The following is a 224,855-nucleotide window of genomic DNA, read 5'->3' as shown; positions in this document are numbered from 1 at the left end:
CTCGCGCACGCCGTCCGGCTCGGCGCGCGGCGGATCGTCCTCGGGCTCGGCGGCGGCGCGTGCACCGACGGCGGCGCGGGCCTCGTCCAGGGGCTCGGCGGGCGGCTGCTGGACGCGCTCGGCAAGGACCTGCCGCCGGGCGGCGCGGCGCTGCGCTCGCTGCACGCCCTCGACCTGCGCGGCCTGCCCGACATGTCGGGCATCGAGGTGGTGGTGGCGGGCGACCCCGCCGGGCCGCTGCTCGGCCGCACCGGCGCCGCCGCGGTGGACGGCCCGCGCCGCGGCGCGAACCGCGACGAGGTGCGGCTGCTGGACGCGGGCCTGCGCCGCTGGGCCGACCTGGCGGAGGCGGCGGCCCGCAAGGCCGCCCGCGACCTGCCCGGCGCGGGGACGGCGGGCGGCGTCGGGTTCGCCGCGCTCACCTTCCTCGGCGCGACGATCGAGCCCGGCCCGGCCCTGATGCTCGACCTGCTCGGCTTCGCCGCGAAGGCGCGCGGCGCGCGGCTGGTCGTCACCGGGGAGGGCGTCCTCGACACCCGCTCGCTGCGCGGCACCGCGCCGGTGCACGTCGCCCGCGCCGCCGCCCGCGCGGGCGCGCCGGTCGTCGCGGTGGCCGGCCGCCGGAGCCTCACCGGCGAGCAGCTGCGCAAGGCGCGGATCCAGGCGGCGTACGCGCTGGCCGACATCGAGCCGGACGACGAGCGCCGCGTCCGCCGCGCGGGCCCGCTGCTGGAGCAGCTGACGGTCGCGATCGCCGACGAGTGGCTCCCCCGGGGCGCCCCGTAGCCCGGACCGCTCCAACGGCCACGCTCCCCCGGCGTCCTTGGGCCGCTCTTTACACAGTGTCGTCGAAAGGGCCGATGCCTTGACACACTGCGTATGGCCGGGCCTCGTCCCCGGCCCGCACGCTGGAGGCGTACATCCTGGTCAGCGTTGACGGAGGAGCTCCCGGTGAAGATCGGTGTCCCACGAGAGGTCAAGAACCACGAGTACCGGGTGGCGATCACCCCGGCGGGGGCGCACGAGCTCACCCGGCACGGCCACGAGGTGTTCGTGGAGCGGGGCGCCGGGACCGGCTCGGCGATCCCCGACGACGACTTCGCCGCCGCGGGCGCCAAGATCCTCGACGGACCGGACGAGGTCTGGGCCGAGGGCGAGCTGATCCTCAAGGTGAAGGAGCCGATCGCGCCCGAGTACCACCGGATGCGCGCGGGCCAGATCCTGTTCACCTACCTGCACCTGGCCGCGTCCCGCGAGTGCACCGACGCGCTCCTGGCGGCCGGCGTCACCGCGATCGCCTACGAGACCGTCCAGCTCCCGGACCGCTCCCTGCCGCTGCTCGCCCCCATGTCCGAGGTCGCCGGACGGCTCGCCCCGCAGGTCGGCGCCTACAACCTGATGTCGTTCACCGGGGGCCGCGGCGTCCTGCCGGGCGGCGTGCCCGGCGTCGCGCCCGCCAAGGTGGTCGTCATCGGCGGCGGCGTGTCCGGCCTCAACGCCGCGCAGATCGCCGTCGGCATGGGCGCGGACGTCACCGTCCTGGACGTCGACGTGGACCGGCTGCGCGAGATCGACGCCGTCTACCAGGGCCGCCTGCGGACCCTGGTGTCCAGCGCCTACACGATCGAACAGCAGGCTCGCGCCGCCGACCTCGTCATCGGCGCCGTGCTCATCCCCGGCGCGCGGGCGCCCAAGCTGATCTCCAACGAGCTGGTGGCGCGGATGAAGACCGGCTCGGTGCTGGTGGACATCGCGATCGACCAGGGCGGCTGCTTCGAGGACTCCCGCCCCACCACGCACGCCGACCCCACCTACCGGGTGCACGGCTCGACGTTCTACTGCGTCGCGAACATGCCCGGCTCGGTCCCCAACACCTCCACCTACGCACTGACGGGCGTGACGCTCCCCTACGCCGTCCAGATCGCCGACAGGGGGTGGCGGCAGGCCCTGCACGCCAACGCCGCCCTGGCCCGCGGCCTCAACGTCCACGACGGCATGCTCGTCTACGACCATGTCGCCGAGGCCCACGGCCTGCCCCACACGCCCCTCACCTCGATCCTCGACTGAGGCGGCCTCCCCCGCCGTCTCACCCGTTCCGGGGGTTCTTCGGGGCCGGCCGGCCGGGTAGACAGGCGGGCATGGGTGAACTGATCTTGGTGCGGCACGGGGAGACCGAGTGGAGCCGGGCGCGGCGGCACACCGGGCGGACGGACCTGCCGCTGACCGCGCGCGGCGAGGAGCAGGCCCGCGCGCTGCGCGGCGCGCTGGCCGGGCGGACCATCGCGACGACGCTGGTCAGCCCGGCGGAGCGGGCGCGGCGGACGGCCGAGCTGGCCGGGCTGCGGACCGACGGGATCGACCCCGACCTGTGGGAGTGGGACTACGGCGGCTACGAGGGCGTCAGCACCCGGACCATCCGCGAGACGCGGCCGGGCTGGTTCCTGTGGGACGACGGGGTGGTCCCGGGCGACGCCGCCCATCCGGGCGAGACGGTCGAGCGGGTCGGCGAGCGGGCCGACGCGGTGCTCGCGCGGGCGCGTCCGCTGCTCGCCGGCGGCGACGTCGCGCTGGTCGCGCACGGGCACGTCCTGCGGGTGCTGACGGCGCGCTGGCTGGGCCTGGAGCCCGCGCTGGGGCGGCTGTTCGCACTCGACACCGGGACCGTGTCGGCGCTCGGCTCCGAGCACGACCGTCCGGTCGTCAGCGCGTGGAACGTGCCCGCGCCGTGAGGCTCCCCAACGCATAAGGTACCTGTTGGGGGATGTCCCCCAGGGGTACCCGGGCGTGCGCCCCCGACGGATTGCGAGGACGGAGATGGCGACCAGCGAGACCCCCACCCGCGGTTACACCGCCACGAAGGACCAGCTGCAGACGCGGCTCGCCCGGATCGAGGGCCAGGTGCGCGGCATCGACCGGATGGTCGACGAGGACCGCTACTGCATCGACATCCTCACGCAGATCAGCGCGGTCCAGGCCGCGCTGGACAAGGTGGCGCTCGGCCTGCTGGACGGGCACGTCCGGCACTGCGTGGCCGAGGGCGCCGAGGAGGGCAAGGGCGAGGCGATGTCGACCGAGCTGATGGCGGCCGTCGGGCGGCTCATGCGCCGCGGCTGAGCCGCCGCCCGGGGGCGGCCGCCCTAGGGGCCGCCTCCGGGGCCGCACTCCCGTGAGGCCTCCGGATCCGCACGCTCCATGGCCTCGACGAGGACGCGCCAGCCGTGCAGGAAGAGCGACCGCTCGTCCGGGGCGAGCGTCTCCAGCGTGACCCGCAGCGGCCGCAGCCGCCGCCAGGCGAACCGCTCGATCATCTCGCGGTGCCGCCCGCTCAGGCTGATGATCATCCGCCGCCGGTCCCGCTCGTCCGGGCGCCGCTCGACGAAGCCGCCCCGTTCCAGCTCGCCGACCAGCTGGCTGACCGTGGCCGGGCTCAGCGCCATGTGCCCGGCGAGCACGCCGACCGGGACCGGGCCGTGCAGGACGAGCTGCATCAGCGCCGGGACGTGCCGGGGGCCGAGCCCCGCGGCCCGCACCTCGCCGATGAGCTCCTCGGCGTCCTCGCGGCCGCCCTTCAGACCGCGGACCAGCCGGCCCAGGAGCTGGATCATCGTCTCCAGGTCGGCGTCGACCGACGCGCCGGCACCGATCCCTTCCTCGGACATACCTTGAAGTTCAACATATTCCGTGATGCACTGCAAAATATTGAACTTCAAGGCGTTTCACGCCTTGACCGACGGGGGCACGGGGCAACCGGGACTCGACGCGAGGGGGCCGACCATGACCGAAAGCCCGGCCGCGAAGGTGGCGCCGCCCGGCGGCGCCGGGAACGGCGAACGGCTCGACCGGCAGACGATCGTCCTCGGCCTCGTCATCGTGTCGGGCACCCTCATGGCGATCCTCGACACCACGATCGTCAACGTCGCGCTGGAGACGCTCGGACGCGACTTCGACACCGGCCTGTCGACGATCCAGTGGGTCATCACCGGCTACATGCTGGCGATGGGCACCGTCATCCCGGTCACCGGCTGGGCCGTCGACCGCTTCGGCGGCCGCCGCGTGTGGATGACCTCCATCGTGCTGTTCGTCCTCGGGTCGATCCTGTCGGGCGCGGCCTGGAACATCGAGTCGCTGATCGTCTTCCGGGTCGTGCAGGGGCTCGGCGGCGGCATGCTGATGCCGACCGGCATGGCCATCCTGACGCTCGCGGCCGGGCCGCGCCGGATGGGCCGCATCATGAGCATCGTCGGCGTCCCGATGCTGCTCGGGCCGGTGCTCGGCCCCGTCATCGGCGGGTGGCTGGTCCAGGACGTCGACTGGCGCTGGATCTTCTTCGTCAACCTGCCCGTCGGCGCGCTCGCCTTCACGCTCGCGTGGTGGAAGGTGCCGCACGGCCGCGGGGAGCACGCGACGCCCGGGATCGACCTGCGCGGGCTGTTCCTGCTGCCGCCCGGGTTCGTCCTGCTCATCTACGGCCTGTCGACGGCGAGCGGCAACGGCGGCTTCGGCAGCCCGGCCACGATCGCCTGGCTGGCCGGCGGCGTGGTCCTGGTCGCGCTGTTCGCGCTGCACAGCCTGCGGCGCCGCGCACGCGCGCTGATCGACGTGCGGCTGTTCGCCGACCGGACGTTCGCGACCGCGGCCGTCGCGGTGTTCTTCGTCGGCATCGCGCTGATGGGCTCGATGCTGCTGATCCCGCTGTACTACCAGATCGCCCGCGGCGAGGGGGCGCTCGCGGCGGGCCTGCTGCTCGCCCCGCAAGGCCTCGGCGCCGCGACCGCGATGCCGCTCGCCGGGGTGGTCACCGACAAGCTCGGCGCCGGGCGGATCGTCCCGGTCGGCATCGTCGTCCTGGTGCTCGGCACCCTCCCGTTCGCGATGGTGGGCTCGGACACCTCCTACTGGCTGCTCGGCGGCGCCCTCTACGTGCGGGGCCTCGGGCTCGGCTGCACGATGATGCCCACCATGTCGGCGGCGCTGACGACGCTGGGCCGGGCGGTGGTGCCGCGCGCCAGCAGCACGCTGAACATCATCGTCCAGCTCGGCGGATCGGTCGGCACGGCGCTGCTCGCCGTCATCCTGTCCCGCCAGATCAGCGACCGCATCCCGCAGGCCCCCGGCGGCGGCGGGGGCCCCGCCGGGACGGGGCAGATCCCCGAGCGGGCCCGCGAGCAGGTCGCGCCCCAGCTGGCCGACGCCTTCGGACACACGTTCTGGGTCGCGCTCGTCCTCACCGCCGTGCTGATCGTGCCCGCGCTGCTGCTTCCGCGGCGCGGCGCCCACGAGCACGACTCCGTGCCGGACGCTCCCCCGATGGGGTGAGCCTCAGGAGGCGATCGACCAGGGGGCCGGGCCCGTCTCGTGCTCGCGCGTGAGGCGCCTGGCCCGCCGGGCGTCCGGCGAGTACCGGAACCGCTCCGGGACAACCTGCGTGGTGCGGTAGAGGCCCTTCAGCGTCACCGTCGCGGCCAGGTCCGAGGTCGGCAGGCCCGGCAGCCCGTACATGCGGCGGGCCCAGCGCGGCAGCGTCGACACGACCAGCACCCCGAGGCCGGGCGCGGCGAGCTTGAGCGGCAGCAGCGGCCGCGGCACGGCCGGGCTGAACATGCGGCGCAGCCCCTCGCGCGCCTCCCGGCACGCGAAGATCTGCCGCCGCATCCCGGCGTAGTAGTCCCGCATGTCGGCGACGGTGGCGGGCACGTCCGCCGGGTCGAGGCCGACGACCTCGGCGGCGCGGCGCTGCTCGTCCACGAACGCGTCGGCGTCGCGGGCGGTCAGCGGCACCCCGGCGCGGCGCGCCACGTCCAGGTAGGAGTCGACCTCGCCCATGTGGACCCACAGCAGGTTCTCGGGGTCGTCCACCGGGAACGTCTCGCCGGTGCGCATGTCGAGGCCGGTCAGCTTGGAGTGCAGCCGGCGGACGCGGCGGCCGACCCGCTCGACCTCCTCGTGCGTGCCGTAGGTGCGGACGCGGACGAACTCGACCGTCCGGACGAGCCGCGCCCACGCCGCGGAGGGGTCCATGAGCTCGGAGTTCTGCGCGGTGCCCCACATCGTGCGCGGGTGCAGCGCCTGGAGCAGCAGCGCCCGGATCCCGCCGACGATCAGCACCGGCTCGCCCATGACGTGCCAGGTCACCGAGCCCGGCCCGAACAGCCCCAGGTCCGTCCTCTCCTCGCTCGCCTCGTGCACCTCGACCGCCTTCCGCCGCCGCGGCCGGGCGCGCCGCCCGGACCACGTAATCGAAGGCTTACCCTGCCATGACGTCCGTCACACGATCAATCCCCGTCGTCCTCCGCGATCGCCTCGTCCTGCTCCCCCGGCTCGGTCTGCTCGGTGATCCAGGCGAGGTAGTCCATGCTGCCCGCCACCACCGGCGTCGCGATGATCTCCGGGGTGTCGTAGGAGTGCCCCTCGGTGATCAGGGAGGCCAGCTCGTCGAACCGGTCGGCGGAGGTCTTGAACAGCACCATCCACTCCTCCGCCGACTCGATCTCGCCCTCCCACCAGTAGGTGCTGGCGATCGGGCCCACCAGCTGCGCGCAGGCCGCGAGCCGCTCGGCGACCGCCGAGCGGGCCAGCTCGGCGGCCTCGGCGCGGGAGTCGGTCGTGGTCGTCACCTGCACGTATGAGTGCGCCATGGCACGACTCCTTCCCGCTCGGCCGTCCGGGCACGCCCCCGGGTAGGCAAGTGTCAACGGGCCGGACGGACGACGAGCGCGCTGCCGCCGCCGCGCCGGGTCGGCTCGGCGACCGCCTGGACGAGCCCGGGCCGCAGGAACTCCAGCCCGGTCGCGGCGCCGATCACGCCCTGCGGCGGGCCGGGGAAGAGCTCCAGCCGGTGCCCGCGGGCGGCGAGGTCGCGGCCGTACCGGTCGATGAACGCCTGCTCGGCGAAGACCTGCGGGGTGTTGCGCTGGGTGGCGCGCGGCGCGGCGAGCGCGGTGGGCAGGTCCATGCCGAGGTCGAGGCGGTTCACCAGGATCTGCAGCACCGTCGTGATGATCGTCGAGCCGCCGGGCGTGCCGACCGCGAGCCGCGGGCGCCCGTCCTTGAGCACCAGCGTCGGGGCCATGCTGCTGCGCGGCCGCTTGTGCGGGCCGGGCAGGTTCGGGTCGGGCGCCTGGCCGGGCGCGGGCGGCTGGAAGGAGAAGTCGGTCAGCTCGTTGTTCAGCAGGAACCCGCGCCCCGGCACGGTGATGCCGCTGCCGCCGAACTGCTCGATCGACAGCGTGTAGGACACGACGTCCCCCCACTTGTCGGCAACGACGAGGTGGGTGGTCTGCGGGCCCTCGAACGCCAGCGCCCTGGTCTGGGTGCCCGGCGGGACGCACGGCTCGTAGCGGCCGTCGGGCGAGCCGGGGGCGACCGGCGCGGGGGCCGCCTGGTCCGGCTTGATCTGGCAGGCGCGCTCGCGGGCGAACCCGGAGGACAGCAGTTCCTCCAGCGGCACGTCCACCTTGTCGGCGTCGCCGACGTAGCGGCCGCGGTCGGCGTAGGCGAGCTTGGACGCCTCCAGGTAGTAGTGCAGGGCCGTGACGGGGTCGCGCGGGTCGAGCCGGAAGTTGCCGAGGATGTTGAGCGCCTCCCCGACGGTGGAGCCGCCGGACGACGAGGGCGGCATGCCGTACACGTCCGTCCCCCGGTAGGAGACGTGGGTGGGCTTGCGCGGCACCGCCCGGTAGGCGCCGAGGTCGCCGCGCTCCATCAGGCCGGGGCGGACGGCGCGGGTCGCCTTCGGGTCGACCGGCGGCCGGGCGACCGTCCTGACGATCTCCTTGCCGAGCCCGCCCTCGTAGAACCAGTCGGTGCCGCGCCTCGCCAGCTCCCGGTACGTGCCGGCGAGGTCGGGGTTGCGGAACACCGAGCCGACCTCGGGCACCTTGCCGCCGGGCAGGAACAGCTCGCGGGTCGGGACGATGTCGCGGAAGCGCGCCTCGTTCACCGCGGTCTGGTCGTGGAACTCCTGGTCGACGACGAAACCCCGGTCCGCGACCCCGATCGCCGGGCGCAGCAGGGCGCCGAGGTCGCGGGTGCCGAAGCGGCGCAGCGCGAGGTCCCACTGGGCGAGCGTGCCGGGCACGCCGACGCTCAGCCCGCTGGTGACGGCCTGGTCGAACGGCAGCGGCTTGCCCGTCGCCGGGTCGACGAAGGAGTCCTGGCGCATGCGCTTCGGCGCGAACTCGCGGCCGTCGAGCGCGTACACGCGGCGCGTCCGGGCGTTGTAGTACGTGATGAAGCCGCCGCCGCCGATGGCCGACACGTAGGGCTCGGTGACCCCGAGCGTCGCGGCGGACGCGACCGCCGCGTCCATCGCGTTGCCGCCGCGCTTGAGGACCTCCAGGGCCGTCCGGCTGGCGTCCGGGTCGACGGTGGAGACCGCGCCGCCGAATCCGGTGGCGACGGCCTGCTTGGCCGGCGGGGCCGGGTGCCCCGGCGCGGCGGGCCTCGGGACGGGGGCGGCGCCCGCGGAGGCGGGGACGGTGAGGGACGCGGCGACCGCCAGCGCGGCGACGGCGGCCGTCCGGCGCCGGTTCCGCGATCGTCCCGGCGGCGCGGGCGGACGGGGCGGGGACGCATGCGAGGGCGACGGGAAGCGCAACACCGGACCTCCAGACGAACGCGGCGCCCCTACGGTGCCATTGATCTTCGGTCCGCGCCAGCGTCCGCACCGGCCGGCCCCGGCCGACCCTCGCCCGGCGGGCCGGACGACACAAAGATCATTAAGCGCTTTCCTCATTGGAAATGAGGCGTATTCGCTCGGAACGCTCCATCAGAAAGGGAGTCGGCCTCCCTGTGCCGAGCGTGAGGGATCCGCTGCGACACGTCGCCGACCTGCGGTGGTTGTCAGGATCCGACAACGGCCTGACCACACTAATCACCCACAAAACGTTGCTATTTTGCCCATACCTGGTGAATTCTTAGGGACTTCAGCCAGCCGTCACCTCGCGAACAGCGGCGCGGGTTCAGGCCTTGGGGGACCACCTATGACCTTGGACATGCGCATGCGCAACAACATGTTCCGCCGGCTGCCGGTCGAGCAGGCGACCGGCAGGCTCTACGGCGGCCGGCACCGGCTCCGCGTGGTCTACCGGACCCGCGATCTCGTCGTGCTCGGCCTCGGCGTCATGATCGGATCCGGCATCTTCAAGATCGCCGGCGAGCAGGCGTCCTCCACGGCGGGGCCCGGGGTGCTCGTGTCGTTCCTCATCGCGGGCGGCGTGTGCGTGCTGGCGGCGCTCGCCTTCGCCGAGCTCTCCTCGATCATCCCGGTCGCGGGCAGCGCCTACTCCTTCAGCTACGTCGCGTTCGGCGAGGTCTGGGCGTGGGTCGTCGGCTGGGCTCTGATCATGGAGCTGCTGCTGGCCGCGTCGGTGCTCGCCCGGGTCTGGTCCCTCTACGCGACGCAGGCGCTGCACGACTTCGGGGTGCCGATCCCGAGCGGGCTCGGCGACCTGATCGGCCAGCAGAAGGGGCCGGACGTGTTCGCGCTCGGCATCCTGCTGCTGGTCGTCCTGATGCTCGCCGGCGGCAGCCGGATGAGCCTGAAGTCGCTGTGGTTCATGGTGCTGGCCAAGGTCATCGTGATCGGGCTCGTCATCGCGACCGCGCTGAAGTTCTTTCACCCCGGCAACCTCACCCCCTTCCTGCCGCCCTCCCAGCCCGCGCCCGCGGGCGACAAGACGGTGCTGGACGCCGTGCTCGGCGCGGTCGGCGGCGGCACCCCGCACGTGTTCGGGACCTGGGGCATGCTCGCGGCCGCGCCCGCCATCGCCTTCGCCTACATCGGGTTCGACCTCATCGCGACGGCCTCGGAGGAGACCGACGACGCGCCCCGCAAGGTCCCGCGCGGGATCCTCACCGCCCTGGTCACCGCGATCGTGCTGTACGTGGCCGTCGCGTTCGCGCTGGTCGGCATGATGGGGATGGACGGCATCGCCAAGCTGAACCCCGACAAGCTGCTGCTCGCCGCGGCCTTCGACTCGGTCGGCGCGGGCGCCATGGGCAAGATCGTCGACGTGGGCGCGATGCTCGCGCTGACCACCGTGATCCTGGTGCTGATGATCAGCCTGACCCGGGTGGTGTTCTCCATCTCGCGCGACGGCCTGCTGCCGCGCCCCCTGGCCGCGATGAGCCGCTACAAGGTGCCGTCCCGCGCCACGCTCGTGGCCGGCGGGGCGGCGGTGGTCATGTCGCAGACGATCGACGTGCTCACGCTGGAGCAGCTCGTCGTGATCGGCTCCCTGTTCGCGTTCCTGTTCGTCGCGGCGGCGGTGCTGGCGCTGCGCCGCTCCCGGCCCGACCTGCACCGGCCCTTCCGGATGCCCGCGGCGCCGCTGGTCGTCCTCGTGACGATCGTCGCGGTGGGCTGGCTGATGCTGAACCTGAACGTCCAGACCTGGGGGTACTTCGCCGTCTGGATGGGCGTCGGGCTCGTCCTCTACATGGTCTACGGGCGCCGCAAGAGCCAGATGAAGCTCCTCCTGGACGCGCCGCCCGAGCGCCCGGCCGCCGCGCGGCTCGCCCCCGCCCCGCCGCCCGGCATGGCCCCTCCGCCCGGCATGGCATCCCAGCACGGCATGGTCCCCCAGTCCGGGATGGTTTCCCAGCCCGGCATGGCACCGCCGCCCGGGGCGGCCACGCCGCCCGGCCCGTGGGACCTCTCCTCCTCCCCCGGGCCGTACGGGACGGGCCCCTGGTCGGCCGAACGGCGCCCCGGCACGCCCGAGAGCCCCTACCCGACCGGCCGGTACTCGACGGGACGGCAGCCGGGCGGCCAGTTCGCCCGCGATCCCCGTCCCGGCGAGCGCCACCCGTCCGGTCAGGGCGACGAGCACCAGGAGCCGCCGCACGGCGGCCGGCACCGCCGCTGAGAGAACTTCGGTTTTGTAAGGATCCGCCGAACACCGGGCCCGCCGCACGACCGGGCCCGGCGCACGACTCAGGGCGCCGCCCCCTTCCCGGGGCGGCGCCCTCGCCGTCTCCGGGAGAACGGACTGGACAGCGGCTCCCGTCCGGGTTATGTTCTTCTCATATCGAGATGAACTCGACTTGAGACTTACTCAGACCGAGATCGACGGGAGGCGGGCGGATGACCTCGGAACCGAGGCGCGACGAGAGCGAGTTCCTCGCGAACTACGACCCGCGCGACTACGACCCGGTCGCCGTGACGGTGGACGTGGTCGCGCTCACCATCCGCGACGGCGCCCTCCACGTCCTTCTGGTGCGGCGGGGGAACGCCCCCCACGAGGGGATGTGGGCGCTGCCGGGCGGCTTCGTCCAAGCGGGCGGCCCGCTCCAGGGCACCGACGCCGAGGACCTGCCCGACGCAGCCGTCCGGGAGCTGGCCGAGGAGACCGGGCTCAGCGCCAAGGGGGGCGCGCTCAGCCGGGTCCACCTGGAGCAGCTCGGCACCTACGGCTCCCCCGGCCGCGACCCGCGGATGCGCGTCATCTCCGTCGCCTACCTGGCGTTCGCGCCCGAGCTGCCGGACCCGGAGGCGGGCGGCGACGCGGCCGACGCCGCCTGGGTGCCGGTGGACGCGCTGGGCCTGGCGGAGTCCGGGGACCAGCGCCCCGGCACCACCCGCCGGCTGGCGTTCGACCACGCGCGAATCCTGTCGGACGGGCTGGAGCGGGCGCGCGGGAAGCTGGAGTACACCCCGCTCGCCACGGCGTTCTGCGGCGGCGAGTTCACCATCCCCGAGCTGCGCTCGGTGTACGAGGCGGTGTGGGGCGAGGAGCTGCACGCCGGCAACTTCCACCGCAAGGTCCTGTCCGTCCCGGGGTTCGTGGAGAGCACCGGCGCGACGTCCGACCGCGGAGGCCGGCGCGGCGGCCCGCGCCCCCGCCTCTACCGCGCGGGCGACGCCCGGCTCCTGCACCCGGCTCTCTTGCGGCCGAGTCGGGAGGAGGAGATCAGATGAGCGGGAGCGAACCGGGGGGTGTGGGGGGTCGCCCCCCACAGGGAGCACAGATGAGCGGCAACGATCTGGACGACGCGCTGGCGCGGCTCGGCCGGGCCCGTGTTCCCGCCGACCTGTTCGGCGACGACGAGGCGGAGGCGGGGCGGCGCTACCGGCGGCTGGCCCGGCTCCTGCACCCGGACGCGGGCGGCCGCCGGACCGAGGAGGCGTTCGCCAGGCTGACCTCGCTCTGGCGCGCCCGCAACCGCGGCGACGAGACGCTGATCACCACGCGCCGCCACGCGTACCGGCTGGAGGGCGACCCGATCGGCGGCGACCTCGCGGTGCTGTACGCGGCGCGCCCGGAGCCGGGACGCGAGGTGCTGGTGAAGATGCCGCGCGACCCGGCCGACGGCGACCTGCTCGAACGCGAGGCCGTGGCGCTCCGCCAGCTCCCCAAGGACGGCGACGCCCGGTTCCTGCCCTACATGCCGCGGCTCGTCGAGTCGTTCCGGCACCGGGACGCCGCCACCGGGACGCAGCGGCAGGTCAACGTGATCGCCGCGCTGGACGGCTTCCACAGCCTCGCCGAGGTCAGGCGCGCCCACCCCGGCGGCGTCGACCCGCGCGACGCGGCCTGGATGTGGCGGCGCCTGCTGGCGGGCCTCGGCTTCGCGCACCGCGCGGGCGTCCTGCACGGCGCGGTGCTGCCCGACCACGTGATGATCCACCCGGAGGAGCACGGCCTGGTCCTGGTCGACTGGTGCTACTCCGTCCCCGGCTGCTACGCGCACACCGACCCCTCGGGGCGCGTCCCGGCGATGGTCGGGCGGTACGCCGGCTGGTACCCGCCCGAGGTGCCGGAACGGCGGCCGGCGAGCCCGGCGACCGACATCTTCATGGCCACCAGGTGCATGACCGACCTGATGGGCGACAAGGCCCCGAAGGCGATGCGCTCGTTTGCGCGCGGCTGCACGTCGCCGGCGCAGAACCGGCGCCCCTCCGACGCCTGGCGGCTGCTGGCCGAGTTCGACGAGCTGCTGGAGCGGCTCTACGGCCCGCGCCGCTTCCGCCCCTTCCACATGCCCGCCACCCGCTGAAGGAGAGAGATCATGGGAAGCGGAAACTGGTCCACCGACGTCTACGCAGCGCGCGCGAGCTACCGCGCGTCCACCGGCGCCAGCGCGTTCGCCTACTCCGACGGCGGCGCGACCGCCGTCCACCCCGACCTGGACCCGCGCGGCGTGACCGTCCGGGAGAGCCGGGACTCCGACGACCACCCCGAGTCGCTCGCGATCGGCGTGCTGTTCGACGTGACCGGTTCGATGGGGACCGTGCCGCGGACGCTGCAGGCCAAGCTCCCCGACCTGCTCGGGCTGCTGCTGCGCAAGGGGTACGTCGAGCACCCGCACATCCTGTTCGGCGCGGTCGGCGACGCGACCTGCGACCGGGCGCCGCTCCAGGTCGGGCAGTTCGAGGCCGACAACCGGATGGACGACGACCTCGGCAAGATCCTCCTTGAGGGCGGGGGCGGCGGCCAGATGCGCGAGTCCTACGAGCTGGCCATGTACTTCATGGCGCGGCACACCGCGATCGACTGCCTCGACAGGCGGGGCAAGCGCGGCTACCTGTTCATGATCGGGGACGAGCTGGCCTACCCGAAGGCGAAGCGGCGCGAGATCGCCGCGGTGATCGGCGGCGAGCCGGACAGGGACGTCCCCATCGAGAAGCTCGTCCGCGAGCTGCAGAGGAAGTACGACGTGTACTTCATCATCCCGGAGGGCGCCTACCACTCCGGCAGGCGCGAGGTGAAGGACTTCTGGCAGAAGCTGCTCGGCCAGAACGTGCTCTACCTGGACGACCTTGACGCGGTCTGCGAGACCATCGCGCTGACGATCGGGCTCGCCGAGGACGCCATCGACCTCGGCGAGGGGCTGGACCACCTGGCGGAGGCCGGCTCGGACGCCGGCGCCTCGGTGTCGCGGGCGCTGGCCCGGCTGGACGCGGCCCGCGCACCGGTCGCGGTCTCCTCCACCCCGCCCGGCCTCGACGCCTCCGGCCCGTCCGCGACGACCCGCCTCTGACCCATGGGCCACGTGATCGTCGTTGACCTCGGCTTCGGGGACGCGGGCAAGGGCACGGTCGTCGACCACCTCTGCCGCACCGGGCTGCCCTCAGGTTCGCTCCGCGCTGCCCTGTCCTCTGTGGGGGGAGGACCCCCTACACCCCCCGGTTCTCCCCGCTCCAGTGAAAGGGTCACGGCGGTCGTGCGGTTCAACGGCGGCGCGCAGGCCGCGCACAACGTCGTCGCGCCGGACGGGCGGCACCACACGTTCGCCCAGTTCGGCTCGGGAACGTTCACGCCGGGGGTCCGGACGCACCTGTCGCGGTTCATGCTCGTCGATCCGCTGGCGCTCGCGGCCGAGGCCGACCACCTGCGCGCGCTGGGCGTCCCCGACGCGCTCGACCGGCTCACCGTCGACGGGGAGGCGCTGCTCACGACGCCCTACCACCGGGCCGCCAACCGCGCGCGGGAGTCGGCGCGCGGCGCGGCCCGGCACGGGTCGTGCGGGATGGGCATCGGCGAGACCGCGTCCTACGCCCTGGCGCACGACGACGCACCGCGGGCGGGCGACTGCCTGTCGCCCGCCCGGCTGCGGCGGCGCCTCGCCGCCGTCCGCGACTGGTACCGCGCCGCGTTCCCCGGCGGCGAGGACGTCCCGTCGGCCGACGCGTGCGCCGAGGCCTTCACCGCGTTCGCCGGGCGGGTGCGGATCGTCGGCCCCGGCCACCTGCCCGCCCTGCTCCGCGCCGGGAACGTGGTGTTCGAGGGCGCCCAGGGCGTCCTGCTGGACGAGTGGCACGGCTTCCACCCGTACACGACGTGGTCGACGACGACGTTCACCAACGCCGAAGCCCTGCTGGCCGAGGCGGGCGCGACCGCGACGCGGCTCGGGGTGCTGCGCGCGTACGCGACGCGCCACGGGCCCGGGCCCTTCGTCACCGAGGACCCGGCGCTGACCGCGGACCTCCCCGACCGGCACAACGGCACGGGGCGCTGGCAGGGCGCGTTCCGCGTCGGCCACCTCGACTCCGTCGCGCTCCGGTACGCGCTGGAGGTGACGGGCGGTGTGGACGGCCTGGCGGTCACGCACCTGGACGTAGCGGGGGCACGTCCAGACCTGCGTGTCTGCCACTCCTACGAGATCGACGGCCAACGTGTCGGGCGCTTGGAGTCCGGGCCGCCCGACCTGGACCGCCAGGCCGCCCTCACCCGCCGCCTCCTGGCGGCGCGCCCCGTGTACGCCCCGCTCGGCGACGCCGTGGAGACGATCGAGGGCGCGCTGGGCGCGCCCGTCGTCCTGCGCTCCCACGGCCCCGCCTCGACCGACAAGCGCTCTGACCACTTCCGGACACCCATTGACCTGAGCCTGCGCTGAGACCAAGATCCCGCTAACGCCGCGGCTCTTCCGGAGGTGGACGTTGCGTCTCCCCCAGCGCACCCTGTCGGCATGCGCGGCGCTCGCCGCGTCCCTCGCGCTGCTGGCCGGCCCGGCCGCCGTGCCGCCGGCCGCGGCTCAGGCCGGCGACGGCTGCGACCCGATCGACCCGGCCGCGTGCCTGCTGCCGTTCCCCAACGACTGGAACACGGTCGCGGACGCGGGCACCCCCACCGGCCGCCGCGTCCACCTGCGCACGACGCTGAAGAACGCGCTCGGCGTGCCCGTGTCGCCCGGCGAGTGGAACCGCGCCGACGGCTTCTCCCCCGGATCGATGCTGCTCAGCCGCGTCCCCGGCCTCGACCTGGCCCGCACCGGCGCCGCGCCCGTCACCGACATCGGCGCCTCGCTGCGCGACGACGCCCCCATCGTCATCGTCGACACCGCGACCGGCGAGCGCTGGCCGTACTGGGCGGAACTGGACGCGAACGCCCCCCGCCGACCGCCGGGCGCTGATCATCCGCCCGGCCCGCAACTTCCGCGAGGGCCACCGCTACGCCGTCGCGCTGCGCGACCTGCGCGACGGGTCCGGGAACCCGATCGGGCCGAACGCCGCGTTCGCCAAGATCCTCGGGCCGGAGCTGCCGTCGGCCGACCCGCTCGCGGCGCGGCAGCGGGACAGCGCACGGGTCCTCGCCGCGCTCCAGGCCCGCGGGGTGGGCCGCGACGGCCTCTACCTCGCCTGGGACTTCACCGTCGCGAGCCGGCAGAGCCTCACCGGGCCGGTGCTCCGCATGCGCGACGACGCCCTGCGCGGGCTCGGGGACCGCTCCCCCTCGTTCCTCGTCACCCAGGTGGCCGACGACGTGGACGACAAGATCGCCCGCGAGGTGAAGGGGGTCGTCTGGGCGCCGAGCTACCTCGACCAGTACGGCGGGCTGCCCGGATCGGCGCTGCACCGCGGCGCGGACGGCATGCCCTCGCAGCTGCCGGGCAACTCCCAGGCCGTCCCGTTCCAGTGCGAGATCCCGCGCTCGGCGCTCACCCGTCCCGCGCGCCCCGCCCTCTACGGGCACGGCCTGCTCGGCAACGAGGGCGAGGTCGACGCGGGCAACGTCAAGGCGATGGCCGCCGAGCACGGCTTCGTGTTCTGCGCGACCAAGTGGATCGGCATGGCGGACGAGGACGTCCCGAACGTCGTCTCCGCGCTCGCCGACCTCACCCGCTTCCGGACGGTCGCCGACCGCCTCCAGCAGAGCCTCGTGAACTTCACCTTCCTCGGACGCGCGATGACCCGCGGGTTCGCGGGCGACAAGGCGTTCCAGAACGCCGCGGGCGCCCCCCTCATCGACGCCGGGGCCGAGCTGACCTACGACGGCAACAGCCAGGGCGGCATCATGGGCGGCGCGCTCACCGCGGTCTCCCCCGACGTCCGCCGCGCCGTCCTCGGCGTCCCGGCGATGAACTACAGCACGCTGCTCAACCGCAGCGCCGACTTCCCGCAGTACGCGAAGGTCCTCGACCTGTTCTACCCGGACAGGCTCGACCAGCAGATCGGCCTCGCGCTGATCCAGATGCTGTGGGACCGGGGCGAGGCCGACGGCTACGCCTGGCACATGACCGACGACCCGCTGCCGAACACGCCGAAGCACCGCGTGCTGATGCACGTGGCGTTCGGCGACCACCAGGTCGCCCCGGTCGCCGCCGAGGTCGAGGCGCGCACCATCGGCGCCCGGATCCACGCGCCGGCGCTCACCCCGGGCCGCAGCCCGGACAAGACGCCCTACTGGGGCATACCGACGTTCGGCTCGTCCCACGACGGCTCCGCCATGGTCGTGTGGGACAGCGGCTCCCCCGTCCCGCCGCTCACCAACACGCCCCCCACCGAGGGACGCGACCCGCACTCCGACCCCCGCGGCAGCGCGGACGCGCGCCGGCAGAAGGCGGCCTTCCTCACCACCGGCGAGGTCGTGGACGTGTGCGGCGGGGGACCCTGCGTCATCACGCCCTGATCGGGACCTGAGATGATCGGGGTCATGCTCCAGGTCTGCCCCAACGGAAGCCGGACCGAGGGCGTTCCGACGTCCCCGGAGGAGATCGCCGCGGCGGTCCGCGCCGCGGCCGACGTGGGCGCGCAGGACGTCCACCTGCACGCCAAGGACGACGCGGGCGCCGACACCCTGGAGGCGCCCCGCGTCGCCGAGACCCTCGCCGCCGTCCGCGCCGCCACCCCGTCGATCGCCGTCGGGGTGACCACCGGCGCCTGGGCCGCGCCCGACCCGGTCGAGCGCGCCGCCCTCGTGCGCTCCTGGACCGTCCTGCCCGACCACGCCTCGGTGAACTTCCACGAGGAGGGCGCCGAGCTGGTCGCCGAAGCGCTGTTCGAACGCGGCGTCGCGATCGAGGCGGGGATCTTCTCCGGCACCGACGCGGCAGCGCGGTTCCTGAGCTGGCCGCACGCCCACCACGTGCTGCGGATCCTCGCGGAGGTCACCGACACCGACCCGGAGACGGCGACCGATACCGCCAAGGCGCTGCTGCACGACCTCGGCACCCGCCTGTCGCGCCCGATCCTGCTGCACGGCGAGGACGGCGGCGCGTGGCCGGTGCTGCGGCTCGCCGTCAGGCTGAACCTCGACGTCCGCATCGGGCTGGAGGACACCCTGGAACTCCCCGACGGCTCCCCCGCCGCCGACAACGCGGTCCTCGTCCAGACGGCCCGCGCCCTCCTCACGCCCTAGACGGGCGTCAGGAGCGGGGGTTGTGGCCGGCGGCGTCCAGGCGCGCCCAGGCCGCCTCCCACAGCTCGTCGCGGTGCCGGTCGCAGCGCCGCCGGACGAGGGCGTAGGCGATCAGGACCGGGAGCGAGCAGCCGAGCACGGTGGCGCCGGCCGCGTACACGGCGTCGGTGACGGTGCGGCTGTGCGGGCGGGGCCGGACGCTCGGTTCGCTCTGCCCGTCCACCCAGATCGTGCGGTGCGCGCCGACCTTGGCGTTCTTCCAGGCCGGCAGCGACCCGGCGTGGGGCCGGCCGTCCGCGCCGGGCCATCTGGCCTGGACGGTCTCGTGGATGTAGCGGTCGCCGGAGGAGCCCAGGCCGCCGGTCGAGGTGACCGTGGCGACGACCTGGCGGCGGTCGGCCCGCTCCGCGTTCTCCGCGCGCGTCCCCGCCGAGTAGGACCAGGACGCGGTCCAGGCGGCGAGCGGCGAGGCGGTGCCGAGCAGCAGCAGGAGGAGGCCGAGGGCGATCCGCCGCTGGACGCGGTCCACCTGGCGGCGCAGCTCGCTGCGCTGCAGGCCGAGGCGCCGGCGCAGCCTGGTGAGCGGCGTGCCTCCTCGGCCGATGCCGGACCTGCGCATCTGCGTTCACCTCCCCGGGGTGTGCCCTCCCGGCAAGAGGCCTTTAGCCATCTTTTCCCAGGATATTCCCGAGCTCGTTGATCGGCACGTCGCCGGTGGCCGAATCATCTCCGGTTTCCGGGCCGATATTCCGGGCCGATGACCGAATCCGGCCGTCGGACGGGCCCTGCGAGCCCCCGCGAGCCCCGGCGGCCAGGGCGAGCAGCGCCCCCAGCAGGCACATCCCGGCGGTGATCCAGAAGATCTCCCGGTATTCGGTCCGCAGCGCGTCTTGAAGGGCCGCGTCGTAGATCTTCATCTGCTCCGCGAACTCGGCCTTCGACATCAGGAAAGGCAGCGGCGGCTTCAGATCTGCCGTGAGGGCGTGGAACCGGTGGAACCCCCACGCGGTGAGCGCGGAGATGCCGAGCAGCATCCCCATCATCCGCGCGACGACCACGGCCGCGGACGCGACGCCGTGCCGCGCGGCCGGGACGAACGCCAGCACCGCCGACGACACCGGCGCGATCACCAGGCCGAGCCCGAGCCCCGTGACGACGAGGTCGACGTCCATCCTCGGCAGCGGCCCGTACGACGCGTTCGCCAGGTCGGCGGGCCAGCCGGCGATCAGCAGGTAGCCGCCGGCGGAGACCGCCATCCCCGCGGCCATCGGCCACCGCTCCCCCACTCGCCGCGCCACCAGGCCGCCGGCCACCGCCGCGACGGGCAGCGCCACGAGGAACCGCGTCAGCAGCAGCGCGCCGTCCGTCGCGTCCTTGTGCAGGACGGTCTGCGCGACCAGCACGACGTCCACGAGCGTCACCATCAGCGCCGCGCCCGACAGCAGGCTCACGCCGAGCGTCGCCAGCAGCGGCCCCCGCCGCACGCCCGACAGGTCGAGCAGCCGCGTCCTGGACCTGACCTCCCACAGCACGAACAGCACGAGGACGACGGCGCCCGCGCCCAGCGCCGGAAGACCCCACGGCGGCAGGGCCGTCTCCTGCGGCTCGGGGTTGTAGACGGCGGCGACCAGCAGGCCGAGCCCGAGGGCCAGCAGCAGACCGCCCACGACGTCCACGCCGGGCCGCGCTTCCCGTGGGGGGACGTCCCCCCGCTTCGCGTCGCTCAGCCCCGTCCTCTGTGGAGGGTCGTCCCCCCGCACCCCCCGGCTCGCTTCGCTCAGCCCCGTCCTCTGTGGGGGGGCGACCCCCCACACCCCCCGGTTCGCTTCGCTCATCTCTGGGCCGGCCCCCCGCCCGCCCGGCACCGCGACCTGCACGGCCGCCATCGCCACCGCCACCAGCGGCAGGTTGATCCAGAAGATCGCCCGCCAGTCGAGCGCCGCCGCGATCCCCGCACCGTACAGCGGACCCAGCACGCTCCCGAGTTCCTGCGCCGCCCCCACCGCGCCGAGCACGACGGGCCGCTGCCGCTCCTCCCAGAGGTCGCCGGCCAGCGCCATCGTCACCGGCAGCAGCGCGCCGCCCGCGACGCCCTGCACGACCCGGCCCGCCGTCAGCACCGGGACGCCGTGCGCCAGCGCCGTGACCACCGACCCGATCGCGAAGAACAGCAGGCACACCTGGAGCACGGGCCGCCGGCCGAACCGGTCCGACAGCTGCCCGAGCAGCGGCATCGCCGCCACGTACCCCAGCAGGAACCCCGTCAGGACCGGGGTCACCCGCTCCAGCCGGTTCACCGGGATCCCGAGGTCCTTGACCACCGGCAGCAGGATCGTCGTGACGACGTAGGCGTCCAGCGCGGCCAGCAGCACCACCGCGCCGCCGGCGCCGATCGCGACCCGGCGACGCCCGCTCACCGCGGCGCGCTGATCTTGTACGGGGCGTCGAACTCGGTGAACTTGATCGTCACCGCGCCCGCGTCCTTCGGGAACGCCCCCCGCACCTTCAGCAGCCGGTGGTCGGCCTTGCTCACCCAGACCTGGCCGTCCATGTCCTCGCCGATGCCGGGGATCAGACCAGCGACCTGGTCCTTGGGCAGCTTCGCGGCCACCCGGTAGGCCTCCTTGCCGTCCACCTTCTCCACCGCCTCCGGCGACGGCTCCCGCGCCGACGTCAGCAGTTTCGCGATCCCCCGCTGCGGGTCCAGCACCGCCGACGGGTCGTACACGCTCGCCGCCAGACCCTTGGGCAGCTTGCGCCAGCCGCCCGTCCCGGCGTCCAGGTAGATGCTGTCCCCGACCGCGACGACCTTCATCTCGACCTTCTGGCCCTGCTGCTCCACCGCCAGCGCCCCCTCGGCGTCCCCGCTGCGGAGCAGCTTCATGTCGCCGCCCTTCACCATGACCGGGATCTTGCCCTCCGACTCCAGGGTGAACGCGACGCTCTTCAGGCCCCCCATGGCCTGCGCGGCCTGCCGGAGCGTCTGGGCGGCGTCGAAGTCGGCCTTCTTCGCGGGCCCACCGGACCCGCCGTCGCAGGCCCCGGCGAACACCAGCGCGAGCAGGACGGGCACGAGAGCGAGGATGCGTCTGGACATACGCGGGACCCTACCGACGGGTACCGCAGCCCGTCACTCGGTACCAGGTATGACATCCCACCCCCTGAGGTAGGACATCGCGGTTCCGGGCATCGCGATCGCGGGACATCGGGGTTCTCGGTGGCCCTGGTGAAACGCCCGCCGCTAGGATTGCTCCCGGCGACGCCCCGGTCGGGCCGGGACTGCGCCTGGGGCGGTAGCTCAGCTGGTCAGAGCAGGAGACTCATAATCTCCCGGTCGCGGGTTCGAGTCCCGCCCGCCCTACGCACGGCGCCGCGCCGTTCTCGGAGCGGCGCGGGCCCTTCGCCGCCTAGGCGGGCCAGTTCGGGCGGCGCTTCTCCAGGAACGCCGCCATTCCCTCCTGTGCCTCCGGCGTCTGGCTGGACGCGGCCATCACCTCGATCGCGTAGGCGTAGGCGTCCTGCTCGGGGCGGTCGAACTGGGCGTACATCGCCTGTTTGCCGAGGGCCTTGCTGCTGGGGCTGCCCTGGGTCGCGCGCTCCAGGAGGTCGCGGACGGCCTTGTCCAGCTCGTCGGCGGGGACCGCGTAGTTGATCAGTCCCCACTCGGCGGCCGTGGGCGCGTCGACGACCTCGCCGGTGAGGGCCATCTCGGCGGCGCGCTTGCGGCCGACGTTGCGGGAGATCGCCACCAGGGGCGTGTGGCAGAACCAGCCGCCCTTGCCGCCGGGCGCGGCGAACCCCGCGCCCTCCGCGGCGACGGCCAGGTCGCAGCTCGCCACGAGCTGGCAGCCGGCGGCGGTCGCGAGGCCGTGGACGCGGGCCACCACCACCTGCGGAACCGACTGGATCGTCCGCATCAGCTCGGTGCAGACCCGCAGCAGCTCGCGGACGTCGGCGTGCGACGCCCCGGACATGTCGGCGAAGTCGTGACCCGCGGAGAAGACCGGGCCGTTCGCGGCGAGGACCACGCCGAGGGCGTCGGTCCGCCCGGCCTCGCGGAACGCCTCGGTGAGCCGGAGGAGGAAGTCGCGGGAGAGCGCGTTGCGGCGGCGCGGCCGGTTCATCGTGATCGTGGTGAAGGGGCCGTCGCGGTGCAGCAGGACGTCGTCGTCTTCGCTCATGTTCCCGACGTTACGTCAGACCCTCGTCGTACGGTGGTCGGGCGTCCACGAGCCGAGGGGGCATGGCCTTGAAACTTCTCACCGCCACCAACTCCAGCCAGGGATTCCGCGGCAACGACTTCGACTGGTGCGTCGAAGGCGAGCTGGTCCACATCGGGACGGTGTGCGCCCGCGACCGCGACGACCCCGACGGCGGCTGCGGATGCGGGCGCTCCTTCGCCGGGCTCAACTCCCATCGCGCCACGACCACGGCGATGGTCCGCGACGTCGCGGGCTTCACCGACGCCGACTACGTCCTGGCCATCCGCTCCAGCCTCGAACAGCAGGGCTGCGACCCCTCCTTCGCCGAGCACGAGGCGGCGCTGCTGCGCTGCCTCGTGCGCGACTGGCCGGTGGGGGTGGTCGTCGAGCGGCGGCTGGATGAGATCGTGGTACGGCAGGTCGTCCAACCCTAGGTTCGGAGGTGCGCGATGCTCGTCGCGTTCTCGGTCACCCCGCTCGGCGCGGGCGAGGAGGTCGGCGAACTCGTCGCCGAGGCGGTGCGGGTGGTGCGGGCGAGCGGCCTGCCCAACCGGACCGACGCCATGTTCACCACGATCGAGGGCGAGTGGGACGAGGTGATGGCGGTGGTGAAGGCCGCCACCGACGCGGTCGCGGCGCGGGCGCCGCGAGTGAGCCTCGTCGTGAAGGCCGACATCCGTCCCGGCGTGACCGGCGCCCTCGACGCCAAGGTGGAGTCGGTGGAGCGCCACCTCAGGTGAAGCAGGCCCGCACGCCCTTCTCGCCGCCGCGCGAGAAGGCGCGCAGCCGCTGGACGGCGGAGCCGTGGTCGCCGGGCCTGGTCCAGGGCGCCCGGTCGCCGATGACCTTGAAGGCGTCCACCAGCTCCTGCTCGTCGCCGTCCTCGAACCGCAGCGTGCCGTCGTCGGACGAGCCGTAGAGGGCGGCGCCCGCCAGGCAGTCGGCCTGCAGTTCGGCGGCGGGCGACACCAGGCCGCGCCGGAGCCGGTTCTGCACCGCGTGGCCCCACTCGTGCGAGATCACCAGGTAGACCCACGCGTCGCCGCGCGCGTACCCCGACCGCATCAGGTGGGCGTCCCAGGCGACGAAGTCCCCGGTCGGGCAGTACGCCGCGTTGTCGGGTTCGAACCGCTCGCCGCCGCACACCGGCGCTGAGGAGGGGTCACGCCCGTCGTAGAGGCCGACGACGCGCGGTGAGCTGTACTCCCCCGTGAACAGGCGGTCCCAGTGGCGCCGCCAGAAGTCGTCGGTGAGCGTCTCGGCGGTCCGGACGTCCTCCCGGAACTCGCGCTCGTCGAACGCGGCCTGCCGGGGAGCGGGCGCGCGGGACGCGACCGGGGTGCCCTGCGCCGCGGGACGGGCGCCGGGGCCCGTGGCGGCCGGGCCGTACTCGCAGGCACCCGTGAGCGCGGCCGCCAGGGCGAGCGCGGCGGCGAGCCGCCGCGAACGGTTCCATGCCGTCTGCCTCATGACGGGTCATACGCACCCGGACCCCCAGAAGGACGAACGCCCGCCCGAATCGGGCCGCACTGTGCTCCCCGCACAACCCGAACGACGTTCGATTGGACCCCCGCCCCGTCTTGCCCGCGGCCCGTGGACGCAGGTCGGGGCCCCGTGCTGGGGTGCCGGTCACACGAACTTCTGGAGGGGCGCATGGCGAACGGGACCCTCGCGGTCCGTGGGCTGTCGGTGAGCTACGGGCGGGCGGTGCGGGCCCTGCGCGAGGTCACGCTGGACGTCCCGGCGGGATCGGTCACGGCCGTCCTCGGCGCGAACGGGGCCGGCAAGACGACCCTGCTCCGCGCGATCTCGGGCACGCTGCCGTTCCACCGCGGCGCGGTCGACGCGGGCACGGTGCGGCTCGGCAAGCGGTCCCTGATCGGCCTGCACCCGGCCACCGTCGTGGCGGCCGGGGTGGTGCAGGTCCCGGAGGGCCGACGGGTGTTCGGCCGGCTCAGCGTCGAGGAGAACCTGCGGGCGGGCGCGCTCGGCGCGCCGAGCAGGTCGGACGCGGCGAAGGCCCGCGCGCGGGTGCTCACGCTGTTCCCGCTGCTGGCGGAGCGGGCGCGCCAGCGCGCCGGGCTGCTGTCGGGCGGCGAGCAGCAGATGCTCGCGATCGGGCGGGCGCTCATGGCGTGCCCGGCCGTCCTGCTGCTGGACGAGCCGACGCTCGGGCTCGCGCCGCTCATGGCCGAGCGCATCGCCGAGACCGTCCGGGAGATCAACCTGCAGGGCACGGCGATCCTGCTGATCGAGCAGAACGCGGCGCTGGCGCTGGAGCTGTCGTCGTCCGCGCACGTGCTGGAGGTCGGCGCGGTGACGCTGCACGGCCCGTCGGCGGAGCTGGCCGCGAGCGACGAGGTCAGGCGCCGCTACCTCGGCGTCGGCGGCGAGGACGCCGAGGCCCCCGGGACCGGGGACGGGCCCTCGCTGGAGCGGTGGTCCGCCGGATGAGCGGGACGGAGGAGGGCGAGCTGCGCGTCACCGGGCTCACGGTGCGGTTCGCGGGGCTGACGGCGCTGGACGGGGTGGACTTCACCGTCGCGCCCGGCAGCGTCCACGCGGTCATCGGGCCGAACGGCGCGGGCAAGTCGACGTGCTTCAACGTGCTGTCCGGCGTCTACCGGGCGAGCGAGGGCAGCGTGCGGTTCGGCGGGGCGGAGCTCACCGCGCTGCCGCCGCACCGGATCGCGGCCCTCGGCGTCGCCCGGACGTTCCAGAACATCGCGCTGTCGCGGCACCTGTCCGTCGAGGACAACCTCATGCTCGGGCGGCACCGCCTCACCCGGGCCGGGTTCGCCTCGGCGGGGCTGCGGATGCCGTGGGCGCGCGGGGAGGACGCGCGGCACCGGGCCCGGGTCCGCGACATCGCCGCGTTCGTCGGCGTCGGCGAGCATCTGGCCGCGCCCGTCGGGCCGCTGCCCTACGGCGTGCGCAAGCGGGTCGAACTGGCACGGGCGCTCGCGATGGAGCCCCGGCTGCTGCTCCTGGACGAGCCGGTGGCCGGGATGAACGGCGCGGAGCGGCGGCGGATGGCCGAGGTCATCGCCCGCGCCCGCGCCGACCTCGGCCTCTCGGTCCTGCTGGTCGAGCACGACATGGGGATGGTGATGCGGCTGGCCGACGAGGTCACCGTCCTGGACTTCGGCAGGCGCATCGCGGGCGGCGCGCCCGCGGCGGTGCAGCGCGACCCGGCCGTGGTCCGCGCCTATCTCGGTGCCGCGCACGCGCCCGCGGACGCCCCCGAATCGGAGGGAAATCCTTGAGCACGTTCATCGAGCTGGTGGTCAACGGGGTCTCGGCGGGGTCGGTGTACGCGCTGATCGCCCTCGGCTTCGTGGTCATCTTCAAGGCCACCGAGGTGGTCAACTTCGCGCACACCTCGCTGCTGCTGGCGGGCGGCTACGTGACGGCCGTGCTGCACGACGACATCGGGTTCCTGCCGGCGCTCGGCGCGGGGGTCGCCGCCGCGGCCGCCGCGGGCGCGCTGGTGGAGCTGCTGGTGCTGCGGCGCGCCCGGGTGGAGGACCACTCCGTGCTGGCGATCGTCACGATCGGGGTCGACATCGTGCTGACCACGGCGCTGACCCGGGAGATCGGCACGCGGGTCCTGCCGCTCGGCGACCCGTGGGGGGACGGGATCGTCGAGGTGGCGGGCGTCGGCGTCGCGCAGACGCGCATCGCCGCGTTCGTGACCGCAGCCGTCCTGATCACCGCGTTCCTGCTGGCGTTCCGCCTCACCCCGTGGGGCGTGGCTATGCGGGCGGCGGCCGAGGACGGCGAGACGGCAGCGCTCATGGGCGTCCGGCTGAGCCGGGTGTCGCTCGCCGCGTGGGCGATCGCTGGGGCGCTCGCGGCGGTGGCGGCGCTGTTCCTGACCGTGTTCCCCACCCCCGGCCTGGACCGCGCCACCTCGTTCGCCGCGATGAAGGCGTTCCCGGCCGCGATCCTCGGCGGCCTGGACTCCACGACGGGCGCGCTCGTCGGCGGCCTCGCCGTCGGGCTCACCGAGTCGCTGGTGACCGGGTACCAGGGCCAGCTGTCGTTCCTCGGGCGCGGCATCGGCGACGTGGCGCCGTTCCTGGTGATGCTCGCGGTGCTGCTCGTCCGTCCCGCCGGGCTGTTCGGGACGAGGGAGCTGTCGCGTGTCTGACCCCCGGATCCGGCTCGCGTCCGCCGCCGCGGGCATCCTCGTCCTGCTGGCCATGCCCTTCTACCTCGACGCGTTCTGGCTCCAGACGGGCCTGTTCGCGATGGCGGCGGCGATCGGCGCCATCGGCCTGAACCTGCTGACCGGCGCCACCGGGCAGCTGTCGATGGGGCACGCCTTCTTCCTCGCGGTCGGCGCGTACGGGTACGTCTACCTGGCGTCCGGCTCCGGGCCGCGGCTCGCGGGGCTCGGGCTGCCGACGCCGCTGGCGTTCCTCGGCGCGATCCTGCTCGCGGGCGTCGCGGGCGGGCTGTTCAGCCCCATCGCCGGGCGGCTGCGCGGCACCTACCTCGGCATCGCGTCCCTCGCGCTGATCTTCATCGGGCAGCACCTGCTGTTCAACGCCGGGAGCGTCACCGGCGGGTTCAACGGGCGGGACGTCCCGCCGCTGGAGATCGCCGGGTTCCGCTTCGACGACGCCCCCGGGCTGGTGGTGTTCGCGGTCCCGCTCGGCGCGCTGGAGCGGCTGTGGTTCCTCGCCGTCGCACTGCTCGTCCCGGCCGTGTGGATCGCGCGCGGCATCCTGCGCGGGCGGCCCGGGCGGGCCCTCAACACCATCCGCGACCACGAGGTCGCGGCGGCGGTGATGGGCGTCCCGGTGGCGCGCTACCGGGCAGGGGTGTTCGTGCTGTCGTCGATGTACGCGGGGGCGGCCGGGGCGCTGCTCGCGCTGGCGTTCCGGCGGACCGTCCCCGACTACTTCGGCATGTTCCTGTCCCTGGACTACCTCGCCATGATCGTCATCGGCGGGCTCGGCACCGCGGCCGGCGCCGTCGCGGGCGCGGTGTTCGTCTCCGTACTGCCCCAGCTCCTCACCCGCTTCGGCGACGATCTGCCGCTCGTCGCCGCGCCCGGCTCGGGCGCTGTCTCCCCCGCCGAGGCCGCCCGGATCCTCTACGGCGCCGCCGTCGTCGCCGTCGTGCTGTTCCTGCCCGGCGGCCTGACCGGGACGTGGACGCGGCTGCGCACCGCCGCGTCCCGGCGCCGGGCCTCCCGTCCCCTCACCCGATTCGAGCAAGAGGAGCAAGCAATATGAAGCGCATCCGCAGGCCGGGCCCGGCACGTCTCGCCGCGGTCGCGGCGCTGGCCGCGGCGCTGCCGCTCGGCATGGCGTCGGGCTGCAGCGGCAAGGCGTCCGGCGGGTCCGGCGGCACCGGGCCGGAAGGCGTCAGGACCGGGCCCGGCGTCAGCGACGGCACGATCCGCGTCGGCGTCGAGACCGACCTGACCGGGGTGTACGCGCCGCTCGGCAAGAGCCTCACCCAGGCGCAGCAGTTGTACTTCGAGCAGCTGAACGCCCAGGGCGGCGTCTGCGGGCGCAAGGTCGAGCTGGTCGTCCGCGACCACGGCTACGACGTGCAGAAGGCCGTCGCCGCGTACAGCGAGATGCAGTCGAGCGTCATCGGCATCGCCCAGTTCGTCGGCTCGCCGATGGTGACGGCGCTCAAGGGGCGCATCACGTCCGACAAGATGTTCGTCATCCCGAACGCCTGGTCGACGACGCTGCTGGGCAGCCGGTACATCCAGGTCACCGGCACCACCTACGACATCGACATGATCAACGCCCTGGACTTCCTCACCCGGGAGAAGGGCCTCGCCAGGGGCGACAAGGTCGGGCACGTGTACTTCGAGGGCGACTACGGCGAGAGCGCGCTCGCCGGTGCGAAGTACGCCGCGGGCGAGCTCGGCCTCACGCTCGTCGAGCAGAAGATCAAGGCGACCGACAACGACATGTCCGCCCAGGCCGCGGCGCTGAAGAGCGCGGGCGTCAAGGCGATCCTGATGAGCGCCGGGCCGCGGCAGTCGGCGTCGCTGGCGGGCCTCGCCCGCGCCAAGGGCATGACGGCGCCGATCGTGGCGAGCAACTCCGGGTTCTCGCCGCAGCTGCTGCAGACCGCGGCGGCGCCCGCGCTGCTCAAGGACTTCTATCTCGCCAGCGCCGGGGCGCCCGTCTCGTCCGGCCTGGCGCCGATCAAGAAGCTGGCGGACGACTACGGGAAGAAGTACCCGGGGCAGCCGCGCGACAGCGCCGTCGTCAACGGCTACACGGGCGCGGTCATCTTCGCGGACGCGCTGAAGAAGGCGTGCGCGGCCAAGGACCTCACCCGCGAGGGCCTGATCAGCGCGCACCGCTCCACCACCGCCCACGACGGCGGCTACGGCACGCCGATGGACTTCTCGAAGGTGGACGAGCCCGGCACGCGCAGGACCTACATCCTGCGGACGGACGCCAAGGCGCTCGGCGGCCTGGTCGTCGAGCGGGAGCCCGCGGAGTCGGAGGCGGCCAGGACCTACAAGGTCCCCGCCGGCGCCTGACCCGGGGCCGCGGTCAGCCTTCGGAGACCAGGCGCGCCGCGACCCGGTCGAGGACCGCCAGATCCTCGGCCGGGAGGTCGTAGAGCGACGGCGGCGGGGTGTCGAGGATCCGCTCGGCCTCCGCCGCCGCGGCCCGCCCCGCCGCCGTCGCCGTCACGATCTTGGAGCGGCGGTCGGCGGGGTTCTCGGTCCGCTCGACCAGGCCCCGCCCGACAAGGTCGTCCACCACGAGGGTGACGTAGGGGCGGTCGGTGAGCAGCCGCTCGGCGAGGTCGCGCAAGGACAGCGGGGCGGTCGCCACGGCGATGTGGCGCAGCGCCTTGACCCGGAAGAAGCTCATGCCGAGCGCGTCGGTGACCTCGCGGCGCCGGTCGCCGCGCTCGTGCAGCAGGACCCGCAGGTTGTGCCACGCGCGCGCGGCGGTGTCGGCGTGCTGGACGGCGGGCTCGGTCATCGCGCACTCGCTCCCGTCACATCGCGTGCGTCCGGCGCCGGCTCGTCGCCGCCGAACAGGCCGGCCGTGCGCGCCGCGCTGCGGGCGGCCCGCCGGCCCGTGGTGGCCGTGCCCAGCACCAGGACGGCGGCGGCGCATCCGGCGAGGATCCAGTATGCCGGTCGGGCGGCCGACACGAAGGCGGACGCGGCGGGGTGCTCCGCGGCCGTCCCGGCGGCCAGCACGGCGCCGATCACCGCGACGCCGAGCGCCTGCCCGATCTGGCGGCTGGTGGAGGCGACCGCCGCGGCGACGCCCGCCTGGGCGCGCGGCATCCCCGCCACGGCGGTGTTGGTGATCGGCGAGTTCACCATGCCGAACCCGATGCCGAACAGCACGTACGCGGCGAACAGCGTGAGGTCGTTCGTCTCGGCGTCGAACGCGGCGAACAGCAGCCCGCTGGCGAGCATCGCCGCCCCCGCGATCTGGAGCGGGAGCCGGGGGCCCCGGCCGCCGACGAGCCGTCCCGACAGCGGGGCGGTCACGGCGGTCATCGCCGCCATCGGCAGCAGGAACAGCCCCGCGTGCAGCGCCGACAGCCCGCGCACGTTCTGCAGGTAGAGGGTGTTGAGGAAGAGGAAGCCGCCGAGCGCGGCGAACGCGCTGACGGCGACGACGGTCGCGCCGGAGAACGGGACGCTGCGGAAGAAGCGCAGGTCGATCAGCGGTTCGGGGGCGCGCAGGGCGTGCACGACGAACCCGGCGAGGGACGCGGCCGCGACGAGCGCGGCGCCGTAGACGGCCGGGTCGGCCAGGCCGCGGCCGGGCGCCTCGATGATCGCGAAGGTCAGCGTCCCGAGCAGCAGGATCATGAACGCCTGGCCGAGCGGGTCGGGGCGGCGCGGGCGCGGGGCGCGCGACTCGGGGACGAACAGCGCGGTCAGCGCGAGCGCGGCCAGCCCGATCGGCACGTTCAGCCAGAAGATCGACCGCCAGCCGACCGAGTCGACCAGCAGCCCGCCGACCAGCGGCCCCATCGCCATGCTGAGCCCGACGACGGCGCCCCAGACGCCGATGGCGCGGGCCCGCTCGCGCGGCTCGGTGAACACGTTCGTGATGATCGACATCGCGACGGGGTTGAGCATGGACCCGCCGACCGCCTGCACGACGCGGGCGGCGACGAGCAGGCCGAGGGACGGCGCGAGGCTGCACAGCACCGACCCGACGGAGAACAGGGCGAGCCCCGTCTGGAACACGCGGCGCCGCCCGATCCGGTCGGCGGTGGAGCCGGACAGGAGCAGCAGGGACGCCAGGACGATCAGGTACGCGTCGATCGTCCACTGCAGGCCCGACAGCGAGCTGTGGAAGTCGCGCTGCAGCGAGGGGAGCGCGACGTTGAGGATCGTGTTGTCCAGGCTGACGATGAGCAGGCTCAGGCAGCAGATGGCCAGCACCGCCACCCGCCGCCGGGGACTGAGTTCGGGCACGCCGCCTCCAATCGTTATAGCCCTACAACCATTAGGAGGCTACAACGATTCCGGGCGTGCTCCGTCCTGCCCCGCCCGCCGCGGGGCGCCTCAGCGCGGCGCGGGGATGCGGGCGCGGGCCGCCGGGACGACCAGCGGGGTGCCGGTCTCCGGGCAGTCGATCACCCGGCACGGCAGCCGGAAGACGCGTTCCACCAGGTCGGCGGTGACGACGGCGGACGGGTCGCCCTCGGCCGCGATCCGGCCGTCCCGCATCGCGATCATGTGCGTGGCGTAGCGGGCGGCGTGATTGAGATCATGCAGGACGGCGACGACCGTCCGGCCCTCCTCGTGCAGCCGCGCGCACAGGTCGAGCACCTCGATCTGGTGCGCGATGTCGAGGTAGGTCGTCGGCTCGTCCAGCAGCAGCAGCGGCGTCTGCTGGGCGAGCACCATCGCGATCCAGACCCGCTGCCGTTGCCCGCCCGACAGCTCGTCCACGTGCCGGTCGGCGAGGTCCCCGACGCCGGTCGCGGCCATCGACTCGGCGACGACCCTTTCGTCCTCCCTGGACCACTGCCGCAGCAGGCTCTGGTGCGGGTACCGGCCGCGCGAGACGAGGTCGGCGACCGTGATGCCCTCCGGCGCGATGGACGACTGCGGCAGCAGCCCGAGCGTCCGCGCCAGTTTCTTGGCGGGCCAGTCGGCGATGGGACGGCCGTCCAGCACGACCGTCCCGGCGGTGGGCTTGAGGATCCGCGCCAGCGCGCGCAGCAGCGTCGACTTGCCGCACGCGTTCGGGCCCACGATCACCGTGAACGATCCCTCGGGGACCGCCACGTCGAGGTCCTCGGCGATGGTGCGCTTGTCGTAGGCCAGGGTGAGCCCCGTGCCGGCGAGCCGCGCGGTCGCGTCCTTCATCACATCCGTCCCGTCTTGCGTTCGGTCACGAGGAGCCAGACCAGGTATCCGCCGCCGAGCAGCCCGGTCACCACGCCGACCGGGAGCTGGTGGCCGGGGAAGCCGCGCTGCGCCGCCCAGTCGGCGGCCACCAGCAGCGCGGCGCCCATGCACGCCGCCGGAAGCAGGTTGGGGCCGGCGGTACGGGTGAGGCGGCGGGCGATCTGCGGCGCGGTCAGCGCGACGAACGAGACCGGCCCGGCCGCCGCCGAGGCGAGCGCGGTGAGCAGCACGGCCGCGGCCAGCAGCAGCACCCGGACCCGCTCGATGGGCACGCCGAGCCCGTGCGCCGCGTCGTCGCCCATCTCCAGCATCCGCAGCGCCCGGCCGCATCCGGCGAGGACGAGCGGGCCGAGCACGGCGAGCGCCGCGATGACGGGCGCGGCGTCCGCCCAGTCGCGGCCGTCCAGGCTGCCGGTCAGCCACAGCACGGCGCGGGCCGCGTCGGTGATCTGCGCCTGGGTGATCAGGTAGCCGTTGACGCCGGTGAGGATCGCGGCGACGCCGATGCCGGTGAGGATGAGCCGCTGCCCGTGCGCGCCGTGCCGTCCGGCCACCAGGTACACGACCAGGCCGGTGAGCAGGCCGCCGCCGGCGGCGCCGGCCGCGACCGCGACGCTGCCCGCGCCGGTCAGCACGATCACCGCGAGGACGCCGGTCGCGGCGCCCTGGCTGAAGCCGAGGATGTCGGGGCTGCCGAGCGGGTTGCGGACCAGCGACTGGAAGATCGCGCCCGCCAGCCCGAGCGCGGCGCCGACCGCGAGCGCGGCCGCCACGCGCGGCAGCCGGATCTCGTTCACGATGAGCGAGTCGGCGGGCGAACCCCGGCCCGCCAGCGTCCGCACGACGTCGGCGGGGCTCATCGGGAAGTCGCCGCTGCCGATGAGGAGCACGCCCGTCCCGAGCGCGGCGGCGAGGCAGAGCGCCGCGACGACGAGGGCGCGCGGCCGGAACCGGAACGACACGGCGGGCGTCCGGACGACGGCGAAATGCGGCCCCCTGCTCATGCGCGTGATCCTCCGTGCCGGCGGACGAAGTAGAGGAACACCGGCCCGCCCGCGACGACCATCACGACGCCGACCTGGAGCTCCGACGGGCGCACGATGACGCGTCCGAAGACGTCCGCCGCGAGCATCAGGGCGGGCGAGAGGACCGCGCAGTACGGGATGAGCCGGCGCAGGTCGGGGCCGGTCAGCGCGCGGACGAGGTGCGGCACCATCAGCCCGACGAAGATGATCGGCCCGCACGCCGCCGTCGCCGCGCCGCACAGCAGCGTGACGGTGACGATCGCGGCGATCCGGACCCGCCCGGGGTGGGCGCCGAGCGAGCGGGCCGCGTCCTCCCCCATCGCCATCGCGTTCAGCGGGCGCGCCAGCAGCAGCGCCGCCACCAGCCCGGCCAGGACGAACGGCGCGACGCGGACGACGGTGTAGCCCTGCGCGGAGGCGAGCGACCCGACCGTCCAGAAGCGCATCCGGTCGAGGGACGCGGTGTCGAGCAACTGCACGGCGTTCACGTAGGAGAAGAGCGCGGCGTTCAGCGCGGACCCGGCGAGGGCGAGGCGGGCCGGGGTGGCGGCGCGCCCGCCGCCGACCGCGTAGAGCAGCACCGCGACGGCGCCCGCGCCGGCGAACGCGAACCACACGAACCCGGTGAACGAGGTGACACCGAGGAAGGAGATGGCCGACACGACCGCGGCGGCGGCGCCCGCGTTGATGCCGAGGAGGCCGGGGTCGGCGAGCGGGTTGCGGGTGAGCGACTGCATGACCGCTCCGCCGAGGCCGAGCGCCGTCCCGGCGAGCAGCCCGAGCAGGGTGCGGGGCAGGCGCATCTCGCGGACGAGCGTGTACGCCGCCGAATCGGAGTGGAGGAGCCCGTCCCAGACCTGCCCGGGCGACAGCGGCTTCGCTCCGATCCCGAGGCTCAGCACGACGGTGGCGAGGAGGAGCAGCAGCGCGCCGGCGAGCCCGACGGCCGACCTGCCGCCCGGCGGACGCCGGTCGGCCGCGGGCGGCGTGACCGGCGGCGACTTCGTCGTCAACACGTGGCGGGCTCCGGGGGGGGGACGGCCGGGGACCACCGTGACGGTCCCCACTCTGGACAAGATCTTAGGTTAGGTTAACCTAAGCTCCCATCCGCCGACCATCCGGTCAGGCAACTTGATTTGGGAGAAAGCAGGACATGTCGAACATCGGGGCACAGCACCTCACCCGCCGCGGCCTGCTCGGCGCGGGCGGCGCCCTCGCCCTCGGGGCGCTCATCAGCGCGTGCGGAAGCGGCGGCGACGCGAGCGGCACGGCCTCGCCGGGCGGCGCCTGGACGTTCACCGACGACCGCGGCACCGAGGTCCGGCTGAAGGCGCGCCCGCAGCGGGTCGTCGGCTACGTCGGCACCGCCGCCGCCCTCTACGACTTCGGCGTGGACCGCCAGATCGTCGGCGTGTTCGGCCCGACCAAGCTCAAGGACGGCAAGCCCGACCCGCAGGCCGGGAACCTGCCGGTCGACCGCCTGGAGATCATCGGCAACGCCTACGGCGAGTTCAACATCGAGAAGTACGCCGCGCTTCGCCCCGACCTGCTCGTCGACAACATGTTCCTGCCGGGCGAGCTGTTCTACGTGCCGGCCGAGAGCAAGGACAAGATCTTCGCGCTGGCGGGCTCGGTCGCCATCTCCGCCGGCGCCGTCGCGCTGCCGAAGCCGATCGAGCGGACCGCCGCCCTCGCCGCCGCCCTCGGCGCCGACCTGAAGTCGGCGAAGGTCACCGCCGCCAAGGCGCGCTTCGACAAGGCCGTCGAGGCGCTGCGCGCGGCGATCAAGGCCAAGCCGGGCCTGAAGGTGCTGGCGGCGTCCGCGAGCCCCGACCTCTTCTACGCCTCCAGCCCGGCCAAGAACACCGACCTCATCTACTTCAAGGAGCTCGGCCTCGACCTGATCGAGCCGGACAAGCTGAGCAAGGAGGGCTACTTCGAGAATCTGAGCTGGGAGAACGCCGACAAGTACAAGGCCGACGTCATCATGCTCGACTCCCGCACGCAGGCGCTCCAGCCGAAGGACCTCGGCTCCAAGCCGTCCTGGAAGGACCTGCCCGCGGTGAAGGCGGGCCAGGTCATCGCGTGGCAGCCCGAGCCCCGCTTCTCCTACGAGGGCTGTGCGCCCATCCTCGAAGCGCTCGCCGCGTCCCTCCAGTCGGCGAAGAAGACGGGCTGAGGCCGCCATGGCGAAGACCCCGGCGCACCCGTACGCCTTCTTCGACCTGCACGTCCTGCGGTCCGAGCGGCTCGGCCCGTCCATGGTCCGCATCACCTTCGGCGGCGAGTCCGTGGACGGCTTCGTCACCGGCGGCCGCGACCAGCGGTTCAAGATCTTCCTGCCGCACCCGCACCAGGACGCCCCCGTCATGCCGCGCGGCAGCGGCGGCGACACGTGGTTCGCCGACTGGCGGGCGCTGGACCCGGCCGTGCGCGGCGTCATGCGGTCCTACACCGTCCGCGCCAAGCGCCCCGGCGAACTGGACGTCGACTTCGCGCTGCACATGGACGGCGCGTCCGGCCCGGCCGCCCGCTGGGCCGCGGCGGCGAGCGCGGGCGACCGCGTCGCCGTCCTCGGCCCGACCGGCCCCGACAACGGCGGCTACGACTTCCGGCCGCCGCCCGGCGCGCCGGTCGTGATCGCGGGCGACCTGACCGCGCTGCCCGCCATCGCCGGCAGTCTCGCCTGGCTGCCCGCCGGGACGTCCGCGCAGGTCTGGATCGACGTACCCGAGCCCGGCGACCGCCAGGACCTGCCGACCGCGGCAGAGGCGCGGATCGACTGGGTCTCCCCCGGCGGCCTGCTGGACGCCGTGCGCGCGGCGGCGATCCCGGACGGCGCGTACGCGTGGATCGCGGGCGAGTCCGCCGTGGTGAAGGCGCTGCGCCGGCACCTGGTGAACGAGCGCGGGCTGGACCGCCGCGCCGTCACCTTCACCGGCTACTGGCGGCGCGGCGCCACCGAGGAGGACCTGCTCGCCGAGGTCGTCGCCGGCGGCAGCCCCGCCACCGAGGAGTGAGCCGGGTCAGGGGCCGCGGCCGGTGTCGGTGTCGGTGTCGTCGAGGGTGAGGGCGGACCGGTCGAGGGCGCCGGCGCGGTAGGCGGCGGCGCCGATGGTCTGCGCGGCGACGGGCGCGGTGAGCAACTGGACGACCGCGACCAAGAGCAGCGGGGCGGCGGCCGCGACGGAGCGCGCCTGGGGCGCGGCGCCCGCGAGGACGAGCAGGAGCCCGATCGTCTGCGGCTTCGTCGCGGCGTGCAGCCGGGTGAGCAGGTCAGGGAACCGCAGCACGCCGAGCGCGCCCACCGCGCAGAACGCGGCGCCCGCGGGGAGCAGGACGGCGGTGACGACGTCGCCGGCGGTCACGAGCCGTCCTCCCGTCGCGCCGCGAGGCGGGCGGCGGTGACCGACCCGACGAACCCCAGCAGCACGACGGCCACCAGGATCGTCGACAGCGCGGGCTCGCCCCGGACGGCCGAGTGCACCGCGATCCCGCTGACCAGCAGGACCGCGAGGACGTCCACGGCCATGATCCGGTCGAAGGACGTCGGGCCGCGGACGAGCCGCGCGGCGGTCATCAGGATCGCCGCGCCGAGCAGGACCATGGTGACGGTGTAGACGGCGGTCATCCCTGTCCTTCCTCCGCTGTGTCCTCGGGTGTCACGAGGGCCCGCATCAGCCTGCGCTCCGTGCGCAGCACGCCGTCCCGCGCGGCGTCGGCCTCCCGGCGGTCGCGGACCGGCATGCCGTGGATGCGCAGGATCGACCGCTCCCAGTCGAGGTCGACGAGCAGGGTGCCGGGGCGCAGGGAGATGCTCGTCGTGACCACGAGCAGGACGAGCTCCGAGCGCGTCCGGGCGCTCACCTCGATGACGGCGCCCCGGACCCGGCGCGGGGCGCGCAGCGCGTGCCAGCCGATGACCACGCTCGACGCCAGCAGGTCCCACGCGAGCTCCGCGGCGGCCTCGGCGAGGCGCAGCGGCCGGATCCTGGTGACGAGCGGGACCGCGGGGAGCCTGCTCACCGCGTAGGCGATGACCACGGCGACGACGCCGCCCGCGACGATGAGGGCGTCGACCCGGCCCCACAGCACCACCCAGACCGCGAGGAGCCACGCCGCCATGCCCAGCCGGGCGCCGATCCTGCGAACCGTGGTCCTCACGGCGTCCTCCCGTCCAGCACGGCCCGCCGGTAGGCCGACGGCTCCACCAGGTCGGCCGCGGCGCGCGCGCTCCAGGACGACAGCGGCCCGGCGAACACGGCGATGAGGAGCCCGCCCGCGACCATCACGGCGGTCACGGCCTGCATGACCCGCACCCCGCCCCGCGTGTAGGGCTCGGAGGAGGGCGGCTCCCCCGCCTCGGCCGGGCGGGGCCGCCAGAACCCGAGCGCCCAGATCCGCGCCATCGCCATGAGCGTGAGGAGGCTCGCGAGCACCGCGACGCCCGTGACGGCGTACGCCAGCGGCCGTCCCGACCCGAGACCCGCCTGGAACAGGGCGAGCTTCGCGACGAACCCGGACGTCGGCGGCACGCCGCTCACGCTCATCGCGGGGATGAAGAACAGCACGGCGATGAGGGCCGACAGGCGCGCGAGGCCGCCGAGCCGGTGCAGCGACGTCTCCCCCGTGCGGGCCTGGATCAGGTCGCTGACCAGGAACAGCGTCGCCTGCACGACGATGTGGTGGACGAGGTAGAGGATCGCCCCGGTGAGCCCGGCGACGCTGAACAGCGCGAGCCCGAAGAGCATGTAGCCGATGTGGCCGACGAGGGTGAAGGAGAACACCCGGTGGATGTCGTCGTTCGCCAGCGCGCCGAGGGTGCCGACGACCATCGTCCCGGCGGCGAGGACGAGCATCACCCACGACCCGTGCTCGCGGGGGAACACCAGCGTCTCGACGCGGATGAGCGCGTAGACCGCGGCCTTGGTCAGCAGCGCGGCGAACACGGCGGTGACCTTGGTGAGGGCGGCGGGGTAGGCGTCGGGCAGCCACAGGTGCATCGGCACGATCGCGCCCTTGATCCCGAACACCACGAGGAACAGCAGCCCGAGCGCCGTCCGGGTGCCCGCCGGCAGGGCCGGGACGCGCTCGGACAGGTCGGCGAGGTTCACCGTCCCGGCCGCCGCGTAGGTCAGGCCGAGCGCGGTGAGGAACATGATCGAGGACGTGAGGCTGACGACCGTGTAGGTCATGCTCGCCCGGAGGCGCTCGGCCGTCGGCTGGAGGGTCATGAGCACGTAGCTCGACGCGAGCATCACCTCGAACGCGACGAACAGGTTGAACAGGTCACCGGCGAGGAACACGAGGCCGACCCCGGCCGTCAGCGCCAGGTACGCGGGATGGAAGACGCCCGGCTCGCTGCGCCGCTCCAGCGCGCCCGCGCCCTCCGCCACCGCGTGCAGCATGATCGCCAGCAGCACGGTGCTGGACACCACGAGCAGCAGCGCCGACAGCCGGTCGGCGACCAGCGTGATCCCGAACGGGGCCGCCCACCCCCCGACCCGCACTGCGACCACCCCCTCCCGTGCCACGGCGACCAGTACCGCCACGCAGGCCGCCACCGCCCCGGCCCCGACCAGCGGCGCGAGGACCCGCAGCCAGAACCGGCGGCGACGGCTGATCATCGCGAGGGCCGCGCCGAGCAGCGGCAGCGCGAACGGCAGCGGAAGCAGGACGTTCACTCGTCCTCCTCCAGCGGGTCGTGCCGCTCCGGCGGGGCGTCCCAGGACCCGCGGCGGCGCTCGGCGCAGATCCGGCGGTCCTCGACGTCGTCCTGCACCTCGTCCTCGCCGAGCAGCCGCCGGCTGCGGTAGGCCAGCGCCAGCAGGAACGCCGTGACCCCGAACGTGATCACGATGGCGGTGAGCGCCATGGCCTGCGGCAGCGGGTCGGCCATCGCCAGCCGCGACTCCCCGCCGAGCAGCGGCGGCGCCCCCGCGGCCCCGCCCGCCAGCAGCAGGACGAGGTTGGCGCCGTGCCCGAGCAGCATGAAGCCCACCACGACGCGGATCAGCGACCGCTGCATCAGCAGGTCGAACCCCGCCGCGAAGAGCACCGCGACGGTCAGCACGAGGACGAGCGCGGGCCCGGTCACACCGCCTCCTCCTCGTCCGGTTCGTCCTCCAGGCTCGCCCCGAGCGTGGTGAGGATCGTCAGGACCAGCCCGAGGACCACCAGATACACCCCGATGTCGAAGAACAGGCTGGTCGGGACGTGGACCTCGCCCAGGACGGGCGGCGACGCGTGCCAGACCTCCCCCTGGAGGAACTCCCCGTGCGGGAACCCGCCGGCCGTCCAGCCGGCCGCGCCCGTGGCGACCGCGAGCCCGAGGCCGCCGCCGATCAGGACACTCGGCCGCACCGGCAGCGCGGTCGCCAGCTCCCGCCGGCCGCCCGGCAGGTAGCGCAGCACGAACGCCATGCCCGCCACGAGCCCGCCCACGAACCCGCCCCCCGGGTGGCCGTGCCCCGCGACGAGCAGGTAGAGGGAGAACACCAGGATCGTCGGGCCGAGGAACCGCGCCGCGGCCTCCAGCACTACCGACGATCCGCCCAGCGGCGGGCGCCCCGGCGCCGCCAGCCAGCGGCTCCCCGCCTCCCCGGGCCCGCGCTCGCCGCCGGACGGGCTCGGCAGCCGCCGCCCGCTGGTCACCAGCCCGACCACGCCCATCGCCGCGACGCCCAGCATCGTGATCTCGCCGAGCGTGTCGAGCGCCCGCATCTCGACGAGGATCGCGTTCACGACGTTCTTGGCCCCCTCCTCGGCGGCGAGCCGCGCGTACCCGGCACCGACCGGACGGGAGTCGCGGCTCAGCGCCGCCACCACCAGGAACAGCGCGACGAACCCGCCCAGGCACACGCTGACCGTCCCGGCGACCGCCCTCGCCGGCCCCGTGCGGCGCCTCTCCGGGTACCGGACCGGCAGCCGCCGCAGCACCAGCACCAGCATGATCAGCGACAGCGTCTCCACGACGAAGAGCGTCAGCGCGAGATCGGGACCGCCCTGCACCACGAACAGCCCGCCGACCCCGTAGCCCGTCCCGGCGAGCAGCAGCGCGGCCGTCAGCCTGCGGCGGGCCCGCAGCGCCGCGAGCGCGCAGCCGATCACGACCACGGCGAGGACGACCTGCGCGGGGTCGTCCCACGCCCGCAGCCGGTCCACCGGGATCTCCGGGCCCGTCCCCCGGACCAGGGCCGCCACCAGCGCCGACCCGGGTACTACCAGCGCCATCGCCCCGATCACACCGAGGTAGACGGGCAGCGAACCGATCTGCACGCGCGTGGTGACCGCGTGCGCCCCGGCGAGGATCCCCTCGACCGTCCCGTCGTAGTCGCGCTGCGCGTCGAGGAGCCGCCACCGCGCCCGCCTGACGGGGAACGTCCGTCCGAACAGGACGAACACCACGGCGCCCACCACGAGCGCGACCACGGAGAGCCACAGCGCCGGCCCGAGGCCGTGCCAGAGGGCGAGCTTGTACTCACCGTCACTCGGCAGCGTGTCCGCATAGGGCCCGGCGAGCTTCTGCATCACCCCGGGAGCAACACCCAAGGCGAATCCGGCCACGGCGAGGACCACGACGGGCCCCACCAGACCCCAGTGCCCCCCGGGCGTGACCTCGGCCCGGCCGCCGAACGCACCGACCAGGAACCGCACGCCATAGGCCACGGTCAGCGCGGACCCCGCCACGACACCGGCGAGGACGGCCACATCCCAACCGCCATGGGCGAACGCCTCCATGGCCGCCTCTTTCGCCACGAACCCCAGGAACGGCGGCAGACCGATCATCGACGCCGTCGCCGCCGTCGCCGTGACCGCCAGGACCGGCAGCCGCCGCCAGGCTCCCGAGAGCCGATCGGCGCGGCGCGTCCCCGTCTCGTGCTCCACCGTCCCGACCGTCAGGAACAGCGGCGCCTTGAACAGCCCGTGGGCCAGCAGCAACGCGGTGCCGGCCAACGCCGCGGTCCGCGTCCCGTCGCCCAGCAGGACCATCAGCAGGCCGAGCTGGCTCACCGTCCCGTACGCGAGCAGCCGTTTCAGGTCATGCTGCCGCAGAGCGAGCACCCCGCCCGTCAACAGGCTCAGCAACCCGACCCCCACCACCAGCGGGCGCCACACGGCGGCGTCGCCGAACGCCGGCGCCAGCCGCGCCACCAGGTAGACACCGGCCTTCACCATGGCCGCGGCGTGCAGATAGGCACTGACCGGCGTGGGCGCCACCATCGCGGCGGGAAGCCACGCGTGCAGCGGCACCTGCGCAGACTTGGCGAACGCTCCGAGCAGCACCAGCACCACCCCGGCCGTCGCCGGCGAACCGCTCGGCGGATCGGCCGCCATCGCCGAGATCCGGTACGTCCCGGCGGTCTGCCCGAGCAGCACGAACCCGGCGAGCATGACCAGCCCGAACGCGGTCGTCGTCAGCAGCGCCTGCGCGGCCGCCCGCCTGTCCGCCGCCCGCTCCGGCCGCGTCGCGCCGATGAGCACGAACGAGCTGACCGTGGTCAGCTCCCAGAACACGTACAGGACGAGCAGGTTGTCGGCCAGCACCAGCCCCGTCATCGCCCCCGCGAACGCGACGAGCGTCCCGATCATCAGCCGTTCGGGACGCTCGAAGTACCAGCCCGCGTAGCACAGGACGACGGCGCCCACCCCGCCGATCAGCAGCAGCATCACGATGGACAGCGCGTCCAGCCGGAAGTCGAACACCAGCCCGAGCTCCGGCGCCCAGTCCAGCCGCGCCGTGAGCGCGGCCCGCCCGACCTGCGAGGCGGCCCACCCGGCCGTCACCGCCGGAAGGACCGCGGCGACGCACGCCATCACGCGCCGACGGCGCCCGAGCACCCAGGGCACCGCCACCGCGACGACGGCATAAGCGAGAACCAGCGCGAGCATGCCGCCCCAGCCCCCCTCCGCAAGGCACGTCGCCCCCCACCTACCCGATCATCACCCCCGAAACGACCACCCGCCCGCATGGAACCACCAAGATCCACCCGGCCCGGCGCGCCCCGGCTTCACCGACCTGCGGGCGAGTTCTGGCGGACGGTGGTGCGGACCTGGTCACGGAACCACTGGTGGCCCCGGTCGGAGGAGTGGCGCGGGTGCCAGGCCATGCCGATCTCGATGGGCGGGGTCGCGACGGGGATCGGGAAGGTGCGCAGTCCGAGGGCGGCGAGGGCCTCGGGGAGCCATCCGTCGAGGGTGAGGCAGACCAGGTCGCCGGTGCGGGCCATCAGCAGGGCGGCGGTATGGCTGGGTACGACGGCCGCGACCCGGCGGCGCAGCCCCTGCCGGGCGAGCGCGGCGTCGATGGGCCCGTGGCGCTTGCCCTGCCGGGAGATGCCGATGTGGTCGGCGGCGGCGAACCGGCGGGCGTCGACGGGGCCGTCGAACAGGGGGTGGTCGGCTCGGGCGACGGCGACCAGGGGGACCGAGGTCAGGGCCTCGGTGCGGGTCTCGGGGTCCAGATGGTCGAGGACGCCGAGTTCGAGGTCGACCGTGCCCTGGCGCAGGGCGGGCGTCCCCTCGATCGACTCCGGGAGGAAGACCAGTACGGCCCGGGGCGCCTGGGCGCGGACGCGTTCGGTCAGCGGCGCGGCCAGATTGGCCAGCAGGAGGTCGCTGACCTGGGCGGTGAACGTCCGGTCCAGGTCGGGAAGGCCGGGCCCGGGCACCGGGGCGAGGACGGCATCGGCGTGTTCGAGGAGCGAGCGGACCTCCTCCCGCAGGAGCACCGCGCGGGGAGTGGGGACCATCTGCTGCCCGGCGCGGACCAGGAGCGGGTCGCCGGTGGTGCGGCGCAGCCGTCCGAGGGCGCGGCTGACGGCGGCCGGAGAGGTGCCGAGGCGCTCGGCCGCACGGGTGACGCTGTTCTCCTGGAGGAGGGCGTCCAGGGTCGTCAGCAGGTTGAGGTCCATGGCACCCCTCATCGAATTGCGTTCGGCGAAACTATCCGTTGCCCATCTTTGCATTGTGCGACATGTCGGTGGTGGCCAAGACTCCAAGCGTCCGCACGATACGAACACTGGAGCGACCATGACGCAGTCCGTCCGCGCAGGCAGGGAAGGCGACCTGCTGGCGGTGGTGAGCCAGAGCAGCGCCACCGTCTCCTTCTTCGACGCCGCCGACGACACTCACATCGGCGACGTCGACGTCCTCGCCGAACCTCACGAGCTGTGCTTCGACGCCCGCCGGCGGCTCCTGTGGTGCGCCAGCACCTACCGCTCGGGCTACTACCACGCGAACTCCGGCAGGCGCAGCGAGCTCACCGCCATCGACCCCGACACGCGGCGGATCGTCGAGGTCGTCGACCTGTCGCCGGAACACGCGCCGCACGGCCTCGCCCTGGACGCCGAGCGCGGGCTCCTCTACGCGAGCGTCGAGGGATCCGACGAGAGGCCCGGCGGCGTGGTGGTCGTCGACACCGCCACACGGCGCCCGATCGGGCGGATCGACACCGAGGCCCCGGGCCCGCACTGGTTCGTCATCAGCCCGGACGGGACGACGGGATACGCCACCAACAAGGAGGCGCCGTTCGTCTCGGTCGTCGACCTGGAGAAGGGGACGCTCACCGCCAAGGTCGAAGTCCCCGGCAGCGAGGGACTGGCCGTGTCACCGGACGGGACGCGGGTGTTCGTCGCCGCGCCCTACGGATCGTTCGCCACGGGCGCCGAGCCGCCCTCCCCCGGCATCCGGGTCATCGACGCCAAGACCGCCGCGGTGACCGAGGTCCTTCCCGTCGAAAACGTCGTGTTCCCCGTCCACGTCACGTCGACCGGCAAGGTGCTGGCGGGGGAGCTGCGGATGGCCGCCGAACCCGGGAGCCCTCTGGGCAGCCACGCCCCCGGCCGGCTGACGGTGTTCTCCGCCGTCTCCGGCGACCGGCTCGGCCAGGCGGAGATCGGCCTGTTCCCGCTCACGATCACCTCCTCACCGGACGGCGCGCTCGGATACGTCGCCTGCGTCACGTCCTCGACGGTCGACATCATCGACCTGGAGTCGATGAAGCGGCTCAACCGGCTCGACATCGCCAAGCGGGGCGAGCCCGGCGCGCACGGCCTGGCCTACATCCCCCGCGCTCGCTGACCTGCGGGCTCAGGCCTTCGCCCTGAGACCGTCCAGCATCACGCGAGTGACGGCGTCGTCCTCCTGGGCGCCGGGACGGCAGACGGCGGTACTGAGGATCTCGACGGCCTCCACCGGGCTGATGTCATCGCGCATCGCGCCCTCCTCCTGCACCTCCCGCATGAGGTCCCGGAGGAGGCCGTCGACCTCGTCCTGCAAGGCGATCCTCTCCTCCGGCATCGAATCGCCATCCGCGACGGCCTTGATGAGAGCGAACGGCTGACCAGCACAGAAAGCGACGACCCGGGTCAGTACCTCCCAGCGCGGAAGCTCCTGCGCGCGAAGCCGCCGTATCTCCACTCCAAGGCACCGGAGCGAACCGGTCGCGATCTCCTCGACGAGAGCCCGCCGGTCCGGGAAATGCCGGTAAAGGGTGCCCACGCCGAGATCCGCCGCCCGCGCGATCTCCTCCATGCTGACGCCGGGCCCCCGCTCGACGAACAGCCCGAGAGCGCAGGAAACGATCCGCTCGCGGTTGCGCTTCGCGTCGGCCCGCATCGTCCACTCCCCACGGTTAACCGGAACAACAGATTCAGGTTATCCTGCACAACCAGAACCGGAAGATCCGATTCATCTTGGGAGCGACTCATGCGCATCGGACTGTTCACCATCGCCGGAACGGCCCCCTTGGACGACCTCGTGACACAGGTCCGCCAAGCCCGCGACGCCGGTCTCGACAGCGTCTTCTTCGGCCACGCGGGCTCCTGGGACGCCCCCATGACCGCCGCGGTCGCCGGCCGCGAGGTCCCCGGCATCGAGGTGGGCACGGCGATCGTCCCGACCTACCCGCGCCACCCCCTCGCCCTGGCGAGCCAGGCACTCACCGCGCAGGCCATGACGGGCGGCCGCTTCACCCTCGGCATCGGCCCGAGCCACCCCCAGGTCATCGAGGGATCGCACGGCATCGCCTACGACCGCCCTGGGCGACACGTCCGCGAGTACCTGTCGGCCCTGCGCCCTCTGCTGCGCGGCGAGGAAGTCGACTACCACGGCGAGACTTTGACCGCAGTGGGCAAGCTGGACGCCCCGGGCGCGACCCCGCCGCCGGTGCTGGTGTCAGCGCTGGGCCCGGCCATGCTGCGGATCGCGGGCGAACTGGCCGACGGCACCGTGACGACCTGGGTGGGCGCCGACGCGATCGCCGACCACATCGGCCCGTCCATCACCAAGGCCGCCGAGGCCGCAGGCCGCCCCGCACCCCGAGTGCTGGCAGGCGTCATAGCAGCTCTCACCAACGACCCGGACGCCGTCCGCCGCGACCTGGCGAACCAACTGGGCGCCGCGGCAGACTTCCCCGCCTACCGCGCGATCCTCGACCGCCAGGGCCTCTCCGGCGTCCACGAGACCGTCATAGCCGGAGACGAGAGAACGATCACCCGCGAACTGCGCCGCTTCGCCGACGCAGGCGCAACCGACCTACTCATCAGCCCCCGCAGCGACCCGGCGGAACTCCTCGCCCTGGCCGCCTCCCTGCGCTGAGAACGCCCCACCGAATCCGAGGTGGAATGGCGACGTGGGCTGGGTATCTCCGAGAAGGAAGGGAAAACTATCGGCACACCTGAACGTGCTTGAAATGCCGCAACCAGCGGCAGCGTGAACAGGATCGAAAGCCGCAACCGGGAGCCGGGGAGCGAAGCTCACCACCGGGGGGTTCCGGGGGGTCGCCCCCCGGCTGGCACGACGGGCCCCGGCGAAGGCGAGCAAAGCTCGACGAGCAGGGAACCCCGCCTCGCTCCCGCGATTGGACTCGAACCGGCCACACCGGCTAGAGACCACACGCCGCATCCCTCACACGCCGAGATGCCTGTCCCCCAGTCTCCAGGGGCGTCCAAGCTCGTCCACCCTGCTTGGCACTCACTTTGATACTCACCTTGGCATCTCCCAGCAGCGCGCGGCCATACGGCTCCGCCAGAACCCTGACCTCGCCAGCGCTTGCTGATCTCCACCCCAACGGGTAGAGCCTCACGGTTTTCCATCAAACTGGTCGCTCAGCCGCCACCAGACTCTATAGAATGCACACTCATACATCCACCTGGAACCAAGGAAACTGATGAAGTATAAATCCTTTAGATTTCGCAATTTTAAGGGGATTGAGAATCTAACTCTCCCCCTAAATGAGGGAGTGACCACTCTTATTGGCTTGAACGAGAGCGGAAAAACCACCATACTCGAGGCGATATTTGCCTTTTCGTATGGCGCAGAAGACTTGGAGGCCGTCAATCCAGGGATGTCCGCCCTGAGCAATCGCGAGGGCTGGATTCCGATCTCTCGTCGCGCCAACTACAATGAGAACATCTCGGTAACGGCTGTAATTGAGCTCGACGAGATAGACAAAAAAGAAACGCGAAAGTATGCGCAAGAGAAACACAACTTGACACTTACTGAACTCTCGACGACGATTGCCATTACAGAGCATTACGTCTACGAAGATTCTCTTTACAAGAAGAAAAAGGTGCTCTGGCGAATCAAGGTCGAAGGCACGCGAGGCAAGCAACGGAAAGCGCGTAGCTATGACGCCCAAAACGAGGAATGGCAGGGCATTGTAAAGTTCATCAAAACCAGGCTGCCAAAAATTCTTTACTTTCCAGATTTCCTGTTCGATCTCCCTGACAGGTTCGAGCTGGCGCCCACAAAAGCACCTAACCTCGGCTTCGGTGATCGATTCGGAAAGGTGAAGCAAGTCCACGAACCTATGGGCCCCTCAGGAGAGAGGACCCGGCGCGCTCGCAACAAATTCTATCGCGCAACTTTCGAAAACATCGTGCACCAGGCAGGGAACGGCGCCAACCTGGACACCCATGTAATTGCTCGACTAAGGTCGGGCAACCTCGCCGACCGGCGCAACCTCGGCGCGCTTCTTCATGACATGAGCCAGATGGTCACTGAGACCGTCTTCGGAGGTTGGAATCGGATATTTGGGCGAGCACCTGCCGCGCAGGAAATCCAGATCGATGCCAATATCGATGACGACGGCGTCCCTTTCCTCGAACTACGTATCAAGGGCCCCGATGGCTATTACGACCTGGCCGAACGCAGCCTCGGGTTCCGCTGGTTCTTTATGTTCCTGCTCATGACGTCTTTTCAAGGAAAATCCACTTCAAAAACCAAGCCGCTAATCTTGTTGGACGAGCCAGCATCCAACCTCCATTCCAGCGCTCAAGCCGAACTACTGAAAAGCTTCGAGAAGTTGATTGAAGGCTGCAGTTTGGTGTACTCGACCCACAGCCACCACCTGATTAACGTCAAATGGCTGGACAGTGCTTACGTGGTTCGGAACTCTATTCTAGACTCGGCTGATCTGGAAAAGTATCTCTCAGCTCGGGGAGGCTCGACCGTAATCACTGCAACTAGATATCGTGCCTTCGTGAGCCAAAACCCGGCCAAGACTTCTTACATTCAACCAGTGCTTGACCTGCTTCAGCATCAGCCATCTGTTTTGGAGCCAGTGCCTAATGTCGCTCTGGTCGAAGGAAAGTCGGACTTCTTTGCACTACGGTATGCAAATGAAGTACTCGGCATCGGGCCGGACGTCAAATTGGTTCCAGGAGGAGGCGCTGGCTCTCTGGAGCCTCTCATCAGACTATACATTGGCTGGGGAAAGAACTTTTTGATCTTGCTGGACGGCGATACGGAGGGAGAAAAGCAACGCCAACGCTACGAGCACGAGTTTGGCCCACTCGTTCGCGGGCGGATTGCAACTCTTCCTGAACTATGCAAAAATGGGCAAGTTAAAGAATTGGAGGACCTTTTTAGCGTCGACGACAAACGGGTGATCGTTGCACGTATTTTTCCCGATCTAGATCCGTCCCGCAGAATCTCGAAAAAAAATATTCAACGTTCTCTTGTCGAACTCTATGCACTCAAAGAGAGAGTGACTCTTTCGCCGGACACGATTGACCAGTTCGAAGAGCTACTTGACGAACTTCAGGGACGACTCACTCCGAACGAACCTTAGGCTTCCCCAAAAAGTGATAGGGGATCGCTACACCTACGCCGCGATTCTTAGTTGGCGAAGGAGATCAAGATACTCGACTACAGCGGGGTGATCCGCTGACTGGCCAACGAGAGTGTCCGCCAACTCCTGAGAAACCATGAGCAGGGACGGCAACGACTTACGGTCGCCCTCTAGCGCCCGACTGCCCATGGCAACTGCCTGCTCTATATCGCCCTCTCTAGCAGCAACGACGCCGAGCGTGACACGAGCCTCAGCATTGCGCATGGGGCTGCGCTCGGCGCCGTTAGCTTCGGTTCCTGCCCTAAGAACCTCAGACGCATATGCCTTCGCCAGACGATCCTCGGTTGCGAGGAGCCGATAGCAGTCCATGGTATAGAAGTCGAACTTGGCAGGGTCGACAACGAAATGGTGATCCAGGTTGTCTGGGTAAGGCAGCTCCTCCAGCAGCGCCCTGCCCTGGTCTAGTGCGATCTCAGTCTGTCGCCGATCGCCGAGTCGGGCCCACGCCTTTGCTCTTTGGCCTGCAAGTTGAACGGCAACACTGTGATTCGGTGCCACTGCCTCACCGGCTTCCGCAGCCGCGATCACTCCCCGATAGTCGCCCTTGGTCAGAGAGAACCATGCGCGCATTTCATGCGCCCACCCACTGATCTCGCTTGCCCCGGACTCCTCCCCCAGGGTCAGCGCGGCCCGTCGAGTTGCTTCGGAGTTCCGATCATTGGCGTCGTATTCGACGCATCCAACGAGAAGCGCGAGCATCCCGGAAAGCGCAAGGATCTCGCGATGCTGCGAGAGCGTTGTTCGACGGTCCAGCAGGCCGGTAATCCGGCGCAACCACTGACGCCCTTCCACAAGGAGGTTTTCGGGGGGCAGGTATGGATACTCCGAACACAAGCGATCGACCGTGACGCGTAGCCCGTCGAGGGTCGCATCGTCAACATTGCTTGTGCGCAGCCGAGTAACGATCTCCAACGTGTCCATGCCTGCGACGCTGAGCAGCTCAGCTTCCGAGTCGCGGCGCCCCGGCTCTGGCCCGAATATCGCTGCGGTGACGGTTCCGTATGTCTTGGCGACTAGAGGCCGATAGAAATCATCGGGTCGCGTCTCGCCTGCCTCCCACCGCCGGATGGTGCGAAGCATGCTCGCATCGGAGGGAAGTTCTTGCTTGGCGTGAGCCCGTAGCGCCGCCACGAACTTCGGTTGGGACCACCCGCGCGCCTCCCGCTCTGCGCGAATGCGGCGGGCCCAGTCCGGTCGATCGTCCATGTGGGATCTACCTCCTTACCGCCCAGTGTGCAGGGGAAACGGCCACTGGCACGAGGGGCTGACAGGGGGTTGTCAGCCCCCAAGCCAGCTATGCGCGCATGCGGGTCGTCGCGATTTTTGAAGCGTGAACAGCACAGCACCCGCCACCCAGCGCCGAACTGGCTCATCGCTCCTCACCCTTGTTGGGGAAGCGAGTCAGCAAGCCGGCCACCGCATCCTCTGTGACCGAGAGAACCCGCCGCGCTTCTCGAAGCTGACGCTGTACCGCTACCAGTTCAGCCGCCAGTTCGGGCCCGTCGCCGGTCCCGGCGGGCTCCCTCACGAACGCTCCGCTGGTTCCTCTGATCTCTACAAGCCCTTCGCTCTCCAAGATGCGCACGGCTGCGGCGGCTGTGTTGCGAGCGAGGCCGTGTGTCTCGGCGAGCTGCCGATACGAGGGCAGGCGTGCCCCCGGCTGGTAGCTCGAACCCTCTTCGATCTCCGCGCGCAGCCGCCTCGCGAGCTGGCGGCTTGCAAGTCCTTCGTCATCCCGAGTCGCCACGACCTCACGGTACCCGAGTGTCTTGCGACAAGGGCTTGACGGATCCAGCTCACGTCCTTACTGTCATGGGACAAGACAGCTTGTCGCAAGACAAGCGGAGGTAGGTCATTCATGTTTCCGCAGCAGTCCAGCAAGATCCCGCAGTGGCTGGCCGGTGTGGCGGTCATCATCTTCGCCGTCAACAACCCCGAGAAGGCCGCTGACCTGGTCAACAAGGTCATTCACGCGATCACGACGTTCTCGGGCTCGCTGGGCTAATCCGCGATGACCGCGACCTCTCCTCTGTCCAAGCGGCCCCGGCGCTCAAGCCACCAAGCACACCGCCGAGGGCCGCGACCCGAACCGATCACGACCCGCATGGAGGACCGCATGTCTGTCGATCCGTCCGCGATGTCGCTGGTAGACCTGGTGACCGAACTGGGGACGCGCGGCGACTGCCGGCACGACCCGGACCTGCACATGGGCCCGGACGCGTTCGAGGACGAGCCGCTCGCCGAGCGTCTGGCCCGTCAGGACGTGGCCCGCGAGGTGTGCGAGGGCTGCCCGGTGTGGGCCCTGTGCCTGGACTACGCGCTGCGGATCCGCCCCACGTTCGGCGTGTGGGCGGGCTACCTGCCGCGCGAGCTGGCCGCGCTCCGGCGTGAGGCCCGCGCCCTGCTGGCGTCCGAAGTGGAAGAGGCCGCCTGACATGAGCAACCGCACCTACACCCATTCCGACGTGCTGACCATCGGTGTCCGCGACGGCTGGGCCGACCCGGAGACCGACCCCACCCGGATCGACTGGAGGGCGCGTCAGGCGTCCGCTGCGATCCCGTTCGCGGTTGTCGACGGGCGCCCGGTCAACCCGTGCGAGAAGACCGCGGTGCGCTACGGCCGCAACGAGTTGGGGCACTGGGGCGAGGCGCTGGCTGCCGATGCGCTGGTGTCGGTGTACGACCCGACTGGGCGCCGGTGGATCCTCATGGTGGAGCGTGCGGACGGGCACGGCTGGGCACTGCCCGGCGGCCACGTCGACCCTGGCGAGACCCCGACCGCCGCCGCCGCGCGGGAGTTGGAGGAGGAGACCGGGCTCGCGCTGCCTGCCTCGTACTTCTCGGCTGGCATGCCGCGGTACGTGCCCGACCCGCGCGCCTCGGATGAGGCGTGGATGGTCACCGTGCTTAGCACGGCCCACCTGGGACGCTTCGGCCGCCTGGGCTTCCCGCGGGTGGCCGGCGCCGATGACGCCCGCCGCGCCGAGTGGGTGCCGGCCTCCTCCTACAACGTTCTTGTCGCCGTGCTGGCCGAGGTCTATGGCGGCAAGGTGTTCCCCGCGCACGTCGGCATGCTCCGCACGATGCTGGGGGTGGCCCGATGACCGCCGTCCTGCTCATGCTGTCCGCGCTCGCGGCTGTGGCGTGCTGGGTGTGCGCCTCCCCGGCGCGGCTCGCGGTCGCCGGTGGGGCGCTGCTGGTCACCCACCCCGCGCCGACGTTGGCCCTCACCGCTCTGGTGATCGTCGGGCTGACGGTCGTCTGCGGTGTGCTGGTCTACCGGTCGCTGCGTGACGGGGGCTGGCACCTGGTCACCGTGTGCCGCCCGAACCTGGCCCCGGCTCTCAGCCCGGCGCCGGCGGGGGGTGGGGTGCGATGACCCGCCGCCGTAGCTCTGCGCGGTTCTTCGACCCGACCGGCGTCCGGCACGGGATCCCCACGTGGCCGTGGCGGATGGCCCCCGAGTACCTGCGCACGCTCCGCCAGCTCGCCGCCGAGGGGCTGCGTCCGGGCGGTCAGGAGATCGCCGGACAGGTGCTGTGGAACTCCCGCCGTTACAACGCGCCCGGTGGGGTGCGCGCCGCATACCTGTACGACGTCCGTCTGGCGTTGCCCAAGCGCGTCCCGTCCGAGCGGCAGTGCGCAGCCCTGGGCAAAGCGCTGGCCGCCCGCCGGTTCTGCCCGACCTGCCGATGCGACGTCGGATACGTCTTGCCCCGCCACCTCGGCGAGTGCCTGGACTGCGCCGACGAGACCGGGACGGAGGCGGCGGCATGAACACCACTACGTCCGCCCCGTTGCCCGCCGTGCTACCGGCGCCGCGCCGCCTGCTGGGTCCGGGTGCCCTCAAATGCTGCCCGACCTGCCGGACCCCGTTGGACGGCGGCCCGGTGCGCTTCCGCTGCGAGCCGTGCGGCCAGTCGGTGATGGCCGCTGACCTCGACACCGAATACCGCCCTGGCTCGGTGCCCAACCCGGCCCGCGCCGCTAGCCACCACGACGGGAGGGACCGGCGATGACCACGACCTACGACCCGCCCCAGCACACCGCCAACGGCCACCAGGGCGCGGGTGGGTTCGGCCCGGCGTCCGACTCGACGGCCGGGCGCGGCGAGTACGGGCGGCCGGTGCAGGTGTTCAACCTGCGATACCTGCCGGGCTTCATGGCCCGTCGCCGCGGTCCCGGCGCCGAGGGTGAGGCGCTGGCCGAGGGCAGTGACCGTGCCGGCGGCTGGCTGCTGGCGGTGGCCAGTGTCCTGCTTCTGCTGCTGGCCGCCGCGCAGGGGTACGTCTCCTACCGCGCGCAGTACGCGTTCGTGCACGCCGAGAAGGGCGAGCACACCGCATCCATGCTGGAGGCCCTGGGGCTGGACGCCGCCGCGGTCATCTTCGCGCTGCTGGCCCTGGCACAGGCCCGGCTCGGCCGTCCGGCGGTCGCCGAACGCGCGCTGAACCTGGCGTGCGTGGCGGGGTCGCTGTGCATGAACGCGCTGTCCGCCGACCCTGGCTCGGCCAAGTCGGTGGCCGCGTGGGTGATGCCCGCCGCGCTGTACGCCGCCGCATCGGACCGGCTTATCGCCGTGGTGCGTCAGCGCGCTTTGTCCGGCCGCGACGGCGCCGACGAGTCCTCGCCGTTGGCCGCCGCCCGCGGCACCGCCCTGTGGACGCTGCGGTTCGGGATGGCCCCGGTCAGCACCGTGCGCGGCTTCCGTGCGTGGGTGCTGGACGAAGCCCCCGTCGCCCCCGGCCGCCGCGCCCTGCCGAGCCGCCCGGACCTGCCCGCATTGCCCGCGCCCCGCGACACCGGCCGCGACAGCACGGGCGACGCCGAGGGCGACACCCGCCGCGACAGCAGGGGCGAAGGGAAGGGCGACGGGAACCGCGACACGGCACGCGACGGCGACCGCGTCAGCAGGTCGCGGCGGCCTCGGCCCCGGCGTCGCACCGGCGGCGCGACCACGGCCGACAAAGCGCGTGCGCTGCTGGCCGCCGAGCCGTCGCTGAGCGGTGCTGAACTCGGCCGCCGGTTGAAGGTCACCCCGCGGACCGGGCAGCGCCTGCACGCCCAGATCACCGCCACCGAGGGAGGGACCCAGTCATGAGCTTCAGCAAGCCCATGGGCGAGGTGGTACGTCTGCCCGTCCCCAACAACACCGCCCCTGCCGACACCGACGAATTGGCGCCCGGCATCGACGCCGCGCCGGACGGTGCCGAGGGCGCGTACCCCGAGGGTGCCGCGGACGTGGACACCTCCTTTGAGGTCCAGCTCGACCCCGGCGCCGATCCCGACGCCGAGGGCGTACCGGTCGATGACGGGGTCGGGTACCTGCTGGACGACCCCGAGGGCGACGCCTACCCGGTCATCCCGCACCACCTGCGCAGCCTCGCCGGGGTCGGTGAGGCGATCGGGCGCCACACTCGCCGCGCGGCGCACCGGCTGGCCTTCCACGCGATCCGCGCGCCCCGTTACCTGGCGCTGGCCGGGGTGTGGGGCGCGGTCGGGGTGTGGCGGCTGATCGACCGGCAACTGTCGTGGTGGTGGGTGTCGGAGAACGACTACCTTCGCTCCCTCGCTGTTGCTCAGGGCGATTCGCGCGAGTGGTACAAGCTGCACCGCGAGGTCAAGGAGACCCGCCGCGTCCGGGGCACCATCCTGGCCGGGCAGGCCGCCGCGGTGCTGGCCGGTGGGCTGCTGCTGGTGAAGTTCGCGCCGTGGTGGGGGTGGGCCGCAGTCGCCGCCGTGGCGGTGCCGTGGCTGGCCCACTTCGGCCGCCCCGAGGACCATCCGATCATCGCCCCGGCCACGACCGTGCCGCGGTTCCGGCTGCTCAACCACGACGTGGTGCTGCGCGCCTACTACTCCGCCGGCCTGGGCCACCCCGACAAGATGAACGAGCAGGTCACCTTCGAGACCACCATGTCCCGCACCAAGGAGGGTGAGGGGTCGCAGGTCAAGGTGGTGCTACCGCACGGCACCGGGTTCGATGCCGTGGTCAAGGCCAAGGACAAGCTCGCCTCCGGCCTGGACGTGGCGCCCTCGCAGGTGTACCTCACCCATGACCCGACGAGTCACCGCCGCCACACCCTGACGGTGATGGACCGTGACCCCCTGGCCGTCCCGGCGGGCAAGACGCCGCTGCTGGACTGCAAGCGCCGCAACATCTGGCGTCCGGCGCCGTTCGGGCTGGACGAGCACGGCCGCAAGGTCGCCCTCGGGCTGTTGTGGATCTCGATCCTGATCGGTGCGCAGCCCCGCAAGGGCAAGACGTTCTCAGCGCGTCTGCTGGCCCTGTATGCGGCGCTGGACCCCTCGGTGCGGCTGTCGGTGGTGGACGGCAAGAACTCCCCGGACTGGAACAAGTTCGCGATGGTCGCGTACCACTTCATTCGCGGCACCGTGCCCAACCGTGCCGGTGACCCCGTCCGCCAGTTCATCGCCGCACTCGCCGAGATCAAGCAGCACATCATCGACACCAACGACTTCCTGTCGTCCCTGTCGGTCGAGGAGTGCCCCGAGGGCAAGCTCACTGAGGAACTGTGCCGCAAGTACCCCGAGCACCTGTTCATCTGGATGCTGGTGGTGGAGGAGTTTCAGAACTACTTCGAGCTGCCGGACCAGGACGACAACAAGGAGATCGCCGAGCTGCTGTCGTTCATCCTGGCGGTCGGGCCCTCCTCGGGGGTTGTGCTGCTGTCGTCCTCGCAGAAGCCGTCCGGGGTCGGTGCCGGTGACGTGCAGCGGCTGTTCAACCGGTACCGCGACAACCACGCCGTGCGGTTCGCGCTGCGGTGCGGCAACCGCAACGTCTCCGACGCCATCCTCGGCGGAGACGCCTACTCCGAGGGGTTCGACGCCTCCGCGCTGCCGGTCGGCAAGCCCTACCTCGGCGTCGGCTACCTCTACGGCGCCGACGACCACACCCCGACCATCCGCACCCACCTGGCCGACCACGGCGACGCCGAGAAGATCCTCACCGCCGCCCGCCGGATGCGTGAACGCGCCGGCACCCTGAACGGCTACGCCGCTGGTGAAGACACCGGCGTACCCGACCGCGACGTGATGGCCGATGTGCTGGCGGTGTTCGGCGCCGACCCCGGCCTGCACTGGACCGAGCTGGCCGAACGGCTCGCCGGCCAGTTCCCCGACCGGTGGGCCGACGCCACCGCCGACGCCGTCTCGGCGCAATGCCGGGACCTGGGGGTGCCCAGCGTGGACGTTAAGCGCGGCGGAGTCACCCGCAAGGGATGCCGCAAGCGGGACGCCAAAGCCGCCACCGACGGCACCGCCGCGGGCTGACCCGCCCGGCTCCGGCCACAGATCCGGGCCGCTACCTGGTAGCGGCACCGCTACCTGCCCGACCTGCGAAGACGTCGCTACCCGCTACCTGCCGCTACCCGCACACAGCCTCTGACCTGCCCGGTAGCGGGTAGCGGCCCCCGGCCCCACACCCACGATGCGAGGACCCCATGGCCCTGAAGATCCAGGTACTCAAGTGCGGACGCTGCGGCAAGCCCCGCGGGCTGACCCACACCTGCGTCACCCGCATGGACCGCCGCGCCAAGCCCGGCAAGACACGCCTCAAGCCCCGCGTCACTGCGACATGCCGAACCTGCGGCAAGCCTCGCGGCCTCAACCACACCTGCCAGATCTCGACCGACTTCAAGAAGCGCAAGGCCGCCGCCGCTCGCCGTGAGGCGGCCGAACGCAAGCGCCGGCAGGCCGCCCGCCGCAAGGCCGCCGCCGCGGCCCGCCGCAAGAAGACCGCCACCAGGCCCCGCAAGCCCACCGCGGCCAAACCCCCCACTAAGACCACCCCGGCCAAGGCGCCCGCGGGCAAGGCGGGAGCGGGCAAGGCCGCGCACGACTACCGCACCTGCAACGACACCGACTGTCCCCGCTACGCCTGCCAAGCGTGGAAAGAGGCATACGCCGAAGCGATGGCCATCGGGCTGGAAGACGGATACCAGCAGGGCCACGAGCAAGGCCGCCGCGAAACCTCCCACCAGGCCAGCGGCATGCCCGCCAACGAGAAGCAGATCAAAGCGCAGGTCGCCGCGGACTTCGCTGAGGACAACGTCCGCGAGGACGAGATCCTCCTCAAGCCCAACGGCGACATCGTCATCGACCGCCGCAAGACGGTCGCGTGGGCTCAGCCGGTGGTCATCGGCCGGTGGAAGCCCTAGCCCGCAGATCACGCAGCACACCCGACGACCGCGCCAGAAGGAGAACCCCGATGGTCACCCTGCTGCTGCTCGCCATGGCCGGATCCGCGCTGTGGGCGGTCAGCGTCTACGCCTACCCGTTCCGCCCCTGCCGCCGCTGTGAGGGGACCGGCCGCAAGCACGGCAGTACCCGCCGCAGGTTCGGACCCTGCAACCGGTGCGGCGGCACCGGCCGCACCCAACGCCTCGGCTCCCGCACCGCACACCGCACCGTGCTGTCAGTCCGCTCGGAGATGGCCAAGGAACGCCAGCGCAAACGCGACCGCAAGGCCACCGACCGCGCCACCCACCCCCGCCGCCTCCACGACCACTGACCAGCCCCACGAGCCACCCGAAGGAGGACGTCAAGCGGCCCCCGGCGCCAAGCCACCAAGCACACCGCCGAGGGCCGCACCCCAACCGATCACGAACCCGACCGGCCCGAAGACCCGCCGAGCCCTAGAAGAGGCACGCCCATGATGACACCCAATCCGCCCGAACTCCCGCCAGTCGAGCAATGGCCGATCATCACCGCCCCCGACTGCCCCCTGTGCGACCGCCCCGCCGACGTGGTGTACATCGGCCCGGCCAGCACCGCCGCCGGAAAGGCGGTCACTTGCTGGCAGTGCCGCGCCTGCCGACACGACTGGATCATCCGGGCCCACCACTGGCCCGTGCAGGACGGCCCCGACTGCCCGTACTGCCTCACCGAGGTCACCTGCTGGGCCGCGCTCGCCCCCGACACCTCCGGCGACTTGTGGACCTGCCACAACGGTCACGAGTTCTTCCTGACCCCCGAGGGACTGATCATCCTTCCCGAGGACGCCGCGTGACCCGCCCGCTGTCCCTGGGGTCGATGTGCACCGGCTATGGCGGGCTGGACCTAGCGGTTTCCGCCGTGCTGGACGTCGAGCCCGCGTGGGTCGCTGACCCCGACCCGGGCGCCGCCGCGATCCTGGCCCACCACTGGCCCGGCGTCCCCAACCTCGGCGACATCACCGCCGTGGACTGGACGACCGTGCCAGCCGTGGACGTGGTGGCCGCCGGGTTCCCCTGCACAGATCTCTCGCTTGCCGGTGCCGGTGCCGGGATCAAGGAAGGAACCCAAAGTGGCCTCTGGCTCGTCATCGCCGCCGCCCTCGGTGTACTACGACCTCGGCTCGTCGTGCTGGAGAACGTGCGCGCCATCGTTGCTCGACGACCGGGGCTCGATCGTGTCCTCGCCGACCTTGCCCACCTCGGGTTCAATGCGGAGTGGACGTGTCTCCGAGCATCGGACGTCGGCGCTCCCCACCAGCGGTGGCGGTGGTTCCTGCTGGCCTGGCCTGCCGACGCCCCGCGCCCGCGACTCCAAGGGCCGCGGCTACTCCGATGGCCTTCCGGCGGTGGTGGAACTGCTGCCCACCCCTACCGTGTCGGAGACCAACGGGACCGGCCCGCCGGGCAACCCCCGCAACGACACGCTACGGGCCCGGGTAGCGCTTCTGCCGACCCCTCGGGCATCCGTGAACGAGAACCGGCAGACCCGCCGCACCCCGTCGCAGGAAGCGGGCACCCACGGCCTGAACCTGGCCGCCGAGGTGTGCAGCCTGCTGCCGACCCCACGGGCGACCGACGGGACCAAGGGCGGCCCGAACCAGCGCGGGACCTCCGGCGATCTGATGCTGCCCTCGGCGGTGGCCCGCATGTCGACTGGGGCGCCTACCGGCCCGCCATCGACCGATGGGCCCGCACCCTCGGGCGGCCAGCTCCTACTCCCCGGCTGCCCACCGGACGCGGCGGAGCCGACCAACTGAACCCCGCATTCGTCGAGTGGCTCATGGGCCTCCCCGCCGGCCACGTCACCGCCGTGCCCGGCCTCACCCGCAACGCCCAGCTCAAAGCCCTCGGCAACGGCGTCGTCCCCGCACAGGGCACCGCCGCCCTGGCCGCCCTGCTGGCCCGCCTCACCCCCGACCGCCCACTGCCCGATGGGAGAGCGGCATGACCGTGCTCGCTACCGAAGGTGTGCCGCTGTTCTACCTGGGCGCCCATCAACCGCACTGGCTGTGGAAGGCGCACTTCCCGCTGTTCGTCTCGCACCGCCAGCTCGCACGTAAGGCGCGGCTGCGGCGCGCGGTGTGCCGGTGGGCGCTGGACTCGGGCGGGTTCACCGAGTTGTCGCTGCACGGCCGGTGGATCACCACGCCCGGCCAGTACGCCGAAGCCGCCGCCCGCTACGCCGAACACCTGGGCATGCCGGACTTCCTGGCACAGCAGGACCTGATGTGCGAGCCATTCATGATCGAACGAACCGGGCTGAGCGTGCGCGAGCACCAGGACCGGACCGTGGCCAACTACCTGGAGTTGCGGGCGCTCGCCCCGCACCTGCCATGGCTGCCCGTCGTGCAGGGCTGGGCGCTGCCGGACTACCTGCGCTGCGTTGAGTTGTACGCCGCCGCGGGTGTGGACCTGGGGGCGCTGCCGCGGGTTGGTCTGGGGTCGGTGTGCCGCCGCCAGTCCACCGCCGAGATCGGTCACATCGTCGCCACCCTCTCAGGGCTCGGCCTCAAGCTGCACGGATTCGGCGTCAAGTCCGGCGGGTTGCAGCGCTACGGCCACCTGCTGGGCTCCGCCGACTCCATGGCCTGGAGCTACAGCGCCCGCCGACTACCGCCCCTGCCCCAGTGCCGCGGGCACCGCAACTGCGCCAACTGCCTGACTTACGCCACCCAATGGCGCACCCGCCTACTGACCGGCCTCACCACCCGCGGCTACCAAACCGACCTGTTCGCCCTGCCATCGCTCGACGAGGGGACAGCAGCATGACCGACCCCGCCCCATCGCCCGTCCCGTCGCGGGCCCGGTCGTGTGTTCCGCTGCGGCCCGACGCCGCGGCGCTGGCGCGCTACGCGCTGGCCGCCGCCGCGCGTGGCTGGCACGTCTTCCCGCTGGCCCCCGGCGACAAGGAACCGCCCCACGGCGTGCGGTGGACCAAGACTGCGACCACCGACCCGGAGGTGATCCGGCGTATCTGGGCGCGGCGCCCCTACAACATCGGGATCGCCTGCGGTCCCTCTGGCCTGCTGGTGATCGACCTGGACATGCCCAAGCCCGGCGAGAGCCCGCCGTCCCGGTGGGCGCTGCCCGGCGTCAACGACGGGGCCGACGTGTTCGCGATGGTGTGTGAGCAGGCCGGCCAGCCGATGCCGTTGGAGACCTTCCACGTCCGGACCCGGCGCGGCGGGTCTCACCTGTACTTCGCCGCCCCGGACGGCGTCCGGCTGACCAACACCTCTGATGACCGCGGGAACGGGCTGGGGTGGAAGGTCGACACCCGCGGCGACGGCGGATACGTCGTCGGCCCCGGCTCCTTCGTCGACCTCCCGGACGGCACCGGCGCCTATGACCCGATCCACACCCCGGCCCCGGCGCCGCTGCCCCGCTGGCTCGCCGAACGGCTTCGACCCGCGCCGCTGCCGCCGCAAGAGCCGGTCACGGTGCGCCTGGCCACCGGCAACCGCGGCGCCTACCTGAACAAGGCAATCACCGCCAGCCTGAACGCGATCGCCGACGCCCCCACGGGGCGTCGCAACGCCACCCTGTACGGCGCCGCCGTCGCCCTCGGCCAGCTGGTGGCCGGAGGCGCCCTTGACCCCGACGACACCCAGCTACTGCTGATCGCTGCCGCCGTGCGCGCCGGGCTGGCCACCGGGCCCGCCCGCCGGACCATCCGGTCCGGGTTCCGCGCCGGCACCCAACGCCCCAGGAGCGTCCCCGCATGACCAGCAAGCCGCCCCTGCAAGCCGGATCCGGCCCCGAGACCATCCGCGTCCTGAAAGCCGCGCTCGCCAGCAACTCCCTGCCCGACACCTACGTTTCCGCTGGCTCCCTGGTCCACATGGAGACCGTGTCTGGCGGCCAGACCTCCCCGGCCGCCGACGAGGACTCGCCGCTGCCAGTCACCGCGAGCCCGGTCACCCCGGCCACTCTCGCGGGCCTGCTGGCCGAACACGCCTACGTCTACCGGGTCCGGTCCCGCCGGACCGGCAACGGCGGAACCGAGACCTTCGAGGAGGAAATCACCCCGCCTCGCGACATCCTGGCCTCAGTGCTGGCCGGCAAGACCTGGCCCGGCCTGGCACCGCTGCGCGGCGTGATCGGCGCCCCAGTACTCCGCCGAGACGGCACCCTGCTGCAACGCCCCGGCTACGACCCCGCCACCGGCCTGTACCTGGCCTCCAAAGTCGCGCTGCCGCCCGTTCCCGATCGGCCCACCCCCAAGCAGGTGGCGGAAGCCCACGACTTCGTGCTGAATCGGTTCCTGCGCGACTTCCCGTGGTCCAGCGCGGCCGACCGCGCCAACTATGTGGCGCTACTGGTCACGCCGATCCTGCGGCACTTCACCCGGTCCCTGACCCCGTTCGCGTTGATCGACGCGACCATGCCCGCCTCTGGAAAAAGCATCCTGACCGGCGGGCCCGGCATGCTCTACGGGCAGCGGGTCATGCCCTGGGCCTACGCCGAAGAGGAACTCCGCAAGTCCATCACTGCCGTGCTGGCCGAACAGGTCGGGGTGGTGGTGTGGGACAACCTCGCCGAAGGCACCGTCATCGACTCGGCCACCCTGGCCCTGCTCGTCACCGCGGGCGTTTGGTCGGACCGGCAGTTGGGTGCGTCCCGCAACATCGCCACCGTCAACGACCGGCTCTGGATGGCCACCGGGAACAACCTCCAGGTCGGTGGGGACATGGCCTCCCGCACCGTCCGGGTGCACCTGGACCCCAACATGCCGCGGCCCGAGCAGCGCGACCAATCCCGGTTCGGAATCCCGCACCTGGACCAATGGATCACCACCCCTTCCAATCAGCTCACCGTCCTGTGGCACCTGCTGGTACTGGTCCTGGACTGGACGCGCAACCAGGCGCCGCGCGCCGACACCGTCTCCATGCGGCAGTTCACCCCGTGGGCCCAAGCCCTCGGCGGGTTCCTGGCCCACCACGGCATCGAGGGGTTCCTCGCCAACGCCGCTCAGGTGCGTGACATCGACGAGGACGAAACCCGGTGGCGCGCGTTCCTGGCCTGCTGGCACGTCCTGCACGGCGCCGAACCGATGACCGCAGCCGACTTGCGCCGCTCTGGCGAACCCGACCGCATCGGCCTGGACGAACACGACCGGTGGGAAGGCCAGTTCATCACCACCCACACCGGCCGCCCGCCCAACGTGCTCGCCCTCGGCCGCCTACTCACCGGCCAAGTCGGCCGCTGGCGCGGCGACTACGTCGTCCGCTCCGCCAAGAACCACCGCGGCGACCGCAACGTGTTCTGGGTCGAGCACCATGACTGACCGCAGCGAGCCCCGAAAGACGCTGAAACATCTCCGCAATCCCCGCAACGCCGCAGAACCCGCCCTCTACCTGCAACGACGGATTGCGGAGACAGCCGACAGCGACAGAAGTCCATCTCCGCATCTCCGCAACCAGTGCGGAGATGAACCCCCGATTGCGGAGATGACCCCAGGACCACCCCACCCATCTCCGCACGCATCACCACAGGTCACGGCCACAACTGCGGAGATGCGGAGATGCGGAGATGTTTCAGCCCCTCCCGCACAGCACAGCGAACCGGCGCCGAGCTACCAAGCACACCGCCGGGACACCCCAACGACCGATCAGCGACGAAGGGCCCACTGCGAGATGGCCACGAGGAAGCCCAGTCCGGCCGAGCTGTACGGCCTCAAGCCCCTGTACAAGATCTCTGAACTGCCCGGCATCCTCCCGTTCAGCCGGAGCCGGATTTACGAGCTGGTTCGCGCGGGACGCATCCGCACCGTCACGGAGCACAGCGCCCGCCTCGTGCCCGCCAGCGCAATCGTCGAGTACATCGAACTACTGGAGAGAGAGGCCGAGGCCGCGTGAGCGGTAAGAAGCGACGTTCACCTGGTGAAGGCGGTCTTAGCTGGGACGCCGCCCGCAATAGGTGGGTGGCGTCCCAGACGATCGGCTATCAGCCCAATGGGCGCCGGATCATCGTCCGTGGCCGAGGAAAGACTCAGACGGAGGCGCTCAAGAAGCTCAAGGAGAGCTTGGCGCGCCGAAAGGAGAAGCAAGCACCGAAGGCAACTGCGGACGTCACGATTGCCGAAGCAGTCGGTGGGTTCCTGCGGTACGGGCTCATGGGGCGTGACGAATCGACCGTCACGAACGCGCGCAGCCTCGCCGAGCATCACATCACTCCGCAACTGGGGCACCTGACCGTGCGGGAACTCACCGCCGACGACTGCGAACGCTGGTTGGAAGGCCGTGCCGAGGTGCTCGCTACGAAGTCGCTTCGCGAAGTCCGGTCGGTGCTCAAGCGGTCCATTGATCGGGTGATGCGGCGTGACGAACGCGTGACGCGGAATGTCGTCCAGCTCTGCGAGGTGCCGACTGGCAAGCGCACCGGGCGACCGTCCAAAGCGCTCGACTTCGCCCAGGCGATGCGAGTGCTCGCCGCGGCCGAGCGTGCGCGGTCGGACATGCGCCAGTACGTCATCCTCGCTCTGCTCACCGGTGCACGGACGGAGGAACTCCGGAAACTCACCTGGTCGCATGTCGTCGCCTACGACAAGAGCCGCGGGCAGTGGCGCCCGGTGCATGAAGCGGGGTGGGAGCACGATGAGTTCGCCGTCTACGTCTGGCGCTCCGTCAGGGCGCGCGGCGACACCAAGACCAAAAAGTCCCGCCGCACGCTGAAACTCCCCCGGCGCTGCGTCGTGGCCCTGCGGGACCTCTGGGCGATTCTCCCCGAGCCACTCGACCCGGAGGCGCTGCTGTTCCCCGGCGAGGCCGGCGCCGTGCGAGGGGCGATGACCGTGCTCCGAGCGTTCCGCCGCGAGGTCATCGCGCCGGCGGGTCTGGATCCGGACGCCTGGACACCGCGCGAGCTGCGGCACAGCTTCGTATCCCTGCTGTCGGACAGCGGGATGCCGCTGGACAAGATCGCCCTACTGGTGGGCCACAGCGGAACGCAGGTCACTGAGAAGGTGTACCGGCAGCAGATCCGGCCCGTGATCCAGGACGGCGCGCAGGCCATGGATCTGATCTTCCCGAACCCCAACTAGGGCATCTGGTACTCGGTTCGGTACTCACTAGACGGGTCAGGCCCGTTTCCCTCGGTGGGAACGGGCCTGGTCTGGTGTAACGCTGAGGTAAGGAAGCTCCCGCGATTGGACTCGAACCAATAACCTGCCGGTTAACAGCCGGCTGCTCTGCCGATTGAGCTACGCGGGATCGTGCGTCCGCCGGGGTCTGGCGGCCCCTGGCGGCGGGTCTAGGTTAGCGCATGTCCGGGGCTGTTCGCGCACGCCTGGGGATTGAGGCGGCGAGGGCGGGTATAGGGGGTGTCACGATTCCGCCGTCAGTAGGAGTTGGACATGAAGGCTCGCACGATGTTCATGGCAGGCGCCGCGGTCGGCTACGTCTTCGGGACGAAGGCCGGGCGCGAGCGGTACGAGCAGATCAAGCAGCTCTCCAAGCAGGTGTCGGAGAACCCGAACGTGCAGGAGGCCGCCGGGAAGATCCGGTCGAAGGGTGAGACGTTCGCCGGGGCCGCGCGCGACAAGGCGGGGCACCTGAAGGACCGGGTGCCCGAGCAGGTCACGGGCGGCCGCAAGGAGGAGCAGCCGTACCCCGGCTAGAGGCCGGTCTGACGGCGCAGGTCTTCGAGGACCTGTTCGGCCTGGGCCCGCAGGCCCGGGTCGGACGGGTCGAGCCCGGCGTCGAAGACGAACGTCCAGCGCACATCGCCGCCGGCTGCGGGGCGCCGGCCGGCGATGCGCACCTTCCCGCCTCCGGGGAGGGTGGCCTGGTGGGTGACGGCGATGGTGGCGGTGACGCGCTCGCGGACGGTCTCGGGCACCGAGCCGGGGTCGGTGAGCCGGACGTGGTGCTCGGCGCCGCCGGAGGTCTCTCGGACGTGCAGCCAGCCGTCCTTCCAGGTGGCGTGGTCGACGCGTTCCCAGGGGACGCGGGTGAAGCCTCCCGAGGGCGTCGGCACGTGCAGGGCGAAGAGCGTGGCGGTGACGTGGGAGCCTCCGCGGGTGGGCGCCGCCGCGAGGACGCGTTCGCCGCGTTCCAGCGCGAGTTCGGCGCGGACCGCGGCGGGCAGGGGACCCCGGTTCAGGCGCATGCCCCCACGGTAGGCGATCAGGCCGCCTGGGGGGCGCGGCGGGCCCCGAGGAGATCGAGGACGAGGGCCGCCGACCAGGCGTAGTCGTGGCTGCCGCGGCCGGTGCCGTCGAAGGGGTCGAAGAACTCGCGGAAGCCGGACTGGCGGACGAGCCGCATGGTGGAGCCGTAGAGCAGGTCGGCGACGACGGGCAGGTCGTGGGCGAGGGCGCCGTACCAGACGAGCCAGTTGGTGCTGATCCAGGTGGGGCCGCGCCAGTAGCCGGCGCGGTCGAAGGCGGGGGCCTGGATGTCGCAGGTGGGGACGGGGTAGCCGGCGGCGCCGGCGAAGCGGGCCGACAGCAGCAGGTCGACGAGGTTGCGGACGATCGGGGCCGGCAGTTCGGGGTCCAGGAGCGGGCCGAACGAGCCGGCGGTGATGACGGGCAGCAGGCGGTCGTCGCGCAGGTCGCGGGCGCGGAAGCAGCCGGTGTCGGCGTCCCAGAGCCGGTCGAGGACGGCCTGGTGGACGCGCTGGGCGCGCTCGCGGTGCGGGACGGGGTCCGCGCCGATGATCTCGGCGATGGCGGCGAGGGCGTGCGTGGAGGCGAGGTAGACGGCGTTGACGAGGGGGTCCTCGACCGCGAACGGGTGGGCGTCGCGGAGGTAGCCGGGCCGGTAGGCGGCCTCCCGCATGAGCGCGACGAGCCGGACGTAGCGATCGTAGTCCTCGCCGGTCGGCAGCGCGTGGGGGCGCAGGCCGGGCGCGTAGGAGGACGGGGGCAGCGGGAGCGCGCCGAGGGGGCGGTCCCAGGCGGGGCTGTTGTCCAGGCCCGACTCCCACGGGTGGCATATGGCGATGAGGCCGCTGGAGTCGAGGTCGCGGCAGCGGGCCAGGTAGCCGTGCTGGGCGGTCAGCATCGGGTAGAGGCGGGCCAGGAACGCCCGGCTGCTCTCCCCGTCGGCGGCGCACTCGTGCAGGCGCAGGGCGCTGAGGGCGTGCAGCGGCGGCTGGGTGAGGGCGGAGGTGTGCACGCCGCGCGGGGCGTCCGGTTGCCTCTCGCTGCGCCACAGTTCGGGGCCGGGGAAGAAGGCGTGCCGGTCGAGGCGCGTGTTGAACACGATGTGGGGCAGCATCCCGTCCGCCCACTGGCCGCGGAACAGGGAGATCAGCTCGGCTTCGGCGCGGTCGCGGCGGTGGCGGGCCAGGCCCATGCTGATGAAGGCCGAGTCCCAGCTCCACTGGTGGGGGTAGAGGCCGGGCGAGGCGGCGGTGGCGTTGCCCGTCCAGTTCGCGTCGAGGACCCGGGCCGCGGCCTTCCACAGCGCGGTCTCGTCGCCGGTGAGACGGGAGCTCATGTGATCCAGGTGGCCTCCCCTGCGCGCGAGAAGGGTGCCCCTTGATTGTCGCCTCAGATCGCGGCCACGGCGACCCCTGGGACGGTGACGGTTCTCTACGGGGGCGGCCGGGACGCGGTGAGAATGCACCGTGCGGTCGGCGCGGCGGCCGTCCAGCGCCCGGCGGAGCTGCCCGGTCCTCGTGGTTCTGCCGGACGACTGCATCACGGCAGGACGAGGGGCACCTAGGGCCTCGGCCGCGCACGCGAACGCGTGACCTGCCCGGTGGAGCGAAGCCGAAGGCGAGCGGAACCGGGCAGATCGCGAAGCGATGCCGCGTTCGCCCAGGCCAGGTCACGTAGCGAGCCGCCAGGCGAGTTACGTGGGCCGGGACTTTGAAACACAGCCGCGTTGGCGGACGGCCTCGTACAGGGCGACCGTGGCGGCGCTGGCGGCGTTGAGCGAGCTGGCCGCGCCGCCGATCGGGATCCGCGCCATCGTGTCGCACCCCTGCCGCCAGCCGGCGCTCAGGCCGGCGGTCTCGTTGCCGATCACCAGGAGCACGGGGCCGGTCAGGTCCACCTCGGCGATGTCGGCGGTGCCGTTCTCGTCGGTGCCCACCACGGTGAGGGGGCGTCCGGCCTCCCGTTCCCGCCGTACCCAGTCCAGCACCTCGCCGTGGGAGCGGACGCGGACCACCGGCACGGCCAGCAGCGACCCGGTGGAGGCGCGCACCGCCTTGGGGTCGTAGGGGTCGGCGGCGTGCCCGGTGACGATCAGCCCCGCACCGCCGAACGCGTCCAGCGAACGCACCATCGTGCCGATGTTGCCGGGCCCCGTCGGCCGGTCGAAGACCGCGCCCAGGAACGAGGGGCCCACCGGGATCCGCGCCAGGTCGTCGTCCGGCAGCGCCACCACGGCGACCAGTTCGGGGACCTCCTGCTCCTTGCCGCTCAGCTCCCGCAGCAGCTCGGGCGCCATCGCCACCCGCTCGCCCCCGGCCCGCTCCAGTATCCCGGCCGCCCACCGCGACGGCGGCCGCTCGGCGTCGTAGATCAGCGCCCGGATCGGCCGGCCGCGCTCCACCGCCAGGCTGATCGCACGGACGCCCTGCACCAGGAACTCCCCGGCCCGCTGCCGCTTGTTCCGGTTCCGCAGCAGCGCCTCCCACTGCTGGAACCGCGCGTTGGGCCGCGAGACCCGCAGCACATCCCCCACCAAACGCTCCAGTCCTTGCATTCCGCCCAGCGAACGACCCAGTCTTCCATGAACCGGTCCAGGGGCGGGCACCCCGCGCCCTCCTCGAACGGCACTCGGTACGGCGCCGCTACCGGTGGGTGGACGTCCGCGGTGCCGCGGCCCGGGCCAGGAGCCAGTGCGCGATCTCCTCGCCCGCGGCGACGCCCCGCGCGGCGGTGACGGCGGTGGCGGGGGCCGTCCAGCCGGTGTCGTGCAGTTCGCCGTGGGCGGGGCGGATCGACAGGTCCGCGGCCGCCAGCAGTTCGGCGTCCAGGAGCGCGTCGCCTGCGGCGAGCAGGGTGGACGCGCCGGCGCGGCGGGCGACCTCCCGGGCGGCGGCGGCCTTGGTCAGGCCGGTGGGCAGGCAGTAGACCTTGCGGCCCTGGAGGGACGTCCGCCAGCCGCGTTCGGCGCACCAGCCGGTGAGGTCCTCGACCCAGCCGGACGGCAGCGCGGCCCGGTCCACGACCGTGTAGGCGAACAGGTCGGAGGCGGTGCGCCGCTTGAGGACGAAGTCGCCGCCGTTGCGCGAGAGGTGCCGTTGGACGTCCGCGAGCGGGGCGCATCCGTCGGCGATCCTGTTCCGGACGGCCGCCGCCCAGGCCGGGTCGTCCTCGCCGTCCACGAGGATGTGGCCGCCGTTCGCGCAGATGGCGTAGGGGGGCGGCTTCTCCAGGAGGTGGACGCGCCGGTACTGCTCGGGGGTGCGCGTCGTCGTCGGGACGAACGTTGACGCCGTCGCGAGTGCCTCCAGTGTGCGCGCGGACGCTTCGGTCATGTACGAGAGCGGTGCGCCCTGGTAGAACTCCACGCACAGCAGGCGCGGCATGGTCTCGTCTGGGCCTTCCAGAGCGAAGGCCGCGGTCGAGTAGATGAGCGTGCGGTCGAGGTCGGAGCACACCAGGACGGTCACTGCACGGCCCCCTTGCCGAACCGGGGATGGATGAATCCCATGCACGCGTAGGGGAACCGGCCGGGCTCGACCTCGTGGACGGGCACGTCGCGTTCGCGGGCGAGCAGCCTGATGTGGGTCACTTCCGGACCGGCGTCGGCCCGCACGAGCACCTTCCAGGGGACGCGCCTCAGCAGCACGCGCGTCGTCTCTCCGATCCCCGGCTTGACGAGGTTCAGGTCGTCGATGCCTTCCGCCTCGGCGCTGCGCCGGACGGCCTCCCATCCCGACCAGTCGGGCGTGCGGTCGGCCGCGCGGAGCTGCGGCAGGTCCTTGGCGACGCGTTCGGCCACGTGCGCGAAGCGCGCGCAGACAGCGTCGACGAAGACGCCCGACACGTCGTCCGGGGCCAGATCGGCGTAGAACTTCGCACCGTGGAAGTCGCCGGGCCCGATGAGGGAGTCGTTCAGGACCGTCCGGCTCACCAGGCCCGACACGGTCGAGTTGAGGCAGGCGGACGGGATGAGGAAGTCGTCCCGGGTGCCGTAGAGGGACGTGCACCGTCCCGGATCTGCCAGCACGGCGAGATCGGACGGGAACGGATGCTCGGCCAGGGCGGCGGTCAGTTCCTTGGTGATGGCGCCCTTGCCCGTCCAGCCGTCCACGAACATCACGGACGCCGGGTCGTGGTGCTCGTTGAGGTACCGCAGGGCGACCGTGTCGATGCCCCGGCCGCGGACGATGCTGACCGCGTAGTGCGGGACGTCGAGGCCGTGCGCGTACCGGGCCCAGCGCCGCATCAGGATGCCGACGGGCGTCCCGGCGCGCGCCAGCGACACCAGGACGGCGTCCGGGCCGCGCTCGGCGAGGATCATCTCGGTGACGAGCCCGGTCGCGTAGGCGAGCCGTTCGGCGGACGCCTCCAGCGCGTCGTGGAAAAGCCGCCGGTACTCCGGGCCCGGCTGGTATTCGACCGGGAGCGACTCGGCGTAGTGCGCCCGCCCCGACTGGATCGCGGCCTCGCGTTCCTCCGTGGGCGCTTCGAGCCGCGCGTGGGAGAGGTCCTTGAGCAGCCAGGCGACGTCCTCCGCCGGGTAGCTGCCGAAGGATGGCCCGTACAGCGGCTTCACGGTGCCCTCCTGTAGGACGGGATGGTGGCGACCGTCACGGGGGCAAGCGCGCGCAGCCGTTCCAGTAGGCCGTCGACGAGCTCCGTGGTGTCGCCTACGTCGTCCACCGCGAACACGATCCGGTCGAAGGGGCGTTGGCCGGCCCCAGGGGCGACGTTGTAGGCGTACCGCTCCCCTGGCCCATCGGCCGGGTCGTCATGGGACGGGAATACGAGGCGGGTTCTGATGGCGTAATCAGGGTCGTCCACGGCGAGTACGGGGGAACGCGTCGTCGTGGAGTAGCGGACGTCCACATCCGGCCGGGCGTCGGCGAGCGCTTCCGCGAGGCGCAGTGGCGCGTACATCAGCTCTTCGAACCCGAGGACGAGGACACGGGAGGCTCCTCCCCCAAGGCCGGCGGCAAGGACGTCGCCCATCCGGGCCAGTTCCTTCTCCAGCCGCGTCCGGTGCTCGGGGAGGAACCCGTGGCGTCCACCGTCCGGCACTGCGGTCGGCCATTCCAGCTCGACTCGGGAGACCTCGAACGCCGGTCCCTCCTGGGGAGCGAAAGGCGGAGACGATATCCCGGCGACGAGCGCCCTTCCTGCCTCAAGGACGCCCTCTGGGAGATCGACCCGTCCCCCGGCCAGAGCCACCGCGTCTATGCGGGTCCCCAGCCGCACGGCGAGATCGTCCATTCGAGCCCGGTCGGCAGGGGCACGCAGGTCGACCAGGGCCGCCAGCACGTAATGGCTCCTGGGACGAACGGCATGCAGGGCCTCGATGGTGTTCAGCACCGTCCGGCCGGTGGAAAGCTCGTCGTCCACGAGAACCAGCGGCACGTCGCGGTCGAGTGGGGCGCTATCGGCGGGCAGCAGCAGGTGACTCGTGGCGTGGCTGTGCTCCTCCTCGAAGCCGCCGTAGGTGGCGAAGCCCTCAACGGGGCGCCGCGTGGAGTGCAGGTAGTACGCACCGCCCAACGCGTCCGCCACGGAATGCCCCAAGGCTGTCGCGGTCTCGGCGTAACCCAGCACGATCGCGTCCACGGGGTTCTGCGGGACGCGCATGAGGTCACGTAGTGCGGGGGCGGCGTTCGGCTCGCCGCGCAGCCCGTCCAGGAGAAGCGAACCGGGACGGGACGGCTCAACGGCGCCCAGGCAGGCGCGCACAAGCTCGCCCAGAAGCAACCCCGACCCGTACACCAGGCGCGGATCGGTCGGCACGTGCTTGCCCAGCACCGCGGACACCAGCAGATGCGCACGCTTCGGGTTGCGGCGCACGGCGAGCCCCACGAGCGACGAGAGCCCGGCGCCCGCCGGCCGCGCGCCGTCCACGAGACGAACACCCAGACGCGAACCCACCCAGGAACTCGTCACCGGCTGTCCGCCGCTTCCAGCAGCTCGACGAACGTGACGCCCTCCGCCGCCACCCCGAACACCCGGGCGCGCAGCATCAGCCGCTGCGCCCACGCGCGGTGCGGCTTGGCCTCGTTCATCTTGTTGGCGTAGGAGCTGGCCATCGCACCGCCCCCGGCGACGCCCAGGATGTCGGCGGCGTCGCTGTACTCCTCGTGCGTCACCACCGACAGGGCGTGGACGGCCGCGACATGGCTCGGATGGATGACGGTCTTGCCGGTGAGACCGTTCGCCTTGTCCAGGTGGACCTCGCGGATCAGCCCGTCCAGGTCGGAGGTGATGAGCCGCTGCCGCAGCGGCGCGGCGCGCTGCCGATCGAACGGCGACTGCCGCAGCTGCGGCTTGAACATCCGCTCCCCCTGCGAGAAGTACTCCCACACGGGCCCGGTCACCACGTGGCCGGTGCCGTCGGCGCGGCCGAGGATGTTGACCACGTCGCAGATCACGCCCGCGACGGGCCCGATGTCGTAGATCGTCAGGTCGGGCGGGCGCCGCAGCCCGTACGCGGCGGACATGTCGGTCGCCCCCAGCCGGACGGCGAGGATCCGCGACCGGTGCTTGGCGAGGAGGCGCGCCACGTCGTGCAGCATCTCCGCGCGCGTCTCGGCGTACACGGCCTCCGGGCTCTCGATCACCGGCATCGCCAGCAGCCGGAGCCCGGAGCGGTCGGCCGCCTCCTCCAGCGCGTCCAGGAACGCTCCACCGCCGGACGCGGTGAACTTCGGCAGCACGAATCCGGTGACGAGCTCCGCCGCGGCGCCGAGCCGGCCGACCAGGTCGCCGATCTGCCGCGGGTCGCGGACGCGGACGAACAGCAGCGGGACCTCCGCCCCGTCCGCCCCGGAGGCGCCGTCCGCCCCGGAGGCGGTGTGCAGCGCCCGCAGATGCGCCACGAGGTTGGCCTCGCCGGCCCCGACCTCGTCGTCGGCGATCGCGTCCTCCAGGCACACCACCATGCTCATCACGCCCCGCCGCGCCGCGCGCTCGATGTCGGCGGCGAGGGCGGGTCGTGTGGCCGGGCAGTACAGCGTCGCGCCGAGCGCGACCGCCAGCACGTCCGGGTCGTCGTGCCGGCCGAACGGGCGCGGATGCCGGTAGAACAGGTGCTTACGACGCGCGGCGTCGATATGGTCGAAATGCCGCATTTACCCCTCGTCAGACGGTGCTCTCGACGGGGGGCGCGGGGGGTCGCCCCCGGGCGGACGGGCCGCGCCGGATCACAGGTGCGTCGCCACGGCGGGGAGCAGGTGCTGGAACGTGCGGCCGGTGGCGGTCGCCCCGATCGCCGTCATCGACCAGCCCTGCCCGTCCCGCGACACCTTGGCCATGATCTGCGCGTTGTGCTGCCCGGCGCCGCTCAGGTCATAGCGCGCGATCTCCTGGCCGGTGCTCTCGTCCACCAGCCGGCAGAACGCGTTGGCGATCTGGGAGAAGTCCTGGCCGGTGAAGGAGTTCACCGTGAACACCAGCTGGACGACGCCCGCCGGGACGCTCTGCAGGTCGACGTTGATGACCTCGTCGTCGCCCTCGCCCTCGCCGGTCAGGTTGTCGCCGGTGTGCTGGACGGAGCCGTCCTTGCTGCGCAGCTGCCGGAACCACACCTGGTCGGCGAGGTTGCCGGACGCGTCGAACAGCAGGCACGAGGCGTCCAGGTCGATGGACTGCGGCTTGCCCTTGCCGAACAGCCCCTTCTTGGCGACGGCGTCCCAGCCGAGGCCCATCTTGACTCTGGACAGGGTGCCGCCGCCCGGCTTGGCCAGCGAGACCTTCTGCCCCTTCTGCAGCGATATGGACATCGTCGGTACCTCCGGTGATCGATGTGCGTCGCGGGGTCGAGGTGACGCCGGTCAGACCTGGCTGGAGTGCAGCGGCCGCCCGCCGCCCGCGGTCCCGTCGGGAGAGTCCCCGTCCTGGCCGCGGTTGCGGACGACGGAGCTGGCGAACGCGGCGATGATCAGCCCGGCGCCGAGGCCGCCGGTGATCCACTCGGGCACGTGGTGGCCGATGCTCACCAGCATGCAGACCGCGAGGGCGCCGATCGCCCAGTGCGCGCCGTGCTCCAGGTAGACGTACTCGTGCAGGGTGCCCTTGCGGACCAGGAACACCGTCAGCGACCGGATGTACATGGCGCCGATACCGAGGCCCAGCGCGATGACGATCGGGTCGGTGCTGATCGCGAAGGCGCCGATGACGCCGTCGAAGCTGAACGAGGCGTCCAGCACCTCCAGGTACAGGAACAGGAAGAATCCCGCCTTGCCCGTGGCGAGGGCCAGGGAGCTCGGCCCGGACCGCCCGCCGCCCTTCACGGCCTCCGCGCCGTCCTTGGCGTCGTCCTCGTCCTCGTCGTCGTCCTCGCTCGCCTCGGAGAACAGCTCGCCGAGCCCGTTGACCAGGATGTAGGTCACCATCCCGAGCACGCCGGCGATCATGACGCTGCCCGGGTCGGAGGCCGACAGCCACGCCACGAGCGCCAGCGAGCCGCCCGCCACCACGACCGACAGCTGGTCCAGCTTGCCGATGCGGGCGAGCGGCCGCTCTAGCCACGGCAGCCACTTGTCGGCGCGCTCCTCGAACACGAAGTCCAGGAACAGCATCATCAGGAACATGCCGCCGAACGCCGCGATCATCGGGTAGGCGTCGTTCATCAGCTGGTGGTAGCGGTGCGAGTCGTTGAGGGCGAGGTCGAACGCCTCGACCGGGCTCAGCTTGGCCGTGATCCCCACGATCAGCAGGGGGAAGACCAGCCGCATGCCGAACACGGCGATCGCGATGCCGACGGTGAGGAAGATCTTCTGCCAGAAGGCGCTCATCCGGTCGAGCACCTTGGCGTTCACCACGGCGTTGTCGAACGACAGCGAGACCTCGAGGACGGCCAGGACGGCGACCAGGGCGAGCCCGGTCGGTCCGTCGTAGAGCAGGGCGAGGAGCAGGCCGACGACCGTGACGCCGAAGGACCACCCGAAGGTGCGAAGAATCATGCGCGTATTTCTGCTAGGAAGGGCGGCCGGGCGGAGCGGCCGGGATGCGGGGGAGCCGGCGGTCAGCCGACGTTGACGCCGAAGTCCATCGCGATGCCCGCCAGACCGGAGGCGTACCCCTGTCCGACGGCCCTGAACTTCCATTCGCCGCTGTGCCGGTAGAGCTCGCCGAACACCATGGCGGTCTCGGTGGAGGCGTCCTCGGTGAGGTCGAAGCGCGCGAGCTCGTTGCCGTCGTTCCGGTTGACGATCCGGATGAAGGCGTTGCGGACCTGCCCGAAGCTCTGCTGCCGGTTGTCGGCGTCGTAGATCGAGACCGGGAACACGATGCGGTCGCACTCGGCCGGCACCGCGGTGAGGTCGACGTTGATCGACTCGTCGTCGCCCTCGCCCTCGCCGGTCAGGTTGTCGCCGGTGTGCTCCACCGAGCCGTCAGGGCTGCGCAGGTTGTTGAAGAAGACGAAGTGCTGGTCCGACATGACCTTGCCGTGGCTCGCCAGCATCAGCGCGGAGGCGTCCAGGTCGAAGTCGGCGCCGGTGGTCGCGCGCACGTCCCAGCCGAGGCCGACGGTGACCGCGGTGAGGTTCGGCGCGGCCTTCGTCAGCGAGACGTTGCCGCCCTTGGCGAGTGAAACCCCCATGTGCGGGCTGCTCCCTTCCTGTCCAGACTGCTCGGACTGCTCAGATGTTGACGCCGAAGTCGGCGGCGATGCCGGCCAGGCCCGACGCGTACCCCTGGCCCACCGCCCTGAACTTCCATTCCGTCCCGTTGCGGTACAGCTCACCGAAGACCATGGCGGTCTCCATGGACGCGTCCTCGGTCAGGTCGTAGCGCGCCATCTCCGCCCCGTCGGCCTGGTTCAGCACCCGGATGAAGGCGTTGCGGACCTGCCCGAAGTTCTGCCCGCGGCTCTCGGCATCGTAGATCGACACGGCGAACGCGACCCGCTCGGCCGTGGCGGGCATCGCGCCGAAGTTGACCTTGAGCTGCTCGTCGTCGCCCTCGCCCGCGCCGGTGGTGTTGTCGCCGGTGTGCTCGACCGCGCCGTCCGGCGTGCGCAGATTGTTGAAGAAGACGAAGTGCTGGTCGGTAATGATCTTTCCGGAGGCGTCCAGGACCATCGCGGAGGCGTCGAGGTCGAAATCGGTCCCGGTCGTCGTGCGCAGGTCCCAGCCGAGACCGACGGTCACCGCGGACAGGCCGGGGGCCTGCTTGGTGAGCGAGACGTTGCCGCCTTTGCTCAGACTGACGGGCACGATGAGCCTCCAAGATCGCATGCCGGATCGGACGCCGATGGGGCGCCCAGCCTTATCGACGTTGCAGCGATGCTATCCGTTCCATCCTTTATGAAGGGATGGCGACAATCTTTGTGATTCGCTCGCCACCCGGCCGCCGTCACGTGCCCGGCCTCCTTCCCGCATGGACGAAACCCGGGCCGGTTGCGTCAGACTGGGGATCGGACGAAGGGAGGCTGCGTTGCGGGGACCGGGCGACCAGCGCCGCCGGGGCGGCCGCGGGGCACAGGCGGCGGCCGGGGCGGTCGAGGCGAGGGAGGCGGCCGCGGCGGCCTTCTACGACATGGACCAGGCGCAGAAGTACATCGACGGCCGCGTCACCGTGTTCGAGGACCTGGACGCCAGGGCGGCCGAGCCCGCCCGCCGGGAGTTCACCCGGCTCGCCGAGACCGCCGACGCCGCCTCCGTGGCCTACATCTCCGTCCTGGACGCCCACGACCTCGATGACCGGGAGCGGTCACCGGCCGAGTACGACGCCGCGCGGCGCGCGTTCGTCGCCTCCACCGAGCGGCTCCAGAAGATCACCGGGGACCTGAACGGCTTCGCCGAGCGCCTCGCCCCGCAGATGGCCCGGCTGGAGTCCGCCCTCGACCAGCTCCCGCCCCGCCTCACCGCCGCCCGCGACGCCGTGGCCGCCGCCGACGCCGCCGTGGCCGCGGCCAGGTCCGCCGGGATGGACGCCACCGACCCCGAGGAGGAGCTGGACCGCGCCAAACGGGTCCTCGCGCAGCTCGGCTCCCAGGGGCTCGGCGGGCTCGGCCTCGACGGCGCCATCCGCAAGGCCGACGAGGTCCGCGCCATCGCCGAGCGGGCCCGGGAGGCCGCCGCGGAGCTGCCGCGGCAGGCGCAGAAGGTCCGCGACTCGCTCTCCTCCGTCCGCACGCGGGCCGACGCCGTCGCGAACCGCGCGGGCCACGTCCAGGAGGCGATGCGGGTCCTCGTGCGCGGCTACTCGCAGGCGTGCTGGCAGGACCTCAAGGGCGCCCCCGAGTCGATCGAGGCGGCGGTCACCCGGGCCCGCGAGCGGCTGAACGAGGCGTCCGCGCACGCGGGCCGCGCCGAGTGGAAGCAGGCGCAGCGGGCGCTCACCGCCGCGCGCACCGAGCTGAACGCGGCCGACCGCCGCGCCGGGCAGGTCACCGGGCGCGCGGAGGAGCTGAAAGCGGTCGCCGAGGACCCGGCCAGGCCCGTCGAGAGCGTCCGGTTCGCGGTGCGCGACGCCCAGCGGCTCGCCGTGGCGCAGCCGGGCGGGGCCCCGCCCCAGCACGCCCGCGTGCTCGACTCCCTCGTCGAGCGGCTGGAGAGGGCGCCGCGGCGGCTCGCCGGCGCCCACCCCGACTACTGGGCCTACCTGCAGGAGCTGGAGTCCATCAGGACGGCCGCCGGCGACGTGGTGACGCGGATCCGCTCGGAGCGCGCCCAGCAGGGGTAGCCCGCGGCCCGTCAGGCGAAGAGCGTCTCGCCCCAGTAGCCGCCCTCGCGGACGCCGGGCGGGCACGCGAAGACGCCGGACCCGACGTGCTGGATGTACTCGTTCAGCGCGTCGGTGGCCAGCGAGTTCTGGACGCGGATGAAGCCCGTCCGCGGGTCGCGCTGGAAGGCGATGAAGAACAGGCCCGCGTCCAGCCGGCCGAGGCCGTCCGACCCGTCGGTGAACGAGTAGCCGCGCCGCAGGATGCGCGTCCCCTGGTTGGAGTCGGGGTGGGCGAGCCGCACGTGCGCGTCGGGCTTCATCTGGGCCAGGGCCGGCTTGTCGCGCTCCTTCTTCAGCCCGGCCGGCGCCCCCTCGCCCTTGTTCCGCCCGAAGACGTCCTCCTGCTCGCGCAGCGACGTGCGGTCCCAGGTCTCGATGTGCATCCGGATGCGGCGCGCGACGAGGTAGGAGCCGCCCGCCATCCAGCCGGCCCCGTCTCCCCCCGCCGCCCACACGTGGCGGTCGAGCAGGTCCCCCTGGGTTCCGGCGATGTTCTCGGTGCCGTCCTTGAACCCGAACAGGTTGCGCGGGGTCTGCGCGTCCGGCGTCGTCGAGGACGTCTTGCCGAAGCCGAGCTGGGACCAGCGGACCGCGGCCACGCCGAACCCGATGCGCGCCAGGTTCCGGATGGCGTGCACCGCGACCTGCGGGTCGTCCGCGCAGGCCTGCACGGCGATGTCGCCGCCGCTACGGGCCGGGTCGAGGTTGTCGCCGGGGAAGTGCGGCAGGTCGACGAGGGCCGCGGGGCGCCGCGCCCCGATGCCGAACCGGTCCTTGCCGCCCTTGTCGAACAGCGACGGGCCGAAGCCGATCGTCAGCGTGAGCCGGGACGGCGGCAGCCCGAGCGCCTCGCCGGTGTCGTCGGGCGGCGCGACCGCGGGGCCGCCGACCGCGCCCTCGCCGACCGGCCGGCCCGCGGTCATGGCGGCGGCCGCGGCCGTCCACTCCTTCAGCATCCGCACGAGCCGGTCACGGTCGCCGGTCGTCACGTCGAACGCCGCGAAGTGCAGCCGGTCCTGCACCGGGGTGGCGATGCCCGCCTGGTGCGCGCCGTGGAAGGCGATCGCGTCGCCCGCGTCGTCCTCCTCCGCGGAGGCGACCCGGTCGAGCCCGGCCCCGGCGGCGGCCCCGACGAGCAGGCTCGCGCCGGAGAACCCCAGCATCCGCCGCCGGGACATCCCCGGCCGCTCCTGCGTCCCTTCGCCCGTCATGCCGCCTCGGTTCCTCTCGTCAGGGTCACTTCGCGACGGCGGCGGCGAGCCTGGACAGGGGCTCGCCCAGCGCGTTCACCGCGTCGGCCAGCTCCTTGCGCTCGTCCTCGCCGACCTTGTCGTAGGAGACGTAGCCGTCGCCCTTCTCGTGCTTCTTCAGCAGCGTCTCGACACCCGCGAAGTTGTCGTCGAGGTCCTTCGCGAGCTGCGCGTCCCGCTCCTGGACGACCGGCTTGAGCAGGTCGTAGATCTTCTTGGCGCCGTCCACGTTGGCCTTGAAGTCGACGAGGTCGGTGTGGCTGAACGCCTCCTCCTCGCCGGTGACCTTGCCGGTGGCGACCTCGTCGAGAAGTTCCTTCGCGCCGCCCGCCATGTCGTTGACGGGGTCCAGCGTGAGGCCGGGCAGCCGCGACTTCAGCGTTCCCAGGTCGGCCAGCAGCTGGTCACCGTACTTCTCCTTGCCCTTGACGGAGCCGTCCTTCCAGAGGGCCTTCTCCAGCAGGTGCCAGCCGGACCAGTCCTTCTTCTCCTCCGGCTTGAGGTCGGCCTCGCGCGCGTCGACCTTGGGGTCGAGGTCGCCGAACTTCTCGGCGACGGGCTCGATCGTCTCCCAGCCGACGCGGGACGGCGCGTACAGCTCCTTGGCCTTCTCGACGTCGCCGTCCTTCACCGCGGCGACGAACTTCTCCGTCTTGGCGATCGTGTCGTCGGTCTGGACGATGACGAAGGCCTTGTAGTCGGCGGCGGCCTTGCTCAGGCGCGGGTCCGCGCCGCCGGCGGCGCCGCCGGTGACCGTGACGTCCTGGGACGGGCCCTTGCCGGTCTGCCCGGCGCTGCACAGCAGCTTGTACTTGCCGGCGGGCAGGTTCACGACGAAGTCGACGCTGGTGCCGGGGCCGATGTTCTCCCGCTCGGCGAGGATCTTGCCGTCCGGCTTGAGCACCTCGAACTCGTTGACCTTGGAGCCCTTGTTGGCGACCTTGAAGGTGGTCTTGCCCGCGGGGAGGTCGGTCTTGGCGACCTCGCAGGAGTCGTCGGTGGCCGTCACGGCGACGGCGCCCGCCGCTCCGGCCTCGTCCCCGTCACCGCCGCACGCCGCCAGAAGGGACATCGACACCGCGGCGGCGCCGGCGAGCGCGAGGACGGACACAGGACGCATCAGGGTCTCCAGGAGCGTGCAAATGGTTAGGCTTACCTAAATTAGCGAAAGCTAACCTCAGCACGTCAAGTGGGGCCCCGGACAGTGAGTCATCCCACGCCGTGCGGCCTCGGCACGGGGCGTCTCAGCGGGGGCGGTCGTGCAGGCCCATCGTGAGGTTGCGCGCGGCCATCGGCGGGCCGCCGGCCTGCGGGTCGCCGTACGGGGGCAGATGCCCCGGGTGCTGCGGCCGCTGCTGGTGCTGCGGCGCCTGCTCGCGCTGCTGGGCCGCCGGCTCCGCCCAGACGGCCGTCCCGTACGCGCACACCTCGACGCCGCCGCCCGTCACGGCGGTGTCGAACCTCATGCCCACCACCGTGTTCGCGCCCTTGCGCCGGGCCTCCTCGCCGAGCCGGTCCACCGCCTCGCGGCGCGCCGCGGCCAGGCCCGCGCCCGGCTGCTCCCCCGTCACCCGGAACGTCGCGCTGCTCCCGCCCTGCCCGGGCGCGTGGACGGCGCCCTGATCGGCTCGGACGGCCAGCCCGAGGACCTCTCCGAGCACGCTCCTGATCTCGTACCCCGCCACGCCATCAGTCGTCACGATCAGCATGGTCACCACGGTAGGACACGGTCCGGACGAAATGCGACGTAACGGCGGTAACGCGTATCTCTCCGCACCGCCGGCACCGCACCCTCCGCCACCCGCGGCGCTGCCCGTGACCGCCCTCCCGGCGGACGGCCGGGAGGGCGGCCCCGTCGTCAGGGCCCGCGCCTCAGTCCAGATACTCGCGGAGCATCTGGGCCCGGGACGGGTGGCGCAGCTTCGCCAGCGTCTTGGACTCGATCTGGCGGATCCGCTCCCTCGTCACGCCGAACTCGCGCCCCACCTCCTCCAGGGTGCGCGGGTGGCCGTCGACCAGGCCGAAGCGCAGCTGGATGATGCGCTGCTCCCGTTCCGACAGCGTGGCGAGGATGTCCTCCAGCTGGTCCTGCAGCAGGATGAACGCCGCGGCCTCCATCGGCACCACGGCGTCGGCGTCCTCGATGAAGTCGCCGAGGTCGGAGTCCTCCTCGCCGATCGGGGACTGCAGCGAGACCGGCTCCTGCGCGATGCGCTGGATCTCCACGACCCGGACGGGCGACAGGCCCATCTCCAGGCCGATCTCCTCGGGGCTCGGCTCCCGGCCGAGGTCCTGGTGCATCTGGCGCTGCACGCGGACCAGCTTGTTGATCGTCTCCACCATGTGCACCGGGATGCGGATCGTCCGGGCCTGGTCGGCGATCGCCCGGGTGATCGCCTGCCGGATCCACCAGGTGGCGTACGTCGAGAACTTGAACCCCTTGGTGTAGTCGAATTTCTCGACCGCGCGGATCAGTCCGAGATTTCCCTCCTGGATCAGGTCGAGGAACAGCATTCCCCTGCCGACGTAGCGTTTGGCGATCGAGACCACGAGCCGGAGATTGGCCTCGATCAGCCGTTGCTTCGCCCGCGCCCCCTCGCGGGAGAGCAGTTCGAGGTCGAGCAGTTCGCCGCGGGCGAGGACGGCGGTGCGCGCCATCTTCTCCTCGGCGAACAGTCCCGCCTCGATCGATTTCGCGAGTTCTACCTCATCTTCTGCCGTGAGCAGCGGTACGCGACCGATCTCTCTCAGGTAGATCCGAACCAGGTCGCTCGTCGGCGCCCGCTTGCCGAGGTCTCCCTCATCCGCTCGCGTGACGTCCTCGGTCTCCTGCTGAGACTCGAGGACCTCCACCCCCTGCTCTGCGAGCATCCGGACGACCCGCTCCAGCGAGTCGTCCGGCAAGTCCGAGCGATCGAGCGCGGCAGCGACGTCCTCGACGGTCACACCGCCGCGCTCTCTGCCGCGTGCGACGAGGTCCGCCACCTGATCAACCGATGGCGCCTCGCTTGGCAGCACCGAAGGGCCCACGCAGACAGTCTGCGTCAAATGGGGCCTAGATCACAGGACCCATTTTCCCGGAAGGGACGCCTATTGCGACCCAAGTCCTCGCTCCCGCAACACCCGTCTCTGCTGCTCAAGCGCGACAAGATCACCGAAGAGCCGGTTGTACTCCTCGGCCGCTTCGACCGGATTCAGCCGCCCGAGTTTAGATTTCACGTTCGCGATCATGCGTGTGAGCTGGCGCTCCTGGATTCTGGCCAGCAATTCCGCCGCATAACGGTCGTCCGATTCTTGGGCGGAGCGGACGGGTTCCACCCCGAGCTTGGTGAGCAGATCCCTGACCTGGTCGTTCGGCGCCCGCTCCAGCAGGAGCACGATCCACTCCGCGGTGTTCCCCGCCGCCGCGACGCCCCCCGCCTCGGTGATCACCGCCCGCACGGCCGCGTGCGGGGGCGCGATGAACGCCTCGACCGGGACCTCGTCGAACGCCGGGCCGAGCAGCGCCGGGCGCTGGACCGCCATCTTCAGCAGCTCGCGCTCGCGCTGGACCTCGGGATCGCCGGGGTCGAACGCGGGGCGCGACGGCGCCTGGGGCTCCGCGGCGCCGCCCCGCCCGTTCTCCCCGGCGGGGCCCGCCCGGCCGTAGCCGTTCTGGAAGCGCCCGTTCCCGTTCTGGCCGCGGCCGTTTCCCGCCTGCGCGCGGCCGTGCGCCCGGTTGGCCAGTTCGCGGACGCGGCGCAGCACGAACTGCTCGTCCATGATGCCGAGCCAGCGGTCGAGGTTGACCGCGTACATGTGGCGGCGGGAGCGGTCCTTGATGGCCGCGACGACCGGGGCGGCCGCGTCCAGCGCGCCGAGCCGGCCCTCGACCGTGTCGAGGTCGTGCTGCTCGATCGCGCTGCGCACCGCGAACTCGAACAGCGGCAGCCGGGACGCCACGAGGTCGCGCACCGCCGCGTCGCCGTGCCGGATGCGCAGGTCGCACGGGTCGAGGCCGTCCGGCTGGACGGCCACGAACGTCTGGGACACGAACTTCTGCTCGTCGTCGAAGGCGCGCAGCGCCGCCTTGCGCCCGGCCGCGTCGCCGTCGAAGGTGAAGATCACCTCGCCGCGGAACTCGTCCTGGTCCATCAGCAGGCGGCGCAGCACCTTGATGTGCTCGTCGCCGAACGCCGTGCCGCAGGTGGCGATGGCCGTCGGGACGCCCGCCAGGTGGCAGGCCATCACATCGGTGTAGCCCTCGACCACCACGGCCTGCCGCCGCCGGGCGATCTCCTTCTTGGCGAGGTCGGCGCCGTACAGCACCGAGCTCTTGTGGAAGAGCGGCGACTCGGGGGTGTTGAGGTACTTGGGGCCGTCGTCGTCCTCGAAGAGGCGGCGCGCGCCGAACCCGATGACGTCGCCGGACAGGTCGCGGATCGGCCACATCAGCCGGCCGCGGAACCGGTCCATCGGGCCGCGCCGCCCCTCCTTGGCCAGCCCCCCGGCGACGATGTCGCGGTCGGCGAAGCCGCGCCCGCGCAGATGCCTGACGAGGCCCTCCCACTCGCGGGGGGCGAACCCGACGCCGAAGCGCTCGGCGTCGGCGGCCTCGAAGCCGCGCTCGGACAGGAACGTGCGGCCGGGCGCGCCGGCGGCGGAGTTCAGCTGCTCGGCGTAGTACTCGGCGGCCGCCCGGTGCGCCTCGATCAGCCGGGCGCGCTGACCGCCGTCCTGCCGGGGGCCCCGCCCGCCGCCCTCCTCGTAGCGCAGCTGGATCCCGGCCTGGACGGCGAGCCGCTCCACCGACTCGGTGAAGGTGAGGTGCTCGATCTCCTGGACGAACTTGATGACGTCGCCGCCCGCCTCGCAGCCGAAGCAGAAGTACAGCCCGCGCGAGGGCGTCACGTTGAACGACGGGGACTTCTCATCATGGAACGGGCACAGGCCCTTGAGATTGCCGCCGCCCGCGCTGCGCAGCTGCAGGTACTCGCCGATCACGTCGGCGATGGACGAGCGCTCCCGTACGAGCGCGATGTCCTCATTGCGAATCCGGCCTGCCACGACCAAGGAGTCTACGGCGGGCCCGTGACATCGGGGGCATCGCACCGCGACGGGCATGGGTGCGCCCCCGTCCCCCGGGCGGGCGACCCGCGGGGGGACGGGGGCGCCGCAGGTCAGCCCACCCGGAAGCGGCCGAAGAGCCGGTACATGAACTCCGTGCCCTGCTTGAGGGCCTCGACGGCGATGCGCTCGTCGTTGCCGTGCATCGCGATCAGCTGGTCGTTGTCGACGACGTAGGGGTAGACGCCGTAACCGGGGACGCCCTTGGAGGTCCAGGGCGACAGGCTCGTCCCGGCCTCGAACAGGGCGGGCGCGAAGACCGCGTCCGGGTAGGTCCTGGCGGCGGCGTCGCCGATGGCCTCGAACAGCGGCGAGTCCAGGCTCGACGGCGGCTTGGCCCAGGTCTCGTCCAGCCGCTTGAGGGCGTCCTCCTCCGACTCCCCCGGGTTGCCCGCGAGCGTGACGGTCACGTCGCGGTCGGCGAGGCGCCGCCGGATGGCGGCCAGGAAGTCGCGCGGCCGCTGGCCGCCGGGGACGCCGCGGCAGTTGAGGCGCAGCGTGGCCTTGGACGGGATGACGTTCTCCTTGTACCCCGCGTCCTCGATCACGAAGGCGTGCGTCGTGCGGAGGAGGGCCTGGTGCAGCCACGGGTAGGAGCTGCGCTTGACGACGAGCGCGGCGGCCCGCTCGCGGGCCTGCTGGGACCGGGCGGACAGCAGCAGCCGCAGCGCCCGTTCGAGCGGGCGGTCGTCGGTGGCCTTGGCCAGCGCGCCGAAGTACTCCCGGGTGACGGGGGTGAGCGCGACCGGCGCGAGCCAGGTGTCGATGTCGGTGACGGCGCGGGAGAGCCTGGCGATGGCCGAGTCGGGGTTGGGCTTGGAGGAGTGGGTGGCGGTGCCGCCGGCGGCGAGGTCGAGGTTGAAGTAGACCTTGTCCTGGCGGGTCACCGTGATGAGCATCGGCGTCCGCCGGTCCTTCTGGGCGAGGAACCAGCCGCCCTCGGTGAGCACCATGCCCGCGTTGATCTTGTCCCAGTGGTGCTCGGCCAGCCAGTGGGAGCCGTACTGCCCGGCCTCCTCGTCGCAGTCGGTGAGGACGATGATGTCGCGGTCGAACCGCCCGCCCTCCTTGACGTGCCGGAGCAGGGCGCTGATGTTCGCGGAGTTGGCGCCCTTCATGTCCAGGGCGCCGCGGCCGTAGACCTCGCCGTTGCGAACGGTTCCGGCGAACGGGTCGACCGACCATTTGTCACGTTCCACCGGAACGACATCGGAATGTCCGAGCAGGAGCAGCGGCGGCGCCGCGGTGGTCCCCTCGATCCGGGCGATGAGGTGGACGTTGTCCTTCTTCGGCGTGGGGATGATCTGGGCGGGGACCCCCGCCGAGTCCCAGACGCCCTTGAGCATCTCGGCGTAGGGCCGGGTGACGCCGCCCTCCCCGAAGTTCTGGGTGTCGAACGAGATCATCTTCTGCAGCAGGGCGAGCGGGTCGAGATCGGCGGGCGCGGGCCCGCGGGCGGGGCCGGCGAGGGCGGACCGGCCGGCGGGCGCGGCGGCGGCGGTGCCGCCCGCGAGCACGCCGCCCGCGAGCAGGACGGCGCCCGCGCCGGTGCGGTGCAGGAAGGCGCGGCGGCTGACGGGGGGTGGGGAGTCGGGCATGGGAGCTCCTCCTTCGAACCCGGACGGGTTTCGTGATCAAAGGTGACACGGCGGCCCGCCGATCTCCAGGGTGCGGGCGCCGTCCCGGCACGCGACGGGCGGTTCGAAGCCAGGAAGATCACGCGGTGTCGGAATATACGATCCGATGGCCGGACTCGGCCGGGTTAACGGCGGGTAACCCTGGTTTTACTCTGGACAACTGGGACCGCACCGCGATGAGATGTCCCACCGTAGATTTGCCCACCCCCAGGCGGACTCGATGACGGATGTTGTGCTGGACGGCGTCGACAAGGTGTATCCCGGCGGGCAGGTCGCCGTCCGCGACGTCCGCCTGCGCATCAACGACGGGGAACTGTTCGTCCTGCTCGGACCGTCCGGCTGCGGCAAGTCGACCATCCTGCGCATGATCGCCGGGCTGGAGGAGATCACCGGCGGGGACCTGTGGCTGAACGGCACCGTGGCCAACGACCTGCCGCCCCGCGACCGGAACGTGGCGATGGTGTTCCAGGAGGGCGCGCTCTACCCGCACCGCACGGTCAAGGGCAACATGATGTTCCCGCTGGAGGTGTCCGGGGACGACCGCGCCGAGGCGTCCGCGAAGGTCGTCGAGCTGGCGCGCGCGCTCGGCATCAACACGATGATCGACCGGCTGCCGCGCACGCTGTCGGGGGGCCAGCGGCAGCGGGCCGCGATCGGGCGGGCGCTGATCCGCGAGCCGTCGCTGTTCCTGATGGACGAGCCGCTGTCGAGCCTGGACGCGGGGCTGCGCACGGAGCTGCGCGTCGAGATCGCCGCGCTGGTCCGCTCCAGCCGCACCACCACCGTCTACGTCACGCACGACCAGGTCGAGGCCATGACGATGGCCGACCGGATGGCCGTGCTGCGCGACGGCGTCCTGGAGGACGTCGGCACCCCCGAGCAGATCTACGAGGACCCGGCGACCGTGTTCACGGCCGCGTTCCTCAGCTCCCCGCCGATCAACCTGCTGCAGGCCACCCTGTGGGCCGTCGAGGGCCAGGGGCTGATGTTCGACCTCGGGCCGCAGCGGCTCACCCTGCCCTGGGGCGACAAGCGGGCGTCCGCGCTGATCAGCCACCACGGCCTGCCCGTGATCGTGGGGATCCGCCCCGACACGGTGATGCCGATCGCCCCGGGCTCGCCCGCCCCGTCCGGGACCGTCCTGTCCGGCCAGGTCCGCGCCCTGGAGTTCCACGGGCACGAGTGGCTCGCCTACGCCGAGGCCGGCATCCCCACGGTGGACGCGAACGAGGTCGGGCGCCCCGAGCGGCCGCAGGTCCCCGCGGCGGCGCGGCCGGGGCTGCGCGACCGGGTGCGGGCGATGTTCGGGCGGCCGGCCGAGGAGGAGCCGGTCGAGGAGCACGCGGGCCACCACCGGCGGTCCGACCTCGTCTTCCGCATCGCGCCCGGCGGGCGGCCCGACCGGGGCGACCGCGTCGCGCTGGCGGTCGACATGGACCGGGTCCTGTTCTTCGGCGCGGACGGCCGGCGCATCACGCCCGTCCACCGCTAGCCGCGCAGCACCCCGGCGAGCCGGCGCATCCCCTCGTCGATCTCCGGCGGCGTCACGGCGCCGTACCCGAAGACCAGGCCCGCACCGGGCGGCCCGGTCACCGCGAACTCCGACAGCGCGAACAGCCCGACGCCCGCCCCGAGCGCCCTCGCGGCGACGGCGGCGTCGTCCGCGCCGTCCCGGAACACCGCGCTCAGGTGCAGCCCCGCCTCGGACGGGACGAGGTCGAGCCGGTCCCCCGGCAGCCCGGCGACCCGTTCGGCGACGCGCTCGTGCCGCGCCCGGTACTCGCGGCGCGACCTGCGGATGTGCCGGGCGAGCAGGCCCTCGTCGATGAACCGGGCGAGCGCCGCCTGCGCGGGCAGCTCGGCGTGCCAGGACGAGACGTAGCGCGCCATCCGGAACGCGTGGTGCAGCGACGGCGGCGCCACCAGGAACCCCAGCCGCAGCACCGGCCGCATGATCTTGGAGAAGGTGCCGGTGTACAGGACGCGGCCGTCCTCGTCGAGGCTCTGCAGCGGCTCGACGGGCCGCCCGCCGTACCGGTACTCGGTGTCGTAGTCGTCCTCGACGATCACCACGTCCCGCCGCCGCGCCCAGTCGAGCAGCGCCCTGCGGCGCGGCAGCGACATCGGCATGCCCAGCGGGAACTGGTGCGAGGGGGTGACGTAGACGGCCCGCGCCTCGCCGGGCAGCGCGTCCACCCGCAGCCCCTCGGCGTCGACCGGCACGCCGCGCACCCGCATCCCCGCCGCGGCGAGGAGCATCCGCACGGGCGGGTACCCGGGGTCCTCCACGGCGACCACGTCGCCCGGTTCGAGGAGCACCCTGACGATCAGGTCGAGGGCCTGCTGGACCCCGGAGGTGACGACGATGTCGGCGCCGCTCGCCCGCACCGACCGCGAGACGCCCACGTGGCGGGCGACGGCCTCGCGCAGCGCGGGCAGCCCGGCCGGGTCGGCCGCCGAGGCGGGATCGGCCAGCCCCGACGGCCGCAGCAGCCCCGACATGATCCGCCGCCAGGCCTCGTACGGGAACAGCCGCACGTCGGGCAGCCCGGCACGGAAGTCCCACCGGATCCCGGGCATCGGCGCAGGCCAGGCGGACGCCCCCTCCCACACGGCCCGCGGCCGCAGCGGCGAGACGGCGGGCGCGCCGCGCGCCGCGGACCCGGTCTCCCGGACGAACGTCCCCGCGCCCACCCGGCTCGTCAGGAACCCCTCGGCCGCGAGCCGGTCGTAGGCGACGCCGACGGTGTTGCGGGAGATCGCCAGGCGCCGCGCCAGCTCCCGCGTCGGCGGCAGCGCCTCCCCCGCGCGCAGCCGGCCGTCCAGGATCGCGGCGCGCAGCTGGGCGTAGATCTGCCCGGCGAGGTCGCGCCGCCCCACCAGGCTCACGTGGAGGTCCACGGCGCCGACCCTAAATCGGCTCAGTCATTCTGCGCAATTTTGGACCTGTACCTGGGCCTCTGGGAGTCCCTAGCGTGGCCGCATGGACCCGCTGAACGAACTGCTCACGACCGATTTCCGGCCACTCGACCGGGAGGCGGCCGATCTCTACCTGTCCGTCGTCGCGCAGGTGAAGCCGGACGCGCTGCGCCTGCCGACCCCGTGCCCCGACTGGACGCTGCACGGCCTGCTGCGCCACCAGGTGAGCCAGGACGAGGGCTTCGCGGCCGCCGCCAGGGGCGAGGGCGCGCGGCTGTCCGCCTGGCGCGGCGGCGACCTCGGCGAGGACCCCCTCGCCGCCGCGCGGGCCTCGGCCGGACTCGTGACCGAGGCCTTCGCCGGGGCGGCCCTGGACGCCCGGTTCGACCTGCCCGAGATCCGCGACGGCGGCGCCTTCCCCGCCGCGCTGGCGATCAGCTTCCACTTCGTCGACCTGGTCGTGCACGCCTGGGACGTCGCCGCCGCGATCGGCGCCGCCTGGGAACCCGGCGCCGAACTCGTGGAGGCCTCCCTCAAGGTCGCCGCCATCGTCCCCGAGGAGGGCCGGGGCCCCGGCGACTCGTTCGCCCCGTCCGTCCCCTCCGCGGACGGCGCGGAGCCGCGGGACCGCCTGCTCGCCCTCCTCGGACGGGACCCCGCATGGCGCTCCTGAGGACCGCGTGGCGCGGCGGGCCGGTCCGGGCGACGGGCCCGGTCCTCGTCAGCGTCACCGATTTCACCTGCGCGCACGCGCTCGACCTGCCGAGGGCCTTCCACGCGGGCATGGCGCTGCGCCGGTCGTGGCCGGACCTGGAGGGCGCCGTCGGCCTGTGGCTGTGGACCGACCTCCGCCGCCGCAGGTGCGGCTCCGTCTCGGTCTGGACCGGCGACGCCGCGCTGCGCGGCTTCGTGGCCTGGCCGCCGCACGTCGCCGTCATGCGCAGGTTCCGGCGGCGCGGGACGATCCGCGCCGACACCTGGTGGGCCGACGCGTTCGAGCCGGCGGAGACGTGGGCGCGCGCGGAGCGCGTCCTCGCTCAGGCGGGGGCGGGGGCGGCCTCGCAGGTCACCGACACCTCCCGGTAGAAGCCGATCTTCACCTTGATCTGCCGCTGCTGCGCGCGCAGGGTGGCGATCTGCTCCTCGACCCGGCGGTCGTGCTCCTGCAGCAGGTCGAGCCGTTCCTGGACGGTCTCGCCGCCGCCGCGGGCCAGTTCGGAGTAGCGCAGCATCTCGGCTATCGGCATCCCGGTGCCGCGCAGGCAGCGCAGCATCCCGAGCCACTGCAGGTCGTCGTCGGAGAACACGCGCCGCCCCGACGCGTTCCGCGCGATCCCGGACAGCAGCCCGATCTTCTCGTAGTAGCGCAGGGTGTCGATGCTGAAACCGCTCTTCTCGGCGGTCTCGGCGGGAGAGTAGGAGCTCACGCACTCCAGGATCGCACCTGGAGTGCACTCCAGGTCAATGTCCGGCCGGAGCGGCGGCTTGACCTGGAGCGCGCTCCAGGTCGCAGAGTGGGAAGGAGAGAAGCACACCACGAAGCACGCGAAGGACTGCCATGCGCATTGGACTCCAGGTTCCGAGCTTCACCTTTCCCGGAGGGCCGGAGCAGATCGGCCCCGCGTTCGCCCGCGTCGCCCGGGAGGCCGACCAGGGCGGGCTGCACTCGCTGTGGGTGATGGACCACTTCTTCCAGATCGGCATGGTCGGCCCGCCGCAGGACCCCATGCTGGAGGGCTACTCGGCGCTCGCGTACGCCGCGGCGCTGACGGAGCGGATCACCCTCGGGACGATGGTCACCGGCGTCACCTACCGGCACCCCGGCGTCCTGGTCAAGACGGTGACCACGCTGGACGTCCTGTCGGGCGGGCGCGCGTGGCTCGGCATCGGCGCGGCCTGGAACGACGAGGAGTCGCGCGGCCTCGGCGTCCCGTTCCCGCCGACCGCGGAACGGTTCGAGCGGCTGGAGGAGACGCTGCGGATCGCCCACCGGATGTGGGACGGCGACGAGACGCCGTTCGAGGGCGCCCACTACACGCTGGAGCGCCCGCTCAACTCGCCGCCCGCGCTGCGGCGCCCCCACCCGCCGATCCTCGTCGGCGGGGGCGGGGAGAAGAAGACGCTGCGGTTCGTGGCGAAGTACGCCGACGCCTGCAACCTCTTCGACGGCGACGAACTGCCCCGCAAGCTGGAGGTCCTGAAGGAGCACTGCGAGCGGGAGGGCCGCGACTACTCCGAGATCGAGAAGACGTCGCTGACCTTCTTCACCGGCACGCCCTCGGTCGGCGCCGCCGTCGACACCATCGGCCGGCTCGCCGAGCGCGGCATCGACCAGGTGATCTTCTCGCAGGGCACCGGCCAGGACCTCGCCGGCCTCCTCACCGAGGCGCTGGCCCAGACCGAGAAGATCGTCCCGGCGGGCCGGTGAGCCCCCTCCCGCGCGCCGCGGCGTGGCGCGCGGGAGGCCGGCTCAGACCCCGCGCAGGGACGAGAGCTTCTCCGGGTTGAGGACCCGGCGGAGGACGGTGACCCGGCCGCCCTCGACCTCCACGGTGTCGACCGCGACCCGCCGGCCGTCCCGCAGCACCAGCAGCTCGCGGCGGCCGTTGACCTCCGCGTACTCCAGCCGCAGCGTCTTGCGGGCGCCGACGCGCACCAGCGCGGTCACCACCCGTCCCGCCCCGGCGATGACCTTGCGGGCGGCGAAGACGTGCCCGCCGCCGTCGGTGGTGTAGGTGGCGTCCGGGTCCAGCAGCGCCAGCAGCGCGGCCTCGTCGCCGCGCTCGTAGGCGGACCGGAAGGCCGCCAGCACCCGGTCGCGCTCGGCCGCCGGGGCCGGGCGCGGCGGCGCCGCCGCCGCGATCTTGCGGCGGGCGCGGGACGCGAGCTGCCGGCAGGCGGCGGCCGACCTGCCGAGCACCCCGGCGATCTGCTCGTAGGGCACCTCGAACGCCTGGTGCAGGACGAACGCGACGCGCTCCGGCGGCGACAGCTCCTCCATCACGATCAGCATCGCGGTGCCGACGGTCTCGTCCACGAGCACCGGCTCGGCGGCGTCCGGCCCGGTCAGCAGGGGTTCGGGCAGCCACGGCCCGACGTAGTCCACGCGCCGCGCGCGGGCGGAGCCCAGCACGTCGTAGGCGCGGCGCGCGGCCACCGTGAGCAGCCAGGCGCGCAGGTCGCGCACGTCGTCCAGCGACCCCCGAGCGGAGGCGCGCAGCCACACGTCCTGGGTGATGTCCTCGGCGTCCGCGACGCTCCCGGTGATCCGGTACGCGGCGCCGAACACCGCGGACCGGTGCTGGGCCCATTCGTCGTCGAGTCGGCTCACGCCCGCTCCGTGCCCCGGCCGTGCTCACGCGCGAGGGACGCCCCCCGCGGCCCCCGCTTCATGCCGTCGCGGGAGTGAACACCCACTTCTTGTACGACCAGTAGCGGAACGCCGAACCGAGGCCGACGCCCGCGAGGAGCCCCAGGTTGTAGGCGATCCCGCCGTGCAGGCCGAGCGTGTAGTAGGTGAAGCCGGTGCACAGCACCTGGATCAGCAGCCCGACGCCGTTGAGCGCGAAGAAGATCGCGACCTCCCGGCCGGAGCCGTCGCTGTCGCGGTGCCGGAACGTCCAGAACCGGTTGAGCAGGTAGGAGGACAGCGTGGACACCACGGTCGGCACGACGACGCTGGTGACCGGGCTGCCGCCGAGCCACGCCCGCATCAGGTTGGCGCCGAAGATCATGATCAGCGTGCCGAGGCACCCCACGAAACCGAAACTGAGCAGTTCGCTGAGGAAGGTCCGCACCGCCGGGGCGGAGGCGGCCGTTCCGGCCGGTCCCGACCGCTGCATGGTGCTCACTCGCCCAGACCTTACCTGAGTAGGACATATACAAAGGTCGTAACCCCACCAAAAGATCAACGGGCGCCGACGCCGGCGCCGTCGTCACCGCTCGGCCGTCACCGCCGCCGGGGCCAGCAGGACGATCAGCCCGACCAGCGCGACCGGGACGGCCAGCGCCCACGCCAGGCCCACGCCCTGCGCGATGAACCCGATGACGGGCGGGCCGCCGAGCAGGCCGAGATAGCCTACGCCGGTCACCCGGGCGATCCCCGCCGCGGGCGGCACCCCGGGCACGTTGCCCGCCGCGCTGAAGGTGACGGGGGCCACGACCGCGACGCCGAGGCCGAACAGCGTGAAACCGGCCACCGCCGCCGTGGGGTCGCCCGCCGCGAGCCCGAGACCGAGCCCGAGGGCGGCGACCAGCGAGCCGCCCCGCAGCACCGGCACGGGCCCGAAGCGCGCGACGACATGGTCGCCGGTGAGCCGACCCACGGTCATCGCCACCGCGCACCCCGCGTAGCCGAGCCCGGCCACGCCGGGCCCGGTGCCGAGGTTCTCCCGCAGGTAGATCGCGCTCCAGTCGGCCATGGCGCCCTCCCCCACGAACGAGCACAGCCCGATGACGCCCAGCATGACCAGCGGCCAGCGCGGGGAGCGCGCGGGCGCGGGGTCGTCCTCGTCCGGCTCGGGGAACGCGTCGGCGGAACGGTCGAGCAGGCCCCGGCAGCCGAAGGCCAGCACGGCGATCAGCACGGCCGCCGCGGCCGCCAGGTGCAGCGGGACGGGAACGCCCGCGTGCGCGGCCGCCGAGCCGGCCAGCGCCGCCAGCAGCGTCCCGATGCTGTAGGAGCCGTGCAGCCCGGACATCAGCGGGCGGCCGTAGCCGCGCTCCACGGCGACGCCCTGCGCGTTCATCGCCACGTCCATCAGGCCGAGCGAGGCGCCCATCAGCAGCAGCGAGAGGATCAGCGCGGCCAGGTTCCAGGCGAGGCCGAGCGGGACCAGCGCCAGCGCGCCGGCGGCCCCGGCCGCGATCGTCGTCGCGCGGCTGCCCCACCGGCCGACGATCCGCCCCGCGAAGCGGACGGCCGCGACGACGCCCACCGGCGCGCCGAGCAGCGCCACGCCCATCGCGCCCTCGCTCAGCCCGAGATGCTCCTTGATCTGCGGGATGCGGGCGACCCAGGCGGCGCCGAGCAGGCCGTGCGCGGCGAACGCCAGCGTCACGGCGGTGCGCGCCCGGGCCAGCGTCGTGATCTTCTCGGTAACCACTCGGCAGACTGTACGTGGCCGACGCGACCGGCCCGCCCGGCGGGCGCCTCACGCCAGGTCCGCGAGCGGCACCCCCGGATCGGCGAGGCGGGCGGCGTCCACCGGGCGCCCGGAGCGGATCAGCGCCTGGACGTCCCCGGTGACGTCCCACACGTTGACGTTCATGCCGGCGACGACGCGGCCGCCCGACAGCCAGAACGCGATGAACTCCCGCCCGGCGGCGTCCCCTCGGTACACGACCTCGTCGTACTCCCCCGGCGCCGCGACGCCCGACATCTCCATGCCGAGGTCGTACTGGTCGCTGAAGAAGTAAGGAAGCTGGTCGTAGACGACGTCCCGGCCGAGCATCGCGCGGGCCGCGGCGGGCCCGCCGTTCAGCGCGTTCGCCCAGTGCTCGACGCGGATCCTGCGGCCGAGCAGCGGGTGGTAGGCGTTGGCGACGTCCCCGGCCGCGTAGATGTCGGGGTCGGACGTGCGCAGCGACTGGTCGACGAGGATCCCGTCGGACACCTCGAGCCCGGCCTCCTCGGCGAGCCCGCTGTTCGGCCGCACCCCGATGCCCACGATCACGACGTCCGCGGGCACCTCGGCGCCGCCGGAGGTCACGACCGCCGACACCTGCCCGGCGCCCCAGAACCCGGCCACGCCCTCGTCCATCCGCAGGACGACGCCGTGCTCGCGGTGCAGGTCGGCGAACATCCCGCCGAGCTCGGGCCCCATCGCGGCGTGCAGCGGCACCGGCTCCGGTTCGATGACCGTCACCTCGTTGCCGTGCTCGCGGGCGGCGGCCGCCGCCTCCAGCCCGATCCAGCCCGCCCCGGCCACCACGACCCGGCGGCCGCCGGGCGCCAGCGCCTGCTTCAGCGCGGCCGAGTCGGCCATCGTCCGCAGGTAGTGGATGCCCTGGAGCTTGGAGCCCGGCACGTCCAGCCGCCGCGGGGAGGCGCCCGTCGCCAGCAGCAGCTTGTCGTAGGAGACCGGCTCCTTGGTGGACAGCCGGACCTGGTGCGCGTCCCGGTCGATGGACGCGACGGACGTGCCGACGCGCAGCTCCACGTCGTGCTTGTCGTACCAGTCCGCCTCGTGGACGTGGGCCTTGTCCCGGGGCTCCTTGTCCAGCAGGAACCCCTTGGACAGCGGAGGCCGCTCGTACGGCCGCTCGATCTCCTCACCGACCAGCAGCACCCTGCCCGCGAAGCCCTCCTCGCGGAGCGTCTCCGCCGCCTTGGCCCCGGCCAGGCTGGCGCCGGCGATGACGAACGTCTCCTCGGGCATGGTGACCTCCTGTAGTGGACCTGTAGCTATCCCTACAGCGGCCTCTGCCACGAGACAAGGGTTCGTCGTCTGGCGCGTCGAGCGCGTCGCTCCCCGCGCCGGCCCGCACCCCCGGTCAGTACCCGCGTCCGCCGAGCATGCGGTGGCGGGCCATCGCCGACAGATCGGTCAGGGAGGCGATCTGGTCGATCACGGCGCGCAGCCGGGCCGCGTCGTCGGAGGCGTCCACGAACGCGTCGCGGAAGCCCGGGTCGAGCGTGTCCGGCGCGCCCGCGAGCATCATCTCCGCGAGCTCGGTGATCAGAGTCCGCTGGCGGGCCCTGACCTCCTCGTGGCTGATCCACACGTAGTGCGCCGTGATGCCCTTGAGCAGGGCGTTCTCCAGCCGCTGCGCCCGCGGGACGATCAGCTCCGCCGCGTAGCGGGTGAGCGGGCGGTCGCCGTAGGCCTCCCGCGTCGCGGTCTCGGCGGCCAGGCAGAACCGCCCGATCAGCGTGCTGGTCAGGTTCTTGAGGGCGGCGAGGCTGCGCGGGGTGCCGTCGTAGCGGTCGGGCCAGTAGGGCTCGGCGAGCAGCGCGGCGAAGCGCTCCTCCAGCTCGGCCTGGCCGGCGTCGGGGCAGTACAGCTTGGCCGCCGTGGCGGCGACGAGCCGGCGCTCGGCGGGATCGGCGAGGCGGTTGAAGTCGACGTGCCCGGCGACCAGCGCGTCCTCCAGGTCGTGGACGGAGTAGGCGACGTCGTCGCTCCAGTCCATGACCTGGGCCTCGAAGCAGGTGCGGCCCGGCTCGGCGCCGTCGCGCACCCACCGCGCCACGTCCGCGTCGTCGTCGTAGACGCCGAACTTGCCGTTCACCGCCTCGGCCTGCGACCACGGGTACTTCATCGCGGCGTCCAGCGCGGCGCGGGTCAGGTTGAGGCCGACGCTGCGGCCGTACAGGGGCGGGCCGTCCGCGGCGAACGACTTCGGCTCCAGCCTCGTCAGGACGCGCAGGCTCTGCGCGTTGCCCTCGAACCCGCCGCAGTCGCGCGCGACGATGTCGAGCGCGTACTCCCCGTTGTGCCCGAACGGCGGATGCCCGATGTCGTGCGACAGGCACGCCGTCTCCACCAGGTCGGGGTCGCAGCCGAGCGACTTGCCCAGCTCGCGGCCGACCTGCGCGCACTCCAGCGAGTGGGTGAGGCGGGTGCGCAGGCTCTGCACGGTGTCGGCCACGGCGTCGGCGCCGGGCGAGGCGACCTGCGTCTTGGCGGCGAGCCTGCGGAGCGCCGCGCTGTGCAGGACCCGGGCCCGGTCGCGTTCGAACGCCGTGCGGTCGCGCCGCTTGGGGGGCTCGGGGGCCCAGCGTTCCTTGTCACGGCCGTCGTAGCCCGTGGTCACGTTGATCGTCATGTCCCTACCCAGGGTAGAGGGCCGCGGGGGCCCTCAACGGCCCGGCGAGGGCGTGGACGCGGGCGGGGGCGACGCCGGAGGCGACTCGGACGGGTCGATGTGGATCCGCTTGATGGTCTCGTCCGGCACCTGGACGCTCTTGCCCAGCAGCACGTACGACAGGTATCCGCCGGTCTCGCGGACGATGTAGTGGAACTGGGTGTCGCGGGTCTGCACGCTCGGGCCGCTGCGGGTCGGCGACGCGGCGGCCTTGATCCCGCTGTCCTCGGCCATCTTCTTGGAGCGCAGCCCGTGCCACGGGTCGGTGACGATCACGCCCGACGACCAGTGGTGCCGGTCGAACTCCTTGCCGACGGCCTTCATGCTCTCCAGCGTGTCGCGCCCGACGGGCACCTCGAAGACCCGGGAGGCGGGCACGCCGCCCCTGGTGATCAGCCAGTTGCGGCCGGCCCCGGCCTCGGTGTAGTTGTCGCCGGGCGCCTTGCCGCCCACCGTCACGATGGCCGGCGCGACGCCGCCGCGGTACAGCTCCAGGGCGTGCTGGAGCCGCCATTTCAGCGTCGGGGACGGCACCCCGTTGTACTGCGCGGCGCCCAGCACGATGATCGCGTCGGAGCGGGGGCGTTCGTCCTGGCGGGCCTGGTGCCAGATCCGCGCGCCGACGGCGAGCGGCGTCAGCACCGCGATCGCCAGCAGCCCCGCGACGATCCCGGCCGGGATCGTGAACCAGGGCGACCGGCGCCACCGGCCGCGCCCACGGCGCCGCCGCGGCCCGTCGGCCCGGTCGCCGGGCCCGTCCGTCTCGTCGTCTTCCGGCGTGAACTCCGGCAACTCCGCTTCCAACGTCATCGCATCGGACACGTTAGTGAGATGTTCCGGCATGTGCGCCAGGTTCGCCAGGACGGCGTGTCATCCGTCCCACAATCCCGGCGGCCGGTCCGGGCGTGCGGTGGCCGGCCGCCGGGCGGGACGTCAGCGGCTGTCGCTGCCCCCTGACGCGTTCGCGGCCTCGATGGCCGCGCGGCCCGCCTCCAGCCGCGCCACGGGGATGCGGAACGGGGAGCAGGACACGTAGTCGAGGCCGACCTCGTGGCAGAAGTGCACCGAGTCGGGGTCGCCGCCGTGCTCGCCGCAGATGCCGAGCTTGAGGCCGGGGCGCGCCCTGCGGCCCTCCTCGGCGGCGATCCGCACGAGCCTGCCGACGCCCTCGCGGTCGAGGGTCTCGAACGGCGACACCCCGAAGATCCCGAGTTCCAGGTAGCGGGAGAAGAACGCCGCCTCGACGTCGTCGCGGGAGAAGCCCCAGGTCGTCTGGGTGAGGTCGTTGGTGCCGAAGGAGAAGAACTCGGCGGCCTCGGCGATCTGCCCCGCGGTCAGCGCCGCCCGGGGCAGCTCGATCATCGTGCCGATCAGCGCCGGCACGTCCACCCCGGTCGACTCCCGGACCGCGGCGAGGATGCCGCGCGCCTCGTCCCGGACGGCCTCCAGCTCCTGGACCGCCCCGACCAGCGGGATCATGATCTCCGGGCGCGGGTCGCCGCCCGCCCGGCTGCGCGCCGCCGCGGCCTCGGCGATCGCCCGCACCTGCATGGCGAACAGACCGGGAATCACCAAACCGAGCCGCACGCCGCGCAGGCCCAGCATAGGGTTCTGCTCGTGCAGTCGGTTGACTGCTTCGAGCAGTCTCCGGTCCTTGGCGTCCGCTTCGTCGCCCGCGAGCGCGACCCTGACCGACAGCTCGGTGATGTCGGGGAGGAACTCGTGCAGCGGCGGGTCGATGAGCCGGATGGTGACGGGCAGTCCGTCCATCGCCTCGAAGATGCCCTCGAAGTCGCTCTTCTGGAGCGGCTCCAGGGCGTCCAGCGCGGCCTGCCGCCCGTCGTCGTCCTCGGCGAGGATGAGCTTCTCGACGAGCTGCCGCCGGTCGCCGAGGAACATGTGCTCGGTGCGGCACAGCCCGATGCCGGCGGCGCCGAACCGGCGGGCCCGGGCGGAGTCCCCCGGGTTGTCGGCGTTCGCGCGGACCTTCAGCGCGGCCCGCGCGTCGGCGTGCTCCATGACGCGGTGCACGGCCTTGACCAGGTCGTCGCCGTCCCCGGCCGGGAGCTGCCCCTCGAAGTAGCGGACGACGGGCGAGTCCTCGACGGGCACCTCCCCGAGGTAGACCTCGCCGGACGACCCGTCGATCGAGATGACGTCGCCCTCCCTGACGGTGACGCCGCCGGGCGCGGTGAAGTGGCCGCCCTTGACGTCGACGTCGAGCTCCTCGGCCCCGCAGACGCACGTCTTGCCCATGCCGCGGGCGACGACCGCGGCGTGCGAGGTCTTGCCGCCGCGGGAGGTCAGGACGCCCTTGGCCGCGACCATGCCGGCGAGGTCGTCGGGGTTGGTCTCGCGGCGGACGAGGATCACCTCCTCCCCGCGTCCGGCCAGCTCCACGGCGCGCTCGGAGGTGAACACGGCCTTGCCGACGGCCGCGCCCGGCGAGGCGTTCATGCCCTTGGTGATCTTCTGGACGCCGTCCACCCGGTCGGAGAAGCGGGGGAACATGAGCTGGGCGAGCTGATCGCCGGTGACGCGGCGGGCGGCCTCGTCCAGGTCGATGAGCCCCTGGTCGAGCAGCTGGCAGGCGATCCGGAACGCCGCGCCGGCGGTCCGCTTGCCGACCCGGGTCTGCAGCATCCACAGCTTCCCGCGCTCGATCGTGAACTCGATGTCGCACATGTCGCGGTAGTGGTTCTCCAGCGTCTCCATGATTTCGAGAAGCCGGTCGTAGGACGCCTTGTCGATGCGCTCCAGTTCCTTCAGCGGGACGGTGTTGCGGATGCCGGCGACGACGTCCTCGCCCTGGGCGTTCTGCAGGTAGTCGCCGTAGATGCCCTGCTGCCCGGAGGCGGGGTCGCGGGTGAAGGCCACGCCCGTCCCCGAGTCCAGGCCCATGTTGCCGAAGACCATCGAGCAGATGTTGACGGCCGTGCCGAGGTCGACGGGGATGCGCTCCTGCCGCCGGTAGAGGATGGCGCGGGGGGCGTTCCACGAGTCGAACACCGCCTCGACCGCCAGGTCCATCTGCTCGCGCGGGTCGGTCGGGAACTCGCGGCCCGCCTTCTCCCGTACGATGACCTTGAACCGGTCGACGAGCTCCCTGAGGTCGGCGGCGGTGAGGTCCCCGTCGTCGTCGCTCCCCCGGGCCCGCTTGACGTCCTCGACGGCGTCCTCGAACAGGTCGCCGTCGATGTCCATGACCGTCTTGCCGAACATCTGGATCAGCCGGCGGTAGGAGTCCCAGGCGAACCGCTCGTCGCCCGCCTGCGCGGCGAGGCCGTGCACGGACTCGTCGTTCAGCCCGACGTTGAGGACGGTCTCCATCATGCCCGGCATGCTGAACTTGGCGCCGGACCGTACGCTGACCAGGAGAGGGTCGTCGCTCTGGCCGAGCTTCTTGCCCATCGCCGACTCCAGGGCGGCCAGGTGGCGGTTCACCTCGTCCGCCAGGCCGTCCGGCAGGCTCCCGTGCTCAAGGTAGTGCCGGCAGGCCTCCGCGGTGATCGTGAACCCCGGCGGCACGGGCAGCCCGAGATTGGTCATCTCGGCCAGGTTGGCGCCCTTGCCCCCCAGGAGATCCTTGAGGTCCTTGTTTCCCTCAGTGAAGTCGTACACGAACTTCCGCACGGGGAGCTCCTTCTCGCTCCGGTTCCACCCAGTGGCAGTTCCAGGCCCGCCTCCGCGGGGCGCGCCGCACCGCGTCACCCCAGGCGGCGGCGGGTCCGCTGCCCTGTTTGCCGGGACTGTACCCGCGAACCCGGGACTTGCTCGGCGCCCGGTGCGCCGAGGGGAGTTTTCCCAGCTCAGACTGCGGATAGTGGTCTATTCCAATAGGGAGACCAGGGACACACCGCTGTCAACCGCCCTCCCCGGGGACCCCGTCCCCCGGGAGGCGGCCCGTACCCAAGACATGCCCATCGCGCGTGAGAGGGAATGATGAATCAAGGAGGTGACGTTGTGAGGCCGAAGGTCGCCGGCGGCCGGGCGGGAGATCCGTTCGCCCCCATCGCCGATTTCGGGTTCCTGTCCGACTGCGAGACGACCGCCCTGGTCGCGCCCAGCGGAAACATCGAGTGGATGTGCCTGCCCCGGATGGACTCGCCCAGCGTGTTCGGCTCCATCCTGGACCGCGACGCCGGATACTTCCGGGTCGGCCCGGCGGGGGTGGAGGTGCCCGCCGCGCAGCGCTACATCCCGGGAACCATGGTGATGGAGACCACCTGGTGGGTGCACGGCGGCTGGCTCGTGGTCACGGACGCGCTGCTCATGGGCCCGTGGCACCACGAGACGGAACGGTCCCACACGCACCGCAGGGCGCCCACCGACTACGACGCCGACCACGTCCTGTTGCGGATGGTGCGGTGCGTGAACGGGCAGGTACAGGTCCGGCTCGACTGCATGCCGGTGTTCGACTACGGGCAGACGCCGGCGCGCTGGGAGCACACCGGCTCCGGCTACCACGAGGCCGTCGCGCGCGGCAACGGCGTCGGGCTGCGCCTGTCCACCGACATGAACGTCGGGTTCGAGGGGTCGCTGGCCACGTCCCGGACGCTGCTGAAGCAGGGCGAGTCCAGGTTCGTGGCGCTGTCCTGGAGCGAGCACGCGGCGCCCTCGTCGTGGGAGGAGGCGCAGGACCGGCTCGTCTGGACCGTCCACCACTGGCAGCACTGGCTCGACCGGGGCCGCTTCCCCGACCATCCGTGGCGCAGCCACCTGCAGCGCAGCGCGCTGACCCTGAAGGGCCTGACGTTCGCCCCGTCCGGCGCGGTCGCGGCCGCGGCGACGACGTCGCTGCCCGAGACGCCGGGCGGCGACCGGAACTGGGACTACCGCTACACCTGGATCCGCGACTCCACGATGGCCCTCTGGGCGTTCTACACGCTCGGCTACGACTGGGAGGCCAACGACTTCTTCTACTTCATCACCGACGTCGCCGAGGCCGCCGAGGGCAAGCTGCAGATCATGTACGGGCTGGACGGGCGCGAGGAGCTGCCCGAGTCCACGCTCGACCACCTCACCGGCTACGACAACGCCCGCCCGGTGCGCATCGGCAACGAGGCGTACATGCAGGCGCAGCACGACGTGTGGGGCGCGATCATCGGCTCCATCTACCTGTTCGTGCGCAAGCGGGACCGGCTCGACGACCGGCTGTGGAAGATCGTCGTCAAGCAGGTCGAGGACGCGCTCGCCAACTGGCGCACGCCCGACTGCGGCATGTGGGAGGTGCGCGGCGAGCCGCAGCACTTCACCTCCTCCAAGGTGTTCTGCTGGGTCGCGGCCGACCGCGGGGCGCGGCTCGCCCGCATCCGCGGCGACCAGGAGCGGGCGCTCCGCTGGCAGGCCGCGGCCGACGAGATCCACGCCGACGTGCTCGCCAACGCGCTGGACGAGCGCGGCGTCTTCACCGCCCACTACGGCGCGACGGCCCTGGACGCCTCGGCCCTGCTGATCCCGCTGCTCGGCTTCCTGCCCGCCGACGACAAGCGCGTCCGGGAGACCGTCCTCGCCATCGCCGACGAGCTGTCGGAGGACGACCTCGTCCTGCGCTACCGCGCGGGCGAGACCGACGACGGGTTCGAGTCGGACGAGGGCACCTTCACGATCTGCTCCTTCTGGCTCGTCAGCACCCTGGTGATGGTCGGCGAGCTGGAGCGGGCCCGCGCCCTGTGCGAGAAGCTGCTGTCCTACGCGAGCCCCCTGCAGCTGTACGCCGAGGAGATCGACCCCCACACCGGCCGCCACCTCGGCAACTTCCCGCAGGCGTTCACCCACCTGGCGCTGATCAACGCGGTCATGCAGGTGATCAGGGCGGAGAACTCCTCGGACCAGCCGCCCCTGGCCTGACCCCCGGACCCGTGGCCGGGCCCGTCCCCGGCCACGGGATTCCTTGATCACGAGTGGGCGACGACCGCCCCGAAACACGGGTTCCTCCGGGTCGTCCGGCCTACGGTTTCGCCGTGAGCACGCCACCATCCCCTGACGACGTCCCGGAGACGCCCGCGCCGACCCCCGCCTGGGCGCCCCCGGACACGCTCGCCTCCACGCCGGAGGCCCCCGCGGCCCCGTCCTTCGAGACGCTCCCCGCCGCTGAGCACGGACCTGCTCCCCTGGCCGGAGGACCGCCGGCGCCGGTACGGAAGAAGCGGATCGCCATCGTCCTGGCCGCCACCGCGGTCCTGACGCTGGCCGCGGTGGTCGCAGGCTCGATCGTCTGGCCAAGGCTCGGCGCGTCGGACCGCGACCGGAAGGGCCGCGAGGTGACGGCCTCGGGGCTGCGCGCCGGCGACTGCTTCGAGGGCGGCGCCGTGAAACCCACCGACACGGTGACGGTCGTTCCGTGCACGCGGCCCCACACCAGCGAGGTCGTGGCCCGGCCGGTCCTCCCCGACGAGCCGTATCCGGGCTCGATGGAGGTCTATCTGCAGGCCAAGGAACTGTGCATGGCACGGAGCCTGCACCTCCTGAAGAGCCGGCACTTCGAGGATCTCGATGCGGCCCTTCTCGGCGGTGACGAGCAACTCTGGACGAAGGGCGACCGGTCGGTGATCTGCGTCATGCACTACCGGGGCACGGCGGGCCCGCTCACCACGCCGCTCGCGCAGACCATCGACCCGAACCGCAAGTTCTACCAGGAACTGCAGGTGGGCGACTGCGTGGCGAAGGGGCGGCCGGAGGTCCCGGTGAGCATCACCGTCGCCTGCACCGAACCTCATGAGAGCCAGGTGTACGCGACCGACTGGATCGAGCTGGACGCAGAGTACGCGCCCGGTGACTTCCCGCCCTATCCCGGCCAGAGCGCCATGGAGAAGAGGGCGGGCCGCCTCTGTGACGAGCAGGGGCGGAAGATCCTCGCACACGACTCGCTCCCGGATGGCCTGCGACTCGGCTACCTCGCGCCGGACAAGGTCAACTGGCGCGAGGGCATCCTGGCGATGGTGTGCCTGGTTCAGTCGGCGGCTCCGCTGCGCAGCTCTGTGCTGCCCTGACCGTGCGGTCCGTGACCGCCGCGCTCGGGACGGCGAGCGCGGCGGTCGCGGTGGGTCAGACGACCGCTCCCGAACTGTCGGGGGTGCGGTGGACCGGTCTGGACTTCTGCTTGCGCTGGGGTGGCGGGGCCTTGGTGTGGCGCTCCAGGACGACCGCCAGCGGCGTCGCGGTGAAGACGCTGGAGTAGGTGCCGACGACGATGCCGATCAGTAGCGCGATGGCGAAGTCCGTCAGGGAGTCGCCGCCGAGGACGGCCAGCGCCGCCAGGATGAACAGGGCGCCCACGCCGGTGTTGATCGTCCGCGGGACGGTCTGCAGCGTGCCGCGGTTCGCGATGTCGGCGAACCGGCCCTTCGGATTCGCGGCCCACATCTCCCGGACGCGGTCGAACACCACGACCGAGTCGTTCACCGAGTAGCCGATGATCGTGAGCAGCGCGGCGAGGAAGACGCCGTCGATCGGTTTGCCCAGCCAGGCGAAGATCCCGGTGACGATCGCGATGTCGTGGAACATGGCGAGCACCGAGCCCGCCGCGAACGTCCAGCGGAACCGGAGCGTCAGGTAGGCGAGCTGGGCCAGCAGGGCCACGCCGAGGGCGATGAGGGCCTTGGTCCGCAGCTCGTCGCCGAGGCTGGGGCCGATCAGCTCGTCGCGCTGCTTGGCGGCGCCGCCGCCCTCCTTCGCGAGGGCGTCCTGGATGCGCTTCTCCTCCGCGTTGCTCAGGTCGGCCGTCCGGACCGAGATGTCGTCCTTCCCGGAGGTCTGGACGACGGCGCGCGGGAACCCGGCCTCGGCGACGGCGGCGCGGGCGGTGTCGATGTCGACGTGCCTGGAGGTGGAGTACTCGACCAGGCGTCCGCCGGTGAACTCCACGCCGAAGTTCAGGCCGCGGGCGAAGATCCCCGTGACGGCGAGGACGACGGCGAGCGCGGACAGGCCGAGCCACAGCCGGCTGCGCTTCATCAGGTCGGGGCCGCTCTCCTCCAGCCACCGCCGGATGCGGCCGGCGCCGCCGATCCCGCCCGCCCTGCCCTTGCTGAGCCGGGGCATGCGGGCGGCGGCGGCGTCGGTGAGCACCCGGCTCAGCAGCATCGCGGAGACGAGGGACCCCAGCACGCCGATGACCAGCGTGACGCCGAAGCCCTTCACCGGCCCGGAGGCCAGGAAGAACAGCAGGCCGGCGGCCAGCAGGGTGGTGGCGGCCGAGTCGGCGATCGCCGACCACGCCTTGTTGAACCCGACGCCCAGTGCGGTCCGCGCGCTGCGGCCCGGTGCCGCGGCGCGCTCCTCTCTGGCGCGTTCGAAGGCCAGCACGTTGGCGTCGATCGCCATGCCGATGGCCAGGACGAACCCGGCGAGGCCGGGCAGCGTCAGGGTGGCGCCGACCGCGACGAGGGCGCCGTAGGAGATCAGCGCGTACCCGGCGAGGGCGACCGTGGCGAGCAGGCCCGCCAGCCGGTAGACGGCCACGATGAACAGGCCGGTCAGGATGATGCCGATGACGGCGGCGCGGGCGCTGGCGTCGATCGCCGCGTCGCCGAGCGTCGGGCCCACCACCCGCTGCTCGATGATCTTCACGGGGACGGGCAGCGAGCCGCCCTGGATGAGCGCCGCGAGGTCCTTGGCCTCGGAGGGGCTGAAGTCCCCGGTGATCTGGGTGGAGCCGCCGGTGATGCCGACGCCGCAGGCGACGCTCTCGGTGACCTGCGGCGAGGAGATCACCTTGCCGTCCAGCACGATGGCGACGCGCCGCTCGTCGCCGGCCGCGCAGGCGGCCTTGGCGGTGAGCCGCTCCCAGGTGGCGCCCCCGCCGCCCTTGAACCGGACGTCGACGGCCCAGCCGCCGAGGTTCTGCGGGTCGTAGGAGGCGCTCGCCGAGCCGATCCCGGCGCCGGTGAGCGCCGCGGGGCCGATCAGGATCCGCTGCCCGCTCTCGTCGGGGATCAGCTGCTGCCCCTGCGCCGGCGCGCCCGCCCCGGCCAGCACCGGGTGGGCGGTGAGCTGCGCGGTCTTGCCGATGGCCGCGGCGGCGCGGGTCGGGTCCTGGACGTCCGGCAGCTCGACGATCAGCCGCCGGTCGCCGGACCGGGTGATGGACGACTCGGCGACCCCGAGCGCGTCGACGCGCCGGTGCAGCACCTCGCGGGCGCGGTCGGTGGACTCCCGGTCGGCCTTCACGGCCGGGGAGTCCTGGGTCTCCAGGACGATCTGGGTGCCGCCGCGGAGGTCGAGGCCGAGGCGGGCGGGTTTGGACCAGGCGAAGTAGAACGATGTGGCGAGCACGGCGAACGCCAGTACCGCCCGCACCACGTTGGCGCGAGTCAAGGGGAACCTCCACGCGGAGACGTCGGCACCGCACGTCGGCGTGCGGCACCGGGGAAAGAGAGCTCAGATCCCTGTGGAGGCGGGCGGGGCGCGCCCGCGCGGGGCTCCCCGCGGCGCGATGTCGGGCGCGACGTGCGCGGCGGCGGCCCGGGCGAGGCGCCCGGACGGCGGGCGGACCTCGTCGCCGGAGGCGGGAGGCGTCGCGTGCTCGGGGTGGGCGTACGGCGCCGCGGCCCCGGCCGCGTGCAGCGCGGTGGCGGCGATGGCGCTCTGCGTGCGTCCGGCCGTGCGCGACTTGGTGGCGGCCCGGGTGCGGGCGGGCCCCTGGTGCACCGCCCCGATACGGACGCCGGAGATCGTGCCGGTGGAGGACGCCCTGCCCTGCGCGCCGCCGGCCGGCATGCCCGCGCCGACCGGCCCGGCGACGAAGCCGAGGAGGCCGAGCACGACGACGAGCAGCCGTGCGACGGGCCGCCGGAAGGCGGGATGGCGCGGGTCGCCCATTCCGCCCTCCTCCCCCGGTCTCCGGCGGGTCGCTCGCCCGCCCGTTCCCGCCAACCTAGCCCACGTTCGCGCGGCCCGGCGCCGCCGTCCGGGCTCAGCAGGGGTTTCCCGCGAAGGCGGGTCCGTCAAGGCGGGCGGGCGTGACAAAGCCCTGGCCCGCCCCCGGCCGTACGGCCTTACCAGCAGACACTGGCGGGTGTCCCGATCCGGCCAGGCCGCAGTCGTCCGCCCGCCATTGCCCCGGCGATTTATGCGAATTACTTTCGCGTATGCCCACCCCGAACCGGACAGAGGAGTCTCCGGTGGCACGAATCAGACAGACCGCGATCGTCGGAACCGCCGCACTGGCCGTCCTCGCCGCGGGGGTCGCCCCCGCGTACGCAGCGGGCACGACCATCCGCAAGGGCTCGGCCACGGCCGCCGCCTACTCCGGCAACGTGCAGGCCTCGCTGCTCGGCACCGCGACGGTCAGCAGCTCGCTCGGCAGCGGCTCCTGCAGCCAGTCGACGATGACCGGCTCCATCAACTCCGACGGCACCGGGCTGAACGTCAGCTCCGCCACCTTCACCGGCACCGGCGGCGGCGCCTGCACCGGCAGCACCAGCGCGACGATCACCTCGCAGAACCTGCCGTGGACGGGCGGCAACGTCACCTTCGACGCCGCCCACACCGGCGGCCGCGACGCCACCGTCACGATCGCCAACTTCAAGGTGAAGGCCGTGATCAACCTCCTCGGCGGCGTCACCTGCGTGTTCGGCGGCAACCTCACCGCCAACGGCTACAACGGCAACAACGCCTCGCGGCCGGTCACCAGCAGCAGCGAGGCGCAGGTCGGCGTGCAGAACGCCACGGTCAACAAGCAGTCGGGCAGCAGCTTCCTCTGCCCGTCCACCGCCAGCGTCACCGCCACGTACGCGCTGCGCGGCGAGACCGTCGCCGGGTCCGGCACCTTCAACCAGTCCCTCTACGTCACCAGCTGACCGGAGGCCGGAGCGGAGCTCCCGAAGAGGCGGTAAGCCCCCTCACGACGTGCTCCCGGGAAAGGACGGGCCGCCCCGCACGCGGGGCGGCCCGTCTCGCCGTCATCCGGGCGTCGCCCGGCCCCGGGTCAGCAGCCGACGAGCTGCGCCGCGAGGAACGACTCGACCTGGCTGAGCGCGATGCGCTCCTGGCTCATCGAGTCGCGCTCCCGGACGGTCACCGCGTCGTCCTCCAGGGTGTCGAAGTCGACGGTGACGCAGAACGGGGTGCCGATCTCGTCCTGGCGGCGGTAGCGGCGGCCGATGGCGCCGGCGTCGTCGAAGTCGACGTTCCAGTTGCGGCGCAGCTGCGCGGCGAGGTCGCGGGCCTTCGGGGACAGGTCGGCGTTGCGCGACAGCGGCAGCACCGCGACCTTGACGGGGGCGAGCCGCCGGTCGAGCCGCATGACCGCGCGCTTCTCCAGCTTGCCCTTGGCGTTGGGCGCCTCGTCCTCGGCGTAGGCGTCCATCATGAAGGTGAGCGTGCAGCGGTCGACGCCCGCCGCGGGCTCGATCACGTATGGGGTGAACCGGTCGCCGGACTCCTGGTCGAAGAACGACAGGTCGGCGCCGGACGCCTTGGAGTGCGTCGTCAGGTCGTAGTCGGTGCGGTTGGCGATGCCCTCCAGCTCGCCCCACTCGCTGCCGACGAAGTCGAAGCGGTACTCCACGTCGACGGTGCGCTTGGAGTAGTGCGACAGCTTCTCCTGCGGGTGCTCGAAGAGCCGCAGGTTCTCCTTGCGGATGCCGAGGTCAACGTACCACTGCATGCGCTCGTCGATCCAGTACTGGTGCCATTCCTCGTCGCTGCCGGGCTTGACGAAGAACTCCATCTCCATCTGCTCGAACTCGCGGGTCCGGAAGATGAAGTTGCCTGGCGTGATCTCGTTGCGGAACGACTTGCCGACCTGGCCGATGCCGAACGGCACCTTGCGGCGCGCGGACTGCTGGACGTTCAGGTAGTTGATGAAGATGCCCTGCGCGGTCTCGGGGCGCAGGTAGGCCAGGCCCGACTCGTCCTCGACGGGGCCGAGGTAGGTCTTGAGCAGGCCGTTGAACATCTTCGGCTCGGTGAACGAGCCCTTCACGCCGCAGTTCGGGCACGAGATGTCGGCGAGGCCGTTCGCGGGCGGGCGGCCGTGCTTCTCCTCGTAGGACTCCTCCAGGTGGTCGGCCCGGAAGCGCTTGTGGCAGGACTGGCACTCGGTGAGCGGGTCGACGAACGCCTGGACGTGGCCGCTGGCCTCCCAGACCTCGCGGGCCAGGATGACGCACGAGTCGAGGCCGACGACGTCGTCGCGGCCCTGCACCATCGACTTCCACCACTGGCGCTTGACGTTGTTCTTCAGCTCGACGCCGAGGGGGCCGTAGTCCCAGGAGGCGCGGAGCCCGCCGTAGATCTCGCTCGACGGGTAGACCAGGCCTCGCCGCTTGGCGAGGTTGACGATCGTGTCCAGCACATCGGAACGGCGTGCCATCGAAAGATTCTCCATCCGGCTGGCGGTCGGCGGGAACAGTGAGTGCGCCCCGGTCCCGCGGCGACGGCGGGCGGCGGCGAGTGTGATCCCCGGTGATGTGCTCCGGGGCGGCGGCGCCGCCGCCGGAGAGTGGCCCCCAGCTTAGGGCACGGGGGCCCCTGAGCAGGACTCAGTAAACGCGCCCGTCGGCGATGTCGCTGTCGACGTTCAGGGTGACCCCGCCGTGCGTCTCCCGGTGGCCGCCGCGGTACTGCTTGACGCGGCGGTGCGGCGCCCACCAGGCGTCCGGCATGAACGGGTCGCCGTAGACCTTGGCCCTCCGGTCCCAGTTGGCGAACCAGACGCAGGTGGGCTTGCTGATCGAGGACCGTCCCACGTCGCGGATGCCGGACTTGGAACTGCTGTAGAGGCACGGCTGGTAACCCTCGGTCTTCAGCCGGTCGACCCAGTTGTCGACGAACCGGAGGACGGCCGCCCTGCAGGAGCTCTTCTTGTGGTTGTAGGCCTCCATGTCGTAGTAGAGCGGCTTGCCCTGCGGGATGCCGAGGGCCCTTGCCCGGCGGGCCGCGTCGACGGCGGCCAGGGTGCCCTGCGAGGCGGCGCTTCCGGCGGAGAAGCGCTGCGGGCGGCTGCCGCACGGCGCCTGGAGGCCCACGTAGGTGGCGGTGAGGCGGTAGCCCATGGCGCGGACCTGCCTCACCCACGACGCGGTGAGGTTCGGCTGGGCGCATCCCCGCGCCGCTCCGCCGATGTAGATGTTGGTCACCTTGAACGAGGGCCGCCAGGCCCTCATGGTCGCCAGGGACGGGGCCGTGCAGGTGTCGAACCCCTTGCCGCGCACCCACGAGCGCTCCAGCGCGATCCCCTGGCCGGCCGACGGGCTCTCGGCGGGCGCCGGGCCGTCCGTCGGCACCGGGCCCCCGCTCGGCGCCGTCCCCTCGGCCGGCGCGGAGGGGACGGCGGTCGCCACCCGGCGGACGTCCGGCTTGGACGGCGCGGCGGTCCACCGGCCGGACAGCCGGGTGCCGCGCAGGATCCGCTGGAGCCCGGTGGGGTCCCTGCCGTACACGCCGGTGATCGTGACCCCGGCCTCGGGGAGGGTGAGGCGCGTCTCGTGGTCGACGGTCCGCGGCACGGTCAGCGAGGCGAGCTTGTCGGCGTGCACGACGGTCCGCGCGGTCCGCCCGTCCCCCGCGGGCTGGATGTGGACGGCCTCGGTGCGGCCGACGGCGCGGGCCGGGCAGTCCGGCTGCGGGCCGGGGCGGCCGAGGTAGACCGCGTGCCGGTCGTAGCGGACGCACAGCGACGGATGCCGGTCGAGCCGGTGCACCTTCCAGCCGGCCGGGACGGGGACGCGCAGCCCCCGGTACTCGACCACGCGGCCGTGCGGGCTCCCCTCGCCCCCGGCCGGCCCCCTCAGGGACTGTGCGGCGGCCTGATGGGCCGCGGGCCGCGCGGGGGACGTCCCGGCGACGGTGAGGGCGGCGGCGACGGCCGCCGCCCCGGACGACACACTGAACAGGACGGCATGGCGCATCACAGCTCCCCCGCAGGCCACGGCATGATCATCTGCCGCAAGGATGACCTGGGCGGACGCGCCGAAACCGGGAGGGGTCGCTTCTTGACCGCCGATTGCCCGCATACTGACCGGGCCCGCCCGGGGGCGGCCCGGACGGCCGCTCAGGCGGAGGAGACCACCTCGTAGGCGCCGGGCTCGTCCACGGCGAAGGCGGCGAGGGGCATGAACCGGAGCCGCACGTCGTAGGCGCCGAGCGCGCGGCGGTAGTGCCCCGCGCCGTCCCACTCGGTGACGAGGGCCCACAGGCCGGGGTCGTCGACGGTCCGGGCGAGCCGGCCGGAGCGGAAGCCGGTGCTCGCGGCCAGCGCCGCCAGCACCGCGGTCATGCCCTCGGCGAAGCCGCCGGACTCCTCGTCCGGCACCCGGTACCGGGTTATCGCGATCATCCGTCCATCCTGGCAGTACGTTGGGCGTGTGGAGACGAGAGGTGAGCGCGCGACGGGACTGCGGGCGGCCGTCGAGCGGCGCAGCGCGACCGCGGTGGTGTTCCTGCACCGGATGCCGCGGTGGATCCTGCTCGTCGCCGTGTTCGTGCTGCTGGTGATCGGCATGGCCGGGACCGGCTGGGTGGCCGCGGCCGGGCTGCTGGTGCTCGCCGCCGCGCTCGGCTGGTTCGCCTACCTGAACTGGCCCGCGCTGGACGGGTCGGGCAGGGTCCTGCGCCTCGCGGCGCTGGCCGTCCTGGTGGGGTTCGCCCTGGGACGCGGCATCGGTCGGTTTTGACAACCGTTTTCATCTTCGTCCATAATCGCACCGTGCCCCCTCTCCGCGCAGCCCTGCGAACCGCCCCGGCGGCGCTCGCCCTGGCCGGGCTCGCGGCGGCCCTGACGGGCTGCGCCGGCGCCGACGCGGACGTCCCGCCCGGCAGGACCGCGGTGGTCGCGTCCTTCTACCCGATGGCCTGGCTCGCGGAAGAGGTCGGCGGCGGCGACGTGCACGTCCGGACGCTCACCAGGCCCGGAACCGAGCCGCACGACCTGGAACTGACGGCGCGGCAGGTCGCGAACGTCCAGGACGCCGACTACGCCCTCTACGTCAGGGGCGTCCAGCCCGCCGTGGACGACGCGGTCCGCAAGCACGCGAAGGGCAGGTCGCTCGACGCCGCGAGCCTCGTGCCGAAGCTGCCCCCGCCCGGCGAGACCGACGACGAGGAGGCCCACGACGGCGTCCGGCACCGCGAGGCTTCCTACGACCCGCACATCTGGCTCGACCCGAGCCGGATGGCGACCGTCGCCACCGCGCTGGGCGAGCGGCTGGCCGCCGCCGACCCCGGCCGCGCGGCCGGCTACCGCACGCGCGCCCGGGCGACCGCACAGGCGCTGAACGGCCTCGACCGCGAGTTCCAGGACGGCCTGCGGTCCTGCGCCCGCCGGGAGATCGTGACCGCGCACGCCGCGTTCGGCTACCTCGCGGACCGCTACCGGCTCCGGCAGATCGCGGTCGCCGGCGTGGACCCGGCCGGCGAACCGGCCCCGAAACGGCTCGCGGAACTGTCCCGGCTCGTCTCCTCCACCGGCGCGACCACGGTCTTCACCGAGACCCTGGCCAGCTCGAAGGTGGCCGGGAGCCTGGCGCGGGAGGCGGGCGTGCGGACGGCCGTCCTCGACCCGGCCGAGGGCGTGGCGGACGGGGCGTCCGGCGACTACCTGACGATCATGCGAGAGAACCTGCGGACCCTGCGGCCCGCGCTGGAGTGCTCATGAACGCGTCCACCGCCCCGCCGCTGGCGATGACCGGCGGCCTCGTCCGCCGCGACGGCCGCGCGGTGCTCACCGGCGTCGACCTGCGGGTGGAGGCCGGCGACGTGCTCGCCGTCCTCGGGCCGAACGGGGCCGGCAAGTCCACGCTCGTCAAGGCGCTGCTCGGGCTCGTCCCGCTGGCCGCCGGCCGGACGGAGATCTACGGCGAGCCGCCCGCGCGGTTCCGCGACTGGAGGCGGATCGGCTACGTGCCGCAGCGGCTGCCGATGGGCGGCGGCGTGCCGGCGACGGTCCGCGAGGTCGTGGCGTCCGGCCGGGTGGCCCGGCGGTCGCGCTGGCGGCCCGCGCCGCTCGCCGACCGGGCGGCCGACCGCGCCGCCGTCGACCGCGCCCTGGAGACGGTCGGGCTCGCCGGGCGGGCCCGCGACTCGGCGCACCTGCTGTCGGGCGGCCAGCAGCAGCGGGTGCTGATCGCCCGCGCCCTCGCCGGCGAGCCCGACGCGTTCGTGATGGACGAGCCGACCGCCGGCGTGGACGCGGGCAGCCAGGCGGCGCTCGCGTCGGCGCTGCACGGGCTGGCCCGCGCCGGGCGCACGGTCGTCCTCGTCGCGCACGAGCTCGGGCCGATGGAGCCGCTCGTCACCCGCACGGTCGAACTCGGGCACGGCCGCGTCGTCCGCGAGACCGCCCGGCAGACCCTCGAAAGGCCCGCGTGACCGAGATGCTGCAGTACGACTTCATGCGCGTCGCCCTGGTGATGGCGGTGCTCATCGGGCTGACCGCCCCCGCCGTGGGGACGTTCGTCGTCCAGCGCAGGCTGTCCCTGCTCGGCGACGGCGTCGGCCACATCGCGCTGACCGGCATCGGGCTGGGGCTGCTCACCAGCACCTCCCCCGTCCTCGGCGCGCTGGTGGTGTCGGTGCTCGGCGCCGTCGCGATCGAGGTGCTGCGAGCGCGCAGCCGCAGCGGCGCGGACGTCGTTCTCGCCCTGCTGTTCTACGGCGGGCTGGCGGGCGGGGTCATCCTGACCAGCGTCGACGGCGGCGGCTCGGCGGGCCTGCAGTCCTACCTGTTCGGCTCGATCAGCAGCGTGACGGTGAACGACCTGTACGTCGTCGCGGGGCTCGCCGCGGTCGTGCTGGCGATCGTCGCGGTGTTCGGGCGCGAGCTGTTCCTGCTCTGCCAGGACGAGGAGGTCGCGCGGGCGGCGGGGCTGCCCGTCCGGTTCCTCAGCGTGCTGATCGCCGCGACCGCCGCGGTCACGGTGGTGATCTCGATGCGCGCGATCGGGCTGCTGCTCGTCAGCGCGCTGATGGTCGTCCCCGTGGCGGCGGCGCAGCAGCTCACGCGGGGATTCTGGAGCACGATGCTGGGCGCGATGGGGATCGGTGTACTGTCGGCCGTGGCGGGCCTGGCGGGTTCCTTCCAGTACGATCTTCCCCCGGGCCCCTCGATCGTGTTGCTGGCGCTCGCGGTGTTCGTGGCCGCGGTCGCCGGGGGCTCGGTGGTGCGCCGCAGGCGCTCCCGCGCCGCGGCCGGAGCCGTCGCCGCGGGGGACGCAGGGCCCGGCGCCCCGCCGCGCGTGGATGCCGAGGCGGAGGTGCTGAGGGGATGACGACGGCCCGCCGGGACGCGGTACGGCAGGTGCTGGCCGGCTGCGAGGGGTTCCGCAGCGCCCAGGACATCTACGCCGACCTGCGCGCCGACGGTTCCAAGATCGGCCTCACCACCGTCTACCGGGCGCTGCAGGCGCTCAGCGACGCGGGCGAGGTCGACGTGCTGCGCACCGACGAGGGCGAGGCCGTGTACCGCGCCTGCCGCACCGAGCAGCACCACCACCACCTGGTCTGCCGCGACTGCGGCCGGACGGTCGAGGTCGAGGGGCCGGCCGTGGAGCGCTGGGCGGACACGATCGCCGCCGAGCACGGCTTCGTCGACATCACCCACACCGTCGAGGTCTTCGGGACGTGCGCGAACTGCGCCGCGAAGCCGTCCTGAAGCCCGAAAACCCCCCGCGCCCGCAGGTCCGCGGCCCGAAGCCGCTCCTGAACTCGGACAAGCCCGGTATTTCACACGCTCCGTAGGCAATTCTTGTCAAATTGCTACATCTACTTCCCAGTAGCCCTATGTCATAAATGTCCCGTCGCCACGGCGGGCCCGACGGAGGGTTCTCGGGGGAGCGTGGCGCCCGCACGAGAGGGCGTTCATGACAAGACGGGCGTTCACCAGCCGAAGGATCACGCTCCTGGCCTCGGCGACGTTGCTCGCGTCGGCCGCCACCGCGCTCCCCGCCTCCGCGCGGCAGCCGGCGTCCCCACCGGGTCCGCGCGCCGCCGCCGAACACGCGCTCCGCGCGCTCACCGGCCGCGCCGCCGAGGTGCGCGGCGGCGACGGGCAGGCGTTCCAGGTCGTCGGGGTCGGTCTCGACCGCGACGGCACCTCGCACACCCGCATGACCCGCACCTACGACGGCCTGCCCGTCCTCGGCGGCGACATCGTCGTCCACGAGACGGCGGCCGGGACGTGGCGCGGCACCAGCCTCACCCTCGCCAAGGCGCCGTCGGACTCCAGCCCGGAGGTCTCCGCCAAGACCGCCCAGAAGCGCGCCGCCACCAAGAGCCGCAAGGCCGACGGCTCCCCCGCGCTCGTCGTGGAGTCCCGCACCGCCGACCACGCGCCCCGCCTCGCCTGGCGCGTCCAGACCGTCGGGAAGAAGGCCGACGGGACGCCCAGCCGCGTCTTCACCTCGGTGGACGCCGCGACCGGCGAGGTCCTGCTCCGCGAGGAGACGATCAAGACCGAGGCGGGCGACGGCAAGTCCCTCTACACCGGCACGGTCCCGCTCCAGACGACGCTGTCCGGCAGCACCTACCAGCTGAAGGACCCGACGCGCGGCAACACCTACACCGGGGACGCCCAGAACGACACCGACCTGTGCTTCCTCAGCTGGTGCTTCCACCGGGCCCCCGCCACGCTGTTCACCGACGCCGACAACCACTGGGGCAGCGGCACCACGTCCGACCGCGCCACCGTCGCCGTGGACGCCCAGTTCGGCACCAACGAGACCTGGGACTTCTACAAGAACGTCTTCGGCCGCACCGGCATCGCGGGCGACGGCAAGGGCTCCTACAACCGCGTCCACTACGGCAGCGGCTACGCCAACGCCTTCTGGGACGACTCGTGCTTCTGCATGACCTACGGCGACGGTGACGGAAGCCAGCTCGGCCCGCTCACGTCCCTGGACGTGGCCGCGCACGAGATGAGCCACGGCGTCACCAGCTCCACCGCGAACCTCACCTACAGCGGGGAGTCCGGCGGGCTGAACGAGGCGACGTCCGACATCATGGCCGCCGCCGTGGAGTTCTACGCCAACAACTCGGGCGACGTCGGCGACTACCTGGTGGGCGAGGAGGTCGTCCTGCCCGGCTTCGGCAAGCCGGCGCTGCGCTTCATGGACAAGCCCAGCAAGGACGGCAGCTCCGCCGACTCCTGGTCGACCGGCACCAAGAACCTCGACGTGCACTACTCCTCGGGCGTCGCCAACCACTTCTACTACCTGCTGTCCGAGGGCAGCGGCGCGAAGACGATCAACGGCGTCTCCTACAACAGCCCCACGTCCAACGGCTCCACGGTCACCGGCATCGGCCGCGACGCCGCCACGAAGATCTGGTACCGGGCGCTGACCACGTACATGACGTCCTCGACCAACTACGCGGGCGCGCGCACCGCGACGCTGAACGCGGCCAAGGACCTCTACGGCGCGGGCAGCACCCAGTACAACACCGTGGCCGCGGCCTGGTCCGCGGTGAACGTCGGCTAGCACCGATCCGCAGGCGGAACGCCCCGCGCCGGTCTCCGGCGCGGGGCGTTCCCGCGGTTCGGGTGATCCACCGGGCGCGCCATGGTGAAGAATCAGGGCATGGCTACGACACGCACCGCGAACGCGCATTGGGAAGGCTCTCTGCTGGAGGGCCAGGGGACCGTCTCGCTGGACTCCTCGAAGCTCGGCACCTACGACGTGACCTGGGCGTCGCGGGCGGAGGAGCCCGGCGGCCGGACGAGTCCCGAGGAGCTCATCGCCGCCGCGCACTCCACCTGCTACTCCATGGCGCTCTCGCACGGCCTCGCCGGCGCCGGCACTCCGCCGGAGAAGGTGGACACCAAGGCCGAGGTCACCTTCCAGCCGGGCGAGGGCATCACCGGCATCCACCTGACCGTCCGGGCCAGCGTCCCCGGCCTGTCCGCGGCCGACTTCGAGAAGGCCGCCCAGACCGCCAAGGAAGGCTGCCCCGTCAGCAAGGCCCTCACCGGAACCAAGATCACCCTAGACGCAGCTCTTGTTTAAGGCAGTGCCCTCCTCCTTCGGGCCCTGAAGGCCCTCCATCGTCGGGCACTGCGTGCGATCGCTGCATCGCTCCGGCTCGCCTGGCGGCTCGCTGCGCGATCAGTTTCTTGCTTCGCTCGAAACTGCCTTCGGACGCGATCGCGACCGTCGAGGTCGTCGCGTGGTCCCGGCGGTGGCTGGACTCCACCTGGGCGCCTGGAGGGGCCTGACGAAGGTGGTTGGGGGTGGGGCGCTCGCCTCACCCCCAACCGCAACAAACGTGGTCATACGCTCCCAGGCGCCTGACTCAAAGGAGCCGCATTGGGCACAGCCCCTCCGTAGCGGCGGTCTCTGGATGCGTAGAGTTCGCAGGCGTGCCAGAGGTGGCGGCGGTCGAAGTCGGGCCAGAGCGTGTCGAGGAAGACCATCTCCGCGTAGGCCGACTGCCAGATCAGGAAGTTGGACGTGCGCTGCTCCCCGGAGGAGCGCAGGAACAGGTCGACGTCGGGGATGCCGGGCTCGTCCAGGTAGCGGGCGAAGACCTTCTCGTTGATCTTGCCGGGGTCGAGGCGGCCGTCCCGGACGTCCCGGGCGATCGCGGCGGCCGCGTCGGCGATCTCGGCGCGGCCCCCGTAGTTCACGCAGAACTGCAAGGTGAGGACGTCGTTGTCGCGCGTCATCTCCTCGGCCGTCTCCAGCTCCCTGATGACGCTGCGCCACAGCCGGGGCCGCCGGCCCGCCCAGCGCACCCGCACGCCCATCGAGTGGAGCTGGTCGCGGCGGCGGCGGATCACGTCCCGGTTGAAGCCCATGAGGAAGCGCACCTCGTCGGGCGAGCGCTTCCAGTTCTCGGTGGAGAACGCGTACGCCGACAGGTAGGGGACGCCGAGCTCGATCGCGCCCATGATCACGTCGAAGAGCGAGTCCTCGCCGCGCTTGTGGCCCTCGGTGCGCGGCAGGCCGCGCTCCTTGGCCCAGCGGCCGTTGCCGTCCATGACGATGGCGACGTGCCGCGGTACCAGGTCCGCGGGGATCGGGGGCGGGGTGGCGCCGTCCCGGTGCGGGTCCGGAGGCGATACGGCCCTGCTCAAACTCTCTCCCTCTCGGTGTCGTCGTCGCGCGTCTCGCGCTCCACATGGCGCAGGGAACGGATCCCGTGCTCCAGATGCCACTGCAGGTAGGCGGCCACCAGGCCGCTGGTCTCCATCCGGTGGCGCTGCTCGCTGGCGTCCGCGTACTCCCAGTCGCCGCGCAGCAGCGCCAGCATCAGCGCGAACGTCGGCGGCGCCGGGGTCGCGGCGCCCGGCTGGCGGCAGCCGGCGCACACCGCGCCGCCCGCCGCGATGGCGAACCCGCGCAGCCCGCCGCGGTTGCCGCACCGGCAGCACTCGTCGAGCGCGGGCGCCCAGCCCGCGACCGACAGCGAGCGCAGCAGGTAGGCGTCCAGGACGAGCCGGGGGTCGTGGGAGCGCTCGGCGAGGGTGCGCAGCCCGCCGACCAGCAGCAGGAACTGCCGCAGCGCGGGCTCGCCCTCCTCGGCGGTGAGCTTCTCCGCGGTCTCCAGCATCGCCGTGCCCGCCGTGTAGCGGGGGTAGTCGGTGACCAGCGCCTCCCCGTACGGGCGCAGCGTCTCGGCCTGCGTGATCAGGTCGAGGGAGCGCCGCTCGTACAGCTGCAGGTCCACGTGCGTGAACGGCTCCAGCCGCGCGCCGAACCGGGACCTGGTCTTGCGGACCCCCTTGGCGGCGGCGCGGATCCGGCCGGTCCGCCGGGTCAGCACCGTCACGATGCGATCGGCCTCGCCCAGCTTCTGGGTGCGCAGGACGATGCCTTCGTCGCGGTACAGGGTCACCCGTTCATTCTGACGCACGCCGCTCGATGCCTCGGTGCGCCGGGGGCATCTCCCCAGGATCTTCACAAGTCACAGCAGTGACCTCGCTGCGCCGCAAGGCGAACACACAACGTGACCGGATTCGGCCGTAGCGGTCCCCCGAAAGTCATGGCTGGAAACACGGGCACCTGGCAGCGTTGTGGCATGAGATGCCACATCGTGCCACCGCACATGCTGGAGCGGATCGCCCGCGATGCCGAGGACCCGGCCATACGCGGCCGGGCCCGCCGTACGCTGGCGCTCACCTCCGCCCAGTTCACCGAGCGGCGGACGGCCGCGGCCGGGGCCCCCTCCCCGTCCGAGGACTTCGTCCCCGACCGGACGATCAACGACGCCGGGCACCGCGAGGAACTGCCCGGCCGCACCGTGCGGGCGGAGGGAGCCCCCGCCACCGGCGACCCGACCGCCGACCGGGCCTACGACTGGCTCGGAACGACCTTCGACTTCTTCGAGGCCGTGTACCGGCGCGACTCCATCGACGGGGCGGGCCTCCCGATGGTCTCGACCGTCCACTACGGCGACAAGTACGACAACGCCTTCTGGAACGGCGAGCAGATGGTGTACGGCGACGGCGACGGCGTCCTGTTCACCGACTTCACCGCCCCCCTCGACGTCACCGGGCACGAGCTCGTCCACGGCGTCACCCAGTACACCGCGAACCTGGAGTACTACGGCCAGTCCGGCGCGCTCAACGAGTCCGTGTCCGACGTGTTCGGCTCGCTCGTCAAGCAGTGGCACCTCGGCCAGACCGCCGACCGGGCCGACTGGCTCATCGGGGAGGGGCTGCTCGCCCCGGGCGTCAACGGCGTCGCGCTGCGCTCCATGAAGGAGCCCGGCACCGCCTACGACGACCCGCAACTCGGCAAGGACCCGCAGCCCGGCCACATGGACGACTACCTCGACACCTACCGGGACAACGGGGGCGTCCACATCAACTCGGGGATCCCCAACCACGCCTTCTACCTCGTCGCCACCGGCATCGGAGGCAACGCCTGGGAGAAGGCCGGCCGCATCTGGTACGAGACGCTCACAGGCGGCTCCCTCGCCTCCGACGTCGGCTTCGCCGGCTTCGCCGCCGCGACGGTCCGGGCCGCGACCGCGCTGTACGGGGCCGAGGCCGTCGAGACGAAGGCCGTGAGCCGGGCCTGGACGGGGGTAGGTGTCTCCTTGGAGGCGAACGAGACGCAGTGAAAGTGACAGTCGTCCGCAGCGGGGGGTTCGCGGGGATCGAACGGCGCGCGGAGTCCGACAGCGCCAGTGATCCCATGCTGTCGAGGCTCGTCGGCCGCGTCGACCTGAAGAGCGTGCCGCCGCCGGGCCGAATCCCTGACCAGTTCCTGTACGAAATCGAGATCGACGGCGACCGGACCACCGTCGGTGAGGCCCAGCTCCACGGCCCGCTTCGAGAACTGGTCCACCACGTCCTCGGTCGAATCTGACCGTTCTGTCTCGGGTTCAGGACCCTGGGGGGACCTGGACCCGAGACGACCGGCCGGCTACCTCCCCTGCGCGCGGGCGACCCGGTTGACGGCCGACAGCATCGCCTTGAGGGACGCGGTGACGATGTTCCCGTCGATGCCGACGCCCCACACCGTCGTGCCCTTCCCGTCGCCGAACCGCACGTCGCACTCGACGTAGGCGGCGGCGCGCGCGTCGCCGCCCGCGCTCATCGCGTGCTCGGCGTAGTCCAGCACCCGGACGTTGATCCCGACCGCGGCGAGCGCGTCCTCGAACGCCGAGACCGGGCCGTTGCCGACGCCCTCGATCTCGCGGATCTCGCCGTCCACGCGGACGTCGCAGCTGAGCGCGTCCTTCTCGTCCACCCGGGACGTCGTGCGGTGCGCCAGCAGCCCGGCGCGCGGGCCGTTGGCGAGGAACTCCGTCTCGAAGATCTCCCACATGCGCTCGGGCGTGACCTCGCCGCCGGCGCTGTCGGTGTGCTCCTGCACCACCCGGGAGAACTCGATCTGGAGCCGGCGCGGCAGCTCCAGCGCGTGCTCGGTCTTCATGATGTAGGCGACGCCGCCCTTGCCGGACTGGCTGTTCACCCGGATCACGGCCTCGTACGTCCGGCCGACGTCGTGCGGGTCGATCGGCAGGTACGGGACCTCCCACGTGTACCGCTCCACCGGCACGCCGGCGGCCTCGGCGTCGCGGCGCAGGTGGTCGAAGCCCTTGTTGATGGCGTCCTGGTGGGAGCCGGAGAACGCGGTGTAGACCAGGTCGCCGCCGTAGGGGTGCCGCTCGTGGACGGGCAGCTGGTTGCAGTACTCGACCGTCCGGCGGATCTCGTCGATGCCGGAGAAGTCGATCTGCGGGTCGACGCCCTGGGTGAACAGGTTCAGGCCGAGGGTGACCAGGCACACGTTGCCGGTGCGCTCGCCGTTGCCGAACAGGCAGCCCTCGATGCGGTCGGCCCCCGCCATGTAGCCGAGCTCGGCGGCGGCGACGGCCGTCCCGCGGTCGTTGTGGGGGTGCAGCGACAGGATGACCGAGTCCCGGTAGGCCAGGTTCCGGCTCATCCACTCGATCTGGTCGGCGTAGACGTTCGGGGTGGCCATCTCCACCGTCGCCGGCAGGTTCACGATGACCTTCCGGTCCGGCGTCGGCCGCCACACGTCGTTGACGGCGTTGCAGACCTCCACCGCGTACTCCAGCTCCGTGCCGGTGAACGACTCGGGCGAGTACTGGAAGTAGATCTCGGTGTCGCCCATGTCCTCGGCGAGCTTGGCGCACAGCTTGGCGCCCTCCACCGCGATCGCGGTGATGCCGTCCCTGTCCTGCCCGAACACCACGCGGCGCTGCAGCGTGCTGGTCGAGTTGTACAGGTGGACGATCGCCCGCCTCGCGCCGCGCACCGCTTCGAAGGTCCGCTCGATCAGCTCGGGGCGGGCCTGCGTCAGCACCTGGACGACGACATCGTCGGGGACCCGGTCCTCCTCGATGATCTGCCGGACGAAGTCGAAGTCGGTCTGGCTGGCCGCCGGGAACCCGACCTCGATCTCCTTGTAGCCCATCCGTACCAGCAGCTCGAACATCTGGAGCTTGCGGTGGGAGTCCATCGGGTCGATCAGCGCCTGGTTGCCGTCGCGCAGGTCGACCGCGCACCATCGCGGCGCCTCGGTGATCACCTGGTCAGGCCAGGTGCGGTCGGCCAGCTTCACGGGCGCGAACGGCTTGTAGCGCTGGAAGGGCATGCCGGAAGTCTGCTGTTGCGGATACATCCGTTGAGTTCTCTCTGCTCGAACCTCGCGGCCGACGTGCACGGCGATGCCCCGCAGCGAGGGAGCCGGCCTGTTACAGGTCCCCGCTGCGGCCGCTAAGGAGGAGCAGCTCACGCAACACGTTCGCCAAGTTAACAGATGCCATCCGCGTCACGGAAACCGACGTCCGGATGCTGAGACGCCAGGTTCGCTCCGCGGTCCCGGCGCGGTTCCGGGGACGAGCACGGAGAGGCAGGTCACGCAGCCGTCGAGCGCCTCGAACTCGCTGATGTCGACGCTCGTGACGCGCAGGCCGTCGGCCGCCAGCCGGGCGGCCGTGCGCGGCGCCGACGCCGCCATGAGGACGTGGCCGGGCCCGAGCACCACCACGTGCGCGCCCTCCGGCTCGGACACGACCTGAAGGCACGGCAGCACCGAGGTGTCGACCATCTCCGGGACGCCGATGAGGCCGCCGTCCGGCAGCGCGGTCATCGCCGACTTCAGGTGCAGGCAGCCGCGGACGTCCACCGGGACGACCCTCCGCCCGCCCAGCAGGCGCGCGAGCTGGCAGATGCCCTCCTCGTTCGTCCGGGCGCCGCGCCCCACGTAGACGGTGCCGCCGACGTCCAGGACGTCCCCGCCGTCCAGCGTCCCCGGCTCCTCGATCCGCTCGACCCGCAGGCCGAGCTCGCGCGCGGCCCGCTCCGCGCCGGCGGTCTCGCCGCGGCGGCTCGGTGCCCCCGACCGGCCGAGGACCGCCAGGTCGCCGCTGACGACCAGGGCGTCCTCGACGAAGACGGCGTCGGGCAGGTCGTCGGCGGGCGCGACGGCGCGGACGTGCCACCCCGCCGCCCGCAGCGCCGCGACGTACGCCTCGTGCTGGCGCGCGGCGCGTTCCACGTCCACCGGGCGGCGGGCGGCGTGGGTGACGATGCCCTCGGCGAGGCGCGGGCCGGGCGGCCTGACCAGTGCCCTGCCCGCGGATGCGGAACCGGCGGCGGCGTCCATGTCAGCGCGCCGCCCCCTCCGTCGTCACGATGACGCCGAGCGCGTAGGCGCGGGACATGCCGAGCAGGTCGGCGATGCCGTGCAGGGCGAGGCGCTCCCCCTCGCCGAGCGGGCCGTCCGCCAGCCCGATCCGGACGGCCTGCGCGAGGAACCACTCCTTGGCCTCGACGGCGAGGTGCGCCCCGGCCCGGATGACCTCCTGCTCCAGGAACGTCCGCCGCGTCGCCAGATCGATGTCCACGGCGTCCGCGTCGTAGCCGGGCTCGCCGTACCCGGTGACCGTCGCCACCGCGCGGGCGCGGGCCGCGGCGTCGGCCGGGTCGCCCGAGCGCAGCACCAGGGCCGCGGCGGCCCGCATCCCGGCGGCCAGGGCCTCGGCCATCTGCTGCGCGGTCGGAGTCCGCAGGGCCGACACGGGGAGGCGGGCGCGGCACGTGCGGCACTCGACGGCCTGCCCGAGGCGCCACAGCGGCACCATCGGCACGAAGAAGACCGAGAACCAGCGGCGTCCGGCGCGCCTGCGGTAGGCGCGGTCGCCCCCGCACTGCGGGCAGTGGAACGTCCCCTCGCTGACCGTACGGAACACCGCCGTCAGGCCAAAAACGAGCAACACCGGCGCTCTCCTCCCATAACGGACTCCGCTCCAACCTACCGACCCGCGGGCGCCGCGGTGGCCCTCCCGGACAATGCCCGCCGTGCGTTTACGCTGGGTTCATGACCGGTGACCTGGGATCCGACGCGGGACGCGCGCGGTCGCGCCCGTCCTTCCTGCCGCCCGTCGACGGCTACCCGCCGCAGCACGGCGACCCGGCCGAGGCCGCCCCCGCCGCGCCCTTCCCGGCCCCGCGCAGGGGCGGCGCCGCCTGGGTCCTCGCCCTGATCGCCTCCGCGTCGGCCCTGCTGGTGTCGGCGTTCCTGCCGTGGGCGCGCGCCGAGGTCGTCGTCGACCTGTTCGGCCGCTCGCTGAGCCGCGACCTCGGCAGCGTCGCGGGCATCGACGCCGACGACATCGTCCTGGCCGTCCCCGTCCTCGCCGTGATCGCGATCGCGCTGGCCGCCTGGGACCTGATCGGGCGCGACGCGCGGATCGGCGCGCTCGCCGCGGTGCCCGGCATGCTCGCCCTGCTCGTGTGCGGGATCTTCGTGCTGCGGCTCGGCCACGTCCGCGACGACCTGCCCCAGACCGGCCTGGACCTCGGCTACCAGATCACCGTCCGGTTCGGCTGGTACCTCTCGGTCATCGCGTCCCTGCTCGTGGTCGGCTTCAGCCTCGCCCGCCCCGTCAGCGACAAGGTCTCGAAGTCGCAGCGGCAACCGGACGAGGAGCAAGCGCAGTACCCCTACATGGACCCGCAGTACGCCGAGCAGCAGTACCCCGAGCAGTATCCGGCCGGCGAGTACGCCGCCTGGCCCTCAGAGGACCAGGCCTGGGGCCGCCAGGACCACCCGCACGAGGAGCCCTCCCCTCCCAGGGACGACACCCCGAAGAAGGACGACGCCAGGAAGCCCCCGGCCCCCGAGCAGGACCCGGAGGACGCCGGTCAGTCGTAGAAGCCGAGCCGGCGGAGCTGCTTGGGGTCGCGCTGCCAGTCCTTGAGGACGCTGACGCGAAGGTCGAGGAACACCTTCGTGCCGAGCAGCGCCTCGATCTGCCGCCGCGCCGCCGCGCCGACCTCCCGCAGCCGCGCGCCCTTGTGCCCGATGATGATCCCCTTCTGGCTGGACCGCTCGACGAACAGGTGCGCGTAGACGTCGACGAGATCGTCACGGCCCTCGCGGGGCGCCATCTCGTCCACGACGACGGCGATCGAGTGGGGCAGCTCGTCCCGCACCCCCTCCAGCGCCGCCTCGCGGATCAGCTCGCCGACGAGGACCTGCTCGGGCTCGTCGGTGAGATCGCCCTCGGGGTACAGCGGCATCCCCTCAGGCAGATGGGAGATCAGCAGGTCGCTGACGAGGCCGACCTGGAAACCGCTCTCGGCGGAGCACGGCACGATGTCGGCGAACTCCCCGAGCCGCCCGACCGCGAGTAGCTGCTCGGCGACCTGCGCGGGCGCGGCGAGATCGGTCTTGGTGACGATCGCGACCACGGGCGTCTTCTTCACGCCCGCCAGCTCCCTGGCGATGTACTTGTCGCCCGGCCCGACCGGCTGGTCGGCGGGCACGCAGAACCCGATCACGTCCACCTCGGTCAGCGTCGACCGCACGAGGCTGTCGAGCCGCTCCCCGAGCAGCGTCCGGGGCTTGTGCAGGCCGGGGGTGTCGACCACGACGAGCTGCGCGTCAGGACGGTGCACGATCCCCCGGATGGCCCGCCGCGTCGTCTGCGGACGGCTACTGGTGATCGCCACCTTCGTCCCGACCAGAGCGTTCATCAACGTCGACTTGCCGACGTTGGGCCGCCCAATGAAACAAGCGAAACCGGAACGGGTTTCTGTGCTCATTGCGTCTCCTTCCTCCTTCGGGCCTGGCGGCCCTCCATCGTCAGGAAACGCGGGCGATCGCTGGCATCGCTCCGGTTCGCCTTGCGGCTCGCTGCGCGATCAGGTTCTCGCACGCTCGAACCTGCCTTCGGACGCGATCGCGACCATTGAGGTCGTCGCGTGGTTGCGGCCAGGGCTGGGGTCAGTGCGTCCATGGGGACGGGTGCGCTTATGACGTCTCTCCTTGTCGGGGCCTGCCCCTCGACGTGCCTTCGGACGCGCGGGTGTCGCGGCGTGCGACGGTCGGTGCGGTGGTCAGTTTAGTCGGGTCGCGGTGGGGCGGGGTCAGGCCGCTGTGCCCAGGGCGGCCAGGGAGGCGGTGGCCTTCTCCGCCCAGAAGGGGGCTTCGAGGCGGCCCGCGACCTCGGCGGCCCTGCGGTAGTGGGAGGCGGCGACCTCGGCGGGGCGTTCCAGGTAGCGGGCGAGGTCGCCGAGGACCTGCGCGACCGGGCCGACCGTCGCGACTGCGGTGGCGCCGCCGGAGAAGTGGCCCTCGTAGGGCAGCAGCGCCGCGTAGGCCTCCTCGGCCAGCGGGCGGTCGTCCAGGGCGATGGCGCGCAGGCCGCGGACCGCCATGGTCAGGTCGAAGAAGTAGTCGAGCCGCACGGGGCCGGCGCCGGCCACCACCCGGCGGGCCTCGGTCGTGCGGCCAGCGGCGGCCAGGGTGAGCGCGTAGATGTCGGCGGTCGCGGCGACGTGCCTCCACTGCTCGTGAAGCCAGGCGGCCTCCTCCATGGCCTCCTCGGCCCGCCCCTGGACGAGCCGCAGGCAGAACGGGCCGAGGAGCGCCATGCCGCGCTCGCTGAACCAGATCCGGGTCCGGCCGATGGAGCCGCCGACCTCGGCGAACGCGCGCTCCGCCTCGTCCGGGCGGGCGGCGAAGGCGCGCACCAGGGCCGTGTACCAGTCCGCGATGCGGGCGAGCAGCGGCAGCCCGTACTGCTCGGCGAGGCGGCGCCCCTCCGCGCGGTGCCGGTGCGCGGCGGGCAGGTCGAGCGCGGCGACGCCCGTCTGCTGGAGTTGCAGGTGCGCGAGGACGCGGTAGGTGCCGAGGTCGTGCTCGGTGGCCAGATCGAGCAGCTCGGACGCGAACCGGGCCCGCTCGGTGAGCCCCTCCGCACTCCGGTAGGCGTTGATGTAGGCGCCGTTGAGGGCGAGAGCGATCAGCTCGGGCGCGCCCAGCGACCGGGCCAGGCGCAGCGCCGCCGCCGCGGCCTCGGCGCCCCGGTCGTGCTGCTCGCCCTCCGACTCGATCGCCAGCGTGGTCAGCAGCCTGACCCGCGACTCCGGCTCGGTCTCGGGGAGGCTCGCGAGGGCCTCGCCGGTGGCCTCCACCACGGTGAGGTCGAGGGTCCCGTACTCGCGGCTCGTCCACAGCGTCGGGACGTCGAAGGCGACGATGATCCGGGCGAGCAGGCGGACGTCGCCGAGGGCGCGGGCGTCGGCGATGGCGGCGATCCGCCGGGCCCGGGCGTCGACGATCTGCCCGGCGAGGGCGCTCGCCCGGATCGCGGCGACCTCCGCCTCCAGCCGGTCGCGGGTCGCCTCGGGGCCCCGCGACCGGAGCGTCTCGACGGCCCGCACCCACAGGTCGGCCGCGGCGCCGTGCGCGAACCGGGCCTCGGCGGCCGCGGCGGCGCGCCGCGCATAACGGACCGCCTTGTCCGGGTCCGTGCCGGATTCGAGGTAGTGGTGCGCGATCGCGGCGACCTCGCCCGGGAGGTGGCGCTCCAGCGCGGCGGCGACCCGGCCGTGCACGCGGGTGCGGCGGGCCCGGGACACGCCCGCGTAGAGGGTGTCGCGGACGAGGGCGTGCGCGAACCGGATCCGGCCGGGCGCGGGCTCGGTGACCAGGCCCGCGGCCAGGCCCGCCTCCACGGCGTCGATCACCGTCTCCTCGTCCCCGGCCAGGTCGGTCAGGACGCGCAGGTCGGCGTCCCGGCCGATGACCGCGGCGTCGCGCAGCACGGTCTGGACCGGTCCCGTCAGCCGCGCGACGCGGCGGCGCAGCACGTCGCCGACGCCCGCGGGGACCCGGCGCGTGGCGGCGGGCAGCCCCTCCGCGTCCAGGAGCCGGGCCGTCTCCCGGGTGAAGAACGGGTTGCCGCCCGTGCGCTCGGCGATCGCGGACAGCTCCGCGTCGTCCAGGCCGGCGGCGCAGGTGTCCCGGACGAGGACCGCGACCTCCGCGGGCGACAGCCCCGCCAGCTCGATCCGCGCGGGCTCGTGCCGGGCGAGTGCGGCCAGCGCGGCGGCGAGACCGTCCGGCACCTCGGTCTGCCGGAACGTGGCCAGCAGCAGGACGCGGCGGTCCCGCAGCCGCCCCGCGAGCCGGATCAGCAGCGCGAGGGTCTCCTCGTCGGCCCAGTGCAGGTCGTCCAGGACGAGCAGGAGCGGCGCCGCGTCCGCCAGCTCGGCGAGGTAGTCGCCGACGGCCAGGTGGAGCCGGAACCGCCCCGTGACGACGTCGGCGCCGGCGAGCCCGATGGCGGAGTCGTCCAGCAGCGGACCGAGCCGCCCGGCGAGGCCCCCGGCGGGCGGGACGGCGGCGGCCAGGTCGCGCAGCAGTTCTGCCCAGGGCCAGGCGGCGGGGGCTCCCGCGGTCTCCGGCGCCGTCCCCCACGCGCACGTCCAGCCGCGCCCGGCCAGGTCGCGCGCGAGCCTCTCGGCGAGCGCGGTCTTGCCCATCCCGGCGTCCCCGCAGACGAGGACGACGCCGCCGCGGCCCGCCCCGGCGTTCCCGGCGGCCTCCTCCAGCCGCGCCAGTTCCTGGACGCGGCCGACGAAAGCCGAGCCCTCCTCGGAGCGGGGCGCGGGCGCGAGCCGCAGCGCGGGACGGGACGGCGCCGGCCGTTCCGGCTCCCCCAGCGCGGGCTCCTGCGCCAGGATGTCGCTCTCCAGGCGGCGCAGCGCCGGGCCGGGGTCGACGCCGAGTTCCTCGGTCAGGGCCGCGCGGGCGCGCCGCAGCGCGGCGAGGGCGTCGCCCTGGCGCCCGGCGCGGTAGAGGGCGAGGGCCAGCAGCCGCCACGCCTCCTCGCGCAGCGGGTTGGCGGCGGCGTGGGTCTCCAGGTCGGGGACGGCCTCGGCGGCCGAGCCGAGCCGCAGCATCGCCCCGGCGCGGTGCTCGACCGCGAGCCGGCGCCGCTCGTCCAGGCGGGCCGCCTCGGCCGCGGCCCACGGCAGGTCGCCGAACTCGGCGTAGGCGGGGCCGCGCCACTCGGCGAGCGCCGCCTCCGCGCGGCGGCGCGCCTCCCGCGGGTCGGCCGCCGCCAGCTCGGCGGCCTCGTCGATCAGCGCGTCGAACCGCCACGCGTCGACGGCGCCGTCCGGCAGCCGGAGCGCGTACCCAGGCGGCTCGGTGACCAGGACCCGCGCGGGCGTGCGGGGCGGGCGGTCCGGTTCGAGCGCGCGGCGCAGGTGGGAGACGAAGGACTGGAGGCCGCCCGCGGCGCGCGGCGGGGCCGTGCCCGCCCACAGGTCGTCGACGAGCCTGTCGGCGGGCACCATCCGGCCCCGCGCGGCGACGAGGCGGGCGAGCACGGAGCGCTGCCGGTGACCGCCGAGGTCGGCGGCGGATCCGGCCACCTCGGCCCCGAAGGCCCCGAGAACGCGTACGACAGGCGACATGTCCCGATCAGCCTAACCGGGACATGCCGCCCTTCCGTGATCACTCCCCCCGTTACGCGCGGCTGGGCTCGGGACGCCGCTCGGCGGGCCGCGCGGGCGCCGCCCCGCCGTGCAGGTCGATCGCCGGCAGCACCCGGGCGAGCGGCCCCGGCAGCCACCAGTTCGCGCGGCCGAGCAGCGACATCGTGGCCGGCACCAGCACCAGGCGCACGACCGTCGCGTCCAGCGCCACCGCGACCGCGAGCCCGACCCCCATCTGCTTGATCACCAGGCCGGGGTCGGCGGCGAAGCCGAGGAACACCGCCACCATGATCAGCGCCGCGCTGCTGATCACCCGGCCGGTCGCGGCGAGCCCGGTGGACACCGACCCGCGCGCGTCACCGTGCAGCAGCCACTCCTCCCGGACCCGCGAGAGCAGGAAGACCTCGTAGTCCATGGAGACGCCGAACAGGACGGCGAACATCAGCAGCAGGATGAACGACGACACCGGGACGCTGTGCGGGAGGCCGAGCAACTCCGCGCCCCAGCCCCACTGGAACACGGCCGTGAGCACCCCGTAGGCGGCGCCGATCGACAGCAGGTTCATCACCGCGGCCTTCAGCGGCGCCAGCAGCGACCGGAACACGATCATCAGCATGACGAACGAGGTCGCCACCACCACGCCGATCACCGGCCACAGCCGGTCCGACAGCATCCGGGACAGGTCCACGTAGATGGCGGTCAGCCCGGTGACCTCGGTGTCGGGCGGCAGCACGTCGGCCCGGATCCGGTCGACGAGGCCGGTCACCCGCTCGTCCTGCGGGCCGTAGTCGGGGGTGACCATGATCACCGCGGCGTCGCCGCGCGGAGAGGCCTGCGGCGGCGCCACGGACGCGACGCCCTCGGTGCCCTCCAGCCGTTCGCGCAGCCCCGGCAGGGCCGCCCGGTCGGTCCTGGTGAGGTCGACGGCGACGACGAGCGGGCCGTTGGCGCCCGGGCCGAAGCCGTCGGCGACCAGGTCGTAGGCCTGGCGGACGGTGTTGGACGTCGGCTCGCTACTGGCGTCGCTCGGCCACGTCCGCATGCCGAGCGCCGGGGCGGCGAGGGTGAGCATCAGCACCGCGGCGGCGAGCAGCCACGGCCAGGGGTGCCGCCCGACGTGCACGGCCCAGCGCCGCACCCGCGGCGACTCCACGGCGATCGCCGCGCCGGCGGCCCGGTCGCGGCGGCGCAGCACCCTGCGGCCGGCGAGCCCGAGCACGGCCGGCAGCAGCGTGACGGCGCTCAGCACGGTCGCCGCGACGACGATGCCGGTGGTGAAGCCCATCGTCATGAACACCGGAATCCGCGACAGCACCAGCCCGCACAGCGCCAGCAGCACCGTGAACCCCGCGAAGATCACCGACAGGCCCGCGGTGGCGATGGCGCGGCCCACCGCCTCGGGCACGTCGAGGCCCTCCGCGAGCCCCTCCCGGTGGCGGGTCAGGACGAACAGGGCGTAGTCGATGCCGACCCCGAGGCCGACCATGGTGGCGAGCGTCGGCGCGGTGGTCGCGACGTCGGTGAACGCGGCCACCAGCGTGATCCCGGACACGCCGACGCCGAGCCCGGCCAGCGCGACGGCGAGCGGCAGCCCCGCCGCCACCACCGACCCGAACGCCAGCAGCAGGATGACCAGGGCCGCCACGATCCCGATCGCCTCGGCGACGCCGCCGGGCGCGGTCACGTTCTCGGGGACCTGGCCGCCGAACTCCACCTGGTAGCCGGCGGCGTCCAGGTTCCGCGTCGCCGACCGCAGCAGGTCGAGGGTCTCCTTGGGCCCGAGGTCGGTGACCGGCACCGAGTACCGGACGGTCATCAGCGCGGTCGCGCCGCCCTTGCCGAGCTGCGCCGGGTCGACACCGCTGACGTGCGGCAGCGTGCGCAGCTCCGACGCCGCCGCGGCCAGCTTCGCCTGGTCGACCTTCCCCGACCTCGCGTGCACCACGACCCGGGCGTCGGCCCCCGCCAGCGCCGGGAACCGCTCCTTCAGCAGGTCGGTGGCCTGCTGCGAGCCCGTCCCGGCCAGCGTGTAGTTGTCGTGCAGGGCTCCCCCGGCGACGCCGGAGAGCCCGGCCATCGCGGCGACGAGCACCAGCCACACCACGATGAACCGCCAGGGCCGCAGAGCGGCGGCCCTCCCCAGGCGGTAGAGCAGACGGGACATCACTTCTCCCCCAGAACGGCATTGTTCGACGCCCTACAGGCTCCCGGGCTCCCCTTGCCGTCCACTTGCCGCCGACTTGCGGACCACCGACCCGGCTCGCGGACCGCCGAGCCGCCCGCCCGCCTGGCCGCGGAGGCCCGTACGCTTGGGGGCGTGAGCGAGCTGAACGCCGAGGACGCGAAGATCATCACCCTGGCCAGGTCGGCGCGGGCCCGGACGGGCGCCGCCGAGGGCGCCGCCGTGCGCGACGAGACGGGCCGTACCTACTCCGCCACGAGCGTGGACCTGCCGTCCCTGAAGCTCTCGGCGCTCAAGGTCGCCGTCGCGATGGCCGTGTCCAGCGGCGCCGAGGACCTGGAGGCCGCCGCCGTCGTCACCGCCGCCGAGGCGGCCGACCCCGCCGACGTCGCCGCCGTCCGCGACCTCGGCCCCAAGGCCCCGGTCCTGCTCGCCGGGCCCGACGGCGCCGTCCGCGACACCGTCCGCGGCTGAGACCGCCGGCGGCCCGCGTCAGCGGGAGTGGTCCGAGGCCGCCCGGCTCCCGGCGTCCGGGGCCGGGGCACCGAGCCGCCGCACCAGGACGGTGCCGACCCGGTTGCGCCGCCCGGCGATCGTCTCGGCCTTGAGGGACAGCACCGGGCCGTTCTCGCCGGTGGAGGCGTCGTTCGTGGCGACCTCGGCGGTGGAGCCCTCGATGGGGACGCGGCCGAGGGCGTGCGCCAGCAGGCCGCCCACCGTCTCGACGTCCTCGGCGTCGATCTCCACCTCGAACAGCTCGGCGAGGTCCTCGACGGGCAGGCGGGCGGTGACGCGGGCCGCGTCGCCGGAGAGCCAGGTCACCGGCGGGGTCTCCACGTCGTACTCGTCGGTGATCTCCCCGACGATCTCCTCCAGGATGTCCTCGATGGTGACCAGGCCCGCGGTGCCGCCGTACTCGTCGATGACGATCGCGACGTGGATCTGCCGGGCCTGCATCTCGCGCAGCAACTCGTCGATCGGCTTGCTGTCGGGGACGTAGGTGGCGGGCCGCATGACCGAGTCGACCGTCTCGACCGACTCGCCCTCGCGGTGCTCCTGGCTGCGCCGGACGACGTCCTTGAGGTAGGCGATGCCGACGACGTCGTCCTCGTTCTCGCCGACGACGGGGATGCGGGAGAAGCCGCTGCGCAGCGCCAGCGACATCGCCTGCCGCAGCGTCTTCGTGCGCTCGACGAACACGATGTCGGTGCGCGGCACCATCACCTCGCGGACGAGGGTGTCGCCCAGCTCGAACACCGAGTGGATCATCTCCCGCTCGACCGGCTCGATCAGGCTGCGCTGCTCGGCGAGGTCGACCAGGTCGCGCAGCTCCGCCTCGGAGGCGAACGGGCCCTCCCGGAACCCCTTGCCGGGCGTGAGCGCGTTGCCGAGCAGGATCAGCAGCCGGGGCAGCGGCCCGAACACCCGGGTCACCGGATGGATCACCGCGGCGCCCGCCAGCGCGATCCGGTCGGCGTGCTGGATGCCGAGGGTGCGCGGCCCCACCCCGATCGCCACGTAACTGACGACGATCATGACGGCGGCGGCCGTGACGTAGGCGCGCCACGTCTCGTCCAGCCAGGAGATGCACAGGTCAGCGACGATCACGGTGGCGACCAGCTCGCAGCCGATCCGCAGCAGCAGGACCATGTTGACGTAGCGGGCCGGGTCGGCGACGACCTCCGCCAGCCGCCTGGCGCCGCGGCGCCCCTCCCGGACGGCCTCCTCGACCGTGACCCGCGACACTCGGGCGAGCGCCGTCTCGGTTCCGGCCAGCAGGCCCGCCAGGACGACCAGGCCCACGGCAAGGGCGGACAGCCACGCCTGCGTGGTGCTCATCAGCCGCCGCGTTTCTCCCGCCAGGAGGTGAGGAGCTCGGCCTGCAGGCCGAACATCTCCCGGTGCTCCTCCGGCTCGGCGTGGTCGTAGCCCAGCAGGTGCAGGATGCCGTGCGCGCACAGCAGTTCCAGCTCCTGCGCCGTGCCGTGCCCGGCCTCCCGCGCCTGCTTCTCGGCGACGGTGGGGCACAGCACGACGTCGCCGAGCAGCCCCGGGTCGGTCTCGCCGTCCTCGTCGGCGCCGCCGGACATGTGCCCGGGGCGCAGCTCGTCCATGGGGAACGACAGCACGTCGGTCGGGCCCGGCTCGTCCATCCACTTCTCGTGCAGCTCGGTCATCGCGGCCTCGTCGACCAGCAGCACCGACAGCTCCGCCAGCGGATGGACGCGCATCCCGTCGAGGACGTGCCGGGCCAGGTCGGCGATGGCCTTCTCGTCGACCTCGGCGCCCGACTCGTTCAGCACCTCGATGGTCACTGCCGCCCCCGCTTGCGGGGACCGCCGCGCGCCGCGCCCTGCTTGAACTGCGGGACCTGCTTCTCGTCGAACCGGTTGTAGGCGTCGACGATCTCGGTGACGAGCTTGTGCCGCACGACGTCGCGGCTGTCCAGCCGGCAGAAGTGGATGTCCTCGACGCCGTCCAGGATCTCCTGCACGACGCGCAGCCCGCTCAGCTGCCCGTTCGGCAGGTCGACCTGGGTGACGTCGCCGGTCACCACGACCTTCGACCCGAACCCGAGCCGGGTGAGGAACATCTTCATCTGCTCGGGCGAGGTGTTCTGCGCCTCGTCCAGGATGATGAACGAGTCGTTGAGGGTGCGCCCGCGCATGTACGCCAGGGGGGCGACCTCGATGGTGCCGGCGGCCATCAGGCGCGGGATCGAGTCGGGGTCGACCATGTCGTGCAGCGCGTCGTACAGCGGCCGCAGGTACGGGTCGATCTTCTCGTAGAGCGTTCCCGGCAGGAAGCCGAGCCGCTCGCCCGCCTCGACCGCGGGACGCGTCAGGATGATCCGGTTGACCTGCTTGTCCTGCAGGGCGCGGACGGCCTTGGCCATGGCGAGGTAGGTCTTGCCGGTGCCCGCCGGGCCGATGCCGAACACGACCGTGTGCTTGTCGATCGCGTCGACGTACCGCCGCTGGTTCAGCGTCTTCGGGCGGATGGTCCGGCCCCGGCTGGACAGCACGTCCAGGGTGAGGACCTCCGCGGGACGCGCGCCGCCCTCGCCCCGCAGCATCGCCAGGCTGCGCTCGACGGCGTCGGGGGTGAGCTGCGTGCCGCCCTTCAGCAGTTCGAGCATCTCGGTGAACAGCCGGGAGACGAGATCGGTCTCGCTCCCCGGGCCGGTCACGGTGATCTCGTTGCCGCGGACGTGGATGTCGATGTCGGCGCCGAACGCGTGCTCGATCGCGTGGAGCAACTCATCCCGGGAGCCCAGCAGGCTCACCATCGAATGGTCGTCCGGCACCACGATCTTGATCTGCGAGCGCGAGCCTGTCCGGTCGTCGCGCCCCGTGCGGGTTGCCCTCGCGTGAGTTGATTCGACCATCAGCCGGGCCTTGCGGCCTTCGGACCTGCCTTCTGTCTGCTCCGGGTGTCCTGGTGTACCGGTTCCATCGTACTGGCGACCCCCGACACACCGCCGCCGCATTTTCCGCGCGGCGGGCGACTCAGCCGGGCGGCCAGTTCAGGCCACGCCCGCCCAGCAGGTGGGCGTGCACGTGGAACACCGTCTGGCCCGCCTGGGAGCCGGTGTTGAACACGACCCGGTATCCGGTCTCGGCGATGCCCTCGTCGGCGGCGACCTCATGCGCCTCGCGCATCATCTCGGCGAGCAGCTCGGCGTCGGAGGCGGCGAGCTCACCGACCGTCGGGTGGTGGTCACGCGGAATGACCAGCACGTGCGTCGGCGCCTGGGGGTTGATGTCGCGGAACGCCACCGTCCCCGCCGACTCGCGGACGATCGTGGCGGGCACGTCCCCGGAAACGATCTTGCAGAACAGGCAGTCGGTCATCTGTCTCCCCTCGCGGCGGTCCGCGACCGCCCCGAAATCCTATCGGGCCCGCGCCGGCGTGGATCACGACCGGCCGCGCCGGATAGAGTTCTCATCGATCGACTCCCGGTAGCGGTCGGCATTTCGACCGGCCACTGGCTAAGGTTGTCAGCTCAGGCGGAACCCCCCGGTTCGCAAGGCGTTGCGGCACATCTCGCTTCCGGCGGGAACGCCCGGATCACGCCGGTCGAGCACGACCGTCCGAATGGACGGCGGGGGGTCGGCAAAGGCGGCGGATAGGTGACCGAGGCAAACCAGGACATGCCCTTTCGTAAACCGAACGACGAGGGTGCGCGTCCAACTGACGTGACCGAGACCCTCGTGGCCAGGGGCACGGCGGGCGCGGTGGCCGCCGCCTGGGACGCCGATCAGGCGGTGACCGCCCTCTACAGCGCCAACTACCGTTCGCTGGTGCGCCTGGCGGCGATGCTCGTCCGGGACGCGGGGACGGCCGAGGAGGTCGTGCAGGACGCGTTCGTCGCGATGCACGGCGGCTGGCGCCGGCTGCGCGACCCGGACAAGGCCCTGTCGTACCTGCGCCAGTCGGTGGTCAACCGGTCGCGATCGGTGCTCCGGCACCGCGCCGTCGTCGAGAAGTACGCCCCCAAGGGCCTGCCCGACGCGCCGAGCGCGGAAGCCGGGGCCATCGGGGAGCTGGAGCGCTCGGCGGTGATCGACGCGCTGTCCCGGCTCCCCGCCCGCCAGCGGGAGGCTCTCGTCCTGCGCTACTACGCCGATCTGTCCGAAGCGGAGATCGCCAGCGCGATGGGCATCTCCCGCGGCGCCGTGAAGAGTCATACGGCGCGCGGCATGACCGCGCTACGCAACGTCCTGGAGCAGTTCTCATGACCACCGACCCCCACGACGAGCACGGCGAGATCCTCCGCCGCGCCCTGCACGCGGAGGCGGACTCGGTCAACCCCGCGGGCGACGGACTGGAGCGCATCCGGTCCCGCATCGCCGACGGGCGGCGCCGCCGGTTCGGCCTCGGCCGCTTCGGTCCGGCGCGCTTCGGGTTCGACCGGTTCACCGTGAACTGGGCGCGCCCCCTCCTCGCCGTGGCCGCGGCCGTGCTGATCGCCGGGCTGGGCGTGACGGCGCCGCAGACGATCGACATGATCCAGCAGTCGGTCGGCAGCAACAGCCAGTCGGGCGACGGGGGCGACGACACCGCAGGCGACCGCACCGGCCCCGGGATCGACCCCGAGTTCCCGGCCCCGTCGTCGCCGGGCGGCAGCGCGTCCGGTACGCCGAGCACCCCGCAGACGCCGAGCACCAGTTCCTCGCCGGGGCTGTCGTCGTGCCGCCTCCCCTCCCCGGGGGCCTCGGCCGGCTCGACCGCCACGCCGACGCCGGCGACCACGCCGTGCCCGAGCGAGACCCCGACGCAGGCTCCGCCCACGACGCCGGCCCCGCCCACCTCCACGACGCCCGTGCCGCCGAGCAAGCCCACCGAGCAGCCGACGCCGTCCGAGACGAGCGAGCCCGCGGTGACGACCGAGCAGGGCCCCGCCACCACGCCGTGACGAAGCCCGCCGGCGCTACCAGCGGCCGGTGGCGGCCAGAAGCACGCTGGCCGCCGCGACGCCCGCCGTCGAGGTGCGCAGGACGGTCGGGCCGAGCCGCGCAGGACGCCCGCCCGCGGCGCCGAAGCGTTCCAGCTCGTCCTCGCTGATCCCGCCCTCGGGGCCGACCACGAGGACGATGTCGCCCCGCGCGGGCGGCTCCACGGCGCTCAGCGGCGCCTCGGCCTCCTCGTGCAGGACCAGGGCCAGTGACGCGCCGGCGATCCGCTCGGCGACGTCCTCGGTGGACTCCAGCTCCGCCACCTCGGGCAGCCTGCTGCGCCGCGCCTGCTTGCCGGCCTCGCGGGCGGTCGCGCGCCAGCGCCCGAGGGCCTTGTCGCGGCGCTCCGGACGCCAGCGGGTGACGCAGCGGGACGCCGACCACGGGACGATCTCGTCCACGCCGACCTCGGTCATGGTCTCGACCGCGAGCTCGCCCCGGTCGCCCTTGGGGAGGGCCTGGACGACCACGAGGCGGGGCGCGGGCGGCGGCTCCCGGTGCCGGGCCCGCACGTCCAGCGTGAGGGACGCCCGGTCGGCCGCGGCGACGACGCACTCGGCCAGGAGGCCCTCGCCGTCGGTCAGGTCGACCCGCTCCCCCGGCCGCAGCCGCCGCACGGCCGCCGCGTGCCGTCCCTCGGGCCCGTCCAGCAGGACGCGGTCTCGCTCCAGCGCGTCCGTCCCGGCGAGAAAGACCGGCGGGCTCACCCGAGCCGTCCGAGGGACGCGGAGTCCCGGCCGACGTCGCCCATCCCTGCCACCGTGCTCCTCAATCGCCGCGGCGGCCCTCCCGGTAGGCCGCCGCCACCTCGCTTCAGTGCTGGTTGAAGACGTCCTTGAGGCGGGAGAACACGCCGCGCTGCCCGGGGGCGAACCTGCCGGGCGGGCGCTCCTCGCCGCGCAGCACCGCGAGCCGCCGCAGCAGCTCCTCCTGCTCCTCGTCGAGCTTGTGCGGCGTCTCCACGTTGACGTGGATCATCAGGTCGCCGCGGCCGCTCTCGTTGAGGTGCCGGACGCCCCGGTTGTAGAGCGTGATGACCTGCCCCGACTGCGTGCCGGGCTTGATGTCGACGCTCTCGGCGGCGTCCAGCGTCTCGATGGTGACGCTGGTGCCGAGCGCCGCCGCCGTCATCGGGATCTCGACCGTGCAGTGCAGGTCGTCGCCCTCCCGCTCGAAGATCGCGTGGGGCTTCTCCACGATCTCCAGGAACAGGTCGCCGGGCGGGCCGCCGCCCGGGCCCACCTCGCCCTCGCCGGCGAGCTGGATGTGGATGCCGTTCTCCACGCCGGCCGGGATCTTGACCTTGACGGTGCGCCGGGTGCGGACCCGGCCGTCGCCGGAGCACTCGGTGCACGGGTTGCGGATCACCGATCCGAAGCCGCCGCACGCCGGGCACGGCCGCGCCGTCATGACCTGGCCGAGGAACGAGCGCTGGACCTGCTGCACCTCGCCGCGGCCGTGGCACGTCTCACACGTGTCGGGGTGGGTGCCGGGCGCGCAGCCCGACCCCTCGCAGGTCGTGCAGGCCACCGCCGTGTCGATGGACAGCTCCCGGGTGGTGCCGAACGCCGTCTCCGCGAGGTCGAGCTCGACCCGCAGCGTCGCGTTGCGGCCGCGCCGGGCGCGCGACCGCGGGCCCCGCGAGGTCGCGGTGCCGAAGAAGGCGTCCATGATGTCGCTGAACGGGAACCCGGCGCCGCCGAACCCGCCGGCGCCCGCCCCGCCCGCGGACGCGAACGGGTCCGCGCCGAGGTCGTACATCTCGCGCTTCTTGGGGTCGGAGAGCACCTCGTAGGCCTGGGTGATCTCCTTGAACCGCTCCTGGGTCTCCGGATCCGGGTTGACGTCCGGGTGGAGTTCCCGCGCGAGCCGGCGGTAGGCCTTCTTGACCTCGTCGGCGCTGGCGTCCCGCCGGACGCCCAGGGTCGCGTAGTAGTCGTTCGCCACTTACGACCCCGCCAGGATCTGTCCCACGTAGCGTGCCACTGCCCGTACCGCTCCCATCGTGCTGGGGTAATCCATGCGTGTCGGCCCGAGCACTCCCAGCCGGGCCAGAGTGAGGTCGCCCACCCCGTAGTCGGCGGCGACGACCGAGGTCGACTTGAGCCCCAGGTCGGGGTTCTCGGTGCCGATCCGCACCGTAACTGTAGAGGAGTCGCCGGTCTCGCCGAGCAGCCGCATGAGGACCACCTGCTCCTCCAGCGCCACCAGCACCTCCCGCAGGCTCTGCGAGAAGTCCACGGCGGCGAGGTTGGCCGCCCCGGCGAAAACGATCTTCTCCTCGTGCTTCTCGACGAGCGTCTCCAGCAGCACCGACAGCACCGCCGCCGCGACCGGGCGCTCGTCCGGGCCCACCTTGTCGGGCAGGTCCGCGACGGCCGCCGGGACCTCGCCGAAGCCGAGCCCGTCCAGGCACGTGTTGAGCAACGCCCGCAGGTGCCCGATCGATTCCTCGGAGATCTTCCCGGTCTCGATGACGCGCTGCTCCACCCGGCCGGTGTTGGTGATCAGGACGAGCAGCAGCCGCCCCTCCGCGACCGGGACCAGCTCCACGTGCCGCACCGCCGAGCGGGTCAGCGACGGGTACTGCACCACCGCGACCTGCCGGGTCAGCTGCGCGAGCAGCCGCACCGTCCGGCCGACGACGTCGTCGAGGTCGTACGCCCCGGACAGGAACGTCTCGATGGCGCGGCGCTCGGCGATCGACAGCGGCTTGATCGTGGAGAGCCGGTCGACGAAGAGCCGGTAGCCCTTGTCGGTGGGGACGCGCCCGGCGCTGGTGTGGGGCTGGGCGATGTAGCCCTGCTCCTCCAGCACCGCCATGTCGTTGCGGATGGTCGCGGGCGAGACCCCGAGGTTGTGCCGGTCGGCCAGCGCCTTGGAGCCCACCGGCTCGTTGGTGGAGACGTAGTCCTCGACGATGGCGCGCAGGACCGCTAGTTTCCGGTCGTCCAGCACGATGTCACCTCCTTCGTCGGGCCGGCCGTGCTACTGGCACTCCATGCTTTCGAGTGCCAAGTCTACGGCCCGGAAGGCCCGGCTGGAGCGCCCCCTCGTTCTCCGCATGGCTGCGTGATCCTACCCGGCGGGCGGAACGGCGCCACGCCGAGGAACGCGGGGCGCCGCCGCGCGGGCGTCCCGCCCGGTTAATGTGCGGACCTGTGCGGAGTAAGAACTACGGAAACGACGTGCTGGGCGGCGACTGGCGCAGGCCCCGCAAGGGGCAGATCCCCGAGGTCCCCGCCGAGCCGGGCCTGGTCGCCGAAGACCCCGACAGCGGTTTCTGCGGTGCCGTGGTGGGCTGCGACAAGTTCGGCGTCACCCTGGAGGACCGGTTCGGCAAGCGCCGGGTGTTCCCGCTGACCAGGTCCGGGTTCCTCATCGACGGCAAGCCGGTCACCCTCGTCCGGCCGGCCGCCGCGCCCGCCGGCCCCGCGCGGTCCGCCTCGGGCTCGATCGCCGTCCAGGGGCTGAGGGCGCAGGTCGCCAAGGAGAGCCGCATCTACGTGGAGGGCCTCCACGACGCCGAGCTGGTCGAGAAGATCTGGGGCCACGACCTCCGCGTCGAGGGCGTCGTCGTCGAGTACCTCGAAGGCGTCGACGACCTGCCCGCGATCGTCGACGAGTTCGCCCCCGAGGAGGGACGGCGGCTCGGCGTCCTGGTCGACCACCTCGTGGAGGGGTCCAAGGAGTCCCGGATCGCCGCCCAGGTCACCTCGCCGTACGTCCTCGTCGCCGGTCACCCGTTCATCGACATCTGGGAGGCCGTCAAGCCCGCGGCCGTCGGCATCCGCGCCTGGCCCCGCATCCCCCGGGGCATCCCCTGGAAGGAAGGCGTGGTCGCCGAACTCGGCTGGGGCGACGACACGGGCGCCGCCTGGAAACGCATCCTCGGGTCGGTGAACACCTTCACCGACCTGGAACCCGCCCTCCTGGGCCGCGTAGAGGAACTCATCGACTTCGTGACGGTGTAGGCCCAGGCGTCCTTCACGCGGGTCTTCGGCGGCCGGTCAGGTCAGGGCTCGGACTACCGCGTCGGCCAGGAGGCGGCCTTTCAGGGTGAGGATGGCTCGGCCCTGTTCGTAGGGCGCGGGCTCGATCAGGCCGTCGGCAATGGCTCCGCGCGCGGCCTCGTCGTCCAGGAGGTGGGTGGGACAGCCCTGGGCGAGGCGCAGTTCGAGCATGACGCGTTCGATGTGCCGGTCCTCGTCCGTGAGGATCTCCCGGGCGTGGGCGGGGGTGGTGCCCTCGGCGAGACGGGCGGCGTAGGCGGCGGGATGCTTGACGTTCCACCAGCGGGTGCCGCCCACGTGGCTGTGGGCGCCCGGGCCGACGCCCCACCAGTCGGCGCCCGTCCAGTAGAGCATGTTGTGCCGGCAGGCGGCGCGCGGGTCGGCGGCCCAGTTGGAGATCTCGTACCAGTGCAGTCCGTGGCCGCTGAGCAGCTCGTCGGCGATCAGGTACCGGTCGGCCATGGCGTCGTCGTCCGGGGCGGTCAGTTCGCCGCGCCTCACCTGCGCCGCCAGGCGGGTGCCCTCCTCGACGATCAGCGCGTAGGCGGACACGTGGTCGGGTTCCGCCGCCAGCGCCGCCTCCAGGGACCCTCTCCAGTCGTCGTCGGTCTCCCCCGGCGTTCCGTAGATGAGGTCGAGGTTGATGTGCTCGAAGCCCGCCTTGCGCGTCCACTCGACGACCTGCGGGACGCGTCCGGGCGTGTGCGAACGCTCCAGGACGGCCAGGACGTGCTCGCGCGCGCTCTGCATGCCGTACGAGACGCGCGTGAACCCGGCTTCGCGGAGCTTGCCGACGTACACCTCGTCCACCGACTCGGGGTTGGCCTCGGTGGTGACCTCCGCGCCCGGGGCGAGCCCGAACTCGGCGTCGATCGCGGACAGGACGCGGCCCAGGTCGTCCGGTGAGAGGAGGGTCGGGGTACCGCCGCCCACGAAGACGGTCTCCACGGGCAGGTCCACGTCGCCGAGCACTCGCCGGGCCATCCGGACCTCGCGGATCGCGGTGTCGGCGTAGGAGTCGCGGCTCGCCCCCGGCCCCAGCTCCGTCGCCGTGTAGGTGTTGAAGTCGCAGTACCCGCACCGGGTCACGCAGAAGGGCACATGCACGTAGAACGCGAACGGGCGCTTTCCGAGCCCGCGCAGGGCACCGCCGGGCAGCGCGCCGTCGGCCGGTACTGGATCGCCGTCAGGAAGCGTCGAGGGCACCCTCCAAGTCTGCCCCTCTCCGCCGCCTGCTTCGACCGGTCAGGCGTCCCCGAGCTTGTCGCGGAGCCAGTCGGGGATGTGCTCGGCCGCGCGCGGGAAGCGGTCGAGGTCCTGGACGTAGGCGGACGGGGCCAGCGGCGGGGTGAAGTCGGGCTCGCCGTCGTAGTCGAACTCGGCGCTGAAATGGCCGGAACGCTCGACCTGGAGGCGCGCCGTGAACCAGGCGCCCTTGTCGGACCGGTACATGACGCGGCGCAGCTCGTCCATCTTCCCGACGGCCTGGCCCGGGGGCAGGGCCGTGCGGCGTCCGCCGCCGGGCCCCTCGACCTCGAAGGAGGCGCTGTCGATGCCGACCGTCGCGCGGAACTCGAAGTCGAGCCGCTGCCAGCCCGCGGGGGCGGCCGAACGCAGCGCGCGCACGGCGCCGTTCACCGTCTCCCGTTCCTTCTCGGAACGCAGAACCTGCTCGGGGTGGGTCACGCTGCCTCCGCGAGGTCGGCCGGGTTCGGTTGATCAAGGCACGGTACCCGTCCGACCGTACCGGCATCGGCGCCCATGCCAAGCAGCCGCCGCCGTGTCGCGGCCGACCGGCGCGACTTGCGCCGCCGACCGCCTGAGGAGCCGCAACGAATCCGGATAAGGTCGTCCGGATGCGAAATGAGGGTGCGACCGGCCGGGGACGAGCGCCCGCGCGGGTGCTGCTGCGCGGCGAGCCGGACGGCTGGCATTGGGTGCTGGTGGACGACGCGGGCGCCGAGCGCCGCTCGGACTTCGCCGGCGCGGGGACGCGCTGGTCCGCGGGCGGCCGGTCCGATCCGGAGCCGGCGTGGTGGCGCCGCAGGCTCGCCGAGACGGCCGACGGGCTGCGGGAGGCGGTCGCCGAGCGGCTGACCGACGCGACGTTCCGCGAGTTCGGCACCGAGGCCGCGATCACCTGGTTCGCGGTCGCGGAGCCCGTCGAGTGGGAGGGCATCGTCACCCTCCGGGAGGCCGACCCGGCGCGGTTCCCCGGCCGGGTGCCGCCGTTCGTGGTCACGCTGGAGCCGGGGCGCGGGGCGCTGCTGCCGGACGCGAGCCTGCTGTTCTCCACCCGCGCCGCGGACGCCTGGACGACCCTCGCCGCGATCGCCGAGCGCTGCGGCACCCTCCCGCCGAAGTCGTCGTTCCTGTGCGGGTGGGCCGGGCACCGCAGCGTCCGGGTGGGGCGCGGGACGCTGGCGCTGTCCACCGGCCGGAGCGACGACGGCGTCGAGCGGCTCGCGCAGATCTGCGGGACGCGGACGGCCGGCTGGAGCGGCAACCCCGAGATGCGGTTCCGGCTCGACGGCGTCGACCTGCTCGACGAGCCCGCCGGCGACGTCGTCGCGCTGCTCCGGGAGCTCGGCCACGAGATCGTCACGCGCGGCCGCTCCGTCCGGCTGGCGGCCTCCGGGCTCACCCTCCACGCGCCCGACGGGCCCGGCGAGGCGGAGCGGTTCACCGGTGTGTCCCTCGGAGTGCCGGCCGCCCTGTCGCCGCTGTGGGCCGGTTCCTGACGCGCTGATCCCCGGCCCGCTGATCCCTGACGCACGCTGATCCCTGACGCACGCTGATCCCTGACGCACGCTGATCCCTGACGCACGCTGATCCCTGACGCACGCTGATCCCTGACGCACACGGAGCCGACACCCACGGGGGACCGTGCCGTCACCGGAACGCAACCGCGGCCGCCTAGGTTCCCCGATCATGAGAAGCCGCGCGCGCCATGCCGTGCTCGCCGTGACCGGCGCCGCCCTCGCCGGCGCTCCCCTCGCCCTCACCGTCTCCCCCGCCCGCGCCGCCGGCACGCCCGGCACGATCAACGTCCATCGCGGCGGCCCCGCACGGTCGCTGCCGTTCACCGCCCGCCGGGACGGGGAGGCGATGATCTCCTTCACCGCGTCCGCCCCGGGCGTCTCCTGGGTCCGCGAGGGCGCCGAGTCGGCTGTCGTGTCGATCGCCCTCGACGGGCGCCCCGTGACCGACCTCGTCGTCCCCTCGTCCGACCCGGTCCCCCGCAGCCTCGGGCTCGGGCGCGTCGGGAAGGGACGCCACAAGGTGACGCTGCGGTTCGCCAAGGGCAGCGCGCCCGCCGCCCGCCGCGTCACGCTCCGGCGTCCCGCGGTCCGCATGCCGGAGGCGGACGCGCTCGCCCTGCGCCACGCGCCCGTCGTCGTCGGGCGGACGGGCTGGCCGCTCGGCGACCCCTACCAGAACGCGACCACCGACACCCCGCTGGTCGCCTGGCACGAGACCCGTCCCGCCGCCGCCCCCGGCCACAAGATCATCGAGTACTCGGTGGTGTGGAGCAACGAGGACGGCGGCACCGACACGCCCGCGCTGATGGCCCGCTGGGGCCGGACGACCGACATCGAATGGATCTACCGGGTCGAGGTCGACGCGTCCGGCGGGCGCGTGGACGGCACCGCCGTCTACCAGGCGCCGATGCACCTGACCCTGAAGTTCACGGGCCGCTACGAGGGCGACCACCCCGTCCTGCAGACCTGCACCCAGAACAACAACATGTGCGACGTGATCTCGCCGGACCCGCCCCTGCGGTTCCTGCTGGACGCCTCCGGCACCCGCCCGGACGGCCGGGCCCGCGAGTTCGTCATGGACCGCGAACCGTGGACCTACCGGATCGCGGCGCAGGAGATGCTCCGCGAAGGGAAGATCGAGAACCCGTCCGATCCGGCGACCCGCGAGGTCGGCGACCAGCGGACGTACCTGTTCGTGGAGTTCGCCAAGACGACGGGCACCGCCACCGGGTCCGGGTCGGTGCCCGGGGTCGCGCTCGGGGTCCGGCTGAAGTCCGACCCGTCCCGGCTGTACCGCTCCGACCACGGCGAGCCGACCTGGTCGATCGACCGCGACGGCGCCGTCGCCACCACCGTCGAACTGCCCGAGGGGACGAAGGTCTCCGACATCGCGAGCATCGAGGCCCTCCGCCGTCCCACCGGAAACGGGGACAACGGCGCCCCGGCGACGGTGACGTCCATCAACCGCGGGTTCTTCCTGGACGACTCGTTCCTGCCGCAACCCTCGTCGGTCGAGTGGAAGGGCTCGGTCACGCTCACGCAGGCGAACCCGTCCGCCGTCCTCTGGCGTCCCTGACACCTCACCGGGCACCGCGATGGGGCCCGTGGCGCGAAACGGCCACGGGCCCTTGTTCATAGGGAACCCGGGCGAACTCCGCGCGCGTCCAAGGAGTCATACACTTCGCCAATAACTTGCATAGCGACCCCGGAGAGGACGTCCGCCATGGCCTACGGGCAGCCCCCGTCGCCCGGCCAGGGACAGCAGCCCCAGTGGCAGCAGCAGCAGGCCCCCTGGCAGCAGCCCGGAAACGCCTGGCAGCAGCCGCAGCAACCGCAGGGCGGCATGGGCTGGCAGCAGCCGCCGCCGGGCGGGAACAACCCCCAGGGCGGGAACGACACCGCCCAGATCCCCGGCCACTTCGGGCCCGTCACCGACGACGAGAAGACGTGGTCGCTGATGGCGTACGTGGGGCAGTTCCTCGTCGGCGCGATCGCGCCGGCCGTCGTCTACCTCGGCAAGGCCCGCTCGCCGTTCGTGCGCCGGCACGCCGCGCAGGGCCTCAACATGGGCATCGCGGCGATCGCCGTGTGGTTCGTCTTCGGGCTGCTGTCGCTGGCCGTCGACGTCCTCATCTGGGTGCCGCTGCTCTTCACGGCCGTGCAGATGTTCTTCCTGGTGTACGCGGGCCGGGCCGCCAACCGCGGCGAGTTCCGGCGCGTTCCGTCCGCGGTGGCCTGGCCCCTGCTGAAGTAGCCGCTACTTCTTGCCCCTGTCGGCGTCGCCGCCCCCGGTCGAGAGGGCGGCGACGAAGGCCTCCTGCGGGACGTCCACCCGCCCGATGGTCTTCATCCGCTTCTTGCCCTCCTTCTGCTTCTCCAGCAGCTTGCGCTTGCGGGAGATGTCGCCGCCGTAGCACTTGGCGAGGACGTCCTTGCGGATGGCGCGGATGTTCTCGCGGGCGATGATGCGGGCCCCGACCGCCGCCTGGATCGGCACCTCGTACTGCTGCCGCGGGATCAGCTCCTTGAGCTTGGCCGTCATCATCAGGCCGTACTCGCGGGACTTGTCCTTGTGCACGATCTGGCTGAAGGCGTCCACCGACTCGCCCTGCAGCAGGATGTCGACCTTCACCAGGTCGGACTCCTGCTCGCCGCTGGGCTCGTAGTCGAGCGAGGCGTACCCGCGCGTCTTGGACTTCAGCTGGTCGAAGAAGTCGAAGATGATCTCGGCGAGCGGCAGCGTGTAGCGGATCTCGACGCGGTCCTCCGACAGGTAGTCCATGCCGAGCAGCACGCCGCGGCGGCCCTGGCACAGCTCCATGATCGCGCCGATGTGCTCGGACGGGGACAGCAGCGTCGCCTTCACCACCGGCTCGTACACCATCCCGATCTTGCCCTCGGGGAACTCGCTGGGGTTGGTGACGACGTGCTCCGACCCGTCCTCCATCACGACCCGGTACACCACGTTCGGCGCGGTCGAGATCAGCGAGAGGTCGAACTCGCGCTCCAGCCGCTCCCGGACGATCTCCATGTGCAGCAGGCCGAGGAAGCCGCAGCGGAACCCGAACCCGAGCGCCGCCGACGTCTCCGGCTCGTAGACCAGCGCGGCGTCGTTCAGCCGCAGCTTGTCGAGCGCGTCGCGCAGCTCGGGGTACTGGTCGCCGTCCACCGGGTACAGGCCGGAGAACACCATCGGCTTCGGGTCGCGGTAGCCGCCGAGCGCCTCGGCGGCCTTGCGGGACACGCCGGTCACGGTGTCGCCGACGCGCGCCTGCCGGACGTCCTTCACCCCGGTGATCAGGTAGCCGACCTCGCCGACGCCGAGGCCCTGCACGGGCTTGGGCTCCGGGGAGATCACGCCGACCTCCAGGGTCTCGTGCGCGGCCCCGGTCGACATCATCAGGCTCTTCTCGCGCCGCGACAGGTGCCCGTCCATGATCCGGACATAGGTGACGACGCCCCGGTAGGTGTCGTACACCGAGTCGAAGATCAGCGCCCGCGCGGGGCCGTCGGGGTCCCCGACCGGCGCCGGCACCTCCTGGACGATCTTGTCGAGCAGCTCGCGGACGCCCTCGCCCGTCTTGCCCGACACGCGCAGCACGTCCGAGGGGTCGCAGCCGATGATCCCGGCCAGCTCCCCGGCGTACTTGTCCGGCTGCGCCGCCGGGAGGTCGATCTTGTTCAGGACGGGGATCAGGTGCAGGTCGGCCTCGAGCGCCAGGTAGAGGTTGGCGAGCGTCTGCGCCTCGATGCCCTGCGCCGCGTCCACCAGCAGGACCGCGCCCTCGCACGCCGCGAGCGAGCGCGACACCTCGTAGGAGAAGTCGACGTGGCCGGGGGTGTCGATCAGGTTGAGGACGTGGTCGACGCCGCCGGACGTCCAGGGCAGCCGGACCGCCTGGCTCTTGATCGTGATGCCGCGCTCGCGCTCGATGTCCATCCGGTCGAGGTACTGGGCGCGCATCTGGCGCTCCTCGACCACTCCGGTCAGCTGCAGCATCCGGTCCGCGAGCGTCGACTTGCCATGGTCGATGTGCGCGATGATGCAGAAGTTGCGGATGATCGCGGGATCGGTCTTGTCAGGCTGGGGCGCTGGCACCGGGGTCCGTTCGCAATGCTCACAGGTGGACAGGGATCTGTGCCTCCCATAGTCCCATGTTCCGCGCGATGCTCCGTGCACGGTCCGGTTTGGGCCGGGCCCCGGTGGTTGGTAGGCTGTGCGACTGCGTGTGGCGTAGCGTCGTGCCCCGGGGGCACCGTCCCGCCCCCGTTCAGACATTCGTCAGCGCCTGCCGATACGCGCAGGCCCAGGATCGCGACCAAGCTGAGGCTCTACGACGTGGCTAACATCAAGTCCCAGATCAAGCGCAACAAGCAGAACGAGAAGGCCCGCCTGCGCAACAAGGCCGTCAAGTCCGAGCTGAAGACGGCGATCCGCAAGTTCCGCGAGGCCGCCGAGGCCGGCAACGTGGACGACGCCGTCGCCGCGCAGCGGTTCGCCGCGCGCAAGCTGGACAAGGCCGCCAGCAAGGGCGTCATCCACAAGAACCAGGCCGCCAACCGCAAGTCGGCGATCGCCAGGCAGGCCGCCGCCCTGCAGGCCAAGTAGGACCGCACGCCCGGGGCCGGCCGCGCGCCGGCCCCGACGCATGTCCATGGACGAGCGCCGCGCGGTCAAGATCTCCAAGTATCTGGCCAAGCACCTGCGGCACCGCCCCGAGCGGATCGGCCTCACGCTCGATCCCGGGGGATGGGCCGACGTCACCGACCTGCTCTCAGCCGCCGCGGCGCACGGTTTCGCGCTGACCCGCGCCGAACTCGAGCACGTGGTGGCGGTCAACGACAAGAGGCGCTACGAGCTCGCCGGGAACCGGATCCGGGCCGTCCAGGGCCACTCGGTCCCCGTCTCGTTGAACCTGCCGGTCACGCCCCCGCCGGAACTGCTCTACCACGGCACCGTGCGCCGTTCCGTCGACCCCATCCTGCGGGAGGGCCTGCTGCCCATGGGGCGGCACGCCGTCCACCTGTCCCCCGACCGTGAGACGGCTCAGCACGTCGGCGCACGGCGCGGCGCCCCCGTCGTCCTGACCGTCCAGGCCGGGCGGATGGCGGCCGACGGTCACGCGTTCCGCGTCAGCGCGAACGGCGTGTGGCTGGTCGACGCGGTTCCTCCGGAATATCTGAGCGAATGACCTCCGCGGCGCCCCAGTCGGGAACGTGCCGCACCCATTCCGGCCCTTCCTTCGGACCGAACAGGTACCGGTGCGGGACGATCTCACGAATGGCGCGGTGCACGTCCAGCCGGTCGTCGATCATGTGGGTGATCCCGAGTTCCGCGCAGTGCCGCGCCTTGTCCTGCCGCTTCCGGCAGAACCGCACGTTGCCCCGCGGCAGACCCGTCCGCCCGTAGAAGTCGTGGTGGTCGAGCCAGGCCAGCGTCCTTTCCCGCACCCGGTCCCCGCACTTGGAGATGATCCAGGCCCGTCCCCCGAAGGCCTCGATCAGGCCGGGCAGCACCTCGTAGACGCCGTCCGTCGCGGGGGACGCGAGGGCCTCCTCGAAACTCCCGTCGAGGAACGCGGTGTCGTCCTCACCCGGAGCCCTGAGCCCGCCATGAATGACCCGGCCGAAATCGACGCCGAGTCGCGGTTCGATGTTCATGCCCCCACCCTCGGCGCGAGCGCCCTAAAACAGAACTATCAATCACCCTCACAGCTATAGTCCGTGCCTATGGACCTGAGCCGCCTGTCCACGGACGCGCTCGCCTCGTTCGCGGTCTTCGCCGACCATCTCAACTTCACCCGCGCCGCCGAAGCACTCCACATCTCCCAGCCCGCCCTTCACGTCAAGGTGCAGAAACTCGCCGACACCCTGGGCCGTCCCCTCTACACCCGGCACGGGCGCCGCCTGGCCCTCACCCCCGCCGGCGAGCAGGTCGCCCGCTTCGCCCGTGACCTCGACGCCCGCATGACGGCGTTCCTCGCGGACGTCCACGGCACGTCCCCCTCCCGCGTCCCGGCCCTGGCCGCAGGCGAGGGCGCCTACCTCTACCTCCTCGGCGGCGTCGTCCGCCCCGGCATCCGCCTGATCAACGGTGACCGCGCCCGCACCCTCGCCGCCGTCCGCACGGGCCGCGCCGACCTGGGCGTCGCCGTCCTCGACGTGCTGCCCGCCGACATCACCGCCGTCCCGCTGGCGTCCTATCCCCAGACGCTCGTCATGCCGGCCGGCCACCCCCTCGCCGCGCGGCCGCACCTCACCCTCGCCGACCTCGCCGGCGCCTCCCTCGTCGTCCCGCCTCCCGAGGGCCCGCACCGCATCACCCTCGAACGCGCCCTGCGCGCCGCCGAGGTGCCCTGGTCGCTGGCCGTCGAGGCCTCCGGCTGGCCCCTGATGCTGCACTTCGCGTCCCTCGGCGTCGGCCTCGCCGTCGTCAACGGCTGCGTCCCCCCTCCCCCGGGCCTGGCGGCGCGCGAGATCATCGACCTGCCCGCCGTCCCCTACTACGCTCTCCACCTGCCGGGCAGGGCCGACGACCCCCTCGTCACCGACCTCCTGACCGCCGTCCGCGCATCGCTGAGGAGCACGCCGTGCACTTCGAGACCTCCGTCGACATCGACGCCCCGCCCGAGACCGTCTGGAACCTCCTGAAGGACGTCGAACGCTGGCCCGACATGACCGCCTCGATGGACCGCGTCGAGATCCTGGACAGGCCCTTCGCCCTCGGCAGCCGGGCCCGCGTCCACCAGCCGAAACTCCCCGCGACCGTCTGGACCGTCACCGCCTTCGACGAGAACGGGACCTTCACCTGGGAGTCCCGCTCCACCGGCGTCACCACGACCGGGGCCCACGAGATCACCCCCACCCCCGACGGCGGCTGCACCGTCCGCCTCACCCTCGACCAGAAGGGCCCCCTGGCCCCCCTCTTCGCCCTCCTGGCCGGCCGCCTCACCCGCCGCTACGTGACGATGGAGGCCGAGGGCCTGAAAGCCAAAGCCGAACCCACCCGCTGAAGGACTGCCTGGCAGCGACCGGCAACCCGCCGCAACGGCCGCCATCGCCGGGTGGGTTCAACACCGCACTTCGCAGCACGGCCCCCGAAGAGCGGGCCCTCCGCGGTTGTCCCGCCGTGTGCGCGGCTGCTCGACCACGACCGAGCGTGACGGTGTTGCCCTCGCCACGAATGGAGGGCGCAGGCCTCGGCGGAACCGAACCAGTCGTCAAGGAGAGGGGCGAAGGCCGGCGAGCATGAGGCCGAGCGTCCGCTGGCGCAGGTCGGCGTCCCAGCCGCCGTGCAGCGCGCCCTGACATGCGCTGACCAGCAGCGCCATCACCTCGTCGAGCCGAATCCTCGCGGCCACCGCACCCGACTCCTGCCCGCGCGCGAGCAGTTCTCCCACCGCGTCGCTCAGCGATCCGAGCGGCCCAGTGATCGGCACTTCCGTCCCCTCGGCCGCGAGCAGGTTCACGACCGCCCGGTTCGCGGCGGTGCGTTCCACGAGCCGCGCGACGAACTCGAACAGCGCGCCGGCGGGGTCCTCGCTCGCGACGAGCTCCGCCGCGTCGTCCGTGACCTGCTGCAACAGCCGTTTCATCAACGCCCGCAACAGGTCGGCCTTCGTCGGAAAGTGCCGGAACACGGTCCCGATGGCCACCCCCGCCCGCCGCGCCACCTCCTCCGTCGACGCGTCCGGCCCGGCAACGGCGAACACCTCCTCCGCCGCCTCCAGGATCCGCTCCCGGTTACGCCTCGCGTCCACACGCATCCGCCGACCTCCCCACTGGACAACATGAGTCCCGACTCATTATCGTCCCTTCATGAGTCATCACTCATCTTAGGAGCCGGTGACCACCACACCACGTGACCTGTTCCAGCAGATGCAGCAGCGTTGGCTCGGCCACCCGACCACTCACATCGGCGATCTCCTCGCCGACGACGCCGTCATCGAAACCCCGTTCGCACCCCCGGGCCAGCCGACCAGATTCGAGGGCAAGCGACAGTTCCTGGAGTTCACCGCCCCGCAGCGGACCGCGTTCCCCGTCCGGTTCGACGACTGCCGCACCATCGCCGTCCACGACACCCGCGACCCGAACACGATCGTGGTGGAGTACGAACTGACCGGCACGAACACCAACACGGCCAAGCAGTCCACGGCCACATTCATAGCCGTCCTCACAGCACGCCAAGGCAAGGTGGCCCTATGGCGCGAATACCAAAACACCCTGGCCATCACACAGGCCCTCACCTAACCCCAGCCAAACCCTCAAGCCCGAGGGGTGGCCCGTTCTGCAGCAGGCGCGGGGGCCGTGGGCGTCGGACGTGGCTTGGTGGCTGGGGTGATCGTGGTGGGTGTTGGCGGTTTTGGTGGGACGCGGCGGGTCAACCGCGGGCCGCGACGATCCGCGCGACAGTCTTCTCCAGAGCGTAGGCAGGGTCGGCGGCACCGCCCTTGACCTCCTCGTCGGCCTCGGCGACAGCGGTCAACGCCCGCGCGACCCCATCACCAGACCAACCCCGCAACTGCCTCTGAACACGATCGATCTTCCACGGCGGCATGCCCAGGTCCTTGGCCAGGGCCGCTCCTCGCGCGCCGCGGGGTGCACCGCCGACCTTCGCCAGTCCCCGCATGCCCTGGGCGAGCGCGCTGACGATCAGGACGGGCGCCACGCCCGTCGCGAGGGCCCAACGGAGCTGCTCGAGGGCCTCGGCGAGCTGCCCCTCGATCGCCTTGTCCGCCACGGTGAAGCCGCTGACCTCGGCGCGTCCCCGGTAGTAGCGGGCGATGGCCGCATCGTCGATCTTGCCGCCGGTGTCGGCGACGAGCTGGCTGCAGGCCGCGGCCAGCTCGCGCAGGTCGTTGCCGACGGCCTCGATGAGCCCCCGCGCGCCGTCCGCCGAGATCTTCCCGCCCGCCTTGCGGATCTCGCTCCGGACGAAGTCGACCCGCTCACCGGCCTTGGTGACCTTCGGGCACGCGATCTTGCGCGCCTTGAGCTTCGTCAGCCCGTCCACCAGCGCCTTGCCCTTGGCGCCGCCGGGATGGACGGCGACGAGCACGACGTCCTCCGCCGGAGCCTTGGCGTACTTCAGCACCTCGGCCGTCAGGTCCTTGCCCAGATCCTGCGCCGACCGCAGCACCAGCACCTTCCCGCTGCCGAACAGCGACGGCGACGTCAGCTCCGAGATGCGACCGGGCTCCAGCGCACCGGGCGCCAGATCGATGACCTCGATCTCTGGATCCCCCGCCCGCACGGACGCGACGACGTCCCCGATCGCCCGCTCCACGAGCAACTCTTCGTCACCGACGACCAGAATGATGGACTCAACCGACACCCCTGCAGCATGCCACGCCGCACCCACCCCTGCGCCCAACCGCAAGGATCCCCCACAGCAGTTGATGAGCGGACGATGGAGCGTCGACCCTGCCCGGCTCGCGTGTCTGGCGGGTCAGTGGCGGGGGATGGTGGTGAGGCCGGATGGGGTGCGGGCTATGGCTATGTCGCCTTCCTTGTCGGTGCGGTGAGTTTGGATGTGGAGGCGGCGCAGGAGGGCGAGGGTGGTGGCGGACGGGTGGCCGTAGTCGTTGTGGGCGCCGACCGAGATCAGGGCGATGGACGCGTGGGCGGCGGCCAGGAAGGCGGGGTCCTGGCTGCGTGAGCCGTGGTGGGGGACCTTCAGCACCTGGACACGGGGGACGCTCCCTTCGAGGACGCGTTGTGCCTCCAGTTCCACGTCGCCGGAGAGGAGGGCGCTGAAGCCCGGCTTGCGGGCGACGAGGACGACGCTCGCGTTGTTGATCGTGGTGCCGTCGTCCTCGGGCGACAGGGCGGGGGCGGTGGTCAGCGGGGCGAGGACGGAGAGGGTGAGGTCTCCGACGCGCCACTGCTGGCCGGTCGCGGCGGGATCGGCTCGGAGGCCGGAGGTGTGGCGCGCCTCGCGGCCCGAGGTGCGGGGCGTGATCAGCACCTCGCGGACGGTGCGGCCGTGGCGCACGCCGGAGATGCCGTTGATGTGGTCGGCGTGCGGGTGGGTGAGGACGAGGAGCGGGACGTCGGTCACGCCGAGGCGGTGGAGGCAGCGGTCCACCGGAGTGGGGTCGGGGCCCGCGTCCACGACGACGGCTTGGCCGGGGCCTGCCGACAGGGCCAGGGCGTCGCCTTGCCCGACGTCACAGGCGACCATCTGCCAGCCGGGCGGCGGCCATGAAGGGGCGATGACGCGCAGGGCGACGACCCCGACGAGGACGCCGATCATGGCCGCGGCCGCGATGAGGCGGAGGCGGTGGCTGCGCAGGGCCAGGGCCGCTGCCCCGGCGCCGAGGAGGAGCGTGGTGGCGCCCAGGGCACCGCTCGCCCAGGGGATCGTCGCGTAGGGCAGCGACTCGGCAGTGTGCGCGACCCAGATGATCCAGCCGACGGCCAGGCCGGCGGGCCACACGATCACGCGCGCGAGTGGCAGGGAGAGCGGCGCGGTGACCGTGGCGAGGGCGCCCAGGATGGTGGCGGGGGCGACGGCCGGGGCGGCGAGCAGGTTCGCGAACACGGAGACGACGCCGACCTCTCCGGACAGCATCACCAGGACGGGTGCGACGGCCACCTGGGCGGCGGCCGCGACGGCGAGGGCCGCCGCGAGCGGGCCCGGCATCCGGCGGGCGAGCCGCTCGCGCCAGCGCGGGGCCAGGACGAGCAGACCGGCCGTCGCGAGAGCCGACAGCGCGAACCCGTAGGAGCGCGCCAGTTCCGGGTCGATGAGGACGAGGAGCAGCACCGCCGCGGCCAGGGCGGGGAGGCCCTGGCGCTGCCGTCCGGTGAACAGCGCGAGGAGGCTGATCAGGCCCATGACGGTGGCCCGGAGGACGCTCGGTTCGGGGCGGACGACGACCACGAACGCGCACACCGCGAGGACGGCCACGGGTGGGGCGCGGCGCCGTCCGAGCCCGGCGAGGCGGCACAGCCCGAGCACCGCCCCGATGACGATCGCCAGGTTCGCGCCGGAGACCACGAGGAGGTGGGTGAGCCCGGCGGTCCGGAACTCCTCCGCGAGTTCCGGGTCGAGGCGCGAGGTGTCGCCGACGACCATCCCCGGAAGTACGGCGCGCTTGTCGGGCGGAAGCCGCGCCACTGCCGCTCGCAGCTTCGCCCGCACGTGCTCCGCGGCGCGCTGGATCTTGGACGGCGGCCCAAGGAAGGTCGGCGGCCCGCGCACGATCACGACCGCGGCGAGCAGATCGGGGCCCCTGGGCGGCACGAAACGGCCGCGGAGCCGCACGCGCATGCTGGGAATCGAGCGGAGCCAGCGGGGATCCGCGGCGATCAGAAGCACCGGGACCCGGACCTTGCTCCGCTCGACGGCCTCCGCACGTGCGCGAATGATGATCATCGGCCGGCCGTTCCCCGGCTTCGCCTGCGGGTCCCCGGTCACCACGGCCTCGGCCGTCGCGGATCGCCCCGCGCGAGCCAGGTCACGCACGGGTCCCGTGCCGACCGCGGTCGTCCGCAGCGCCACCCCGCAGGCCGACGCCGCAGCACACGCCAGCGCCGTCCCCGCAAGAAGCCGCCACGCACCACCCGATCGCCGCGCCAGGCCGCCCTCCAGCCCCCACGCGGTTGGAAGAAGCCGGCCGAAAAAGCGTCCACTCCGGTCCATGACCGCCCGCCGCCCACCACCTCCATCCAGCCGACTCGTGGGCGCAGAAGGCTGGCTGAAGAAGCGTCCACGCCGACGAACGGTCGTCCGCCCCGCGGTGCCGCCATTTGGGTGGTGGTTGGGTGTGGAGTGCTGATTGTGAGGGCTTTCAGGGCGGCTGGTGTTTATGTGCTGGGCGGGGCTTGTTTGTGGGCTTTGTGTGGGGGTGGGGGGCTCGTCGAGAGGGCCTTCTTGATGGCTGGCGCTCGCGTCTCGGGGCGTGTTGTCGTTCGGGGGGTGCGTCGCGGATGGGGGGCTTTCGAGGGTTGGTCGGTGGGTGGTCAGGAGGTAGAGGGACGCGGCGGCGGTGGTGGCTGCCAGGACGTAGATGAGGGGCTGGGGCAGTCCCAGGGTCGCGGCGGCGGCTAGCCAGGTGGCGAGGGCCGGGACGAGGAGGCGGAGGTCGTGGGTCATACGCGCACCATCGTCTTCAGGTCGGCGAAGCGGTGGGCGCCGATGCCGCTGACGTCCTGGAGTTGCTCGACGGAGCGGAAGCCGCCGTGCTGGGTGCGGTAGGCGACGATGCGCTGGGCGAGGACGGGCCCCACGCCGGGGAGGTCGTCCAGTTGGTCGGGGGTGGCCGCGTTGAGGTCGAGCGGGGCGCCGGGCGCCCCCGGGACGGTCGTGGTCGCGGCGCCGGGCGGCGGCGGCGGTGACGGTGCGCGGACGCCGACCGGGATCTGTTCGCCGTCGACCAGGGGGCGGGCCAGGTTGAGGGTGCCGGTGTTCGCGCCCGGACGGACGCCGCCCGCGGCCTTGATGGCCTCGGCGACGCGGGAGCCGGGCGGCAGGGTGACCACGCCCGGGTGCCTGACCTTGCCGAGGACGTGGACGAGCGCCGGGGAGGACGCCGCGGCCGCCGGGCTGGCCGACAGGGTGGGGCGCGGTTCGCTGAGGGAGGCGGTCGCCGCGGGGGCCGCCGTTTGGGGGCGCGGCCGGGCGAGCCAGAGGTATCCGGCGGCGACCAGGGCGGCGAGCACGCCGACGAGGATGAGCATGCGGACGTGGGAGCGGTCGGGCGTGGCGCGTAACCGGGCCGCCGGCGGAGCGTCGTCCGGGGCGGAGGGCGGCTTCCAGCGGCCCGTGAGGGTGTGCAGGCGGTCTTCGGTGTCGGGTCTCATGGAGCCTGACGTTAAGGAGGCCGGGCGGGCGGGAGCGTGGGGTTGGGAAAGTGTGGATAACTCTGGGTCAGCGGCGCCGGGACGCCGCGGCGGCGAGGACGAGCAAAAGCGCCAGCAGGGCCGTGACGTGAGTCAACGTGCCGGGCGACGAGAGGTAGACCCCGCCGAAGACGGCGATCGCGAGGACGTTCGACAGCAGCACGCCCGTGTTGGTCAGGGCGGAGACGGACGAGGCCTGGGCCGGTCCCACGGCTCCGGTGATCCGATCGACCAGAGGGCTGAAGCCTGCGGCGTGACCGAATCCGGCGGCGTACAGGAGGGGGAGCGACGAGAGCGTCGGCCAACCGTCCTGGGTCAGGAAGGCCAGCGCGGACGCGGCGGCGGCGAACGTGAGCAGTCCCCAGGCCGGAAGATTCGTCCTCATCGAAAGGGGCAGGCGTGTCCATCCCAGGCCCGCCGTCGCGAAGCCTGCCGTGTACGGGAGGAACGTGAGCCCGGCGTGGAGCGGCGAGAAACCGAGGACGTTCTGTAGGTAGAGCGCGAGCGTGAAGAGGAAGCCGCTGTAGGCGCCCATCACCGCGCAGGAGGCGAAGAGGCCGGATTTGATGAAGGGTCTGCGCAGCACCGAGAGGTCCAGAAGCGGTGACGCCGTTCTCAGCTCGTGGACACAGAAGATGGTGAGCACGACGCATCCCGTCGCCATGGACGACCACGTCCACAGGGGCCAGCGCTGTTCCCTGCCGAAAACCAGCGGGACGACGAGTGCGACCATGCCGCAGGAGAGAAGTACGACGCCGGACAGGTCCAGGCTGACGGCCTTCCTCTGCTCCGGCGGCATCAGACGTGGTCCGATGGCGAGAAGCGCGGCTCCCACAGGGACGTTCACCAGGAAGATGGGGCGCCAACTGCCGCCCAGGGTCACGATGACGCCTCCTGCCACCTGGCCCAAGGCAACACCCAACGCTAGGACCATCGAGTAGAGGCCGAGTGCACGCGCCCTGGCCGCCCCCTCGAAGGACAGCTGAATCAAGGACAGAACCTGCGGCAGCAGGAGTGCGGCGGCGGCACCCTGGCAGACCCTTGCGGCGACGAGGACGGCACCGGACGGCGCCAGCCCGCATGCCAGCGATGAGGCTGTGAAGCCGAACAGCCCAAAGAAGAACATCGTGCGGTGGCCGTAACTGTCGCCCAGCCGCGCGCCCGTGACCACGAGGACCGCCAAGGCGAAGACGTAACCGCCCGTGACGAGTTGCAGTAGAGAACCGGACGCGTGCAGCCCTTCCGCGATGTCGGGCATCGCCACCGCCACGATGGAGCCGTCCATCGAGACCATTGTCTGCCCCGTGAGCAGCACCACCAGGAGCCATCGTCTGACCATTCCGCGAGTGTGCGGGGCGGCCGCAGAGCGGCGCTTGAAGATGTTTGCCCCTGCGTACGATGACGGGCATGCGCGAATCGACCATCGTGGCGGAGACGGAGGATTTCGCCGTCCACGCGGTGCGTTGCACGGGGCACCGGCCCGGATGGTCGGAGCCCGAGCCCTTCACCGGGGATCAGATCGTCCTGGTACGGGCGGGACGGTTCCGCATGCGGTCGCGTCACGGACGCGCTGTCATCGACCCCACCCTGGGCTACACCCAGATCGTGGATGAGGAGGGCCAGTTCGCGCATCCCGCAGGCGGCGACGTGTGCACGGCCATCACGCTCTCCCCCGGCCTGTGGCGGCGCCCGTCCGGGACGGTCAGGGTCAGCGCGCGCGCAGACGTGGCGCATCGCCTCCTCCTGCGTTCCGGTTCCGATGTCGCCTTCGAGACGGCGGAGCGGCTCATGGAGCTTCTCGCGCACCTCGCCGTGGACGAGCAGAGCGGGAAGCGACGTGCCCTCGTCGACGAAGCACGCGAGGCCATGGCGAGCGGCCATCGGGAGGCGTCCGGGCTCGTCTCGCTGGCGCGCCTCCTGGAGGTCTCCCCCTCCCACCTGAGCCGGACGTTCCGCCGCGAGACCGGCATGTCCGTCACCCGGTACCGGAACAGGATCCGGGTCGGGCGCGCCCTGGACCGCCTGGAGCGGGGCGAACGGGACCTGTCCGGGCTCGCCGCCGATCTCGGCTTCGCCGACCACGCGCATCTCACCCGGACGGTCAGGGAGGAGACCGGTCGCACGCCGACCGTCCTCCGCCGCCTCCTGCGGCCCTGACGCTCTCGCGGGTCAGAGCTGCGGTGCGATGACGACGCCCAGCATGCCGGGGCCGACGTGGGCGCCGATGACGGGGCCGACCTCGCCGACGTAGACGTCCACGACATGCGGGACGCGTTCGCGCAGCCGGTCGGCGAGGGCCTCGGCGCGGGCGGCTGCGGCGAGGTGCTGGACGCCGAGGTCGACGCGCCGGCCGCCGGCCTCGGCCACGGCCAGTTCCTCCAGCCGGGCCAGCGCCCGCGAGGACGTGCGGACCTTCTCCAGCGGCGAGATGAGGCCGTCGGTGATCTCCAGGAGCGGTTTCACCATCAGCGCGGAGCCCCACAGGGTCGCGGCGGCGCCGATCCGGCCGCCCCGCCGCAGGTGCTCCAGGGTGTCGACGTAGATGAGGGAGCGGGTGAGCCCGGCCCGGCGGGTGGCGGCGGACACGGCGGCGTCGGCGGACCCGCCCGCCATCGCGGCGGCCGCCGCGGAGAGGGCGGCGAATCCGAGGCCCATGCCGATGGTCCCGCTGTCGACGATCCGGACGGGCACGGCGGCGTCCTCGGCGGCGAGCCGCGCCGCCTCGACCGTCCCCGACATGGCGGAGGCCAGGTGCACGGAGACCACCTCGCGCGCGCCCGCGGCGGCGGCGGCCTTGTAGGCGTCCGCGAACCGCTGGGGCGCGGGACGGGACGTGGTGACGGGGTGCCATTCCTTCAGCGCCCGGGCGGCTTCGGCGGGGCTGATGTCGCCTTCGTCCCGGGTGGTGCCGCCGACGGCGATCTGCAGGGGGACGACGGTCAGCCCGTGCCGTTCGGCGAGCCCGGGGGGAAGGTAGGCGGTGGAATCGGTGACGACCGCGACCGCGCTGCCCATGCCGGCGACACTACCCGCGGCCGCGCCGTCCTCCGTCAGGGCTGGACGGGGACGCCGCCGCGCCAGATGCGCAGGGCGCGGAGCCCGAACGCCCAGGCGAAGGCGCCCTCGTGGTCGGCGTCCCACAGGACGATGTCGGCGAGCATGCCCGGGGCGAGGGAGCCGCGGTCGCCGACGCGCAGCGCGGCGGCTCCGCCGAGCGTGGCGGCGCGCAGGGCCTCGGTCACGCTGAGCCCGAACATCGCGACCGACAGCCCGATGACGAGGGGCATGGAGGTGATGCCGCACTGGCCGGGGTTGTGGTCGGTGCCGAGGGCGACGGTGACGCCGCGGTCGAGCATCTGCCGGACGGGCGCGGGGGCGCGGCTGCTGTTGAGGGAGCTGCCGGGGCAGACGGTGGCGGTGACGCCGGCGTGGGCGAGGGCCTTGATGTCGTCGTCGTTGGCCTGGGTGAGCAGGTCGGCGGACGCGCAGCCGACCTCGGCGGCGACCTGCGCGGCGCCGATGCGCTCGTTGGCGCAGGCGTGCATGCGGGCCTTGAGGCCGGCGCGCTTGCCGGTGAGCAGGAGGGCGCGGGCCTCCTCGGCGGTGAAGTGGCCCTCGTCGCAGTAGACGTCGATGGAGTCGGCGCCGGCGACGGCGGCGTCGCCGGCCCACAGGCGGACGGCCTCGATGTAGTCGCGGCGGCGCCCGAAGAACTCGGGCGGGAGGATGTGCGCGGCGAGGAACGTGGCGTGGATGCGGGGCATGGAGGGCTCGCCCTCCAGCGACCGCAGCATCCGGATGTCGGCGAGTTCGCCGTCGCGGGTGAGGTGGTAGCCGGTCTTGGCCTCGACGGTGGTGGTGCCGGCGAGGATCCACTGGCGGAGCCGTTCGCGGACGCCGTTGCAGAGCGTCCAGGGGTCGGTCCCCCGGGTGACGGTCACGGTGGAGTTGACGCCGCCGCCCGCCGCGGTGATGGCCGAGTGGGACGAGCCGCTGGTGCGCATGGCGAGCTCGGCCCAGCGGTTGCCCGCGTAGACGGGGTGGGAGTGGGCGTCGATGAGACCGGGGGTCACGAGGCCGCCGCCGAGGTTCTCGACATGGTCGACGTCGACGATGTCGTCGATGATGCCGGGGACGCTCTGCGGGAGGTCGGAGGCGGGCCCGGCCCAGACGACGCGGTCGTCGTGGATGAGCACCGCGGCGTTGCTGCAGACGTCGGTGCCCGTCCAGAGCCTGCCGATGTTCGTCAACAGCCGTACCGTCATAGGGTCACCGACCTGGATGGGGCCATGCGCACGTGAGCGCGGTGCAGGATGCCGTGGGGCGACGGCGCGGGCCGCGGGCCCTCGGTCGAGCGTTCGGACCTGCCATGGTTGGGCCACCTGCTCTCGATCCGAAACGCCGGCTGGGTGCCGGCGACTCCACCGTGGGAGGGTCGGGTGGCCGGGGGGCCACCGTTGGCAACGAGACCGGGGATATCGGTTTCGTCACGGTAGTGCACGGAACGTCCGTCCGACAACCTCTGATCGCAGCACATCGACACCCATCACCCCGCCCCTTAGCTCTACGACGGTACGGATTTCAACCGCACCGTCAAGCGGATTGGACAAGCTGTCACCGTTCGGCGACCAGTAGGGGTCTTCGGACGTCCCCGAACCGGCTGCTCGACCCGCCCCAAACCCACCGGGCCCTGTGGAGGCACCCGGTGGGTCAGAGACTCACGCGGTCGGGGAGACGGTCTCGTACCGGGCCAGTTCGCCCGCGAGGTCGGCGGGCATGCGAGCGTGCAGGACGGTGCCCTCGGCGACGTGCTCCTGCTTGAGCACCTCGCCGCGCTCGTGCACGCGCGCGACGAGGTCGCCGCGCTCGTAGGGCACCACGACGTGCAGTTCGCTCTCCAGGCCCGGCAGGTCGGCCTCGATCGCGGCGCGCAGCTCCTCGATGCCGAACCCGGTGCGGGCCGACACGACGACGCTGTGCGGCTCGCGGCGCTGCAGGCGGGCGATCGCGAGCTCGTCGGCCGCGTCCGCCTTGTTGATCACGATGATCTCGGGGATGCGGTCGGCGCCGATCTCGCGCAGCACCTCGCGGACGGCGTCGATCTGCGCCTCGGGATCGGCGTCGGAGCCGTCGACGACGTGCAGGACGAGCCCGGCGTCGGTGACCTCCTCCAGCGTCGAGCGGAACGCCTCGACGAGCTGGTGCGGCAGGTGCCGGACGAACCCGACGGTGTCGGCCAGGGTGAAGGCGCGGCCGCCCGGCGTCTCGGCGCGCCGGACGGTGGGGTCGAGGGTGGCGAACAGCGCGTCCTCCACCAGCACCCCGGCGCCGGTGAGCCGGTTGAGCAGGGACGACTTGCCCGCGTTGGTGTAGCCGGCGATGGCCACGGCGGGCACCTGGTGGCGGCGCCGCTCGCCGCGCTTGGTGTCGCGCGCCTTGGACATCTCGGCGATCTGGCGGCGCAGCTTGGCCATCCGGGTGCGGATCCGCCGCCGGTCCAGCTCGATCTTGGTCTCGCCGGGGCCGCGGCCGCCGATGCCGACGCCGCCCGCGGCGCGCCCGCCGACCTGCCGGGACAGGTTGCCGCCCCAGCCGCGCAGCCGCGGCATCAGGTAGTCGAGCTGCGCGAGCTCCACCTGCGCCTTGCCCTCGCGGCTCTTGGCGTGCTGGGCGAAGATGTCCAGGATCAGCGCGGTCCGGTCGATCACCTTGACCTGGACGGTCTCCTCCAGGTGCCGCAGCTGGCTGGGCGCCAGCTCGCCGTCGCAGATGACGGTGTCCGCACCGGTGGAGATCACGATGTCGCGCAGCTCCGCGGCCTTGCCGGAGCCGATGTAGGTCGCCGGGTCGGGGCGGGACCGGCGCTGGGAGAGCCCCTCGAGCACCTGCGAGCCCGCGGTCTCGGCGAGCAGCGCCAGCTCGCGCAGGGAGTTCTCGGCCTCCTCGGCCGTCCCCTCCGTCCAGACGCCGACGAGCACGACCCGCTCCAGCCGGAGGGACCGGTACTCGACCTCGGTGACGTCGGTCAGTTCGGTGGACAGGCCCGCGACGCGGCGCAGTGCCCGCCGGTCCTCTAGGTCGAGCTCGCCCGTCAGGGGCTCGTACTCGATGTCGTCAGGAGTCTGGGTCTGGTCTGCAGAGAAAGGTTGCGTCATATGTCCTCGTAGAACGCCGCTTCGCGGCCGTATCTTCCCCGCGATCGTCTCACGCGCCGTCCCCCGAGGTCACCTGGTTATCACCCGGTTTCCCCTTGGGTTGACGCAAGCGCGCGCGGGGAGGTCTGCAGGGGACCCTGCTTTGACCGGCCTCCGTACCGGCGAGTACCGTTCTCCACACAACAGAAGTCGAATTTCGCTATACGAAAGGGCGGGCAGATGGCTGGACTGGAAGGCATCGAGGTCACCGGACCCCTCGGCGAGCGGTACGAGGAGATCCTGACCCCCGAGGCGCTCGGCCTGCTCGCCGCCCTGCAGCGCGAGTTGGGCGCCCGCCGCAAGGAGCTGCTGGAGGCGCGCGCGGAACGCCAGCGCAAGCTGTCCGCGGGCGGGACCCTCGACTTCCTGCCCGAGACCGCCGGCGTCCGCGGCGACGACGCCTGGCGCGTCGCCGCGCCCGCGCCCGGCCTGGAGGACCGCCGCGTCGAGATCACCGGCCCGACCGACCGGAAGATGACGATCAACGCCCTGAACTCGGGCGCCAAGGTGTGGCTGGCCGACTTCGAGGACGCCAACACCCCGCTGTGGAACAACATGGTCGAGGGGCAGCTCAACCTGCGCGACGCCCTCGACCGCACCATCGACTTCACCGACGCGAAGAGCGGCAAGTCCTACGCGCTGAAGGACGACGGGGAGCTCGCGACGATCGTCGTCCGGCCGCGCGGGTGGCACATGGAGGAGAAGCACCTGCTCGTCGACGGCGAACCCATGTCGGGGTCGCTGTTCGACTTCGGCCTCTACTTCTTCCACTGCGGCCGCAGGCAGCTGGAGAAGGGCAAGGGCCCCTACTTCTACCTGCCGAAGATGGAGAGCCACCTCGAGGCGCGGCTCTGGAACGACGCGTTCAACCTCGCCCAGGACGCCCTGGAGATCCCGCGCGGCACCATCCGCGCCACCGTGCTGATCGAGACGATCCCGGCCGCGTTCGAGATGGAGGAGATCCTCTACGAGCTGCGCGACCACTCCGCCGGCCTGAACGCGGGCCGCTGGGACTACCTCTTCTCGGTGATCAAGAAGTTCCGGGACCGGGGCACCGACTTCGTGCTGCCCGAGCGCAACGCGATCACGATGACGGCGCCGTTCATGCGGGCCTACACCGAGCTGCTCGTCCGGACGTGCCACAAGCGGGGCGCGCACGCGATCGGCGGCATGGCGGCGTTCATCCCGTCCCGCCGCGACGAGGACGTCAACCGGGTCGCGCTGGAGAAGGTCCGCGCCGACAAGACCCGCGAGTCCGGCGACGGCTTCGACGGCTCCTGGGTCGCCCACCCCGACCTCGTCCCGGTCTGCCGCGAGGTGTTCGACGGCGTCCTCGGCGACCGGCCGAACCAGCGCGACCGGCTCCGCGAGGACGTGCACGTCTCCGCCGCCGACCTGCTGAACGTCAGGGCCACCCCCGGCGAGATCACCGAGGCCGGCCTGCGCAACAACATCGACGTGGCGCTGCGCTACCTGGCCACCTGGCTGGACGGCGCCGGCGCGGTCGCGATCCACAACCTGATGGAGGACGCGGCCACCGCGGAGATCTCCCGCTCCCAGGTGTGGCAGTGGATCTACAACGGCGTCGCCACCGCGGAGGGCCAGAAGATCACCAAGGAGTGGGTGGAGCAGCTCCTGGACGAGGAGCTCGGCAAGATCCGCGAGGAGCTGGGGCAGGCGTACAACGAGCCCCGCTACGACCAGGCCGTGGAGCTCTTCAAGGAGGTCACGCTGGCCGACGAGTACTCCGAGTTCCTCACCACGCCGGCCTACCAGCAGTTCCCGTAGGGAGTCCGGCTCCGGAGGCGTTCGCGGACCGTCCGGGAAAGGTGTTCCGGACGGTCCGCCGGGCCTTGCGGCGGGTCGGCGGGCGGGGGATCGTGGAGAGGATGGAGAGCATGCTCACGACGCTCGGGCCCCGGCTGGAGGCGCTGCTCGGAGCCGACCGGGTGATCACCGATCCGGTGCGGCTGCGCACCTACGAGTGCGACGGCCTCACCAACCACCGGTCCACGCCCGGCGTCGTGGTGCTGCCCGACACGGCCGAGCAGATCGCCGCGATCGTGCGGGAGTGCGCGGCGGCCGGGATCCCCTACGTCGCGCGCGGTTCGGGCACGGGCCTGTCGGGCGGCGCGCTCCCCCGCGCGGACGGCGTGCTGATCGTCACGTCCCGGATGAACCGGATCCTGGAGATCGACATCCCGGGGCAGCGGGCCGTGGTGGAGCCCGGCGTGATCAACCTGGACGTGACGCGGGCCGTCCGCCAGCACGGGTACTACTTCGCGCCCGACCCGTCCAGCCAGCAGATCTGCTCGGTGGGCGGGAACGTCGCGGAGAACTCCGGCGGCGCGCACTGCCTGAAGTACGGCTTCACCGCCCACCACGTGCTGGCCTGCGAGGTCGTCACGCCGGACGGCGAGCTGGTGGAGCTGACGGCGGACGGGCCCGGCTACGACCTGCTCGGCGTGTTCGTCGGGGCGGAGGGCACGCTCGGCATCACCACCAAGATCACGGTGCGGCTGACGCGGGTCCCCGAGACCGTGCAGACGCTGCTGGCCGCCTTCGGCTCGATCGAGGTGGGCGGCGCCGCGGTGTCGGCGATCATCGGCGCGGGCGTCGTCCCGGCCGCGATCGAGATGATGGACGCCCTGGCGATCGAGGCGGCCGAGGCGGCGGTGCGCTGCGAGTACCCGCCGGGGGCCGGCGCGGTGCTGATCGTGGAGCTGGACGGCCCGGAGGCCGAGGTCGCCGCCCAGTTCGCCGAGGTGGAGCGGATGTGCCGGGACGCGGGCGCCTTCGAGATCCGCATCGCCGCCGACGACGCGCAGCGGGCGCTGATCTGGAAGGGGCGCAAGTCGGCGTTCGCGGCCGTGGGCCGGATCAGCCCGGCCTACCTCGTCCAGGACGGCGTCATCCCCCGGACGGTGCTCCCGGACGTCCTGGCCCGGATCGACGCCCTGTCGGCCGAGTCGGGCGTGCGGGTCGCGAACGTGTTCCACGCGGGGGACGGCAACCTGCATCCGCTCGTGCTGTTCGACGACGCCGAGCCGGGCGCGGAGGAGCGCGCGGAGGAGGTCTCGGGCGCGATCCTCGACCTGTGCATCGAGCACGGCGGCTCCATCACGGGCGAGCACGGGGTCGGCGTGGACAAGGCCCGCTACATGCCGCGCATGTTCACCGACGCCGACCTGGACACGATGCAGATGGTCCGCTGCGGCTTCGATCCCGCGGGGCTGTGCAACCCGGGCAAGGTCTTCCCCACCCCGCGGCTGTGCGGGGAGGTGCCCGGCAAGCGCAAGGGCCCGCACCCGTACGAGGGAAAGGCGGACATCTTCTGATGCGGCCCCTGGACGCCCTGGCGAAGGTCTGCGGCGACGTACGGCCCGGTGAGCCCGCCGAAGGCGTGCTCGGCGTGGAACCCGCGCTCGTCGCGGCGCCGAAGAACGTGACCGAGGCCGCCGACGTCATGCGCGTGGCCGCCGAGAACGGTCTCGCCGTCGTCCCGCGTGGGGCCGAGACCCGCCTGGACTGGGGCGAGCCCCCGGAACGCTGCGATCTGCTCATCGACACCCATCGGCTCGACGAACTCGTCGAGCACACGGCCGGGGACCTCGTCGCCAAGGCGGAGGCCGGGCTCCCGATGGAGGAGTTCGCCGAGAGGCTGGCGGAACGGGGGCAGCGGCTAGCGCTCGACGTCCCGCTGCCGGGTTCGACGGTCGGCGGGACGATCGCCACGAGCGCCGCCGGTCCCCTGCGCACGCTCTACGGGACGCCCAGGAACCTCGTCATCGGGCTCACGGTCGTCCGGGCTGACGGCCAGGTCGCGCGCTCGGGCGGCAAGGTCGTCAAGAATGTCGCCGGGTACGACCTGGGGCGGCTCTTCTGCGGCTCCTACGGAACGCTCGGCCTGATCGTGGACGCCACGTTCCGCCTGCACCCGACCCCGGAGGCGACCGCTTACGTGACGTGCGCCGTCGACGGGCCAGAGGACACGCACGACGCGGTCCAGACCGTCCTCCACTCCCCCGTCGCCCCGAGCGCGGTCGAATACATCAGTCCAGGGACGGTCGCGGTCTTCCTCGAAGGCGTTCCCGACGGTGTCACCACGCGCGCTCGGCAGATCGCAGAACTCCTAGGCGAGAAGGCCGAGATCTCCGATACCGCACCGGAGGGCTGGGGCCTCTACCCGGACGGCACCACCCTCATCGACATCGGCGCACCGCCGCCCTCGCTCCGGGACGTCATCACCACGCTCGGGCCAGATGCCGCCGCCACCTGGAGCGCCAGCGGGCACGGGCACGTGGGTCTTCCCGCCGAACTCGGCCCGAACGAGGTGGCCGACGTCCTCGGCCGTCTGCGGGATGTGCTGAAGCGGCACCGCGGTCACGCCGTCGTCCGCTACGCGCCGCAAGAGGTGCGCGACGAGATCGACCTGTGGGGGCCGGTTCCGGCGCTGACACTGATGCGGCGGGTCAAGGACCAGTTCGACCCGGATCACCGGCTGTCCCCGGGCCGTTTCGTGGGAGGGATTTGATGAGCGACCAGGACGACCTCCCGAAGCTGCTCGACGACTGCGTGCACTGCGGGTTCTGCCTTCCGACGTGCCCCACCTACGTGCTGTGGGGCGAGGAGATGGACTCCCCCCGCGGCCGCATCCATCTGATGCAGCAGCACGCGGACGGCGAGCCGCTCAGCGGGCCCATGGTCGAGCACTTCGACCGCTGCCTGGGATGCATGGCGTGCGTGACGTCCTGCCCGTCCGGTGTGCAGTACGACCGGCTCATCGAGATGACCCGCGCCGACGTCGAACGTGAACACCCCCGGTCCCTGAAAGAACGGGCCATACGGGAGATGGTCTTCCGGCTGTTCCCGTACAAGCGGAGGCTCCGCGCCCTGCGAGGCCCCCTCCGCGCCTACCAGAAGTCGGGTCTGGACCGACTTGTAAGGCTCAGCGGCGTTCTGGAACGGATCTCGCCGTCCCTGGCGGCGATGGAACGGCTCGCGCCGCCCCTCGGCAAGGCGCCGAGGCTGCCCGAGCGGGTCGCCGCACGCGGGGAGCGCCGCGCCACGGTCGGGATGCTGACCGGATGCGTCCAGGGCGAGTTCTTCCCGGGCGTCAACGCCGCCACGGCCCGCGTGCTGGCGATGGAGGGCTGCGACGTCGTCATCCCCAAGGGCCAGGGGTGCTGCGGCGCGCTGTCCCTGCACTCCGGGCGGGAGGAGGAGGCCCGCGCCTTCGCCCGCCGGACGGTCGAGACCTTCGAGTCCGTCGACGTGATCGTGGTGAACTCCGCGGGCTGCGGGTCCGCCATGAAGGAGTACCGGACGCTGCTCGCCGACGACCGGGAATGGTCCGCGCGGGCGGAGGCGCTCTCGGCCAGGACCCGGGATCTGGCCGAGTACCTGGTCGAACTCGGGCCGCGGGCGGAGCGGCGGCCGCTTCCGGTCACGATCGCCTACCACGACGCCTGCCACCTCGCCCACGCCCAGGGCGTGCGGAGCCAGCCCCGCGAACTGCTCGCCGCGATCCCCGGGCTGACCGTCCGCGAGATCGCCGACCCCGACATCTGCTGCGGTTCGGCCGGTACCTATAACCTGTTCCAGCCGGAGGCCGCCGGAGAACTCGGCGACCGCAAGGCGGTGAACGTGGACGCCACCGGAGCCGAACTGCTGGTCGCCGCCAACCCCGGCTGCTCGATGCAGATCGCGACGGCGCTGCGCCGGCGCGGGGCCGCCATCGCGGTCGCGCACACCGCGCAGGTGCTGGACGCCTCCCTGCGGGGACTTGGCCGCGACGCCCTCACCGCGCGCGGTTCGTAGCCCGCAGACCGGGACCGCCGACGATCCGGCCGTCGGGTATCGTGACCTGCCCGCCGTGGGCAGGGACACGCCGACCGAGCCGGAGAGGGCCCGAAGGAGCACCGACGACCATGTCCGACAGCCGCCAGCCGTACCGCTCGCACCGCCGCAGGAAGAAGAGCCACGCGGGGAGGCTCGGTCTCGCGGGCGCCCTGACCGGTGCGGTCGGGATCGCCGCGGTGGCCGGGGCGATCGTGGTCCTGAGGCCCGGCGACGGCGACGGCGCGGGATCCGCGCCGCCCAGCCTCGCCAGCCAGGGCGACGGCGCGGTGGGCTCGTCCGTGCCCGCTCCGAAGGCCGGCCCGCCGGTCGGCTTCACGACCCCGGAGGGCTACGGCTACAGCCTCGCCGCCGTCATGGCGGGGACGTCCCGGCAGCCGCTCGGCGCCACGCAGGCCCCGCCGTCCGGGACGACCTACGCCTACGCCGACTACGTCCTCACCAACAGCCAGCGGCGGCCGGTCCTGCTGGACTTCCCCGCCGACCTGTTCATGCCGAAGTCGCAGGTCCCGTCGTCGGCGCAGGAGCGCTGCATGCCGCAGGCGGGCATCCCGGACGACATGTGCACCCTCCCCAACCACAGCAAGATCACCGCGCGGATCGGCGCGTCGAAGGCACCGGTCGAGGACGGCGGCGACACGATGATTCCGGCGGGCGCCTCCTACGTGGTCCGCATCGCCTCCGACCTTCCGGTCAAGGAGGACCTCTCCGCCGACGACCTGCGCCTCTACGTGTGGAACGCCCGTTTCACCAGCGACCGCAAGGGCGTCCGGCTCGCCTTCCCGTGAGTTTCACCGGCCGATGAAACCGATGTCCTGATAAGCGGGCTTCAGGAAGCCGCCGGCCCCCACGTTGGCGAGGTCCGCGCGCACCGCGACGAGCTGGGGCCGCTGATACAGCGGCAAGACCGACGCCTGTTGCCAGATGAGCCGGTCGGTTCTGTTCACCAAAGCGTGGGCCCTTTCCGGGGAGATCTCGGCGATGGCCTTGTCCATCGCCGCGTCGATGACGGCGCTGCCGATCCGCGAGTAGTTCTGCTGGACGTTCCGTCCGCGCGGCCGTGCGAATACCGCTTTCATCTGCGAGACGGGGAACGAGGTACCGAGCCAGGAGAACGAAACGATGTCCATGTTCCCGGGCGTGACGTACCGCTCGAAGACGTCGTCTGCGGGAACTACCTGGATGTCCACTCGGACGCCTATGCGTTCGAGCAGCGCGCGCGTCAGTTCTCCTTCCCGCCTGCTGATGGGGACCCCTGAGGGGACCACGAACCGAAGCGCGAGCGTGCGTCCCGCTTTGGCGCGGTACTTGCCTCGCGACATCCAACCCGCCTCGTCCAGGAGCCGTCCGGCCCGCGCCGGGTCGTATGTGCCGAATCCGCTGGAGTTGTCCTGGTAGCCGGCCTGGGTGTTGACGTAGAAGTGGTTGCCGAGCGTCTGGACAGGGACGCCGAGGCCTGACAGGTCGGATCGCGCGATCACGCGCCGGTCGATGCCGAGCATGACCGCCCGACGCACCCGGACGTCGGACAGGACGGGTCCGGCCGCGTTGAACGTGAAGTTCCGCCAGTCCGGCCCGCCGGCTCTCCGCACGGCGGCGCCGCCGACTCCCTGGACGCGCTGCAACGCATCCGCGTCGAGGCCGATGTCCATCAGGTCGATCTCGCCGTTGGCAAAGGCGCCGGGCATCGCGCTGGTATCCATGGTGCGATACACGATCCGGTCGAGTTTCGCTGGCGCGCCCCACCAGGCCGGGTTCCGCACCAGGGTCACCGTCTTGGCCGTCTGGTCGATCCGCTGAAATCTGAACGGTCCGGCTGTGACGGGTATGCGACCCATCCAGCCTGTGTTGAACGCGCGTGGGCTCGCGTAGGCGGCGGCCGGGTAAAGGGGACTGAACAGACTCTGCCAGTCCGAGTACTTATGGGAGAACGTCACCTCGACCGCATGTTCATCGGCGCCGCGTTGGACTCGCTCGATCTGCCGGTATCCGGTGACGGTCGAGACCTCGTAGCGCGGGTCGCGTCCAGACAGGGCATGGGCCTGCGCCCGAAAGTCGGCGTAACCGAGGGGCCTGCCGTCGGACCATTTAGCGCGCGGATTGAGCCTGTAGGTCACGGTCTGCCCGTGCCGGGCCGGCTTCAACGTGGCTGACTCCAGATACTCAGGCACGGGATGCGGGACGGCCTTCTCGTCGGCACGCATCAGATACGGAAGAACGCCCTGGATGACGTGCTCGACCGCGCCCTTGGCGCCGTTGACGTGGTTGGTGTTCCACTGGGACGGGAACTCGGGGAGCGGCCAGCGGAGCGTCCCGCCGTTCACGACGCGGTCGCGCGGAGTCGGATTCACATCCGCCGCGGGCAGCGCCCGGGACGCATCGGAAGTCGACGCCTCCGGGGCACGGCACCCGGCGCCGGTCAGGAGCGCGATCCCAAGAAGGGCTGCGGTGAGAACCTGTTTCATCGCTCTGCCTTCGCCGGAACGAGCGGATGGTGGCAGGCGACGGAGTGATCCGCCGCCATGGCACGCGGCATCGGGTCGTGGTCTTCGCATAAGCGCCTGTCGTCGGGGGCGAGCGTGGCGTAGTGCGGACAGCGAGGGCGGAGCCTGCATCCCAGGTGCCCGACCGTGGGGTCGGACGGGTCACCGTCCAGAAGGAAGAGGCGAGACCGTTTTCGTTCTGGGCGGGGCGAGGGCATCGCGTCCAGCAGTGCCCGTGTGTAGGGATGGGCGGGAGCCCCATACACATCGGCGACTGACCCGATCTCAACGACGCGGCCCATCTGGATCACAGCGATCCGGTCGGCGAAGCCTCGGACCAGCCCGAGGTCGTGGGTCACAAAGAGGCACGCCAGTCCAAGCCGCACCCGAAGGTCTCTCAGCAGTTCCATGACGTCCGCTCGCACGGCTGCGTCCAACGCAGACACAGGCTCGTCCAGAAGCAGAAGACGCGGTTCCAAGGCGAGCGCTCTGGCCAGGGCTACGCGCTGCCGTTGCCCGCCCGAGAGCGCATGCGGGAAGCGCCTCGCATGGCCGTGCTCCAAGCCCACCAGTGCGAGAAGTTCCTTCACACGACCACCACTCGGCATGTGATGCGTGATGAGCGGTTCGGCGATGATGTCGGCCACCCGCATACGCGGGTTCAGCGAGGCGTACGGGTCTTGGAACACGACCTGGACCTCCTTGCGCAAAGCCTTCCGATCGCAGGCGCGCAAGGCGGCCGTGTCCTTCCCCAAGACGGTGACGCGTCCTTCTTGCGGACGCGACAACCGCAGAATCTCCATCAGCGTCGTGGTCTTGCCGGACCCCGACTCCCCCACCAGCGCGAGCGCCTCGCCCTCACGGACGTCGAAGCTCACACCGTCCACGGCGCGCACCTCCCCGGCCCGCCGCCTTAGCAGCGTCCCCTTGAAGAGGGGATGGTGACGGACCAGACCGTCCACCTGGAGAACCATCGGCCGCCCTGGCCGAGCACGAGGAACCAGCGCATCACCCGTTCGCGGCCACGAACTCAGCAGGCGGCTCGTATACGGCATCTGGGGGCGAAGAAGAACCTGCTCCACAGGGCCCGTCTCCACCACTTGTCCTTCGTGCATCACCATCACGCGGTCCGCGAAGCCGGCGACGACGCCCAGATCGTGGCTGATCAGCAGGATCGCGGCTCCGGTCGCCTCCCGGACGCCCCGCAGGACGTCCAGCACCTGCGCCTGGACGGTCGTGTCGAGGGCCGATGTGGGCTCGTCCGCCACGATCACGACCGGGTCGTTGGCGATGGCCATGGCGATCATCACGCGCTGCCGCATCCCGCCGGAGAGCTCGTGCGGGTAGGAGCGCGCCCGCCGGGCCGCGTCCGGAACCCCGGCCAGTTCGAGCAGGTCCACGGCACGCGAGCGCGCCGCCGCACGGCTCACCGCCGAGTGGATCCGGACGGCCTCGGCCAACTGGTGGCCCACCGTGCGGACGGGCGAGAGCGCCGACAGCGGATCCTGGAAGATCATCGCCAGGTCGTCGCCGCGCACCCGCGAGAGCTCCGCGTCGGTCCGGCCCAGCAGTTCCCGGCCCCGCAACCGCACAGAGCCCGTCACACGCGCCCCCTCCGGCGGCAGCCCCATCAGCGCGAGCGCGAGCGCGGTCTTGCCGGCGCCCGACTCGCCGACGATCCCGAGCGCCTCCCCGGCCCCGACCGAGAAGCTCACACCGCGCAGGGCGAACGCGCCCGCCGCGTAACCCACCGCCAGGTCGGCGACCCGCAGAACCGTCAACGCCCGGCCTCCGGGTCGAGCGCGTCCCGCACCCCATCACCGAGCAGGTTCACCGCGACGACGATCAGGACGAGCAGCCCGGCGGCGAACCCGAACGCCCACGGATGCGCGGTCGCACCGCCCTGGCCGTCGGCGATGACCGTGCCGAGCGAGACGTCCGGCGGCCGCATCCCGAACCCGAGGTAGGACAGCCCGCTCTCGGCGACGATCGCGACGCTCACGTTCAGGCTCGCGTCCACGGCCAGCAGCGACGCCAGCCCGGGCGCCACATGCCGCGCGACCAGCCGCGGCGCGCCGACGCCGAGGAACCGCGCGGCCAGCACGTGCTCGCGCTCCCGCAGGCGGAGCGTCGCGGCCCGCACCGCGCGGGCGGTGACCATCCACATGAACGCGGCCAGCGCCGCCGCGAGCACCGGCCACCCTCCAGTGATCCGCGACGCCAGGACGGTCACGATCAGGAAGGACGGGAGCACCAGCAGCAGATCGGCGCCCCACATCAGCACCCGGTCGACGCGTCCGCCCAGGAACCCGGCCGCGGCCCCGACGACGGCGGCGAGCCCGGTCGACAGGAGGGCGGCGGTCAGGCCGACCAGGAGCGAGTTCCGCGCACCGCGCAGGGTGAAGGCGAAGACGTCCCGCCCGCTCTGGGTCGTGCCGAGCCAGTGGCCGCTGGACGGCCCCTGCCGGAACGCCGTGAAGTCCGTCTCGTCCCATCCGCGCGGCGACACGAGCGGCCCGCCGAAAGCCAGGAGGAACAGCAGCACGAGCAGGATCGCCCCGGTCACCATCCGAAGACCGGCTCTCATGGCATGCCTCCTGCACGGACGCGGGGGTCCAGCGCCGCGGCCAGCACATCGGACGCGAGGGCGGCCAGGAGGACGGCGCAGGCGGCGAGGCCTTCGATGGCGGCGACCGCGTTGACGTCGCCGCGCGAGAGGGAGTCGACGAGCCACTCCCCCAGCCCGTGCCGCCCGAAGGCCGTCTCGGTGAACACGCCGCCGAGGAGCACCAGACCGGTCGTGTAGGCGAGGTAGGCCGTCATCGGGACGAGCGCGATCCGGAGGCCGTGCCGCAGCAGCGCGTCCCGCCGCCGGAGCCCCCTGGCCCGCGCGGCGAGCACGTGATCGGCGTGCAGCACGTCCAGCATCAGGCCGCGCTGGTAGCGGGCGTGGAAAGCGAGCTGGCCGAGCGCGATCGTGGCCGTCGGCAGCAGCAGGCGGCGACCCCGATCCGCGAGATCCCAGAGCGCGCCGCGGGACGCCTCCGGCGCGGATTCACCCACCCAGACGAACACCCGCATCCCCAGTGCGTCGTTGGCCTCACCGGCAACGATCTGTAAGAGCACCGCCAGGACGAACACGGGAACGGCCAGCAGCAGAGAGGAGCCGCCGGAGATCAGCCTGTCGGCCGCCCTGCCGTGCCGGATCGCGGCGTGGGCGCCCAAGGCGACCCCCATGACGCCTCCCAGGACGGCCCCCGGAACGACCAGGCGCAGGCTCACTCCGAGCCGGCGCCACAACTCGGCGTCGACCGGCTCGCCGTCGAACGTCCGGCCTAAGTCGCCGTGCGCGACGCCCCCGGCCCAGGTGAGATACCGCTCGGCCAGGGGCGTCCGGTCATCTAGGTTGAGCGAGCCGAGCCGCGCGTCGATGACGGACTCCGGCGGACGGGGCGCACGGTCTTCGAGACGGGCCCGCGGATCGAGCGCCGCGGCGGCGAGCAGGTAGCCGAGGCTGGCGGCCAGCACGGCCAGCGCCGCATGGTTCGCCAGCCGCCGCACCATGAACGTCGCCACCCCTTGCCCTCCGCACACCACCCAGAAGTCACCGAATGCTATTGATCGACCACGGAACGCGCATAGGTTTCGGCAAGAGTCACGCCTCGGAGGTCATGCGAGCGCGGGTTCGCGGCCGTGCTCGGCTTCGCCGGCCGAACGCCCCCGCAGACCGCCGACGACCACGAGCACGAGACCGGCGGCGGCCCAGGCGGCCAGGACGGTGAGCGGGCCGGCGCCTCCGGCGCCGTCGAAGAACGCCGCCGACCGGAGGAGGGTGGCCGAGGCACCCGGCGGCAGGTACTGGCCGATCGCACCCCAGGGCTGCGGCAGCAGCTCGGGTGCCGATGTCGCCGCCGACAGAGGGTTTCCGAGCAGCAGCAGCGTGAGCGCGCCGAGGCCGAATCCGGCGCGGCCGATGGCGGCGGCCAAGCCGACCACGGTTCCGCTCACCGCGAGGACGGTCAGCGCCGTGACCCCGGCGAGCGTGATGTAGGAGCCGGGAAGCAGCGAAAGCCAGCCCTGCGCGATCCAGGCGACGTTCAGCCCGCCCAGCACGGCGAAGATCGCCGTGCCTGCGGTACGCCAGGCGAGGGACGGGATGGCGAACGTCAGCAGTACCGCGGCCGCGAGCCCGGACATGACCAGCGGGAGCGCGAGAGCGCCGAAAGCGGCCCCACGGGGGTCGTCGGAGTCCGCGGCGACCACGTCCTGGACGGGCGAGGACACCGGGGCACCCCCGGGACGGAGCTGTGCCGCCATCGCGCCGAGCTGCTGGGCGACCAGCGGCGAGGCGGCGGAGGCGGTGAGCACCTTCGGGCCGGACGGCGCCGTGACGACGGCGCCGTAGGCCTCGCGATCCGCGATCGCCGCGCGCGCGGCGGCCTCGTCCGGAGCGGTCCGGACGTCGAAGGCGCCCGGCCGCTCACGGTCGAGCAGGCCGGCGACCACGGCGGCCTGCGGACCGGTCACGACGATCGGGACGTCACGCGGCGCCGTCCGCGCGGCGGGCCACGAGAAGGCGACGACCATGACGAGCTGCAGCAGCGCCGCGCCGAGGGCCACGCCGACGGCGCGCGCGAAGGGGGAAGTCCGCACGATCTCCTCCAAAAAACGAATGTCCGTTCTCTTTAGCGGGGAGCCTCGCACCCTCCTCCGGAACTTGTCAAAAATGAACGTTCGTTTTAGATTGACTCCATGCCGAGAGTCAGCGAGGAGCACCTGGAGCGCCGCCGCCGCCAGATCCTCGAATCGGCGCGCACCTGCTTCATCCGCAAGGGCATCCACGCGACGTCCATGCAGGACATCTTCGCCGAGGCCGGGCTCTCCGCCGGTGCCGTCTACCGGTACTTCAAGAGCAAGAACGAGATCATCGAGGCGAACATCGCGACCGTGATCGGCGACCTGCGCGCCTTCTTCACCGCGCTCGCCGACAGCGACCCGCTGCTCCCGGTCGACGAGATGGCCGAGCGGTTCGCCTCCCGGGTCGTCGCCCTGTCCGGCGAGGACGGCCCGCTCCGGCTCGCGCCGCAGGCCTGGGCGCTCGCCACGCACGATCCGGAGATCGCCGCGTACGTCGCCGACAACGTCGCCGCACTGCGCGACACCTGGACCCGCTACATCCGCCGGCTGGTCGACGCCGGGCACCTGCCCGCCGACACCGACGCCGTGGCCGCCGGGAAGACGCTGTTCGCGCTCTTCCCCGGCTTCCTGATACAGCGCCTGCTGCTCGCGGACTTCACCCCCGAGGACCTGAGGCGCGGCGTGAAGGCGCTGACGCGCGAGAGCATGTTGACTCCGGCGTCCTGACCCGCGCCTTCCCCGCAGCCCGACACGCCCGGGAGTCCGGGACGCGGCCATGACTGGCCGCTGACCTGCACCTTCCGTTCATCTCGGACGTTTCCCCAGCTACCATCACGGCACGCCCGCAGGCACCGCGACCGGAAAGCTCTCCGCCCGACCGGTTCGGCGGTGTCCTGAGGCGGACGCGGTTTGGACTGCGCCACAGGGAGCAGGGCGTTTTAGCATTCCATTACTTTCGGGCGGGGAGTGTGCATGGGGACGGAAGAGCACGACCGCGGAGCGGGGCGCGTGGGCGCCCTCCTCGCGCTGACCGCGGTCGCGTCCGTCGCCGCGTCACTGGTCATCGGCGCCCGGCTGCCGCCCGACCTCCGGATGGTGTGGTGGCATCCGGAGATCCTGGTCGCCCTGGCCTGGACGCCCGTGGGCGCCGTCCTGCTGCGGCACCGGCCGGGGCTGACGGTCGCCTGGCTCATGGTCGGCGCGGGTTTCAGCGCGTCGCTGTACGTGCTGTCGCTCAACCTCGGCCCCTGGTCGGAGCTCCACCACTGGCCCGGAGCCGGGTTCGTCCAGTGGCTCGCCGTCTGGCTGTGGGCCGTTGACACCTACGCCCTGACACTCGTGCTACCGCTGATCTTCCCGGACGGCCGGCTGGTGTCGCGGTGGTTCCGGCCCGCCCTCGCCCTCGCCTGCCTCGTCCCGGTCGTCGTCTGCGTGCACCTGACGATCGACCCGGACGTGCGCCGCTGGCACAACGGGGTCTCGGTCTACCCGTTCGAGCGGATCCCGGTCCCGATCAGCGCGGTCATCGTCATCGCCCTGGCCGCGGGCCTGTTCTCGGTGGCCGTGCGGTTCGTGCAGGCGCCGCCGGACGTCCGCCGGCAGATCGCCTGGGTGGTCTACCCGGGCCTCATCGCCGAGGCGATCATCTTCGCGGGCGAGAACAGCCCGATCGGCGACCCGCTGCGCGACCTCACCATCGTCGCCGTCCCCATCTGCATCGCGATCGCGATCACCCGCTACCGGCTGTACGACATCGACCTCGTGGTCAGCCGGACCCTGGTGTACGCGGGCCTCGTCGTCGTCATCACGGGCGTGTACTTCGCGCTCGTCGGCACCGCGAGCCTGCTGGCCCACGGCCGGGGCACCCTCGCCGGGCTCGCCGGGGCGATCGTCGCCGGCGCGGTGTTCGAACCCGTCCGGCGGCGGCTGCAGCGCATGGTGGACGGGTTCATCCATGGCGAGCGCGACCCGTACCGGATCGCCGACCGGCTGAACCGGCGGCTGCAGACCGCCGCGAACCCGGGCGCCGCGCTCGCCGTCGCCGCCGAGGTGGCGCGCTCGGCCCTGCACGCGACCGGCGTCACGATCGAGGTGCTGGACCGCGACGGCCGGACGGTCTCGGCGGAGGACGGCGTGCTCGGCGAGCGCCCGCAGCTCATCCCGCTGGTGTGGCACGGGGAACCGGTGGGGCGCCTGCTGTTCGGCGTCACCCGCACCCCGGACGCGCGCCTGTCGAACGTCCTCGCCCGCAACCTCGCCGAACTGGCGAACGCGGCGCGGCTCTCCGCGGACGTCCAGCGCTCCCGGGAGCACATCCTGCGCACGCGGGAGGAGGAGCGGCGGCGGCTGCGCCGCGACCTGCACGACGGGCTCGGGCCGACGCTGGCCAGCCTCGCCATGACGGTGGACGCCGCGCGCATCACGCTGAGGACCGACCCGGAGGCGGTCGACGGGCTGCTGGAGGAGCTGCGCGCCACCATGGGGCGCACCATCGGCGACATCAGGGAACTCGTGTACGGCCTGCGGCCGCCCGCCCTGGACGACCTCGGGCTGGAGGGCGCGATCCAGGCGCTCGGCGGCGTCGTCGCCGCCGGTGACGGTCCGCAGGTGGACGTGCGCGTCGAGGGCGACCTGAAAGGGCTGCCGGCCGCCGCCGAGGTCGCCGCGTACCGGATCGTCCAGGAGGCGCTGACGAACGTCCATCGGCACGCCAACGCGGGCTGCGCCGAAGTGCGGCTGCATCTGAACGGGGATCTGCACGTCACCGTGGACGACGACGGCGTGGGGTTGCCCGACCAGGTGCGTTCGGGCATCGGCATGTCGTCCATGCGCGAGCGCGCGGCCGAACTGGGCGGGTCCTGCACGGTCGGGCCCGGTGCCAAGGGCGGGACGCTGGTGCGCGCCCGGCTGCCGGTCAACGGCGTCTCCCCCTGAGCCGCCCCCTCCCGGTGGGAGGGCCGGTGACCGCCCCCCGCCAAGAAGGTCGCCACCGGCCCTCAGGCTCCGTACGGGCCCGGGGCTCCCATCCCGGTCCATACGGGCCATTCACCAGAGGGTGTGCAAGAGAGAAGTTATGCGGCGGAAGGTCCCGCCGGAGAGGGACAGTTGTCCCGTCTGTGCCGGGACCGCTCCGGGACCGGAACAAGCCCAGGTAAGACGGGCCGTCCCCTAGAGCCAGCCGGGCCGCGTCTCGCCCTCGGCGACCAGGACGGCCGGGCCCTTCAGGTAACTGGTCTCGCCATCGAGGACGACGGTCACCCGGCCGCCTGGGACGTCCACGGTCCATTCGGAGCCGTCGGCCGCGCCCCGGGCGGCAGCCGCGGCCACCGCGACGGTCCCGGTGCCGCACGACCGGGTCTCGCCGGAACCCCGCTCGTACACCCGCATCTCGACGTGCCGCTCGCCGACGCTGCGGAAGAACTCGACGTTCACCCCCGCGGGGAAGACGGCCGGGTCGAAGTCAGGCGCGCGCGACAGGTCCAGGGCGGCTACGGGCTCGGTGACGCGGCACGCCAGGTGGGGGTTGCCGACGCTGACCCGCTCCCCCGCGAAGCTCGCGCCCGCCAGGCTCGCCTCCGCCTGACCGAGAAGCTCCGGCCGGCCCATCTCCACGCTGACGTCCCCGGACGGGCCGAGCGTCACGCGGCGCAGGCCCGCGCGGGTGGCGAGGTCCCACTCCCCGGGCGGGGCCAGGCCCGCGTCGACCAGGTAGCGGGCGAAGACGCGCACCCCGTTGCCGCACATCTCGGCGATGCTGCCGTCGGCGTTGCGGTAGTCCATGAACCATTCGGCGTCGGCGTCGACATCGGTGGCCTTCGTCCGGACCGCGCGCAGGACACCGTCGGCGCCGATGCCCGCCCGCCGGTCGCAGAGCCGCACGACGGCCTCCGCGGTGAGGTCCAGGACGCCGTCCGGATCGGGGAGGATCACGAAGTCGTTCTCGGTGCCATGCCCCTTGACGAACCGCATGCCCCCGATCATAGGGGGTCACGGGCCTCCCGGCTCACGAGGGCCAGAGCGCGATCGACCAGGTCGGGGGCATCGTAGGGCAGCCAGTGCACGCGCTCGTCGCGACGGAACCATGACTCCTGGCGGCGGGCGAAACGCCGCGTCGTCCGGACGGTGTCCTCCCGCGCCCGCTCCTGCGTCCACTCCCCCGCCAGGAACCGCAGCACCTGCGCGTAGCCGAGGGCGCGCCCGGCGGTCAGGCCGTCCCGCAGGCCCCGCTTCTCCAGCTCGCGGACCTCGTCGACCAGGCCCGCCTCCCACATCCGCTCCACCCGCAGGGCGATGCGCTCGTCGAGCTCCTCGCGGGGCACGCCGAGCCCGATCTGCACGACGTCGTCGTAGCGGTACCGGTGCTCGGGCAGGGTCGCGGTGAACGGGCGACCGGAGATCTCGATGACCTCCAGGGCCCGGACGATCCGGCGGCCGTTGCTCGGCAGGATCGCCTCCGCCGCCGCTGGATCCAGGCCGCGCAGCCGCTCGTGCAGCGGGCCGGGCCCGACCCGCGCCAGCTCCTCCTCCAGGCGCCCCCGCACGGCCGGGTCCGTCCCCGGGAACTCCAGGTGGTCGAGGGCGGCGCGCACGTACAGCCCGGATCCGCCGACCAGCACGGGCAGCCGCCCCCGGCTCCTGATCCCGGCGATGGCCTCGGCGCTCAGCCGCTGGTACTCGGCGACGCTCGCGGTGACCGTGACGTCCCAGACGTCCAGCAGATGGTGCGGGACCCCGCGCATCTCCGCCGTGGAGAGCTTCGCGGTACCGATGTCCATGCCGCGGTACAGCTGCATCGAGTCGGCGTTGACCGCCTCGCCGTCCAGCCGGAGGGCCAGTTCGACGGCCAGGTCGGACTTGCCGGCCGCCGTGGGCCCGACGACCGCGATCACATGCGGGGCTTTGGAAGAGGTCACGGGATTGATTGTGGCAACAGAACGGGTATGGCCGGAATGAACGGGTGCCGCGCCGTGCCCGCGGCGCCGAAGCGGCCGAGGGATCCGGGGGGATTCGATGTCGATCGTCGACAAGGTCAAGCAGATGCTCGGGCAGCACTCCGACAAGGCCAAGCAGGGCGTCGAGAAGGCCGGTGACATGTTCGACCAGCGCACCGGGGGCAAGCACGCCGAGAAGGTCGACCGGGTCCAGGAGCAGGCCGGCAGCTACATCGACCGCGAGAGCGGCCAGCCCGGCGGCACGGGTGGTCCGGCCGGCGAGACCGGCGGCCAGCCCGGCCAGCCCGGCGGCGCGGGCGGTCAGGCCGAGGGACCGGGCGGCCAGCCCGGCGGAACAGGCGGCCACCCCGAAGGACCGGCCGGCCAGCCCGGCGGCGGAACAGGCGCCTAATCCGCGAACGCGTGAGCTGGCCGGTGGAGCGAAGCCGAAGGCGAGCGGAACCGGGCAGATCGCGAAGCGATGCCGCGTTCGCCCAGGCCCGGTCACGTAGCGAGCCGCAAGGCGAGCGAAGTGGGCCGGGACGTGAAAACACAGCCGGGTGACGTCGGGGTTCAGGGGCAGGTCGAGCAGCCTGGCGCGGACGCGGCGGGCTGGGCCGGACGCCCGATCGACGGCATTCCCAGCGACACGCCCGCTGCGCCGCCGCTCCCGCCCTGCCGGGCCTCCCACGCGTCGCCCGCGCGCGTCCGGCGGACGCCCAGCGCGGGCTTGTCGGCGACCAGGTGGTGCGGCGCGGCGTAGGTGATCTCGACGGTGACCATGTCGCCGGGGCGGACCGGTTCCTCCGGCACGCCGAAGTGGACCAGGCGGTTGTCGGGCGCCCGCCCCGACAGGCGGCGCGTCGCCTCGTCCTTGCGGCCCTCGCCCTCGGCCACCAGCACCTCCAGCGTCCGGCCGAGCTGCGCGCGGTTCTCCGCCCAGGAGATCTCCTCCTGGAGCTCGATCAGCCGCTCGTACCGCTCCTGGACGACCTCCTTCGGCAACTGGCCGTCCATGGTCGCCGCCGGGGTCCCCGGACGCTTGGAGTACTGGAACGTGAACGCCGAGGAGAACCGGGCCTCCCGCACCACGTGCAGGGTCTCCTCGAAGTCGGCCTCGGTCTCGCCGGGGAAGCCGACGATGATGTCGGTGGTGATCGCCGCGTCCGGGATCGCGGCCCGGACCTTCTCGATGATGCCGAGGTAGCGCGCCTGCCGGTACGACCGGCGCATCGCGCGCAGCACCGCGTCCGACCCCGACTGCAGCGGCATGTGCAAGGACGGCATCACGTTCGGCGTCTCCGCCATCGCGGCGATCACGTCGTCGGTGAAGTCCTTGGGGTGCGGCGAGGTGAACCGGACCCGCTCCAGGCCCTCGACGCCGCCGCAGGCGCGCAGCAGCCCCGCGAACGCCGACTGCCCGCCCCCGGTCATCGCGCGGACCTCGTCCGGCGCGCCGGACAGGGCGCCGAAGCCCGAGCCGTAGGCGTTGACGTTCTGCCCGAGCAGCGTGATCTCCAGGGCGCCCTCGGCGACCAGCGCCTCGACCTCGGCGAGGATCTCCCCGGGCCGGCGGTCGCGCTCCTTGCCGCGCAGGGACGGGACGATGCAGAACGTGCAGGTGTTGTTGCACCCCACGGAGATCGACACCCAGGCGGCGTAGGGGGACTCGCGGCGCGTCGGCAGCGTGGAGGGGAAGGTCACCAGCGACTCTTCGATCTCGACCTGCGCCTCTTCGCGCACGCGCGCGCGTTCGAGTAGAGCGGGCAGCGACCCGATGTTGTGCGTGCCGAACACCACGTCCACCCAGGGGGCGCGCTTGACGATGGTGTCGCGGTCCTTCTGCGCCAGGCAGCCGCCGACGGCGATCTGCATGCCGGGGTGCCCGTCCTTGACGGGCCGCAGGTGGCCGAGGTTGCCGTAGAGCCGGTTGTCGGCGTTCTCCCGTACCGCGCAGGTGTTGAACACGACGACGTCGGGCTCGGCCTCCCCCGCGCGGACGTACCCGGCCGACTCCAGCAGCCCCGACAGACGCTCGGAGTCGTGGACGTTCATCTGGCACCCGTAGGTACGGATCTCGTACGTACGGGGAGCCGTCTCCATTGGCGCACTCATGACAGTCATCCAGGTTACGGGCCCGGCGGGACACGGCGGAACGGGCGGGGCACCCCGCCGCCGCCTTTTATGATCACTCTCCGCCACGACCGAACCCCGTCCGACGTGGGTATTCGTGATCGTATCGGTACCGCGCGGCAACTCGGGCACTACAACCGATGACATAAAGTCCGTGCCCATGACGGACAGCGAAAGCGGGCCCGAGCTCACCGAGGCCGGGCCGGAGGACTCCACCCCGGAGCCGGCAACCGTGGGTGACCGGCCGCTCGTCGTGGTCGAGCACGTCAACAAGCACTACGGCGAGCTGCACGTCCTCAAGGACATCAACCTCACCGTGAACTCGGGCGAGGTCGTCGTCGTCATCGGCCCGTCCGGCGGCGGGAAGTCGACCCTGTGCCGGTCGATCAACCGCCTGGAGCCGATCGACGACGGCACGATCCTCGTGGACGGCAAGGACCTGCCCAAGGAGGGCAAGGAGCTGGCGAAGCTCCGCGCCGACGTGGGCATGGTGTTCCAGTCGTTCAACCTGTTCGCCCACAAGACGATCCTCGAGAACGTCATGCTCGGGCCGGTGAAGGTCCGCAAGCAGGGCAAGCAGGAGTCGCAGAAGCACGCGATGGAGCTGCTCGACCGGGTCGGCATCGCCAACCAGGCCCACAAGTACCCCGCGCAGCTGTCCGGCGGGCAGCAGCAGCGCGCGGCGATCGCGCGCTCCCTCGCGATGCGCCCCAAGGTGATGCTCTTCGACGAGCCCACCTCGGCGCTGGACCCGGAGATGGTCAACGAGGTCCTGGACGTCATGACGGGACTGGCCCGCGAGGGCATGACGATGATCGTCGTCACGCACGAGATGGGCTTCGCCCGCCGCGCCGCCCAGAAGGTCGTGTTCATGGCGGACGGCCAGATCGTCGAGGAGAACACCCCCGACGAGTTCTTCACCAACGCGCGGACCGAGCGCGCGAAGGACTTCCTTTCCAAGATCCTCACGCACTGAGCCGCGGGGCTCCGGCAGAGAGCAGAGGTAGGACGAGTATGCGAGTACGTCGTTTCGGCGCCCTCATCGGGGCGGGGATGGCGCTGTCGCTGGCGCTCAGCGCGTGCGGCAGCGACACCGAGAAGACCGAGGCCAAGACGGTCGTCCAGAAGGCCAAGGACGACAAGAAGCTGACCATCGGCATCAAGTTCGACCAGCCGGCGCTCGGCCTGAAGAAGCCCGACGGCAGCTTCGACGGCTTCGACGTCGACGTCGCCAAGTACATCGCGAAGTCGCTCGGCGTCCCCGAGAACGGCATCACGTTCAAGGAGACGACCTCCGCCAACCGCGAGTCGTTCCTCGGCGGCGGGCAGGTCGACCTCGTGGTCGCCACCTACTCCATCACCGACGCGCGCAAGTCGCAGGTGACCTTCGGCGGGCCGTACTACGTCGCCCACCAGGACACGATGGTCAAGGCCGACAACGGCAGCATCAAGAAGGCCACCGACCTCAAGGGCAAGAAGCTCTGCAAGGCCGCCGGGTCGAACTCCTTCCGCCGCATCACCGAGGGCCCGCCGGACGGCAAGCTGAACATCAAGGGCGTCACGCTGGTGGACGCCTCCAGCTACTCCGAGTGCGTGAGCAAGCTGAAGTCCGGCGCCCTGGACGCGGTCAGCACCGACGACCTGATCCTGGCCGGCTTCGCCAACCAGCAGAAGGGCTCCTTCAAGGTCATCAACGACCCCTTCACCGACGAGAAGTACGGCGTCGGCCTCAAGAAGGGCGACACCGAGACCTGCGAGGCCGTCAACAAGGCCGTCACCCAGATGTACTCCGACGGCACGGCCAAGACCCTGCTGGAGAAGCACTTCGCGGGCACCGGGCTCAAGCTCGTCACGACCGCCCCGCAGATGGAAGGCTGCGCCTGATCCAGGGCCGCGACTGACGCCCGTCACGCCGGCGCGTCCCCGACACCTATCGCCCGGGGACGCGCCAGCCTGGCCTGACACCCCGCTGGAACGTGATGAAACAGCTGAGCAATGTTTGACTTCAGCCCGTTCTTCGACAACTTCGACGAGATCCTCCAAGGATTCTGGGCGACCCTGCGCCTCGCGGCCGCCGCGGCGGTGCTGTCCCTGATCATCGGGACCTTCCTGGCGAGCTTCCGGGTCTCGCCGGTGCCGGTGCTCCGCGCGTTCGGCACGGGCTACGTCAACGTCGTGCGCAACACGCCGCTCACCCTGGTGCTGCTGATGTGCAGCCTGGGCCTGAACGACATCCTCGCGCTGAAGTTCTCCGAGAACTCCTCGACGACCTACTACTGGTGGGCGGTCCTCGGCCTGTCGGCCTACACCGGGGCCTTCGTCTGCGAGACCCTCCGCTCGGGCATCAACACCGTCCCGCTGGGCCAGGCCGAGGCGGCCCGTTCGATCGGGCTGACCTTCACCCAGTCGCTCCGCATGATCATCCTGCCGCAGGCGTTCCGGGCGATCATCGCCCCGCTGGGCAGCGTGTTCATCGCGATGATCAAGAACACGACGGTGGCGGCGGCCGCGAGCTACGCCGAGGTCGCGCTGGTCACCAAGACCATCATCGACAAGCCCACGTTCGCCAACGGGGTCATCCCCCTCTTCCTCGGCGTCTCGGTCGGCTTCCTGATCCTCACCCTGCCGACCGGATACTTCTTCGGCTGGCTCGCCAAGCGGATGGCGGTGGCGCGATGAGCAAGGAAGCGACCGTTCTCTTCGACATCCCCGGGCCCCGGGCCCGGGCGCGCAACGCGGTCCTGACCGCCGTCGTGTCGATCGTGTTCGCCGCCGTCCTGGCGGCGCTGGTCTGGCGCCTCAGCGACAAGGGCCAGTTCGAGGAGAAGCTCTGGACGCCGTTCCTGAAGTGGACGGTCTGGAGGCACCTGCTCCTGCCCGGCCTGATGAACACGCTGAAGGCCGCCGTCGTCGCCACCGTCCTGGCGCTTCTGTTCGGCATCGTGTTCGGGCTGGCCCGGCTGTCGGACCACTGGTGGGTCCGCGTCCCGGCCGGCGCGGTGGTCGAGTTCTTCCGCGGCATCCCGCTGCTGATCCTGATCTTCCTGGCGTTCTTCGTCCCCAACAAGATCAGCCCCGCGATCGCCGAGTCGCAGTTCGGCACCCTGCAGCGCTTCTCGGTGGACTACTTCTTCTCGATCTTCGGGGTGGAGATCAACGCCGGGACGGTCACGGTGCCCGCGTTCGCCGCGGTCGTGTTCGGCCTGACGATGTACAACGGCTCCGTGCTCGCCGAGGTGGTGCGGGCGGGCGTCCTGTCGATCCCGAAGGGGCAGTCGGAGGCCGCCTACTCCATCGGGCTCCGCAAGAACGGCGTCATGCGGCTGGTGCTGCTGCCGCAGGCCATCACGGTGATGATGCCGGCGATCGTGAGCCAGATCGTCGTCCTGCTCAAGGACACCGCCCTCGGGTTCATCATCGCCTACGGCGAGTTCCTGCAGGCCGGCTTCAAGCAGGTGCCCGCGAACTACAGCAACAACGTGCTGCAGGCCGGCATCGTCGTCGCGGTCATCTACATCGCGATCAACATGTCGCTGAGCCGCGTGGCCACCTGGCTGGAGGGCCGCAGCCGCCGCAGCCGCAAGACCGAGGCCAAGACCATGGGCTCGGGCGGCCCCGCCCCCGTGGCCGGGGTCGGGGTGACCCAGCAGACCGTCTGACGGTCCGTTCGTCCGCGAGGGGCGCCGCCGGTTCCGGCGGCGCCCCTCGCTGTCCCCGGGGCGGGGGAACCCTGGTGTTACCGGCGGGTTTCCAGGGGACGAGCTTGTATCTTTCCGACCTCAAACGGCCCGTCATGGCCCCAACCGATCCCCGTATGCGGGACGATTCCTGTTATGACCGCTCGTGCGACCCTTCCCTACGGCTCATGGCCTTCACCCATCTCTGCGGCCGATGTCGCCCGCGCCCGGCTGCGCCTCAGCTTCCCCACCGTCGCGGGCGACGACGTGTGGTGGCAGGAGACGCGGCCCGAGGAGGGCGGGCGGGCCACGGTCATCCATCTGAAGGACGGTCACCGCACCGAGTTGCTGCAGGCGCCGTGGGACGCGCGTACCCGCGTCCACGAGTACGGCGGGCGGTCGTATCTGCCGATCCGCACCGCCGCGGGCTGGTCGGTCGTGTTCTCCAACTACGAGGATCAGCGGCTGCACCGCCTCGACGAGGGCGACCCGAAGCCGTACCCGCTGACGCCCGAGCCGGCCGTCCCCGCGGGGCTGCGGTACGCCGACTACGTCCTGTCCCCGGACGGGACGGAGGTCTGGTGCGTCTGCGAGGGCCACATCGCCGAGCCGGCGGCCCCCGAGGGTGAGCAGGGCGCGGAGGAGCAGCCCGTCACGGGCATCCGGCGCGCCATCGTCGCCGTCCCCCTGGACGGCAGCGCCGCCGGTGACGCCGGCGCGATCCGCGAACTGGTGTCAGGCGCGCAGTTCTACGCGGGCCCCGTGCCCTCCCCCGGCGGAGGGCACCTGGCATGGGTCCAGTGGAACCACCCCCGCATGCCCTGGGACGGCACCGAGGTGCGCGTCGCGGCGGTCGAGGACGGCGCGGTGGTCGCCCCCCGCACGGTCAAGGGCGGTCTCACCGAGTCGGCGCTGGCGCCGCTGTGGCGCGACGACGAGTCCCTCTACGTGATCTCCGACTGGCCCGGGTGGTGGAACATCTACCAGGTCGGCCTGCACGGGGAGTCCGCGCAGGCGCTCTACCCGGCCGAGGAGGAGTTCGCCGCGCCGCTGTGGCAGCTCGGCGGCATGCCTTACGCGCTGCTCGGCGACGGGCGCCTCGCCGTCCTGCACGGCGAGGGCGACATGCGGCTCGGCGTCTACGACACCGACACCCTCGACCTCGTCGACCTGGAGGTCCCCTACGAGCACTGGGCGCCGCAGCTGTCCACGGACGGCTCGACGATCGTGGGGATCGCCGGCGGTCCCGACCTGCCGGCCTCGGTGGTGCGGGTCGACACCACGACCGGGCGCGTCGAGGGGCTGCGGCGGGAGCGGGCCGAGCTGCCCGACGTCGCGTACCTCTCCCGGCCGCGCGCCGAGCGCCTGGAGGGGCCGTTCGGGCGCCCCGTCCACGCCTACGTGTTCCCGCCGACCAACCCCGAGGCGGCCGGTCCGGCCGACGAGCTGCCGCCCTACGTGGTGTTCGTGCACGGCGGGCCCACCGGGCGGGTCTCCACGGTGCTCGACATGGAGCGCGCGTACTTCACCAGCCGCGGCATCGGCGTGATCGACGTCAACTACGGCGGGTCGGCCGGCTACGGCCGCGCCTACCGCGAGCGGCTGCGCCGCCAGTGGGGCGTGGTCGACGTCGAGGACGCCGTCGCCGCCGCCCGCGCCCTCGTCGACGGAGGCATCGCCGACCCGGCGCGGCTGGCCATCCGCGGCGGCTCGGCCGGGGGCTGGACGACGCTCGCGGCGGTCACGCAGACCGACGTGTTCAAGGCCGCCACGTCCTACTTCGGGATCAGCGACCTGCAGCGCTTCGCCGAGAGCACCCACGACTTCGAGTCCCACTACCTGTTCGGCCTCATCGGCCCCCTCCCCGGCTTCGAGCGCGCCTACGAGGAGCGCTCGCCGATCAACCGCGCCGACCGGACGGCCTGCCCCGTTCTGCTCCTGCAGGGGCTGAGCGACCCGATCGTGCCGCCGGACCAGTCCGAGCGGTTCGCGCAGGCGCTGGCCGACAAGAAGATGCCGTACGCCTACCTCACCTTCGAGGGCGAGTCGCACGGCTTCCGCAAGGCCGACACGGTCATCCGCTGCCTGGAGGCGGAGCTGGCGTTCTACGGGCAGACCCTCGGGTTCGAGCCCCGCGGCGTCGAACCCGTCGACCTCAAGGTCGGCTGATCAGGGGACGATGTAGGAGGAGATGTCGAGCAGCGTGTGGTCGGCCTGGAAGAACGACACCGTGTCGCCTGACGTGTTGTTCAGGAAGCCGACCGTCAGGCCGTTGTAGTAGGCGTCGGGACGGTTCGTGCCAGGGCCGACGTAGACGCGCAGCAGGCTGCCGGGCGGGATGACGTATCCCGAGCCGATCCGCATCAGGTTGCTCGCCTGGTCGCGCAGGTAGCCGCCGCTCACGTCGACCGGCCTGGACGTCGTGTTGCGCAGCACCACGTGCTCGCTCTTCTCCGGCTGGGCGTCGTCGCCGCTCGGATCGGGGAAGACGCTGTCGATCACGACGCCGTTCGCGCCGGGGAAGGGCGTCCGGCCGTCCAGGATCCGCCGCGTGGTGGCGGGGAAGTTCGTCGCGAGCCAGTCGTAGCCCTGGTTCGCCCCCATGGAGACCTCGGCCGGGCTGTCCACCGGGTCGCTGAACACCTTCAGCCCCTTGGCGTGCGCGCGCCTGACGTCGTCGGCACTGGTCGCCCTGGGGTGCGCGTACACGCTGACCGTCCAGCCCGCGAGCGCCGCCAGCTCTTCGTCGGAGAGCATCTTCCCGCCGGTCAGGTAGGAGAGCTGCACCTTGGGCGCGGACGCGTGGAACTCCTGGAGCGCCGCCTGGTCGCGCGAGTGGACGTGCACCCGGTAGGCCCCCGACCTGAGCGTCCCGCCGTCGGTGAGCCGCGCCGCGTTCAGCTCCTCGGCGAGCAGCGTCGCGATCCCGGGGCTGTTGGCGGGCGCCTTCAGCTCAAGGCTGAGCCCGGTGTCGCTGCTCCTGACGGCGAGCAGCTCCTTCAGGGTGGGCACCCGCTGGCCCGCGTACCGGGCGTCGAACCAGGACCCGGCGTCCAGCCGCTTGATCTCGTCCAGGGTGAACTGGCCCACCCTCCACGGCGCCCGGTCGGGGAAGACCTGCTCCACGTCGGTGGTCCGGGCGAGCGTGTCGTCGTGCAGGAGCACGATCCGCTTGTCCGCCGTGAGCTGCACGTCGCCTTCCAGCACGTCCGCCCGGTCGCGGACCCCGTCGCGGTAGGACGCGAGCGTCTCCTCGGGGGCCTGGCCCGGCGACCCGCGATGCCCGACGATCACCGCGTGCGCGCGCTTGCCCGCGGCCTGCGGCGCGGCCTGCGCGCTGCCCGCGAAGGCGACGGCGGCGGCCAGCACGGCCCCGCCCCCGATCATGGCGATCCTGTTCACGAGATCCTCCCGCCTGGAAATGACTTGATCATCACCGCGGAAGCTTGCGAACACCAGACCGGCCGCTTAATTTCCCCCGAACCCCAACAAACCGCCCGACTGCCGGGTCGCGGCCGGTCAGCGGGCGAACTCGATCGCCCGGGACTCCCGGACGACGGTGACCCGGATCTGGCCGGGATAGGTCAGCTCGTCCTCGACCTGCTTGGCGATGTCGCGGGCGATCACCTGGGCCTGGATGTCGTCGACCGCGTCGGGCTTCACCATCACCCGGATCTCGCGGCCCGCCTGCATCGCGAAGACCTTCTCCACGCCCTCGTGCCGGTCGCGGGCGATCTCCTCCAGCCGCTCCAGCCGCTTGACGTAGGCCTCCAGCGACTCGCGGCGCGCCCCCGGCCGGCTGCCGCTCACCGCGTCGGCGGCCTGGGTGAGCACGGCCTCCACGGTCCGGACCTCGACCTCGTTGTGGTGCGCCTCGATCGCGTGGACGACGTCCTCGTGCTCGCCGTAGCGGCGGGCGATCTCGGCGCCGATCAGCGCGTGGCTGCCCTCCACCTCGTGCGTGAGCGCCTTGCCGATGTCGTGCAGCAGCGTGCACCGCTTGGCGACCTCCACCGGCAGCCGCAGCTCGCCCGCCATGATGCCGGCGATGTGCGCGGACTCGATCAGGTGCTTGAGCACGTTCTGCCCGTAGGACGTCCGGTACCGCAGCTGGCCGAGCAGCGCGATCAGCTCCGGGTGCATGTCGGCGATGCCGACCTCGACCAGGGCGTCCTCGCCGGCGCGGACGCACAGCTGCTCGACGTCGCCGCGGCTGCGCTCGTAGATCTCCTCGATCCGCTGGGGGTGGATCCGGCCGTCCAGGACGAGCTTCTCCAGTGTCAGCCGCCCCACCTCGCGCCGCACCGGGTCGAAGCAGCTCAGCAGCACCGCCTCCGGGGTGTCGTCGATGATGAGGTTCACGCCCGTGGTCGACTCGAAGGCGCGGATGTTGCGGCCCTCGCGGCCGATGATGCGGCCCTTCATCTCGTCGCTCGGCAGGTGCAGGACCGACACCACCGACTCGGCGGTCTGCTCGCTGGCGACCCGCTGGATCGCCAGCGTCACGATCTTGCGGGCGCGCTTGTCGCCCTCCGCCTTCGCCGCGTTCTCGATCTCCCGCACGATCGGGATGGACTCGCGCTTCGCCTGGTTCTCCATCGCCGCGACGAGTTCGCCCTTGGCCTGCTCGGCGGTCAGCCCGGCCGCCTGCTCCAGTACCTTGCGCCGCTCCTCGGCGACGCCGTCGAGCTCCTGCCCGCGGACCTCCAGTGCCTTGCCGGTCTCGGTGAGCCGTCCCTGCCACTCCTCCAGGCGGCGCACCTCGGCGTCCAGCCGCTGCTCCCGCTCCGCGAGGCGCGCCTCACGGCGCTCCAGGTCCTCCCGGACGGTGCGGAGGTCGTCCCGCAGGGTCCGGCCCTCCTCGTCGAGCTCCGCGCGTCCCGCGGCGGCGGCCTGCTGCGCCTCGCGCTCGGCCTCCTCCAGGACGGCCCGCGCGTCCTTCGCGGCCTTCGCCCTGATCTCGTCCGCCTCGCCCTGCGCCCGGGCCATCTCGGCCGCGGCCCTGCCGGGCGTGCCGGGACGCCGCACCAGGACGATCACGAGAGCGACCAGGGTCACCAGCAGCGCTGCACCCAGCAGGACGCTCTCCATGAGGCAGATCCTTCCTCGCCGCGGGCCCGTCCGGACTACGGGGCCCTGCCTAGCGAGGATTTACTCGCGCACACGGATGCACGACATCGCGGGACGACGCAGCGGCGCGCCCCGGCGACTCGGCCGGATCCGGTCGACGAACGTGTCCTTTATGCCTCTCAGCTGCTGGAACGTGCTCGGTCGTATGGCAATCCGCGAGACGCGGAGTAACTCCTCACTGCCGTAACGGTAAGCGGCACAGAGGTAATGAGCAAGCAAACGACGGGCATTCCGGACTAACCGAACGTCGACGTGACTCCTTCCTTACCGCCTCCTTTGACCCCCGCCCCCCACCCCGACCTGCACCATCACACCCCCACCACCCCACACCCCCGAACCGCCCTCAAACCCCCACCCCCCGACATCCCCGGCGTGTCGCACGCCGCAACGCAAGACAAAACCCCATTGCCACCCCACCCCACCCCTGCTAACCCACCCCAACCCCGCCGGCGCCCCCCGAACCAACCTCCAGCACACCAGCCACCCGAGCCCCGGGAAGCCCTTCGCACCGGCCGCCAAGGGCAGCCCTAGGCCGGTGGCAACGCCGCTGTCGGCAGCCCTGCCCTGCCCTCTCGAATGACTGATGTGTCGGGTGGCGGAGGAGGCCCCTGCCGAGGAGGGGGTCGGTCTGGAACGCCGCCGGTGCGGCCCTTGCGGCCAGGAAAGATCGAAGGCCCGCCGAGGGCAGCGTCGCCATCGGCCGAGGGTCTCTTCCGCGGTCGGCGGGACATGGCTGGTGGGCGTGGGCTGATCGGCGAGGGTTGCCGGAGGCCGTGTCGCCGCTGGCCATGGGCGGCTCGGGGGCTGGCGGGGTGTTGGTGGTGGGGGTGGGCTAGTCGGGAGGGGTGGGGAAGTCTTCTGGGTCGGTGCCTTCTCCGGCCAGGGCTTCCTTGACCACTCGGTAGGAGAGGGAAGGTGAGTAGCCCTTGCGTGCGAGCATGCCGACCAGGCGGCGCATGCGCTTGGCGGGGTCGGCGCCTCGGGTGGCCGGGAGTTTGCGGGCCACCAGGGCGCGGGCCGTCTGCTCCTCCTGGGCCGGGTCCAGGGTCTCCACGGCGTCGTTGACGGCCTCGGCGGGGACGCCGCGGCGGCGGAGTTCGGCGGCCAGGGCCCGCTTGGCCAGGCCTCGTCCGGCGTGCCTGGACTGGACCCAGGCCTGGGCGAAGGCCTCGTCGTCGATGAGACCGACGTCGGTGAAGCGGGCCAGGACGCGGTCGGCGACGTCGTCGGGGATCTGCTTACGGTGCAGGGCGTCTGCCAACTGGGCCCGCGTGCGGGGGGAGGCGGACAGCAGGCGCAGGCAGATCTCGCGCGCCCTCGCCTCCGGGTCGCTCTCGCGTGCGGCCGTCATGGGGAGCCGGCCGGCGCGGGGGCCGTGGGAGCGGCGGCGCCATCGGGGAAGTTCCGGGCACCGGTCGTGCGGTGCCGGGTAAGGCGCCGCCGCCCTGCATACGAGATCATCGCTTACTCTTCGTCAAGAGTCACCCGTCTCGGGAGATTCCTTGTCAGGAATCACCCGCCTTGGCCGCCTTGGCGCCGCGCTTCGCGGCGGGGGCCTTGACCGGGGCGGGGGCGGGCGGCTCGGGCGCGGCGCCCGGGGCGGCGGCGGGCTCGGCCTCCTTGTCGACCTTCGGGCCGATGCCGAGCTTCTCCTTGATCTTCTTCTCGATGCCGTCGGCCAGGTCGGGGTTGGCCTTGAGGAAGTTGCGGGCGTTCTCCTTGCCCTGGCCGAGCTGGTCGCCGTCGTAGGTGTACCAGGCGCCGGACTTGCGGACGAAGCCGTGCTCCACGCCGAGGTCGATCAGGCCGCCCTCGCGGCTGATGCCCAGGCCGTAGAGCAGGTCGAAGTCGGCGACGCGGAACGGCGGGGCCATCTTGTTCTTGACGACCTTGACGCGGACGCGGTTGCCGACGGCCTCGGTGCCGTCCTTGAGCGTCTCGATGCGGCGGACGTCGAGGCGGACGGAGGCGTAGAACTTCAGCGCGCGGCCGCCGGTGGTGGTCTCCGGGGAGCCGAACATGACGCCGACCTTCTCGCGGAGCTGGTTGATGAAGACGGCGGTGGTCTTGGTCTGGTTGATCGCCCCGGTGAGCTTGCGCAGGGCCTGCGACATGAGGCGGGCCTGGAGGCCGACGTGGCTGTCGCCCATCTCGCCCTCGATCTCGGCGCGCGGCACCAGCGCGGCGACGGAGTCGATGACGACGATGTCGATCGCGCCGGAGCGGATCAGCATGTCGGTGATCTCCAGGGCCTGCTCGCCGGTGTCGGGCTGGGAGACCAGCAGGGCGTCGATGTCGACGCCGAGCTTGGCGGCGTACTCGGGGTCGAGCGCGTGCTCGGCGTCGACGAAGGCGGCGATGCCGCCCATCTTCTGGATGCTCGCGACGGCGTGGAGCGCGATGGAGGTCTTGCCGGAGCCCTCGGGGCCGTACACCTCGACGACGCGGCCGCGTGGCAGGCCGCCGATGCCGAGGGCGATGTCGAGGGAGATCGCGCCGGTGGGGATCACCTCGACGGGCGCCCGCGCCTCCTCGCCCATCCGCATGACCGACCCCTTGCCGAACTGCCGCTCGATCTGGGCGAGTGCGGTCTCGAGAGCCTTCTCCCGGTCGTTCGCTGCCATTGAGATGTCCTTGTCGTTGAGATGTGTCGGCTCTCGGCCGCTGCTTGCGATGTCGAGGGCGACGTTACGGCGGGCCACCGACACTTTCGACCCCGGCGCGGTTCGAGGACGCCGCCGCGGGCCCGGGCCAGCTTACCGAACATCCGTTCGATCATCGTCCCGCATGCCGATTTGCGGCGGAATCTCCGTGCGATCGATGGTCCCGACCCCGTAACCTGGCGGGGTTGACGGAGGGTTCCAATCATGACGCTGACCGTCCTCTTCTGCGTCGATCCGCTCCATCCCCGGCGCGTTGACCCCCACTTCGCCCGCGAGGCCGCGGCCGTGCGGGACCACTACGGCGAGATCGCCCTGATCGACCACGACGCGCTGCGGCGCGGGGACGTCGAGGACGCGATCGACGCGGCGCCCTCCGACCTCGGCCCGGTCTGGTACCGCGGATGGATGCTCTCGGCGGAGGAGTACGGCGCGATGGCCGCCGCCCTGAAGCGGCGCGGAACGGCGCTCCTGACGCACCCGGACGACTACCGCCGCGCGCACGAGTTGCCGGGATGGCACGACACGTTCGCCGGGCTCACCCCGCACAGCGTGTGGCGTCCTCTCGGCACCGGCCAGGATCCCGGCCCCCTCGGCGAGCTGGGCGAGCTCGTCAAGCCGCTGCGCGGCGGGCCCGGCGTGGTCAAGGACTACGTGAAGTCGTGCAAGCACGAGTGGGAGGAGGCGTGCTTCGTCCCCGACGTGAAGAACCTCGCGCGGCTGCACGACGTCGCGGCGAAGATGGTCGCGCTGCGCGACGACCACCTGGCCGGGGGTCTCGTCGTGCGGGAGTTCGAGCAGTACGACGGGGAGGGCGAGGCGCGCGTGTGGTGGGTGGACGGCGAACCCGCGCTCGTCGGCCCGCACCCGGACAGCCCGGGCGTGGAGCTCGATCCGGACCTTTCCGCGGTGGCCCCCGCCGTCCGCGCGCTGGGGTGCCGGTTCATCACCACCGATCTGGCCCGCCGCACGGACGGCGCCTGGCGCGTCGTGGAGGTCGGTGACGGCCAGGTCAGCGACCTGCCGTCGTCGGTGGACGCGATGGACCTCTACGCGCACCTTCCTGTGCCGGAATAACGTCCGTACAGGATGATGCGGCGTGTTATCGAACCAGATTAGGGTTCTCACCGTCTCATGACCTGTGGCCCCAGGCCGCCGATCGACCCCTCCGCGAGAAGGACGTGCTGTCTTGCCCCCTCAGGAGCCCACTCGCCGGCTCAGCTCCCGCGCCGTGAAGGTGGGGATGGTGAGCGCCCTGTCACTGACCCTCGTCGCCTGCGGTTCCGGTTCGACGACGGCGCGATGCGTGGACCGCAACGCGCCGGCCAAGGGCAAGGGCGGGTACAAGGTCGTCCCGGACAACAACTGCAACAGCGGCGACATCGACAACGGGGCCAACAACGCCTACAACCGCTACTTCTGGTACTACGGCGGGAAGAGCCGGTCCGGCTTCGTGTCCGGCGGCAGCCAGTACCGCCCCTCGGGGAAGATCAAGTCGAGTGGCGGGCGGACGCTGAGCCGGGGCGGGTTCGGCGGCGGCGGCCGGGGCGGGAGCTGAGCCGTGCGCCGTGTCCGTTCCGCACCGCGTGAGGGCTGGGCCGAGAAGGTCGAGGAGCACGGCCTGGCCTTCCACCGCACCGCGCACCCCGAGCATCTGACCCGGCCCTACTGGGACGAGTCGGTCCACTACGTCTTCGACATGGACGAGGTGCTGGCCCTCGAAGCCGTCGTCGAGGAACTGCACCGGATGTGCCTGGACGTGGTGGAGCACGTCGTGTCCACCGGTCGCTACCACGTCCTCGGCATCCCCGACTGGGTGGCGCCCCTGATCGAGGAGTCGTGGCGGCGCGGCGACCCGCACCTGTACGGGCGGTTCGATCTGCGCTACGACGGCCAGGGGCCCGCCAAGCTCCTGGAGTACAACGCCGATACGCCGACCGCACTGGTGGAGAGCGCCGTCGTCCAGTGGTACTGGCTCCAGGAGACCCATCCTGGGGACGACCAGTGGAACTCCATCCATGAGCGGTTCGTGGCGCGCTGGAAGGAGATGGCGCCCACCGTGGGCGGCGGGCCCGTCCACTTCGCCTGGACGACCGGCGACGAGACCGGCGAGGAGGTCATGACGATCGCCTACATGCAGGAGACCGCGGAGGAGGCGGGCCTGCCGGGTGTGGCGATCGCCATGGAGGACATCGGCTGGGACGCCGAGCGGAGGCGGTTCGTCGATCTCGACGAGCGGGAGATCGGGACGCTCTGCAAGCTCTACCCCTGGGAGTGGATCGTCGCCGAGCCGTTCGGGCGCAACATCCCGGGGACGCCCACGTCGTGGATAGAGCCCATCTGGAAGATGGTGCTCTCCAACAAGGCGCTGCTCGTCCTGCTCTGGGAGCTGTTCCCAGGTCACCCCAATCTGCTGCCCACCTACCTGAACACGCCGTCGAACCTGACGTCCTATGTGCAGAAGCCGCTGCTCGGGCGGGAGGGCGCGAGCATGCGCATCGTCACGCCGGACGGTTCCGAGCAGCGGACCCAGGGCGACTACGGCGCGGAGGGTTTCGTCTTCCAGGAGTTCTGCGCGCTGCCGGAGTTCGACGGCGAGCACCCCGTGCTCGGCGCGTGGGTGGTCCACGACGGGGCCGCCGGGATAGGCATCAGGGAGACGTCAGGCCTCATCACCGACGACACGTCGTCGTTCGTCCCGCACCGCATCCCGCTGTAGCGGGATCCCTAGCGCAAGGTCGAGGGGACGTCGAAGGTCGCGACGACGGCCTGCCAGACCTTCTTGGCGGATTCGCCCTCGGCGAAGGCCTGCTCGATGGTGCGGCCGCCTAGTTCGGCCATGACGTAGTCCTTGGCCACGCTCTGGGCGTAGTGCTCGCCGAACTGCTGGTTCATCCGATCCCAGAAGAGTGTTAGCCGCACATGACCCACGCTATCCGACGGATGGTTCCCCCAGGGACCGCGTCACCTCGCCGGGGACCTCGGGCGCGCGGCCCTGGCGGTACTGGCGGTGCAGGCCCGTCAGATACCGTTCGACGCCTTCGATGACCCGCGCCGTCCGGTAGGAGGGGAAGACGTCGAACCCGTGCTGGGCGCCCTGCATCTCGGCGTAGAGCACGGGCGAGACCGAGACCTCCCGCAGCCGTTCGACGAACTGGCGGGCCTCGACCGCGGGGATGAGCGAGTCCCGGCTGCCGTGGATGACGAAGAAGGGCGGTGCGTCTTCGCGGATGTAGGTGACCGGGGACGCCTTGGCGTACGCCTCCTGGTTCTCCGCGAAGGGCTGCTTGACGACCATCCGTTCCATGAGGCGGGTGGTGCCGAAGGGGCGGGGAAACGTGCCCGGCTCGAAGAAGTTGTAGAAGCCGTAGAACGGAACCGCGCCCTGCACGGTGGTGTCCGCGTCCTCGAAGCCCGGCTGGAACTCGGGGACGTTCGCGGTCAGTGCCACCATCGCGGTGAGGTGTCCGCCGGCCGAACCACCGGTCACGCAGAGGAAGTCGGGATCTGCTCCGTACTCCTCTGCGTGCTCCTTGTACCAGGCGACGAAGTGCTTCAGGTCGATCAGGTGCTCCGGCCAGGTGGCGCGTGGGCTGAGCCGGTAGTTGACGTTGAAGCCGACCCATCCCTGGACGGCCATGTGGTTGAGCAGCGGCAGCCCTTGCTCCCGCTTGTCGCCGATCACCCAGGCTCCACCGTGAATCTGCATGAGCCCCGGGCGCAGCTCGCCATCGGCGCGTTGCCCGGCGGGATGGAAGACATCCAGTTTCAGGCGCAGGCGGCCCTCCTGCCGGTACACGACGTTGCGTTCGACCCGCACGCCCTTGCGGGGGACCAGGCACAGCGGAGGGACGATCAGGTGTCCGAGCGGGTAGCGCGGTGCGCCCTCCGGGTCCAGTTCGAGGGGAGCGCCGCTGTCCCGCAGGGTGACGATCGTCCTGCGGGATGCTGCGAGGGTGGCCGCGACGCCTGCCATGCCGAGGACCGCCAGTGCGAGCCCGGTCCAGCCCGCCCAGCCGTCCAGTCCCCCGAAGGCCGCGGCCAGGGCCGTGGCGGCGGCCCAGGCGACCAGGACGTGCGGCGCCAGTTCGATCGTGAGCCAGCCCGCGAAGAAGCTTCCCACGAGCAGGACGGGGCCGCGCCGCGGGGCGTGGGCGTTGGCGGCCGTCAGAGCGAGCAGGAGGCCCAGGGCGAGGAGGACGTAAGGCATCGCGACTCCCTTGCGAAGCGTTGGCCTGCCCGCCCCACCTTGCCCATACAAGCGCTTGCTTACAATAGGTTCCGCGGGGGACGCCCGGTTCACCTCCCCTTCGATATGTGACGCGCGCCACGCCCGCGCATTCTGTCCGACGCGCAAGGCAGTATGGCGCTATGGGCGGTGACGTGCTAGAACGCTTCTCCCCGGCGACCCGTGCCTGGTTCACCGGGGCGTTCGCCGCACCCACTCCCGCGCAGGCCGGAGCCTGGGATTCCATCGCCGGCGGCGACAACACGCTGGTCGTCGCGCCGACCGGGTCCGGCAAGACCCTCGCGGCCTTCCTGTGGTCCCTCGACCGGCTCGGCACCGAGGCCGTCCCCGATGACGCGCTGCGCCGCTGCCGCGTCCTGTACGTGTCGCCGCTGAAGGCCCTCGCCGTGGACGTCGAGCGCAACCTGCGCGCCCCGCTGACCGGCATCCGCCACGCGGCGCGCCGCCTCGGCCTGCCCGAGCCCGACGTCCGCGTCGGGATGCGGTCGGGCGACACCCCCGCCGACGAGCGCCGCCGGCTGGCCGTCAAGCCGCCCGACATCCTGATCACGACGCCGGAGTCGCTGTTCCTGATCCTCACCTCGCGGGCGCGCGAGTCGCTGCGCGGGGTGGAGACCGTCATCGTCGACGAGGTGCACGCCGTGGCGGGCACCAAGCGCGGCGCGCATCTGGCGCTGTCCCTCGAACGCCTGGACGCGCTTCTCGAACGTCCCGCCCAGCGGATCGGCCTGTCGGCGACGGTCCGTCCCGCGGACGAGGTGGCGGCGTTCCTGGGCGGCCCGAGGCCCGCTGCCGTCGTCCAGCCGCGTTCGGAGAAGGTGTTCGAGCTCGACATCGTCGTCCCGGTGGAGGACATGGGCGAGGTCGGCCAGTTCGTCGACGACTCGGGGGCGCCCGACCCCCGCCAGCGCAGCATCTGGCCCCACGTCGAAGACCGCTTGCTCGACCTCATTCAGGCACATCGCTCGACGCTCGTGTTCGCCAACTCGCGGCGCCTGGCCGAGAGGCTGTGCGGACGGTTGAACGAACTCGCCTACGAGCGCTCGACCGGCGAACCTCTGGAGGAGGACCACTCCCCCGCGTCCACGATGGCCCAGGCGGGCGCGGCCAAGGGAGCGCCCCTGGAAATCGCCAGGGCGCACCACGGCTCGGTGTCCAAGGAGGAGCGGGCCGGTATCGAGAACGCTCTGAAGGAGGGCCGCCTGCCCGCGGTGGTGGCGACGTCCAGCCTGGAACTGGGCATCGACATGGGCGCGGTCGACCTGGTCGTCCAGGTGGAGTCGCCGCCGTCGGTCGCCAACGGCCTCCAGCGGGTCGGGCGTGCCGGCCACCAGGTCGGCGCCGTGTCCAAGGGCGTCATCTTCCCCAAGTACCGGGGCGACCTCGTGCAGACGGCCGTGGTGGCCGAGCGCATGCGCGGCGGTGAGATCGAGGAGCTGCGGTACCCGCGCAACCCTCTCGACGTCCTCGCCCAGCAGATCGTCGCGATGGTCTCCATGGACGAGTGGACGGTCGACGAACTCGAATCCCTCGTCAAACGCGCCGCCTCCTACGCCACGCTTCCCCGGTCGGCGCTGGAGGCGTGCCTCGACATGCTCGCCGGGCGCTACCCCAGCGACGAGTTCGGCGAGCTCCGCCCGCGCCTGGTCTGGGACCGCGTGACCGGTGTGCTGCGCGACCGCCCGGGTGCCCAGCGTCTCGCCGTGACCAGCGGCGGGACGATCCCTGACCGCGGCCTGTTCGGGGTGTTCCTGGTCGGCGAGAAGGCGTCGCGCGTCGGGGAGCTCGACGAGGAGATGGTGTACGAGTCGCGTGTGGGGGACGTGTTCGTCCTCGGTGCGAGCTCATGGCGGATCGAGGACATCACCCCCGACCGGGTGCTCGTGTCCCCCGCACCGGGCCAGCCCGGCAAGCTGCCGTTCTGGCACGGCGACACACTGGGGCGTCCGGCCGAACTGGGCCGCGCGCTCGGCACGTTCACCCGGGAGCTGGCCGAGCTGTCCCAGCCGGAGGCGCAGGCCCGCGTCGCCGCGTCCGGGCTGGACGACTGGGCCTCCGCCAACCTCGTCTCCTACCTGACCGAGCAGCGTGAGGCCACCGGCCACGTACCCGACGACCGCACGATGGTGGTCGAGCGGTTCCGCGACGAGCTCGGCGACTGGCGCATGGTCGTCCACTCGCCGCTGGGCGCGCGCGTGCACGCGCCCTGGGCGCTCGCCATAGCCGGGCGCCTGCACGAGCGGTACGGCGTGGACGCGCAGGCCATGCACGCCGACGACGGCATCGTCATCCGCATCCCCGACATGGACGAGCCTCCCGGCCTCGACCTGGCCGTCTTCGACGCCGACGACATCGAGCGCATCGTCGTCGACGAGCTGGGCGGTTCGGCGCTGTTCGCCGCCCGGTTCCGCGAGTGCGCGGCGCGCTCGCTGCTGCTCCCCCGCCGCCGTCCCGACAAGCGCATGCCGCTGTGGCAGCAGCGCCAGCGCGCCGCGCAACTGCTGGCCGTGGCGAGCAAGTACCCGTCGTTCCCGATCGTGCTGGAGACCATGCGCGAGTGCCTGCAGGACGTGTTCGACGTCCCGGGCCTGGTGCAGCTGATGCGCGACATGTCCGGACGCAAGGTCCGCATGGTGGAAGTGGAGACGTCCGAGCCGTCCCCCTACGCGCGTTCCCTTCTGTTCCACTACGTCGGCGCCTTCATGTACGAGGGCGACTCGCCCCTGGCGGAGCGGCGTGCCCAGGCCCTCGCGCTCGACTCGGCGCTGCTCGCCGAGCTGCTCGGCCAGGCCGATCTGCGTGAGCTGCTCGATCCCGACGCCGTCACCGAGACCGAACGCGAACTCCAGCGCCTCGCGGCCGACCGCCGCGCCCGCGATTTGGAGGGCGTCGCCGACCTCCTGCGCGCTCTCGGTCCGCTGAGCACGGCCGAGGCGGCCGAGCGCACACTCCCCGCGAGCCTCGGCGCCCCAGACGAGACCGCGGCCGGTGACGGCGAGGCCGACGCGGTCGGCGGTCCCGTCCCGGACGCGGTGCTCGTCCAGGTGTCGCGGTGGCTGGCGGAGCTGGAGGCGACGCGGCGGGCGATCCGGGTCCGGATCGCCGGGCAGGAGCATTGGGCCGCGATCGAGGACGCGGGCCGGCTGCGGGACGCGCTCGGCGCACCGCTGCCGGTGGGCGTCCCGGAGGCGTTCCTCGAACCGGTCGCCGACCCGCTCGGCGACCTGGTCTCCCGGTACGCGCGCACGCACGGGCCGTTCCGGGCGGCCGAGGCCGCCGCGCGCTTCGGGCTGGGCGTCGCCGTGGTCGTCGAGACGCTGCGGCGGCTGTCGGGCGCGGGCCGGATCGTCGAGGGCGAGTTCCTGCCGGTCGGGTCCGTGGCGGGCCCGCTGACGACCGAATGGTGCGACAGCGGCGTGCTGCGGATGCTGCGGCGCCGTTCCCTGGCACGCCTGCGCGCCGAGGTCGAACCGTCCCCGCCGGAGTCGCTCGGCCGGTTCCTGCCGGCCTGGCACGGCATCTCGGGCGGGTCGCGGCTGCGGGGCATCGACGCGCTCGTCCAGGCGATCGAGCAGTTGCAGGGCGCCGCGGTGCCCGCGTCCGCGCTGGAGTCGCTGGTGCTGCCGTCGCGGGTGCCCGGCTACACCCCGGCCATGCTGGACGAGCTGACGTCGGCCGGCGAGGTCGTTTGGGCCGGCCAGGGCGGGCTCCCGGGCGGCGACGGCTGGGTGGCGCTGTACCTGGCCGACACCGCTCCGCTGCTCATGCCGAGCCCCGCGGAGATCACTCTCACGCCCGTGCACCAGGCCGTCCTCGACGCCCTCGGCGACGGGGGCGCGCTGTTCTTCCGGACGCTGTCCGACCGTGTGAACAAGCAGGCCACCGCCAACGACGCCGACCTCGTCACCGCCGTGTGGGACCTGGTCTGGGCCGGCCACCTCACCAACGACACGCTGGCCCCGCTGCGGTCCGCGCTCGGATCAGGCCGTCCGACCCACCGTTCCCGGACGACGCGCCGCGGACGTCCCGTCCTGCCGTCCCGGACGGGTCCGCCCACGGTCGCCGGACGCTGGTGGCCGCTCCCCGAGCGCGAGCCCACCGCGACCCTGCGCTCGCACGCCCTCGCCGAAGCGCTCCTGGAGCGGTACGGCATCGTCATCCGCGGCGCCGTCGCGGCCGAACGCATTCCTGGCGGGTTCTCCGCCGTGTACCCGGTCCTGCGCGCGTTCGAGGAGACGGGGCGTTGCCGGCGGGGCTATTTCGTCGAGGGCCTGGGAGCCGCCCAGTTCGCGCTGCCGGGGGCCGTCGACCGGCTCCGGGCGCTCCGTCCGGCGGCGGTCACCGCCCCGGACGACATCTCCGCCCTCTGGGAGGCGCCCCGCAAGCCCGGGGTCCGCGCGCTCGTCCTGGCGGCGGCCGATCCCGCCAACCCGTACGGCGCGGCCCTGCCCTGGCCGGAACGCGCCGACGAGCTCGCCAGCGGCCACAAGCCGGGCCGCAAGGCGGGCGCGCTGGTCGTGCTGGTCGAGGGCCGGCTCATCCTCTATGTCGAGCGCGGCGGGCGGACGCTCCTGACCTGGGACGACGACCCGGAGGTCCTGCAACCGGCCGTCGACGCCCTCGCCCTGGCCGTCCGCGAGGGGGCGCTCGGCAAGCTGACCGTGGAGCGCGCCGACGGCGAGGCGATCAGCGACTCCCCGCTGGCCGCCGCGCTGGAGTCGGCCGGTTTCCATCCCACGCCGCGCGGGCTGCGGCTGCGCTCCTGACCGCCCGTACCCCAGAGGGCGACGGTCACGGCGGCGGCGCACACCAGCATTCCGAGGAGTGACGGCAGGGTGAGGGTGCTGCCGAACATCAGCCAGCCCCACAGCATCGTCGTGGGCGGGGTGAGGTAGAGCAGGGCCGACACGCGGCCGACACCCGTCCGCCGGACGTTGACCCAGTACAGCCCGTACCCGCCGAACATCGCCAGCACGACGAGGATGGCCATGGCCGTCCAGAACGCGGGGTCGGCCGGAGGTACCAGTGAGCCGTCCGCACCGGCGAAGCCGGAGAACAGCACCGCGCTCACGCCCGCCTGGACGGCCAACGCCTCCGGCAGCTCCAGGGAGGGGCGCGTGCGGCGTTCGACGAGGGTGGCGCCGACGAGGGAGAGCATCGCGGCGAACGGAAGTGCGTACGCCCAGGCCGGAGCGTCCGCACTCAGGTCGCCGCCGACGACGAGCGCGACGCCGCCGAGCCCGGCGGCGAACCCGGCGAGCTGCCGGCGGCCGACCGGTTCGCCGAGCACGGGCGCGGCGAGCGCGACCGCGACGAGCGGCTGCAACGCGGTGATGAGGCTGTTGATCCCCGCGGCGACGCCGTGCTCGGCGGCGAGGAAGACGCCGGAGAGGTAGCCGACCTGTCCGAGCGTCCCGATCAGGGCGTGCAGGGCCAGGTCGCGGGGCGGGATCCGGCGGCGCCGCCACAGCAGCCACATGCCGAGCGCGCCCGCGCCGATGATGAACCGCCAGGCCAGCAGGGCGCTCGCGGGCGCGCTCCGGGTGCCGAGCTCGGCGCCGACGAAGCCGGAGCTCCACATGACGACGAAGGCGGCGCCCAGCAGGGCGTCCGATCGGCGGATGTCCACGGCCCCTCCTCAGGTATACATACCGGTATAACTACACAGTAGCCATACCGGTATGTATACTCAAAGTCACCCCTGCGGAAGGAGCCGCGATGCCCGTGCACGACCGGCCGCTCACCCCCGCCGCCCGGCGGGTCCTGCAGACCGCGAGCGAGCTGTTCTACGAGCGCGGCATCGGCTCGGTCGGCATGGAGCTGATCGCCGCCGAGGCGGGCGTCACGAAGAAGACCGTCTACGACCGCTTCGGCTCCAAGGACGCGCTGATCCTGGCCTACCTGCGGGCCCGCGACGAGCGGTGGCGCGCCTTCACGACCGGCCGGATCGCCGAGGCCGCCGGCGCCCGCGAGCGGGTGCTCGCCACGTTCGACGCCCTCGGCGAGTGGCTGGCCACCGAGTCCGGGCGCGGCTGCTCGATGGTGAACGCCTGCGCCGAGCTGCCCGACCCGTCCCACCCCGTCCACGGGGTGGCCGCCGAGCAGAAGGCGTGGGTGCGCGCCCTCTACGCGGACCTGGTCGGCGACGGCGCGCTGGCCGACCAGTTGCTCATCCTGCACGAGGGCGCGGTCGTCGCGTTCAGCGTCGCGGGCGTGCGCGGCGCCGCGGCCGCCGCCCACGCCGCAGCCGAGGCGATCGTGCCCCGCGCGCTCAGCGCCGCCGCCCCCTGAACATGTTGATCAACCCGCGCAGGGCCCGCTCGTCCAGGGACCCGAACGGGTTGTCGTGGACGAGGTAGGTCCAGGTCGCCGAGGGCCGCTTGAGCCCCGCGGAGTCGAGGTCGACGCCGTCCGCCGAGGCGGTGAGGGCCTCGAAGGCGGCCGCGGACCGCTTCCGCGCGTCGCCCAGGAGCCGCTTGCCCGCCGGGACGGCCTCCCGGTTGAACTCGACCAGCGGGTCCAGGCCCCGGCCGAGCGAGCGCAGGTGGATGCCCTCGCGCAGGTCGGCGAGGAAGGCCAGGTGCTCGGCCCAGCAGCGGTCCAGCTGGAACAGGACGATCTGCCGCGCGGCGGCCGCCACCGCGTCCGCGCCCGCGATCGCGGTGAGCTCGGCGTGCCGCTCCGGAGCGTCGGCCGCCATGGCCGCGTCGGCGGCGTCGCCGTTCAGGACGGCGTCGCGCTCGGCGAGCACCTCCCGGCGCTGGAGCCCGATCAGGTGGTTGTACCGCCACGTGTTGCGGTGCAGCTCCAGGTCGACGCCCTCCGCGACGCGCTGGGCGTGGCCGACGATCCAGTGCGCGCCCTTGCCGGTGATGAGCCCGTCGTCGCCGGCGGCCTCCTTCGACTCCTCGTCCGGCGCGTAGCGGGTGACGAGGTCGTCCTGGAGGCTGGTGAAGAACACCGAGCCGCCGGGGTCGCCCTGCCGCCCGGCCCGCCCTCGGAGCTGGTCGTCCAGGCGGCTGCTGTGGTAGCGGCCCGTACCGATGACCAGCAGGCCGCCCGCCCGCGCGACCCGGTCGTGGTCGGTGCCGTCCCGCTCGGCCGGGGCCGTGCCCGGGGCGGACGGCGAGGGGCTGCCGCCCAGCCGGATGTCGGTGCCCCGGCCGGCCATCTGCGTGGAGACGGTGATCGCGCCGTACGCGCCCGCCTCCGCGATGATCGCGGCCTCCTCGGCGTCGTTCTTGGCGTTGAGCACCACCCGGTCGAGCCCGGCGCGGGACAGGCGGCGGGCGAGCCGCTCGGACTCGGCGACGTCGCCCGTCCCGACCAGCACCGGGCGGCCGGCGGCGTGCGCGGCGGCGATCTCCTCGACGATCGCGACCTCCTTGTCGGCGGCGGTCGCGTAGAGGCGGTCCGGCTCGTCCTCGCGGACGCACGGCCGGTTCGGCGGGACGACGGCGATCGCCAGCGAGTAGAACTCGGTCAGCTGCCCGGCGACGGCCATCGCGGTGCCCGTCATGCCGCACCGGACGGGGTAGCGCCCGATCAGCTCCTGCACGGTGATCGAGTCGAGGATCTCGCCGCTCGGGGAGGCGTCCAGGGCCTCCTTCGCCTCGACCGCGGCCTGCAGGCCGTCCGGCCAGCGCTGCAGCAGGGCCACCCGGCCCCGCGACTCGCTGACCAGCTTCACCGCGCCGTCCCGGACGATGTAGTCCACGTCGCGGTGCAGGAGGACCTCCGCGTGCAGGGCGACGTTCACCGCGGTGAGGACGGCGAGGTTCTCCGGCGCGTAGAGGTCGAGCCCGAGGACGCGTTCGACCTCGCGAGCCCCGGCCGCCGTGAGCTGGACGTTGCGCGCCTCGTCGTCGGTGGAGTAGTGCAGCCCGGGGCGCAGCCGCCGGACCAGGTCGGCGTGCCGCGGGTCGGCGGAGTCGAGGTCGGCGGCGCCGGCGAGCACGAGCGGGACCATGGCCTCGTCCACCAGCACCGAGTCGGCCTCGTCGATCAGCGCGACGGACGGCTCGGGCAGCACGAGATCGGCGGCGTCGGTGGCGAGCCGGTCCCGGAGCAGGTCGAACCCGACCTCGCTCACCGGCGCGTACGTCACGTCCGCCCGGTAGGCCTCGCGCCGCTCGGCGGGCGTGGACGACTGGCCGACCCAGCCGACGGTGACGCCCAGCATCGCGTAGAGCGGGCCCATCCACTCGGCGTCGCGCCGCGCCAGGTAGTCGTTGACCGACATCACGTGGACCCGGTGGCCGCGCAGCGCGTACCCGGCCGCCGCGAGGGCGCCCGACAGGGTCTTGCCCTCGCCGGTCGCCATCTCCGCGACGTGCCCGGACAGCAGCGCGAGCGTCCCGACGAGCTGCACGTCGAAGGGCCGCTCCCCGAGCGTCCGGCGGGCGGCCTCCCGGCCGAGGGCGCACAGCTCCGCGAGGTCCTCCTTCTCGCGGAGGGCGGACGCGGCGGCGGTCAGCTCCGCGTCCGGCAGCTCCCGGACGCGGGACTCGCGCGCCGCCGCCTCCTCCACCAGGGCGCGCAGCGGCTCCAGATCGACGCTTCCCGGCTTCTGGACGAGGCGGCGCAACCGGTCACGCAGCGCCATGGCGTCCCCTCGGTTCGTCGCTCACTGTTCCCCCAACGGGCGGGTCGAAGTCGGCGTTCCCATGATCTCAGCGCGGCGGTCCCGAAGGTGCCGGGGGCGGGCCTCCGCTGTTGGTCTGACCTCGAATTCATTCCTCGGGCGGATCCCCTCCGGCCCTTTCGTTTGAGAGCATGGCCGCATCACGGGGTTTGCGGTGGCCAAGGGGAAAGCGCCACCGCGGAACGGGGTTCCGACATGACACCTACGGCACGCAAGGCCGCCGCTCTCCGGCGCAAGCGTCAGATCATCAGCCAGACCGTCATCGACCGCGCGCTGAACGACCCTCGGCGTCATCCGGAGGTCGCCGTCGCGGCGGCGTCCGCCAAGTAGGGGAACGGTCCACCGCGCGATCGGGAAGCGCCTCCGCCCGGCGGGCGGGGGCGCTTCCCGCTTTCGCGGACGCGCCTTCCTACGATGCCCCCGCGGCCGAGAAGACGTCGTCGCGGGCCTGCTCCAGCGCCGCGTGCAGGGCGCCGCGCAGGACGGGGTTGCCCTTCACGCCGGTGACGGCGACGGCGGGGCGGGTCGGGCTGATCCGGCCGACGATCGACTCGATGCGGGTGGCCAGCGGCCCTCCCCCGGCCCGGCCGAGGCTCCCCGACAGCACCACGAGCCCGGGGTCCAGGACGATGTTGACCGAGGTCACGCCGTAGGAGATCCGGTCGGCGAGCTCGTCGAGGAACGGGCCGCCGCGGTCCTCGTCGGCGGCGGCCGCGCGGACGCAGTCCACGGCGGTCGGCTCGGCGATGCCGTGCTCGTGCGCGAGGGCGCGGACCGCGTCCGCGCCCACCAGTGCCCCGTAGCCGCCGGCGAGCGTCGGGATGCCCCAGGTCCTCGACTCGGTGACGCCCTCGTCCTGCGCCGCGCGCCGGGCCGCGCCGACCGGCAGCGGCGCCCCGGGGACGGGCAGGTAGCCGATCTCCCCCGCGCCGCCCCACCGGCCGCGGTGCAGCCGTCCGCCCAGCATCACCGACAGGCCCATGCCGCGGTCGAACCACATCAGCGCGAAGTCGTCGGCGTCGCGCGCGGCCCCGTAGGCCCGCTCGGCGATCGCGGCGAGGTTCACGTCGTTCTCGATGATCACGGGGCGGCGCAGGTCGGTGCGCAGCGCGGCGAGGACGCCCTCGTGCCAGGCGGGCAGGTCGAAGGAGAACTGGACGTCGCCGGAGCGCGGGTCGACGACGCCGGGCGTCCCGATGACGAACGCGCTCAGCTTCGACACCGCGACCTTGGCCGAGCGGCACGCCTTGACGACGGCGCTGTGCACCATCTTCACGGGATCGTCGGCGCCGTTCGGGTCCACGGTCACCTGGGCGACGATGTGCCCGGTGATGTCGGCGACCCCGGCGGTGACCCCGTCCGGCCCCACCTCCAGGCCCGCGACGTACGCGCTGGACGGGACGACCGCGTAGAGCGCGGCGTTCGGGCCCCGCCCCCCGGCCTGCTCCCCCACCACCGAGACGAGACCGCGCTCCTCCAGCCGGGACAGCAGCTGGGACGCGGTCACCTTCGACAACCCGGTGTGCTCGCCGATCTGCGCGCGGGTGAGCGGGCCCTGCTCGACGAGCAGGTCCAGCGCCGCGCGGTCGTTCAGCTCACGCAGCAGCCTCGGCGTTCCCGGGCGTCTTGCCATTGCGACCCCTGATGTCTCAATCCGCTAACGAGCAGTTTTGTTTAGGAAAGTTTCTTGTTAGTTTACGCCCAAGCGCCGACCGGCACGGTACCCCGGGTCGGGGGCGCCCGCAGAGCGCGGACTGGCGAGCAGGGCGCCCGCGAGCGATGCGAACGCGAGAGGGGCATGGCTGGGACCCTAAAGGGTCCGCGCCGTCCCCACTCGCACCGCAGGCCACAAGGCCGCGCGAGGCGATGCCGGAAAGGAACCCCCAGTGAAGTACATCAAGGTTGCGGCCGTGACGGCCGCGATCGCCCTGGCCGCGACGGCCTGCGGCGGCGACGGCAAGGACGGCGACGCGGGCGACGGCAAGGACCCGGCGCAGCTCAAGGTCTGGATGATGGGCGACGGTACGCCCGAGCAGACCAAGTTCCTCGACGGGGTCGAGGCCGAGTTCAAGCAGAAGCACCCGAACACCGACGTCCAGGTCAAGTACGTGCCGTGGCCGCAGGTCGCCACCACCTTCCAGAAGGCGGCGGCCGGCGGTGAGGGCCCCGACGTCACCGAGCTCGGCAACACCGACGTCCAGTCCCACATCGAGCAGGGCAGCCTGGCCGACATCTCCGACCAGTTCAAGGGGTGGGCGGACGGCAAGACGCTGAACAAGACCGCGCTCGGCAACGACACCGCGGACGGCAAGACCTACGCGGTGCCGTGGTACGGCGGCGTGCGCGGCGTCTGGTACCGGACGGACTGGTTCCAGGAGCTCGGCATCCAGCCGCCGAAGACGTGGGCGGACCTCACCGCCGCCGCGAAGAAGGTGCAGGGCTCCAAGAAGGTCCCCGGCATCGGCATCCCGAGCGACCAGACCAACGCGCTGCTCAGCTTCGTGTGGGGCAACGGCGGCGAGGTCGCCGTCGACGACGGCAAGGGCGGCTTCAAGGGCCAGCTCGACCAGCCGCAGGCCGTCGAGGCGGTCAAGTACTACGCCGGGCTCGTCACCACCGAGAAGGTCGCCCCCGAGAAGTACGTCGGCAAGAACGAGCTGGAGGGCCCGCAGCGCGACTTCGCGCTCGGCAAGCTCGGCATGTACGTCGACGGCAGCTGGGCGCTCAAGGAGATGAAGAAGATCTCCGAGAAGAACGCCGACAAGTGGGGCGTCTTCCCGATCCCGACCAAGACCGGCGGCAACGCCCCGGTCATGGCGGGCGGCTCCGACCTCGCGGTCTGGAACGACAGCAAGGCCAAGAGCGCGGCCTTCGACTACATCACCGTCCTGAACAACGCCAAGAACGCCCAGGGCTGGGCCGACTACAGCGGCTTCTCCTCCATGCGGTCGGACGTGAAGTTCTCCGACCCCAAACTGGAGGTCTTCACCTCGATCGCCGGCAACACCAAGTTCCCGCCGATCAGCTCCGGCTGGGGCGAGTTCGAGCAGGCCAAGAAGGTGCTGCCGAACGCCGTCAAGGCGATCATGCAGGGCAAGTCCGCCGAGGAGGAGATGAAGAAGGCCAACGAGCAGGCCAACACCCTGCTGAACCCGTAGTACCCGGCTGATCGGAACGTCCATGCTCGACACCGCTCCCGCGGTGCGGAAAGCGCCCGGCCGGAGAACGTCCGGCCGGGCGCGGCCCCGCCGCAGGCCCCGCTTCGGGCCCTACCTGCTGATCGCGCCCACCGTGGCCGTGATCGCCGTCCTGATGTTCTGGCCCATGATCCAGATCGGGGTCATGTCGTTCCAGAAGGTCGGCAACCGCCAGCTGCGCGGCGAACCGGCCGAGTCGGTGGGGACCGAGAACTTCGAAAAGATCTTCAACGACCCGTTCTTCTGGCAGACCCTCCGGCACACCGTGCTGTTCGCCGTCGTCGCGGTGTCCCTGACCCTGGTCGTCGGGACGCTGGTGGGGCTGCTGCTCAACAAGCTCGGCAAGCGGATGTCGAGCTTCGTCGCCGGCGGCGTGATGGTCGCCTGGGCGACCCCGCCGGTCACCGCCGCGATCATCTTCAGCTGGCTGTTCGGCACCACCGGCGGCCTGGTCAACTGGTGCCTGGACCTGCTGCCGGACTTCCTGGTCGGCGGCGGATGGAACGACTACAACTGGTTCGCCACGCCGCTGTCCACCTACACCGTCCTCACCGTGTGCGTCGTCTGGCAGGCGTGCCCGTTCGTCGCGGTGTCGGTGCTGGCCGGGCTGAAGAGCGTCCCGGGCGAGCTGTACGAGGCCGCCAGGGTGGACGGCTCCGGACCGTGGCGGACGTTCTGGAGCCTCACCTACCCGATGCTCAAGCCGATCTTCCTCGTGCTGGTCGTCATGTCGATCATCTGGGACTTCAAGGTCTTCACGCAGCTGTTCATCATGGCCGGGATGGCCAACCGCGACGCGTTCAACCTGTCGCTGTACGGCTACTCCGAGGCGTTCGGCTCGCTCAATCCGAAACTCGGGATGGGCTCGGCGATCGCACTCGTCCTCACGCTCATCCTGCTCGTCGTCACCGCCCTCTACGTGCGGGTCATGGTCCGTCAGGGGGAGACCCGATGAGGCGCCTGTCGCGCAAGCTGCTGCTGAACGGGACGGGCCTGCTCGTCTTCGTGATCGCGGTGTTCCCCGTCTTCTGGATGGCCTCCACCGCGTTCAAGCCCAACACCGAGATCTTCAGCACGACGCCGAAGCCGCTGCCGTCCCATCCGACGCTGGAGCACTTCGACCTGGTGCTGAACGGCGGCATCGCCGAGGTCTCCTTCTGGGAGTACTTCCGCAACAGCGCGATCCTGGCGCTCGTCACCGTCCTCGTGTCGGGGCTGCTCTCGCTCATGGCCGCGGTCGCCGTCGCCCGCTTCCGGTTCCGCTTCCGCACCACCTTCCTGATCATGCTGCTGGTGGTCCAGATGGTCCCGTGCGAGGCGCTGGTCATCCCGCTGTTCCTCGACCTCAAGCAGCTGGACCTGCTGAACAGCCTGGCCGGCCTCGTCATCGTCTACATCGGCTTCGCCGTCCCGTTCGCGATCTGGATGCTGCGCGGCTTCGTCGCCGCCGTGCCGCGCGAACTGGAGGAGGCCGCCGCCATCGACGGAGCGGGCCCGGTCCGGACGTTCTTTCGCGTCATGCTCCCGCTCGTCGCGCCCGGACTGGTGGCGACCAGCATCTTCTCCTTCATCACCGCCTGGAACGAGTTCATCTTCGCGTTCACGTTCCTGGACGACCAGACCAAGTACACCCTGCCGATCATGCTGCAGTTCTTCTTCGGCCGCAGCGGCAACGCCTGGGGGCCCATCATGGCAGCGTCCACGCTGCTCACCATTCCCGTCATCGCCTTCTTCCTGATCGTCCAGCGCCGCATGGTGTCCGGGCTCACCGCCGGGGCGGTGAAGGGGTGACGACCGACGACATCGCGACCACGGCGGAGATCGCCCGGCTCGCACGCGGCACGCTGCTGCCGTCCTTCCCCGGCCCGACCGCGCCGAGCTGGCTCCTCGACGAGCTGGAGGCGGGGCTCGGCGGCGTCACGCTGTTCGCGCTCACCGGCAACGTCCCGAGCCCGGAGTCGCTGGCCGCGCTCACCGCGCAGATGCGCAAGGCCGGCGACCCCTTCATCACGATCGACGAGGAGGGCGGCGACGTCACCCGCCTCGGCGGCCACGCCACCGGCAGCCCCTACCCGGGCAACGCCGCGCTCGGCGCCGTCGACGACCCCGAGCTGACCCGCCGCATCTACCGCTCGCTCGGCGCCGAACTGGCCGAGGTCGGCGTCAACTTCAACTTCGCGCCGTCGGTCGACGTCAACACCGCCGACGACAACCCCGTCATCGGCACCCGCTCGTTCGGCTCCGACCCCGCGCTGGTCGCGCGGCACGCCGCAGCCGCCGTCACCGGCACGCAGGAGGCGGGCGTCGCCGCCTGCGCCAAGCACTTCCCCGGCCACGGCGCGACCGTGGACGACTCCCACCTCGGCATCCCGCTCGTCGACGCCGACCTGGACCTGCTGGACCGGCGCGAGCTCGTCCCGTTCCGGGCGGCGATCGCGGCCGGCACCCGCGCGGTGATGACCGGGCACCTCAACCTGCCCGGCATCACCCGCGGGGCGCCGGCCACCCTCTCCCCCGAGGCGATCACCGGCCTGCTCCGCGAACGGCTCGGCTACCAGGGCGTGATCGTCACCGACGCGCTCGACATGCAGGGCGCCAGCGGCGCGATCGGCATCCCCGAGGCGTCCGTCCGGGCCCTCATCGCGGGCGCCGACCTGCTGTGCCTCGGCCCGCACGAGCACGCCGAGACCGTCGAGGCCACCCTCGCCGCGGTCGACGAGGCCGTCCGGACCGGGCGCCTCCCCCTCGCCAGGCTGGCGGACGCCGCCGAGCGCACCCGCCTGCTCAGGGATTGGCTCGCCGGGCACAGCCCCGCCGTCATCGACCGGCCCGCCGGCCTGGAGGCCGCCCGCCGCGCCGTCCGCGTGACGGGAGCGTTGCCCGGCTGGACCGGGGCGCCCCTCGTCGTCGAAACCGAGTCGACCGGCAACATCGCGGTCGGCCCGACCCCCTGGGGACTGCACCCGTGGGCGCCCGACGCCCTCCGGACCGACGGCGCGGACGGGACGGCGGACCACGTCTTGGACCGTGCCAAGGGCCGCGGGCTCGTCATCGTCCTCCGCGACGCGCACCGCCACGCCGCCCAGCGCGCCCTCACCACGGCCCTGCTCACCGCCCGCCCCGACACCGTCGTCGTCGAAATGGGCCTCCCCGTCTGGCGCCCCCACTCCGCCACCTACCTCGCCACCTACGGCGCAGCCGCCGCCAACGCCCAAGCAGCCGCCGAACTACTAGGACTGTGCTAAATGCTTTTTTCTCCTCCTTCGGGCCTTGACGGCCCTCCATCGTCGAAAAACGCGGCGATCGCTGGCATCGCTCCGGCTCGCCTTGCGGCTCGCTGCGCGATCAGGTTCTCGCTTCGCTCGAACCTGCCTTCGGACGCGATCGCGGCCCCCAGGTCAGTGCGGGGTTGCGGTACCGGCTGAGGTCTCCGCAGTAGCGGGTGACGGTCGGCGGGCAAGCCGCCGCGCGACCGGCAGCCGTTCCGCTCGGGCCCGGATTCGCGACCACGAGGTGGTCGCGGGGACGCGGTGCCGTTCGAGGGCGTCGCAGTAGCCGGTTCACGCCCGGCCGCGACAGAGGCAGCCGCGCGGCCATCAAGACCCACGGCGCGTCCGCCGGACAAGAGCCCGGTTCCGGCGGATGCGCCGTGTCACAGGAGGTACTGGGCCTGGCCGTGTCCGAAGGACCAGTCCGCCGGGGTGTTCTCGTGGACGACTATGAAGACGTTGTGGGGGGCTACATCGGCGCGCTCGTGGGCTAGGGCGCAGATGCTTGCGTAGAGCTTCCTCTTCTGGTCGTCGGTGCGGCCGGCGCGCATGGTGATGTCGATGTAGACGATGCCGTCGTCGCGGGGGATGTCCAGGTAGGTGCCGTGGCGGAGCGTGCCGGTCGTGCCGTCATGGCTGGTCAGGATCTGGAAGCGGTCGTCGGCGGGGAAGCCGATCGATTCCATGAGGGCCTGGTGCACCGCGTCTCCGAGTGCTTCCAGTCGGCTCGGGGGCATCCGGAGGGCGTCTATGCGGACCAGCGGCATGTCGGGTGTCCTCTCCGTCGGACTGTACATACTAGTAGGTACAGTCTGGTGTGGCGGGCGAACCCAAGTGGTCCTATCGGCAAGGGATAATGCGAATATGCGATTGTCCGCCCGGGTCGACTACGCGCTGCGTGCTTCCGCCGAGCTGGCGGTCGCCGGGAGTCATCCGGTGACCGCGGTCCAACTCGCCGAGGCCCAGCAGATACCGCCCAAATTCCTGGAGAACATTCTCGGCCAGCTGCGCCGGTCCGGGCTCGTCCGGAGCCAGCGGGGGCCCGAAGGCGGCTACTGGCTTGCACGCCCGGCCGAGCGGATCTCGCTGGCCGACATCATCCGCGCGATCGACGGGCCGCTGCTCGGTGTGCGGGGCGAGCGGCCCGAGCACGTGGGGTACGAGGGGCCCGCGCGGTCCCTGCAGGAGGTGTGGATCGCGCTGCGGGCCAGCGAGCGGTCGATCCTGGAGCAGGTCACGCTCGCGCACATCGCCGCCGGGGAGCTGCCGGCGCCCGTCCAGAAGCTGACCGAGGACCCGTCCGCCTGGGAAAGCCCCTCCCTGATCTGACATGCCCGAGGGCGACGTCGTCTGGCAGACCGCCCGGCGCCTGCGCGAGGCGCTCAAGGGGCGCGTGCTGACGCGCTCGGACTTCCGCGTGCCGAGGTACGCGACGGCCGACCTGCGGGGGCGGACCGTTCTGGACGCGGTCTCGCGCGGCAAGCATCTCCTCGTCCGGGTGGAGGGCGGGCTGACCGTCCACACCCATCTGAAGATGGAGGGGCGCTGGCAGATCCGCAGGGCCGGGCCTCCTCCGCGCGACCACCGGGTGCGGCTCGTGCTGGCGAACGCGCAGTGGCAGGCGGTCGGGTACTCGCTCGGGGTGGTCGAGTTGCTGCGCACCGAGGAGGAGGGTTCGGCGGTCGGGCACCTGGGGCCCGATCTCCTCGATCCGGCGTGGGGGCCGGAGATGGCGGCCGAGGCCGCCGCGCGGCTGGCGGAGACGCCGGAGCGGACGATCGGCGAGGCGCTGCTCGACCAGACGAGGGTCGCCGGAATCGGCAACGTCTACAAGGCCGAGGTTCTGTTCCTGCGGGGCGTGAACCCGTGGACCGCCGTGGCGGACGTTCGCGACATTCCGGGGCTTGTGCAGCTCTCTCACCGGCTTCTGGAGGCCAACAAGGAGCGGCACGGCCACATCACGACCGGTGACCTGGGGCGCGGCCGGGAGCACTGGGTGTACGGGCGCGCCGGACGCCCCTGCCGGAGGTGCGGCACCCGCGTCGAGCGGGCGGAGCACGGTGAGCGCGCGACGTTCTGGTGCCCGCACTGCCAGCCGGTCGGCGCCCGCCCTGCCCCCTGAAGTTCAGAGCGGGTCGCCGCCTTCGCGGGTCGCCGGATCCTGCGCCCGTGTGGAGATCGTGCGGCTGGGGGCCGTTCCAAGTCAACTCTCGGGTTTTATTGGGGAGGCCCTCGGTCTAGCTTGGGTGTGTGACATTGGATGATCTTCGTGTTTTCGTGGCGGTCTGTGCGGCGGGGAACCTGAGCGCGGTGGCGCGGGATCTGTCGTGCAGCCAGTCGGCCGTCAGCCAGCACGTCAAGCGTCTCGAGCGCGAGACCGGGCTCGTGCTGCTGGAGCGGCGCCCGCGCGGGGTGGTGCCGACCCGTGCGGGGCGCGTCCTGGATGAGGCGGCGAGGGAAGGCATCGCCGGGCTGGACGCCGCGCTGCGTCAGCTCGATGACCTGCGCCGGGGGGTGGGGGGCACCGTTCGGGTCGCGACGGGCGCCACGACCGTGCGGCACTTCATGGCGGCGGGGGTGGCGGAGTTCCGCAGGCGGCATCCCGAGGCGGCGCTCCAGTTCGAGACCGCCGGGTCGAGTCGCCGGTGCCTGGAGGCGGTGCGCTCGCACACGGCCGATCTCGCGTGGGTGACGATCGGGCCGCCGCTGGAGGGCGTCGAGCAGCGGGCGTCGTGCGAGCTGCCATGGATGCTCGCCGTGCACGCCGGCGATCCGCTGGCCGCGCGGGCGTCCGTGGCGCTGGACGACCTGGCCGCGATCCGCTACATCGAACTGCCCGCGCATTCGACGTCCCGCGTCCATCTGGAGATGCATCTGGAACGCCACGGCGTGCGCCTCACGTCCACCACGAGCGTCGCCGACTGGGACACCGCGCTCCTGCTGGCCGAGCTGGACCTCGGCCAGGCGATCCTGCCCGCCCTGCCGGGTTGGGGAGGAGGGTCCGGGGACGTCCGGCTGGTTCCGATCCCGGAACTGCCGCCGCTCACCGCCGGATGGGCGACGCGCCGCTGGGACGCCCTCAGCCCGCTCGCCGTGGAGTTCGCCGAGACCGTCCTGGCGCATCTCTGATCAGCGCACGGTCACCTGGCCGTTCACGACGGTCAGCACCGCCTGCGGGGCGCCCCTGCCGCAGTGGGGGCCGTTCGGGAACGTGGCCTTCGGTGTGACGTCGAGGCGATGCGTCAGATAGGTCCGACCGTTCGCGTCGCGCAGCTTGAGCGTGACCTGGACGGGCGCCTCGGGCAGGCCGTCGAGCCGCGCGAAGCCCGCCTTGCCCCCGTCCGGGGACGCGGAGGCGCCGCAGGCGGCGTCGGGTCCGTCGCCGTCGCAGCCGGTCGAGACGGACTTCGAGGTCGGGTTCAGCCGGATCCGGGGCTCCTGGCACTTCCCGCCCCAGCACACCCGCAGGGACGCGGCCGCGAGGCGGGAGCCGTCGGGAACGATCAGGTTCAGGCCGGGCTCGGACCCGATGAGCGTGCAGGGCCGGTCCGCACCTCCCGCCTCGCCGCCGCAGGCGGCCAGGGCGAGCAGGGCGGCGGTGAGCGGCAGGGCTCGGGAGAGGGGGCGCATCCCCCATGATCGGCAGATCGCGGGCCGGAACGCGGCGGAACGCGAAAAACCCCGGCCCTCGCCGGGCCGGGGTTCTCGTCGCGGTTCAGGTCTGCGCCTGGAACATCCAGTGCTGCTTCTCGAGCTCGGCGGTGATGCTGATGAGCAGGTCCTGGGTGACCGGGTCCGGCTCGTCCGTCGCCGCGATGCGCTCCCGGAACCGGGCGATGATCTGCGCGAGGATGTCGGTGATCGCGGCGACGACCTTGTCGTCGGCGAGGCGGCCGGCCTCCAGCTGCGGGATCGTCGTGCGGTCGGCGACCGTGCGGACGCGGCCGTCGGGGCTCGCCCCGATCGCCACGGCGCGCTCGGCCACGTCGTCCTGGCCGCCGCGGGCCAGCGCGACGACCTCGTCGAGGTGCTCGTGGACGACCTTGAAGTTGCGGCCGGTGAGATTCCAGTGCGCCTGCTTGGCGACGAGTGCGAGATCGATCAAATCGATGAGAGCGCCCTGCAGAGCGTCCCCGGCGGCCTTCATCGCCGCCTCGTTGAGCGGGCTCTTGACCGACGCCATGAACGGGCTCCTTCCGCATCGTTACGGTTATCCGTTACAACACGGGAAGGTCCCCGGAAATGCCGGGTCCATGCCGTGAGGCCGCGCACACCCGCGGCCCCGGGTCGGGGCATGGACGCCGGAAACGGTCAGGCGGCGACCATGTCGGCGCGAAGCTCGCCGGTGATCTCCTCCGGGGTCTCCGGAATGCTCTCGGCGGAGATGCGCTCGTGCTCCGGCGCTCCCGCCATGACGGGCTCGTGCTGCAGCTCGGCGAGGGCGAGCTGATCCGCGACTTCCCTCAGCACATGCGACAGCGGGACGCCCAGGGCTTTGCAGATAGAGGACAGCAACTCCGAAGAGGCCTCTTTCTGACCCCGCTCGACCTCGGAGAGGTAGCCGAGTGACACCCGCGCGGCCGCGGACACCTCACGGAGGGTGCGTCCCTGGCGCAGCCGCAGCTGCCGCAGTACGTCACCGAGCAGCTGGCGAAGCAGGACCATCGTCTCGCTCCCTCCCTCAGTTCGGACCATCTGCCGGTTCCACCGTACCCGCCTTGGCGGTGGCCGTGGCAGACCGTTGATTTCGTGTTCGCTCGGAACGTAACGCTGTAATCAGCCCCGATCTTCCCGATCTGCCCGAGCCTCCCCGCTCTCGTCCTCGACGTCAAGTCCCAGCAACCGGCGTCTCAGCAGCTCAAGCGCGTGCACGACGGTCATCCGCCGGATCACCGCGCGGATCTCCGGCCCCGTGCCGGGCACCGGGAGTCTCGGCGCGACGACCGTGAGCGAGTCTCCGGGTCCGGCCAAGCCGGCATAGACCGTTCCCACGGGACGGCCGTCCTGCGGGTCGGGGCCGGCGACGCCCGTCACCGCGAGCCCGTAGGTCGCGCCGAGCGCGTCCCGGACCCCCGCGGCCATCCCGGCGGCCACGTCCGGGTGGACGGCCCCGTGCTCGGCGAGCAGGTCGCCCGGCACGCCGAGCAGCCGCCGCTTCAGATCGGTGGCGTAGGTGACCATGCCGCCCGCGTAAGTGCCGGACGACCCGGGCGTCGCGGTCAGCTCGGAGCCGATGAGGCCGCCGGTCAGCGACTCGGCCGTGGCGACGGTCTCGCCCCGGTCCAGCAGCAGCCGGTGCACGACCAGGCCGAGCGACTCGTCATCGACGCCGTAGACCGACGGGCCGAGCAGCTCCCGGACGCGCGACTCCACGCCCGCCAGCCGTCCGGCGGCGTCCCGGCCGGCCACGGTGATGCGGATCTTCACCTCGGCGGGGTCGGGCAGGTAGGCGAGCTTCACCCCGTCCATCGCCTCCACCTCGGCGAGGCGGGTCGCGATGACCGACTCCCACAGCCGGGCGGTGCGCAGCGTGCGGCGCGCGACGGAGGGCAGCCCGGCGATCTCCGCCAGCTCCGGCAGCACGACCTCGTCCATGATCGTGCGCATCTCGAACGGGACGCCCGGCAGCGCGTAGACGACCCCTCCGGGCAGCTCGACCCGCAGGCCCGGAGCCGAACCCGCCGAGTTGGCCAGCAGTCGCGCGCCCTCGGGGACGTCCGCCATGCGCAGCGCCATCGGCTGCAACTCCCGGCCCGCCCGGGCGACCCGCTCGCGCAGCCGCCGCTCCAGCGCGGGGTCGCGGACGAGGGCGACGCCCGCCGCCTTGGCGAGCGCGTCGCGCGTCACGTCGTCGTAGGTGGGGCCTAGCCCGCCCGTGGTGATGACCGCGTCGGCCCGGTCGAGCGCGGACGCCACCGCCGCGACGATCACGTCCGGCTCGTCGCCGACGACCACGCTCCGGGTGACCTCGACGCCGTGGTCGGCGAGCCGGCGGCCGAGCCACGCGGCGTTCCCGTTGATGGTGTCGCCGAGGAGCAGTTCGTCCCCGACGGTGAGCAGTTCGACCCGCATCGCGTCCCCGTCCGTCCGCGCCGCGCGGGATCCGTCCCCCTCGCGCGAGCGTCCCCGAATCTACCGGCGCGGGCCCGCGACGGGCCCGGCGGACGGCCGGTTCACCGGAAAAACCGACCGAATGAGGACGCCGCAGACTCCGCCCCTTCCCACCGGCCCCACCGGCATAACGCTTTTCCGTCGTCGTGAAATGAGGCGGCCGCGTTTATGTCCGCCGCGCCCGGACCGCGCCGGACGCTGCGCGCGGCCGGGGCACCGCCGGGAGCGCGCATCGTCGCCGCACGTCACCGGCCCCGGAGGCCGACAATGGCGGGAAGCGCAGGTCACATTGTGAGTCAAAACTCATTCCGTCGATTCGTGCACGAGGACGCCGGCAGGGATAATCGAATAGCGCGGGCACCCCAAAAGCGGGGCCGCGGGGCCACGACCGGGGTGGGCGTGGTCCCGCGGCCCACCTAAACCCGCGACAGGCGGCGCAGCACGGCGCCGCAGCGGCGTGCGTAGGACCGCTGGAACATCCTTCCGAGCGGGCCCGCCAGCTTCGCGGCCGCCGTCGCCGGACGGCTGAACGCCGTGACCGTCAGCCACACGTCACCCTCGTCGTCCAGGTGGACGACGAACGACTCCTCGCCCGACTGCGGGTGGCCCGGGAGCGTGCCGTACGCCCATCCGGCGTAGCGCTCCTCCTCGCGCGTCCACACGATCCGGCAGGGCGCCTTCAGGCGCAGCGGCCCGGCGCCCAGTCCGATCACGACGCTCACTCCGGGCGCGGCGCGGGGCGCCGAGGCCTCCACCCGGACCGGCAGTGCCCGGTGCATCCAGAACTCCATGACCGCGTCCGTGGCGTTCCGGAACGCCGCCGGTCCCCGCCCGACGAGCATCCGCTGCCGCATGTGCCGGTAGCCGGCCGGGCGTTCGGCGTCGCGGGTCGCGCCCACCTCGGCGTAGGTGAAGTCCTGCGCGTCCATGCCCTCCGGCCTCCAAGCTGACGAATCCGCGTCAAGTATCGCCCGTACGCCTGGCCACCGGGCGAGCGGGTCCGTAACGTCCGGCACATGATCGCCGTTGTCGCCGGGTTGAACGTCTTTCCGATCAAGAGCGCGGGGGCGGTTCCGGTCGCCGAGACCGAACTGACGCCCCAGGGGCTGCGCCACGACCGGGAGTTCATGCTCGTCCGTCCCGACGGGCGGCATCTGTCGCAACGGGAGGTTCCCGAGCTGGCACTGCTCAGACCCGGGTTCGACGGTGTGAAGCTCGTCGTCCGCACCCCGTTCGCGGCCGCTCCCCTGGTGTGCGAGGCGGTCGACGGCCCCGCCCTCGACGTCACCGTGCACCGCCGCCCGTGCCAGGGAGTGGACCAGGGCGACGAGGCGGCCGGTTGGTTCTCCGAGACCCTGGGACTCCCCTGCCGTCTCGTCCGCTTCACCGGGACGCGCCCCACCGCGCTCGGCGGAGGCACCCTGACGTACGCCGACGGCTACCCCGTCTCGGTCCTGTCGGACGAGTCGCTCGACGACCTGAACCGGCGGGCGGACGCCCGGCTCCCGATGGCGCGCTTCCGTCCCAACATCGTCCTGCGCGGCCTCGGCCCCTACGGCGAGGACTCCGTCACGCGGCTGCGCGGAGACCGCGTGGAGATCGAGCTCGTCAGGCCGTGCGGCCGCTGCGTCATCATCAACACCGACCAGGACACGGCCCGCCGGTCCCCCGAGCCGCTGCGCGCCCTGGCCCGGTACCGCACCGAACGGTTCGGCGGCACCCGCGAGATCATGTTCGGCAGGCTCGGCGTGCCTCGCGCGCCCGGCGCCCTTCGCGTGGGCGACGAGCTCACCGCCTCCTGACGGTCCGGGAAGCGCCGGTGTTCAGGAAGTCCCGTCGGACGTGCGGCGCATGCGCCAGGCCTGGACGACGTAGTCGGCGCCGGTGACGACCGTGACGATGAGGGCCGCGCCCATCGTGACCCAGCGCAGGTAGTCCAGGGGGCCCGGGAGGATGTAGAAGCCGATGGCGAGGACCTGGAGCATCGTCTTCAGCTTGCCGCCCTTGCTCGCCGGGATCACGCCGCGGCGGATCACGACGAACCGCATCACCGTGATGCCGATCTCGCGGACCAGGATGGCGGCGGTCACCCACCACCACAGCTCGCCCATCACCGACAGGCTGATCAGCGCCGCCCCGGTGAGCGCCTTGTCCGCGATCGGGTCGGCGATCTTGCCGAAGTCGGTGACGAGGCCGCGCGCCCGGGCGATGTCGCCGTCGATCTTGTCGGTGATCGAGGCGACCGCGAACACGGCGAAGGCGGCGAGCCGCCAGCCGGTGCCGTCCAGGAAGAACAGCCAGACGAAGAGCGGCACCAGCGCGATCCTGAGCAGGGTCAGCGCGTTGGCGATGTTCCAGACGCCGGCCTGCGGCGGATCCGGCGCGCCCGCGACCGGCTCCGGGGTGCCCGCGATCACGAGACGTCCGCGATGAGGTCCACCCCGTCGCTGCCGACGACCCGGGCCTCCACGATGTCGCCCAGGGCGAGGCCCTCGCCGCGGACCAGGACCGTCCCGTCCACCTCGGGCGCCTGGTGCTCGGCGCGGCCCTCGAAACCGCCGTCCGGCTCCGCGTCCCCCGCCTGCTCGGCCTTGTCCTCCAGCAGGACGCGGACCACGGAGCCGACGCGGTCCTCGGCGCGCTGCGCGGTCAGCTCCTCGGCGAGGCCGGACAGCTCCTCGACGCGGGCGGCGACGTCGGCGGGGTCGAGCTTGCCGTCCAGGTTCGCGGCCTCCGTGCCCTCCTCGTCGGAGTAGCCGAACACGCCGACGGCGTCGAGCCGGGCGGCCGACAGGAACTCCACCAGCTCCTCGAAGTCGTCCTCGGTCTCTCCCGGGAACCCGACGATGAAGTTGGAGCGCACGCCCGCCTCGGGCGCCAGCGCGCGGATCTGGTCCAGCAGCCCGAGGAACCGCTCCCGGTCGCCGAACCGGCGCATCGAGCGCAGCACCGGGCCGCTCGCGTGCTGGAAGGACATGTCGAAGTACGGCGCGACGCCGGGCGTGCCGCAGATCGCCTCGATGAGGCCGGGGCGCGTCTCGGCGGGCTGCAGGTAGCTGACCCGCACCCGCTCGACGCCGTCGACGGCGGCGAGCTCGGGCAGCAGCTTCTCCAGCGCCCGCAGGTCGCCGAGGTCCTTGCCGTAGGACGTGGAGTTCTCGCTGACGAGGACCAGCTCGCGGACGCCGTGGTCGGCGAGCCAGCGCGCCTCCTCCAGCACCTCCGCGGGCGGACGCGACACGTACGCGCCGCGGAACGCCGGGATCGCGCAGAACGTGCAGCGCCGGTCGCAGCCGGACGCCAGCTTCAGCGGCGCGACCGGGCCGCCGCCGAGGCGCCGCCGCAGCACCCGCGGACCGGACGCCGGGGCCACGCCGTCGGGCAGGTCGTCCTGCCCGCCGTGCCCGGGGACGACGACGTGGGAACCGTGCACCGGCCGCTCCACCGGGCTGATCGGCAGGAGGGTGCGGCGGTCGCGCGGGGTGTGCGCGTCGCGCCTGCGTCCCGCCATGACGTCGTCGAGGCGGTCGCCGATCGCGGTGTAGTCGTCGAAGCCGATCACCGCGTCGGCCTCGGGGAGCGCCGCGGCCAGCTCGCTGCCGTACCGCTCGGCCATGCACCCGGCGGCGACGACCTTGGCGCCGGAGTCGTGCGCCGCCAGCAGCGTGTCGATGGAGTCCTTCTTGGCGGCCTCGATGAACCCGCAGGTGTTGACGACCACCACGTCGGCGCCGTCCGCGCCGTCGGCACCGTCCGCCAGGTCCCAGCCGGCGTCCTCGATGCGCGCGGCGAGCTCCTCGGAATCGACCTCGTTGCGGGCGCAGCCGAGCGTGATGAGTGAGACCTTGCGGCGAGTCGACATGCCCCTAAGGTAATGGGCCCTCGCTCCGAAGCCGACCATCGGCCCGCGACGTCCTTGCGGGAACGTCCTGGCGGGCGGCGGACCGGGCCGCCCCCTCCGGATCAGGCCGACTCGGGGTCGCCGCGGTCGAAGGTCAGCCGCTGGACGCCCTTGCCCTTGCCGGGCGAGCCCAGGTCCTTGCCGTTGACGATCAGGTTGACGCTGCCGCCGACGCCGATCACCAGCCGGACCTTCTTCTTGGCGCTGAAGCTCTTCTGCTCGCCCTCGCGGATCATCCCGCTGAACAGCGGCCTGCCCTTGTCGCCCTGGACGTTCAGCCACGTCGTCCGCTTCGCCTCGACCCGCACCTCGACCTTGGTGCGCGGCGCCTCCGCGACCGGGGCGCTGCTCTTCGGCGGGGCCGGCGTCGCGGACGGGGTGGACGGCGCGGGCGTCCCGGCGACCTGCCGCGCGGTGCGCCGCTCGCCGCCGCCGCCGTGCCCGACCACCTGGACGATCCCGTAGATGACCACGAGCGCGAGGGCGAGCGCCATCGCGGCGCTCCAGTTCGGCGACCGGCGCTCGCGGAACGCGACCGGCTGCTCAGGCTCGAACGCCGACACCGCCGACACCGGCTGCGGGGCACCGCCGTGCGCGGCGTCGAACTCGGCGACCAGCGGTTCCGGATCGATGCCGATCACGCGCGAGATGCTGCGGATGTGGCCGCGGGCGTAGAAGTTGCCCCCGCACGCGGAGAAGTCGTCGGCCTCCATGCTGCGGACGACGGTCTCGCGTATGCGCGTCTGGAGGCTCACCTGTGTCACCGAGAGACCGGCCCGCTGACGCTCCTCCGCCAAGGTCTCACCGATGCTCACGCCGGGCCTCCTCTGAGGAGCTCGTGGCCGATCTCGCTTGACTGTGAAACCAGTCTAGGAACGGGGGTGCCCGTTCGGCGACTGCCAACACGTTCGAAACAGGGCAAGATTTCGCATCATTCCGCAATGCCCCGGCACCGCGCTCAGCCCCCGCCGCGCAGTTCCGCGAGCACCCCGGGGAGATCGTCGGGCTTGGCCAGCACGTCCCGCGCCTTGGAGCCCTCGCTGGGGCCGACGATGTCGCGGCTCTCCATGAGGTCCATCAGCCGCCCGGCCTTGGCGAACCCGACGCGCAGCTTGCGCTGCAGCATCGACGTCGACCCGAACTGGGTCGACACGACCAGCTCGATCGCCTGGACGAGCAGGTCCATGTCGTCGCCGATCTCCTCGTCGATCTCCTTCTTCGGCGCGCCGGCCGCGGCGACGTCCTCCCGGTAGCTCGCCTCCATCTGCCCCTTGCAGTGGTCGACGACGCTGTGGATCTCCTTCTCGGAGACGTAGGCGTTCTGGAGGCGCATGGGCTTGCTCGCGCCCATCGGCAGGAACAGCGCGTCGCCCTGCCCGACGAGCTTCTCCGCGCCCGGCTGGTCGAGGATGACGCGGCTGTCGGACAGCGACGAGGTCGCGAACGCGAGCCGGGACGGCACGTTGGCCTTGATGAGCCCGGTGACGACGTCGACCGAGGGCCGCTGCGTCGCCAGGACGAGGTGGATCCCCGCGGCGCGGGCGAGCTGGGTGATGCGGACGACCGAGTCCTCCACGTCGCGCGGCGCGACCATCATCAGGTCGGCCAGCTCGTCGACGATGACGAGCATGTACGGGTACGGGGTGTAGACGCGCTCGCTGCCGGGCGGCGGGACGAGCTTGCCCGCCTTCACCGCCTTGTTGAAGTCGTCGATGTGCCGGTACCCGGACGCGGCCAGGTCGTCGTAGCGGCGGTCCATCTCGCCGACGACCCATTCGAGGGCCTCGGCGGCCTTCTTGGGGTTGGTGATGATCGGTGTGATGAGGTGCGGGATGCCCTGGTACATCGTCAGCTCGACCCGCTTGGGGTCGACGAGGATCATCCGGACCTCGTCGGGGGTGGCGCGCATCAGGATCGAGGTGATCAGGCCGTTGATGCACGTCGACTTGCCGGCCCCGGTGGCGCCCGCGATGAGGATGTGCGGCATCTTCGCCAGGTTCGCCACGACCGTGCGCCCCTCGACGTCCTTGCCGAGCCCGACGATCATCGGGTGGTGCTCGCCCGTCGCGGCGGGCGAGCGCAGCACGTCGCCGAGGCTGACGATGTCCTTGTCGGTGTTGGGGATCTCGACGCCGATCGCGGACTTGCCGGGGATCGGGGAGATGATGCGCACGTCGGCGCTCTTCACCGCGTAGGCGATGTTCTTGGTCAGCGCGGTGACCTTCTCGACCTTCACCGCCGGGCCGAGCTCGATCTCGTACCGGGTGATCGTCGGGCCCCGGGTGAACCCGGTGACCTGCGCGTCGATGTCGAACTGCTCCAGCACGCCGGTGAGCGCGTTCACCACCGTGTCGTTGGCCTTGGTGCGCGGCTTGGAGACGCTGCCGGGCCGCAGCGCCGTCGGGTCGGGCAGAACGTAGATCTCGCCGGACGACGAGAGCGGCAGTTGCTCGGTCTGGCGCGGCGCCGGCGTCGGGTCGCGCACCTCGGGGTGCTCGGCCTCGGCTGGCTCGACCGGAGGATCGGCGGACATCGGGTCGGCTGACATGGACTCGCCGGCGACGTGCTCGTCCATCGGCTCGTCGGCGGGCGGGGCCGGGGGCGGGACCTGCGCGCCGAACGGGTCGGGCTCGAACAGCTCGTCGGCGAGGTCGCGGCGGGGCCGTTCGGCCTTCTTCGGCCGGTCCTCCAGCAGCGGCGTGTCGTACGGCTTGGAGTGCTCGCCGACCTCCAGCTCGTCGCCGTCCTCGGTCTTGTTCTTGCGGCGCCGCTTCTTCGGCGCGCCCTCTTGCCCGGCCTCGCCCTCGGAGGGGCGTTCGGGACGGCTCTGCAGCGTGGCCAGCGCCCACAGGTCGGCGACCCGCTCGGGCACCTTCGCGATCGGCGTCGCGGTGACGACCAGCAGCCCGAAACCGGACAGGAGCAGCAGCAGCGGGACGGCCACCCACCCGCTCAGCGCCGCGTCGAGCGGGGCGGACACGAGCCAGCCGACCACGCCGCCGGACTCGCGGACGCCGTTCATGTCCTTGGCGGGGGACGGGACCCCCGCGGCGATGTGCAGGATGCCGAGGACGCCCACGGCGAGCGCGGTGATGCCGATGACGACGCGGCCGGTGTCCTCGTGGTGCTCGGGATGGCGCAGCGTCCGCCACGCCAGCAGCGCCAGCAGCACGGGCAGGACCATCGCCATGATGCCGAGCCCGCCGCGCACCACCTTCTCCAGCGCGATGGTGACGACGCCGTCGGGCCGGAACCAGGTGACGGAGGCCAGCACGATGGACGAGCCGAGCAGCGCCAGCCCCAGCCCGTCGCGGCGGTGCTCGGGGTCGAGGTTGCGGGCCCCGTTCCCGTAGGCGCGGAACACCGACCCGACCGCGACCGCCGCCAGCAGGTACAGCTTGAACAGGAGCTTGAAGAACCCGAGGACCGCCTGGGGGATCGGGTCGGGCTTCTGCGGGGGGCGCCCGCGGCCCGAGCCGCGGCCTCCCTTGGTGGTGCCGCTCGGTCGCTTCCGGGGGGTCGTACCTGCGGGCTTGCGAGCCGCCGTGCCCCCCGCACGCGAGGAGGGTTTCGCGCCTCCAGACGCACGTGTGGCCATGGTCATGAGAGTAACCAAGGACCCTCGCGGTTCCCGGGATGGCGGCGGGGCGTGTCGGACGGACGGCCGCGGCCGTCCGTCCAGCCTGGGCTCTGGCCGGTTGCAACAAGCGATGCTCCAGGTGCGGCAGGAGTATGCGCGCCA

General features: G+C 72.4%; 209 protein-coding genes, 2 tRNA genes and 2 pseudogenes (1 of these 213 running past the window's edge). 102 read left to right on the top strand and 111 right to left on the bottom strand.

The annotated features are described in order from the left end of the window. The 4 genes from AB0C84_RS10465 to AB0C84_RS10450 all read left to right on the top strand — a co-directional run. Nucleotides 1–786: the 3' portion of a glycerate kinase gene (locus tag AB0C84_RS10465; protein ID WP_258938792.1), read on the top strand. Its footprint begins 378 nt before the window's first position; only the last 786 of its 1,164 coding nucleotides appear in the window; the start codon falls outside the window, past its left edge; the stop codon is at nucleotides 784–786. A 165-nt stretch (nucleotides 787–951) separates the two neighbouring features. After that, nucleotides 952–2,067 carry an alanine dehydrogenase gene (ald, locus tag AB0C84_RS10460; protein WP_258938791.1) on the top strand — a complete coding sequence of 372 codons (1,116 nt, stop codon included), beginning with the start codon at nucleotides 952–954 and terminating at the stop codon, nucleotides 2,065–2,067. 71 nt (nucleotides 2,068–2,138) lie between these two features. Beyond that, nucleotides 2,139–2,729 carry a histidine phosphatase family protein gene (locus tag AB0C84_RS10455; protein ID WP_361063699.1) on the top strand — a complete coding sequence of 197 codons (591 nt, stop codon included), beginning with the start codon at nucleotides 2,139–2,141 and terminating at the stop codon, nucleotides 2,727–2,729. A gap of 85 nt (nucleotides 2,730–2,814) precedes the next feature. Further along, entirely contained in the window at nucleotides 2,815–3,114 is a 300-nt protein-coding gene (locus AB0C84_RS10450; protein ID WP_258938790.1) for a metal-sensitive transcriptional regulator, read from the top strand. A 23-nt stretch (nucleotides 3,115–3,137) separates the two neighbouring features. On the opposite strand, the gene AB0C84_RS10445 is transcribed toward AB0C84_RS10450, so the two are convergent. Further along, nucleotides 3,138–3,659: a MarR family transcriptional regulator gene (locus tag AB0C84_RS10445; protein ID WP_179843027.1), complete on the bottom strand. Its 522-nt coding sequence runs from the start codon at nucleotides 3,657–3,659 to the stop codon at nucleotides 3,138–3,140. A gap of 115 nt (nucleotides 3,660–3,774) precedes the next feature. Between AB0C84_RS10445 and AB0C84_RS10440 the strand changes: the two genes are divergently transcribed. After that, nucleotides 3,775–5,316, top strand: a complete 1,542-nt coding sequence (locus AB0C84_RS10440) for a DHA2 family efflux MFS transporter permease subunit (RefSeq protein ID WP_361063694.1) — start codon at nucleotides 3,775–3,777, stop codon at nucleotides 5,314–5,316. 3 nt (nucleotides 5,317–5,319) lie between these two features. Here AB0C84_RS10440 and AB0C84_RS10435 read toward each other — a convergent pair whose 3' ends face one another. From AB0C84_RS10435 to ggt, 3 genes are all read right to left on the bottom strand, one after another. Continuing rightward, nucleotides 5,320–6,186 carry an oxygenase MpaB family protein gene (locus AB0C84_RS10435; RefSeq protein ID WP_312879062.1) on the bottom strand — a complete coding sequence of 289 codons (867 nt, stop codon included), beginning with the start codon at nucleotides 6,184–6,186 and terminating at the stop codon, nucleotides 5,320–5,322. 86 nt (nucleotides 6,187–6,272) lie between these two features. Then, complete coding sequence (cutA, locus tag AB0C84_RS10430; protein ID WP_179843029.1) at nucleotides 6,273–6,635, bottom strand: divalent-cation tolerance protein CutA; 363 nt, start codon at nucleotides 6,633–6,635, stop codon at nucleotides 6,273–6,275. A gap of 53 nt (nucleotides 6,636–6,688) precedes the next feature. Next, entirely contained in the window at nucleotides 6,689–8,599 is a 1,911-nt protein-coding gene (ggt, locus tag AB0C84_RS10425; RefSeq protein WP_361063689.1) for a gamma-glutamyltransferase, read from the bottom strand. A 382-nt stretch (nucleotides 8,600–8,981) separates the two neighbouring features. Here ggt and AB0C84_RS10420 point away from each other — a divergent pair, with 382 nt between their 5' ends. The 5 genes from AB0C84_RS10420 to AB0C84_RS10400 all read left to right on the top strand — a co-directional run bounded on the left by AB0C84_RS10420 (nucleotide 8,982) and on the right by AB0C84_RS10400 (nucleotide 15,339). Continuing rightward, on the top strand, nucleotides 8,982–10,868 hold the full coding sequence (locus tag AB0C84_RS10420) for an amino acid permease (RefSeq protein ID WP_361063686.1): 1,887 nt from the start codon (nucleotides 8,982–8,984) through the stop codon (nucleotides 10,866–10,868). 218 nt (nucleotides 10,869–11,086) lie between these two features. After that, entirely contained in the window at nucleotides 11,087–11,920 is an 834-nt protein-coding gene (locus AB0C84_RS10415; protein WP_361063683.1) for an NUDIX hydrolase, read from the top strand. A 50-nt stretch (nucleotides 11,921–11,970) separates the two neighbouring features. After that, nucleotides 11,971–12,999: a molecular chaperone DnaJ gene (locus AB0C84_RS10410; RefSeq protein WP_361063680.1), complete on the top strand. Its 1,029-nt coding sequence runs from the start codon at nucleotides 11,971–11,973 to the stop codon at nucleotides 12,997–12,999. Between the two features lie 12 nt (nucleotides 13,000–13,011). Next, nucleotides 13,012–13,983, top strand: a complete 972-nt coding sequence (locus AB0C84_RS10405; protein WP_179843033.1) for a hypothetical protein — start codon at nucleotides 13,012–13,014, stop codon at nucleotides 13,981–13,983. Nucleotides 13,984–13,986: 3 nt separating this feature from the next. Continuing rightward, entirely contained in the window at nucleotides 13,987–15,339 is a 1,353-nt protein-coding gene (locus tag AB0C84_RS10400) for an adenylosuccinate synthetase (RefSeq protein WP_361063676.1), read from the top strand. A 138-nt stretch (nucleotides 15,340–15,477) separates the two neighbouring features. Here the strand turns inward: AB0C84_RS10400 and AB0C84_RS10395 are convergent, their stop codons facing one another. After that, the gene (locus tag AB0C84_RS10395; RefSeq protein ID WP_361063673.1) at nucleotides 15,478–15,774 is read right to left on the bottom strand and encodes a hypothetical protein; all 297 of its coding nucleotides are present in this window, start codon (nucleotides 15,772–15,774) and stop codon (nucleotides 15,478–15,480) included. A gap of 281 nt (nucleotides 15,775–16,055) precedes the next feature. On the opposite strand from AB0C84_RS10395, the gene AB0C84_RS10390 reads away from it, so the two are divergent. Together AB0C84_RS10390 and AB0C84_RS10385 are read left to right on the top strand one after the other, a co-directional pair. After that, nucleotides 16,056–17,351, top strand: coding sequence for a hypothetical protein (locus AB0C84_RS10390; protein ID WP_361063670.1), 1,296 nt, complete (start codon nucleotides 16,056–16,058; stop codon nucleotides 17,349–17,351). A 12-nt stretch (nucleotides 17,352–17,363) separates the two neighbouring features. Beyond that, the gene (locus AB0C84_RS10385; protein ID WP_218905206.1) at nucleotides 17,364–18,080 is read left to right on the top strand and encodes a 3-keto-5-aminohexanoate cleavage protein; all 717 of its coding nucleotides are present in this window, start codon (nucleotides 17,364–17,366) and stop codon (nucleotides 18,078–18,080) included. Nucleotides 18,081–18,087: 7 nt separating this feature from the next. Here AB0C84_RS10385 and AB0C84_RS10380 read toward each other — a convergent pair whose 3' ends face one another. The 3 genes from AB0C84_RS10380 to AB0C84_RS10370 are packed head-to-tail and all read right to left on the bottom strand — an operon-like array spanning nucleotide 18,088 to nucleotide 21,177. Continuing rightward, a complete protein-coding gene (locus tag AB0C84_RS10380) occupies nucleotides 18,088–18,699 on the bottom strand; it encodes a hypothetical protein (RefSeq protein WP_361063667.1) in 612 nt (203 codons plus the stop codon). A gap of 43 nt (nucleotides 18,700–18,742) precedes the next feature. Continuing rightward, nucleotides 18,743–20,497 (bottom strand): MFS transporter, encoded by a 1,755-nt coding sequence (locus AB0C84_RS10375; protein WP_361063664.1) that lies wholly within the window; start codon nucleotides 20,495–20,497, stop codon nucleotides 18,743–18,745. Next, nucleotides 20,494–21,177: an LppX_LprAFG lipoprotein gene (locus AB0C84_RS10370; protein WP_361063661.1), complete on the bottom strand. Its 684-nt coding sequence runs from the start codon at nucleotides 21,175–21,177 to the stop codon at nucleotides 20,494–20,496. Before AB0C84_RS10370 ends, AB0C84_RS10375 begins: the two co-directional genes overlap by 4 nt. 190 nt (nucleotides 21,178–21,367) lie before the next feature. On the opposite strand from AB0C84_RS10370, the gene AB0C84_RS10365 reads away from it, so the two are divergent. Beyond that, nucleotides 21,368–21,441 (top strand) — tRNA-Ile (locus AB0C84_RS10365). Between the two features lie 46 nt (nucleotides 21,442–21,487). Here the strand turns inward: AB0C84_RS10365 and AB0C84_RS10360 are convergent. Further along, the gene (locus tag AB0C84_RS10360; RefSeq protein WP_361063658.1) at nucleotides 21,488–22,261 is read right to left on the bottom strand and encodes an enoyl-CoA hydratase-related protein; all 774 of its coding nucleotides are present in this window, start codon (nucleotides 22,259–22,261) and stop codon (nucleotides 21,488–21,490) included. 62 nt (nucleotides 22,262–22,323) lie between these two features. Here AB0C84_RS10360 and AB0C84_RS10355 point away from each other — a divergent pair, with 62 nt between their 5' ends. Continuing rightward, entirely contained in the window at nucleotides 22,324–22,716 is a 393-nt protein-coding gene (locus tag AB0C84_RS10355; RefSeq protein WP_179843040.1) for a hypothetical protein, read from the top strand. Between the two features lie 15 nt (nucleotides 22,717–22,731). Then, the gene (locus AB0C84_RS10350; protein WP_089312546.1) at nucleotides 22,732–23,022 is read left to right on the top strand and encodes an MTH1187 family thiamine-binding protein; all 291 of its coding nucleotides are present in this window, start codon (nucleotides 22,732–22,734) and stop codon (nucleotides 23,020–23,022) included. Here AB0C84_RS10350 and AB0C84_RS10345 read toward each other — a convergent pair. Next, a complete protein-coding gene (locus AB0C84_RS10345) occupies nucleotides 23,015–23,752 on the bottom strand; it encodes a neutral zinc metallopeptidase (protein WP_179843041.1) in 738 nt (245 codons plus the stop codon). The two genes, AB0C84_RS10350 and AB0C84_RS10345, sit on opposite strands and share 8 nt — an antisense overlap. 183 nt (nucleotides 23,753–23,935) lie before the next feature. Between AB0C84_RS10345 and AB0C84_RS10340 the strand changes: the two genes are divergently transcribed. The 5 genes from AB0C84_RS10340 to AB0C84_RS10320 are packed head-to-tail and all read left to right on the top strand — an operon-like array spanning nucleotide 23,936 to nucleotide 28,808. Then, complete coding sequence (locus AB0C84_RS10340; protein ID WP_361063653.1) at nucleotides 23,936–24,736, top strand: ABC transporter ATP-binding protein; 801 nt, start codon at nucleotides 23,936–23,938, stop codon at nucleotides 24,734–24,736. Beyond that, complete coding sequence (locus tag AB0C84_RS10335; protein WP_361063650.1) at nucleotides 24,733–25,548, top strand: ABC transporter ATP-binding protein; 816 nt, start codon at nucleotides 24,733–24,735, stop codon at nucleotides 25,546–25,548. The genes AB0C84_RS10340 and AB0C84_RS10335 overlap by 4 nt, the downstream gene beginning before the upstream one ends. Continuing rightward, complete coding sequence (locus tag AB0C84_RS10330; RefSeq protein WP_361063647.1) at nucleotides 25,545–26,435, top strand: branched-chain amino acid ABC transporter permease; 891 nt, start codon at nucleotides 25,545–25,547, stop codon at nucleotides 26,433–26,435. The genes AB0C84_RS10335 and AB0C84_RS10330 overlap by 4 nt, the downstream gene beginning before the upstream one ends. Continuing rightward, the gene (locus AB0C84_RS10325; RefSeq protein WP_361063644.1) at nucleotides 26,428–27,528 is read left to right on the top strand and encodes a branched-chain amino acid ABC transporter permease; all 1,101 of its coding nucleotides are present in this window, start codon (nucleotides 26,428–26,430) and stop codon (nucleotides 27,526–27,528) included. The genes AB0C84_RS10330 and AB0C84_RS10325 overlap by 8 nt, the downstream gene beginning before the upstream one ends. Then, a complete protein-coding gene (locus AB0C84_RS10320; protein ID WP_361063641.1) occupies nucleotides 27,525–28,808 on the top strand; it encodes an ABC transporter substrate-binding protein in 1,284 nt (427 codons plus the stop codon). Before AB0C84_RS10325 ends, AB0C84_RS10320 begins: the two co-directional genes overlap by 4 nt. Nucleotides 28,809–28,821: 13 nt before the next feature. Here AB0C84_RS10320 and AB0C84_RS10315 read toward each other — a convergent pair whose 3' ends face one another. The 5 genes from AB0C84_RS10315 to AB0C84_RS10295 form a co-directional block, all read right to left on the bottom strand. Further along, complete coding sequence (locus AB0C84_RS10315) at nucleotides 28,822–29,262, bottom strand: MarR family transcriptional regulator (RefSeq protein ID WP_361063638.1); 441 nt, start codon at nucleotides 29,260–29,262, stop codon at nucleotides 28,822–28,824. Beyond that, nucleotides 29,259–30,728, bottom strand: a complete 1,470-nt coding sequence (locus AB0C84_RS10310) for an MFS transporter (protein WP_361063635.1) — start codon at nucleotides 30,726–30,728, stop codon at nucleotides 29,259–29,261. Before AB0C84_RS10310 ends, AB0C84_RS10315 begins: the two co-directional genes overlap by 4 nt. Nucleotides 30,729–30,818: 90 nt before the next feature. Next, nucleotides 30,819–31,628, bottom strand: coding sequence for an ABC transporter ATP-binding protein (locus AB0C84_RS10305; protein ID WP_361063632.1), 810 nt, complete (start codon nucleotides 31,626–31,628; stop codon nucleotides 30,819–30,821). After that, a complete protein-coding gene (locus AB0C84_RS10300) occupies nucleotides 31,628–32,674 on the bottom strand; it encodes an iron chelate uptake ABC transporter family permease subunit (protein ID WP_179843049.1) in 1,047 nt (348 codons plus the stop codon). The genes AB0C84_RS10305 and AB0C84_RS10300 overlap by 1 nt, the downstream gene beginning before the upstream one ends. Next, a complete protein-coding gene (locus tag AB0C84_RS10295; protein ID WP_361063627.1) occupies nucleotides 32,671–33,711 on the bottom strand; it encodes an iron chelate uptake ABC transporter family permease subunit in 1,041 nt (346 codons plus the stop codon). Before AB0C84_RS10295 ends, AB0C84_RS10300 begins: the two co-directional genes overlap by 4 nt. Nucleotides 33,712–33,848: 137 nt before the next feature. Here AB0C84_RS10295 and AB0C84_RS10290 point away from each other — a divergent pair, with 137 nt between their 5' ends. Both AB0C84_RS10290 and AB0C84_RS10285 read left to right on the top strand, forming a co-directional pair. Beyond that, nucleotides 33,849–34,874, top strand: a complete 1,026-nt coding sequence (locus AB0C84_RS10290) for an ABC transporter substrate-binding protein (protein ID WP_361063624.1) — start codon at nucleotides 33,849–33,851, stop codon at nucleotides 34,872–34,874. Between the two features lie 7 nt (nucleotides 34,875–34,881). Beyond that, a complete protein-coding gene (locus AB0C84_RS10285) occupies nucleotides 34,882–35,715 on the top strand; it encodes a siderophore-interacting protein (RefSeq protein WP_361063621.1) in 834 nt (277 codons plus the stop codon). Between the two features lie 6 nt (nucleotides 35,716–35,721). Here AB0C84_RS10285 and mnhG read toward each other — a convergent pair whose 3' ends face one another. The 7 genes from mnhG to AB0C84_RS10250 form a co-directional block, all read right to left on the bottom strand. Further along, nucleotides 35,722–36,063 (bottom strand): monovalent cation/H(+) antiporter subunit G, encoded by a 342-nt coding sequence (gene mnhG / locus AB0C84_RS10280; protein ID WP_361063618.1) that lies wholly within the window; start codon nucleotides 36,061–36,063, stop codon nucleotides 35,722–35,724. Next, nucleotides 36,060–36,326: a monovalent cation/H+ antiporter complex subunit F gene (locus tag AB0C84_RS10275; RefSeq protein WP_179843053.1), complete on the bottom strand. Its 267-nt coding sequence runs from the start codon at nucleotides 36,324–36,326 to the stop codon at nucleotides 36,060–36,062. The genes mnhG and AB0C84_RS10275 overlap by 4 nt, the downstream gene beginning before the upstream one ends. Continuing rightward, on the bottom strand, nucleotides 36,323–36,859 hold the full coding sequence (locus AB0C84_RS10270) for a Na+/H+ antiporter subunit E (RefSeq protein WP_361063614.1): 537 nt from the start codon (nucleotides 36,857–36,859) through the stop codon (nucleotides 36,323–36,325). The genes AB0C84_RS10275 and AB0C84_RS10270 overlap by 4 nt, the downstream gene beginning before the upstream one ends. After that, nucleotides 36,856–38,379, bottom strand: coding sequence for a Na+/H+ antiporter subunit D (locus tag AB0C84_RS10265; RefSeq protein WP_361063611.1), 1,524 nt, complete (start codon nucleotides 38,377–38,379; stop codon nucleotides 36,856–36,858). The genes AB0C84_RS10270 and AB0C84_RS10265 overlap by 4 nt, the downstream gene beginning before the upstream one ends. After that, a complete protein-coding gene (locus AB0C84_RS10260) occupies nucleotides 38,376–38,792 on the bottom strand; it encodes a Na(+)/H(+) antiporter subunit C (RefSeq protein ID WP_361063608.1) in 417 nt (138 codons plus the stop codon). Before AB0C84_RS10260 ends, AB0C84_RS10265 begins: the two co-directional genes overlap by 4 nt. Next, nucleotides 38,789–41,587 (bottom strand): Na+/H+ antiporter subunit A, encoded by a 2,799-nt coding sequence (locus AB0C84_RS10255; protein ID WP_361063605.1) that lies wholly within the window; start codon nucleotides 41,585–41,587, stop codon nucleotides 38,789–38,791. Before AB0C84_RS10255 ends, AB0C84_RS10260 begins: the two co-directional genes overlap by 4 nt. 119 nt (nucleotides 41,588–41,706) lie before the next feature. After that, nucleotides 41,707–42,609, bottom strand: a complete 903-nt coding sequence (locus AB0C84_RS10250) for a LysR family transcriptional regulator (protein WP_361063602.1) — start codon at nucleotides 42,607–42,609, stop codon at nucleotides 41,707–41,709. Nucleotides 42,610–42,727: 118 nt separating this feature from the next. Between AB0C84_RS10250 and AB0C84_RS10245 the strand changes: the two genes are divergently transcribed. Continuing rightward, nucleotides 42,728–43,777 (top strand): YncE family protein, encoded by a 1,050-nt coding sequence (locus AB0C84_RS10245; RefSeq protein WP_361063599.1) that lies wholly within the window; start codon nucleotides 42,728–42,730, stop codon nucleotides 43,775–43,777. Between the two features lie 9 nt (nucleotides 43,778–43,786). On the opposite strand, the gene AB0C84_RS10240 is transcribed toward AB0C84_RS10245, so the two are convergent. Beyond that, entirely contained in the window at nucleotides 43,787–44,314 is a 528-nt protein-coding gene (locus AB0C84_RS10240; RefSeq protein WP_361063595.1) for a helix-turn-helix domain-containing protein, read from the bottom strand. A gap of 90 nt (nucleotides 44,315–44,404) precedes the next feature. On the opposite strand from AB0C84_RS10240, the gene AB0C84_RS10235 reads away from it, so the two are divergent. Both AB0C84_RS10235 and AB0C84_RS10230 read left to right on the top strand, forming a co-directional pair. Continuing rightward, a complete protein-coding gene (locus tag AB0C84_RS10235; RefSeq protein ID WP_361063592.1) occupies nucleotides 44,405–45,295 on the top strand; it encodes an LLM class F420-dependent oxidoreductase in 891 nt (296 codons plus the stop codon). A 571-nt stretch (nucleotides 45,296–45,866) separates the two neighbouring features. Then, nucleotides 45,867–47,771, top strand: coding sequence for an AAA family ATPase (locus tag AB0C84_RS10230; protein WP_361063589.1), 1,905 nt, complete (start codon nucleotides 45,867–45,869; stop codon nucleotides 47,769–47,771). Nucleotides 47,772–47,804: 33 nt separating this feature from the next. On the opposite strand, the gene AB0C84_RS10225 is transcribed toward AB0C84_RS10230, so the two are convergent. Together AB0C84_RS10225 and AB0C84_RS10220 are read right to left on the bottom strand one after the other, a co-directional pair. Then, complete coding sequence (locus AB0C84_RS10225) at nucleotides 47,805–49,037, bottom strand: XRE family transcriptional regulator (RefSeq protein WP_361063586.1); 1,233 nt, start codon at nucleotides 49,035–49,037, stop codon at nucleotides 47,805–47,807. A gap of 163 nt (nucleotides 49,038–49,200) precedes the next feature. After that, nucleotides 49,201–49,578, bottom strand: coding sequence for a winged helix-turn-helix domain-containing protein (locus AB0C84_RS10220; protein WP_361063583.1), 378 nt, complete (start codon nucleotides 49,576–49,578; stop codon nucleotides 49,201–49,203). Between the two features lie 111 nt (nucleotides 49,579–49,689). On the opposite strand from AB0C84_RS10220, the gene AB0C84_RS10215 reads away from it, so the two are divergent. From AB0C84_RS10215 to AB0C84_RS10130, 18 genes and pseudogenes are all read left to right on the top strand, one after another. After that, the gene (locus AB0C84_RS10215) at nucleotides 49,690–49,836 is read left to right on the top strand and encodes a hypothetical protein (protein ID WP_338741956.1); all 147 of its coding nucleotides are present in this window, start codon (nucleotides 49,690–49,692) and stop codon (nucleotides 49,834–49,836) included. A 111-nt stretch (nucleotides 49,837–49,947) separates the two neighbouring features. Beyond that, complete coding sequence (locus tag AB0C84_RS10210; RefSeq protein ID WP_361063579.1) at nucleotides 49,948–50,265, top strand: WhiB family transcriptional regulator; 318 nt, start codon at nucleotides 49,948–49,950, stop codon at nucleotides 50,263–50,265. A 1-nt stretch (nucleotide 50,266) separates the two neighbouring features. Further along, the gene (locus tag AB0C84_RS10205; RefSeq protein ID WP_361063576.1) at nucleotides 50,267–50,935 is read left to right on the top strand and encodes an NUDIX domain-containing protein; all 669 of its coding nucleotides are present in this window, start codon (nucleotides 50,267–50,269) and stop codon (nucleotides 50,933–50,935) included. Beyond that, nucleotides 50,932–51,210: a hypothetical protein gene (locus AB0C84_RS10200; protein WP_361063573.1), complete on the top strand. Its 279-nt coding sequence runs from the start codon at nucleotides 50,932–50,934 to the stop codon at nucleotides 51,208–51,210. The genes AB0C84_RS10205 and AB0C84_RS10200 overlap by 4 nt, the downstream gene beginning before the upstream one ends. Then, nucleotides 51,207–51,608 carry an RRQRL motif-containing zinc-binding protein gene (locus AB0C84_RS10195; RefSeq protein ID WP_361063570.1) on the top strand — a complete coding sequence of 134 codons (402 nt, stop codon included), beginning with the start codon at nucleotides 51,207–51,209 and terminating at the stop codon, nucleotides 51,606–51,608. Before AB0C84_RS10200 ends, AB0C84_RS10195 begins: the two co-directional genes overlap by 4 nt. Nucleotides 51,609–51,846: 238 nt before the next feature. Continuing rightward, nucleotides 51,847–52,932, top strand: a complete 1,086-nt coding sequence (locus AB0C84_RS10190; RefSeq protein ID WP_361063567.1) for a hypothetical protein — start codon at nucleotides 51,847–51,849, stop codon at nucleotides 52,930–52,932. Beyond that, nucleotides 52,929–55,127, top strand: coding sequence for a hypothetical protein (locus AB0C84_RS10185; RefSeq protein WP_361063564.1), 2,199 nt, complete (start codon nucleotides 52,929–52,931; stop codon nucleotides 55,125–55,127). The genes AB0C84_RS10190 and AB0C84_RS10185 overlap by 4 nt, the downstream gene beginning before the upstream one ends. A gap of 170 nt (nucleotides 55,128–55,297) precedes the next feature. Further along, nucleotides 55,298–56,014: a hypothetical protein gene (locus AB0C84_RS10180; protein WP_361063561.1), complete on the top strand. Its 717-nt coding sequence runs from the start codon at nucleotides 55,298–55,300 to the stop codon at nucleotides 56,012–56,014. 50 nt (nucleotides 56,015–56,064) lie between these two features. Beyond that, nucleotides 56,065–56,367, top strand: coding sequence for a hypothetical protein (locus tag AB0C84_RS10175; RefSeq protein WP_353833823.1), 303 nt, complete (start codon nucleotides 56,065–56,067; stop codon nucleotides 56,365–56,367). Nucleotides 56,368–56,508: 141 nt separating this feature from the next. Continuing rightward, nucleotides 56,509–56,865 (top strand): hypothetical protein, encoded by a 357-nt coding sequence (locus tag AB0C84_RS10170; protein WP_361063557.1) that lies wholly within the window; start codon nucleotides 56,509–56,511, stop codon nucleotides 56,863–56,865. A 23-nt stretch (nucleotides 56,866–56,888) separates the two neighbouring features. Further along, nucleotides 56,889–57,299 (top strand): annotated as a pseudogene (locus AB0C84_RS10165) (DNA cytosine methyltransferase); the annotation flags it as partial. Then, entirely contained in the window at nucleotides 57,280–57,828 is a 549-nt protein-coding gene (locus AB0C84_RS10160; RefSeq protein ID WP_361063769.1) for a hypothetical protein, read from the top strand. The pseudogene AB0C84_RS10165 and the gene AB0C84_RS10160, both read left to right, overlap by 20 nt. A gap of 23 nt (nucleotides 57,829–57,851) precedes the next feature. Next, the gene (locus tag AB0C84_RS10155; protein ID WP_361063766.1) at nucleotides 57,852–58,019 is read left to right on the top strand and encodes a hypothetical protein; all 168 of its coding nucleotides are present in this window, start codon (nucleotides 57,852–57,854) and stop codon (nucleotides 58,017–58,019) included. Beyond that, nucleotides 58,016–58,840, top strand: a complete 825-nt coding sequence (locus AB0C84_RS10150) for a hypothetical protein (RefSeq protein WP_361063554.1) — start codon at nucleotides 58,016–58,018, stop codon at nucleotides 58,838–58,840. Before AB0C84_RS10155 ends, AB0C84_RS10150 begins: the two co-directional genes overlap by 4 nt. Then, the gene (locus tag AB0C84_RS10145) at nucleotides 58,837–59,796 is read left to right on the top strand and encodes a bifunctional DNA primase/polymerase (protein WP_361063551.1); all 960 of its coding nucleotides are present in this window, start codon (nucleotides 58,837–58,839) and stop codon (nucleotides 59,794–59,796) included. The genes AB0C84_RS10150 and AB0C84_RS10145 overlap by 4 nt, the downstream gene beginning before the upstream one ends. Continuing rightward, entirely contained in the window at nucleotides 59,793–61,358 is a 1,566-nt protein-coding gene (locus AB0C84_RS10140) for a hypothetical protein (protein ID WP_361063548.1), read from the top strand. Before AB0C84_RS10145 ends, AB0C84_RS10140 begins: the two co-directional genes overlap by 4 nt. Before the next feature lie 349 nt (nucleotides 61,359–61,707). Then, nucleotides 61,708–61,929 (top strand): DNA-binding protein, encoded by a 222-nt coding sequence (locus AB0C84_RS10135; RefSeq protein ID WP_361063545.1) that lies wholly within the window; start codon nucleotides 61,708–61,710, stop codon nucleotides 61,927–61,929. Between the two features lie 65 nt (nucleotides 61,930–61,994). After that, nucleotides 61,995–63,113 (top strand): site-specific integrase, encoded by a 1,119-nt coding sequence (locus AB0C84_RS10130; RefSeq protein ID WP_361063542.1) that lies wholly within the window; start codon nucleotides 61,995–61,997, stop codon nucleotides 63,111–63,113. 96 nt (nucleotides 63,114–63,209) lie between these two features. Here AB0C84_RS10130 and AB0C84_RS10125 read toward each other — a convergent pair. Then, nucleotides 63,210–63,282: transfer RNA gene (locus tag AB0C84_RS10125), tRNA-Asn, on the bottom strand. Nucleotides 63,283–63,425: 143 nt separating this feature from the next. On the opposite strand from AB0C84_RS10125, the gene AB0C84_RS10120 reads away from it, so the two are divergent. Beyond that, entirely contained in the window at nucleotides 63,426–63,689 is a 264-nt protein-coding gene (locus tag AB0C84_RS10120) for a YtxH domain-containing protein (RefSeq protein ID WP_179843081.1), read from the top strand. On the opposite strand, the gene AB0C84_RS10115 is transcribed toward AB0C84_RS10120, so the two are convergent. The 11 genes from AB0C84_RS10115 to AB0C84_RS10065 form a co-directional block, all read right to left on the bottom strand. Further along, the gene (locus tag AB0C84_RS10115) at nucleotides 63,686–64,180 is read right to left on the bottom strand and encodes a hypothetical protein (protein WP_361063539.1); all 495 of its coding nucleotides are present in this window, start codon (nucleotides 64,178–64,180) and stop codon (nucleotides 63,686–63,688) included. The two genes, AB0C84_RS10120 and AB0C84_RS10115, sit on opposite strands and share 4 nt — an antisense overlap. A gap of 17 nt (nucleotides 64,181–64,197) precedes the next feature. Continuing rightward, a complete protein-coding gene (locus AB0C84_RS10110; protein WP_179843083.1) occupies nucleotides 64,198–65,517 on the bottom strand; it encodes a hypothetical protein in 1,320 nt (439 codons plus the stop codon). 357 nt (nucleotides 65,518–65,874) lie between these two features. Then, nucleotides 65,875–66,714 carry a TrmH family RNA methyltransferase gene (locus AB0C84_RS10105; RefSeq protein ID WP_361063535.1) on the bottom strand — a complete coding sequence of 280 codons (840 nt, stop codon included), beginning with the start codon at nucleotides 66,712–66,714 and terminating at the stop codon, nucleotides 65,875–65,877. 109 nt (nucleotides 66,715–66,823) lie between these two features. Next, complete coding sequence (locus AB0C84_RS10100; RefSeq protein ID WP_361063532.1) at nucleotides 66,824–67,648, bottom strand: HAD family hydrolase; 825 nt, start codon at nucleotides 67,646–67,648, stop codon at nucleotides 66,824–66,826. Then, complete coding sequence (locus tag AB0C84_RS10095; protein ID WP_361063529.1) at nucleotides 67,645–68,757, bottom strand: cysteine protease StiP family protein; 1,113 nt, start codon at nucleotides 68,755–68,757, stop codon at nucleotides 67,645–67,647. Before AB0C84_RS10095 ends, AB0C84_RS10100 begins: the two co-directional genes overlap by 4 nt. Next, nucleotides 68,754–70,097 (bottom strand): phosphoribosyltransferase family protein, encoded by a 1,344-nt coding sequence (locus AB0C84_RS10090; protein ID WP_361063526.1) that lies wholly within the window; start codon nucleotides 70,095–70,097, stop codon nucleotides 68,754–68,756. The genes AB0C84_RS10095 and AB0C84_RS10090 overlap by 4 nt, the downstream gene beginning before the upstream one ends. Nucleotides 70,098–70,108: 11 nt before the next feature. Further along, nucleotides 70,109–71,296: an HpcH/HpaI aldolase/citrate lyase family protein gene (locus AB0C84_RS10085; RefSeq protein WP_361063523.1), complete on the bottom strand. Its 1,188-nt coding sequence runs from the start codon at nucleotides 71,294–71,296 to the stop codon at nucleotides 70,109–70,111. 72 nt (nucleotides 71,297–71,368) lie between these two features. Beyond that, nucleotides 71,369–71,947: a TerD family protein gene (locus tag AB0C84_RS10080; protein WP_258938752.1), complete on the bottom strand. Its 579-nt coding sequence runs from the start codon at nucleotides 71,945–71,947 to the stop codon at nucleotides 71,369–71,371. A gap of 51 nt (nucleotides 71,948–71,998) precedes the next feature. After that, nucleotides 71,999–73,129, bottom strand: coding sequence for a DUF475 domain-containing protein (locus AB0C84_RS10075; protein WP_258938751.1), 1,131 nt, complete (start codon nucleotides 73,127–73,129; stop codon nucleotides 71,999–72,001). 62 nt (nucleotides 73,130–73,191) lie between these two features. Continuing rightward, complete coding sequence (locus tag AB0C84_RS10070; RefSeq protein WP_179843091.1) at nucleotides 73,192–73,770, bottom strand: TerD family protein; 579 nt, start codon at nucleotides 73,768–73,770, stop codon at nucleotides 73,192–73,194. 40 nt (nucleotides 73,771–73,810) lie between these two features. Then, the gene (locus AB0C84_RS10065) at nucleotides 73,811–74,386 is read right to left on the bottom strand and encodes a TerD family protein (protein WP_179843092.1); all 576 of its coding nucleotides are present in this window, start codon (nucleotides 74,384–74,386) and stop codon (nucleotides 73,811–73,813) included. 220 nt (nucleotides 74,387–74,606) lie between these two features. On the opposite strand from AB0C84_RS10065, the gene AB0C84_RS10060 reads away from it, so the two are divergent. After that, on the top strand, nucleotides 74,607–75,857 hold the full coding sequence (locus tag AB0C84_RS10060) for a molecular chaperone DnaJ (RefSeq protein WP_361063518.1): 1,251 nt from the start codon (nucleotides 74,607–74,609) through the stop codon (nucleotides 75,855–75,857). A gap of 11 nt (nucleotides 75,858–75,868) precedes the next feature. Here the strand turns inward: AB0C84_RS10060 and efeB are convergent, their stop codons facing one another. The 6 genes from efeB to AB0C84_RS10030 form a co-directional block, all read right to left on the bottom strand. Continuing rightward, complete coding sequence (gene efeB, locus AB0C84_RS10055; RefSeq protein ID WP_361063515.1) at nucleotides 75,869–77,110, bottom strand: iron uptake transporter deferrochelatase/peroxidase subunit; 1,242 nt, start codon at nucleotides 77,108–77,110, stop codon at nucleotides 75,869–75,871. Between the two features lie 25 nt (nucleotides 77,111–77,135). Beyond that, complete coding sequence (efeO, locus tag AB0C84_RS10050) at nucleotides 77,136–78,269, bottom strand: iron uptake system protein EfeO (RefSeq protein WP_361063512.1); 1,134 nt, start codon at nucleotides 78,267–78,269, stop codon at nucleotides 77,136–77,138. A 124-nt stretch (nucleotides 78,270–78,393) separates the two neighbouring features. Further along, nucleotides 78,394–78,858: a heavy metal-binding domain-containing protein gene (locus AB0C84_RS10045; RefSeq protein WP_179843096.1), complete on the bottom strand. Its 465-nt coding sequence runs from the start codon at nucleotides 78,856–78,858 to the stop codon at nucleotides 78,394–78,396. A gap of 163 nt (nucleotides 78,859–79,021) precedes the next feature. Beyond that, nucleotides 79,022–80,134, bottom strand: a complete 1,113-nt coding sequence (rpoD, locus tag AB0C84_RS10040; RefSeq protein WP_312879071.1) for an RNA polymerase sigma factor RpoD — start codon at nucleotides 80,132–80,134, stop codon at nucleotides 79,022–79,024. Nucleotides 80,135–80,239: 105 nt separating this feature from the next. After that, entirely contained in the window at nucleotides 80,240–82,195 is a 1,956-nt protein-coding gene (dnaG, locus tag AB0C84_RS10035) for a DNA primase (protein WP_361063508.1), read from the bottom strand. 113 nt (nucleotides 82,196–82,308) lie between these two features. After that, the gene (locus AB0C84_RS10030) at nucleotides 82,309–83,853 is read right to left on the bottom strand and encodes a M20/M25/M40 family metallo-hydrolase (RefSeq protein ID WP_179843099.1); all 1,545 of its coding nucleotides are present in this window, start codon (nucleotides 83,851–83,853) and stop codon (nucleotides 82,309–82,311) included. A gap of 259 nt (nucleotides 83,854–84,112) precedes the next feature. Between AB0C84_RS10030 and AB0C84_RS10025 the strand changes: the two genes are divergently transcribed. Further along, complete coding sequence (locus AB0C84_RS10025) at nucleotides 84,113–85,384, top strand: ABC transporter ATP-binding protein (protein ID WP_361063504.1); 1,272 nt, start codon at nucleotides 84,113–84,115, stop codon at nucleotides 85,382–85,384. On the opposite strand, the gene AB0C84_RS10020 is transcribed toward AB0C84_RS10025, so the two are convergent. Next, nucleotides 85,381–86,793, bottom strand: coding sequence for a PLP-dependent aminotransferase family protein (locus tag AB0C84_RS10020; RefSeq protein WP_361063501.1), 1,413 nt, complete (start codon nucleotides 86,791–86,793; stop codon nucleotides 85,381–85,383). The two genes, AB0C84_RS10025 and AB0C84_RS10020, sit on opposite strands and share 4 nt — an antisense overlap. Before the next feature lie 82 nt (nucleotides 86,794–86,875). Here AB0C84_RS10020 and AB0C84_RS10015 point away from each other — a divergent pair, with 82 nt between their 5' ends. Continuing rightward, nucleotides 86,876–87,484, top strand: coding sequence for a TIGR03086 family metal-binding protein (locus AB0C84_RS10015; RefSeq protein WP_361063498.1), 609 nt, complete (start codon nucleotides 86,876–86,878; stop codon nucleotides 87,482–87,484). Then, entirely contained in the window at nucleotides 87,472–87,897 is a 426-nt protein-coding gene (locus tag AB0C84_RS10010; RefSeq protein ID WP_361063495.1) for a hypothetical protein, read from the top strand. The genes AB0C84_RS10015 and AB0C84_RS10010 overlap by 13 nt, the downstream gene beginning before the upstream one ends. On the opposite strand, the gene AB0C84_RS10005 is transcribed toward AB0C84_RS10010, so the two are convergent. Beyond that, nucleotides 87,849–88,238 (bottom strand): MerR family transcriptional regulator, encoded by a 390-nt coding sequence (locus AB0C84_RS10005; protein ID WP_179843104.1) that lies wholly within the window; start codon nucleotides 88,236–88,238, stop codon nucleotides 87,849–87,851. The two genes, AB0C84_RS10010 and AB0C84_RS10005, sit on opposite strands and share 49 nt — an antisense overlap. Nucleotides 88,239–88,369: 131 nt before the next feature. Between AB0C84_RS10005 and AB0C84_RS10000 the strand changes: the two genes are divergently transcribed. Next, nucleotides 88,370–89,239 (top strand): LLM class F420-dependent oxidoreductase, encoded by an 870-nt coding sequence (locus AB0C84_RS10000; protein ID WP_361063491.1) that lies wholly within the window; start codon nucleotides 88,370–88,372, stop codon nucleotides 89,237–89,239. Between the two features lie 42 nt (nucleotides 89,240–89,281). Here the strand turns inward: AB0C84_RS10000 and sigJ are convergent, their stop codons facing one another. From sigJ to ppdK, 7 genes are all read right to left on the bottom strand, one after another. Then, nucleotides 89,282–90,142, bottom strand: a complete 861-nt coding sequence (gene sigJ, locus AB0C84_RS09995; RefSeq protein WP_361063488.1) for an RNA polymerase sigma factor SigJ — start codon at nucleotides 90,140–90,142, stop codon at nucleotides 89,282–89,284. Between the two features lie 58 nt (nucleotides 90,143–90,200). Further along, the gene (locus tag AB0C84_RS09990; protein WP_361063760.1) at nucleotides 90,201–90,653 is read right to left on the bottom strand and encodes a GtrA family protein; all 453 of its coding nucleotides are present in this window, start codon (nucleotides 90,651–90,653) and stop codon (nucleotides 90,201–90,203) included. 93 nt (nucleotides 90,654–90,746) lie between these two features. Next, nucleotides 90,747–91,916 carry an MFS transporter gene (locus AB0C84_RS09985; protein ID WP_361063485.1) on the bottom strand — a complete coding sequence of 390 codons (1,170 nt, stop codon included), beginning with the start codon at nucleotides 91,914–91,916 and terminating at the stop codon, nucleotides 90,747–90,749. 48 nt (nucleotides 91,917–91,964) lie between these two features. Continuing rightward, nucleotides 91,965–93,191, bottom strand: a complete 1,227-nt coding sequence (locus AB0C84_RS09980) for an FAD-dependent oxidoreductase (protein ID WP_361063482.1) — start codon at nucleotides 93,189–93,191, stop codon at nucleotides 91,965–91,967. Nucleotides 93,192–93,306: 115 nt separating this feature from the next. Beyond that, nucleotides 93,307–94,581 carry a deoxyguanosinetriphosphate triphosphohydrolase gene (locus AB0C84_RS09975; RefSeq protein WP_179843110.1) on the bottom strand — a complete coding sequence of 425 codons (1,275 nt, stop codon included), beginning with the start codon at nucleotides 94,579–94,581 and terminating at the stop codon, nucleotides 93,307–93,309. 33 nt (nucleotides 94,582–94,614) lie between these two features. Then, entirely contained in the window at nucleotides 94,615–95,430 is an 816-nt protein-coding gene (locus tag AB0C84_RS09970) for a YdcF family protein (RefSeq protein ID WP_361063479.1), read from the bottom strand. 123 nt (nucleotides 95,431–95,553) lie between these two features. Then, complete coding sequence (ppdK, locus tag AB0C84_RS09965) at nucleotides 95,554–98,253, bottom strand: pyruvate, phosphate dikinase (protein ID WP_361063476.1); 2,700 nt, start codon at nucleotides 98,251–98,253, stop codon at nucleotides 95,554–95,556. Between the two features lie 330 nt (nucleotides 98,254–98,583). On the opposite strand from ppdK, the gene AB0C84_RS09960 reads away from it, so the two are divergent. Next, nucleotides 98,584–100,470, top strand: coding sequence for a glycoside hydrolase family 15 protein (locus tag AB0C84_RS09960; protein ID WP_258938733.1), 1,887 nt, complete (start codon nucleotides 98,584–98,586; stop codon nucleotides 100,468–100,470). A 113-nt stretch (nucleotides 100,471–100,583) separates the two neighbouring features. Next, the gene (locus AB0C84_RS09955) at nucleotides 100,584–101,612 is read left to right on the top strand and encodes a septum formation family protein (protein WP_361063473.1); all 1,029 of its coding nucleotides are present in this window, start codon (nucleotides 100,584–100,586) and stop codon (nucleotides 101,610–101,612) included. A gap of 55 nt (nucleotides 101,613–101,667) precedes the next feature. Here AB0C84_RS09955 and secD read toward each other — a convergent pair whose 3' ends face one another. Together secD and AB0C84_RS09945 are read right to left on the bottom strand one after the other, a co-directional pair. Next, complete coding sequence (gene secD, locus AB0C84_RS09950; protein WP_361063470.1) at nucleotides 101,668–103,938, bottom strand: protein translocase subunit SecD; 2,271 nt, start codon at nucleotides 103,936–103,938, stop codon at nucleotides 101,668–101,670. Nucleotides 103,939–104,001: 63 nt separating this feature from the next. Further along, nucleotides 104,002–104,442, bottom strand: a complete 441-nt coding sequence (locus tag AB0C84_RS09945; protein ID WP_361063467.1) for a hypothetical protein — start codon at nucleotides 104,440–104,442, stop codon at nucleotides 104,002–104,004. Between the two features lie 302 nt (nucleotides 104,443–104,744). Between AB0C84_RS09945 and AB0C84_RS09940 the strand changes: the two genes are divergently transcribed. Beyond that, nucleotides 104,745–105,422, top strand: coding sequence for a hypothetical protein (locus tag AB0C84_RS09940; protein ID WP_361063464.1), 678 nt, complete (start codon nucleotides 104,745–104,747; stop codon nucleotides 105,420–105,422). Between the two features lie 128 nt (nucleotides 105,423–105,550). Here AB0C84_RS09940 and AB0C84_RS09935 read toward each other — a convergent pair whose 3' ends face one another. The 3 genes from AB0C84_RS09935 to AB0C84_RS09925 form a co-directional block, all read right to left on the bottom strand. After that, the gene (locus AB0C84_RS09935) at nucleotides 105,551–106,939 is read right to left on the bottom strand and encodes a glycine--tRNA ligase (RefSeq protein WP_361063461.1); all 1,389 of its coding nucleotides are present in this window, start codon (nucleotides 106,937–106,939) and stop codon (nucleotides 105,551–105,553) included. A gap of 169 nt (nucleotides 106,940–107,108) precedes the next feature. Then, the gene (locus AB0C84_RS09930; protein ID WP_361063458.1) at nucleotides 107,109–108,476 is read right to left on the bottom strand and encodes a DUF1906 domain-containing protein; all 1,368 of its coding nucleotides are present in this window, start codon (nucleotides 108,474–108,476) and stop codon (nucleotides 107,109–107,111) included. 143 nt (nucleotides 108,477–108,619) lie between these two features. After that, nucleotides 108,620–108,904 carry an antibiotic biosynthesis monooxygenase gene (locus AB0C84_RS09925; RefSeq protein ID WP_179843119.1) on the bottom strand — a complete coding sequence of 95 codons (285 nt, stop codon included), beginning with the start codon at nucleotides 108,902–108,904 and terminating at the stop codon, nucleotides 108,620–108,622. Between the two features lie 28 nt (nucleotides 108,905–108,932). Here AB0C84_RS09925 and AB0C84_RS09920 point away from each other — a divergent pair, with 28 nt between their 5' ends. The 7 genes from AB0C84_RS09920 to AB0C84_RS09890 all read left to right on the top strand — a co-directional run bounded on the left by AB0C84_RS09920 (nucleotide 108,933) and on the right by AB0C84_RS09890 (nucleotide 114,563). Further along, entirely contained in the window at nucleotides 108,933–109,241 is a 309-nt protein-coding gene (locus AB0C84_RS09920) for a DUF6703 family protein (protein ID WP_258938726.1), read from the top strand. 32 nt (nucleotides 109,242–109,273) lie between these two features. Next, complete coding sequence (locus AB0C84_RS09915) at nucleotides 109,274–110,221, top strand: metal ABC transporter substrate-binding protein (protein WP_361063453.1); 948 nt, start codon at nucleotides 109,274–109,276, stop codon at nucleotides 110,219–110,221. 26 nt (nucleotides 110,222–110,247) lie between these two features. Beyond that, nucleotides 110,248–110,934 (top strand): metal ABC transporter ATP-binding protein, encoded by a 687-nt coding sequence (locus AB0C84_RS09910; RefSeq protein WP_361063757.1) that lies wholly within the window; start codon nucleotides 110,248–110,250, stop codon nucleotides 110,932–110,934. Further along, complete coding sequence (locus AB0C84_RS09905) at nucleotides 110,931–111,833, top strand: metal ABC transporter permease (RefSeq protein WP_179843122.1); 903 nt, start codon at nucleotides 110,931–110,933, stop codon at nucleotides 111,831–111,833. Before AB0C84_RS09910 ends, AB0C84_RS09905 begins: the two co-directional genes overlap by 4 nt. Next, complete coding sequence (locus AB0C84_RS09900) at nucleotides 111,830–112,216, top strand: transcriptional repressor (protein ID WP_089312674.1); 387 nt, start codon at nucleotides 111,830–111,832, stop codon at nucleotides 112,214–112,216. Before AB0C84_RS09905 ends, AB0C84_RS09900 begins: the two co-directional genes overlap by 4 nt. A 208-nt stretch (nucleotides 112,217–112,424) precedes the next feature. Then, entirely contained in the window at nucleotides 112,425–114,038 is a 1,614-nt protein-coding gene (locus AB0C84_RS09895; RefSeq protein WP_361063450.1) for a M4 family metallopeptidase, read from the top strand. Between the two features lie 99 nt (nucleotides 114,039–114,137). Further along, nucleotides 114,138–114,563, top strand: coding sequence for an OsmC family protein (locus tag AB0C84_RS09890; protein ID WP_361063447.1), 426 nt, complete (start codon nucleotides 114,138–114,140; stop codon nucleotides 114,561–114,563). A gap of 263 nt (nucleotides 114,564–114,826) precedes the next feature. Here AB0C84_RS09890 and AB0C84_RS09885 read toward each other — a convergent pair whose 3' ends face one another. Both AB0C84_RS09885 and recO read right to left on the bottom strand, forming a co-directional pair. Next, nucleotides 114,827–115,633, bottom strand: a complete 807-nt coding sequence (locus AB0C84_RS09885) for an isoprenyl transferase (protein WP_361063444.1) — start codon at nucleotides 115,631–115,633, stop codon at nucleotides 114,827–114,829. Then, entirely contained in the window at nucleotides 115,630–116,394 is a 765-nt protein-coding gene (gene recO, locus AB0C84_RS09880) for a DNA repair protein RecO (protein WP_258938718.1), read from the bottom strand. Before recO ends, AB0C84_RS09885 begins: the two co-directional genes overlap by 4 nt. 183 nt (nucleotides 116,395–116,577) lie before the next feature. On the opposite strand from recO, the gene AB0C84_RS09875 reads away from it, so the two are divergent. Then, a complete protein-coding gene (locus AB0C84_RS09875) occupies nucleotides 116,578–117,624 on the top strand; it encodes a M4 family metallopeptidase (RefSeq protein ID WP_361063439.1) in 1,047 nt (348 codons plus the stop codon). Further along, nucleotides 117,621–117,872: a protealysin inhibitor emfourin gene (locus AB0C84_RS09870; protein WP_258938716.1), complete on the top strand. Its 252-nt coding sequence runs from the start codon at nucleotides 117,621–117,623 to the stop codon at nucleotides 117,870–117,872. Before AB0C84_RS09875 ends, AB0C84_RS09870 begins: the two co-directional genes overlap by 4 nt. Before the next feature lie 57 nt (nucleotides 117,873–117,929). Here AB0C84_RS09870 and leuA read toward each other — a convergent pair whose 3' ends face one another. The 3 genes from leuA to AB0C84_RS09855 form a co-directional block, all read right to left on the bottom strand. Beyond that, nucleotides 117,930–119,657 carry a 2-isopropylmalate synthase gene (gene leuA, locus AB0C84_RS09865; protein WP_258938715.1) on the bottom strand — a complete coding sequence of 576 codons (1,728 nt, stop codon included), beginning with the start codon at nucleotides 119,655–119,657 and terminating at the stop codon, nucleotides 117,930–117,932. Between the two features lie 150 nt (nucleotides 119,658–119,807). Continuing rightward, nucleotides 119,808–120,644 carry a dimethylargininase gene (gene ddaH, locus AB0C84_RS09860; RefSeq protein ID WP_361063435.1) on the bottom strand — a complete coding sequence of 279 codons (837 nt, stop codon included), beginning with the start codon at nucleotides 120,642–120,644 and terminating at the stop codon, nucleotides 119,808–119,810. Nucleotide 120,645: 1 nt separating this feature from the next. After that, nucleotides 120,646–121,257, bottom strand: a complete 612-nt coding sequence (locus tag AB0C84_RS09855) for a hypothetical protein (RefSeq protein WP_179843130.1) — start codon at nucleotides 121,255–121,257, stop codon at nucleotides 120,646–120,648. Nucleotides 121,258–121,358: 101 nt separating this feature from the next. Between AB0C84_RS09855 and AB0C84_RS09850 the strand changes: the two genes are divergently transcribed. After that, nucleotides 121,359–122,195, top strand: coding sequence for a hypothetical protein (locus AB0C84_RS09850; protein ID WP_361063431.1), 837 nt, complete (start codon nucleotides 121,359–121,361; stop codon nucleotides 122,193–122,195). On the opposite strand, the gene era is transcribed toward AB0C84_RS09850, so the two are convergent. The 3 genes from era to AB0C84_RS09835 form a co-directional block, all read right to left on the bottom strand. Continuing rightward, entirely contained in the window at nucleotides 122,186–123,088 is a 903-nt protein-coding gene (gene era / locus AB0C84_RS09845; protein ID WP_361063428.1) for a GTPase Era, read from the bottom strand. The genes AB0C84_RS09850 and era overlap by 10 nt on opposite strands. 324 nt (nucleotides 123,089–123,412) lie before the next feature. Next, nucleotides 123,413–126,754 carry a BTAD domain-containing putative transcriptional regulator gene (locus AB0C84_RS09840; protein WP_361063425.1) on the bottom strand — a complete coding sequence of 1,114 codons (3,342 nt, stop codon included), beginning with the start codon at nucleotides 126,752–126,754 and terminating at the stop codon, nucleotides 123,413–123,415. 52 nt (nucleotides 126,755–126,806) lie between these two features. Next, the gene (locus AB0C84_RS09835) at nucleotides 126,807–128,939 is read right to left on the bottom strand and encodes an MMPL family transporter (RefSeq protein ID WP_361063422.1); all 2,133 of its coding nucleotides are present in this window, start codon (nucleotides 128,937–128,939) and stop codon (nucleotides 126,807–126,809) included. 153 nt (nucleotides 128,940–129,092) lie between these two features. On the opposite strand from AB0C84_RS09835, the gene AB0C84_RS09830 reads away from it, so the two are divergent. Next, nucleotides 129,093–129,431: a cytidine deaminase gene (locus AB0C84_RS09830; protein WP_179843135.1), complete on the top strand. Its 339-nt coding sequence runs from the start codon at nucleotides 129,093–129,095 to the stop codon at nucleotides 129,429–129,431. An 18-nt stretch (nucleotides 129,432–129,449) separates the two neighbouring features. Here AB0C84_RS09830 and AB0C84_RS09825 read toward each other — a convergent pair whose 3' ends face one another. From AB0C84_RS09825 to AB0C84_RS09810, 4 genes are all read right to left on the bottom strand, one after another. After that, nucleotides 129,450–130,796 carry a hemolysin family protein gene (locus AB0C84_RS09825; protein ID WP_361063418.1) on the bottom strand — a complete coding sequence of 449 codons (1,347 nt, stop codon included), beginning with the start codon at nucleotides 130,794–130,796 and terminating at the stop codon, nucleotides 129,450–129,452. Then, on the bottom strand, nucleotides 130,796–131,272 hold the full coding sequence (ybeY, locus tag AB0C84_RS09820; RefSeq protein WP_179843137.1) for an rRNA maturation RNase YbeY: 477 nt from the start codon (nucleotides 131,270–131,272) through the stop codon (nucleotides 130,796–130,798). Before ybeY ends, AB0C84_RS09825 begins: the two co-directional genes overlap by 1 nt. Further along, nucleotides 131,269–132,345 (bottom strand): PhoH family protein, encoded by a 1,077-nt coding sequence (locus AB0C84_RS09815; protein WP_179843138.1) that lies wholly within the window; start codon nucleotides 132,343–132,345, stop codon nucleotides 131,269–131,271. The genes ybeY and AB0C84_RS09815 overlap by 4 nt, the downstream gene beginning before the upstream one ends. 121 nt (nucleotides 132,346–132,466) lie before the next feature. Further along, nucleotides 132,467–132,811: a histidine triad nucleotide-binding protein gene (locus AB0C84_RS09810; protein WP_179843139.1), complete on the bottom strand. Its 345-nt coding sequence runs from the start codon at nucleotides 132,809–132,811 to the stop codon at nucleotides 132,467–132,469. 345 nt (nucleotides 132,812–133,156) lie between these two features. Between AB0C84_RS09810 and AB0C84_RS09805 the strand changes: the two genes are divergently transcribed. Then, nucleotides 133,157–133,699, top strand: coding sequence for a SigE family RNA polymerase sigma factor (locus tag AB0C84_RS09805; RefSeq protein ID WP_229809879.1), 543 nt, complete (start codon nucleotides 133,157–133,159; stop codon nucleotides 133,697–133,699). Further along, a complete protein-coding gene (locus tag AB0C84_RS09800; protein ID WP_179843140.1) occupies nucleotides 133,696–134,376 on the top strand; it encodes a hypothetical protein in 681 nt (226 codons plus the stop codon). The genes AB0C84_RS09805 and AB0C84_RS09800 overlap by 4 nt, the downstream gene beginning before the upstream one ends. Nucleotides 134,377–134,391: 15 nt before the next feature. On the opposite strand, the gene AB0C84_RS09795 is transcribed toward AB0C84_RS09800, so the two are convergent. From AB0C84_RS09795 to hrcA, 3 genes are all read right to left on the bottom strand, one after another. Continuing rightward, nucleotides 134,392–135,123 (bottom strand): 16S rRNA (uracil(1498)-N(3))-methyltransferase, encoded by a 732-nt coding sequence (locus AB0C84_RS09795; protein WP_338741824.1) that lies wholly within the window; start codon nucleotides 135,121–135,123, stop codon nucleotides 134,392–134,394. A 106-nt stretch (nucleotides 135,124–135,229) separates the two neighbouring features. Then, nucleotides 135,230–136,363 (bottom strand): molecular chaperone DnaJ, encoded by a 1,134-nt coding sequence (gene dnaJ / locus AB0C84_RS09790; protein ID WP_179843142.1) that lies wholly within the window; start codon nucleotides 136,361–136,363, stop codon nucleotides 135,230–135,232. Continuing rightward, nucleotides 136,364–137,374 carry a heat-inducible transcriptional repressor HrcA gene (gene hrcA / locus AB0C84_RS09785; RefSeq protein ID WP_258938704.1) on the bottom strand — a complete coding sequence of 337 codons (1,011 nt, stop codon included), beginning with the start codon at nucleotides 137,372–137,374 and terminating at the stop codon, nucleotides 136,364–136,366. A gap of 203 nt (nucleotides 137,375–137,577) precedes the next feature. On the opposite strand from hrcA, the gene AB0C84_RS09780 reads away from it, so the two are divergent. After that, nucleotides 137,578–138,390, top strand: a complete 813-nt coding sequence (locus AB0C84_RS09780) for a DUF3097 domain-containing protein (protein ID WP_361063411.1) — start codon at nucleotides 137,578–137,580, stop codon at nucleotides 138,388–138,390. Between the two features lie 36 nt (nucleotides 138,391–138,426). Here AB0C84_RS09780 and hemW read toward each other — a convergent pair whose 3' ends face one another. After that, the gene (gene hemW, locus AB0C84_RS09775; RefSeq protein WP_361063408.1) at nucleotides 138,427–139,635 is read right to left on the bottom strand and encodes a radical SAM family heme chaperone HemW; all 1,209 of its coding nucleotides are present in this window, start codon (nucleotides 139,633–139,635) and stop codon (nucleotides 138,427–138,429) included. A 39-nt stretch (nucleotides 139,636–139,674) separates the two neighbouring features. Beyond that, a complete protein-coding gene (locus tag AB0C84_RS09770) occupies nucleotides 139,675–140,115 on the bottom strand; it encodes a hypothetical protein (RefSeq protein WP_179843146.1) in 441 nt (146 codons plus the stop codon). Nucleotides 140,116–140,285: 170 nt separating this feature from the next. On the opposite strand from AB0C84_RS09770, the gene AB0C84_RS09765 reads away from it, so the two are divergent. From AB0C84_RS09765 to AB0C84_RS09755, 3 genes are all read left to right on the top strand, one after another. Next, nucleotides 140,286–141,170, top strand: a complete 885-nt coding sequence (locus tag AB0C84_RS09765; protein WP_361063405.1) for a hypothetical protein — start codon at nucleotides 140,286–140,288, stop codon at nucleotides 141,168–141,170. A 190-nt stretch (nucleotides 141,171–141,360) separates the two neighbouring features. Beyond that, a complete protein-coding gene (locus AB0C84_RS09760; RefSeq protein ID WP_361063402.1) occupies nucleotides 141,361–142,767 on the top strand; it encodes a hypothetical protein in 1,407 nt (468 codons plus the stop codon). A 147-nt stretch (nucleotides 142,768–142,914) separates the two neighbouring features. Further along, the gene (locus tag AB0C84_RS09755) at nucleotides 142,915–143,445 is read left to right on the top strand and encodes a DUF4870 domain-containing protein (protein ID WP_179843150.1); all 531 of its coding nucleotides are present in this window, start codon (nucleotides 142,915–142,917) and stop codon (nucleotides 143,443–143,445) included. Between the two features lie 3 nt (nucleotides 143,446–143,448). Here the strand turns inward: AB0C84_RS09755 and lepA are convergent, their stop codons facing one another. Then, nucleotides 143,449–145,290 carry a translation elongation factor 4 gene (lepA, locus tag AB0C84_RS09750; RefSeq protein WP_258938699.1) on the bottom strand — a complete coding sequence of 614 codons (1,842 nt, stop codon included), beginning with the start codon at nucleotides 145,288–145,290 and terminating at the stop codon, nucleotides 143,449–143,451. A gap of 240 nt (nucleotides 145,291–145,530) precedes the next feature. Between lepA and rpsT the strand changes: the two genes are divergently transcribed. Continuing rightward, entirely contained in the window at nucleotides 145,531–145,800 is a 270-nt protein-coding gene (gene rpsT, locus AB0C84_RS09745; protein ID WP_179843152.1) for a 30S ribosomal protein S20, read from the top strand. Nucleotides 145,801–145,846: 46 nt separating this feature from the next. Continuing rightward, on the top strand, nucleotides 145,847–146,383 hold the full coding sequence (locus AB0C84_RS09740) for an RNA 2'-phosphotransferase (RefSeq protein ID WP_361063397.1): 537 nt from the start codon (nucleotides 145,847–145,849) through the stop codon (nucleotides 146,381–146,383). Here the strand turns inward: AB0C84_RS09740 and AB0C84_RS09735 are convergent. Continuing rightward, nucleotides 146,325–146,852 carry a hypothetical protein gene (locus tag AB0C84_RS09735; RefSeq protein ID WP_361063394.1) on the bottom strand — a complete coding sequence of 176 codons (528 nt, stop codon included), beginning with the start codon at nucleotides 146,850–146,852 and terminating at the stop codon, nucleotides 146,325–146,327. The genes AB0C84_RS09740 and AB0C84_RS09735 overlap by 59 nt on opposite strands. Before the next feature lie 69 nt (nucleotides 146,853–146,921). Here AB0C84_RS09735 and AB0C84_RS09730 point away from each other — a divergent pair, with 69 nt between their 5' ends. Then, nucleotides 146,922–147,842: a LysR family transcriptional regulator gene (locus AB0C84_RS09730; protein ID WP_361063391.1), complete on the top strand. Its 921-nt coding sequence runs from the start codon at nucleotides 146,922–146,924 to the stop codon at nucleotides 147,840–147,842. Then, nucleotides 147,782–148,204: an SRPBCC family protein gene (locus AB0C84_RS09725; protein WP_258938694.1), complete on the top strand. Its 423-nt coding sequence runs from the start codon at nucleotides 147,782–147,784 to the stop codon at nucleotides 148,202–148,204. The genes AB0C84_RS09730 and AB0C84_RS09725 overlap by 61 nt, the downstream gene beginning before the upstream one ends. Nucleotides 148,205–148,411: 207 nt before the next feature. Here AB0C84_RS09725 and AB0C84_RS09720 read toward each other — a convergent pair whose 3' ends face one another. Then, the gene (locus AB0C84_RS09720; protein ID WP_361063387.1) at nucleotides 148,412–148,957 is read right to left on the bottom strand and encodes a helix-turn-helix domain-containing protein; all 546 of its coding nucleotides are present in this window, start codon (nucleotides 148,955–148,957) and stop codon (nucleotides 148,412–148,414) included. A gap of 79 nt (nucleotides 148,958–149,036) precedes the next feature. Here AB0C84_RS09720 and AB0C84_RS09715 point away from each other — a divergent pair, with 79 nt between their 5' ends. Then, a complete protein-coding gene (locus tag AB0C84_RS09715; RefSeq protein WP_361063384.1) occupies nucleotides 149,037–149,441 on the top strand; it encodes a nuclear transport factor 2 family protein in 405 nt (134 codons plus the stop codon). A gap of 130 nt (nucleotides 149,442–149,571) precedes the next feature. On the opposite strand, the gene holA is transcribed toward AB0C84_RS09715, so the two are convergent. From holA to AB0C84_RS09695, 4 genes are all read right to left on the bottom strand, one after another. Beyond that, entirely contained in the window at nucleotides 149,572–150,525 is a 954-nt protein-coding gene (gene holA, locus AB0C84_RS09710; RefSeq protein ID WP_258938691.1) for a DNA polymerase III subunit delta, read from the bottom strand. A 114-nt stretch (nucleotides 150,526–150,639) separates the two neighbouring features. Next, nucleotides 150,640–152,661 (bottom strand): ComEC/Rec2 family competence protein, encoded by a 2,022-nt coding sequence (locus AB0C84_RS09705; protein WP_361063380.1) that lies wholly within the window; start codon nucleotides 152,659–152,661, stop codon nucleotides 150,640–150,642. Between the two features lie 626 nt (nucleotides 152,662–153,287). Further along, nucleotides 153,288–153,998, bottom strand: coding sequence for a ComEA family DNA-binding protein (locus tag AB0C84_RS09700; RefSeq protein WP_361063377.1), 711 nt, complete (start codon nucleotides 153,996–153,998; stop codon nucleotides 153,288–153,290). 67 nt (nucleotides 153,999–154,065) lie between these two features. Continuing rightward, entirely contained in the window at nucleotides 154,066–155,355 is a 1,290-nt protein-coding gene (locus AB0C84_RS09695; RefSeq protein ID WP_361063375.1) for an MFS transporter, read from the bottom strand. 89 nt (nucleotides 155,356–155,444) lie between these two features. Here AB0C84_RS09695 and AB0C84_RS09690 point away from each other — a divergent pair, with 89 nt between their 5' ends. Beyond that, nucleotides 155,445–156,194 carry an AraC family transcriptional regulator gene (locus AB0C84_RS09690; RefSeq protein ID WP_361063372.1) on the top strand — a complete coding sequence of 250 codons (750 nt, stop codon included), beginning with the start codon at nucleotides 155,445–155,447 and terminating at the stop codon, nucleotides 156,192–156,194. Nucleotides 156,195–156,206: 12 nt separating this feature from the next. On the opposite strand, the gene AB0C84_RS09685 is transcribed toward AB0C84_RS09690, so the two are convergent. From AB0C84_RS09685 to hflX, 3 genes are all read right to left on the bottom strand, one after another. Then, entirely contained in the window at nucleotides 156,207–157,052 is an 846-nt protein-coding gene (locus tag AB0C84_RS09685; RefSeq protein WP_361063369.1) for a DegV family protein, read from the bottom strand. Nucleotides 157,053–157,087: 35 nt separating this feature from the next. Next, complete coding sequence (gene hutI, locus AB0C84_RS09680) at nucleotides 157,088–158,302, bottom strand: imidazolonepropionase (RefSeq protein WP_141577361.1); 1,215 nt, start codon at nucleotides 158,300–158,302, stop codon at nucleotides 157,088–157,090. 453 nt (nucleotides 158,303–158,755) lie between these two features. Further along, nucleotides 158,756–160,192, bottom strand: coding sequence for a GTPase HflX (hflX, locus tag AB0C84_RS09675; RefSeq protein WP_179843164.1), 1,437 nt, complete (start codon nucleotides 160,190–160,192; stop codon nucleotides 158,756–158,758). Between the two features lie 219 nt (nucleotides 160,193–160,411). On the opposite strand from hflX, the gene aceB reads away from it, so the two are divergent. The 5 genes from aceB (at nucleotide 160,412) to AB0C84_RS09650 (ending at nucleotide 166,878) form a co-directional block, all read left to right on the top strand. After that, entirely contained in the window at nucleotides 160,412–162,019 is a 1,608-nt protein-coding gene (aceB, locus tag AB0C84_RS09670) for a malate synthase A (protein ID WP_361063364.1), read from the top strand. A 101-nt stretch (nucleotides 162,020–162,120) separates the two neighbouring features. After that, on the top strand, nucleotides 162,121–163,569 hold the full coding sequence (locus AB0C84_RS09665) for an FAD-linked oxidase C-terminal domain-containing protein (RefSeq protein ID WP_361063361.1): 1,449 nt from the start codon (nucleotides 162,121–162,123) through the stop codon (nucleotides 163,567–163,569). Further along, entirely contained in the window at nucleotides 163,569–164,765 is a 1,197-nt protein-coding gene (locus AB0C84_RS09660; RefSeq protein ID WP_361063358.1) for an FAD-binding oxidoreductase, read from the top strand. Before AB0C84_RS09665 ends, AB0C84_RS09660 begins: the two co-directional genes overlap by 1 nt. Beyond that, entirely contained in the window at nucleotides 164,765–166,051 is a 1,287-nt protein-coding gene (locus AB0C84_RS09655) for a heterodisulfide reductase-related iron-sulfur binding cluster (protein ID WP_361063354.1), read from the top strand. Before AB0C84_RS09660 ends, AB0C84_RS09655 begins: the two co-directional genes overlap by 1 nt. A gap of 110 nt (nucleotides 166,052–166,161) precedes the next feature. Continuing rightward, nucleotides 166,162–166,878 carry a hypothetical protein gene (locus AB0C84_RS09650; protein WP_361063351.1) on the top strand — a complete coding sequence of 239 codons (717 nt, stop codon included), beginning with the start codon at nucleotides 166,162–166,164 and terminating at the stop codon, nucleotides 166,876–166,878. A gap of 3 nt (nucleotides 166,879–166,881) precedes the next feature. Here AB0C84_RS09650 and AB0C84_RS09645 read toward each other — a convergent pair whose 3' ends face one another. The 5 genes from AB0C84_RS09645 to AB0C84_RS09625 form a co-directional block, all read right to left on the bottom strand. Next, nucleotides 166,882–168,555 (bottom strand): ABC transporter family substrate-binding protein, encoded by a 1,674-nt coding sequence (locus AB0C84_RS09645; protein WP_361063348.1) that lies wholly within the window; start codon nucleotides 168,553–168,555, stop codon nucleotides 166,882–166,884. After that, nucleotides 168,552–170,354, bottom strand: coding sequence for an ABC transporter ATP-binding protein (locus AB0C84_RS09640; RefSeq protein ID WP_361063345.1), 1,803 nt, complete (start codon nucleotides 170,352–170,354; stop codon nucleotides 168,552–168,554). Before AB0C84_RS09640 ends, AB0C84_RS09645 begins: the two co-directional genes overlap by 4 nt. Beyond that, nucleotides 170,351–171,160, bottom strand: a complete 810-nt coding sequence (locus AB0C84_RS09635; protein WP_361063342.1) for an ABC transporter permease — start codon at nucleotides 171,158–171,160, stop codon at nucleotides 170,351–170,353. Before AB0C84_RS09635 ends, AB0C84_RS09640 begins: the two co-directional genes overlap by 4 nt. Continuing rightward, nucleotides 171,157–172,149 (bottom strand): ABC transporter permease, encoded by a 993-nt coding sequence (locus AB0C84_RS09630; RefSeq protein ID WP_361063339.1) that lies wholly within the window; start codon nucleotides 172,147–172,149, stop codon nucleotides 171,157–171,159. Before AB0C84_RS09630 ends, AB0C84_RS09635 begins: the two co-directional genes overlap by 4 nt. A 93-nt stretch (nucleotides 172,150–172,242) precedes the next feature. Then, the gene (locus tag AB0C84_RS09625; RefSeq protein WP_361063336.1) at nucleotides 172,243–173,226 is read right to left on the bottom strand and encodes a hypothetical protein; all 984 of its coding nucleotides are present in this window, start codon (nucleotides 173,224–173,226) and stop codon (nucleotides 172,243–172,245) included. Between the two features lie 99 nt (nucleotides 173,227–173,325). Here AB0C84_RS09625 and AB0C84_RS09620 point away from each other — a divergent pair, with 99 nt between their 5' ends. After that, entirely contained in the window at nucleotides 173,326–173,937 is a 612-nt protein-coding gene (locus tag AB0C84_RS09620) for a TetR/AcrR family transcriptional regulator (protein WP_338741767.1), read from the top strand. A 246-nt stretch (nucleotides 173,938–174,183) separates the two neighbouring features. Then, nucleotides 174,184–176,145 (top strand): histidine kinase, encoded by a 1,962-nt coding sequence (locus AB0C84_RS09615; protein WP_361063332.1) that lies wholly within the window; start codon nucleotides 174,184–174,186, stop codon nucleotides 176,143–176,145. Nucleotides 176,146–176,379: 234 nt separating this feature from the next. On the opposite strand, the gene dapF is transcribed toward AB0C84_RS09615, so the two are convergent. Then, nucleotides 176,380–177,180 (bottom strand): diaminopimelate epimerase, encoded by an 801-nt coding sequence (gene dapF, locus AB0C84_RS09610; protein ID WP_258938674.1) that lies wholly within the window; start codon nucleotides 177,178–177,180, stop codon nucleotides 176,380–176,382. Nucleotides 177,181–177,188: 8 nt separating this feature from the next. Beyond that, complete coding sequence (gene miaA, locus AB0C84_RS09605; RefSeq protein ID WP_361063754.1) at nucleotides 177,189–178,100, bottom strand: tRNA (adenosine(37)-N6)-dimethylallyltransferase MiaA; 912 nt, start codon at nucleotides 178,098–178,100, stop codon at nucleotides 177,189–177,191. 121 nt (nucleotides 178,101–178,221) lie between these two features. Between miaA and AB0C84_RS09600 the strand changes: the two genes are divergently transcribed. Continuing rightward, nucleotides 178,222–178,554: an antitoxin gene (locus tag AB0C84_RS09600; protein ID WP_361063329.1), complete on the top strand. Its 333-nt coding sequence runs from the start codon at nucleotides 178,222–178,224 to the stop codon at nucleotides 178,552–178,554. A gap of 161 nt (nucleotides 178,555–178,715) precedes the next feature. On the opposite strand, the gene miaB is transcribed toward AB0C84_RS09600, so the two are convergent. Continuing rightward, nucleotides 178,716–180,257, bottom strand: coding sequence for a tRNA (N6-isopentenyl adenosine(37)-C2)-methylthiotransferase MiaB (gene miaB, locus AB0C84_RS09595; RefSeq protein ID WP_179843176.1), 1,542 nt, complete (start codon nucleotides 180,255–180,257; stop codon nucleotides 178,716–178,718). A 271-nt stretch (nucleotides 180,258–180,528) separates the two neighbouring features. Here miaB and AB0C84_RS09590 point away from each other — a divergent pair, with 271 nt between their 5' ends. The 5 genes from AB0C84_RS09590 (at nucleotide 180,529) to AB0C84_RS09570 (ending at nucleotide 186,121) form a co-directional block, all read left to right on the top strand. After that, nucleotides 180,529–181,251 carry an amino acid ABC transporter ATP-binding protein gene (locus tag AB0C84_RS09590; RefSeq protein WP_258939152.1) on the top strand — a complete coding sequence of 241 codons (723 nt, stop codon included), beginning with the start codon at nucleotides 180,529–180,531 and terminating at the stop codon, nucleotides 181,249–181,251. Between the two features lie 38 nt (nucleotides 181,252–181,289). Beyond that, the gene (locus tag AB0C84_RS09585) at nucleotides 181,290–182,159 is read left to right on the top strand and encodes a glutamate ABC transporter substrate-binding protein (RefSeq protein WP_179843178.1); all 870 of its coding nucleotides are present in this window, start codon (nucleotides 181,290–181,292) and stop codon (nucleotides 182,157–182,159) included. A gap of 111 nt (nucleotides 182,160–182,270) precedes the next feature. Further along, nucleotides 182,271–182,954, top strand: coding sequence for an amino acid ABC transporter permease (locus AB0C84_RS09580; protein WP_179843179.1), 684 nt, complete (start codon nucleotides 182,271–182,273; stop codon nucleotides 182,952–182,954). Next, nucleotides 182,951–183,934: an amino acid ABC transporter permease gene (locus AB0C84_RS09575; protein ID WP_361063323.1), complete on the top strand. Its 984-nt coding sequence runs from the start codon at nucleotides 182,951–182,953 to the stop codon at nucleotides 183,932–183,934. Before AB0C84_RS09580 ends, AB0C84_RS09575 begins: the two co-directional genes overlap by 4 nt. 174 nt (nucleotides 183,935–184,108) lie before the next feature. Beyond that, nucleotides 184,109–186,121 (top strand): prolyl oligopeptidase family serine peptidase, encoded by a 2,013-nt coding sequence (locus AB0C84_RS09570; RefSeq protein WP_361063320.1) that lies wholly within the window; start codon nucleotides 184,109–184,111, stop codon nucleotides 186,119–186,121. Here AB0C84_RS09570 and AB0C84_RS09565 read toward each other — a convergent pair whose 3' ends face one another. From AB0C84_RS09565 to recA, 4 genes are all read right to left on the bottom strand, one after another. Further along, nucleotides 186,122–187,354: a glycerophosphodiester phosphodiesterase family protein gene (locus AB0C84_RS09565; protein ID WP_361063317.1), complete on the bottom strand. Its 1,233-nt coding sequence runs from the start codon at nucleotides 187,352–187,354 to the stop codon at nucleotides 186,122–186,124. Nucleotides 187,355–187,471: 117 nt separating this feature from the next. Then, a complete protein-coding gene (gene rny / locus AB0C84_RS09560) occupies nucleotides 187,472–189,043 on the bottom strand; it encodes a ribonuclease Y (protein WP_361063314.1) in 1,572 nt (523 codons plus the stop codon). An 871-nt stretch (nucleotides 189,044–189,914) separates the two neighbouring features. Next, nucleotides 189,915–190,433 (bottom strand): regulatory protein RecX, encoded by a 519-nt coding sequence (locus AB0C84_RS09555; protein ID WP_361063311.1) that lies wholly within the window; start codon nucleotides 190,431–190,433, stop codon nucleotides 189,915–189,917. A gap of 154 nt (nucleotides 190,434–190,587) precedes the next feature. After that, nucleotides 190,588–191,706, bottom strand: a complete 1,119-nt coding sequence (gene recA, locus AB0C84_RS09550; RefSeq protein WP_361063308.1) for a recombinase RecA — start codon at nucleotides 191,704–191,706, stop codon at nucleotides 190,588–190,590. Between the two features lie 243 nt (nucleotides 191,707–191,949). Here recA and AB0C84_RS09545 point away from each other — a divergent pair, with 243 nt between their 5' ends. The 3 genes from AB0C84_RS09545 to AB0C84_RS09535 all read left to right on the top strand — a co-directional run bounded on the left by AB0C84_RS09545 (nucleotide 191,950) and on the right by AB0C84_RS09535 (nucleotide 194,461). Then, nucleotides 191,950–192,819, top strand: coding sequence for an ATP-grasp domain-containing protein (locus AB0C84_RS09545; protein ID WP_361063305.1), 870 nt, complete (start codon nucleotides 191,950–191,952; stop codon nucleotides 192,817–192,819). A gap of 166 nt (nucleotides 192,820–192,985) precedes the next feature. After that, nucleotides 192,986–193,300 (top strand): hypothetical protein, encoded by a 315-nt coding sequence (locus AB0C84_RS09540; protein ID WP_361063751.1) that lies wholly within the window; start codon nucleotides 192,986–192,988, stop codon nucleotides 193,298–193,300. Between the two features lie 3 nt (nucleotides 193,301–193,303). Next, a complete protein-coding gene (locus AB0C84_RS09535) occupies nucleotides 193,304–194,461 on the top strand; it encodes a glutathionylspermidine synthase family protein (RefSeq protein ID WP_179843187.1) in 1,158 nt (385 codons plus the stop codon). 8 nt (nucleotides 194,462–194,469) lie between these two features. Here the strand turns inward: AB0C84_RS09535 and AB0C84_RS09530 are convergent, their stop codons facing one another. Further along, on the bottom strand, nucleotides 194,470–194,664 hold the full coding sequence (locus AB0C84_RS09530; RefSeq protein WP_258938666.1) for a DUF3046 domain-containing protein: 195 nt from the start codon (nucleotides 194,662–194,664) through the stop codon (nucleotides 194,470–194,472). A 10-nt stretch (nucleotides 194,665–194,674) separates the two neighbouring features. After that, nucleotides 194,675–195,952 (bottom strand): alpha/beta hydrolase, encoded by a 1,278-nt coding sequence (locus tag AB0C84_RS09525; RefSeq protein ID WP_361063301.1) that lies wholly within the window; start codon nucleotides 195,950–195,952, stop codon nucleotides 194,675–194,677. Nucleotides 195,953–196,113: 161 nt separating this feature from the next. Between AB0C84_RS09525 and AB0C84_RS09520 the strand changes: the two genes are divergently transcribed. After that, a complete protein-coding gene (locus AB0C84_RS09520; protein ID WP_361063298.1) occupies nucleotides 196,114–200,757 on the top strand; it encodes an ATP-dependent helicase in 4,644 nt (1,547 codons plus the stop codon). Nucleotides 200,758–200,831: 74 nt separating this feature from the next. Here the strand turns inward: AB0C84_RS09520 and AB0C84_RS09515 are convergent. Beyond that, nucleotides 200,832–201,572 (bottom strand): annotated as a pseudogene (locus tag AB0C84_RS09515) (DMT family transporter); the annotation flags it as partial. Between the two features lie 137 nt (nucleotides 201,573–201,709). On the opposite strand from AB0C84_RS09515, the gene AB0C84_RS09510 reads away from it, so the two are divergent. Further along, nucleotides 201,710–202,282, top strand: a complete 573-nt coding sequence (locus AB0C84_RS09510) for a helix-turn-helix domain-containing protein (protein WP_361063295.1) — start codon at nucleotides 201,710–201,712, stop codon at nucleotides 202,280–202,282. Here AB0C84_RS09510 and secA2 read toward each other — a convergent pair. Continuing rightward, nucleotides 202,263–204,596, bottom strand: coding sequence for an accessory Sec system translocase SecA2 (secA2, locus tag AB0C84_RS09505; RefSeq protein WP_361063292.1), 2,334 nt, complete (start codon nucleotides 204,594–204,596; stop codon nucleotides 202,263–202,265). The genes AB0C84_RS09510 and secA2 overlap by 20 nt on opposite strands. Before the next feature lie 234 nt (nucleotides 204,597–204,830). Between secA2 and AB0C84_RS09500 the strand changes: the two genes are divergently transcribed. Then, the gene (locus AB0C84_RS09500; RefSeq protein WP_258938661.1) at nucleotides 204,831–204,965 is read left to right on the top strand and encodes a hypothetical protein; all 135 of its coding nucleotides are present in this window, start codon (nucleotides 204,831–204,833) and stop codon (nucleotides 204,963–204,965) included. Between the two features lie 79 nt (nucleotides 204,966–205,044). Here AB0C84_RS09500 and AB0C84_RS09495 read toward each other — a convergent pair whose 3' ends face one another. After that, nucleotides 205,045–206,268, bottom strand: a complete 1,224-nt coding sequence (locus AB0C84_RS09495; protein WP_179843193.1) for an ROK family transcriptional regulator — start codon at nucleotides 206,266–206,268, stop codon at nucleotides 205,045–205,047. Nucleotides 206,269–206,521: 253 nt separating this feature from the next. Here AB0C84_RS09495 and AB0C84_RS09490 point away from each other — a divergent pair, with 253 nt between their 5' ends. From AB0C84_RS09490 to AB0C84_RS09475, 4 genes are read left to right on the top strand one after another with little or no spacing between them, the layout of a single operon-like run. Then, nucleotides 206,522–207,793, top strand: coding sequence for an extracellular solute-binding protein (locus AB0C84_RS09490; protein WP_258938660.1), 1,272 nt, complete (start codon nucleotides 206,522–206,524; stop codon nucleotides 207,791–207,793). Nucleotides 207,794–207,815: 22 nt separating this feature from the next. Next, nucleotides 207,816–208,787 (top strand): sugar ABC transporter permease, encoded by a 972-nt coding sequence (locus tag AB0C84_RS09485; protein WP_361063287.1) that lies wholly within the window; start codon nucleotides 207,816–207,818, stop codon nucleotides 208,785–208,787. After that, nucleotides 208,784–209,623 carry a carbohydrate ABC transporter permease gene (locus AB0C84_RS09480; RefSeq protein ID WP_258938658.1) on the top strand — a complete coding sequence of 280 codons (840 nt, stop codon included), beginning with the start codon at nucleotides 208,784–208,786 and terminating at the stop codon, nucleotides 209,621–209,623. The genes AB0C84_RS09485 and AB0C84_RS09480 overlap by 4 nt, the downstream gene beginning before the upstream one ends. After that, the gene (locus AB0C84_RS09475; RefSeq protein WP_361063283.1) at nucleotides 209,620–211,077 is read left to right on the top strand and encodes a glycoside hydrolase family 3 N-terminal domain-containing protein; all 1,458 of its coding nucleotides are present in this window, start codon (nucleotides 209,620–209,622) and stop codon (nucleotides 211,075–211,077) included. Before AB0C84_RS09480 ends, AB0C84_RS09475 begins: the two co-directional genes overlap by 4 nt. A gap of 407 nt (nucleotides 211,078–211,484) precedes the next feature. Here AB0C84_RS09475 and AB0C84_RS09470 read toward each other — a convergent pair whose 3' ends face one another. Further along, on the bottom strand, nucleotides 211,485–211,868 hold the full coding sequence (locus AB0C84_RS09470) for a tautomerase family protein (RefSeq protein ID WP_361063280.1): 384 nt from the start codon (nucleotides 211,866–211,868) through the stop codon (nucleotides 211,485–211,487). A 97-nt stretch (nucleotides 211,869–211,965) separates the two neighbouring features. Between AB0C84_RS09470 and AB0C84_RS09465 the strand changes: the two genes are divergently transcribed. From AB0C84_RS09465 to AB0C84_RS09455, 3 genes are all read left to right on the top strand, one after another. Next, nucleotides 211,966–212,430, top strand: a complete 465-nt coding sequence (locus AB0C84_RS09465; RefSeq protein ID WP_179843198.1) for an Rrf2 family transcriptional regulator — start codon at nucleotides 211,966–211,968, stop codon at nucleotides 212,428–212,430. Between the two features lies 1 nt (nucleotide 212,431). Continuing rightward, the gene (locus AB0C84_RS09460; protein WP_179843199.1) at nucleotides 212,432–213,223 is read left to right on the top strand and encodes an Fpg/Nei family DNA glycosylase; all 792 of its coding nucleotides are present in this window, start codon (nucleotides 212,432–212,434) and stop codon (nucleotides 213,221–213,223) included. A 128-nt stretch (nucleotides 213,224–213,351) separates the two neighbouring features. Further along, nucleotides 213,352–214,230 (top strand): LysR family transcriptional regulator, encoded by an 879-nt coding sequence (locus AB0C84_RS09455; protein WP_361063276.1) that lies wholly within the window; start codon nucleotides 213,352–213,354, stop codon nucleotides 214,228–214,230. Here the strand turns inward: AB0C84_RS09455 and AB0C84_RS09450 are convergent, their stop codons facing one another. The 5 genes from AB0C84_RS09450 to AB0C84_RS09430 form a co-directional block, all read right to left on the bottom strand. Next, nucleotides 214,231–214,731 carry a hypothetical protein gene (locus AB0C84_RS09450; RefSeq protein ID WP_361063272.1) on the bottom strand — a complete coding sequence of 167 codons (501 nt, stop codon included), beginning with the start codon at nucleotides 214,729–214,731 and terminating at the stop codon, nucleotides 214,231–214,233. Nucleotides 214,732–214,816: 85 nt separating this feature from the next. Next, nucleotides 214,817–215,284, bottom strand: a complete 468-nt coding sequence (locus tag AB0C84_RS09445) for a DNA starvation/stationary phase protection protein (RefSeq protein ID WP_179843202.1) — start codon at nucleotides 215,282–215,284, stop codon at nucleotides 214,817–214,819. 128 nt (nucleotides 215,285–215,412) lie between these two features. Then, a complete protein-coding gene (locus AB0C84_RS09440) occupies nucleotides 215,413–215,766 on the bottom strand; it encodes a helix-turn-helix transcriptional regulator (RefSeq protein WP_089313015.1) in 354 nt (117 codons plus the stop codon). Between the two features lie 111 nt (nucleotides 215,767–215,877). After that, nucleotides 215,878–217,173, bottom strand: a complete 1,296-nt coding sequence (locus tag AB0C84_RS09435; RefSeq protein ID WP_361063269.1) for a CinA family nicotinamide mononucleotide deamidase-related protein — start codon at nucleotides 217,171–217,173, stop codon at nucleotides 215,878–215,880. 455 nt (nucleotides 217,174–217,628) lie between these two features. Continuing rightward, complete coding sequence (locus tag AB0C84_RS09430) at nucleotides 217,629–218,141, bottom strand: DUF1990 domain-containing protein (RefSeq protein WP_361063266.1); 513 nt, start codon at nucleotides 218,139–218,141, stop codon at nucleotides 217,629–217,631. A gap of 87 nt (nucleotides 218,142–218,228) precedes the next feature. Between AB0C84_RS09430 and AB0C84_RS09425 the strand changes: the two genes are divergently transcribed. After that, nucleotides 218,229–219,014 carry an MOSC N-terminal beta barrel domain-containing protein gene (locus tag AB0C84_RS09425; RefSeq protein WP_258938650.1) on the top strand — a complete coding sequence of 262 codons (786 nt, stop codon included), beginning with the start codon at nucleotides 218,229–218,231 and terminating at the stop codon, nucleotides 219,012–219,014. Between the two features lie 21 nt (nucleotides 219,015–219,035). Here the strand turns inward: AB0C84_RS09425 and AB0C84_RS09420 are convergent, their stop codons facing one another. From AB0C84_RS09420 to AB0C84_RS09405, 4 genes are all read right to left on the bottom strand, one after another. After that, the gene (locus AB0C84_RS09420) at nucleotides 219,036–219,629 is read right to left on the bottom strand and encodes a CDP-alcohol phosphatidyltransferase family protein (protein WP_361063263.1); all 594 of its coding nucleotides are present in this window, start codon (nucleotides 219,627–219,629) and stop codon (nucleotides 219,036–219,038) included. Next, nucleotides 219,626–221,074: a 30S ribosomal protein S12 methylthiotransferase RimO gene (gene rimO, locus AB0C84_RS09415; protein WP_361063260.1), complete on the bottom strand. Its 1,449-nt coding sequence runs from the start codon at nucleotides 221,072–221,074 to the stop codon at nucleotides 219,626–219,628. The genes AB0C84_RS09420 and rimO overlap by 4 nt, the downstream gene beginning before the upstream one ends. Before the next feature lie 101 nt (nucleotides 221,075–221,175). After that, complete coding sequence (locus AB0C84_RS09410) at nucleotides 221,176–221,928, bottom strand: helix-turn-helix domain-containing protein (protein WP_338741682.1); 753 nt, start codon at nucleotides 221,926–221,928, stop codon at nucleotides 221,176–221,178. 143 nt (nucleotides 221,929–222,071) lie between these two features. After that, entirely contained in the window at nucleotides 222,072–224,711 is a 2,640-nt protein-coding gene (locus tag AB0C84_RS09405) for a DNA translocase FtsK (protein WP_361063256.1), read from the bottom strand. Between the last annotated feature and the right edge of the window lie 144 nt (nucleotides 224,712–224,855).

It is taken from the genome of Actinomadura sp. NPDC048955 (assembly GCF_040649435.1).
Lineage (GTDB): Bacteria > Actinomycetota > Actinomycetes > Streptosporangiales > Streptosporangiaceae > Spirillospora > Spirillospora luteofluorescens.
This window is presented reverse-complemented; position numbering and strand designations above follow the sequence as displayed.

What these genes read in the sequence shown, in the direction of transcription:
- AB0C84_RS09800 (WP_179843140.1), top strand. Translation starts at nt 133,696, where the DNA reads ATGACCACCGACCCCCACGACGAGCACGGCGAGATCCTCCGCCGCGCC.
- AB0C84_RS09485 (WP_361063287.1), top strand. Translation starts at nt 207,816, where the DNA reads ATGCTCGACACCGCTCCCGCGGTGCGGAAAGCGCCCGGCCGGAGAACG.
- AB0C84_RS09525 (WP_361063301.1), bottom strand. Translation starts at nt 195,952, where the DNA reads ATGCCTTACGTCCTCCTCGCCCTGGGCCTCCTGCTCGCTCTGACGGCC.
- AB0C84_RS09585 (WP_179843178.1), top strand. Translation starts at nt 181,290, where the DNA reads ATGCGAGTACGTCGTTTCGGCGCCCTCATCGGGGCGGGGATGGCGCTG.
- AB0C84_RS09945 (WP_361063467.1), bottom strand. Translation starts at nt 104,442, where the DNA reads ATGGGCGACCCGCGCCATCCCGCCTTCCGGCGGCCCGTCGCACGGCTG.
- dapF (WP_258938674.1), bottom strand. Translation starts at nt 177,180, where the DNA reads ATGCGGTTCGTCAAGGGGCATGGCACCGAGAACGACTTCGTGATCCTC.
- AB0C84_RS10345 (WP_179843041.1), bottom strand. Translation starts at nt 23,752, where the DNA reads ATGAGGCAGACGGCATGGAACCGTTCGCGGCGGCTCGCCGCCGCGCTC.
- AB0C84_RS10395 (WP_361063673.1), bottom strand. Translation starts at nt 15,774, where the DNA reads ATGACGATGGGGGCGTCGTCGCGCAGCGAGGCGCCGATGTCGGTGACG.
- AB0C84_RS09835 (WP_361063422.1), bottom strand. Translation starts at nt 128,939, where the DNA reads ATGTCCCGTCTGCTCTACCGCCTGGGGAGGGCCGCCGCTCTGCGGCCC.
- rimO (WP_361063260.1), bottom strand. Translation starts at nt 221,074, where the DNA reads ATGTCGACTCGCCGCAAGGTCTCACTCATCACGCTCGGCTGCGCCCGC.
- AB0C84_RS10030 (WP_179843099.1), bottom strand. Translation starts at nt 83,853, where the DNA reads ATGCCCGACTCCCCACCCCCCGTCAGCCGCCGCGCCTTCCTGCACCGC.
- AB0C84_RS10305 (WP_361063632.1), bottom strand. Translation starts at nt 31,628, where the DNA reads ATGAAGGACGCGACCGCGCGGCTCGCCGGCACGGGGCTCACCCTGGCC.
- AB0C84_RS10405 (WP_179843033.1), top strand. Translation starts at nt 13,012, where the DNA reads ATGGGAAGCGGAAACTGGTCCACCGACGTCTACGCAGCGCGCGCGAGC.
- AB0C84_RS09765 (WP_361063405.1), top strand. Translation starts at nt 140,286, where the DNA reads ATGCGAAATGAGGGTGCGACCGGCCGGGGACGAGCGCCCGCGCGGGTG.
- AB0C84_RS09635 (WP_361063342.1), bottom strand. Translation starts at nt 171,160, where the DNA reads ATGAGAGCCGGTCTTCGGATGGTGACCGGGGCGATCCTGCTCGTGCTG.
- AB0C84_RS09570 (WP_361063320.1), top strand. Translation starts at nt 184,109, where the DNA reads ATGACCGCTCGTGCGACCCTTCCCTACGGCTCATGGCCTTCACCCATC.
- AB0C84_RS10205 (WP_361063576.1), top strand. Translation starts at nt 50,267, where the DNA reads ATGAGCAACCGCACCTACACCCATTCCGACGTGCTGACCATCGGTGTC.
- recA (WP_361063308.1), bottom strand. Translation starts at nt 191,706, where the DNA reads ATGGCAGCGAACGACCGGGAGAAGGCTCTCGAGACCGCACTCGCCCAG.
- AB0C84_RS09545 (WP_361063305.1), top strand. Translation starts at nt 191,950, where the DNA reads ATGACGCTGACCGTCCTCTTCTGCGTCGATCCGCTCCATCCCCGGCGC.
- AB0C84_RS09450 (WP_361063272.1), bottom strand. Translation starts at nt 214,731, where the DNA reads ATGCGCCCCCTCTCCCGAGCCCTGCCGCTCACCGCCGCCCTGCTCGCC.
- AB0C84_RS10170 (WP_361063557.1), top strand. Translation starts at nt 56,509, where the DNA reads ATGATGACACCCAATCCGCCCGAACTCCCGCCAGTCGAGCAATGGCCG.
- AB0C84_RS09975 (WP_179843110.1), bottom strand. Translation starts at nt 94,581, where the DNA reads ATGACGATCAACGTGACCACGGGCTACGACGGCCGTGACAAGGAACGC.
- AB0C84_RS09825 (WP_361063418.1), bottom strand. Translation starts at nt 130,796, where the DNA reads ATGAGCACCACGCAGGCGTGGCTGTCCGCCCTTGCCGTGGGCCTGGTC.
- efeO (WP_361063512.1), bottom strand. Translation starts at nt 78,269, where the DNA reads ATGCGTCCTGTGTCCGTCCTCGCGCTCGCCGGCGCCGCCGCGGTGTCG.
- AB0C84_RS09980 (WP_361063482.1), bottom strand. Translation starts at nt 93,191, where the DNA reads ATGCCCGAGGAGACGTTCGTCATCGCCGGCGCCAGCCTGGCCGGGGCC.
- AB0C84_RS10440 (WP_361063694.1), top strand. Translation starts at nt 3,775, where the DNA reads ATGACCGAAAGCCCGGCCGCGAAGGTGGCGCCGCCCGGCGGCGCCGGG.
- efeB (WP_361063515.1), bottom strand. Translation starts at nt 77,110, where the DNA reads ATGACGGGCGAAGGGACGCAGGAGCGGCCGGGGATGTCCCGGCGGCGG.
- AB0C84_RS09650 (WP_361063351.1), top strand. Translation starts at nt 166,162, where the DNA reads ATGTCCGACAGCCGCCAGCCGTACCGCTCGCACCGCCGCAGGAAGAAG.
- AB0C84_RS09440 (WP_089313015.1), bottom strand. Translation starts at nt 215,766, where the DNA reads ATGGTCCTGCTTCGCCAGCTGCTCGGTGACGTACTGCGGCAGCTGCGG.
- miaB (WP_179843176.1), bottom strand. Translation starts at nt 180,257, where the DNA reads ATGAGTGCGCCAATGGAGACGGCTCCCCGTACGTACGAGATCCGTACC.
- AB0C84_RS09685 (WP_361063369.1), bottom strand. Translation starts at nt 157,052, where the DNA reads ATGGGCAGCGCGGTCGCGGTCGTCACCGATTCCACCGCCTACCTTCCC.
- AB0C84_RS09665 (WP_361063361.1), top strand. Translation starts at nt 162,121, where the DNA reads ATGGAGAGCATGCTCACGACGCTCGGGCCCCGGCTGGAGGCGCTGCTC.
- AB0C84_RS09430 (WP_361063266.1), bottom strand. Translation starts at nt 218,141, where the DNA reads ATGGACGCGCAGGACTTCACCTACGCCGAGGTGGGCGCGACCCGCGAC.
- rny (WP_361063314.1), bottom strand. Translation starts at nt 189,043, where the DNA reads ATGGAGAGCGTCCTGCTGGGTGCAGCGCTGCTGGTGACCCTGGTCGCT.
- AB0C84_RS09445 (WP_179843202.1), bottom strand. Translation starts at nt 215,284, where the DNA reads ATGGCGTCGGTCAAGAGCCCGCTCAACGAGGCGGCGATGAAGGCCGCC.
- cutA (WP_179843029.1), bottom strand. Translation starts at nt 6,635, where the DNA reads ATGGCGCACTCATACGTGCAGGTGACGACCACGACCGACTCCCGCGCC.
- AB0C84_RS09620 (WP_338741767.1), top strand. Translation starts at nt 173,326, where the DNA reads ATGCCGAGAGTCAGCGAGGAGCACCTGGAGCGCCGCCGCCGCCAGATC.
- AB0C84_RS09520 (WP_361063298.1), top strand. Translation starts at nt 196,114, where the DNA reads ATGGGCGGTGACGTGCTAGAACGCTTCTCCCCGGCGACCCGTGCCTGG.
- AB0C84_RS09850 (WP_361063431.1), top strand. Translation starts at nt 121,359, where the DNA reads ATGACCGGTGACCTGGGATCCGACGCGGGACGCGCGCGGTCGCGCCCG.
- AB0C84_RS09615 (WP_361063332.1), top strand. Translation starts at nt 174,184, where the DNA reads ATGGGGACGGAAGAGCACGACCGCGGAGCGGGGCGCGTGGGCGCCCTC.
- AB0C84_RS09510 (WP_361063295.1), top strand. Translation starts at nt 201,710, where the DNA reads ATGCCCGTGCACGACCGGCCGCTCACCCCCGCCGCCCGGCGGGTCCTG.
- AB0C84_RS10450 (WP_258938790.1), top strand. Translation starts at nt 2,815, where the DNA reads ATGGCGACCAGCGAGACCCCCACCCGCGGTTACACCGCCACGAAGGAC.
- AB0C84_RS09720 (WP_361063387.1), bottom strand. Translation starts at nt 148,957, where the DNA reads ATGCGTGTGGACGCGAGGCGTAACCGGGAGCGGATCCTGGAGGCGGCG.
- AB0C84_RS10150 (WP_361063554.1), top strand. Translation starts at nt 58,016, where the DNA reads ATGACCGTGCTCGCTACCGAAGGTGTGCCGCTGTTCTACCTGGGCGCC.
- AB0C84_RS09840 (WP_361063425.1), bottom strand. Translation starts at nt 126,754, where the DNA reads ATGTCGCCTGTCGTACGCGTTCTCGGGGCCTTCGGGGCCGAGGTGGCC.
- AB0C84_RS10350 (WP_089312546.1), top strand. Translation starts at nt 22,732, where the DNA reads ATGCTCGTCGCGTTCTCGGTCACCCCGCTCGGCGCGGGCGAGGAGGTC.
- AB0C84_RS10410 (WP_361063680.1), top strand. Translation starts at nt 11,971, where the DNA reads ATGAGCGGCAACGATCTGGACGACGCGCTGGCGCGGCTCGGCCGGGCC.
- AB0C84_RS10380 (WP_361063667.1), bottom strand. Translation starts at nt 18,699, where the DNA reads ATGCGCAGGTCCGGCATCGGCCGAGGAGGCACGCCGCTCACCAGGCTG.
- AB0C84_RS09655 (WP_361063354.1), top strand. Translation starts at nt 164,765, where the DNA reads ATGAGCGACCAGGACGACCTCCCGAAGCTGCTCGACGACTGCGTGCAC.
- AB0C84_RS10025 (WP_361063504.1), top strand. Translation starts at nt 84,113, where the DNA reads ATGACGGATGTTGTGCTGGACGGCGTCGACAAGGTGTATCCCGGCGGG.
- AB0C84_RS09495 (WP_179843193.1), bottom strand. Translation starts at nt 206,268, where the DNA reads ATGGCAAGACGCCCGGGAACGCCGAGGCTGCTGCGTGAGCTGAACGAC.
- AB0C84_RS10000 (WP_361063491.1), top strand. Translation starts at nt 88,370, where the DNA reads ATGCGCATTGGACTCCAGGTTCCGAGCTTCACCTTTCCCGGAGGGCCG.
- AB0C84_RS09575 (WP_361063323.1), top strand. Translation starts at nt 182,951, where the DNA reads ATGAGCAAGGAAGCGACCGTTCTCTTCGACATCCCCGGGCCCCGGGCC.
- AB0C84_RS10320 (WP_361063641.1), top strand. Translation starts at nt 27,525, where the DNA reads ATGAAGCGCATCCGCAGGCCGGGCCCGGCACGTCTCGCCGCGGTCGCG.
- AB0C84_RS10420 (WP_361063686.1), top strand. Translation starts at nt 8,982, where the DNA reads ATGACCTTGGACATGCGCATGCGCAACAACATGTTCCGCCGGCTGCCG.
- AB0C84_RS10135 (WP_361063545.1), top strand. Translation starts at nt 61,708, where the DNA reads ATGGCCACGAGGAAGCCCAGTCCGGCCGAGCTGTACGGCCTCAAGCCC.
- AB0C84_RS09660 (WP_361063358.1), top strand. Translation starts at nt 163,569, where the DNA reads ATGCGGCCCCTGGACGCCCTGGCGAAGGTCTGCGGCGACGTACGGCCC.
- AB0C84_RS10300 (WP_179843049.1), bottom strand. Translation starts at nt 32,674, where the DNA reads ATGAGCAGGGGGCCGCATTTCGCCGTCGTCCGGACGCCCGCCGTGTCG.
- AB0C84_RS10225 (WP_361063586.1), bottom strand. Translation starts at nt 49,037, where the DNA reads ATGGACGATCGACCGGACTGGGCCCGCCGCATTCGCGCAGAGCGGGAG.
- AB0C84_RS10255 (WP_361063605.1), bottom strand. Translation starts at nt 41,587, where the DNA reads ATGCTCGCGCTGGTTCTCGCTTATGCCGTCGTCGCGGTGGCGGTGCCC.
- AB0C84_RS09935 (WP_361063461.1), bottom strand. Translation starts at nt 106,939, where the DNA reads ATGGCACGCCGTTCCGATGTGCTGGACACGATCGTCAACCTCGCCAAG.
- aceB (WP_361063364.1), top strand. Translation starts at nt 160,412, where the DNA reads ATGGCTGGACTGGAAGGCATCGAGGTCACCGGACCCCTCGGCGAGCGG.
- AB0C84_RS10445 (WP_179843027.1), bottom strand. Translation starts at nt 3,659, where the DNA reads ATGTCCGAGGAAGGGATCGGTGCCGGCGCGTCGGTCGACGCCGACCTG.
- AB0C84_RS09425 (WP_258938650.1), top strand. Translation starts at nt 218,229, where the DNA reads ATGATCGCCGTTGTCGCCGGGTTGAACGTCTTTCCGATCAAGAGCGCG.
- AB0C84_RS10185 (WP_361063564.1), top strand. Translation starts at nt 52,929, where the DNA reads ATGAGCTTCAGCAAGCCCATGGGCGAGGTGGTACGTCTGCCCGTCCCC.
- AB0C84_RS10190 (WP_361063567.1), top strand. Translation starts at nt 51,847, where the DNA reads ATGACCACGACCTACGACCCGCCCCAGCACACCGCCAACGGCCACCAG.
- AB0C84_RS10400 (WP_361063676.1), top strand. Translation starts at nt 13,987, where the DNA reads ATGGGCCACGTGATCGTCGTTGACCTCGGCTTCGGGGACGCGGGCAAG.
- AB0C84_RS09470 (WP_361063280.1), bottom strand. Translation starts at nt 211,868, where the DNA reads ATGCCGCTGGTCCGCATAGACGCCCTCCGGATGCCCCCGAGCCGACTG.
- AB0C84_RS10360 (WP_361063658.1), bottom strand. Translation starts at nt 22,261, where the DNA reads ATGAGCGAAGACGACGACGTCCTGCTGCACCGCGACGGCCCCTTCACC.
- AB0C84_RS10195 (WP_361063570.1), top strand. Translation starts at nt 51,207, where the DNA reads ATGACCCGCCGCCGTAGCTCTGCGCGGTTCTTCGACCCGACCGGCGTC.
- AB0C84_RS09600 (WP_361063329.1), top strand. Translation starts at nt 178,222, where the DNA reads ATGTCGATCGTCGACAAGGTCAAGCAGATGCTCGGGCAGCACTCCGAC.
- AB0C84_RS09465 (WP_179843198.1), top strand. Translation starts at nt 211,966, where the DNA reads ATGCGATTGTCCGCCCGGGTCGACTACGCGCTGCGTGCTTCCGCCGAG.
- AB0C84_RS10230 (WP_361063589.1), top strand. Translation starts at nt 45,867, where the DNA reads ATGAAGTATAAATCCTTTAGATTTCGCAATTTTAAGGGGATTGAGAAT.
- AB0C84_RS09460 (WP_179843199.1), top strand. Translation starts at nt 212,432, where the DNA reads ATGCCCGAGGGCGACGTCGTCTGGCAGACCGCCCGGCGCCTGCGCGAG.
- AB0C84_RS10355 (WP_179843040.1), top strand. Translation starts at nt 22,324, where the DNA reads ATGGCCTTGAAACTTCTCACCGCCACCAACTCCAGCCAGGGATTCCGC.
- AB0C84_RS10015 (WP_361063498.1), top strand. Translation starts at nt 86,876, where the DNA reads ATGGACCCGCTGAACGAACTGCTCACGACCGATTTCCGGCCACTCGAC.
- ddaH (WP_361063435.1), bottom strand. Translation starts at nt 120,644, where the DNA reads ATGGACGCCGCCGCCGGTTCCGCATCCGCGGGCAGGGCACTGGTCAGG.
- AB0C84_RS10385 (WP_218905206.1), top strand. Translation starts at nt 17,364, where the DNA reads ATGATCGGGGTCATGCTCCAGGTCTGCCCCAACGGAAGCCGGACCGAG.
- era (WP_361063428.1), bottom strand. Translation starts at nt 123,088, where the DNA reads ATGAGCACAGAAACCCGTTCCGGTTTCGCTTGTTTCATTGGGCGGCCC.
- AB0C84_RS10290 (WP_361063624.1), top strand. Translation starts at nt 33,849, where the DNA reads ATGTCGAACATCGGGGCACAGCACCTCACCCGCCGCGGCCTGCTCGGC.
- AB0C84_RS10175 (WP_353833823.1), top strand. Translation starts at nt 56,065, where the DNA reads ATGGTCACCCTGCTGCTGCTCGCCATGGCCGGATCCGCGCTGTGGGCG.
- AB0C84_RS09435 (WP_361063269.1), bottom strand. Translation starts at nt 217,173, where the DNA reads ATGCGGGTCGAACTGCTCACCGTCGGGGACGAACTGCTCCTCGGCGAC.
- AB0C84_RS09930 (WP_361063458.1), bottom strand. Translation starts at nt 108,476, where the DNA reads ATGCGCCATGCCGTCCTGTTCAGTGTGTCGTCCGGGGCGGCGGCCGTC.
- AB0C84_RS10335 (WP_361063650.1), top strand. Translation starts at nt 24,733, where the DNA reads ATGAGCGGGACGGAGGAGGGCGAGCTGCGCGTCACCGGGCTCACGGTG.
- AB0C84_RS10155 (WP_361063766.1), top strand. Translation starts at nt 57,852, where the DNA reads ATGGGCCTCCCCGCCGGCCACGTCACCGCCGTGCCCGGCCTCACCCGC.
- AB0C84_RS10340 (WP_361063653.1), top strand. Translation starts at nt 23,936, where the DNA reads ATGGCGAACGGGACCCTCGCGGTCCGTGGGCTGTCGGTGAGCTACGGG.
- AB0C84_RS09970 (WP_361063479.1), bottom strand. Translation starts at nt 95,430, where the DNA reads ATGACGTTGGAAGCGGAGTTGCCGGAGTTCACGCCGGAAGACGACGAG.
- AB0C84_RS09735 (WP_361063394.1), bottom strand. Translation starts at nt 146,852, where the DNA reads ATGAACATCGAACCGCGACTCGGCGTCGATTTCGGCCGGGTCATTCAT.
- AB0C84_RS09900 (WP_089312674.1), top strand. Translation starts at nt 111,830, where the DNA reads ATGACGACGGCCCGCCGGGACGCGGTACGGCAGGTGCTGGCCGGCTGC.
- secA2 (WP_361063292.1), bottom strand. Translation starts at nt 204,596, where the DNA reads ATGGCGCTGCGTGACCGGTTGCGCCGCCTCGTCCAGAAGCCGGGAAGC.
- AB0C84_RS10285 (WP_361063621.1), top strand. Translation starts at nt 34,882, where the DNA reads ATGGCGAAGACCCCGGCGCACCCGTACGCCTTCTTCGACCTGCACGTC.
- AB0C84_RS10210 (WP_361063579.1), top strand. Translation starts at nt 49,948, where the DNA reads ATGTCTGTCGATCCGTCCGCGATGTCGCTGGTAGACCTGGTGACCGAA.
- AB0C84_RS09740 (WP_361063397.1), top strand. Translation starts at nt 145,847, where the DNA reads ATGGACGAGCGCCGCGCGGTCAAGATCTCCAAGTATCTGGCCAAGCAC.
- AB0C84_RS09815 (WP_179843138.1), bottom strand. Translation starts at nt 132,345, where the DNA reads ATGGTCGAATCAACTCACGCGAGGGCAACCCGCACGGGGCGCGACGAC.
- AB0C84_RS09700 (WP_361063377.1), bottom strand. Translation starts at nt 153,998, where the DNA reads ATGAGACCCGACACCGAAGACCGCCTGCACACCCTCACGGGCCGCTGG.
- hflX (WP_179843164.1), bottom strand. Translation starts at nt 160,192, where the DNA reads ATGACGCAACCTTTCTCTGCAGACCAGACCCAGACTCCTGACGACATC.
- AB0C84_RS09500 (WP_258938661.1), top strand. Translation starts at nt 204,831, where the DNA reads ATGACACCTACGGCACGCAAGGCCGCCGCTCTCCGGCGCAAGCGTCAG.
- AB0C84_RS09690 (WP_361063372.1), top strand. Translation starts at nt 155,445, where the DNA reads ATGCGCGAATCGACCATCGTGGCGGAGACGGAGGATTTCGCCGTCCAC.
- AB0C84_RS10245 (WP_361063599.1), top strand. Translation starts at nt 42,728, where the DNA reads ATGACGCAGTCCGTCCGCGCAGGCAGGGAAGGCGACCTGCTGGCGGTG.
- AB0C84_RS09890 (WP_361063447.1), top strand. Translation starts at nt 114,138, where the DNA reads ATGGCTACGACACGCACCGCGAACGCGCATTGGGAAGGCTCTCTGCTG.
- AB0C84_RS09405 (WP_361063256.1), bottom strand. Translation starts at nt 224,711, where the DNA reads ATGGCCACACGTGCGTCTGGAGGCGCGAAACCCTCCTCGCGTGCGGGG.
- AB0C84_RS10250 (WP_361063602.1), bottom strand. Translation starts at nt 42,609, where the DNA reads ATGGACCTCAACCTGCTGACGACCCTGGACGCCCTCCTCCAGGAGAAC.
- AB0C84_RS10235 (WP_361063592.1), top strand. Translation starts at nt 44,405, where the DNA reads ATGCGCATCGGACTGTTCACCATCGCCGGAACGGCCCCCTTGGACGAC.
- AB0C84_RS10160 (WP_361063769.1), top strand. Translation starts at nt 57,280, where the DNA reads ATGCGGAGTGGACGTGTCTCCGAGCATCGGACGTCGGCGCTCCCCACC.
- AB0C84_RS09760 (WP_361063402.1), top strand. Translation starts at nt 141,361, where the DNA reads ATGAGAAGCCGCGCGCGCCATGCCGTGCTCGCCGTGACCGGCGCCGCC.
- AB0C84_RS10110 (WP_179843083.1), bottom strand. Translation starts at nt 65,517, where the DNA reads ATGAGCTCCCGTCTCACCGGCGACGAGACCGCGCTGTGGAAGGCCGCG.
- AB0C84_RS10215 (WP_338741956.1), top strand. Translation starts at nt 49,690, where the DNA reads ATGTTTCCGCAGCAGTCCAGCAAGATCCCGCAGTGGCTGGCCGGTGTG.
- AB0C84_RS10455 (WP_361063699.1), top strand. Translation starts at nt 2,139, where the DNA reads ATGGGTGAACTGATCTTGGTGCGGCACGGGGAGACCGAGTGGAGCCGG.
- AB0C84_RS10240 (WP_361063595.1), bottom strand. Translation starts at nt 44,314, where the DNA reads ATGCGGGCCGACGCGAAGCGCAACCGCGAGCGGATCGTTTCCTGCGCT.
- AB0C84_RS09480 (WP_258938658.1), top strand. Translation starts at nt 208,784, where the DNA reads ATGAGGCGCCTGTCGCGCAAGCTGCTGCTGAACGGGACGGGCCTGCTC.
- AB0C84_RS10070 (WP_179843091.1), bottom strand. Translation starts at nt 73,770, where the DNA reads ATGGGGGTTTCACTCGCCAAGGGCGGCAACGTCTCGCTGACGAAGGCC.
- AB0C84_RS09925 (WP_179843119.1), bottom strand. Translation starts at nt 108,904, where the DNA reads ATGATCGCGATAACCCGGTACCGGGTGCCGGACGAGGAGTCCGGCGGC.
- AB0C84_RS10120 (WP_179843081.1), top strand. Translation starts at nt 63,426, where the DNA reads ATGAAGGCTCGCACGATGTTCATGGCAGGCGCCGCGGTCGGCTACGTC.
- AB0C84_RS10200 (WP_361063573.1), top strand. Translation starts at nt 50,932, where the DNA reads ATGACCGCCGTCCTGCTCATGCTGTCCGCGCTCGCGGCTGTGGCGTGC.
- AB0C84_RS09730 (WP_361063391.1), top strand. Translation starts at nt 146,922, where the DNA reads ATGGACCTGAGCCGCCTGTCCACGGACGCGCTCGCCTCGTTCGCGGTC.
- AB0C84_RS10315 (WP_361063638.1), bottom strand. Translation starts at nt 29,262, where the DNA reads ATGACCGAGCCCGCCGTCCAGCACGCCGACACCGCCGCGCGCGCGTGG.
- AB0C84_RS09990 (WP_361063760.1), bottom strand. Translation starts at nt 90,653, where the DNA reads ATGCAGCGGTCGGGACCGGCCGGAACGGCCGCCTCCGCCCCGGCGGTG.
- AB0C84_RS10145 (WP_361063551.1), top strand. Translation starts at nt 58,837, where the DNA reads ATGACCGACCCCGCCCCATCGCCCGTCCCGTCGCGGGCCCGGTCGTGT.
- AB0C84_RS10075 (WP_258938751.1), bottom strand. Translation starts at nt 73,129, where the DNA reads ATGATTCTTCGCACCTTCGGGTGGTCCTTCGGCGTCACGGTCGTCGGC.
- AB0C84_RS09910 (WP_361063757.1), top strand. Translation starts at nt 110,248, where the DNA reads ATGACCGGCGGCCTCGTCCGCCGCGACGGCCGCGCGGTGCTCACCGGC.
- AB0C84_RS09810 (WP_179843139.1), bottom strand. Translation starts at nt 132,811, where the DNA reads ATGACCGACTGCCTGTTCTGCAAGATCGTTTCCGGGGACGTGCCCGCC.
- leuA (WP_258938715.1), bottom strand. Translation starts at nt 119,657, where the DNA reads ATGTATCCGCAACAGCAGACTTCCGGCATGCCCTTCCAGCGCTACAAG.
- AB0C84_RS09555 (WP_361063311.1), bottom strand. Translation starts at nt 190,433, where the DNA reads ATGACGGCCGCACGCGAGAGCGACCCGGAGGCGAGGGCGCGCGAGATC.
- AB0C84_RS10370 (WP_361063661.1), bottom strand. Translation starts at nt 21,177, where the DNA reads ATGTCCAGACGCATCCTCGCTCTCGTGCCCGTCCTGCTCGCGCTGGTG.
- AB0C84_RS09580 (WP_179843179.1), top strand. Translation starts at nt 182,271, where the DNA reads ATGTTTGACTTCAGCCCGTTCTTCGACAACTTCGACGAGATCCTCCAA.
- AB0C84_RS09540 (WP_361063751.1), top strand. Translation starts at nt 192,986, where the DNA reads ATGGTGAGCGCCCTGTCACTGACCCTCGTCGCCTGCGGTTCCGGTTCG.
- AB0C84_RS09645 (WP_361063348.1), bottom strand. Translation starts at nt 168,555, where the DNA reads ATGAAACAGGTTCTCACCGCAGCCCTTCTTGGGATCGCGCTCCTGACC.
- AB0C84_RS10275 (WP_179843053.1), bottom strand. Translation starts at nt 36,326, where the DNA reads ATGACCGCCGTCTACACCGTCACCATGGTCCTGCTCGGCGCGGCGATC.
- AB0C84_RS10180 (WP_361063561.1), top strand. Translation starts at nt 55,298, where the DNA reads ATGGCCCTGAAGATCCAGGTACTCAAGTGCGGACGCTGCGGCAAGCCC.
- AB0C84_RS09895 (WP_361063450.1), top strand. Translation starts at nt 112,425, where the DNA reads ATGACAAGACGGGCGTTCACCAGCCGAAGGATCACGCTCCTGGCCTCG.
- AB0C84_RS10415 (WP_361063683.1), top strand. Translation starts at nt 11,087, where the DNA reads ATGACCTCGGAACCGAGGCGCGACGAGAGCGAGTTCCTCGCGAACTAC.
- hutI (WP_141577361.1), bottom strand. Translation starts at nt 158,302, where the DNA reads ATGACGGTACGGCTGTTGACGAACATCGGCAGGCTCTGGACGGGCACC.
- AB0C84_RS10080 (WP_258938752.1), bottom strand. Translation starts at nt 71,947, where the DNA reads ATGTCCATATCGCTGCAGAAGGGGCAGAAGGTCTCGCTGGCCAAGCCG.
- AB0C84_RS10045 (WP_179843096.1), bottom strand. Translation starts at nt 78,858, where the DNA reads ATGCTGATCGTGACGACTGATGGCGTGGCGGGGTACGAGATCAGGAGC.
- AB0C84_RS10115 (WP_361063539.1), bottom strand. Translation starts at nt 64,180, where the DNA reads ATGCGCCTGAACCGGGGTCCCCTGCCCGCCGCGGTCCGCGCCGAACTC.
- AB0C84_RS09755 (WP_179843150.1), top strand. Translation starts at nt 142,915, where the DNA reads ATGGCCTACGGGCAGCCCCCGTCGCCCGGCCAGGGACAGCAGCCCCAG.
- AB0C84_RS10140 (WP_361063548.1), top strand. Translation starts at nt 59,793, where the DNA reads ATGACCAGCAAGCCGCCCCTGCAAGCCGGATCCGGCCCCGAGACCATC.
- AB0C84_RS10010 (WP_361063495.1), top strand. Translation starts at nt 87,472, where the DNA reads ATGGCGCTCCTGAGGACCGCGTGGCGCGGCGGGCCGGTCCGGGCGACG.
- AB0C84_RS09875 (WP_361063439.1), top strand. Translation starts at nt 116,578, where the DNA reads ATGAGATGCCACATCGTGCCACCGCACATGCTGGAGCGGATCGCCCGC.
- AB0C84_RS10085 (WP_361063523.1), bottom strand. Translation starts at nt 71,296, where the DNA reads ATGCGGCATTTCGACCATATCGACGCCGCGCGTCGTAAGCACCTGTTC.